Source organism: Bradyrhizobium sp. NBAIM01 (assembly GCF_020194115.1).
Classification (GTDB): domain Bacteria; phylum Pseudomonadota; class Alphaproteobacteria; order Rhizobiales; family Xanthobacteraceae; genus Bradyrhizobium; species Bradyrhizobium yuanmingense.
In genome coordinates this window covers 393,032-617,030 of record NZ_JADYVU010000002.1, presented here as the reverse complement: position 1 = coordinate 617,030, position 223,999 = coordinate 393,032, and the positions used below count along the sequence as shown (strand labels likewise).

Here is a 223,999-nt window from a genome sequence, read left to right as displayed (position 1 = left end):
CTCGAAGGGTGGCGTCGTCGGCCTGACGCTGCCGGCCGCGCGCGATCTCGCCAGCCAGAAGATCCGCGTCAACACCATTGCGCCCGGCCTGTTCTTCACGCCGCTGCTGATGGGCCTGAACGAAGAGGCCCGCAAGAGCCTGGGCGCCCAGGTGCCGCATCCCTCGCGTCTCGGCGATGCCAACGAATACGGCATGCTCGCGGTGCACATCGTCGAGAACCCGATGCTGAACGGCGAGACCATCCGCCTCGACGGTGCGATCCGCATGGCGCCGCGATAGGCGGTTCGTTCTTCCTTCTCCCCTTGTGGGAGAAGGTGGCATAGGCGGCCTTAGGCCGCCGTTCTTAAGAACGCCGAAGCGAAGCTTCGGCTACGGCGCCGGATGAGGGGTTGTCTCCACAATCTCATTTGTGGAGGCAGACCCCTCACACAAGCGATTGTGCGGCTAGCGATTTACATGCCCTCTCCCGCAAGGGGAGAGGGCGCAGCAATCGGCGCCGCGACTCGCGGCAAGTGCGAGGCCCCCATGTCCCAACCGCTGCTGATCGAGCATGACGATGGCGTCGACCGGGTGACGCTCAATCGGCCCGAGCACCTCAACGCGCTCGATCCCGCGCTGATCGATGCGCTCAACGATTATTTCCAGGGCCTGCAACGCAATCGCGACACCCGCGTCGTCGTGCTCAGGGGCGCCGGCAAGAATTTCTGCGCCGGCCTCGATCTCAAAGCTGCGATGGCGCGCCGGGCCGGGCAGCAGGAGCCACCCGGTGTCACGGAGTCGCTGGATTCGCAGCGGCGCATCGCCGACATCGTGATGCTGATGCGGCGCTGTCCGCAGCCGATCCTGGCGCTGGTGCAGGGCGCGGCTGCCGGCGGCGGCTTCGCGCTGGCGCTGGCCTCCGACATCCGCATCGCGACGAGATCGGCGCGGATGAATTGCGCTTTCATCAAGCTCGGGCTCGGCGGCTGCGATATCGGCACCAGCTATTTTCTGCCGCGCCTCGTCGGCGTCTCCGTCGCATCCGAGCTGATCCTCACCGGGCGCTTCATCGGAGCGGAGCGCGCGCTCGCGGTCGGCCTCGTCTCGGAGGTCGTGGACGAGGACAAGCTCGATGACGCGGCCGCGCCTTATGTCGAGGCGATGATGACGGCCTCGCCCGTGGGCCTGCGGCTATCCAAGGAATGCCTCAACATGAGCGTCGATGCCGGCTCGCTGGAAGCTGTGATCGCGATGGAGGATCGCAACCAGGTCCTGTGCAGCCGCTCGGAAGAGTTTTCGGAAGGCATCAGGGCCTTCCTTGAGAAGCGAAAGCCTGTCTATATCAGGCGCTGAACGATGAAGATCCGCAAAGGACAGTAATTCCGGGAGACGCAAAATGAGTGGAAGCGCGGCGGCAGTGATGACGAAGCCCGCCTTTCGCAAGGTCCAGTGGCTCGCGCGCGACATCGACGTCGAGCGTCGCGGCGACGGCACGGTGGTGCTGAAGTCGCGCATTCCGCTGCAGCCTCATGAGAAGCACATCCCGGCCTCGCTGGCGAAATGGGCCAAGGAAGCACCCGAGCGCATCTGGCTGGCGCAGCGCGGCGGCCCGAACCGCGAATGGCGCAAGGTGTCCTATGGCGAAGCCAAGCGCATCGTGGACGCGCTGACGCAAGGCCTGCTCAATCTCGAGCTCAAGGGCCGGCCCGTCACGATCCTCTCCGGCAATTCGATCGAGCATGCGCTGATGACGCAGGCCGCGATGCAGGCGCGCGTTCCGGCAGCGCCGGTATCGCCGGCCTACTCGTTGATGAGCCACGACCACGTCAAGCTCAAGTACCTGTTCGACCTGATCAAGCCGGCCGTACTGATGGTGCAGGACGGACCGATCTTCGAGAAGGCGCTGAAGGCGCTCGACCTCAGCGGCGTCACCGTGGTTCACGTCGCGCGGCCCTGCGAGGGCATCAAGAGCGTCAGCTTTGCCGAGCTCGCAGCAACGCGTGTCACGGCCGATGTCGAGGCCTCGATCGCGAAGATCACGCCGCAGACCATCGGCAAGCTGCTGTTCACATCAGGCTCGACCGGCATGCCCAAAGCCGTCATCAACACGCAGGAGATGATGTGCGCCAATGCAGCGATGATGATGCAAGTGCGGCCGCGCGATCCGAACGGACCGATCTCGACCATGCTGGACTGGATGCCCTGGAACCACACCATGGGCGGCAATGCCGCGTTCCACCCGATCCTGGTCGACGGCGGCACGCTCTATATCGACGACGGCCGCCCGATGCCGGGGCAGTTCGAGGAGACGCTGCGCAATCTGCGCGAGATCTCGCCGACCTATTATGCCAACGTGCCGGCCGGCTATGCCGCGCTCGCAGCCGCCATGGAGAAGGACGACGCGCTTTGCCGCTCGTTCTTCAAGAACCTCTCGATCATGGCCTATGGCGGCGCGCGGCTGCCTGACGATCTCTACGAGCGCATGCAAGCGCTGGCGGTAAAGACCACCGGCGAGCGCATCGTGTTCTACACCGGCTGGGGCTCGACCGAGACGGCGCCGACCTCGACCGGCACCTATTGGGACACCGAGCGCGTCGGCCTGATCGGCCTGCCGTTCCCCGGCGTCGAGTTGAAGATGGTGCCGTGCGGCTCGAAATACGAATTGCGCCTGCGCGGCGTCAACGTCACGCCCGGCTATTTCGGCCAGCCGGAGCTGACCAAGAAGATGTTCGACGAGGAAGGATTCTACTGCATCGGCGATGCCGGCATCTTCGTCGACGATGCCGATCCGGTGCAAGGCATCATCTTTGCCGGCCGCGTGGTCGAAGACTTCAAGCTCACCACGGGCACATTCGTACATGTCGGCTCGCTGCGGACCGATGCGATCGCGGCCGCAACGCCAATCGTGCACGACGCGCTGGTCGCGGGGCAGGACCGTCCCTTCATCGGCCTCTTGGCCTGGCCGAACCTGCACGCCTGCCGCCAGCTTGTCGGCAATCCCGATCTCAGCTTTGCCGATGCGGTGAAGCATCCTGAGGTGATCGCTTGCTTCAGGCGCGGCCTGGAAGCCCACAACCGTGAATGCGAAGGGGCCAGCAGCCGTATCATCGCGCGCGCGATGCTGATGGTCGAGCCGCCTTCGATCGACGGCAACGAGCTCACCGACAAGGGCTACATCAACCAGCGCGCCGGCCTGGAACGCCGCGCCGCGCTGGTGGAGCGGCTCTATGCGGACAAGCCGGATGAAGATGTGATCGTGCTGAAATGAGCGCACATCTCTCTCTCCTCGTCATTCCGGGATGGCCCGAAGGGCCAGGCCCGGAATCCATAACCCCGGTTCGTGGTTATGGATTCCGGGCTCGCGCCAAGGGGCGCGCCCCGGAATGACGGTGCCAATAATTGACAACGAATAAACAAAGGTAAGCCCGCCATGAACTTCGACTTCTCCGACGATCAAAAGCAGCTCCGCGACCAGGCGCGCAAGTTCCTCGCCGAGAAATGCTCGCCCAAGGCGGTGCGTGTCGTGCTCGACGGCAAGGCGCCTTACGACAAGGAGCTGTGGAAAGGCCTCGCCGAGATGGGCTTCCTCGGCGTCGCGATTCCCGAGGAGTTCGGCGGCGCCGGCGCCGGTCATCTCGAGCTGTGCGTAATCGCGGAAGAAATGGGCCGGGCCAACGCGCCGGTGCCGTTTTCCTCGACCGTGTACCTCGCCGCCGAAGCGCTGCTGATCGCCGGCAGTGACGCGCAGAAGAAGAAATGGCTGCCGGCGATTGCTTCCGGCGAGGCCATTGGCACGCTGGCGCTGTTCGAGGGCAAGGGCAACCCGTCGCCGAAGAACGTCAAGCTGACGGCTGCGAACGGCGTGCTCAACGGCGTCAAGAAGCCGGTCGCCGACGGTGCGATTGCCGATTTTGCGGTGGTCGCCGCGCGCACGGGATCGAGTGGGCGCGACAATGACATCTCGCTGTTCCTGGTCGATCTCAAAGCCGGCGGCGTCGATGTGAAGAGCCTCACCAACCTCGATCCGACCCGCGGACAGGCCGAGATCACCTTCAAGGACGCCAAAGCCGAGCCGCTCGGAGCTGCGGGCGACGGCTGGAGCATCCTCACCCAGGTGCTCGACCGCGCCGCGGTGCTGTGCGCGTTCGAGCAGGTCGGCGGCGCCGATCGCGCGCTGGAGATGGGCCGCGACTACGCGCTGGACCGCATCGCCTTCGGCCGGCAGATCGGCTCATTCCAGGCGGTCAAGCACATGCTCGCCGACATGTACGTCTCGGCGACGCTGGCGCGCTCCAACAGCTATTACGGCGCCTGGGCGCTCTCGACCAATGCGGCCGAACTGCCGGAAGCCGCCGCCGCCGCGCGCATCAGCGCGACGCAGGCGTTCCAGCACTGCGCCAAGAACAACATCCAGGTCCATGGCGGCATGGGCTTCACCTGGGAATTCGACTGCCACATGTACTATCGCCGCGCCAACGCGATGGCGCTCGGGCTCGGCAGCCTCACTTATTGGGAAGATCAGCTGATCGATCGGATGCGGAAGAAGAACGCAGCGTAACGACAGGTGCGTAGGGTGGGTTAGCCGAAGGCGTAACCCACCACCGACCGGCAGTGCTCGACAGAATTGGTGGATTACGCCTCCGGCTAATCCACCCTACGGACAGCAGAGAACCAAGATGAACTTCGACGACACCCCGCAGGAAGCCGAGTTCCGCGCCACCGCGCGCGCCTGGATCAGCGCGAACGCGCCCAGGCAATATGAGGAGGAGCTGCGCAAATCCTCGCTCGGCCGCACCGTGCTCAAGAACGCTGACATCCTCCAAGTCGCAAAAGCCTGGCAGAAGAAAAAGGCCGACGCCGGGTGGGCCTGCCTGCATTGGCCGAAGGAATATGGCGGCCGTGGCGCCTCGCCGATCGAGCGCGTGATCTGGCAGCAGGAGGAGGGGCCGTTCGGCCAGCTCTCCCGCATGTTCATCATCGGCCACGGCATGTGCGGGCCGACCATGATGGCGTTCGCGCGCGAGGAGCATAAGCGGACCTATCTGCCGCCGCTCGCCTCCGGCGAGAAGGTCTGGTGCCAGCTGTTCTCCGAGCCCGCCGGCGGCTCGGATGTCGCGGGCCTGCGCACGCGCGCCGAGAAGGACGGCGACGACTGGATCATCAACGGCCAGAAGATCTGGACCTCGGGTGCACATTATTCAGACTACGGCATCCTGCTCACGCGCACCGATCCGACCGTGCCCAAGCACAAGGGCCTCACCATGTTCTTCCTGGACATGAAGAGCCCCGGCGTCGAGGTGCGGCCGATCAAGCAGGCGAGCGGTGCCTCGGATTTCAACGAGGTCTATTTCACCAATGTCCGCATCCCCGACCATCAGCGCCTCGGCGAGGTCGGTGACGGCTGGAACGTCTCGCTGACCACGCTGATGAACGAGCGCAGTGCGATCGGCGCGGCCGTATCGACCGGTTTCCCCGAATTGTTCGAGTACTGCTCCAGCTTGATGCTCGACGACGGCCCGGCGATCGAGGATCGCGCGGTGCGATCCAAGCTGGCGAACTGGGCGGTGAAGGCAAGCGGACTGAAATACACCAGCATGCGCGCGATCTCGGCGCTGTCGAGGGGCGAACGCCCGGGACCGGAGAACTCCATCGGCAAGCTGGTGGCCGGCTCCATGATCCAGGACGTTGCGACCTACGCACTGGATCTGCAGGGCGCGTCCGGAATCGTCAGCGGCGAGGATGGCGAGCTGGCCGGCCGTTTCCAGGCCATGCTGCTGCGTGCGCCGGGTACACGCGTCGAGGGCGGCACCGACGAGATCATGCGCAACATCATCGCCGAACGGGTGCTGGGCCTGCCCGGCGACATCCGCGTCGACAAGGACGTGCCGTTCAACAAGATCCCGACGAAGGGAAGAGCATAGAACCGTAGGGTGGGTTAGCCGAAGGCGTAACCCACCTCTTTCGTCTCCGCTCAGCAGAAGTGGTGGGTTACGCTGCGCTAACCCACCCTACGAAGATAGAGGTCCACATGAATTTCGACGACACACCGCAGGAAGCCGCATTCCGCCAGACCGCGCGCCAATGGATCGAGGCCAATGCGCCGAAGGAGCTGCATGCCGAGCTGTCGAAGTCCTCGCTGGGCCGCATCCGGCTCGCCAATCAGGACATCGTCGATGTCGGCAAGGCCTGGCAGAAGAAGAAGTTCGAGGGCAATTGGGCCTGCCTGCACTGGCCCAGGGAGTATGGCGGCCGCGGCGCGACGCCGATCGAAAAGGTGATCTGGCAGCAGGAGGAGGGCGTCTACGGCAAGCTGACGCAGCCGTTCCAGATCGGCGAAGGCATGTGCGGCCCGACCGTGATGGCGTTCGGCAGCGAGGAGGCCAAGCGCCGCTACTTGCCGAAGCTCGCATCGGGTGAGGAGATCTGGTGCCAACTGTTCTCCGAGCCGTCTGCCGGCTCCGACGTGGCGGGCCTGCGTACCCGCGCCGAAAAGAAGGGTGACAATTGGGTCGTCAACGGCCAGAAGATCTGGACCTCGGGCGCGCATTATTCCGACTATGGTCTCTTGATCGCGCGCACCGATCCGAACGTGCCCAAGCACAAGGGCCTCACCATGTTCTTCCTGGACATGAAGAGCCCCGGCGTCGAGGTGCGGCCGATCAAGCAGGCCAACGGCATGCAGGAGTTCAACGAGGTCTATTTCACCGATGTCGTGATCCCCGACAGCCAGCGGCTGGGTGCCGTCGGCGACGGCTGGAACGTCTCGCTGACCACGCTGATGAACGAGCGCATGTCGATCGGCGCGCGGCTCGCGACCGGCGTGCCCGAAATGTTCGAGCTATGCTCGAACCTGATGCTGGAGGATGGCCTCGCCATCGACGATCCCGCCGTACGCTCGAAGCTCGCGAGTTGGGCGGCGAAGTCGAACGGACTGAAATACACCAGCTACCGCACGATCTCGGCGCTATCGAAAGGCGAGCGACCGGGCCCGGAGAATTCGATCGGCAAGCTGGTCTCGGGCATGATGCTGCAGGACATCGCGACTTACGCCATGGATCTGCAGGGCGCGGCCGGTGTTCTCACCGGAAATGACGAGGAAACGGCCCAGGGCCAATTCCAGCAGATGCTGCTGTCCTCGCCCTCGATGCGCATCGCCGGCGGCACCGATGAGATCCTGCGCAACATCATCGCCGAGCGCGTGCTCGGCCTGCCGGGCGACATCCGCGTCGACAAGGACGTGCCGTACAACAAGATCCCGACCAAGGGGCGGTGATCGCGCGCGCTGAGCATGCACCAAGGGTGGGCAAAGGCGCAAAGCGCCGTGCCCACCCTTGCGTGTTGCTCACTCCACCCCGATCGTCGTCAGATCCTGGAACCAGTGCTGCGCCTGCACGAACTGCTTGATCTTCGGTGACAGCGCGTGCGGATTGGTATCGTGGACGACCCACACCAGCGTGGCATCGTCCACAATCAGCGCGTGCGCCTGCGCCAGCAATTGGTCCTGCTTGGTACTATCGAAAGTCTGCTTGGCCTCGTCGATCAGCGCGTCGACCTTCGGGTTCTTGTAGCCGCCCCAATTGACGCCCACCGGCGCGATCTGGCCGGAATGGAAGAAGCGGACGATGGCGTAGAGCGGATCCGAGGTGACGTAGGCGATGTTGTTGGAGGTGATGCCGGCGTTCATCTCGTCGGCGGCGCCCTTGCGCCAATGCGTATAGAGCGTCTCCAGCTCGACCACCTTGAAGTCGATCTCGATGCCGATCTCCTTGAAGCTCTGCTGCAGGAATTCGTTCATCGGCAACGACAGCATCTGGCCGGTGCCGCCTTGCGCGATGATGAAGGTGGTCTTCAGCGGCTTTGCTTTCGAATAGCCCGCTTCCTCCACCAGCTTCTTGGCGGCGGCGAGATCATATTTCAGCTCGAAGCTGGGCTTGCCGAACCACGGGCTCGACGGGTCGACCTGGCCCTTGGCGGGCTTGGCGAGGCCGTTCATCAGGCCGACGACTTCGTCGCGGTTGATCGCAAGATTCAGCGCCTTGCGCAGGCGGATGTCGGTCCAGGGCGAGCCCGGCAGCACGCTGAGGTGATAATTCCACACATGCGGCGTGACGTTGTCGACCAGCTTCATGCCCGCCGCCTTCAGCTGCGGCACGGCATCCGGGGCCGGCGTCTCGATCAGGTCGACCTGGCCGGCGAGCAGTGCATTGGTGCGCGTCAGCGCTTCCGGCATCGGCACCAGCACGATCTTGTCGGCCTTGGGAATGCGCTTCTTGTTCCAGTAGTCCGGATTTTTGCTGAGCTCGGCGAGCTCGCGCGGCACCAGCTTCGTCAGCTTGAACGGGCCGGTTCCGGAGGGCTGGCTGGCGAACTTGTCCCAGTCCTTGCCGAGTTTTTCATATTGCGCCGGGCTCGAGACCAGGAACCACAGCATCTGATAGGGGAAGAAGGAATCCACCGTCTTGGTGGTGATCTCCACCGTGAAGTCGTCGATCTTGGCGTAGCTGGCGACGGAGGGGAGGCGGGTCTTCACCTGCGCGCTCTGCCGCTTGTCGAATTGCGGCGCCTTGTCGTTGAGCACCTTGTCGAGATTCCAGATTACCGCATCGGCGTTGAAATCGCTGCCGTCGTGAAACTTCACGCCCTTGCGCAGGGTGAAGCGCCACTTCGTCTTGTCGGCGTCGTCCACCTTCCATTCGGTGGCGAGGCCCGGCACCAGCTTGCCGGGGCGGTCGGCGACGTCCATCTCCCAGGCCACCAGCGGATCGTAGATCGTGTAGGCCGTGAACTGATAGGCGCCGGCGCCACGATCTGGCTGGCCAGTGGTGAGTGGAATATCCGCCATCGAGATGCCGTAACGCACCACCGTTTCGGCGCGCGCCGTGATTGCGGACACCGCCAGTGCAAGCACGGCGAGACAGGTCGATAGACGAATACGCATGGCCCAAAGCTCCAGGGGGATCTGGGGCCAAACCTGCAATCTTGATGCCAGAATAGGCAGCGCGCCGATTTCGCCCGTGCGTCATCACAAGGACTTGTCGTCGCAGGGGCAATTCGCAGAAAAAGTTTTCCCTTGGCATAGCCATTGCATACGATTGCATCAAAATTAATCATCGGAAGCCGGAAAGGGACTGAGGCGATGTTTATCAAGAACAACAACACACGGGCGGCGCTGATCGCGCTGTTGGCGCTTGGCAGCGCAGCTGCATGGCCGCGGGTGGCGGCTGCCGAAACTGTGCTGCGCATCGGCATGACTGCTGCCGATATTCCGCGCACGCTCGGCCAGCCCGATCAAGGTTTCGAGGGCAACCGCTTCACCGGCCTCACCATGTACGATGCGCTGACCAGCTGGGACCTGTCCTCTGCCGACAAGGCGAGCGTGGTGATCCCCGGCCTTGCCACCGAGTGGAAGGTCGACGATGCCGACAAGACCAAATGGGTCTTCAAGCTGCGCCCCGGCGTCACCTTCCATGACGGCTCGCCGTTCAACGCCGACGCGGTGGTGTGGAACGTCGAGAAGGTGCTGAAGCAGGATGCGCCGCAATTCGACGCCAGCCAGGTCGGCGTCACGGCCTCGCGCATGCCGACGCTGGCCTCCGCGAAGAAGATCGACGACATGACCGTCGAGCTCACCACCAAGGAGCCCGACAGCTTCCTGCCGATCAATCTCACCAATCTGTTCATGGCAAGCCCGGCGAAGTGGCAGTCCTTCTACGACAAGGCCGAAGGCGCCGACGCTAAGGCGAAGTCACAGGCCGCATGGACCGCCTTCGCCAGGAGCGCCTCGGGCACCGGCCCGTGGAAGATGGCGAGCTTCACCCCGCGCGAGCGGCTCGAGCTGGTCAAGAACGCGAGCTACTGGAACAAGGATCGCGTGCCCAAGGTCGACAAGATGGTGCTGCTGCCGATGCCGGAAGCCAACGCGCGCACCGCGGCGCTGCTGTCCGGCCAGGTCGATTGGGTCGAGGCGCCGGCACCGGACGCGCTGCCCGAACTCAAGCAGCGCGGCTTCAAGCTCTACTCCAACGAGCAGCCGCACGTCTGGCCGTGGCAGTTCTCGCGCGTCGAGGGCTCGCCCTGGAACGACATCCGAGTGCGCAAGGCCGCGAACCTCTGCGTCGACCGCGAAGGCCTCAGGGACGGTCTGCTCGCGGGGCTGATGGTGCCGGCGTCCGGCACCTTCGAGCCCGGCCACCCCTGGCGCGGCAATCCCACCTTCCAGATCAAGTACGACAAGGCGGCTGCGCAAAAGCTGATGCAGGAGGCCGGCTACGGTCCCAACAAGAAGCTGACCGTGAAGACGCAGACCTCGGCGTCCGGCTCCGGCCAGATGCAGCCCTTGCCGATGAACGAGTATCTCCAGCAGGCGCTGGCCGAATGCTATTTCGATGTGCAGCTCGACGTCATCGAATGGAATACGCTGTTCACCAACTGGCGCCGCGGCGCCAAGGATCCCAGCGCCAACGGCTCGCACGCGACCAACGTCACCTACGCGGCGATGGACCCGTTCTTCGCGCTGGTGCGCTTCCTGCAGTCGGGCATGGCGCCGCCGGTCTCGAACAATTGGGGCTTCATCAACAACCCCAAATTCGACGAGCTGGTGAAGAAGGCGCGCCAGACCTTCGATCCCGCCGCGCGCGACGCCGCACTCGCCGAATTGCACGCAGCCTCCGTCGACGACGCCGCTTTCCTCTACGTCGCCCACGACGTCGGCCCGCGCGCCATGAGCCCGAAGGTGACAGGCGTCGTGCAACCGAAGAGCTGGTTCATCGACTTCTCGCCGGTGTCGATCGCGCAGTAGCTCTGTCGATTTGCTCGGTGCACCCTCTCCCCTTGTGGGAGAGGGTGGCTTCGCTTTAGCGAAGCCGGGTGAGGGGTCTCTCTCCGCGGATGCGGACCCTTCGATTGGAAAAGTTGCGTCCGCGGACCGAACCCCTCATCCGGCGCTTGCGCGCCACCTTCTCCCGCAAGGGGAGAAGGAAGAAAGAAGACCAGTGCTCGCCTATACCGCCAGACGCATTGTCTACGTCGTCCCGATCGTCATCAGCGTGGCGCTGGTGTGCTTCCTGCTCGTGCACATCACGCCGGGCGATCCGCTGGTCGCCGTGCTGCCGGCCGATGCGTCGCAGGAGCTCGCCGCGCAGCTGCGCGCCGCCTATGGCTTCGACCGGCCGCTGCCGGTGCAGTTCGGCCTGTGGCTGCTGCGTGCCCTTCATGGCGATCTCGGCAATTCCATCGCGACGGGGCGTCCGGTGCTGGCCGAGGTCATGCGCGCGGTCGGCAACACCGTCACGCTCGCGATTGCCGCCGCCATCATCGGCTTCACCATGGGCGTCCTGCTTGGCCTGATCGCCGGCTATTTCCGCGAGACCTGGATCGACAAGGTCGCGACCTCCTTTGCCATCGCCGGCGTCTCGGTGCCGCATTACTGGCTCGGCATGCTGCTCGTCATCATTTTCTCGGTCCAGCTGAACTGGCTGCCGGCGGTCGGCGCCGGCCCCAGCGGCTCCAACTCCTGGGCCTGGGATTGGGCGCACCTCAAATATCTCGTGCTGCCCGCGATCACGACGTCGGTGATCCCGATGGGCATCGTCACCCGCACGGTCCGCGCGCTCACTGGCGACATTCTCTCGCAGGACTTCGTCGAGGCTTTGCGTGCAAAGGGCCTGCGCGAAACCGGCGTGTTCCGCCACGTCATCAAGAATGCCGCGCCCACCGCGCTCGCGGTGATGGGGCTTCAGCTCGGCTACATGCTCGGCGGCTCGATCCTGATCGAGACCGTGTTCTCCTGGCCTGGCTCGGGCTTCCTGCTCAACTCGGCGATCTTCCAGCGTGACCTGCCGCTGCTGCAGGGCACGATCCTGATCCTGGCGCTGTTCTTCGTCTTCCTCAATCTCCTGGTCGACATCGCCCAAGCCGCGATCGACCCGCGCATCAAGCGGGGCTAGCCGATGAGCGAGCTCCCGTTGTCCGCCACCGCCGATGCCGCGCTGCAGGCCGCGCCCGCGACCAAGGCGCGTGGTTATTGGGCGACCGTCGGCCGGCGCATCATGCGCGACAAGGTCAGCATGGCCTGCGCGCTGGTGCTGCTGCTGATCTTCCTCTCCGCGATCCTCGCGCCGTGGCTCGGTCTCGAAGACCCCTACAAGGGTTCGATGATCCGGCGCCTCCGCCACATCGGCACGACAGGCTATCCGCTCGGCACCGACGAGCTCGGCCGCGACATGCTGGCGCGGCTGATCTATGGCGGGCGCCTGTCGCTGGTCATCGGCATCCTGCCCGTGATCCTGGCCTTCTGCATCGGTACCTCGCTCGGCATCATTGCCGGCTATGTCGGCGGCAAGCTCAACACCGCGATCATGCGCACGGTGGACGTGTTCTACGCCTTCCCGTCGGTGCTGCTGGCGATCGCGATCTCCGGCGCGCTCGGCGCCGGCATCCTCAACTCCATCGTGGCGCTGACCATCGTGTTCGTGCCGCAGATCACCCGCGTCGCCGAGAGCGTCACCACCGGCGTGCGCAACATGGACTTCGTCGAGGCCGCCCGTGCCTCCGGCGCGGGCGCCTTCACCATCATGCGCGTCCACATCCTCGGCAACGTGCTCGGCGCGATCTTCGTCTATGCCACCAGTCTGATCTCGGTCTCGATGATCCTGGCGGCCGGTCTGTCCTTCCTCGGCCTCGGCACCAAGCCGCCGGAGCCGGAATGGGGCCTGATGCTGAACACGCTGCGCACCGCGATCTACGTCAATCCCTGGGTCGCAGCCTTGCCGGGCGCAATGATCTTCGCGGTCTCGATCTGCTTCAATCTGCTCTCGGACGGCCTGCGTAGCGCCATGGACATCAGGAACTAGGCCATGAGCGAAACCAACACCTCCGTCGAAATGCTGGAGCCGGTCGAGGACCGCGGTGGGCTCGCGCAGCCGCTGCTGCAGGTCAACGGCCTGACCAAGCATTTTCCGGTGCGCGGCGGCCTGTTCGCCGCCAAGCGCACGGTGCGTGCCGTCGACAACGTCTCCTTCTCCGTCGCCAAGGGCGAGACCGTCGGCATCGTCGGCGAGTCCGGCTGCGGCAAGTCGACCACGGCGCGGCTGCTGATGCACCTGATGCCGCGCGATGTCGGCGACATCATCTATGACGGCATGACCGTCGGCCAGTCGCTGAGCTTGCGCGAGCTGCGCCGCGGCATGCAGATGGTGTTCCAGGATTCCTACGCCTCGCTCAACCCGCGCCTGACGATCGAGGAATCCGTCGCCTTCGGTCCAAAGGTCCATGGCATGGCCGATGGCGCGGCGCGCAACCTGGCGCGAGAGCTGCTCGGCAAGGTCGGCCTGCGCCCGGAAAACTTCGCCAACCGCTATCCGCACGAGATTTCCGGCGGCCAGCGCCAGCGTGTCAACATCGCGCGGGCGCTGGCGCTGTCGCCGCGGCTGGTGATCCTGGACGAAGCCGTCTCGGCGCTCGACAAATCCGTCGAGGCGCAGGTGCTCAACCTGCTCGCCGATCTCAAGCGCGAATTCGGCCTCACCTATCTCTTCATCAGCCACGACCTCAACGTGGTGCGCTACATCTCGGACCGCGTGCTGGTGATGTATCTCGGCGAGGTCGTCGAGCTCGGCCCGGTCGACCAGGTCTGGGACAGCCCGGCGCATCCCTACACCCGGGCGCTGCTCGCCGCGATGCCGTCTTCGGACCCCGACAGGCGCACCGAGACGCCGCCGATCACGGGCGACCCGCCCAATCCGATCGATCCGCCGCCGGGCTGCCGTTTCCACACCCGTTGCCCGTTTGCGGAGCCGCTCTGCGCAAATGCGACACCAAAGCTCACTGCGCTGGATAATATGGGCCACGAGGCCGCGTGCTACATGGCGATACCGGGTTCAGGCCACAGCCGCGCCCCCAGGGGAGAAACCGCATGACGAGACCGACACCGAAAGAGATCAAGCCGATCGCGCATATCGCCGGCGTCCCCGTGGACGACGAGATCGCAACCCGCATCTCCAATGCCATCGGCCCCGCCTTCGAAGGCTTCGCCGCGATCGCCGGCACGCTGCCGTTCGATCTGGAGCCCGCAACTTACGTGCTCGCGCAGACGCAGAAGGTGTCCAAATGAGCCGTGAGCCCGCTCTGATGACGCTCACCGAGGTCGCGCGCGCGATCGCGATGAAGCAGGTGTCCTCGCACGAGGCGACGCGTGCGCTGCTGCAGCGCATCGCGCAGTGGCAGCCGCATCTCAACGCCTTCATGTCGATCGAGGCCGAGGCTGCATTGAAAGCGGCGGATGCCGCCGATGCCGAGCTCGCCAAGGGCAATGTCCGCGGTCCCCTGCATGGCGTCCCGCTCGCGCACAAGGACATGTACTACGATGCCGGCCACGTCTCGACCTGCGGCTCGCTGATCCGCCGCGACTTCGTGCCGAACGTCACGTCCACCGCCTTGCAGCGGCTCAAGGACGCCGGCCAGGTCCGGCTCGGCACGCTGCATCTCGCCGAGTTCGCCTATGGCCCGACCGGGCACAACGCTCATTACGGTCCGGTGCGCAATCCCTGGAACGTCGCCCATATCACCGGCGGCTCCTCATCCGGCTCCGGCTCGGCGGTGGCCGCGCGCCTGACCTATGCGGCGCTTGGCTCCGACACCGGCGGCTCGATCCGCATGCCCGCGCATTTCTGTGGCGTCACGGGACTCAAGACCACGGTGGGCCGCGTCAGCCGCGCCGGCGCAATGCCGCTGTCGCAATCGCTCGATACCGTCGGCCCGCTGGCCCGCACCGCCGAGGATTGCGCGCTCTTGCTGGCGCTGATGGCCGGGCCCGATCCCGCCGATTCGACCTGCAGCCACGAGCCGCTCGCGGACTACGTCGCAGCCACCAAGGCTTCGCTGAGGGGTCTCAAGATCGGCGTGCCCGCCTCGTTCTATGTCGACGATCTCGACAGCGAGGTCGCGCGCGTGCTGGACGAGACCATCGCGGTGCTCAAGCGCGAGGGCGCCGACATCGTCCGCGTCGAGCTGCCCGACCAGCGGCAATTGTCGTCGGCAAGCCAGCTCGTGCTCGCGGCGGAAGCCGCCGCCTTCCACAAGCGCTGGATGATCGAACGTCCGCAGGACTATGGCCCGCAGGTCTTGATGCGGCTTCAGAACGGCCTCGCCGTTCCCGCCATCACCTATCTCGAGGCGATGCGTTGGCGCGGGCCGGGGCTCGCGGCCCACAATGCCGCGGCGGCAGGCGTCGATGCGGTGATCGCGCCGGCGTCCCCGGTGCCGGCGCCGACGATCGAGGAGAGCGACGTCGGCGGCGGCCCGAACGCGCCGGCGCTGTTGCAGCGGCTGACGCTGTTCACCCGCCCGGTGAATTTCCTGGGCTTGCCGTCACTGACCATTCCTTCGGGCTTCACCACGACCGGCCTGCCGGTCGGCATGCAGCTGATCGGCCGCTCCTTCGACGAAGCCACCCTGCTGACCATCGGCGCCGCGTTCCAGCGCGTCACCGACTATCACGACCGATTGCCGAAGCTGCCGTCATGACAAACCTCGTCGAGATCTCAGGCCTCAACATCCGCTTCACCGGCGAGCGCACGGTCTATGCCGTGAACGATCTCAGTCTCTCGCTGGGGAACAGCGAGGTGCTGGGCCTGCTCGGCGAATCCGGTTCGGGCAAGAGCGTGACCTTGCGTGCCTTGATGCGGCTGCTGCCGAAGAAGCGCACGCAGATTTCGGGCACGGTCAACGTCATGGGACAGGACGTGCTGGCCATGAACGACGAGCAGCTGTCGTCGTTCCGCGGCCAGACCGTCTCGATGATCTTCCAGGAGCCGGCGCTTGCGCTCGATCCGGTCTACACGATCGGCGCGCAGATCGCCGAAAGCGTGGTGCGCCACGAAGGCAAGAGCTTTGCAGAAGGGCGCGCACGGGCGCTGGAGATGCTCGAGGTCGTGCGCATTCCCTCGGCCAAGCGCCGGCTGGATGCCTATCCGCACGAAATGTCCGGCGGCATGCGCCAGCGCGCGATGATCGCGCTTGCGCTCGCCTGCCGGCCGAAAATCCTGCTCGCGGACGAGCCGACCACGGCGCTCGATGCGACCGTGCAGATCCAGATCCTGCTGCTGCTGCGCGAGCTGCAGCGCGAGTTCGGCATGTCCGTCATCTTCGTCACCCACGACATCGGCGTCGCCATCGAGATCTGCGATCGCGTCGCGGTGATGTATGCCGGTCAGATCGTGGAGCAGGGGACCTTGCGCGACATCGTCCGCTCGCCGGTGCATCCTTATGCCAAGGGCCTGCTCGCCTCCACCATCCACGGCGCCAAGCGCGGGCAGCGGCTGGAGACCATCCCCGGCACGCCGCCGTCGCTGGCCGAGAAGCCGCACAATTGCTCCTTCGCTCCCCGCTGCAAACTCGCCGAGCCGCGCTGCCTGGAGCAATTGCCCGGGAATGTCGCGGTCGGGCCGGGTCGGGCGGCCAGATGCGTCCTGGCGGAGCCGGCCACCGTGCTGTCATAGGTTGGATGAATTGAGCCGGGCTGAGCGAGCCTCCAGCATTCACACCCCATTCATTCCGGTTCCCGTTCCATGGCGCCGTTCACGGAGAGGAACCTCACGGATGTACATTTCCAACGAAGGCCTGCTCGTCATCCTGTTCGTCGGTCTCGTCGCTGGTTGGCTCGCCGGCAAGATCGTGCGGGGCGCCGGGTTCGGCCTTATCGGCGACATCGTGATCGGCATCTGCGGTGCGCTGGTGGCGAGCCTGCTGTTTCCAAAGCTCGGCATCCGCCTCGGCAGCGGCTTGATCTCCCAGATTGTCTATTCTGCCATCGGCGCGGTCATCCTGCTGCTGGTGGTACGCCTTGTGCGCGGCGGGGGCCGGCTCTAGCCTCTGCATTCGGCTGAGCGGAACTTGAGCCGCGCTTTTCGCGGAAGCGGCTGAAAGCCTGCAAGAAAAAGCCGCAAGCCTGTGGAATTCCGGACTTGCGCGGAAGGCTATCGGGGGTAGATGTGGCCCATGAGGCCTCGGATTAAATTCGACCGCGTCGGACGGCCGGAAAACAGATGTTAATCCAAGGCGAGTACTCCTTGAATCGCCTTTGAAATCAGGGCTTTGCCCGTTAGCCGAAAGAGATCAGACTGATGGCAGCCATCCCTGGCGTCCGCCGTTCGGAGCTCGGTGACGCCTTGCGCGCTTGTCGCACGGCCTTCATCGGCGTCGGCCTGATGAGCTGCATGATCAACCTGCTCTATCTGACCGGGTCGATCTTCATGCTGGAGGTCTATGACCGGGTGCTGCCGAGCCGCAGCATCCCCACCCTGGTCGGCCTGATCATCCTCGCCAGCTTCCTCTACATGGCGCAGGGCGTGCTGGACATGATCCGCAACCGCATCCTGGGGCGGATCGGCACCGCGCTCGACGAGGCCCTCAATAAGCGCGTGTTCGACACCATCGTGCGCCTGCCGCTGCTGGTCGGCAGCCGCAACGAGGGCCTGCAGCCTCTGCGCGATCTCGACAATGTCCGCTCCTTCCTCGGCAGCATGGGCCCCAGCGCATTCTTCGACCTGCCCTGGCTGCCGCTCTATCTCGCCATCTGCTTCGCCTTCCATGTCCTGATCGGCGTCACCGCGCTGGTCGGTGCCATCATCCTGGTCGGGCTGACGCTGGTCACCGAGTTCATGTCCCGCCAGCCGGCGAAGGAAGCGATGGGCCTCGCCGCCCAGCGCAACGATCTCGCCCAGGCCAGCCGCCGCAACGCCGAAGTGATGGTGTCGATGGGGATGGCCGGCCGGATGAACCAGCGCTGGAGCGAGGCCAACGAAAAATACCTCGCCGGCAATCAGCGGGCGAGCGACGTCGCCGGTGGTCTCGGCGCGGTCGCAAAGGTGCTGCGGATGATGCTGCAATCGGCCGTGCTCGCGGTCGGCGCCTATCTCGTCATCCACCAGGAGGCGACGGCCGGCATCATCATCGCCGGCTCGATCCTGTCCGCCCGCGCGCTCGCGCCGGTCGATCTCGCCATCGCGCATTGGAAATCCTTCGTCGCGGCGCGCCAGAGCTGGCAGCGTCTGACGCGCCTGTTGGAGCAGATGCCGGCGCAGGCGATGCCGACCCAGCTGCAGGCGCCGACCAGCCGGCTCTCGGTCGAAGGCGTCGCCATGGTGCCGCCCGGCGATCAGCGTCTCGTGGTGCAGGATGTCACCTTCGCGCTCGCCGCCGGCAACGGCCTTGGCGTGATCGGCCCGAGCGGTTCCGGCAAGTCGTCGCTGATCCGCGCGCTGGTCGGGGTCTGGCAGCCGGTGCGCGGCAAGGTGCGGCTCGACGGCGCGGCGCTCGATCAATGGACGAGCGACGCGCTCGGCCGCCATATCGGCTATCTGCCGCAGGACGTCGAATTGTTCGGCGGCACCATCGCGCAGAACATCAGCCGGTTCGATCCCGAGGCCACCTCCGAGGCGATCATCGCCGCAGCCAAGGAGGCCGGCGTGCACGAGATGATCATCAAGATGCGCGAGGGCTACAACACCCAAGTCGGCGAGCAGGGCGCCGCGCTTTCCGCAGGCCAGGCCCAGCGCGTGGCGCTGGCGCGCGCGCTCTACGGCAACCCCTTCCTGATCGTGCTCGACGAGCCCAATTCCAATCTCGACACCGAAGGCGACGAGGCGCTGACCCGCGCCGTCCGCTCGGCGCGCGAGCGCGGTGCCATCGTCGTCGTGGTGGCGCACCGCCCGATCGGCGTCGAGGCGGTCGACCAGATCCTGGTGCTGCGCGACGGTCGCATGCAGGCCTTTGGGCCGAAGGAGCAGGTGCTCGCCCAGGTGCTGCAGCCGCGCGTGACGCCGCCGGCGCCGATCAAGATCGTCAGCGAAGGCGGAGTGGCCAAACCATGAGCACGAAGCCATGAGCACGTTGGCCATCGGCGGCACCAAGGCGGCCGCGAAGACCGTCCGCGACTCCATCAGGTTCCACCTGATGCTCGGCCTTGTGATCGTGCTGGTCCTGGTCGTCGGCCTCGGCGGCTGGGCCTCGACCGTCCTGATCTCGGGCGCGCTGATTGCGCCGGGCCAGATCGTGGTCGAATCCAACGTCAAGAAGGTGCAGCATCCGACCGGCGGCGTGGTCGGCGAGGTGCGCGCCCGCGACGGCGACCTGGTCAAGTCCGGCGACATCGTGGTGCGGCTCGACGACACCGTCACCAAGGCCAATCTTGCCATCGTCACCAAGAACCTCGATGCGGCGCAGGTGCGTGCGGCGCGATTGCAGGCCGAGCAGCGCGGCCTCGACCGAATCGAGTTCCCGCAAGGCCTCATCGAGCGGGCGGGCGATCCCGACGTCAAGGCGCTGCTTGCGGCCGAGACCAAGCTGTTCGAGGTCCGCGTCAATGGCCGCACCGGGCAGAAGGCGCAGCTCCGCGAACGCATCACGCAGCTCAACGAGGAGATCGCCGGTCTCAGCGCCCAGGAAAAAGCCAAGGACCAGGAGATCGCGCTGGTGCTGAACGAGCTCACCGGCGTGCGTGAGCTCTACGAGAAGCGTCTTGTGCAGATCTCGCGCCTGACCCAGCTCGAGCGCGACTCGGCCCGCCTCAACGGCGAGCGCGCGCAGTACATCGCCGCGCGCGCCCAGGCCAAGGGCAAGATCACCGAGACCGAGCTCCAGATCATCCAGATCGACAAGGACGTGGTCAGCGAGGTCTCCAAGGACCTGCGCGAAACCAACGACAAGATCGGCGAGCTGATCGAGCGCAAGGTCGCGGCCGAAGACCAGCTCCGCCGCGTCGACATCCGCGCGCCGCAGGATGGCATGGTGCTGCAATCGACGGTGCACACGATCGGCGGCGTCGTCACGGCCGGCGATACCTTGATGCTGATCGTGCCGCAGACCGACGATCTCCAGGTCGAGGCCAAGGTCAATCCGGTCGACATCGACAAGCTCCAGATCGGCCAGAAGACGCTGCTGCGCCTGTCCGCGTTCAACCAGCGCACCACGCCCGAGCTCAACGGTGTCGTCAGCCGCGTCTCGCCCGACGTCACCACCGACCAGCGCACCGGCCAAGGCTACTACACCATCCGTGTCTCGATGCCGCCGGAAGAGATCGCCAGGCTCGGCGACGTCAAGATGATCCCCGGCATGCCGGTGGAAGCCTTCGTCCAGACCGGCGACCGCACGATGCTGTCCTATCTGATGAAGCCGCTTCACGACCAGCTGATGCGCGCCTTCCGCGAGAAGTGACGCACGACAGCGCGTCGTGGTCTCGTAGGGTGGGTTAGGCGAAGCCGTAACCCACCGCTTCTCTAACCGAGGATGCGGAAGTGGTGGGTTACGCTGCGCTAACCCACCCTACAACACCGCCTTCTTTGCTATAGTTCGACTTAGGCCCAATCACCCGGCGGTCGAACCATGCAATCTCCTCCCTCCATCCCCACCGCATCCTTCTCCGACGCGTCCCTCGCCGTTGCCCGCCTCGAGGAAATCTACGAGCGCAACACGAAATTCCTGCGCGACCGGTTCGAAGCCTATGTCGGCGGGGAAGCGATCACGATGCGGGTTCGCGCCTATTATCCCTTCGTCCGTATCACCACTGCGACGCATGCGCGGCTGGATTCGCGCCTTGCTTACGGCTTCGTCGCCGGACCCGGCGTGCATGAAACCAGCGTGACGCGGCCGGATCTGTTCCGCAGCTATTTCACCGAGCAGATCGGCCTCTTGATCCAGAACCACGGCGTGCCCGTCGAGATCGGCGAGTCCGCCGAGCCGATCCCGATCCACTTCGCCTATCGGCGCGACATCAATATCGAAGCCGCGATCACCACCAGCGAGAATTCGCCCGTGACACGCTCGCTGCGCGATGCGTTCGACGTGCCCGTTCTCGCGACCATGGACGATTCGATCGCCGACGGCACTTTCGAGCTCCAGCCTGATACGCCGGAGCCGCTGTCCCTGTTCCGCGCCGCCCGCGTCGATTACTCGTTGCGCCGGCTTTATCACTACACCGGCACCGATCCCGAATATTTCCAGAACTTCGTGATCTTCACCAACTACCAGTTCTATGTCGATGCCTTCGCGCAAGCGTGCCAGCAGCGGCTGCAGTCCGGCGAAGCCGGGCTCGAAGCTTTCGTCGCGCCCGGCAACGTGATCACGAACAGCGGCGGCGCGATCAGCGGCACCGCGCCGGCTCGCGCACCGCAGATGCCGGCCTTCCATCTGGTCGCACCTGGCTATCGCGGCATCACGTTGATCAACATCGGCACCGGTCCGTCCAATGCGCGCAACGTCACCGACCACGTCGCGGTGCTGCGGCCGCATGCCTGGCTGATGCTCGGCCATTGCGCCGGCCTGCGCAACACGCAGCGGCTCGGCGATTACGTGCTCGCGCACGGCTATGTGCGCGAGGATCACGTGCTCGATCGCGAGCTGCCGCTGTGGGTGCCGATCCCAGCGCTGGCCGAGATGCAGGTCGCGCTCGAGGAGGCGGTCGAGGACGTCACCGGGCTCGAAGGCTTCGAGCTCAAGCGCCTGATGCGCACCGGCACGGTCGCGAGCGTCGACAACCGCAATTGGGAAATTTCCGGGCCTGAGGTGATCCGCCGGCTGTCGCAATCGCGCGCGGTCGCGCTCGACATGGAATCGGCCGCCATCGCCGCCAATGGCTACCGCTTCCGCGTTCCCTACGGCACGCTGCTGTGTGTCTCCGACAAGCCGCTGCATGGCGAGATCAAGCTCGCGGGCATGGCCAGCGAGTTCTACCGCCGCCGCGTCGGCCAGCACCTTGAGATCGGCCTGAAGGCGCTGGAGCGGCTCAAGCAGCAGGAATCGGAACGGCTGCATTCGCGCAAGCTCCGCAGCTTTGCCGAAGTGGCGTTCCAGTAGGGCCGAAGCCGCACTTTGCTGCTGACAAGCGCAGCGATTTTCAGCATTGTCCGACGCGGGGCTCGACCGGGACGACTTGATGCCGCTCATGCGCCACAAGATCATTGGCCATGATCTGGAACGGCTGGCCTTTCGCTTCACCATGTTGAACGACGGCGAGGTCGTGCAGTGCCAGATCAGCGACGCCGCGATGGACGAGCTCGCGGGCATGCAGGGCACCGAAAGCAGCGCACGGCAGGCGCAATTCCTGTCGCTGCGCGAGACCATCGAGCGGATCGCGTCGGACCTCTACGACGAGGCACCGCGATTCCCGGGCTATGTGGTGCGCATTTTCATGCGGCATTTGGCAAAATAAGCCAGCCTGCATGCGATCTGCCAGGCGGTGAAAGGGCTGCGAAAGGATTCGTTAACGGCAGCCTGTAGTTGCAATGGATGGCGCCGACCCCGGCGTGCGATGATGTCTCGCGGTATTTCACGCCAACATTCTCGCATGACCAGAAGATCACTCCTGCTGCTCGTCGCCGTCGCCCTGCTGGCCGGAAATCTGGCATATGCCAGCCTCTCCGGGCCCAGCGGGTTTGCACGCGATTTCGATCAGAACCTCGCGCGATTCCCACTGGCGGCGTCTATCGCCCGCAGCGATCCCGCCCTCCGGGAGGTCTTGCTCCGAAAGACCGAGGCGGCGTTCAATGAAGGCGGATGGCCCGCCGCGAATGGCGTGCTCAACATCATTCTGGCGAACGAGATGGAAGCCTATGCCGATGACGAACACATCAATGCGGTGGACCGGGCAGAGCTGACAGCCCTTCTGAAGCTGATGAGCGACCCATTGGCATGCAAGTCCTTCCTCATGGCGGGTTCCCAGCGCGGCGAGTTTTCGGACGCAGCACAAGAGCTTGCAGAGCTCGGGGCGGCTCACGGGGCGGCGATCGCGAACGGTTTCGAACGCAAGACAAAGGGTGTCGCCCGGGTGCAGGCTGGTGACGAGGAGCTCGGAGCGATCGAGATGCAATTGCGTCGGGGGCCTTTCGCGGAGCTCACCCGGCAGGAGCTCGGGGCAGAGTCGAGATACCTCGGCGGCAACCCCGCTTTGATGTGCAGCGCGGCCATCAAGAAGCAGCTCAATCTGCTGTCAGTAGACAGAGTTTACTCGGCTTACGCCTCGCGCCTGCGGCGAGCCAGGGATAACAAGATCGATGTCGTCGAGGTCCGCGCGAAGCTGTGCCGCGAACCCGGTAATAGCTTGTCTTGCCCCTGAGCGGGGGTATCGATGGTGAGATGAGCGTGGGCTCCGCTCATCCCTCAAGCTTTCTCAACAACAGCTTCAGCGCCGTCGCAGCGAATACCTGCATGTTGCCGAACCGGTCGTTGCTTCCCGTCTCCAGCGTCATCACCTCTGACGCGGGCCCTGCAACCGCCATGCAGCTATGGCCCGCCGAATCGCCGTAGCGGTTGCCGGTGGGGCCGGCGGCGCCGGTCTCGGACAGGCCCCAGTCGCTGTCGAAGCGCGTTCGCATCTGCTCGGCCAGCAATTGCGCGTAGGGCTCCGACGACGACCGAAAGCCCTTCATTCCTTCGTCCGAAATATCCATCAGCACGCGCCTGGCATCGCGCGTATAGACCACCGCGCCGCCGAGGAAATAGGCGGATGCGCCGGGCACCGCGAGCAGGCTGGCCGCGATCAGGCCGCCGGCGGAGGATTCGGCAACCGCAATGGTCTGTTTGCGCGCGATCAGTTTGGCGGCGACCTGTTCCGCAATGCCGACGAGCTCTTTCATGTCGTAACCCCTCATTCCTTCGCAACCGAGCTCAGCCTTCCTAGCATATGACAGGACGCTTGGCCGAGTTGCGGGCGGCGGGCAGGCCTGCTTGAATGGCGGGGACAAGAAGAGACATGCGAGGAAACGTGAGAAGGGAGACGTGATGGCGTCCCTGATCGCCGGCGGCATCGACTGCGACGTGCATCCGGCCGTGCCGCATCTGACCAGCCTGCTGCCGTACCTGAACGATTATTGGCGCGATCAGGTCACGACGCGCGGCATGGTCGACCTTATCTCGCAATCCTATCCGCAGAACTCGCCGATTACCGCGCGGCCGGACTGGCGCCCCGAGACCGGCAAGCCCGGCGAGAGTCTGGCGGCCATGCAGCGTCACGTGCTCGATGCTTTCAAGCTCGAATACGCCATCTGCAATCCGCTCTACGGCGTGCAGATGGTGTTTTCGGAAGACATGCAGGCCGCCTTCTGCCGCGCGCTGAATGATTGGCTGGCAAAGGAATGGCTCGATCGCGACTCGCGGCTGCGCGGCTCCATCGTGATCCCCACGCAAAGCGTCGAGAAAGCCGTTGCCGAGATCGAGCGCTGTGCACCGGACGAGCGCTTCGTGCAGGTGCTGATGCTGGTCATGGGCGATACGCCGCTCGGCAAGCGCGCGCTGTGGCCGATCTACGAGGCCGCGGAACGTCTGGAACTCCCGGTCGGCATCCACGCCGGTTCCGCCTATCACAATCCGCCGACCGCCGTGGGTTGGGGGTCCTATCACATCGAGGATTATGTTGGGCAGGCCCAGGCGTTCCAGACCCAGCTCACCAGCCTGATCGTCGAGGGCGTGTTCGCCAAATATCCGCGGCTGAAAATGGTGATGCTGGAGTCCGGCGTGTCCTGGATCGCGCCCTATCTGTGGCGCCTGCACAAGTTCTGGCGCGGGGTACGGATGGAGACGCCGTGGGTCGATCGCGCGCCGCTGGAGATTGTGCGCAGCAACATCCGCTTCTCGTTACAGCCATTTGATGCGCCGCCGGAACCTCAGACATTAATTCGCCTGTTTGATCATATGCAGTCCGACGAATTGGTCCTATTCTCCACGGACTATCCGCACTGGCAGTTCGACGGCCAGGACGCGCTGCCCGAAGGTCTGTCCCCCGATCTCGTGCGCAAGATCATGATCGACAATCCGCATGCAACCTATCCCCGCCTGAAATGAGCCCGCTGCCAAAGGAGGCAAGGCGATGAATATCCAGTTCCGCGAGAACCAAGAAGCCGCTTCCCCACTGAACGTCAAAACCGCAATCGCGGACTGCGACATCCATCCGGCGCGTACGACCCAGACCGAGCTCTACCCCTACCTCGCCAAACGCTGGCAGCACCATCTCGAGGTTTACGGCGTCCATGCCTATCAGGGCATGATGGAAGGCCCGCCCTATCCGAAGGCCCAGCCCAACGCCTCGCGCCGCGATGCCTATCCGCCGGAAGGCGGCCCGCAGGGCTCCTCGCTCGCCTTCATGCAGAAGCAATTGCTCGATCCCAACAACGTGCAGCTGGGCGTGCTCAATCCACTCAACACCGGGCAGGGCATCCGCAATCACGAGCTCTCAGCCGCTCTGTGCTCGGCGATCAACGATTGGCAGATCGACAAATGGACCAGCAAGGACAAGCGGCTGAAGGCCTCCATCGTCGTGGGCAATGAGGATGGGCTGTCGGCTGCGGCCGAGATCCGCGAGCGCGCCGGGGACAAGAATTTCGTGCAGGTGCTGCTGCTCAGCCGCAATGTCGAGCCGCTCGGCCAGCGCCGCTATTGGCCGATCTACCAGGCTGCGGAAGAGGCCGGCCTTCCCGTCGGCGTCCACGCCTTCGGCTTCGGTGGCAACCCGATCACACCCTCAGGCTGGCCGTCCTATTACATCGAGGAGATGGTCGGGCATTCGCAGTGCCAGCAATCGGCGCTTGCGAGCCTGGTTTTGGAGGGCGTGTTCGAGCGCTTCCCGAAATTGAAGATGGTGATGATCGAGGCCGGCTTCGGCTGGGCGCCGTCGCTGGCGTGGCGGCTGGACAAGGCCTGGCAGCGGCTCAGGAGCGAGGTGCCGCATGTAAAACGGCCGCCGTCGGAATATATCCGCGAGCAGGTGTGGTGGACGACGCAGCCGATGGAAGATCCTGAAAGGCGCGAGGATCTGTTCGATGTCATCAAATGGATCGGCTGGGACCGTCTCTTGTTCGCCACCGATTATCCGCATTGGGACTATGACGAGCCGTCGCGCGTGCTGCCGGCGGGAGTCAGCGAGGACAATCGCGAGGCGTTCTATCTCGGCAACGCAAAGAAGCTGTACGGGATAACCGCATGATCCGAAAAAGCGTGAAGCGGTTTTTCGGTCAGATCATGCGGAAAACATAGCATGGCGCGGCATGTGATTGCCGCGGTCGACGAGCTTCCGCCCGGCACGCGAAAATTCCTGGAGATCGACGGGCGGCCGATCGCAGTCTTCAACATCAAGGGCGAATATTTCGGCCTGATGAACCGCTGCCCGCATCAGGGTGCGGCGCTGTGTGAGGGCCCGCTGATCGGTCTCGCACAGTCGAGCAATCCCGGCGAGATCGAATACACCAAGTTAGGTGAGATTATCCGCTGCCCCTGGCACGGCTGGGAGTTCGACATCCGCACCGGCCAATCCTATTGCGACCCCCGCCGTTTCCGCGTGAAGGCCTATCCCGCCCATGTCGAGCCGGGCGCCAGCGTGGTGAAGGGGCCCTATGTCGCCGAGACCATCCCGGTGAAAGTCGAGAGCGACTACGTGGTGGTCGAGCTGTAGGTCTCCGCCGTCATTCCGGGGCGGTCCGCAGGACCGAACCCGGAATCCATCGGGCAACAGATCCTGTGAGAAATGGATCCGGGCTCGCGCTACGCGCCCCGGAATGACAACCGAGGGAAGCCGCTGCATTTTCACGCCTTATTCTGCGCCGCCGCGAGCACCCATTGCCGGAACGCAGCCAGCTTTGGCGCCTCGCGATGGCCGTCCGGCGAGACCAGGTAAAAGCCGGCGTCCGCCGGCAGCGCGATCTTGAAGGGGACCACGAGCCGACCCTTGGCGATGTCGTCCTGCACGTAGGAGGTCCGTCCCATCGCCACGCCGATGCCGTCGATCGCCGCCTGGATGGTCATGAAGATCATGTCGAAGGTGATGCCAGGGTGTCTTGCGATATCGGCCGGCAGGCCCGCCGCGGTCAGCCACAGCCGCCAGTCGTCGCTGTTGGTGCTCGACGTGTGCAGCAGCGGATGGTTGCGCAGATCCTCGGGGCGGCGCAGCGGCTTGTCGCCGCGCAGCAGCGACGGGCTGCACACCGGAAACAGCTCGTCCGCCATCAGCCAGTCGGCGCGCAGGCCCGGCCATTGGCCGCGACCATAGCGGATCGCGGCATCGACATTGTCGCGCTGGAAGTCGACGAGGCTGGTCGAGGTGGTGATGCGCACATCGATGCCGGGGTGCTGCTCCTGGAAATCGGTCAGCCGCGGCAGCAGCCATTTGGCGGCGAGCGAGGCCAGCGTCGACACTGTCAGCACCTTGTCGTCGTCCTTGCGCAGGAGACGGTCCGTGGCGAGGCGCAAATCGTTGAAGGCGGCGCGGACGCCCGGCAAATAGTCGCGCGCCTCCGGCGTCAGCGCCAGCGCGCGGTTCTGCCGGATGAACAGGCGGATGCCGAGCTCCTCCTCCAGCCTGCGGATCTGATGGCTGATCGCGGTCTGGGTCACGTTCAGCTCGCTGGCTGCGAGCGTGAAGCTGAGATGGCGCGCGGCGGCCTCGAACGCCCGCAATCCGTTCAGGGAGGGCAATCTGGCAGTCATTTGGCAGCAGGATGCATGACGTTATTTCATGCGAAAAGGTACAAATTGTCGTTTGTCGCGGCGCAGCAGAAGGCAGATATTAGCGGTCAACTTAGCTCCAGGAGCTGAAAATGTCTACATTGACCGACAATTCGATGACAAATCATCATGCACAGGGCGTCCTCTACCAGATCGGCGAGGTCCTCCACGTCTGGCACGAGCGCTACCGGACCCGGCGCGAGCTGACCCACTGGACCGCCCGCGATCTCCAGGACGTCGGGCTGTCCTGGTCCGACATTGCCTACGAGGCCGACAAACCCTTCTGGCGGGCCTGATAGGTCGCCAGGCCGGCGCCGCCTGAGCACAGGGGCGCCGGCGGTCCCATTTCCGCTGGGCACGTGTCATGAGCACCCTTCGCCTCGAAGACCTCAAGCAATATTCGGACGTGCTGCGCACAAGGCACGGTGAGCGGCTCAATGTCCGCTTCGTCGAGCCGCGCGACACCGATGAGCTGCAGCACTATTTCCGCTCGCTCTCGACCCGCTCCCGCTACAACCGCTTCTTCGGCGCGATCAGCGAATTGCCCAAGGGCCTGCTGCACGATTTCCTCGAGGTCGGCGAGCGCGATCGCTTCACCATCGTGGCGACCATGATGGTCGACGGCTTCGAGACCATCGTCGCCGAAGCGCGCTATGCCTTCCATGCCGAGACCGCGACCCTCGAGTTCGGCCTCTCGGTCGATGACCGCTGGCAGGGCCACGGCATCGCTACCGCGCTCATGAAGAACCTGGAATGCCGCGCGGCCGCGCTCGGCGCCGAGCACATCTTCGGCGACACGCTGCGCTCTAACGAGACCATGGTCTCGCTCGCGCGCAAATCCGGCTTCACTTTCGTCAACCATCTGGACGATTGGAAGCTGGTGCGCTTCGACAAGGAGATCAACCTCGCTCCGAAAGACATTCCCTGTGCGAGCTGGCGGCTCGCCGCCCTTTCCCGTCAGGCCGACAGCCCCTCAGCCTCGGTCTGACATGACTGCAGCCCGGCCTGGCCAAGCCAGAGCCGGGCGTTTTTTCGCGCTCTATCTCCCCTCGTCATTCCGGGGCGCGCGTAGCGCGAACCCGGAATCCATTTCACCGCGCGTTTTGCGGCCCAATGGATTCCGGGTTCGATGCTGCGCATCGCCCCGGAATGACGGCGCTTGTGTCGGAGCTACTTCCCCGTGAACACCGCCTTGCGCTTGTCGATGAAGGCCTGCACGGCCTCCTTGTGGTCGGCGGTCGTGGTGAGGCGGACCAGCCTTTCGGCCTCGTGGTCGCGCGCGGTTTCGAAGTCGAACAGCAGGGCCTCGTCGAGATTGTCCTTCATGTAGCGCAGCGCGAGGCGCGGGCCTTCGGCGAGCGATTTGGCCAGTGCGAAGGCCTCGGTCTGCAGTTTGTCGTCGGGCACGACGCGGTTGACGAGGCCGATCGCCTCGGCGCGCGCGGCATCGACGCGGTCGCCGGTGAACATCAATTCGCGCGCCCGCGCGGTGCCGACCAGCCGAGTGAGCAGCCAGGCGATGCCATAATCGCCGCTGAGCGCGATGCGGGCATAGCCGGTGGCAACGAAGGCCGATTGCGCGGCGATGCGGATGTCGCAGGCCATGGCGATGGCGAGCCCGGCGCCGACCGCGGGGCCGGGCAGCGCAGCGATCGTCGGCTTGCGCACAGACACCAGCGCGCCGGTGAGCAGCCGCTGCCGCTCCTGCAGGTCGGCGACCTTGTCGTCAAAGGACATGTCGAGCTTGGCCTTGTCGCGATGCGCACCCATGCCCTTGACGTTGCCGCCGGCGCAGAAGGCTTCGCCCGCGGCGGTCAGCAGCAGTGCGCCGACATCGGGATTCTCGCCGCAGCTCCGGATCATCGTGCGCAGCGCCGGCGTCAGCGCGTCCGACAGCGAATTGCGCGCCTCCGGCCGGTTCAGCGTGATCACAGCGACGCGGTCGCGGATCGTGCAGAGGAGCTCATTGGTGCCGGTGTCGATGGTGGTTTCCGTGGTCATGGTTTCTCCCTTCCTTCGTCATTGCGAGCGAAGCGAAGCAATCCAGAATCTTTCGGCGGAGACAGTCTGGATTGCTTCGTCGCTTCGCTCCTCGCAATGACGGGTATTGTTGTCAGCTTGCCCTCAAAACCTCTCCACCCAGGGCCGCAGCTCCAGCTCCCAGCTCCAGGCGCTGCGCGGCTGCTGCAGCACGTTCCAATAGCTCTGTGCGATCGCGTCGGGATCGAGCATCGAGTCCGGCTTGTCCGCCGGATCCGTCCGCGCGGCGCTCCTGATGCCGCCGTCGATGACGAAATGCGCGACATGGATGCCCTGCGGCGAGAGTTCGCGCGCCATGCTCTGGGCAAGGCCCCGCAGCGCGAACTTGCCCATCGCGAAGGGAGCGGACTGCGCATAGCCCTTGACGCTGGCGGAGGCGCCGGTGAACAGGATTGCGCCGTGCTGGTTCGGCAGCATGCGCTTAGCGGCCTGCTGCGCCACCAGGAAGCCGCCATAGGCGCTGACCGCAATCGCCTGCGCGACGTCGGCGGGCACGAGATCGACGAACGGCCCGCGCGTGCGGCCGGAGGCGTTGTAGACGACGAGGTCGGGCGTGCCGATCTCGCGCTCGACCAGACCGAACAGCCGCTCCACCTCGTCGGGCTCGGTGGCGTTGCAGGCATAGGCCTTGGCCCCGGTCTCGGTGCAGAGCGCGCCAAGCTTCTCGATCTTGCGTGCGGCGAGCGCGATGCGGATGCCCTGCGCCGCTAGCAGGCGCGCCAGCGATGCGCTGAGGCCTTCGCCGGCACCGACGATGAGGGCGATCTTGTACTTCGGGTGTTCCATGGCGTGATCTCTCGGAAGTAGGAGCCGCTGATCTATGCGTGGTCCGCGCAGACAACCAGCCGGCGCGATCACAATTCCGCAGCGCGAGTTGCTCCCTCGCGGCGATCATGCCGCCCTGACATTTTGCGGCTTTATCGCTGTCCGCGACTGGAGCATGATCGACATCATCCAAAGCGGCAAGCGCAAAGAATTGCCGTCGGACGGAAACGAAGAGGACGATCATGCCCGGACCGGTTAAAGCGCAGCCAAAAGATATCGCGGCCGCACCCTCCGGCCTGCTGGCGCCCGATACGTCGGGCATGAATTTCTACCGCGCCGATCCCGCGCTCACGGACCTGCTCCGCATCCATCTGCCGGAGAATCTGTTCCGACACATCGAGCCGCATCTCGACCGGCTCGGTGAGCTCGCCGGCGGCCATCTCGACGAATGCGCGCGGCTCGCCGACCGGCACACGCCCATCCTGCACCAGCGCGACAAGTTCGGCCGCGACGTGCAATGGATCGAATATCATCCGGCCTATCGCGAGCTGGAGAACGCTGCATTCGGCGAGTTCGGCATCCACGCGCTCTCCATCCGCAAGGGTGTCATGGGCTGGCCGGACAAATACCCTGTTGTCGCCAAGCACGCCTTCACCTTCCTGTTCAACCAGACCGAATTCGGCATGGGCTGCCCGATCAACGTCACCGATGGCTGCGCCAAGCTCTTGGCGAATTTCGGCAGCGAGGCGCTCAAGGCGAAATATCTTGATGGCCTGACCTCGACCGACATGAGCAAGCTGACCCAAGGCGGCCAGTTCATGACCGAGAAGGAAGGCGGCTCCGATGTCGGCACGCTGACCACGCGCGCCGTGCAGGAAGGCGACCATTGGCGCCTCTATGGTGAGAAATGGTTCTGCTCGAATGCCGACGCGAAAGTCGTGATGCTGCTGGCGCGGCCCGAAGGCGCCGGCCCCGGCACGCGCGGCGTCGGCCTGTTCCTGATGCCGCGTTTCCTCGACGACGGTTCGCAGAACCATTACCGGATCGTGCGCCTCAAGGACAAGCTCGGCACCCGCTCGATGGCCTCGGGCGAGATCAAGCTTGAAGGCGCGATCGCCTATGCCGTCGGCAAGCTCGACCGCGGCTTCGTGCAGATGGCCGAGATGGTGAACTCCTCGCGGCTCTCCAACGGCGTCAAGTCCACCGCACTGATGCGCCGCGCCTATCACGATGCGATGACGGTCGCGACCAACCGCGTCGTGTTCGGGCAGCGCATCATCGATCTACCGCTGGGACGGCGGCAGATGCTGAAGATCATGCTGCCGGTGGAGCAGGGCCTGTCGATGAGCTTCCTCACTGCTGATGCCCTCGACCGTGCCGAGGCCGGCAGCCAGGACGCCGCCGCGCTGCTGCGCATTCTCACCCCGACGCTGAAGTTCCGCGCCACGCGCGATGCGCGCAAGGTCTGCGGCGATGCGCTCGAGATGCGCGGCGGCATCGGCTATATCGAGGAGTTCGCCACCGCCCGCCTGCTGCGCGATGCGCATCTCGGCTCGGTCTGGGAAGGCACCGGTAACATCGTCGCGATCGATGCGCTGCGGCGGGCAGTCGGCCGCCACGGCGCGGAATCCGCGCTCGCAGCCGATCTGCACGCCCGGCTCGGCGACAGTGGCTCGGTACCGCAGGCCTGGCGCGATCATCTGCGTGGCCTCACCGACCGCGCCGTCGGCTTCGCACGGGAAGTCGCGGCCAAGTCCGAGAACGAAGCCGATGCACGCCGCGCCACCAGCGCGCTCTATCACGTCGCCAGCGCAGTCGCGCACGCCTGGGAAGCACACCGCATCCACGCCATGCGCGGCGATGCACGCCGGCTGCTGCTGTCGCGCCTCGTGATCGACCACCGCGTGACGCCGAGCCATCCGTTCCGGCTCACGGAAAATGCCGCGCAGGCGAAGATGGCCGAACTGCTGCTCGGCGATCGCGCAGCCGGCATGAGCGAGGTTGGCGAACTGGTTCTGGCAGCGTAGGCTGCGCGCTGCGATCAAACAAAAAGCGCGATAGGGAGTGTTCGATGAAGGCCGCCGTCCTCTATGAAGTCAATCAGCCGCTCGTCATCGAGGACATCAGCCTGCCGAAGCCGGGACCGCGCGAGGTGCTGATCCGGACCGCCGTCGCCGGCCTCTGCCACTCCGACCTGCATTTCATGGAAGGGCTCTATCCGCATCCGCTGCCGGCGGTGCTCGGGCACGAATCCGCCGGCGTGGTCGAGCAGGTCGGCTCCGATGTCACCTATGTGAAGCCCGGCGACCATGTCGTCACATGTCTCTCCGTCTTCTGCGGCACCTGCGACAATTGCACGACCGGCCGCACTGTGCTCTGCACCGACGCGACGGTGAAGATGCTGCCGGGCGTCTCGAACCGGATGCAGTGGTCGAAGCCGGAGAAGCTGCACCAATTCCTCAATCTCTCCTCCTTCGCCGAGCAGATGCTGGTGCACGAGAATGCCATCGTGAAGATCCGCAAGGACATGCCGCTCGATCTCGCCGCGCTGATCGGCTGCGGTGTCATCACCGGCTATGGCGCGGTGGTGAACACGGCGAAGGTGACGGCCGGCGAGACCGTGGCGGTGATCGGCTGCGGCGGCGTCGGCATGGCCGCGATCAACGGCGCGCAGATCGCCGGCGCCGGCCGTATCATCGCCATCGACACCAATCCCGCAAAACTCCAGCTCGCGACCAAGCTGGGCGCGACCGACATCATCAACCCGGCCGACGGCGATGTCGTGAAGCAGGTCCGCGACCTCACCAATGGCGGCGTGCACCATTCCTTCGAGGTGCTCGGCCGCAAGGAAACGGCCGAGCAGGCCTTCGCCATGCTCGCCTCCGGCGGCACCGCCACCATCGTCGGCATGATCCCGTTCGGGCAGAAGATCGAGCTGCACGGCTTCGACTTTCTGCGCGAGCGCAAGATCCAGGGCTCCTCGATGGGCTCGAACCATTTCCGCGTCGACATGCCGCGCCTGGTCGACTTCTATTTGCGCGGCCGGCTGCATCTGGAAGACTGGATCTCGGCCAAGCTGAAGCTGTCCGAGATCAACGAGGGCTTTGCCAACATGAAGGCAGGCAAGACGCTGCGCAGCGTGATCGTGTTCGATAGCTAGCGGCCGTTACGGTGTCATCGCCCGGTCAAGCCGGGCATGACAGTTCGTAGCCCGGATGGAGCGAAGCGCAATCCGGGATCTTTGTCGCGGATCGGCCATCCCGGATTTCGCTTCGCTCCATCCGGGCTACAGGACTTCGAAGCATCAATCATCGAACATCTTCGGCGGCACGAAGCCGCCGAACTCGCGCTCGATCAGCTCGGCGAGCTTGAGCGGCGTCCTGTCCTCGAGGAAGGGACCGACGATCTGCACACCGACAGGCAGACCGTCCTTCGACAGGCCGAGCGGAACGGCCGTCGCCGGCAGGCCCGGAAGCGTTGCGATGCCCGGACAGGCGAGCTGGTCGGAATAGGGGTAATCCTTGCCGTCGATGCTGATCGTTCGCAGGCGTTGTTCCGGCGAATGATCGTGCGGAAAGGCCGGCGTCGGCATGATCGGGCAGATCACCGCGTCGAAGCTCCCGAACAACGCCCGCCATTGCGCGCGCAGGACGGCGCGGCTACCCGCATCGAGCACCCAGGCGCGGTGGCTCGCGGTGATGCCGCGCAGCCGCTCCGCGCCGAGGCTCGTGTCCTCCGGCGAGAGCTGACTTGCCCGCGCCTGCGCATCCGCCAGCTCGTCGGGAGGTAGGAACGCGCCGAGGAAGCCCAGCAGCATGCGCATGTAAAGCCGCGACGTCTCCGCGAAGTCCGGGAGCAGCGCGCTCTCGCGTGCGACGGTGACGCCGGCCTTCGCAAGATCGGCTGCGAGCTTGTCGATCGCGCCCCGGACATCCCGGTCGCTCGGCAGCAGGGGATGGCTGTCGATCACCAACACACGAAAATCCCGCAGCGACTGATGCCGTGCGGCCGGCAAATCGAGCTTGTAGGCGATACCGGAATCGAGCGGATCGGGCCCCGCCATGACGTCGAGCAGCAAGGACAGATCCGCCGCATTGCGCGCCATCGGCCCGATGACGGCGAGGTCGCCCTCGCGCGGAATGGCTGGAAACGGCGGCGGGGTCTCGCCGCGCGCCGCGCAGAGATTGAGGGTCGGCTTGTGCGCGAACACGCCGCAATGAAAAGCCGGCACACGCAGGGAGCCGCCGATGTCCGAGCCGGTGGCGAGCGCGCAATAGCCTGCGGCGAGGGCTGCCGCCGATCCCCCGGACGAACCGCCCGGCGTGCGGCCGAGATCGTAGGGGTTGTTGGTGGTGCCGTAGATGTCGTTGTAGCTCTGCCAGTCGCCGAGGCCGACCGGCACGTTGGTCTTGCCGAGGATCACGCCGCCGGCCTGCTTGATGCGGGTCACCGCCAGCGCGTCTTCCACGGGCTTGAAGCCCTTCTGCGGCACGAATCCCCAGGTCGTCGGCAGGCCTGCGATGTTGAAGGATTCCTTGATCGTCGTGGGCAGGCCGAGCAGCGGCTTGTGCTCGCCGCGCGCCAGCGCCGCATCCGCCTCGCGCGCCGCAACGAGCGCGCGATCGAAATCGCGCACGCACACCGCGTTGATCCTGCCGTCGTGCCGTTCGATACGCGCCATCGCGTCATGCGTCAGCTCGACCGCCGAGACCTTCTTCGCGCGCAACGCGGCCGACAATTCGACCGCACTCCTGAAACTCCATTCCGATCCGGCCACGGCGCTTCTCCCGCTCTGATTGCTCGAAGATGATGCGCAGTCTGGCCGAATCTCGCAACGGCTGTTTGATGGAGATTGTGGTTCCCGGTCAAATCAGGCCACGCCCGCCTTGGCGAGGAAGTCGAGCAGCAACCTGCTCACCGCGGCCGGCTGCTCCTGCTGGACCCAATGGCCTGCGCCGTCGACGAGATGGCAGCCGAGCATCTTCGTGCACGCGCTGCGCTGCATTGTCTCGAAAGCGCCGGCCCGTTGATAGGTGCCCCAATCCTGCTTGCCCGAGATGAAGCAGGAGGGCACATCGATGCTGCGGCCGGCAAACAGCTGCATCTCGTTGTTGAGTGTGCCCGACGTGCCGTAGCGGTACCATTGCAGCCCGCCCTGAAATCCGGTGCGGCTGTATTCGGCGCTGTAATAGGCAAGGTCGCTATCCGGCAGCCATTGGTTCGCGGCGATCGCGGCCGGCGAGGGCATTTCCTTCGCGACCGTCTCGGCCATGGTCTCATGCAAGTCCATCACGTAATAGGTCGGCAGCTTCGCCAGCTCCTGCGCCGACCATGCTTGCAGCGGATAGGGCTTGTTGTCGATCCAGTCCGCGCTCTTGTGATGATAATAGGCGCGCAGGAAATCATGCACGCCCTGCGGTGCCTGCTGCATGTGGGCATTGGCTTCCCGTGTCGAATAATACCATTGATAGTGCTTGCGTGGCCGCGGCAGCGCGGCGAGCTCGCGATGCACCGGGTCTTCCACCGCGGGCTTTGCCGGATTGTCGACCGTGCCGAACGGCAGCGCCGGTGGACCGCCGAACGGCGCGCTCATCATCGTCACCGAACGAAACACGTCGGGCCGGATCAAGGCGCACCAGGCCGCGACCGGGCTTCCGAAATCATGCCCGACCACGTCGACCTGCCTGTAGCCGAACGCCGACACCAGGCCGAGCGCATCGCGCACGAGATTGAGGAGCGAGAACGGCGCGAGAGGGCCATCGTACTCCGCGGTCCATCCCGTGGTGCGCCCGTAGCCGCGCTGGTCCGGTGCGATCACGTGGTAGCCGGCCGCGCTGAGCGCCGGCATCACCTTGCGCCAGGAGAAGGCGAGCTCGGGAAAGCCGTGTAGCAGCAGGATGCAAGGCCGTCCTTTGGTCTCGAATCCGGCCTCCAGCACATGCATCCGCAAGCCGTTGATGCCCTCGACGTGACGCGAGCGGATGCCGGCGGGCAGGGGGATGTCGGGGAGCGCGGTCATCGTATTCTCCACACGGGCAGTATCGTAGGGTGGGTTAGCCCCGGGGATTGCGCGAAGCGCAAGCCGCGCGGCGTAACCCACGTCTTTATTCTCCGCGGAGGCAGAAGTGGTGGGTTACGCTCGGCGTCTGCGCTTCGCGCAGCCGCAGAGCTAACCCACCCTACGACAGCCAGACTAAACCGCCACACATTCGAACGCGTTGCCCTTGCGCCTGATCTTCCCGACCGACGGCGAGGGGAAATGCGCGGTGCAGCACAGCGTGTCGGTGTCGCAATAGCGTTCCAGGAAGCTGCGGCGCGTTTTCGCGGCTTCGGCCGAATCGACGTCGAACTTGATCGACAGCTCCGGATAGAGCGTCTGCAGCGGTGAGTGGATGAGATCGCCCGAGAACACCGCATCGTCCTTGCCGCGGCCCATCGTGATGGCGATATGGCCCGGCGTATGGCCAGGTGTCGGCAGGATGCGGACGTGGTCGCCGATCTCGTGGTCGTTGCCGACGAGCTCGTGCCTGTTGGCCTCGACCACCGGCAACACGCTGTCGACGAAGGGCGGGATCTCCGTCTTCTCGTTCTGCGCGGACCAGTGATCGAATTCCTGCTTGGCGAACAAATAGCGCGCCTTGGGGAAGGTCGGCACCCAGCGGCCGTTCTCCAACCGCGTATTCCAGCCGACAAGGTCGACATGCAGATGCGTGCACATCACAAAGTCGATGTCGTCGACCGAAAACCCCGCGGCGCCGAGGCCGCGCAAATAGGTGTCGTCGGTCTTCATGTTCCATTTCGGCCGCGGCCGCGGCTTGTCGTTGCCGATGCAGCTGTCGACCAGGATGGTGTGGTGCGGCGTCTTCACCACGTAGGACTGGAAGCACAGCAGCAGCACGTCCTCTTCGTCCAGCGCCTTCGCCTCGCGCATCCACGCCCGGTTCTCGGCCAGCACCTCGGCCGTCAGCCCCGGCAGCATCTCAAGCGCCGGGACGAACGAGGTCTCCTGCTCGATGACGCGATGGATGGTGAGATCGCCGACCGAGAATCTGAGGCTCATGAGAACTCCTGAACTCTATGCAGGTGGCGGCACCGAGATCTTCACCGAGGGCCGCTCCAGCATCTTCTGGTGGAAGGCGTCGAGCTTCGGATAGGCCTTGCGCCAGCCGCAATCGGCGAAGCGGAAGTCGGCATAGCCGAGCACGCAAACGAGGCCGATCTGCGAGATGTCGAACGGGCCGTTCAGCACGTCAGGCATGTTCTCGAAGCGCGCCATGCCGGTCCAGGCCCTGTTCCAGTGGTCGTCCGACCAAGCCTGCCATTGCAGGCCCTGCGGCCGCACCATCTTCTCGTAGCGGCACAGCAGCATGGAATCGAGCATGCCGTTGATCAGCGAGTGATTGGTCTTGGCTTTCCAGCGCCGCGGGCCGTAATCCGGGATCAGGCTGCCGCCGGCGATCTCGTTGAGATATTCGACGATGACATAGGAATCCAGGATCACGTCGCCGTCATTGGTGATCAGCACCGGCAGCTTCTTCAGCGGCGTGATCTTCGAATAATCCTCGTTGGCGGTGCCCGGCGTGACGCTCGCGGGCACGAGCTCGATCTTGTCGATCAGCCCGAGCTCGATCGCAGCGATGCGCACCTTGCGGGCAAAGGGCGAGGCGGGGGAGAAGGTGAGCTTCATGGAGAGTATCCCACAAATGAACGTTTTGTTTCGTCATTGCGAGGAGCGAAGCGACGAAGCAATCCAGAGTGTTGCCGCGGAGGGATTCTGGATTGCTTCGCTTCGCTCGCAATGACGGCGAGAGGGCGGAGGCTTACGCCGCCACGATCTCCTGGCGCTGCTCGCCGAGGCCTTCGATGCCGAGCGTGACGACGTCGCCGACATTGAGGAAGGTCGGCGGCTTCATGCCGAGGCCGACGCCGGGCGGCGTGCCCGTGGTGATGACGTCGCCGGGCAGCAGCGTCATGAACTGCGAGACATAGGAAATGCACTTGGCCATTGAGAAGATCATGGTCTTGGTCGAGCCGGTCTGGCGGCGCTGGCCGTTGACGTCGAGCCACATCGACAGGTTCTGCACGTCCTTGATCTCGTCCTTGGTGGCGAGCCACGGCCCGAGCGGGCCGAACGTGTCGTGCGACTTGCCCTTGGTCCATTGGCCCAGGCGCTCGATCTGGAAAGCGCGCTCGGAGACGTCGTTGCAGACGCAATAGCCGGCGACGTGGTTCAGCGCGTCGGCTTCCGAGACGTATTTGGCGCGGGTGCCGATGATGGCGGCGATCTCGACCTCCCAGTCGAGCTTGGTCGAGCCGCGCGGCTTCTCGACGGGATCATTCGGGCCCGACAGCGAGGTATTGGCCTTCATGAAGATGATCGGCTCGCTCGGGATCTCGGCGCCGGTCTCCTTGGCATGGTCGGAATAGTTGAGGCCGATCGCGACGAATTTCGAGATACCGGTGACGGGGGCGCCGAACCGGGGCTTGCCGGAGACGGCGGGCAGCGAGGCGGGATCGAGCGCGGCCAGCTTCTTCAGGGATTCAGGCGAATAGGCCTCGCCGGTGAGGTCCTTCAGATGCGCCGACAGGTCGCGCAACTGGCCGGATCTGTCGATCAGGCCGGGCTTTTCCGCACCCTTCTCGCCATAACGAACAAGCTTCATTCTCGTTTCTCCCTGGGAATGGACCGATCGGTTAACTGCTTCATGGAACAGGGCGGCGGGAAATTCAACCGCCCAAAACGGGCATCACCCCAGCGCCACGAACCTGAATGCGTCGCCGTCTCGCTTGATATGTCCGGCGGAGTAATGACCGCCGATCACCAGTGTGGGTGTGTCGGCAAAGCGCGAGAACACCGCATGCCGGCTTGCCGCCGAACGCGCGGGATCAGTATCCACAGTCGAGCACCAGTCGAGATGGGCCATCTGGCAGGGATGATGGGCAACGTCGCCGGTCAGAAGCGCCTGCTCGCCGTCGGACTCGATCAGGACGCTCATGTGCCCCGGGCTGTGACCGGGAGTTGGGATCATTTCGATCTCCTCGCAAAGCCGATGGTCACTCGGAACCAGATCGGCTTGGCCGGCATCGACCACTGGCTTCACGGAGTCGTTGAACACCGCGACCTTGTCCGGCTCGGCCGTGTAATCACGCCAATGATCATATTCGGTCCTGCCGAAAACATAGCGCGCCTTCGGGAACGTCGGCACCCATCGGCCGTCAACCAGCCGCGTATTCCAGCCGACATGGTCGACGTGAAGATGCGTGCACAGCACGGTGTCGATGCTGTCAGGCGGAAACCCCGCCGCGGTCATGGTCTCCAAGAACGGCGTGCTGCGGTTGTTCCAGGTGGGGACGCCGCGGCCTTGCTTGTCGTTGCCGAGGCCGGTGTCCACCACGATCCGGCGCGTCGGCGTCTCCACCACCAGCGAGTGGATCGACATTTTCAGCCGGCCTTCGTCGGTGGCGAAATGCGGGATCAGCCAGGGCAGCTTCTGGATCTCGTCATGGGTGGCTGCCGGCAGGATGAAGCGGGTCGAGCCGACCGTCTCCATTTCGACGAATTTCGTGATCCTGACCTTGCCGACCTTCCACTGCATCCGCCGCCTCCCATTTTCTTGCTCTTGCGCTGGAACATGCACGTTTTCTGCCATCGGGCGCAATGGATCATCTGAGGTGATGTGGCGTTATCGCGGGGAACTGGATGCTAGCCGAAGAGGACGCCATGCCAGAGCTTGCGATTTCCGCGGAAAAGGTCGCCTTTATCATCGAGAAGGCGCGCGAATTCGACGTCAAGGAGGGGGCTTCTGATCCGGACTCCGGCTCGAACGCGGCCGACGACGATATGATGGACGTCCTCGACGACGATGGCTCCGATCCTGTCGTCCAGGAGCTCGGAAGCTTCATGATCGCCCTGAACGAGGACGAGCAGCTCGACCTCGTCGCGCTGACCTGGCTCGGCCGCGGCGACGGCACGATCGATGACTGGGACGATCTGCGCGCCCGCGCGTCGGAGGCGCGCCGTGAATATGGCAGCCCACGCCGCGAAACGGTGCACTATCTGCTCGGCGAGCCCATGCTGGGCGATCTGCTCGCGAACGGGCTCGACGAATTCGGCATCGACTGGACCGATGAGCGCACCACCGCCGATTCCTCCGCTCCGAGCCAGCAGGATGAGGACGAGCCGACCAAGCAGCGGTGATGATTTTACCTCGCCCCGCTTGCGGGGAGAGGTCGGCGCGAAGCGCCGGGTGAGGGGGAGTCTCCGCGAGTCCGACTGTCACCGTGCTTTGCGGAGAGAGCCCCTCACCCCAACCCTCTCCCCGTAAGAACGGGGCGAGGGAGTACATCTGCAAACGCGACTACAGCGTCCCCGGGAACGCGCCACCATCCAGCAGAATGTTCTGTCCGGTGATGAAGCCGGCCTTGGCGCCGCACAGGAAGGCGCAGGCATAGCCGAATTCGTCGGGCTGACCGAAGCGCCCCGCGGGGTTGAGCTTGGCGCGCTCGGCCAGGATCTGCTGCGGTGTGACACCGCGCTTGTCGGCTTCGCCCTTCGCGGTGCTGGTCAGGCGATCGGTCTCGAACGGGCCCGGCAGAAGGCCGTTGATGGTGACGTTGTTGATGACGGTCTTGCGCGACAGGCCGGCGATGAAGCCGGTGAGGCCGGCGCGGGCTCCGTTGGAGAGGCCCAGGATATCGATCGGCGCCTTCACCGCGGCCGAGGTGATGTTGACGATGCGGCCGAACTTGCGCGCCATCATGCCGTCGACGGTCGCCTTGATCAGCTCGATCGGGGTCAGCATGTTGGCGTCGATCGCCTTGATCCAGTCGTCTCGGGTCCAGTTGCGGAAATCGCCGGGCGGCGGGCCGCCGGCATTGTTGATCAGGATGTCGGGCTCGGGGCAGGCCTTCAGCACCGCCTCGCGGCCCGCCGGCGTCGTGATGTCGCCGACGATCTCGGTGACCGTCACGTCGGGATAGGCCTTGCGGATCTCGTCGGCGGTCTTCTTCAGCGCATCAGCGCCGCGCGCGGTCAGCGTGACGTCAACGCCGGCCTCCGCCAGCGAGAAGGCGCAGGCGCGCCCGAGGCCCTTGCTGGATGCACAGACGATGGCGCGGCGACCTTTGATCCCAAGATCCACTGTTTCACTCCCGTAAATGTCAGGCAGGTTTTGGACGGCGGCTACATTAGCCAACTGTGATGCCGCTGATAAGGGATCGGCCCGCACCAAAATGCATGGCGTGCGCTGCGGCGATGCAAATGCGCGGGCATGATCTGGACTAGATCCGCCGCTCCTGCTTGAGGCGGTCGATTGCGGCGGCAGCCTCCGGCGGCAGCGACTTGAAGCCCATCTGGCCCGCGGTCGAGAACAGCGGCCGCAGATGCGAGCCGGCGAGGAAGGGCGGCTGGCGGTTCGTCGGCACGATCTGATCAAACACCAGCACCAAGGTAGTGGCGACGAGGCCGACCCTGACGGCGCCGAGCGCCGCGCCGCCGAGCCGGTCGCCGATGCCGGCCTCGCCGATCGTGTCGTTCAGCGCGATGCGGCCGATATGGCCGAACAGCATGCCGACGACCACGAAGATGGCGAAGAACCAGATCCAGTTCTGCAGCAGCGGCGAGTTCGGATTGCCGGCGATCTGCGGTGCGATCAGCGGCATCAGCGCCACCGCGATCGGGGCGGCGAGCAGATAGGCGAGGATGGTCATGGCGCTGCGTAGCAGCCCGGTCCTGAACCCCAAGCCGACCGCGACTGCCAGCGCGGCATAGACGGCGAGATCGAAACTGTTCATGCGCGAAAGCCCTGCCTCGACGGAACGAATGAACGCCGAGCCGATCATTCCGGTTTCAGATCGCTAAAATCGTCTGTATTGGTGGCTCCAAAGCTTAAAGGAACCGTCCAAGGAACGCGTCATGTCAGACCTATTCGACGTCAGTAAAGAAACCATCCTCGTCACGGGTGCGAGCCAGGGGCTCGGCCGGCAATTTGCCCGGGTGCTGGCGGCGCATGGTGCGGCCGTGGCGCTCGCTGCGCGGCAGACCGACAAATTGAAGGGCCTGGAAGAGGAGATCCGCGGCAAGGGTGGTCGCGCCGCTGCGGTCGCGCTCGACGTCACCGACACTGCCTCGATCGCCAAGGCGGTCGATGCCGCTGAGGCCGCGCTGGGCCCCGTCACCGTGCTGATCAACAATGCCGGCATCGCCATCGAGAAGCTCGCGACCGAGCAGACCGAGGCGGATTGGGACGCCGTGATCGGTGCCAATCTCAAAGGCGCCTATTTCCTCGCAACCGAAGTAGCGCGGCGCATGATCGCGCGCAAGCAGCCGGGCAACATCGTCAACATCGCCTCCGTGCTCGGCACCGGCGTCTTGAAGGCGCTCTCGCCTTACGCGATCTCCAAGGCCGGCATCATCCAGGCGACGAGAGCGATGGCGCTCGAGCTCGCGGGCCAGAACATCCGCATCAACGCGCTGGCGCCCGGCTATATCGACACCGAGATGAACCACGCCTTCTGGTCGACGCCGGCAGGCGAGCGCCTCGCCAAGCGCATCCCGCAACGCCGCGTCGGCGCCGAGTCCGATCTCGACGGCGCGATTCTGCTGCTGGCGTCGAATGCGTCGCGCTACATGACGGGGAGCGTGGTGACCGTGGACGGCGGGTTCCTGCTGAGTTGAACGTGTCTTCGCCTCTTCCCGCGTGCGGAGAGGCCGGAATTTGCGAAAGCAAATTCCGGGCGAGGGCGAGCCTCCGCGATTCGAGACGGCGAGTACACGCGTCGCTCTATCCGCGTCGTCATTGCGAGCGTAGCGAAGCAATCCAGAATCCCACCGCGGAAAGACTCTGGATTGCTTCGCTGCGCTCGCAATGACGGAAAACGAATTACCGCATCTCCCCCCGGATCATATCCGCCGCCTTCTCCCCGATCATGATGGTCGGCGCATTGGTGTTGCCGCCGATCAGCGTCGGCATGATCGAGGCGTCGACGACGCGCAATCCTGCCACGCCATGCACCTTCAACGCCGGATCGACCACGGCCATCGCGTCGGTGCCCATCTTACAGGTGCCGACGGGGTGATAGACGGTGTCGACACGCGCGCGCAGAATGGCGCGGATGTCCTCGTCCGTCTTCACGTCGGATGTGAACATGTCCTTCTTCTGCAGCGCCCGCATCGCAGGCGTCTCCATCAGTCGCCGCGTCGTCTTGAAGCCGGCGACCATCGCCTCGAGATCCTCCGCCTCGCCCAGAAAGTTCGGGTCGATCATCGGCGTTGCGAGCGGATCGGCGCTTTTCAGCCAAATGCTGCCGCGGCTCTTCGGCCTGAGCAGACAAAAATGGCATGAGAAGCCGGCCTCCTTGTGCTTCTTGCGGCCGTGGTCGTCGAGCATCGCGATGACGAAGTGGAGCTGGATATCAGGCACGTCGAGATCAGGCCGGGTTTTCAGGAAGCCGCCGCACTCGGCGAAATTGGTGGTCATCACGCCGCGCCGCTCGCGGCGATATCGCTGGATACCGCGCAGCAGGGATGGCAACCGACCGAGCGAGGCGTGAACGAAGTGCGGATAGTCGGAGGCGTAGACGAATACGAAATCCGGATGGTCCTGCAGATTGCGCCCGACCCCCGGCAGGTGATGCACGACGTCGATGCCGTGGGCGGCAAGCGCATCGCCATCGCCAATGCCCGACAGCATCAACAGCTGCGGCGACTGGAAGGCGCCGGCGGCGAGGATCACCTCGCGGCGGGCGCGCAGCTGCCTTGTCTGCCCGCCCTGCACATATTCGATGCCGACCGCGCGCCCAGCTTCGAACAGGATCTTCGTTGCCTGCGCTCCCGTCTCGACCCGCAGATTCGGCCGCTTGCCGAGATGAGGAGCCACATAAGCCCGCGCCGCGCTCCAGCGCTCGCCGCCCCGCTGGGTCACCTGGTAGCTGCCGAGCCCTTCGTGGTCCTCTTCATTGAAGTCCTCGCGGATGCGGAACTGCGCCTCGCGTGCGGCCTGATGGAAGACGTCGTGGATCGGATTGTCCGAGCGCAGCTTGTTGACATGCAGCGGGCCGCCCTTGCCGTGATATTCGCCGTCGAAATCGGCGTTGTCTTCCGAGCGCTTGAAGTAGGGCAGCACGTCCGCATACGACCAGCCGGAATTGCCGAGCGCGGCCCAATGGTCGTAATCCCATTTGTGGCCGCGGATATAGACCATGGCGTTGATCGCCGAGGACCCGCCGAGGCCCTTGCCGCGCGGCTGATAGCCGATGCGGCCGTTCAATCCCTTCTGCGGCACGGTATCGAAGGCCCAGTTGGCCGCGGCATAGGGCAACGCGAGCCCGAATGGCGTCGTGATCCGCCAGGTGTCGTTGCGTCCCCCTGCATCAAGCAGCGCGACGGATGTGCCCGCATCCTCCGACAGTCGCCCCGCAATTGTGCAGCCGCCCGAGCCCGCGCCCACGACGACGAAATCGAATGTGTCGGTCAATGTTGTTTCCCCCCCGTTTACCGTCATTCTGGGGCGCGCGAAGCGCGAACCCGGAATCTCGAGGTTCGCTTCGCCTCCCGGAACGGCACCCCGGCGTTTTCGGCCTTAATCTTGTTGCCGCAGGCTGGCCGTTTGTGGAACTTCTGGCAAGAGCGCGCGGAACGGCGCGGAAACTCGTCGATTCCCCTGTCACAAAGTCGAAAAAAACGTTCCCGCAGCCCTTTCCAAAGGCAGCCCGCCTTGATACATACCCCCCGCACCCGACGGGCATTGCCCCTCGGGTCGCCTTCCAAGGAAGCCTTTGGGACGGAAGTGGAAAGCCAGCGCGACCAGCGCCGGCCTCAACCGACCGTCCCCAGGATTTAACCGAAGGCACGCAAAGGTTTAACGCGGGGTGGAGCAGCCCGGTAGCTCGTCAGGCTCATAACCTGAAGGTCATAGGTTCAAATCCTATCCCCGCAACCAAATTCGGATTGACCGGATCCGAGACGAAAACGGCCCGCTCGAAGCGGGCCGTTTTTGTTTTGGGGGACCCAATGATTTGTGCCGTCCTGCTCAGGTCGTTCAGAATCGCTGCGACGAGCCGTGTCTAACTTGGCCGATTTCGTGAGTCGTGGTGGCAATTGCGGTCACCGTAATTCCAAGGCCGACGACGTTTATACTTTCTGGCGAGCCCGGTGAGACGAACCGTTCGGCGGCTCGCGGGCGGCTACGGCGCGCCGGTCGTCGTGACCTTTGCTGGGCATGTCGTCTTGCGCCGATTGCTGCAGGACAACATTTTCGGGGCGGACTCAGGACGCTCGTGGGCCAGATGCCTGAGACGGGCGGCCCAACCACGCAACATTCTCTATTCTCCCGTTTACTACTTCTAGATGTCTTCGTAGGATGCCGGTGATTTTTAGGCGCTCACGCATTTTTAGGCGCCCACGTAGGTGCATTTTTAATTTAGGAGACTGGGCATGTGGAGTTTTCTTTTAGCTGCAACCTTCGGCGCTACAGCGCAGGAGTTGCTCCATTGGTACGATCTTCGCGGAAAGCTTGCGTCGAAACGATTGCGCGCCCTTATTTATTCCAAAGAGTATTGGATCATCACAATCCTAGTGATCATGGTTTCGCCGCTGTGTTGTTGGTTCTTGTTTGGCGGAGGCGCCGTTAGCGATCAAACGGCATTTTTGGCTGGAGCTGCTTTTCCGTTAGTTTTCAAAAAGGGTGTTAGTGCTTTCGCAAGTAAAGACCAAGTCGTTTTAGGTGACGCGAGCATCAGAGATTATTTTTTACTTTTCACTCAACCCCGTGCCTAACCATGCATTCGCTCCGACGTTTGCGGACGATGGTGCTGATTACGTGCTTTGCCGCGGCTAGCCCATCACGCTCTGAAATCATCGCGGCCTATCCTAAAAATGCGGACCAGTACGAGAAAGTTTTTGGACATGAGCCCATGGGCAACGAACTTATCTCGGTCCAAGAGGCCGTTCATGCGGCAATGGCCCCAGTGTCTCGAATGGATTCTCTTGCGGAGTATTCCAAACTTGCGCGCGAAGGGAAAGGCTTATTGATTTTGGTCGGGCATAACGGTCAGGGACACTTTAAATTTAGCTCGGGGGAAAGTGCCAAAATAGAAGAACTGGATCGTATCGCGCGTGACGCAAACAGGATCGGTGTCTTCTTAACCTGTAATGGCGCTTGCTATACGAATTCTCCGGCTCCCCGGCTTAAGACTACGTTCAAAGATGCGTTTACTTTGGCGGGAGAGATAGAGAACCGGTTCGCAAATCTCGCGATGCCCGGTTTCTCTCCGGTTGCGCCCGGTTTCTCTCCGACGACGCCCGGTTTCTCTCCAGCGGCGCCGAGCGTCAAGAAGTTCTCTTCGGTATCACTCAGCGTTGATCAGTGTGCTGCCTTGTTTTCAAAGACTAGCTCTACCGCGGCTGGCGTTCCCGTTCGTTATCAAGAAATTTCAAAGGAAATTAAGCGGACCATCTTTCACGCGGAAGCTGCAAAGGTCGTGACTAGCGTTGCAAAGATCATCGCTGGACTGTCCGGTCCAGGATTCCTTTACGTTACTCTGGATAGCCGAGACTAGGAGCGTCAGTATGAATAGACACTGCGTTGCCATCGCGACATTTGGCCTGATTTTCGTATGTGGGTTACACGCGGGAGTACGAATCGCCGTAGCTGCATCATCCAAACCGCTAACTTGCAAAAGTCTGGTGGCGGCGCAAAGGGCGTCTCTCTCCCCAGGGAAAGTAGTAGAAAAAACTGAATCGGAGCTGTCAGCGATTTACGCTGAACGCACTTGTATCAAGAACTATCCTTGGCCGCCAAAATTGATGGTCGAGGCGGATAAGCTAGCGAAGGTCACATTGGAGGAGATGCGTTCAATCAAGAATCAGGTCGAAGCACTGGTCATCGAGTATCAAAAGGTCGGAAAGGCAGGGGCCAGACTTCACGGAGAAAAGGATTTCGTCGCCTATCGGTTTTATTCAGAGGGCGTGGAACGACGGGATATGAAGCTCCTGCAAAAGTTCGGTTATATTCTATATAGTCATGTGCTTATCCGCGACGGTTTACTGGATGAAGCGAAGGCAATCCTTGATGAAGCTTTCGTAAAGTGGGCGATTTCCGTCAGAGATGCGCCTTGGGACAAGGGCGACCAAAGTACATACTTTAGCGACTCAACTCTCGATAAAATATTGCTCTTGAACAAGTATCGTGTGCTTGCGGAAAGTCCGGCCACTTCTCGCGAAGAGGCTTTAAAGGTCGCAGATGAGTATTTTCGAGCAAGGCCGTTTCTGGCGAATGAGATTGATATGTTTGGCGACCCTGGCGCAGATCTGCTTGACAACGCTGGCTGTCAGTAGATCTCGATGTTAAGTCAATACCGTTGGAATTTTAGTTGGAAAATTACTCTGGCGAACTGACCACACGTATTACGGTCCATATCGCTTGGCGCTGCTCCGGCTGACATCGGTCAGTTGAAGGGCGCCAAGTCCAAGTTGCCGTAATACTTCACTTCGATGGTTTCGGCCTTGCCCCAGGTGGTGGTGCTGGCGAGCGTGGCGACGACAAGAAAAATGAGGCGATATATGATCCTTCCGGCGGGCTATCGAGCGCCAAGCCGTACTCGTCGCGAATGATAGGCGCACCAAAGACGTCAGTCCGGTAAGCAGTAAAAAAGAAAGGATGAAGCCGGCGAAGGCAAATCCAAACCCTGCCTGAGGAAGGGGGTATGGTAGGTTCGAAATCGTCCCATGTTGCTTTTGTGAGCTGCGGATCATAATTGCGCGTCGGGCCGTCTTTGTTTTGGCGATGGGATCGCCGCGCTACCTCGCCGCGGTCTGCCAGGCGAGTAGCCGCTGCTCGACCAGTGACATCGCAATCGACGTCAAATATCCGGTCGCGCCGAGCAGGATGACGCCGGCGAAGAGGTCGGCGGACCGGAACGCGCGTGCCGAGAGCAGCACCCAGTGACCAAGGCCGTCGAGGCCGGCCAGGATCTCGCAGACCACCGAGAGGATCAGCGCGACGGTCAGGCTGAGCCGCATGCCCGCGAGGATATCCGGCAATGCCGAGGGCAGGGCGATCTTGGCGATGATTGCGGTGCGCGACATCTGCAGCGAGCGGGCGACCTCATAGAGCCGCGGCTCGACTGCGGCAAAGCCGTGAACGGTTGCGAGCATGATCGGCCAGATCGCGCCGAAGGCGATCACGAACAGCGCCATGCCTTGCGTCAGCCCGAGCATCGCGATTGCGACCGGGATGATCGCCGAGACCGGCAGGGGCCTTAAGAATTCCAGCGACGGCGCGACATAGGCGCGCATCATCCGGGACGAACCGATCAGCGCGCCAAGCGCAATGCCGGCGATCGAGGCGGCGAACCAGCCATAGGCCATGTGCTCCAGCGTGCCGATGAGCTTGCCCGCGAGATCGCCGCTGGAAAAGCCGCGCACCAAAGCGGCCCAGGCGCGGTCCGGACCGGGCAGGAACACCGGCGACACTAGCTTCAGATTGGCGACGAGTTGCCACGCCGCGATGAAGCCGGCTGCGACGAGGGCGCTTGCGACACGCCAGAGGATCGCGGTGCGCTTCATGGATTGTCTCCGGCGAGCGCGGCGCGGCCGAACAGACGGCGCTGGGCGGCGATCAACAGCATGTTCAGCGCGTAGCCGATCGCGCCGATCCAGACGAGATAGGCGAGCATCAGGTCGGCGCGCAGGGCCTGCTGTGCCAGCATGATGCCGGCACCCAAGCCGATCGGGTTGATGGCGATCTCGACGGTGACCGCGACGATCAGGGCGATCCCGGCCGACAGGCGGAAGGCGACAAAGATCCGCGGCAGTGCGGCCGGGATCACGATCTTCGCGATCCGTTGCGGCGCGCTCAGCCGCAAGGCCCGCGACACTTCCATCAATCGCGGCTCGATGCTGCGCACTGCGCTGCGCGTCATGATCAGCATCGGCCAGACGCAGGCGAACGCCACGATCACGATCTCCATGCGATAGCCAAAGCCGAGCGCGATCAACGCAATCGGCAGCAGCGCAATTGAGGGAATCGGGCGGATCGCCTCGACCGTCACCTCCATTAGCCGATCGAGAGGACGCGAAATGCCGAAGGCGATGCCGAGCGCAAGCCCGATGGCGCTGCCGATGGAAAGACCCGCAAAGGCGGCGAACAGCGTGTCGCGGGTCGCGACCGGGATCGAGAGATCGGCGAGCGCGGTGGCCAGCGCTGCGAGGATTGCGCTCGGCGGGGCCAGGCTGTCGCTTTGCAGATGGGTGAGGCGCGCCCAGAGCTCAAAGGCCAGCATCAGCGCCAGCGGCAGCAGCAAGGGCTTCGCGCGGTCGAGGCTCAATGTTCGGTCGCCTTGATGAAGTCGAACAATTGTCGGCGCAGCCGCAGGAATTCCGGATGCTCGCGGGTGGCAAGCTGGTCGCGCGGACGCGGCAGGTCGACGTCGAGCTCGATCCCGATCCGGCCCGGATGCGGCAAGAGGCCGATGACGCGGTCGCCGAGATAGATCGCCTCGTCGAGATCGTGGGTGACGAAGATCACGGTGGTCTCGCTCGCCTGCGTCAGCGACAGGACCTCGTCCTGCAGACCCTGCCGTGTCATTGCATCCAGCGCACCGAACGGCTCGTCCATCAAGAGCGTGGTCGGCTCCTGCGCAAGGCAGCGCGCGATCTGCAGGCGTTGCTGCATGCCCCCGGACATTTCCGTCGGATATTTGTCGGCATGGCCGGGCAATCCGACCTTGCGCAGCAGCGCCTCGATGCGCGCGCCGCGTTCGCGCGCCGGCACGCGCGAGGCTTCCAGCGCCAGCGAGATGTTTCCGGCCGCGGTCCGCCACGGCAACAGCGCCTTGCCGTAATCCTGGAACACGATCGCGACCTCGCGCCGCGGCTCGGTGATCTCTTCGCCCTCAAACGTCACCGCGCCGCTCGTGGGGCGATAGAGACCTGCGGCGAGCCGCAGCGCCGTGGTCTTGCCGCAGCCGGAGGCGCCGACGATGCAGAGGAATTCGCCCGGCCGCACCTGAAGATCGAGATTCTCGATGATGGTCTTGCCGCCGAGCCGCAGCGTCGCGGCATTGAACGCGATCAGCGGTTTCTGCCGCCGCGCGGCGCGCGCCTCAATGAGCCTTGCAACGACGCTCATGATTGTTCCCCGCTCACCTGCGGATAGACGAAATCGATGGTCGAGTGCAGATGCGCCGCCAGCATTTTTTGCGCGGCGGCCACGTCGCGGGCGAGCACGAGGTCGGCGAGCATCTGGTGACTGCGGATGAATCTCTCGCCGCTGTCGATGGCGCCCATCATCACGCGGCGGTAGCGGTAGGCCTGGTCGTAGAGGTCGGAGTGGGCGGCCAGCATGCGCCGCGAGCCGCAGGCGGCGAGCAGCGCGGTGTGGAAGCCCTTGTGCAGCCGGTCGAACTCCGCCGCGCCCTCGCGGAATTCGTTGCCGGTGCGTTCGATGTGTCGGCGCATCTGGTGCAGCGCGCTGATGATGCCGGCCTCCCAGGCAGCATCGCCATGGAGGATGGCGAGCCTGACCGCCTCGATCTCGACCGCCGTCCGCATGCAGGTGATGTCGGCGAGATCTTCGCGACTGACCTCGGCGACGCGGAAGCCGCGCTGGCCGATGCCGACGATGAGGCCGCGCGACATCAACCGCGAAAGGCCTTCGCGCAGGGGCGTGGCGCCGATATCGTAACGTTGCACGAGGTCGAGGATGCCCAGCCGCGATCCCGGTGCGAGATCTCCCGCCAGGATGTCCTGCTCGATGAGGTTTGCGGCACGCTCGCTCAAGGTGCCGGCTTCCGTCGGCAGGCGTTCGAGAGTGCGCTCGGGAGCTGGCATCGTCGATATCCCTTAGTTCAGCACCAGTTTCGCGGTGTCGAGCTTCGATTGCAGCATCTTCTGCGACGACATCACCTCGATCCACCAGCTGAGGTTTTGCGGCTTGAGGTTCGGCTCGGACTGGTTCGGCGGCGTTGCCTTGACGAGATCGAGCGGCTGCTTGGTGAACTTGGCGATCGAGGCCGAGGCCTTCTCGCGGTCGCTGTTGACGATCGCGGCGGCCTCCGCGACGGCCTCGCGAAACTTCTTCACGGTGGCCACATTCTTCTCCGCCCAGTCGCGCGATGCGGCATAGAAGATGATCGGATCGGTGCGGCCGAGCTCGGCGCCGTACCGCGCGCCAACCGAGCCGAGCCCCGCATTGCTCATGCGCGTGACGAACGGCTCGGCCGTGAGCACCGCATCGACGCCGCCTGATTTGATGATGTCGGCCATGGTCGGGAAGGTGACCTCGACGAAATTGACGCTTTTGGGATCGACGCCTTTCTCGACCAGCCATTTCACGAAGAGTACGTGCAGGAAGGCGTTCAGGCCGGGCGCGCCGACTTTCTTGCCGATGAAGTCCTTGGGATCCTTGATGGTGATGCCGTTGCGGACGAAGGCCGCGATCGCGGTGTTGGAGGTCGGGTTCATGACCGAGGCGCCGGCGATCGCGACGAGGTCGAGGCCCCCGTCGACGGCCTGGAGGAAGACGGTGGAGGTGGGGCCGCCGACCTGAATCGAGTTCGACAGGATCGCCGCCGGGATGTTGGAATTGATCGCGATCGGCGTCATCTCGACGTCCAGCCCATGCTTTTTGAAAATGCCTTCGTCGACCGCGACCATGGCCGAGGCGCAGTCGGAGGTCGCGGTGCAGCCGATTTGGATCTTGGCTTGCGCCAGCGCGGGTGCCGTCAGGCCAGCAGACATCCCGAGCACGAGGCCCGCCAACATCGTTCTGCTCGTTCGCCTCACTGCGCTCTCCCCGTTTTGTATTTTTCAGTCTTGTTTATCGATATTTTATCTGATCATATATTTGAAACGATGACAAGGGGTGCCCAAGGTGAAGCTCGCAACGTTCAGATCGGCCGGCCAGGAGAAGATCGGAGCCGTCCATAGCAATGACAGCCAGGTGCTTGACCTCGCCGCCGCGGCCGCACGGGACGGCGGGGTCGATCCGGCCTTCGGCTCAATGCTGGCGCTGATCGACGCCGGGCCCCGTGCGCTGGATCGGGCCCGGGCTCTGCTGGACAAGCATGGTCAGGACGCGACGCTGTCGGCGGCGGTCAGCGCCGTCGACATCCTCGCGCCGGTGCCGGAGCCGAGGCAAATGCGCGACGGCATGTCGTTTCCCCTGCACATCCTGCAGGCGCCGCGCGGGCAGCTAAAGCTCGCCGCGCGTGCCAAGGGCGACATGGCAGAGTTGGCGCGCATCGACGCCGAGCCGCTCGGCGAATTGCCCGAGGTCTATCGCAAGCAGCCGATCTTCTACATCACCAACCGCTTCAGCGTCCGCGGCACCAACACCACAGTGAAATGGCCGCGCTACAGCAAGGTGATGGACTACGAGCTCGAATTCGGGATCATCACCAAGAACAAGGGCGCGAACATTTCCGCCGCGAAAGCCAAGGATCACATCTTCGGCTACACCATCTTCAATGATTTCTCCGCGCGCGACGCCCAGCGCATCGAGATGGAGGGACGGCTCGGCCCTGCCAAGGGCAAGAGTTTTGACGGCGGCAACGTGATGGGGCCCTGGATCGTGACACCGGACGAGATCGGTGATCCCTACAAGCTGAAGATGGAAGCGCGCGTCAACGGCGAGACCCGCTCGAAAGGCGTGAGTGAGGGCATGCTGTTTTCGTTCGAGGAAATCATCGCTCACGTCTCCCAGGACGAGACGCTGATGCCCGGTGAATTCATCGGCTCCGGCACGGTCGGCAATGGCTGCGGCCTCGAGCTCGGCTGGTTTCTCGAGCATGGCGATACGATCGAGCTCGAGGTCGAGAAGATCGGCATTTTGAAGAATCGCGTCGAGCGGCAAGAAACCTGAAGGGGGCGTCTGAAGGCGCGCTTGAAGCGACGCCTGACTGCCGCCAACGAGAACAATCAACGAGGAAGCGCCATGACGAGCAAGCTGATCGACATCTCCGTCCCCCTCCAGAACGACGTGCCGGCCGACCCGCCTGGCAATCATCCGACGATCCAGTACATCAATCATCAGCAGGGCCTGCCGCGCATGCTGCAGTTCTTCGATGGACTGAAGGCCGAGGATCTGCCTGATGGCCAGGGCTGGGCGGTGGAGCAGGTCAGCCTCTCCACCCACAACGGCACGCATCTCGATGCGCCCTGGCATTTTCACCCGACCATGAATCGCGGCGAGCGGTCCTGGACCATCGACGAGGTGCCGTTGGAATGGTGCTTCCAGCCCGGCGTGAAGCTCGACTTCCGGCACTTGCCGGACGGCTATGTCGCGACGGCCAAGGACGTCGAGGCCGAGCTCAAGCGCATCGGCCACGAGCTGAGGCCGCTCGAGATCGTCGTGGTCAACACCAGCGCCGGCGCCAAATATGGCCGGCAGGACTACGTTACCTCGGGCTGCGGCATGGGCTATGAGGCAACCATGTACCTGCTCGAGCGCGGTGTGCGCCTGACCGGCATCGACGGCTGGAGCTGGGACGCGCCGTTCGTTCACACCGCGAAGAAATATGCCGAGACGAAAGACGCCAGCCTGATCTGGGAAGGCCACAAGGCCGGACGCCATATCGGCTATTGCCATCTCGAGAAGCTGCACAATCTCGAACAGCTGCCGCCAACCGGCTTCAAGGTGTCATGCTTCCCCGTGAAGATCGAGCGAGCCTCGGCGGGATGGACGCGAGCGGTCGCGATTTTGGAGGGGTAGCTTATTGTCCCGTTGGGCGCCCATGGCGTCAAAAGGTCGAGCCACCCCGCCCGTCGCTTGTTGTCTCTACCCTTGATGGAATCGAACCCGGTAGTCATGCGGCAGCACGTTCAGGCGGCGGCGGAACGCGCGGCGTAGATGCTCCTCGCTCTGAAAGCCTGCGCGCGCGGCGATTTCCTTGATAGGGGAGGCGGACTCTTCCAGCGCGCGCCGGGCAGCCTCGACGCGAAGCTCTTCGACCGCCTTGGCGGGCGTGCGGCCGGTCTTCTGGCGAAACACGCGCGCGAAGGTGCGCGGGCTCATGCCCGCTCGTTCGGCGAGACTTTCGACACGCAAATCGCGGCCGAGATTTTCTTGCATCCAGCTCGAAATTTTTTCGAGAGCCCGATCTTCCGAGGCCTGCATTGACAGCGGCACGCTGAATTGCGCCTGCCCGCCGGGCCGCTTGAGGAAAACGACGAGGCGCCGCGCGATGCGCATGGCCTCGCGATGGCCGAGATCATCTTCCAGCAGCGTGAGCGCCAGATCGATGCCGGCCGTCACGCCTGCCGATGTCCAGATGCCGCCGTCATGCACGAAGACCGGGTCGACCTGAACCGAAACGTCGGGATGTTTTGCGCGCAGCAGGTCACAGGAACCCCAATGGGTGACCGCGCGCCGCCCGCGCAGCAGCCCGGCTGCGGCGAGGATGAATGTGCCCGTGCAGACCGAGCAGACGCGCCTTGCCTTCGGCGCTGCCAGGCGAAACCAATCGACCAGCGCGGCTTCTGCAGCGGCGCGATGGACGCCGGGACCGCCACCCACCATGAGGGTGTCGATGTTCTTGTGGTCGCAGTCAGCGAGGGCGGTCGTCATCACCTCCAGACCGGACGAGGTTTTGACCGACCCGCCTTTCAACGAGCAGATCTGCCAGACATAGGGCGCGCGCCCCGCTTTCGACGTTTCGCAGGCCAGTTCGAAGGCCTGTAGCGGTCCGGCAAAGTCGAGCAGCAGACAGTCGTCGAAAAGGACGAAGACCACGCGGCGGGGGGCGGAACGGGCCATTGGCAGCCCCTTGAGCAGGGAAGGCTTGGCAGGAATTGCGTGTGTTATGACATTTCGGCAAAGGCCCTCCGCTGTCAACATGAGTTATCCAACGTTAGGAGGGCTCCATGTCCGGCAAGCGGATCGAAATCGGAATTCTGTACTATCCTGGGATGACGCAACTGGACGTCACCGGACCATTCGAAGTTTTTGCCCGTCTGCCGAACGTCCGCATGCACCTGCTGTGGAAGCGCATCGAGCCCGTCGTCAGCGACGTCGGTCTGCCGCTGCTGCCAACCACGACCTTTGCCGACTGCCCGGATCTGGACGTGTTCTGCATCGGCGGCGGTCCGGGACAAGTCGCCACCATGGACGATGACGAGGTGATTGCCTTCGTTCGCGACAAGGGTGGATCGGCGCGCTACATCACCTCAGTTTGCGCCGGCTGTCTGATCCTCGGCGCCGCGGGCCTCATCGATGGATACAGGTCAGCCTGCCATTGGCTGATGAGCGACCAGCTTGCTGCGTTTGGCGCCATCGCCGTCGACGAACGCGTCGTGGTCGACCGCAACCGCATTTCCGGCGGTGGGGTCACCGCCGGTATCGATTTCGGTTTTCAGGTTGCCGCCGAACTCTGCGGCGAAGACGTTGCAAAAAACCTCCAGCTGATGCTGGAATATCAGCCGCAGCCGCCGTTCGACATCACCGTGCAGAATGCGCCGCGTGAGCTGATTTCCCGCATGCGCCGCGAGGCCGAACCTTGGCTGCAAAAGCGCGCAGCCGCGGTGCAGAAGGCGGTTTCTAAACTCAAGGCGAGAGCAACGGCGGCTTAAGCTGTTCGAGACAGGGAGGAAAGGCACAAGCGCCCTTATTGGAAAGGTGTTCGCATGAACTGGCACGGCCGCATCGCTACGCTTCTCGTCGTTGGGACTTTCATCGCATCTTTTCTGCCCACCCACGCCGCCGAACTCTCCGGTCGCGTGGTCCGGATCGGCATCATCAATGACCAGACCGGGCCATTGTCCGACCTGTCGGGATCGGGCTCCGTGGCGGCAGCCAGGATGGCGGCGGAAGACTTTCAGAAACTGGTGCCGTCGATCAATGTCGAGATTTTGGCCGCCGATCACCAGAACAAGCCCGATATCGGCGTCGGCATTGTCCGCAAATGGTTCGACGTCGACGGCGTCGACATGGTCGCCGACGTCTCCAATTCGGCCGTGGGGCTGGCGATCCAGTCGCTGGCGCGTGACAAGAACAAGATTGCGGTCTACTCGGCGGTGGCGACCACCGAACTGACGGGCAAACAATGTTCGCGAAACGGCCTGGCGTGGCTGCACGATTCCTACAATCTGGTGTCGGGACCGATCCGCACCCTGGTCAGCCAGGGCTACGACACCTGGTTCTTCATCGCGGCCGATTACGCGTTCGGCAAGAACATGGTGTCGGAATCGCAGCGCGTGCTGGCGGCGGCGGGCGGCAAGTCGCTCGGCGCGGTGTATCACCCGATTGGCAACGCGGACTACAGCTCTTTCATCCTGCAGGCGAAGGCGTCCGGCGCCAAGGCGATCGCCTTCGCCAATGCCGGCGACCAGCTCGTCAACCTGATGAAGCAATGGAACGAGTTCGGCATGAACACGGGAAGCCAGAAGCCGGTGGCCGAACTGATGTTCGACACTGATGTTCATGCGATGGGCCCGAAAACCGCCAAGGGCCTGACCACGCTGACGGCATGGTACTGGGCGTTGGATGACGAGAGCAGGGCGTTCGGCCAGCGCTTCTTCAAGCTTCGCAGCGCCATGCCCACGGCACCGCAAGCCGCGGTCTATTCCGGCGTCAGCCACTATCTGAAAGCAGTCGCTGCCGCAGGCACGGATGCGACGGATCCAGTGCTGGAGAAGATGCGCTCGACGCCCGTCGACGATTTCTACGCACGCGGCGCGAGGTTGCGCGACGACGGCAAGCTCGTGCACGACTTCTATCTTGTGCAGGTGAAGGATCCGTCCGAGGTCAAGGCACCCTGGGAGTACTATAACGTGCTCGAGAAAATTCCAAGCGGCGAAGTCTACGCTTCGCTGGCTGACAGTGAATGCCCGCTGGTCAAGCGGGGCAATTGAGGTTGGAGTGCCAAACCCGCGATCTGATGGATAATCGTGATCGCGGGCTTGGTCGGCGCGCATTACGGTGACGGTGCTGGACCGCGCCACGGTGACAGTGCTGGACCGCGCCAACTCCGACTGTGCATCGGCCAACGTTGGAGAAAACAAAAAGGCCTGACGAGCCTCAACCGCGCAACTCGCTCGCCGAAAGGCGCCGCCACATCCCGGCCCGCCCGACCTCCTGCGATGATGCCACTATGCTCCTGTTTTGCCCGACGAAGCAAATCGCGAGAGACCCCATTCGGAATGGGCGGCAACGATCGCGGCCAATTCGCCTCGGCTCGCTTGGGCGAGCCGGACAGGCGAGTCACCACGATTCCTCGGCCTCTTGGCTCCTGAAAGCCTGCCCGACCCGCACCCAATCCGGCTCCACACCTAACCCATTGATCTTGCAGCCCCCGTCTACTGTGCATGGGGTTGTTTTCGCGAGTTTTGATCTGCCCCGTGCAATTTGACGTCGCTGACAGCGCCGACTACGTTCCGCGAAACACGAAAGCTCGCGAGCGTTGAGCCGAGCGAAATTCCACGGGGAAGAAATGACCGGCGACATTGCAGCCACCATCTCGAAAGCGCGCGAGCATTCCATCGGCGATCTTCTGCGCCGCTCCGCAGGCCGCGAGCCGAACAAGCTCGCGGTGAGCTGCGGCGATGTCAGCTGGAGCTTTGCCGAGATGGATGCGATCTGCAACCGGCTCGGCCGCGGCCTGCTCGGCCTCGGCGTTGGCAAGGGCGACCGCCTCGCCGTGCTCTCGCGCAACTCGCACGCCTTTGCGGCGCTGCGCTTCGCGGCCGCACGGATCGGCGCGGTGCTGGTGCCGATCAACTTCATGCTCAATCCGGACGAGATCAACTTCATCCTGAAGAGCTCCGGCGCAAAGCTGCTCGCGACCGGTCCCGATTTCGTCGAGCCGGCACGCGCGGCGAGCGCGAAGGATTGCGCGGTCGAGAAGATGATCTGGCTGCCGGGCGAGGATCCGGCCGCGGCGCCTGCCGACCTCACCACCTTCGATGATCTATTGCATCCCGACGGGTCGTTCCTGGACGCCTCGGTCGATAGCCGCGATCTCGCGCAGATCGTCTACACCTCGGGCACGGAATCGCTGCCCAAGGGCGCGATGCTGACCCATGAAGCCGTGATGTGGCAGTATGTCAGCTGCATCATCGATGGCGGCATGAGCGTGGACGACAAGTTCCTGCACGCTCTGCCGCTCTATCATTGTGCGCAGCTGGATGTGTTCCTGGGTCCGCAGGTCTATCTCGGCGCCTCCGGCGTGATCACGGGCAAGCCGACCGCCGACAACATCCTGGCGCTGATCCAGGCGCACAGGATCACCTCGTTCTTCGCGCCGCCGACGATCTGGATCGCGATGCTGCGCTCGCCGAACTTCGACAAGACTGATCTGTCGACGTTGCAGAAGGGGTATTACGGCGCCTCGATCATGCCGGTGGAGGTGCTGCTCGAATTGCAGCGCCGGCTGCCGGCCGTAAAGTTCTGGAATTTCTACGGCCAGACCGAGATCGCGCCGCTCGCGACCGTGCTGCGGCCGGAGGACCAGCTCCGCAAGGCAGGCTCCGCCGGCAAGCCCGTGCTCAATGTCGAGACGCGCGTCGTCAACACGGCGATGGAGGATGTCAAGGTCGGCGAAGTCGGCGAGATCGTGCATCGCTCGCCGCATCTGCTCTCCGGCTATTACAACGATCCGGTCAAGACCGCGGCGGCATTCACCGGCGGCTGGTTTCATTCCGGCGATCTCGCCACGGTCGACGAGGAAGGCCACATCACCGTGGTCGACCGCGTCAAGGACATGATCAAGACCGGCGGCGAGAACGTCGCCAGCCGCGAGGTCGAGGAGATGGTCTATCGCATCCCGGAGGTCTCCGAAGTCGCGGTCGTCGGCCTGCCCGATCCGCGTTGGATCGAGGCGGTGACCGCCATCGTCGTGGTCAAGACCGGGGCAAAGCTCGACGAAGAAACCGTCATCAGACATTGCGCCGGCCATATGGCCCATTTCAAGGTGCCCAAGCGCGTGATCTTCGTGGACGCCCTGCCGAAGAATCCGAGCGGCAAGCTGCTCAAGCGCGAGCTGCGCCAGCGCTTCGTCGGCGGCGAAACGCTCGACAAGGCGGTGCAGAAGAGCTTTGGGACGTAGCAGGCGCCGTTCCGGCACCGTCGCGGCGAACTCGCCTATTCGGCCTCGCCAGCCAGCTTCCTGACATCGTCGGGCGTCGCTCCGAAACGGCGGCGAAACGCGCGATGGAAGTAAGAGACGTCGTGAAATCCGGCGAGGTGCGCGATCTCGATGATCTTGCGGCTGCGCATCGCAGGATTTCGCAGCAGTCGTTCGGCGCGCAGCAATCGTTGCTCCAGCACGAAGCCGCTATAGGTGATGCCGGCCTTCTCGAACAGTAACTGGATCGTGCGCGCGCTGATGCGGTGCGTGGCTGCAAGGTCGGACAGCGACAATGCGGGGCTGTCCAGCTGCGCCAGGATGTCGGACTTGAGCGCTTCGAAGCGCGCCGCCGCAAGGCCGCGCAATTGAGCCTCTTCGGCGGCATCGCCGCGTGCGCCGAGCATCAGGACGGCGAGGTCGAACAGGTGCTGCGAGACCGCATCGAGCTCCGCCGGCGCGAGCTTGTCCGCGTGCGCATGCGCGAGATCGTAATATCGCAGGAACATCGATGTGATCGGGTTGGCGCCGGAGATCGACCCCGCGATCAGGTCCTCGGCATTCGGGCAGGCGCGCAGCAGGGCCTTTCGCGGCAGCAGCGCGGTCTGGAAATTACCATACGCCAGTTGCGTGATTTGGGCCCCCTTGATCGAGGGATCGCCGATCGTGATGTCGCCGGCGGCGACCTCCAGTGGCCGTTTCCCCATGGCCCCACGCAATGCCGAATTGGGCGACGTCGTGATCACCAACTCGTCGTTCGTTCCCAATGACACGAAGGACATCGGCGTGCCGAACGAGGCCGAGAGTCTGAGGCGGGGAAGAATGGCAGGCGCAATGGTTCGGTGAACGCGCCCTTCACCAACCGGCACGAAATCGACGTTCGCTACCTGACGGCAAAACTGCTCGCGCCATTGTTCATAGGCCGCACCGTTCGGGTCGCCATCGAATGAGAGCTGCGGCTGGGTCATCGATCGCCGGAACGCCAATTGCCGATTCATTGCGGTCCGCACTTTCGTCGGCGCGCCGGGGATGCGGCAACTGGAAAAGCGCCAGATTGCGCAAAAAACCACTCGCGCCTACGCGCTGAGCCAGCGACCAGGTGCCGCAGCCTGCTTATTGGGCAGATCGAAGGCGGGCACGTTGCGCCGCGACCGCCATACGGCGCTGTCGCTCAATACTTCTTCACCGCCGCACTGAAGGCCAGCCACAGCGCGATCGACGCCAGGCCAAAGCCGCCGAGCAGTAGGAAGGTCGGCCCATAGCCGATCCATTGCGTGATCCATCCGCCGAGAGCCGGGCTGAGGCTCGCGCCGACACCCTGCACGGTGATCACGGCGCCCTGGCCGAGATTGATGCGGCCGGTGCCGTTGAGCGCGCGCGCGACCATGCCGGGGACGGCGACCGTTTGCAGTCCGGTGCCGATGCCGTCGAGCACCTGCATCGGCACGACGCCCCACCATCCCGTGACGAAGAAGGCGAGCACGCCGCGGACCGGCAAGAACATGAAAGACACCAGGATCACCGGCCAGTAATTGCGCTTGCTCGCGGCCTTCATCGCGATCAGCGACGTGACGATCATCACGCCCTGTGCGATCACCACGGTGGTTGCGACGAAGCTCGGGCCGTTGGCCTGTCCCTCGGCGACCGCGGCAAGTCCGTACAGCGGCACGATCGCGGCATTGCCGAGGTGGAACAGCGCGAGGGCGAGAGCAAGCACGAGCAACGCCTTGTGCTTCAGCAGCATCGTCATCGCATCCGGAGGCGCTTTGGAATCGTCCTCCTTGCCGCCGCGCGCGGCGCGGTCGTCGATCGCCTTTGCTGGAATCATCATGACGCAGGCGATGGCGATGGCGCCGAACACGGCCGCCAGCGCGAACACGGCGACATAGCCGAACTTGTAGCCGAGATAGCCCGACAGCGCCGCGCCCACCATGTTGCCGGCGTGGTTGTACGCCTGGTTGCGGCCGTTGAGCGCATTGAAGCCCTTCTGCTTGGCGATGCCGAGCGTGATGCCCGTGACCGCCGGCACGATGGCGGCGCTCGCCAGCGATTGCGCCACTTGCGAGAACGTCACCGCCCAGAAGTTTTGCGAGATCAGGATGATTGCGGACGCCGAGACAACGCAGATGCCGGGAATGATCACCCACAGCCGCTTGTTGCGGCTGGAATCGATGAAGCCGCCGATCGGAGTCGTGACCAGCATGCCCGCGACGTTGCCGATCGTCATTGCCGTGCCGATCAGGCCGGTCGCCCAGCCGCGTTCCTGAAGGAAGACCCCGACGAACGGCCCGATGCCCGACTGCATGTCGGCCATGAAGAAATTGAGCGCGAACAGGGGCCAGATGTGAGACGTTGAAGGGCGAGATGTCATCGAGACGCTGAACTTGATGCTGCCGATCGAATCGGATCTCGCATGATGCGGACTCGGCGGGCGGGTGCCCGGGCGGACCAGAACTTAACCTGCTCTCAACCCGTTGGTTCCGGTTGCTCTTGCGATCCGGCGAGTGCGACGTCATGTCTTGCAAGGCTGGATCATGATGGATCAGCGCGATGCCCCTCTGGACCTGCGCAACCTGCGGCGCTCAATTCCCGGATAGCGGAAAACCCCCTGCGGCCTGTCCGATCTGCGAGGACGAGCGCCAGTTCGTCGGCTGGGATGGTCAAGCTTTCCTCACGCGCGAGGAGCTCGCGCGCAAGCACCGACTGGTGGGGCGCGACGATCTCGGCCTGACCGGGATCGGCATAGAGCCGAGCTTTGCCATCGGGCAGCGGGCGCTGCTGGTGCCTGATGGCGGCGGCTGCGTAATGTGGGACTGCATTCCACTCGCGAGCGACGAGGCCATCCATCACATCACAGCACTCGGCGGTCTCAAGGCCATCGCGATCTCGCATCCGCATTATTATGGCGCGGCCGCCGACTGGAGCGACAGGTTCGGCGGCGTGCCGGTCTATCTGCATGCCGACGATCGCGCCTTCGTCACGCGGCCTTATCCGGCGATCGTGCACTGGACCGGCGACAGCCATCGCCTCTCCGGCGACGTGCTGCTGCTGCGCACCGGAGGCCACTTCGCCGGCGCCACCGTGCTGCATTATGCGCGTGGTGCGGACGGCAAGGGCGCACTGCTCACGGGAGATATCGCGCAGGTGACGATGGACCGGCGCTTCGTCAGCTTCATGTATTCCTATCCGAACTACGTGCCGCTCAACGCCGCTGCGGTGCGGCGGATTGCATCGGCCGTCGAGCCGCTCGCCTTCGACCGGATCTATGGCGCCTGGTGGGGCCGCGTCATCGCCAGCGGTGCCAAGGCGGCGTTTGCTGCGTCGGTCGCGCGCTATCTCGCGGCCATCGCCTGAGCCGGGCTGCGGACCGGATTCATCTTGCCGGCGCCGAATAACTGTACTAATAGTACACTATAAGTAAAGCGACGCATCCGGCGAAAGCCGGCATGATCGATGCATCGCGGACGCCGAGAAGGCCTCCGTGAGCGGGAGCTGAGTGCATGACGGCGCAGCGCGACTACGACATCTTCGACGCTGGCGACGTCACGCTCCAATCCGGGTCCGTGTTTCCCGCGCTGAAGCTCGCCTACAAGACCTACGGCACGCTGAGCCCGGCCAAAGACAACGTCATCCTCTATCCGACCTCGTTCAGCGCCCAGCACACCGACATTGAATGGCTGATCGGGCCCGACGGCGTGCTCGATCCCACGCACTACTTCATCATCATCCCGAACCTGTTCGGCAACGGCCTGTCGTCGTCGCCCTCGAACACGCCCGCGTCTTTCCCGGAAGTGAGCTATCACGATGCCGTCGCGGTCCAGCACCGGCTGCTCACCGAGCGCTTTGGCATCTCGAAGCTTGCGCTGGTCTATGGCTGGTCGATGGGCGGCATGCAGGCCTATCACTGGTCGGCGCTGCATCCGGACATGGTCGAGCGCGCCGCGGTCGTCTGCGGCAGCGCCCGCTGCGCACCCTACAACTACGTCTTCCTTGAAAGCGTGAAGGCCGCGCTCACGGCCGATCCCGCCTTCCGCGATGGCCTTTTCCTCGAAAAACCCGTCGCCGGCTACCGCGCCATGGGACGCGTCTATGCCGGCTGGGCGATGTCGCACGGCTTCTACCGCGACGAGCTCTGGCGCGAGGCCGGCTTCACTTCACTCGAGGATTATCTCGTCCGCGCCTGGGATGCGACCTTCGCGCGGCGCGATGCCAACGATCTTCTGGCGCAGATCGGCATCTGGCAGCGTGGCGACATCAGTCGCTGTGCAGCATTCGCCGGCGATCTCGATCGCGCGCTGGCCGCGATCAAGGCCCACATGCTGCTGATGCCGGGCGCGACCGACCGTTATTTCGACGTGCACGACAACGAGGACGAGCTCGGCAAGCTCGTCAACGCGAGATCGGCGGTGCTGCATCCGATCCCGTCGCTGCATGGCCATCGCGCCGGCAATCCCATCAACAATCCCCGCGACCAGGCCTTCATCAAGGCCGAGATCGCCGAGCTTCTCCGCAAGTAGGGCACGCAACCGACCATGAGCGACGCAACCATTCCGGACGCCGGCCATCGCCTGAAGCCCCTGACGCCCACCACGCTGCGCGAATTGTCGGTTCGCTCCAACATCAGAGGTGCGGTGCAGAGCCTCGGCCATTACAGCGTGATTGTGCTGGTGGGCGTGCTGATCTGGACGGTTTCGTCGAGCTGGGGCGCGCTCTGGGCGCTGCCGCTGATGGTGGTGCAGGGCTATGTCGTTGCCTTCCTGTTCATGGCGGTGCACGAGACCGCGCACAAGACGGCATTCAGGAGCCGGGGCCTCAATCTCGGCGTCGGCTATCTCTCGGCGTTCATCATCGGGCTGCCTTACGAATATTACTGTCTGTTTCACTGGGACCATCATCGCTACACGCAGGACCCGGAAAGGGATCCCGAGCTGATCGTGGGCGTGAAGCCGACGTCCGACACCCAGCTTGCGCTCGCCTATAGCGGCCTGCTCCAGGTCGCCGGCCGTCTGCGGCTGATGCTCGGCCACGCGATCACCGGCAAGGTCGTCGTGCCATGGATTCCCGAGAGCAAGCGCAGCACCATCGTTGCCGAGGCGCGCGCCTATGTCGCGCTCTACGCCCTGCTGCTCGCGCTGTCGCTGTGGTTCTCTTCAGCGCTGCTGCTCTGGGTCTGGATCGTGCCGCTCGTGATCGGGCAGTTCTTCCTGCGGCCCTATCTCTACGCCGAGCATACCGGTTGCGACCGCACCCGCAGCGCCTTTCAGAACACCCGCACGACTTACACCGGTGCTATCGTCAAATGGTTCGCGTGGAACATGCCGTATCATGTCGAGCACCACGCTTATCCCTCGATCCCCTTTCACGCCCTGCCGAAGCTGAACGCGATCGTCGACGGCGAGATCGTCCATCGCGGCCGCGGCTACATCAGAACGACGCGCGAGACCTGGGCCTGGTTTCGCCGGCAGCGGCAGGCCGGCTAGCTCAACGCAAAACTCCGGCCGCGATGCGACCGGAGCTTTGTCGTGATATCGAGATATCAGTAGATCCTGTAGGCGCAGACGTTCACGACGCGCACGCGCAGGCCGTGACGGGTCCGGACCAGGCGCTCCTGATAGCAATTGCTGACGCCGGTGTTGAGGTAGATACCGCCAAAGCCCCAGCCGGGACCCCAGTGGTGATGACCATGATGGTGATGGAAGCCGCCGGCCGAGGCCGCGGTGGGGGCGAGAGCGGCAACGCCGAGCGAGCCGGCGGCGATCAGACCAAGTGCAAGCTTACGAAACATCTTCATTCTCCATTCGGCGCTAGGGCCATTGTTGCGTCCCTGCATTTCCGTCGAGACGAGACGCGATCGCGTTCATGGCAAGCGGGAAGAATCGTGTTTCAGGAATGTTTCGTCGGCTGCGGCAGAATGCGCCGCGATCAGGCTTTCTGCGCCGCGCGATAGCGCACGGCCATCGCCTGCGTCAGCTCGGCCATCTTGTCGCGGAGATCGGCCGGTTCAAGGACTTCGGCTTCCGGGCCGAGCCGCAGCAGTTCGGCCGCGGCATGCCACGATGTCTTTCCGACCGGCACGCGCGCAATGCGCCAGCCGTCTGCATCGGTTGTCTCCTCGAGCTGTGTGCGTGCCTTGACATAGGGCTGGCTGAGCGCGTCGAGCAGCTTCACGCCGAACGGCGACAGCCGGACGATCGCAACATTGGGGTGCATCTCGCCTTCGAGCCGCAGCGTCGCGGCCCGCCAATGGGCGGCGAGGTCGAAGCCGGCGGGACGATCGAAGTGGTCGCCGAGGGCTGTGCAGTCGAGCACGCGTGCGACGCGATAGGTGCGCACGCTGCCGTCGACTTGTCCTGCGAGATACCAGCTGCCGCCCTTCAGCACGAGGCCGAGCGGCGCGACGCGGCGCTGCTTCTCGGATCGCCAGCTCTGGTACCGAATCCTGATCAGCGTCCCGCGCAGCACGGCGCCAGCGATGGTGCGCAGGTGCTTCGGGTCTTCCGCTTCACCGAACCAGCCGGGCGCGTCCAGGTGGAAACGCTCCTGCATCCGCCCGGCATCCTCACGCAAATTCGGTGGCAGTGCCGCCATCAGCTTGTTTTGGGCGGCGATCATCGCAGCATCGAGCCCGAGTGCGGCGGCCGGGCCTGGCAATCCCGCCAGGAACAACGCGCCCGCCTCGCTCTGCGACAGCCCGTTCAGCCGCACGCGATAGCCGTCGAGCAGCCGATAGCCGCCTTCCGCGCCGCGGTCGGCATAAACGGGAACGCCGGACGCCGCGAGCGCGTCGATGTCCCGATAGATCGTGCGCACCGACACTTCGCAGGCCTGCGCGAGCTCCGGCGCGGTGACCTGTCCCCTGGCCTGGAGGGTGGTGAGGATCGACAGCATCCGGCTCGCGCGCATGATCCCTTAGACCATACCTGACACAAGATGTCAGGTATGGTCCGCTACAAGCGGCGCCATCGCCAGCCGGCCAGATGGAGACTGCCATGACCGATCCGAACCGCATCACCCTGTTCTATTCGCCGCAGACGCGCGCCACCGGCACGCGCGTGCTGCTCGAGGAGCTGGGGGCACCTTACGATCTCCATGTCCTCAACATGAAGGCCGGCGATCAGCGCAAGCCCGCCTATCTCGCCCTCAACCCGCTCGGCAAGGTGCCGGCGATTCGCCACGGCGAGGCGCTGGTGACCGAGCAGGTCGCGATCACCATCTATCTCGCCGACCTGTTCCCGCAAGCGGGGCTGACCCCCGCCCTGAACGATCCGCTGCGCGGGCCTTATCTGCGCTGGATCGCCTATTATGGGTCGTCGTTCGAGCCGGCCTTGATCGACAAGTTCATGCAGCGAGAGCCGGCGCCGATCACGCAATCGCCCTATGCCGATTACGATACGATGCTGGGTGCGCTCGAGGCCCAGCTGGCGAACGGGCCCTATCTGCTCGGCGAGCGCATGACGGCGGCCGACGTATTGTGGGGCGTCGCGTTCAGCTGGACCATGATGTTCGGCATCGTGCCGAAGAAGGATGTCTTCGTCCGCTATGCGGAGCGCATGACGGCGCGGCCGGCGTTCCAGCGCATCAATGCCGCAGATGCGGAGATGGCGGCGCAGCATGCCGCCGCGGCGTGTGGATGAGAGGGCGTCAAAATCGCGGTGCCCGCTTGTCGGCGAACGCCTTGATGCCTTCCTTGATCTCGTCGCCGCGCATGCTGTCGCGGTGGCGCCGGTCGGCGGCGCCTTCATCGAGCTCGCCGCGGGCGAACTCGTTGATCGCGCGCTTCATGCCGCGCATCGCTTGGGGGGCGTTGCCGGCGAGGATCGCAGCGAGCGTGTCGACCTCCTCGTCCAGGAATTCCAGCGGCACCATTGTGGTGAGATAGCCGATGCGCAGCATCTCCGGGGCGTCGATCTTCTGCGCGGTGAGGAACAGCTTCTTCGCATTGTCGACGCCGAGGCGGGTCACGTAGCGCTTGATGCCGCTCGGGTAGTAATGCAGCCCAAGGCGCGCCGCCGGCATGAACATTTCCGCGGTATCGACGCCGACGCGGAAATCGCAGGCGAGTGCGAGGTCGGTCGAGCCGCCATAGACGCCGCCATTGAGCCGGCAGATGGTCGGCACGCCGAGATCCTCGAGCCGGTTGACGACGGCCTCGAAGGCCGAGCCCGCGCTCTGCTGCTCGCCCGCGCTGACCGCGCGTTCCGCGACCGAATTGAGATCGTAGCCGGCGGAGAAGGCGCGCCCGGTTCCGGTCAGCACCAGCACGCGAATATCGGGATCGGCCTCGACCCGGTCGAACAGTCTCGTCAGCTCGTCGAGATCCTCCGCCTCCAGCCGGTTGAGATGTTTCGGCCGGTTGAGGCGGATGGTGGCGCGGGCGCCGATGATTTCGAGCAGGGGGCTAGATGCTGCGTCGGCTGTGTCCGACATTCTCGTCTCCGTTGTCGGCGCCAAAGTGCCCGCCCGGGCGGAGGCCGTCAACGACGGCGCCGGTCGTTTGCCGCGCCGCTGCAGCGGGCCTGCCGTCCACGCCGCCGTCCCTGGCGGGGTGCCTTACCTGAAATGTGGCGGCTCGTCGTAGCCGCGGCGGCTGCTGAAGAACAGCAGCACCATCAGCCCGACGCCGACAATGACGGAAAACCCCGCGCCCAGCGCCAGTGCCACATAGCCTTCCGTCGGGATCGGCTCACCTTCGACCGCCATTGCGGAATAGGCGAAGTAGCCGGCCGCCGCCAGCATTGCCAGAAGGAGGATGATGAGGAGTGCACGCATGCCGCGTTCTCCGGTTGCAACCGGAAACCAACGGTTGCGGGTGGGCAGGGTTCCAGACTGGCTGGCGATCGGACGGGTAGCCTCCGTCTCGTGCCCCGGACGCGGCGCAGCACGAAGTGATGCACCGCAGGACCGGTTCCTGGGTCCGGCTCAGCGCTGCGATGCCTTCGGCATTGCAGCTGTCCGGGACACGACAACGGTGGGGCGGCTGTCAGGCGCTCTGGGCGGTCTTCACCACCACGACATTGCTGTCGTCTGACGGAGCCGGGCCGGCATCGCGTACCGTCTTGTCGGCTTCGCCGGCATGACGTTTCAGATAGTCGCGGCGCATGCCGATCTCGTCACGGACGAATTCGTAGCCGAGCTTGAAGGTGTCGAGCCCGTCGGTACTGATGGTGCCGTCCCTGAGGCCGATGACGGCACCGCGCAAGATGGTCTCGAGCTCATCCTGGAGACATTCGAGCTGATCCAGCGAATGGGCGTGCTCGATCCGCTCGCCGATGTCGAGGATGGCGGTCGAGAGCTCGCTGGCCTTCTCCGGCGCGATGCGGGTGATCTTGGCGTAGATCGCGGCGAAGATCGAGCCGATGACGCTGAGCGCTGCGGCGGCCAGATACATCAAGTCGCTGTACTTATCCACGAACGACTTGGTATCGTCGTTGATGTAGTCGGCGGCGCCCCGATGTGCGACCACGAAGGCGTCCTTCTCGACCGAGGCCGGCTCGATCCTGGTGGCAAAGCCGTTGTCGAGCCCGAGCGCCGCCTTGTTCTCGTAGACGATGCGGGCGAGCTCGCCGGCCGTGCTTGGGGACATCCGGGATTGCGCGACCAGCAGCCATTCGAGACCGATCGTGTCGAGATCGTCGTCGGGAATCTGCGGGGATGTCGACACCGAACCGGCTGTCACAGTCTCGTCGGAAATGCCGGGAAATTTGCGCGCCAGCGTCTTGGCTTCTTCGATGGTGTTCAGTGTGAAGCCGCCGCGCTTGGCGGCTTGCTCATAGGATTTGTCCCGGACCGCCTTCGAGGCGTGGACGATCGCGAGCACCGCGCTGAAGCCGTTTGCCGGGGCGAACAGCTTGTCGAGTGTCGCGCCCTGCGGCGCCATCTGGATCTTCGCAGCCTCAGGGCCATCGGGGACGTCGAGGATGCTGCGGACGAAGGCGAGCGAGGTTTCGTTCTCGGCGACGACCGCGACCTTCTTCTTCTTCAATTCGGCCAGCGACTTGATCTTCTTGTTGCCGGGACCGAGCAGGAGCACGAGATCGTGCTCGAGGATCGCGAGCGTGCGCGCCCGCAGCGGCACCTTGGCGTCGGTGCGCAGCACGGCGAGGTCGGCCTGCCTGCGGTCGAACTGCGCGAGCGCCTTGGCATTGTCGGCGTTGTTGACGATGTTGATCCGCAAGCGCGAAGCGTTGTTCTTCAGGAGGGCGGCGAGCTTGGCCGCGAACAGCGCCTCATCGCTGTTGGGGCCGCCGACGGCAAAGGTCAGCGTCTCCGAATTGTGCACCAGCGTGCGGCCGGCCCAGACGGTGGCGAACGACAGCAGCAGGGTCAGCACGACGTAGAGGAGAACCTGCTGCTGGTTGGTCTTGATCACCTTGGGGCGCCGGGGCGGCGGCATGGTCGGCGATGCGATGGGGCCTTCGGTACTCATGGCGGCACTCTGGCCTTATCGTTTGGCTGGCGGCGGCGCGTGGCTTGGAAGCGCGGCGGGCCCGGTAATTCGTAAACGCCTGAAAAAAGAACGATATTCCCGATCGCCGATGATAGCGCGAAGGCAGCGGAATGCAAATTTCGAGCCGGAGGTAACCTTACTCGATATGTCCGCGGCGATTGGCCATCCTATCACCGGTTAGCCACACTTGGCGATTTTCCGGTTCCACCCGGCTGCATTCCGCCGCGGGAGATGTCATAAATTGCGCGTCCCGGCGATTTGACCGGTCCAAGAAGAAGTTGCGCTGAACGCTCCAATTCTTCTCGTCACGTCAATGAGGGCGTCAGCTTTGTCGTTTCCACCCATGTCATCGGCGATTCCGGTTGAAGCGCTCATTGGCTGGATGTTGCTGCTCACCTTCAAGCACGTCATCGCCGATTTCGTTCTTCAAACCGCCTGGATGGCGCACGGCAAGGATCAGAAGCATGGCTGGGCCCTGCCGCTCCTGGTGCACTGCCTGGTCCACCTTGCCGTCGCGCTGCCGCTGATCGTGATCGTGGCGCCGCGATTCTGGTTCGTGGCCTTCTTCGACTTCCTGATCCATATCACGATCGACCGCGCCAAGGGATACGTCTCCGCCAATTTCGGCGTCGACCTCGCCCATCCCTGGTTCTGGACCCTGATCGGCGTCGACCAGGCGCTGCACCACCTGACCGGCTTCGGCCTCGCGATCTTCATGGCGGCGAACTGAAGGTCGCCTTTGGGCCTTTCGGGGAGAGGCAATCGCCATCAGCACGAGGGATCATCATGCCCGGGCTTGTCCCGGGCCTCCACGTTCTTCGTGCCTCCTGGCTTTCCGTGAAGGGTCGGGACAAGCCCGGCCATGACGCCGCGGAAGACTTTGAAAACCCCACCAAGGCGTCCCACCGATTCGCGGCCGACGCGCAACCACCCCGGGTGACTACCGGGCAGCGTGGTTAACCTTTCGTTAGAGAATTGCGCTGCATCTTCCTTACACGAGGGAGAACTGCAATGTTTTCAAGCCGCGACGCCTTTGAAAGCGATTTCTGCCCGGTCCGCGACGAGCTCCTTGGCGAGATGTATCGCGCCAGCGAGAGTGGCCTGCCGAGGCTGGTTGAGAGTGTTTCCCCTGACGTGCGCGCCAGGCTGGCGCTGTTCTGCTACCGCCGTAGCCATTTGCACTCGCTGGCGGTCGCGATCGCAGCGAGCTGCAGCGAGCGCGACCTGATCGAGAATGGCGGCCGCGTCGGCTCGACGCTCTTCGCGCTGTCGCGCGAAGGCACCGCGAAAGCTTCGACGTCGCTGACGGGTGGGCGCAAGCCGATCACGCTGTCGACCAAGCCGCTCTCGGTGCTCGCACCGCTCGATGACGAGCTCGACGACGAGATCGGCGAAGCCGTCCCCGCCTAAGCGGCCTCGATAACGGGCAGGCCGAACTTCCGCCGCGCCATCGCGCATTCGGCGTCACCAGGCATGCAGGTGCGGCACACCTCCGGCCGCACGTCATAGATGCCGCAGGCCGTCATCCTTCCGATCTCGCCTTGCAATGCCGCGCAGCGATCGCCCTCGCAGCGCATGCCCGATTGCCGGTCGTTGACGAGCGCCTCCGGGATCAGCGCAAGCTCCTCGTCGCTCTCGATCGAGAAGCGCGGCCAGTTCTGCGAATAGCCGCAGCAGGCGCCGCAGCCCTGGCAACAGCTCGACAGCTCGGTCTCGTCCATCGTTCTCACGTGTCCTTCGGCGGACCCCAGACCAGGCTCTGCCGCCATCTCGCGCGCAGCACGTCGCGCCGTTCCGGATATTTCTCGTCGAGATAGGTCGCCTCGACCACGCGGTCGGTGCGGAAGCTGCGGAAGTCGCCGCGCAGCTCGCACCAGGCCGCCAGCAGCCGCACGGCTTCGAGATAGCCGACCGAGATCGGCCAGATCATGCGCTCGCTGGGGCGGCCCTGTTCGTCGCGATAGCGCAGCATGATCTTCTTGCCTTCGTGGATCTGGGTGCGGGTGCGCGCCATGTCCAGGCGGTCCGGTTCCCGGTTCCAGCTCGGACGCGCCCGGCTCGCCGGCTCCACTACGAAGGGGCGCAGGCGCTCCGGGACGGTATCGGCGATCTTGGCCATCAAGTCTTCGGCCGCGCGCGCCAGCGCGGAATCGGCGTGGCCTGCGACCCATTGCGCGCCCAGCACGGCCGCCTCGATCTCGTCCGGCGTCAGCATCAGGGGCGGCAGGTCGAAACCCTTTTCCAGGATGTAACCCATGCCGGCTTCGCCGCGGATCGGCACGCGCTGGCCGATCAGGGTTGCGATGTCGCGATAGATGGTGCGCTTCGAAGTCTCGAGCTCGGCCGCGATCGCGTCTGCCGTCAGCGGCTTACGCGTGCGCCTTAGCACCTGGATGATTTGAAACAGCCGGTCGGCGCGTCTCATGACAGTTCTCTTCTCGAACGACGGATCAGAAATCGGCGCGCGGCTGCTGACAGGATGTTGGCAGCAGGGGGGTTCTATACCGGGACAACACATCGACTGAAGAGGATTTGTCCATGATCATTCCAACCCATTTCGGCCAGGCCGGTCCACTGTGGCGGGCGCAGCTGTGGCACGGCCAAATGTTGCGGGCTTGGGCGTTTGGCCGCCTCGTTCCGCTCGATCTCATGGCCGTTGATCTCCGATTTGCGCTCGCAAGCGTGGTGACACGCTCGCTGAACCATGCCGCGGATGCGCTGGTCCGCCATCTGATGGGCCGCGCCTGGCGCGGGGCCCGCTTCGCAGAAGATATCACGGCTGCTGCCACCATGGTGGCAGCAGCCGGCCGCTAGGTTCCTTCCACTCGTTCGACAGGTTCAGGAGAGCTTGCATGATCACGCTTTACGGCTTTGGCGCCGGCTTCGGCCTGCCGGAAATCAGCCCCTTCGTCACCAAGACCGAGGTGCAGCTCAAGATGGCGGGACTGCCTTATCGGAAAGAGCGGGCGATGCCGCCGGCCTCGCCCAAGGGGCAGCTGCCCTTCATCGACGATGGCGGCGAGGCGGTGGCCGATTCCACCTTCATCCGGGCCCATATCGAGCGCCGCTACGGCTTCGATTTCGATGCCGGCCTCACCTTGGCCGAGCGTGCGCAGGCCTGGGCGTTCGAGCGCATGATCGAGCACCACGTCTATTGGGCGCTGGTGGGCGCGCGCTGGGTCGATCCGGTCAATTTCGCCAAGGGGCCCGCGCATTTCTTCGACGGTGCGCCGGAGCACAATCGCGAGAAGCTGCGCGAGGACGCTCAATTCCGCGTCGCCGAGAACTATCTGCTCTCTGGCCTCGGCCGCCATGCGCCGGATGACGACGTCGATCTTGCCGTGCGTTCGCTGTTCGCGCTGTCGGTGCAGCTCGGCGACAAAGCCTACCTGATGGGCAACAGGCCCTGCGGCGTCGATGCCACTGCGTTCGGCATGCTCGCCGGCGTTCTCTCGCCGTTCTTCGAATCCGCTTTGCGCGAGCGTGCCGAGGGATTTCCGAACCTCACCGCTTATGTCGACCGCATGATGGACGACTATTATCCCGAGTTCGCCTGGACGCCGCTGCGGCAGGCGGCGTAGCCGCGGTGCATCGGCTGACTCGGTGCAACCTCTCCCGCTTGCGGGAGAGGTCGGCGCGAAGCGCCGGGTGAGGGTTTTCTCCTCTAGGGGGTTTTCTCCGTAAGTCTCGGAGGGTCCCAACGCGGAGGCACCCTCTCCCCAACCCTCTCCCGCAAGCGGGAGAGGGGGCGCACCTGCGCCGGTGCCGCAGCTCACGCCATTGAACAAACAAAAGAGCCGGCCCATCGGGCCGGCTCTCGTTGTCTCGAATCTTGGCGACGCCTACTTCACCAGCGTGTACTTGCCGTCCTTCACCGTGAGCAGGATGCGCGAGCGCTCGTCGAGGCCGTAGCGGTCCTTTTCGGTGAAGTTGTAGACGCCCTGGCTCGCCGCCAGCTCTTTCTCCGTCAGCAGCGCCTGGCGGATGGCTTCGCGGAATTCCGGCGTGCCGGGCTTGGCCGTCTTCAACGCCGCCGGAATGACGCGCTTGAGGATCTCGAACGCATCAAAGGAATGGCCGGCGAACTGGCTGCGGCTGTTGGGGCCGTACTTTGCCTCGTAGGCGGAGTTCAGCGCGAGGCCCGGCTTCTTGGTCAGCGCGCTGTCCGGCTGTTCCTCGGGGGCCATGACGGGACCCGAGGCCATCAGCACGCCTTCCGCTGCTTTGCCGGCAATGCGGATGAAGTCCATGCTGGCGGCGCCGTGGGTCTGGTAGATCAGGCCCTTGTAGCCGCGCTCGCGCAGCTCGGTCTGCGGCAGCGCGGCCGCGGTGCCGGAGGCGCCGACCAGGATGGCGTCCGGATTGGCGGCGACGAGCTTCAGCACCTGGCCGGTCACCGAAGTGTCGGGACGAGCGAACCGCTCCTCGTCGACGATGGTCATGCCCATCGGCACGGCCTGCGCCTTCAAATCGTTGAACCAGAGGTCGCCGTAGGAATCGGAATAGCCGATGTAGCCGAGCGTCTTCACGCCCTTGGCCTTCATGTGGTCGTACAGCACCTTGCCGACGATCGGAATCGGCTGCGGCATCGCCACCGACCACTTCATGCGCTCCGGCGTGATCGGGAAGGGCGCCAGACCGAAGTGCGGGATGCCGGCTTCATTGGCGACGTTGGAGACCGCGATGGTCGGCGGCGTCAGCGCCGAACCCATGATGATATCGGCCTTGGATTCGGTGACGAAGCGACGGGCGTTGGTGGTGGCGGTGGTGGGATCGCCGCCATCGTCGAGCACGATCACCTTCAGCGGCACGCCGCCGATCTCCTTCGGCACGAATTCCAGCGCGTTGCGCTCGGGAATGCCGAGTGCCGCACCCGGGCCGGTCGTGGTGGTGGTGATGCCGATGGTGACTTCGCTGGTCTGGGCCAGCGCGGGCAAGGCCGGCAGAGCCAGCGCGGCCGCAGTGATGGCAGCGGTCAAATAAAAGCGTTTCATCTATTCCTCCCTTGACGTGTTTATTTGAAAGCAGAAATCGGGGGGTAATTCAGCCCCCCTCTTTTGGTGATGCGGCGATTTAGCTTCCCGTGAACTTGGCTACCATTTCCGCCGGGAACGGTGCCGATTTCAATTTGTCTGGGTTAACGGGATCGCGGCCGACCAGGACGCGGGTCTCGAAACCCTCGATCGCGAGCGCCTCGCCCTTGTAGACGTTGTGCTTCACCTCGAAGCTCGAGCGCTTGATGCTCTCGATTCTGGTCTCGATAGTGATCCAGTCGCCATAGGTCGAGGGGATGTAGAACTTGGCCCGCGTGTCGACCATGGGGATGCCCACCAGGCCGTATTTGCGGACCAAGTCCTGCTTGGAGAAGCCGGCGGCTTCGAACAGGGTCGAGGTCGAATCGTCGAACATCGCGAAATAGCGCGGGTAGTAGACGATGTTTGCGGGGTCGCAATCGCCCCACTGGATCTGGACCTCGCGCCGGTTCACGAACATCTGGCTGGCCTTGCTCGACGAATCTACTTGGGCGCCATGCGCAGCGAACCGTCGAGGCGCACCACTTCGCCGTTCAGGTAGGCATTCTCGACCATGTGCAGCGCGAGCGCGGCGAACTCGTCGGCCTGGCCGAGCCGGCGCGGGAAGGGGATCGCGGCGGCGAGCGAGTCCTGGGCCTCCTGCGGCAGGTTCGCCAGCAGCGGCGTCAGGAACAGGCCGGGGGCGATCGTCAGCACGCGGACGCCGAACTGCGCGAGCTCGCGCGCGATCGGCAGCGTCATGCCGACGATGCCGCCCTTGGAGGCCGAATAGGCAGATTGGCCGATCTGGCCGTCATAGGCGGCAACGGAGGCGGTGTTGATGATGACGCCGCGCTCGCCGGTCGCCTGCGGCTCCAGCTTGGACATTTCGGTGGCGGCGAGGCGCAGCATGTTGAAGGTGCCGATCAGGTTGACCTTGATCACCTTGTCGAAATCCGAAAGCGCCATCGGGCCGTCGCGGCCGACCACGCGCTTGGCAACGCCGATGCCGGCACAATTGACCAGCACGCGCGCCGAGCCATGGGCCTTGGTCGCCTGCGCGATCGCGGCTTCAGCGGAGGCGGCATCGGAGACGTCGCAGGTGACGGCCACGCCCTTGATCTCTGCGGCGACCGTTTCGGCCAGCTTGGTGTTGAGGTCGCACACCGCGACCTTGGCGCCCTGTGCGGCCAGCTTTCGCGCGGTGGCCGCGCCCAGTCCCGATGCGCCGCCGGTGACGATGGCTGCCTGATCCTTCAACAACATGGCGTTCTCCTTTGGCGATATTTTTCTAAGCGACCGATATCACACGGTTCGACGGATTGGCAGCGTAGAGCTCCTCGATCAGCTCGCCGCGATGCTCCAGCACTGCGCGCTGGTTGATCGAGCCCTTGTCGGTGACTTCGCCCTTGTCGATCGAGAGTGGCGTGTCCATCAGGATTGCGCGCGTGATCCGTGTCGAGGATCCCGTGGCCTGGCCGAGGAAACGGGTCAGGCGCTCGCGGAAAGCCTCGCGCACCAGGCGGTCGCGCGTCGCGACGACGAGATCGTCGGGCGGCAGCGTCGGGTTGATCAGCCGGCAGCCGTCGAGATCGAGCACGACCAGCGCGGAGATCTCGTCGCGGTTGATGCCGGCGATGACGACGTCGCGCACCAGGGGCGCGCAGGCCGCGGTGAGGCGCGCGCGCAGGGGGCCGACGCTGACCCAGGTGCCGCTCGCGAGCTTGAAGTCCTCGCTGACGCGGCCGTCGAAATCGAAGCCGGCGTTGAAATCATCGGGATCGGCGGGCTTGAGCGCATCGCCCATCTTGTAAAATCCTTCCTCGTCGAAGGATTTTGCCGTGATGTCGGGTTGGCGCCAGTAGCCGGGCATCACGTTCGGCCCCTTGGCGCGCACTTCCAGCTTGCCGTTGTTCGGCACCAGCTTGGCGTCGTTGCCGGAGACGGGCAGGCCGACATGGCCGGAGCGGCTGGTGCGCGGATTGACCGACATGAAGAACGGCGCGGTCTCGGTCGCGCCGAGACCGGTCAGCATCGGCACGCGATAGCCCTTCTCCTTCGCCGCGAGCTCATCGAGGCTGTCCCAGACGAACGGCGACAGCGCCGCGCCCGAGAAGAACATCGCATGCAGCCGGTCGAAGAACTTGGCGCGCAAGCCCTGGTCGTCGCGCAGATAGGGCAGCAGCGATTCATAACCCTTGGGCACGTTGAAATAGACCGTCGGTGAAATTTCCCGGAGATTGCGCACGGTCTCCTCGATGCCCCCAGGCACCGGCTTGCCGGCGTCCAGATACATCGAGCCGCCGTTGTAGAGCGTCAGGCCGATATTGTGATTGCCACCGAAGGTGTGATTCCACGGCAGCCAATCGATGATGACCGGCGGCTCGTCCTTCAGGAAAGCGAGCGTCTCGCGCAGCATCACCTGATTGGCGCAGATCATGCGCTGGGTGTTGACGACGGCCTTGGGATTGCCGGTCGAGCCCGAGGTCAGCAGGAATTTTGCGATCGTGTCAGGGCCGATCCTGCCGTGAACGTCGTCGAGATCGCCACGGATCGGCGTCGCCATCAGGTCGGCGAGCAGGGTCACGTCGCGGCCCGGCACGTGCCCATAGGACGCGGCGATCTCGGTGCCGAGCGAGACGTTGGCGGCGAGCGCATCGGCGAACTTGTCGGCATCGTCAGCGAAGACGAGGCCCGGCGTCAGCAGCTTCATCAGATAGGACAGCTTGCCGTAATCCTTCGACACCAGCGAATAGGCCGGCGACACCGGGCAGAACGGAACGCCGGCATAGAACGCGCCGAACGCCAGGAGCGCGTGGTCGATCGAATTACCGGAGAGGATGACGACCGGCCGCTCGGCCGACAGGCCGCGCTGGATCAATGCGGAGGCGATGTGGCGGCTCGCGGTGAGCAGCTCGGCATAGGTGATCTTGCGCCAGCCGCGACCGCCTTCGCGCTCGGCCATGAAGACGCGGTCCGGCGTCGTCGTGGCCCAATGATGCAGGCGGTCGGTGATGCGGACCGGATAGTCGCCGAGCGGCTGCTTTGGCCGCAGGTAAATCGTGCCGTCGTCGCGCCGCTCGATGTTGACGACGGGATTGCCGAACGAGATGGGCCGCAGCGGGAAATTGCTCGCGCCGCGCTCCATGCCGGAAGAGGACGGCTGGGCGCTCATGACTTTACGCTCATGATTTGGGCTTCACCTTCGCGGTCTTGTGCTCGAGGAATTCGCGGATCCGCCGCTTGGCCTCCTTGTCGCTCTGCGCGACGGTGGCCATCAGCGACTCCATCAACAGGCCGGTCTGCGGATTGGCCTCTGCGATCATCGGCAGCGCCTGGAGCACGGCGAAATTCGTCAGCGGGGCGTTGGACGCCACCTTGGTCGCAAGCTCCAGCGCTTTGCCGAGCCCGTTGCCGGCCTCCGTCAGATATTGCGCAAAGCCGTAGGACGCGCCCTCGGTCGCGCTGTAGACGCGTCCCGTCAGCATCATGTCCATCATCCGGGCAACGCCGATCAGCCGCGGCAGCCGCACCGAGCCGCCGCCGCCGACGAAAATGCCGCGCTGTCCCTCCGGCAGCGCGAAATAGGTCGAGGGCTCGGCGACCCGAATATGCGCGGCGCAGGCAAGCTCCAGCCCGCCGCCGATCACGGCGCCCCGGAGCGCTGCGATCACGGGCACGCGGCTGTACTGGATGCGGTCGAACACCCGGTGCCACATCTGGGAGTGCAGCAGCCCGCCGGTGGCGTCGTGCTCGGTCAACTCGGAGAGGTCGAGGCCACTGGAGAAATGGTCGCCGATACCGTGGATGACGACCGCGCCGATATCCTCGGGCAGGTTCGCAAAACACTCGCCGATTTCCAGGATGATGCCGTCATTGAGCGCATTGCGCTTGGCCGGCCGGTTCAGACCCACGGTCAGAACCCGGTCCGCCCGCTCGATCCTCAACAGCCCGGAGGGACCCGCATTCGCGGTCTCGGCGTTTCCTTGTGTCATTTGCGTCCTTGTCAGAATAGTTATGTTGTATAACGAATTTTGGGGGAGTCAAGGTGGGGCAAGGCCAGGTGGCCGTGACCCCACCCTCCCGGGAGGCCGAGGCGAGCGCAGGGCTATCGCATTTGAGATTTCCCTGCGGCCATCCTTCGAGACGCCCGCTTGAGGCGGGCTCCTCAGGATGAGGTCGGAGTGCGCGGCAGCAGTTTCAACGGGCACTGACGCCGATTAGCCTCATCCTGAGGAGGCGCGTCAGCGCCGTCTCGAAGGACGAGGCGTGCGCGCAGACCGCCGCCACAAGTCATATGCGATAGCCCTGGGGGCGAGCGAGAGAGCGGTGCAGGCCTACTCTCGCGCCACAAACTTCGCGAACGCATCGGCGTAATCCGGATGCCAGCGCGACAATGGCGGGCGGTTCTCGACGATATCGCCGGCCGCCCAGAGCATGCGCTTCTCGTCGAGCGCGCGCGGCACGTCATTGTCCGGGCAGAGAATGTAGAAGTCGCCGGCCTCCAGCCGAGCCAGCATGAAATCGACCGTCTGCTCCGGCGTCCAGGCGCCGGCCGGCTTCTCGGTGCGTCCCTTTGCGGTCAGGCCGGTGAAGACGAAGCCCGGGATCAGCAGGTGCGCCGTGACGCGACAGTCATTCGTGTTGCGCAACTCGTGCTGGAGCGCCTCGGTGAAGGCCTTCACGCCGGCCTTGGAGACGTTGTAGGCGGGATCGCCGGGCGGCGTGGTGATGCCCTGCTTGGAACCGGTGTTGATGATGAGGCCGCGCCTGCCACGGGCGATCATGTTTGGCGCGAAGATGCGCGAGCCGTTGATGATGCCCCACATGTTGACGGCGATGATGCGTTGCCAATTATCCGGCGCGTCGAACAACGTGCTGCCGGGCTGAATGCCGGCATTGTTCATGAGGACATCGGTGCCGCCGAACCGCGCGTGGACGGCGCGCTCGAGTTCCGTCACGCTCTCGATCTTGCTGACATCGACGGCCGAGGTCATGACGTTTGCGGCCGATGTTACGGATGACAATTTTGTTGCAGCTTCTGCCAAGCGTGTCTCGTCGACGTCAGCGATACATACCTTCATTCCAGCGCGCGCAAATGCCGCGGCGGCGGCAAATCCGATGCCGGCTGCGCCACCCGTGATCACGGCAACATTGTCCTTGACGATGGCGGGATGTGACATCGAGCGTCTCCGTGGAAAGCCTTCAGCCGAGCTATAGCATGGCAGCGATGCGACCCTGCACAAGTCGGCATGGGAGGTCTTCGTTCCGCGCTGCCTTTACGCCTATCAGGCGCGGCTGTATCCTCGGCCGAACGATCCCGCCCAGATCGAACCAATCAATTCAACTGACAGGGAGTGCAGCCATGGCTGTGTCGCAGGCTATTCCGATCACGCGCCATCCGTTCGCCAACGGGTCCTACAAGCAGATGCTGATCGACGGCAAGTGGGTCGATGCAGCCTCGGGCAAGCGCTTCGAGACCCGCAATCCCGCCACCGGCGAGCTGCTCGCAACCGTCGCCGAAGGCGACAAGGAAGACATCGATCGTGCGGTCGCGGCCGCGCGTCGCGCTTTCGAAGGCCCGTGGAGTAAGGTCAAGCCGTTCGAGCGGCAGAACCTGCTCCTGAGGCTCGCCGATCTCGTCGAGAAGAATTTCGACGAATTGTCGCAGCTCGACACGCTCGACATGGGCGCGCCGCTGAGCCGCACCCGTGCCTACCGCCTGCGCGCCGTCGGCATGCTGCGCTATTACGCCGGCCAGACCACCGCGATCCACGGCGAGACCATCGAGAACTCGCTACCCGGCGAGATCTTCTCCTACACGCTGAAGGAGCCGATCGGCGTCGTCGGCGCCATCATTCCCTGGAACGGGCCGCTGACCGCGACGATCTGGAAGATCGGCCCGGCGATCGCGACCGGCTGCACCGTGGTGCTCAAGCCCGCCGAAGAAGCGCCGCTGACCTCGCTGCGCATCGCTGAGCTCGCAATGGAAGCGGGCGTGCCGCCCGGCGTCATCAACGTTGTCCCCGGCTATGGCGAGACCGCGGGGGCGGCGCTCGCCTCGCATCACGACGTCGACAAGGTCGCCTTCACCGGCTCGCATGTCACGGGCCAGTCGATCATCCGTGCGTCCGCCGGCAATCTCAAGCGCGTCTCGCTCGAGCTCGGCGGCAAGTCGCCGGACATCGTGTTCGCCGATGCCGATCTCGACGCCGCCGTGCCCGGCGCGGCGATGGCGGTGTTCGCCAATTCAGGGCAGATCTGCAGCGCCGGAACGCGCCTGTTTGTCGAGCACTCGATCTATGACGAATTCGTCGACCGCGTCGCCGAGTTCGGCAAGAAGCTGCAGGTCGGCAACGGCCTCGATCCCAACGTGCAGATCGGGCCGCTCGTCTCGGAGCAGCAGCTCGAGCGCGTCACCGGCTATCTCGACATCGGCCAGAAGGAGGGCGCGAGGGCGCTTGCCGGCGGCGGCCGTGTCACCGAAGGCGCGCTGTCGAAGGGCTTCTTCGTCTCGCCGACGGTGTTCGCGGGTGTCGAGGACAACATGCGCATCGCGCAGGAGGAGATTTTCGGCCCCGTCATCTCCGCAATCGCGTTCAAGGACATGGACGAGCTGGTCAAACGCGCCAACAACACCACGTTCGGCCTCGGCTCCGGTCTGTGGACGCGCGACGTCAGCAAGGCCCATGCGGTGGCGAAACGCTTGCGTGCCGGCTCGGTGTGGGTCAACTGCTACCAGGCGATGGATCCGGCCGTGCCGTTCGGCGGCTACAAGATGAGCGGCTACGGCCGCGAATCCGGCAAGCAGCACGTCGAGGAATATCTCAACGTGAAGGCCGTCTGGATCAAGACGGCGTAAGGCCGGCTCTCCTTCGCCTCTCCCCGCTTGCGGGGAGAGGCGGAATTCGCGCAACGCGCGGATTCCGGGTGAGGGGGACTCTCCGCGAGTCCACTCTCACCGCGATTGCCGAGGCAGCCCCTCACCCCAACCCTCTCCCCGTAAGAACGGGGAGAGGGAGAACAACCACCGCCTTCAGGCGGTCAGTCTCCCTCACAATCATCTGCATCCTTTCAAAGACATCCGGGGACCACATGAAATTCGAAGCCTTGTTCAAGCCGTTGCAGGTCGGTCCCTACCAGCTCGCGCATCGCGTCGCGATGGCGCCGCTAACGCGCATGCGGGCCGAGCGCGACACTTTCGCGCCGCGGCCACTGAACGCCGAATATTACGGCCAGCGTGCGACGAAGGGCGGCCTGATCATCGCCGAAGCCTCGCCGGTGCTCTCGCACGGCCGCGGCAATCCGGCGACACCCGGCATCTATTCGGAGGCGCAAGTCGCGGGCTGGCGCAAGGTGACGGATGCCGTGCACGCCAAGGGCGGCATCATCTTTCTCCAGCTCTGGCATGTCGGCCGCGTCTCTCATTCCTCCTTCCACGGCGGCGAGCTGCCGGTTTCGGCCTCGGCAATTCCGATCAAGGCCGAAGGCATGAAGGCGATGACGGCCGACGGAAAGATCGCCGACTACGAGACGCCGCGCGCGCTGGAGACTGATGAGGTGAAGGGCATCGTCGAGGCGTTCCGGCAGGGTGCCAAGAATGCGCTCGCCGCCGGCTTCGACGGTGTCGAGATCCACGGCGCCAACGGCTATCTGCTCGAGCAATTCCTGCAATCGCGCAGCAACCAGCGCACCGATCAATATGGCGGCGGAATCGAGAACCGCGCGCGCCTTCTGCTCGAGGTCACTCAGGCTGCGATCGACGTCTGGGGCTCGAACCGTGTCGCTGTGCGGCTGTCGCCCTACGGCATCGCCAATGATTCCGGCGAGCCCGATCCGATGCCGCTCTACACTTACGTGGTGAAGGCGCTCGACAAGCTCGGTCTCGCCTATCTGCATCTCATCGAGCCGCGCTCGAGCGGTGCGGGCCGCGCCGAGGTCAACTGGCAGAACGTGCCATCGGCGATGGTGCTGTTCCGTCCGCTCTACAGCGGCGTGCTGATGACCGCCGGCGGCTTCACCGGGGAGACCGCGAATGCGGCGATCGCCGACGGACATGCGGACATCATCGCCTTCGGCCGCATCTTCATCTCCAATCCTGATCTGCCGCGTCGTCTCGAGCACGGCTACCCGATCACGCCGTACAATCGCGCGACGTTCTACAGCGGCGAGGAGAAGGGGTACACGGATTATCCGGTGTATGACGAGCTGACGCCGGCTTGATCTGTCATTCCGGGGCGCGACGAAGTCGCGAACCCGGAATCCATCGGGCCGCATACCTGGACGTGGGATGGATTCCGGGCTCGATGCTTCGCATCGCCCCGGAATGACGAGCTTGCTTCGCTGCGCTAGCAATGACGACGGAGAGACGTCCATGGCCAAAGCCGCAGCCGCCGCAGGGATCGCCACCGGCCAATGCCTCTGCGGCAAGGTCGCCTTCGAGATCGACGTGCCCGCGCGCTGGGCCTGGCACGATCATTCCGCTGCCAGCCGCCGCGCCCATGGCGCGGCCTACGCCACCTATGTCGGAAGCTGGAAGAAGCGCTTCCGCATCACCTCGGGCAAGACCGCGCTGACCCGCTACGAGGACAAGGCGACGAAGACCGCGCGCAGCTTCTGCTCGCATTGCGGCACGCCGATCATGTACGAGCGCCCGCGCGGGCCGCACATGGTCAACATCTCCCGCGCCCTGTTCAACGAGCGCACCGGCCGCCAGCCGCTCTATCACATCGCCATCGAGGAGCTGCAGGAATGGGCCTATACCGGCGAGCCCCTGGTGCCGCTGAAGGGCTTTCCCGGCGTCGTCTGGCAGCGCTCGAAAAGGAAGAAGCGCGCTGGCGGGGACGACCCGTTCGAACTCGGGCGGGAGGAGATGTAGCGCCTCTCCCGCGCAACGCAGCCATGACCGCGCTTCCTTGCGCCTCTGCCAGCATCTCGGCCATCATGCTTTCGGTCCTTGCGGCAACGGTCCGCTCCTGGAGGAAACATGAAGAACAAGATCACCGGCCGCTCCGCCTTTCTCGCGCTGCTCAAGGACGAGGGCATCACGCATCTGTTCGGCAACCCTGGAACCACCGAACTGCCGATCATGCATGCGCTGAAGGACCATCCCGATCTCACTTATGTGATGGCAATGCAGGAGAGCCTGGTGGTCGCGATCGCCGACGGCTACAGCCGCGCTTCGGGCAAGCTCGTCGCCTGCAACGTTCACGTCGCGCCCGGCCTCGGCAACGCCATGGGCTCGCTCTACAACGCCCAGTTCACGGGCACGCCGATGATCCTGACGGCGGGCCAGCAGGAGCAGGGCCACGGTCTGATGGAGCCGGTGCTCTATGGTCCGCTGGTGCGCATGGCCGAGCCGCTGGTGAAATGGGCGGTCGAGGTGACACGGCTGGAGGACCTGCCGCGCATCGTGCGCCGTGCCGCCAAGGTGGCGATGACGCCGCCAACCGGGCCGGTGTTCATCTCGCTGCCCGGCGACATCCTCAACAGCGAAGCCGGGATCGATCTCGGCCGCTCCACCCGCATCGATGCGCGCACGAAACCGTCGGACGAGGCGCTGAAGGCCTTTGCCGCACGCCTGCTCAAGGCTGAGCGTCCCGTGATCGTCACCATGGACGAGGTGGTCAAGAGCGATGCTTTGACGGAGGCGGCTGAACTGGCCGAGCTGCTCGGCGCTGCGGCCTATCAGTCCTCGACGCCCTACGGCTCGCACTTTCTGTCCGAAAGCCCGAGCTTCGTCGGCACGCTCGCGCGCGTGCAGAAGGTCGCCCGCGATACGCTCGCGCCCTACGATCTGCTGATCGCGCTCGGCGGCGATCCCTTGCGGATGTCGGTCTATAGCGAGGTCGATGCGCTGCCTGAGGGCCTCGGCATCGTGCAGATCGGCCTCGTCGATTGGGAGATCGCCAAGAACTACGGGGCCGAGATCGCGCTGAAGGCGGATCTGAAGGAAACGCTGCGCGCGCTGATCCCGGTACTCAAGGAGATGGGCGGCGCAGCCCTCGCGAGCCGCGCCAAGCAGCGTCTCGCCGAGCTCGCGCCGAAGAACTGGACCGCGCGCCGCGCGGCGCTGGTCGAGCAGATCGGCAAGAGTGCAGGCCGCACACCGATCGATCCGGACTTCCTCGTGCTGCAAATGGTCGAGGCGATGCCTGACAACGCCATCCTGGTCGATGAAGGTCTCACCTCCAGCCGCCAGATCACGGCCCTGTATCCGCATCGCGACCGCTACGGCTATCACGGGCTCGCCTCCGGCGGCATCGGCTGGGGCCTGCCGGCCTCAGTCGGCGCCAGCATTGCCAATCCCGATCGCCCCGTGGTGTGCTTCTCCGGCGATGGCAGCGCGATGTACTCGATCCAGTCACTCTGGACCGCGGCGCATCACAAGCTGCCGCTCAACGTCGTCATCGCCAACAACGGCGGCTATCGCATCATCAAGCAGCGCCTGCTCGCCTTCCACGGCGATGACAATTACGTCGGCATGGATTTCGTCGATCCACCCGTGGATTTCGCCGGCGTCGCCAAGGCACTCGGCTGTGAGGCGATCAAGGTCAGCGATGTTAGCGAACTGAAGGCAACGCTGACGTCAGCGTTCAATCGGCCGGGAACCAAGCTGATCGAGGTGATGGTGGACGGGAAGGTGTAGCCCCGCAGTCGTCCCCGCGAAGGCGGGGACCCATACCGCGTGATCTATCGACTGCGGCTGGTAGGCGTATCGAGCTCCCGAGTCTTCGCCAAACTACTTCCTGTGGTTATGGGTCCCCGCCTTCGCGGGGACGACAGCCTGGCTGTGGCGCGATCTTCCGCCTACCCCTTCTTCCCCACGCGATACTCCGCCGCGGGATGCGGCGCGTCGAGGCGCGCGCGGCCCTCGCCGAACAGTTTTTCCCGCAACGTGCCCTTGGCGTACTCGCTCTTGTACCTCCCGCGCCGCGTCAGCTCGGGCACCAGCATGTCGGCGATATCCTCGAAATCGCCGGGCGAGATCGCGAACGCGACGTTGAGGCCGTCGACATCCGTCGCCTCGAACCATCCTTCGATCTTGTCTGCGACCATCTCGGGCGTGCCGACCACGACCGGGCCGGCGCCGCCGATGCCGACATGCTCGATGACGTCGCGCACGGTCCAGACACGGTCGGGGTCGGCGCGGGTGACGTTGTCCATGGCGCTGCGGCCGGCATCGTTCTGGACGTGGCGCACCTGCTGGTCGAGGTCGTAGCCGGAGAAGTCGACGCCGGTCCATCCCGACATCAGCGCCAGCGCGCCTTCGGGGCTGATGTGGCGGCGGTAGTCGGCGTATTTTTCCTTCGCCTCGGCTTCCGTCCGTCCGAGGATGATCGTCATCATCGAGAACATCAGGATCTCGGCCGGGTTGCGGCCGAGCGCGGCGGCCTCCTGCCGGATCGCGGAGACGCGCGGCGCGATCACCTTGGCCGACGGTCCCGACATGAACACGCACTCGGCATGCTTGGCCGCGAATTGCCGGCCGCGCGGCGAAGTGCCGGCCTGGTACAGCACCGGCGTCCGCTGCGGCGAGGGCTCGCTGAGGTGAATGGTGTTGTTGATGCGGTAGTTCGCGCCCGCATGATTGACGCGATGAACTTTTGCCGGGTCGGTGAAGATGCCGCGCTTGCGGTCGCGCAGCACGGCATCGTCTTCCCAGCTGCCTTCCCAGAGCTTGTAGACGACCTCCATATATTCGTCGGCGATGTCGTAGCGGTCGTCATGGCCGGTCTGCTTGTCCTTGCCGGCACCGCGCGCGGCGCTGTCGAGATAGCCGGTGACGACGTTCCACCCGATCCGCCCCTCGGTGAGGTGATCGAGCGTCGACATCCGCCGTGCGAACGGATAGGGCGGCTCGAACGACAGATTGCTGGTGACGCCGAAGCCGAGATTTTGCGTCACCGCCGCCATCGCCGACAGCAGCAGCAGCGGCTCGTTCGACGGCGTCTGCGCTGCATTGCGCAAGGCTGCGTCAGGGCTGTTGCCATACACGTCATAGACGCCGAGTACGTCGGCCAGGAACAGCCCGTCGAAACGGCCGCGCTCCAGCGTCTTGGCGAGATCGGTCCAGTAGGGCAGGCGGTTATAATCGGCGGTGCGGTCGCGCGGATGGGTCCACAGGCCCGGTGACTGGTGTGCGACGCAATTCATCGCAAAGGCGTTGAGCCTGATCTCTTTGGCCATGCTGGTCCCTCGGCGCCCTGTACTGAGCGCTCTTCGAATGATAGATGTGCGCCCCAACTTGGCGAAGTTCTTGCATATTCTTGGCCCTTGGCAAGGGCCAAGAATAGAAGGCTTGCGCTTGGCAAGGCCAAAGTCAGCGTCGCAGCTGCGCTTGGCAAGTCAGTCTCAAGGAAGCAAGAACGAAAATCCCAAGAGAGCTACAAGAGAACTACAAGAAACCATCCAAGTCCCCGCCACTTTCGAAGGCCAACCCGCCTCAGGTAAGGTCCTTCGTCTCACATCTCGAAAAGCAAGTATGACCAGAGCCGACGCCATCGCCCGCGCCCGTGAGGATTTCAACTCCGGCGCGTTCCTCGCTGAACTCGACCGCCGCGTCGCCTACAAGACCGAGAGCCAGAATCCGCAGCGCGGCCCCGAGCTGCGCGCCTATCTGGAGCAGGAGATGCAGCCGGCTTTCGCCGCGCTCGATTTTTCCAGCCGCATCGTCGAATCCCCGAGCGGCAAGGCGCCGTTCCTGTTCGCCGAGCATCACGAGAGCGCCTCGCTGCCGACCGTGCTGGTCTACGGCCATGGCGATGTCGTCGACGGCATGGAAGGCGAGTGGCGTGATGGCCGGGATCCCTGGCGCACCAATGCTTCCGGGACGCGCCTCTATGGCCGCGGCACCGCCGACAACAAGGGGCAGCACAGCATCAATATGGCCGCGCTGCGTGCGGTGCGCGAGGCGCGCGGCGGTAAGCTCGGCTTCAACGCCAAGTTCATCATCGAGATGGGCGAGGAGATCGGCTCGCCCGATCTCGGCAAGGTCTGCGATCTCCATCGCGACGCGCTCAAGGCCGACCTGTTCATGGCCTCCGACGGGCCGCGCCTCTCGGCCGATCGGCCGACGCTGTTTCTCGGCTGTCGTGGAGGCATCCGCATCCATCTCGACGTGAACTTGCGCGACGGCGGCCACCATTCCGGCAATTGGGGCGGCGTGCTCGCCAACCCCGCGACCATCCTGGTCAACGCGATCTCCACCCTGGTCGACGGCCGCGGCCGTCTCCAGCTCGATGCCTTGAAGCCGCCGCGGCTGACCAACCAGATCCGCTCCTATCTCGCCGACGTCGAGGTGGTGCCGACTGCGGACGAGCCGGCGCTGGCCGAAAATTGGGGCGAGGAGGGTCTATCGGCCGCTGAACGGCTCTACGCCTGGAACACGCTGGAAGTGCTGGCGATGTCCTCAGGCAATATCGAGAAGCCGGCCAACGCGATCCCCGGCCAGGCCAGTGCCGTGCTGCAACTGCGTTTCGTGGTTGGGACCAAGGTTGAAGGGCTGATCGACGCTGTCCGCGCACATCTGGTCGGACGCGGCTTTCCGATGGTCGAGGTGCGCGCGGCGCAGAGTTTTGCTGCATCGCGCACCGATTTCGACAGTCCGTGGATCAAATGGGCGGCGGATTCGGTGCGAGCGACCACCGGCAAGGCGCCGGCCGTCCTGCCGAATTTCGGCGGTTCGCTGCCCAATGACGTGTTCTCCGAGATCCTGGGACTGCCGACGATCTGGGTGCCGCACTCCTATCCCGGCTGCTCCCAGCATGCGCCCAATGAGCACATCCTGCTGCCATTGACCGAAGAGGCCTTGACGGTGATGGCCGGGCTGTTCTGGGATCTCGGAGAGTTGCCAAAGCCACTGACAGGCCCGTTAACCTGAGCCGACGATCCAGCCGAAAGTTACATTCTAATCCGGCCCGATTTGTGCTTGCATCCGGGCCGCATCATCCGAAAGGGGAAGAAAAACGTGAAACATTTCCGTCACATCGGGCTCGCGCTCGCCGCGACCCTCGTCGTCAGCCAAGCCGGGGCCCAGGAGCTGACCGGCACGCTGAAGAACATCAAGGACACCGGTGCCATCACGCTCGGCTTCCGCGATTCCTCGATCCCGTTCTCCTATCTTGACGACAACCAGAAGCCGGTCGGCTTCGCGATGGACATCTGCTACAAGATCGTCGACGCCGTGAAGAAGGAGCTCAAGCTCGACAAGCTCGAGGTCAAGCTCAACCCGGTGACCTCGGCGACCCGTATCCCGCTGATGGCCAACGGCACCATCGACCTCGAATGCGGCTCGACCACCAACAATGCCGAGCGCCAGAAGCAGGTCGCCTTCACCAACACCCACTACCTGACCGCCAGCCGCTATGTCTTCAAGAAGTCGAGCGGCCTGAAGTCGATCGATGACCTCAAGGGCAAGACCGTGGTCTCGACCGCCGGCACCACCAACATCAAGCAGCTCACCGAAGCCAACGCCGCCAAGGGCCTCGGCGCCAACATCATTCCGGCCAAGGATCACGCCGAAGCCTTCTTGATGGTCGAGACCGACCGCGCGGTCGCCTTCGTCATGGACGACATCTTGCTGGCGAGCCTCGTCGCCGGTTCGAAGAACCCAGGCGACTACGTTATCTCCAAGGATGCGTTCTCCAAGCCGGAGCCCTACGGCATCATGCTGCGCAAGGACGATCCTGCGTTCAAGAAGGTCGTCGATGCGGCCACGGCTGCGCTCTACACCTCCGGCGAGGCCGAGAAGATCTACGACAAGTGGTTCACCCAGAAGATCCCGCCGAAGGGCCTGAACCTCAACACGCCGATCTCGGCCGAGCTGAAGAACGAGTTCGCCAAGCCGACGGACTCGCCGAACCCGGACGACTACAAGTAAGATAAAACCTCGATCTTTCGATCGGAATCATGTCCGGCCACTCTTGACACCAGGGTGGCCGGACATTTGCATAGGCGCTCAAGACGTCCAATGACGGGCGCGTTCGCGCGGGGGACACGTGAACTACAACTGGAACTGGGGAATCTTCTTCCAGCCGAATCCGATGGGGACCGGCACCTACCTCGACATGCTGCTGTCGGGGCTGGCGCTGACCCTCAAGACCGCGGCGCTGGCCTGGGTGATCGCGCTGATCACGGGCTCGATCGTCGGCGTCATGCGCACGCTGCCGTCGAAGGGCGCCAATTGGTTCGGCTTCGCCTACGTCGAATTCTTCCGCAACATGCCGCTTCTGGTGCAGCTCTTCCTGTGGTTTTTCGTGCTGCCGGAAATTCTGCCGAGGGCGGCCGGGCTGTGGCTGAAGCAATTGCCGAACGCGCCGTTCTGGACGGCGGCGATCGGGGTCGGCTTCTTCATGTCGGCGCGCGTAGCCGTGCAGCTGCAGGCCGGCATCTCCTCGCTGCCGCGCGGGCAGAAGATGGCGGCGACTGCGCTCGGCCTGACCACCGTGCAGGGCTATCGCTACGTGCTGCTGCCGATGGCCTTCCGCATCATCCTGCCGCCGCTGACGTCTGAATTCCTCAACACCATCAAGAACACCGCCGTCGCCATCACCATCGGCCTGCTCGAGCTGACCGGACAGGCGCGCTCGATGCAGGAATTCTCTTTCCAGGTGTTCGAGGCCTTCACCGCCGCGACCATCCTCTATCTCCTCGTCAACGCCGTCGTCGTGACCGCGATGCGCTTCCTCGAGCGCTGGGTTGCGATCCCCGGCTACATCACGGGGAAATAAGCGATGCTCGGCAATCTCGATTTCGACGTCATCCGCCGCGCGCTGCCGTATCTGTTCTACGAGGGCATGACGTTCACGCTGACGCTGACCTTCCTCGCAGCTCTCGGCGGCCTAGTCTTCGGCACGGCGCTCGCCCTGATGCGCCTGTCCGGATTCAAGATTCTGGGCCGCATCGCCGGCATCTATGTCGACTTCATGCGCTCGCTGCCGCTGGTGCTGGTGATCTTCTGGTTCTACTTCCTGGTGCCCTATATCGGGCAGTGGGTGACAGGCGCCTCGCGTCCGATCAGCGTCGGCGCGTTCACGTCCTCGCTCGTCACTTTCATCATGTTCGAGGCGGCATATTTCTCCGAGATCATGCGCGCCGGCATCCAGTCGATCTCGCGCGGCCAGCCGGCCGCGGCGAGTGCGCTGGGGCTGACCTACGCCCAGAGCATGCGCTACGTCGTGCTGCCGCAGGCCTTCCGCAACATGCTGCCGGTGCTGATAACGCAAACCATCGTGCTGTTCCAGGACACCTCGCTGGTCTACGTCCTGTCGATCACCGACTTCCTGGGCGCGGCGAGCAAGGTGGCGCAGCGTGACGGCCGCCTGGTCGAAATGTATCTGTTCGCCGCCGTGGTCTACTTCACCATCTCCTGTATCGCGTCCTACGGCGTCCGCCGCCTCCAGGCGCGCATCGCCATCATTCGCTAGGGCTCCCCGCTCATGATCGAAATCAGCCACGTCAACAAATGGTACAGCCCCACCTTCCAGGTGCTGACCGACTGCACCACCAATGTCACCAAGGGCGAGGTCGTCGTGGTCTGCGGCCCCTCCGGCTCGGGCAAGTCGACGCTGATCAAATGCGTCAATGCGCTGGAGCCGTTCCAGAGCGGCGACATCCTCGTTGACGGCACCAAGGTCAACGATCCCAAGACCGATCTGCCGAAGCTGCGCTCGCGCGTCGGCATGGTGTTCCAGCATTTCGAGCTGTTTCCGCACCTCAAGATCATCGACAATCTCTGCTTGGCGCAGGAGAAGGTGCTGGGCAGGGGGCATGACAAGGCGCAGGCCAAAGGCATGCAGCTGCTCGAGCGCGTCGGCTTGAAGGAGCAGGCGCAGAAATTCCCGGCGCAGCTCTCCGGCGGCCAGCAGCAGCGCGTCGCCATCGCTCGCGCGCTCGCGATGGATCCGATCGTGATGCTGTTCGACGAGCCGACCTCGGCGCTCGATCCGGAAATGGTCAGCGAGGTGCTCGACGTCATGGTCGATCTCGCCCGCGAGGGCATGACCATGATGGTCGTCACCCACGAGATGGGTTTTGCCCGCAAAGTCGCCAACCGCGTCATCTTCATGGACCGCGGCGAGATCGTCGAGGACGCAGCGAAGGACGATTTCTTCGGCAAACCCCGCAGCGACCGCGCGCAGAAGTTCTTGTCGAAGATTCTGTCGCATTAACCCGTCGTCATCCCGGGGCGCGCGTAGCGCGAGCCCGGGATCCATCAAGCGGGGCAGTACCGCGGTGAGATGGATTCCGGGCTCATTCGCCTTGCGAATGCCCCGGAATGACGGATCGTGGGTTTATCCAGCCCGCCAAATCTCCTATACCGGTGGCCAAATCCCTTCCCTCCCAGGAGACCTGCCTTGGACTCGATCGCCTACGTCAACGGCTCATTCGTCCCGCTCTCGGAAGCCAAGATCTCGGTGCTCGATCGCGGCTTCCTGTTCGCCGACGGCATCTACGAGGTCTCGGCCGTGCTCGACGGCAAGCTGGTCGACAATGCTTCGCATCTGGCGCGGCTGGAGCGGTCCGTCGGCGAGATCAAGTTGAAGCTGCCGGAGACCATCGAGCGCATCACCGAGCTGCAGAAGGAGCTGATCGCGCGCAACAAGCTCGTGAACGGCCTCGTCTATCTCCAGGTGACGCGCGGTGCCGACAAGGGGCGCGACTTCCCGTTCCCCAAGGCTGACGTCAGGTCGAGCCTGGTGATGTTCACGTCGGAGAAGGACATCATCAATGCCGCGGTGGCCAAGACCGGCATCAACGTCATCACGGTGCCCGACATCCGCTGGGAGCGCCGCGACATCAAGAGCGTGGCGCTGCTGGCGCAGGTGCTGGCAAAGCAGGCCGCGGCGGAAGCCGGCGCCGGCGAAGCCTGGATGCTGCAGGATGGCTATGTGACCGAAGGCGGCTCGTCCACGGCATTCATCCTGACCAAGGACGACGTGATCGTCACCCGCCAGAACTCCAACGCGATCCTGCCCGGCTGCACCCGCAAGGCCGTGATCGCGCTTGCCGAGGAGCGCCAGCTCCGCGTCGAGGAGCGTTCCTTCACGGTCGCCGAAGCGCTCGCCGCCAAGGAAGCCTTCATCACCAGCGCATCCTCCTTCGTGCAGCCGGTGGTCGCCATCGACGGCAAGACTATCGGCGACGGCAAGCCCGGCCCGATGGCGACGCGTCTGCGCGAGATCTACGTGGACTTCGCCAAGGCGACGGCGGTGTAAGCGGCATACGTAGCGGTCGTAGGGTGGGCAAAGGCGCGCTTGCGCCGTGCCCACGCCTTCTCCCGTTTTTGCTGAAGAATGGTGGGCACGCTTACGCTTTGCCCACCCTACGAGACCGTCCGTTGCCGTCGGTTTAAGCCACTGACGCCTTCACCTTCACCGGATGCACGGCGCGGAACGCGATCGCGATCCTGTTCCAGGCGTTGATGGCACCGATCAGCATGGTCAGGTTCACCGTCTCCTCTTCGGAGAACTGCGCGCGGACCTGTTCGTAAGTCTCGTCTGGCGCATGCGTCTCTGAGATCAGCGTCACCGCTTCGGTCCAGGCCAGCGCGGCGCGCTCACGGCCGGAATAGAGCGGGGATTCGCGCCAGGCGTTGAGCAGGTAGATGCGCTGCTCGGTCTCGCCGCGCTTGCGGGCGTCCTCGGTGTGCATGTTGATGCAGAAGGCGCAGCCGTTGATCTGCGAGGCCCGGATCTTGACCAGCTCGATCAGCGATTTCTCCAGGCCGGTCGACTGGATCTGCTGCTCAAGCGCCACCAGCGCTTTGATCGTATCGGGCGCGGCCTGGTAGTAGTTCATGCGGGGCTTCATGGTCGTTCTCCTTTTCTTTGGTTGGGTCAGTGGGCTCCGCCGGCCGAGACTTGGCCGGGCCTCTTCAGAAAGAATACGGCGATGAGAGCGACGATCAGCGCCATTCCGAGCAGGTAGAAAGTATCGCTGAAGGCGAAGATATAGGCCTGCTTCTGCACGGTATGGCCGATCGCGACATAGGCGCGATGCGCGGCGTCCGCACGGTCGATAACGCCGTGATTGACGAAATATTGCGTGAGCTGCTCGAGCCGCGTGCGCGTGGCCTCCTCGAACACAGAAACCGACTGCATCAGCACGTTGGAGTGATATTGCTCGCGCTTGGACAGCACGGTTTGCAGCAGCGCGATGCCGACGGCGCCGCCGAGATTGCGCATCATGTTGAACAGGCCGGAGGCCGAGCCCGCATTCTCCGCTTCGATGCCTGCGGTCGCGACCGCCGACAACGGCGCCATCACCAGCGCCTGGCCGATGGCGCGCACGATATTGGGCCACAGCAGCTGGTCGGCGGCATAGTCGTTGGTCATGTTGATGTTCATGAAGTTGGATGCTGCGAACAGAACGAAGCCGACGCCGATGATGATCCGCGCATCGAACTTCTGCATCAGGCGCGGCACCAGCGGGATCAGCACGAGTTGCGGCAGCCCGGTCCAGGCCAGCACCATGCCGATCTGCTCGGCATTGTAGCCCTGAATACGCGCCAGATATTGCGGCAGGATGAACACGGAGCCGTAGAGTGCAATGCCGAGCAGGAAGTTCGCGAGCATGCCGAAGCCGAAATTGCGACGCACGAGCAGACGCAGATTGAGCAGTGGCTTCTTCACCGTGAGCTCGATGATCAGGAATGCAGTCAGCGCAACAGCGGCGATGATCGAGAGCTTGAGGATGAACGGCGAGCCGAACCAGTCGTCCTTGTTGCCTTCCTCCAGCACGGTCTGGAGCGCGGACAGGCCGATCGCCATGGTGATGATGCCGGCCCAGTCGCCCTCGCGAAGCAGCGCCAGCTTCATCGGCTTGGGCTCGAGCGCATACCAGAGCATGCCGACCATGATCGCGCCGGGAACCAGGTTGACGTAGAAGATGTATTGCCAGCCGAAATTCTCGGTGAGATAGCCGCCGATGGTCGGGCCGATCGCCGGCGCGAAAGTCGCCGACAGCGCGAACAGCGCAAGGCCGACCGGCTGCTTGGCGCGCGGCAGCAGCATGATGATCAGCGTGAAGGCCATCGGGATCAGCACGCCGCCGGTGAAGCCTTGGATAGCGCGCAGCACGATCATCTGCGACAGATCCTGCGCCAGTGCGCAGGCCGCGGACAGAACCAGGAACAGGATCGCGTTGGTGAGCAGATAGATGCGGATCGAGAACACCTGCGCGAGCCAGCCCGACAGCGGGATGACCACGATCTCGGCGATCAAATAGGAGGTCGAGATCCAGCCGCCGTCGTCGATGCCGGCGCCGATCGCGCCCTGAATGTCCGCGAGCGAGGCGTTGACGATCTGGATGTTCAGCACCGCCATGAAGGCGCCGAGGGTGGCGCCGATCACCGCAATCCAGGTCTTTGTGGACACCGCCGTGGGCGCAGCAGCGGCGGGGAGATTGGCGGAGGTAGCGTTGAGGGCCGGTTGGAGCGTGCCCATGGCTTCAACCCCCATTCGCGCGGGACGTATTGTCGGCAAGGCGCTTGGCCGTCTCGCGCTCGGCCAGCACCGCCTGTTTGGTGTCGACGGTCGGCACCGCGGACATGCCAGGCCGCAGCAAGCCGGTGAGGCTGTGGTCGTCGAGGACGATCTTCACCGGAACGCGCTGCACGATCTTGGTGAAATTGCCGGTGGCGTTGTCGGGCGGCAGCAGCGCGAATTCGAGCCCGCTCGCCGGCGACAGGCTGTCGACATGGCCGCGCAGGCTGATGTTGCGGAAGCTGTCGACGTGCAGCTCGACCGGCTGGCCCGGCCGCACATGGGTGAGCTGGGTCTCCTTGAAATTGGCGACGACGTAGACGGCGTCGAGCGGCACCACCGCCATCAATTGCGTGCCGGCCTGCACGTATTGGCCGACACGCAAGCTGCGGGCGCCGACCGTGCCGTCCACCGGCGCGGTGATCTCGGTATAGGACAGGTTCAGCGCCGCCTGCTGCGCGACCGCGCGGGCGCGTTCGAGCTGGGCGGTGGCCTGGGCGCGCTGGGTGGTGAGCACGTCGACCTTGCGCTGCGCGGCGACGAGGCCGGACTTGGCATGCTGCAATTGCGCGCTGCTGGCGCGCAGCGCCGCGTCGGTCTGCTGCGCGCGCTGGATCGTGCCGGAGCCCGACTTCATGAGGTCGTCGTAGCGGGCGCGCTCCTCCTGCGCGAATTTCAGATTGGCTTCTGCAGCGGCGACGTCGGCGGTGCTCTGTTCAATGATCGGCTGCTGCAGTTCGAGCTGGGCGTCGATGTTGCGGACCGAGGCTTCGCCGGCAGCGACGTCGGCTTTCGCCTGGTCGAGCGCCGCCTTGAAATCGCGGTCGTCGATCTTGGCCAGCAGCTGGCCCGCCCGAACCTTCTCATTGTCGCCGACCAGCACCTTGGCGATGTAGCCGGAGACTTTCGGCGCGACGATCGTGGAGTCCGCCTTCACATAGGCGTCGTCGGTGGATTCGAGGTAGCGGCCGTTGGTCCAGTAATCGTGTCCGTAGTAGGCCATGGTCGCAGTGCCTGCGAGCAGCGCGAGCACCAAGGCCGCGCGCCGGACCCTGTTCCGGGCCGGCATAGCGGGCGGCGCCTTGGCGTAATCGCGCGTGATTTCAGTGGCTTGCTGGAAGGTCTCGGTGCGGGGCATTTCGGACATTGCAGTCTCCTGTCGGCTCGCTGAGACTATCGGTCTTGCTGGCCCGGATGATAATTGGCTAGATTTTGGAAGGATTATCCATTCAAGGTGGATAATCTGACCGGTCACCCTGGTTCGTGATGTCTACCGGGTCAGGCGAGCGGCTACGCAAGCGCGATTGCTGCTGAGGCGCACATCCCAGTCAAGGAAAGCCATGGATCGATTGACCAGCCTCGAAGTGTTCAGCCGGGTGGTCGAGACCGGCGGCTTCTCCGCAGCAGCCCGCAAGCTCAACATGTCGACCACCATGGTGAGCAATCACGTGCAGGCATTGGAAGACCGGCTCGGGGTGCGGCTGCTTCACCGCACCACGCGCAAGGTCAATCTGACCGAGATCGGGAAGGCCTATTACGACCGCTGCGTCCAGATTCTCGCCGATATCGAACAGGCCGACGACATCGCGAGCGAATTGCAGTCGGTGCCGCGCGGCACGCTGCGCATTCACGTCGCCACGCACATGGTGCCGTTCGTCGCGCCGATTGCGGCCAAACTGCTGTCGACCTATCCGGAGCTCAAGATCGATCTGCGCATGGGCGAGGCCGAGGTCGACCTCATCGAGGAAGGCTATGACGTTGCCCTGCGCATGACACAGCCACCGGATTCAAGCCTGATCGTGCGCAGCCTTGCCACCTGGCGCCACGTGCTGTGCTGCTCCCACGATTACATCGAGAAGCACGGCCGGGTGCAGAAGCTCGACGAGCTCACCGGGCACAATTGTGGTCGGCACTTGAACTATCCGTTCGGCGACGAATGGCGCTTCCTCGATCGCAAGGGCACGCCGGCCTCGGTGCGCGTCTCCGGCAGCTTCGTCACCAATAGCGGAGAAGCGCTGCGCGAGGTCGCGCTGGAGGGCGCCGCAATCTGCCTGATGGCGGGGTTCCTCATTCAGGATGATCTCGAAGCCGGCCGCCTCGTGCGCCTGTTGCCGGAATATCGGACGGTCGAGCTCTCCATGAACGCGGTCTATCCACATCGTCATCATCTGTCGGCGAAAGTGAGGACCTTCATCGACCTGCTCGTGCACCACAGCGCCGAGCAGCAGAAGCTGATCAACCCGTATTCATGAGACCTTTCACCGACGGCTCCACGTGCGGCAGAAAGCGTGTTGACAACGCCGAGTTGTCTGCAACAATACAACCTGAGATATGAATGATGTATTTGGGGCCGAGGCAATCGGTTCGATCCATTTTTTTTATTACGTTTCGTCCAGGCCAGGTTTCTAGCTTCTCCTCTTCCATCTGTTGCTCTTCCATGTGTGACGGATCGACCGGCGGCAAGCCGGTCAACGTTCGCTTGCGTGAGAGCTTCGCAAGGGATTGGCGGCATCATCCTGTGATGGAGCTGGATGGCTTGATCTGGCCCGACTGCCGCTCTAGGGAGGCTTCGATGACCATTGCCAGAGCAGGATGGATTGCGACTTTGCTGCTCGGCCTCGTGATGGCGGGGGGCGTGCAGCCTTCTCCTGCTGCGGCCGACGATGCGTGGCCGGTCAAGAACAAGCTGATCGGCAAGGACGGAGGCAAGTCGAAGGATGTCAGCGGCATCGCCTGCACGACCGCTGATGGGTTTCCCCGTTCGTGCCTCGTTATCGACGACAATCTCCAGGGCGCTCAATTCATCGAATTGACCGACGGCAAGCTCGTCGCCGGCAGCCCCGTGAAGTTGATCAACAACACGTTCAATGGCAAGGCGCTCGAACTTGATGGCGAGGGCGTCGCCTTCTCCAAACGGCAGTATTACGTCATCGGCTCGCATGGTCATCCGCGGGACAAGGACCACAAGCTCGACCCCAAGAAAGATGCCGATAAGATTCGGGCCAGGATTGCCGCAAGCAGCCAGATCGTTCGGTTCCGCACGACGGGGGCAGATGGCAATGCGTCGGGCATCGAGCGTACGGGGCAATTGCGAGAGGTCATCGCGGCCGAACCTGCGCTTCTCGAGTTCATGGATATCAGGCTGGAGAAGAACGGCTTGACCATCGAGGGCGTGGCGATCAAGGACGATCGGACGTTGCTCGCGGGATTCCGGGGGCCCGTCTTGAACGACAATCGCGCCGTCGTCCTGTCGGTAGAGATAGACGCGCTGTTCGGTGATCGAAAAAGCACGTCTCACCGGCTGTTCCGACTTCCGCTCGGTGACAACAGGGGTGTACGCGATCTCGCCGCGTTCGGCGATCGCACCCTCATCCTGGCCGGTCCTGGTGCGGACGGGCCGGGAGCCTACGCAATATATTCTTGGGACGGAGCGTCCGAGACCGTACGGCTATTGAAGGAACTCCCGTTCGATCCAAAGCGAAAGCCGGAGGGACTACTGCCGCTGGGCGCGACTTCCGCCGGATTGCGCGTCCTGATCATATTCGACAGCGATAAGGAAGGTACGCCCACCCCCATCGAAATACCACGATGAACGGGATCGGACCTCCCCTCGCCTTGTCCGGCCGGCCGAACGAACGAGGCGCCACCTTCCATCATTTCCGGAGGGAGTCCGTCAGCGAGCCGGTGGCGGCAAGCGGCCGAACGCAGCCTCGAGCGCCATGCCGATCGCGAGCAGGCGGGAATCGCTACCAGCGGGGCCATCGAGCTCAAGCCCGATCGGCAATCTGCTGCTGGCACCGAGCGCGATCGGGATCTGGATGCCGGGAATCCCGGCATTGCTGCCGGGGTCCGTGTTCTGAATGAACAGGCCGAAATTCTCGAGGCTGCTGGACTCCGGATTGGAGGGGATGGCGACGCGCGGCGTGGTCGGGAAGGCGATCGCATCGAGCCGGTTGTCGGCAAAGCTCCTGGTGTACAGCGCCTGCAGCGCGGGGCGCGCAATCTCGATCGCGGCGTCGTAGATCGGCTTGGCGTCGACCAGGGTGCCGTCGGGACCAGGCAGCTTGCGCGGGATCACCAAGCCGTCATAGGTGCCCTTCACATCGGCGCTGGCGATCTGCTCCGCCAATGCCGCGATGGAGAGGCCGGTGCCGGTGTGCCTGAGATAGGCGACCAGATCGTCATAGGCCTCGTACAGCGCGACGGGAAAGCTGACCTGGGCGTCGAGCTCTGCCAGTTGCGGCATCTCGATCCCGACGACCGTGACGCCTTGCACCTTCATTTTCGCGACGGCTTCCTGGAACGCGGCCTCGGTGTCGGCATCGAGATTGGCCAGCATCGATCTCGCGAGGCCGACGCGGACCTGCGTCAGATCCGCCGGCGCAAGCGCATCGCCACCGGCGATGACGCGGTCGAGCAGCGCGACATCCGCCATGGTCGCAGCCATCGGGCCTGCGGTATCGCGGGTGTGCGAGATCGGTGCGATGCCGTCTTGCGGGTAGCGGCCGACCGTCGGGCGCAGCGAGGCGCATCCGTTCAGGGCGGCAGGCACCCGCACCGATCCGCCGGTGTCCGTGCCGAGCCCGCCGGCGACGATCCGTGCGCCAATCGCCGCCCCCGTGCCTGACGAGGAGCCGCCGGCGATCAAAGTGCGATCATAGGCGTTGCGCACGCCATACTCGGCGCCGGTCTTGAACGCGGTGTTGTAGCCGGAGATGCCGAAGGCGAGCTCGTGCATGCTGGTCTTGCCGATGATGACCGCCCCGGCATCGCGCAGCTTTGTCACGACAGGCGCGTCGGCCTTCGGAATGTAATCCTTCAGCGCCGGTGTGCCGGCGCTGCAGGGCAGTCCCGCGACCTCGATATTGTCCTTGATCACGATAGGTACGCCGCCGAGCGGCTTTGTCTTGTCGCCTGCCGCGTCGAACGCGGCCGCGGCCTTCAAGGCGCCGGCTTCGTCCAGGGTGACAAAGGCATTGAGCTCGGCGTTGGCCTTGGCACGGGCCAGGGCTTCCCGGGTGAGTGCGGTGCTCGTGAATGTCCCGGCGGCGAGGCCGGCCGCGGCCTCCGTCAGTGTCAACTGGTCGAAATCCATGATGCATCACCCGATTGCAGGAGGCCATCAGAGCGCCCCTTAGAGGCTGAAGCGTCCGCGGCGCCGCGTCAACCGGTGGCGTGCATCCTTGCCGGCGATGGCGTGTCCAGTTCGGCGAGCAGCCGCTCGACTTCGGCCTTCACCTTCAAAATCGCGATGTCCTTCACCGGGCCATAGCCGCGGATATCCATCGGGCCTTTGGCGATCGCCACGAGATTTGGCAGATGCGCCGCATCGAGCTCGCCCAGCATCCGATCGACCAGGCCTTCATACCAGGCGATCAGTTCACGCTCGGCGCGCCGTTCCGCGGTGTAGCCGAACGGATCGAACGGCGTTCCACGCAGTGCTTTCAAGCGCGCGAGCATGGCCAGAGGCACCTGAATCCACTGGCCGAAGGCGCGTTTGCGCGGACGTCCCCGTGCATCGCGCCGCGACTTCAGAAACGGCGGGGCGAGGTGGTACTGGATGCTGAAGCCGTCCTCGAATTCACGCTTCAGCTCGTCGAGAAAGCCGCTTCGCATGTGCAGCCGCGCCACCTCGTACTCGTCCTTGTAGGCCATCAGCTTGAACAGGCCGCGAGAGACCGCCTCGGTCAGCGCCTGGCTGTTCAGCTTGGCCTCGGCATTGCGGACCTTTCCGACCATCGCCCGGTAGCGCGCCGCGTAGGCGTCGTCCTGATAGGTCGTGAGGAACTCGGCGCGCCGGGCAATGATCTGGTCGAGCGTCTCGGCTTCAGGTGCCTTGTCCGAGGTCGGCAGAAAATCCGGATCGGCAGCGGCGATCCGGCCCCAGGCAAAGGCCTGCTTGTTGCGCTCGACCGCGACGCCGTTGAGCTCGATCGCGCGGAGCAGCGCCTGCAGCGAAACAGGGACGAGACCGCGCTGCCAGGCAAAGCCCAGCATGATGATGTTGGCGTAGACGGCATCGCCGAGCAGGCGCTCGGCCAGCGCATTGGCATTGAACCTGTCGAGATTGTGCTCGCCGATGACCTGACCGATTGCGCGCAGGCGGCTTGGCGCAGCGAGATCGGCGTCGCGGAAGCGGACCACGTCGCCGGTCGGCATTTCCGCGGTGTTGACGGCGGCACGGGTGCCGCGGCGATATGTGCCTGATGCCTTGGGCGAGGAGCTGACGACGAGGTCGCAGCCGATCAGCGCATCGGCCGCGCCCTGGTCGATGCGAACCTGGTGCAGCGCCTCGGGGCTCGCGGCCAGGCGAATGTAGCTCAGCACAGGCCCGAATTTCTGCGCAAAGCCGGTGAAGTCGAGCACCGAAACGCCGCGGCGTTCCAGATGCGCGCCCATGCCGATCAGCGCGCCGACGGTGATCACGCCGGTGCCGCCGACGCCGGTCACCAAGAGATCGTAGGGCCGCTCGAGCGTTGCGGGCGCGGGCAGGGGTAGTGTGGCGGCGCGGTCGGCCGCGTCGATATGGCTCGCGCTCTTCTTCCGCCGCGTCGCGCCTTCGACCGTGACAAAGCTCGGGCAGAAGCCGTTGAGGCAGGAAAAATCCTTGTTGCAGGCCGACAGATTGATCTGCCGCTTGCGGCCGAACGGCGTCTCCTTCGGCTCGACGCTGAGGCAGTTGGATTCGACCGAGCAGTCGCCGCAGCCTTCGCAGACGAGGTCGTTGATGTAGGCGAAGCGCTTGGGATCGGCCATCTGCCCGCGCTTGCGCCGGCGCCGCTTCTCGGTGGCGCAGGTCTGCTGGTAGATCAGCACCGAGACGCCGGGAACCTGGCGCAGCTCGCGCTGCACTGCATCCATCTCCTCACGCGGATGGATGGTCACGCCGGATGGCAGGTCGGCCGGCCTGAATTGCGCGGGATCGTCCGACACCAGGGCGATGCGCTCGACACCTTCGGCGCGGACGCTGTGGGCGATGGCATGGACGCTGACGGGCCCGTCGACCGGCTGGCCGCCGGTCATGGCGACCGCGTCGTTGAACAGGACCTTATAGGTGATGTTGGCCTTGGCCGCGATCGCCTGCCGGATCGCCATCGAGCCGGAGTGATAATAGGTGCCTTCGCCGAGATTCTGGAACACGTGCTTGCGGCCGGTAAATCGCGATGAAGCAGCCCAGTTCACGCCCTCGCCGCCCATCTGGATCAGCGAGGAGGTCTCGCGGTCCATCCAGCTCGCCATGAAGTGACAGCCGATGCCGGCGAGCGCCTTCGATCCTTCCGGCACTTTGGTCGAGGTGTTGTGCGGACATCCCGAGCAGAAATAGGGCGTGCGCGTCGCGCCGCTGACATTGATCGTTCGCGCGGCTTCCGGCATCAAGGCGGCCGCGCGCGCGGCGAGATTGAGACCCGGAAACATCGGATCGAGCCGGCGCGCGAGCACGTTCGCGAGCGCGCGAGGCGACAATTCGCCGATCCAGGAGATCAGCCGTACGCCGGTTTCGTCGTGCTTGCCGACCATGCGCTCGGGCTTGCTGCCGGGATAGTCGTAAAAATACTCCTTGAACTGGCTCTCGATGATGCCGCGCTTCTCCTCGACCACCAGGATCTCGCGCTTGCCTCTCACGAACTCCATCGCGTCGTGCAGCGCCAGCGGCCAGACCATGCCGACCTTGTAGACGTCGATGCCGATGCGGCGACAGGCCGCTTCATCGAGGCCCATCAGCCGCAGCGCTTCCATCAGGTCGAGATGCGCCTTGCCGGTGGTGACGATGCCGTAGGTGGCGCTGGGGATATCGTAGATGTGCCGGTCGATCGGGTTGGCCTTGGCAAAGGCGTAGACCGCGTGCTTCTTCGCTTCCAGCCGTTCCTCGATCTGCGGGCCCGGCAAATCGGGCCAGCGATAGTGCAGGCCGCGCGGCGGCGGCGTGAAGTCTGGCGTGCGGAAGAGGCGCGGCGGGCGGAGCGCGACGGAGGCGCCCGATTCCACGATCTCGGAGATCGCCTTGAAGCCGACCCACATGCCGGAGAAGCGGCTCAGCGCGTAGCCATATTCGCCGAACGCCAGATATTCGCCGACGTCCGAGGGGTGCAACGTCGGCATGAACCAGCTCATGAAGGCGACGTCGGACTGGTGCGGCATCGAGGAGGAGACGCAGCCATGGTCGTCGCCGGCGACCACCAGCACGCCGCCATGCGGCGAGGAGCCATAAGCGTTGCCGTGCTTGAGCGCATCGCCGGACCGATCGACGCCCGGGCCCTTGCCGTACCAGAGCCCGAACACGCCATCGACCTCGCGGTCGCCTTGCGTCTCGACCTGTTGCGATCCCAGCACCGCGGTAGCCGCGAGGTCCTCGTTCACGGCGGGGAGGAATTCGATGCGGTCCCGCTTGAGCCGCTGCTGGATGCGCCAGAGCTCGAGATCGATGCCACCGAGCGGCGAGCCGCGATAGCCGGAGATGAAGCCGGCGGTGTTGAGCCCGGCCGCACGGTCTCGTCGCGCCTGATCGAGCGCGATGCGGACGATGGCCTGCGTGCCCGTGAGGAAGACGCGGCCCTCCTCGCGTTCATAGCGATCGGAGAGCTCGTACGTGTCGAGTGACGGAGTGGCGTCCATGGCGGACCTCGCGCGGCATCCTGCCCAGTGATGGAAGGCTATGCCCGGGCCGCTGGTAAGTCTTACCTATTTATCCCTTCTGCTATGGAAATTCGGTACAATTTTGCATGCAGGCGTCCAATCTGGTAGATCTGCTCGAACTGGAGCCTCCCATGATCGAAGAGCAGGACACCCGCATTCTCGCCCATCTCCAGCGAGATGGCCGCGCCACCAATCAGCAACTCGCCGACGGGGTCGGCATGTCCACCTCGGCCTGCTGGCGGCGGGTGCGGGCGCTGGAGGAGAGCGGCGTCATCCAGGGCTATGCGGCGCTGGTCGCGCGCGAACGGGCAGGCTTTGCGATGTCCGCCATCCTCCACGTCTCGCTGGAGCGGCACGATGCAAAGTTCGTCGATGAATTCGTGGCGAGGGTCACCAAGCGCCGCGAGGTGCTGGAGTGTTTTGCGACCACCGGGGACGCCGATTATCATTTGCGCGTCGTCGTGCAGGACATGGCGGCCTACAACCGCTTCCTCGACGAGTTCATGTTCCGCATCCCCGGCATCCGCTACGTCCGCAGCAACGTGGTGCTGAAGGAGATCAAGACCAGCGTGGCGCTGCCGTTTTGAAGGAGGTGCTACGGCACAGCGATATCAACCTCCCGTAAACCAACACAGGCTGCAAAGTGGTAACTGAACATGCCATTCGTAGGCGGTTCGGCGTCGCGGCGGTATTCCGGTCAGTTTTGTCGCGCTCGTTCGCAGCTCGTTCACTTTGATCGACGGTTTGCGCCGCGCAATAACGACCACTTAGGCGATCGCCGCGCATAAAGGTCCCGGGAAAAATAGGCAGAAATGCCTGGGAGCTGAGATCGTGCCGACGACACTCGCGCGCACCTTTGCGGCGTTGAGCGCCATCAATGAAGCGATCCTGTACGCGAGATCGCCGGAGGAGCTGTACCAGAAGGTCTGCGACGCCGGGTTTTCGAGCGGGGATTTTCTGGCCGTTGCCGTTTTCCTGGTCGAGCTGGACGGCCGAAGGCTGCGCTACGCGGCCGGTTGTGGCGATGACGTTGCGCGGCTCCGCTCGATCGTGATCACGACGGAAGCCGGGACGCCTGAAGGATCCGGCGTCGGCGGCGAGGCGTTTCGCGATCAGAAGCTGTGCGTCAGCAACGACTATCTGAACGATCCGCGCTCGCTGGCGTGGCGCGAAGGCGCCGCCAAGGCGCATATCGGTGCGGCCGCGGCGCTGCCGCTGCTCTGCAATGGCAAGAGCGTCGGCGTATTGTATGTGACGCGGGGCGAGGCCAACTCGCTGAACGAGCAGATGGTGTCACTGTTCGAGCGCATGTCGGCGAACATTTCCTACGCGCTGGACAATTTCGCCCGTGAGACCGCGCGGCAGACCAGCGAGCGGGCGACGCGGCGCCTCAACCGCATGTTCGGCGCCATCAGCGCCACCAACGAAGCTATCCTGCGCGCCAAGACCGAGCGGGAGCTATACCAGCTCGTGTGCGACGCTTCGGTCCACAGCGGCAAGTCGCTGGCGACCATCGTGCTACTTCGCGAGCCGGACTCGCACTGGATGAAGCCTGTCGCCGCCACCGGGCAGAACCTCGATCTCGTCACCCAGGCACGCTATTCGGTCGATCCGGACAATCCTTACGGCAAGGGTATCTCGGGCGAGGTGTTCCGGACGCAGAAAGCCATTGTCGAGGACGATCTCGCCAGCCGCACCAGGGGCACGCCGTGGGAGCAGGCCAACGTCAACACCGGCGTCGCCGCCTGCGTGGTCGCGCCGTTGATCAGGCACGGCGAGAGCGTCGGCGTGCTGCTGTTCTTCATCAGCCGGTCCTGGGCCAAAGACGAGGAGATCGTCGCGCTGCTGCTGCGCATGGCCGAGAACGTCTCCTTCGCGATCGAGAATTTCGGCCGCGAGGCCGAGAAAGCCCGGATCTCCGCCGAAGAAGAGTGCCTGGCGCGCATGTATGCAGCGCTCAGCGCCACCAACGAGGCGATCCTGCGGGCACGGTCGCGGGCTGAGCTGTTCGACCTCGTCTGCGAGGCGACCGCAACGGGAGCAAAGTTCACCTCAGCCACCGTCGCGCTGGTCGACGATCGGACCGGGCTGCTGCGCGTCGTCGCCTGCTACGGCCCGAATGCGGATCAGGTTCGCAACTTCACGTTCTCCACCTCCGACCAGGTGCCCGAAGGGCGCGGCTTGACCGGCACCGCGTTTCGCACGCGCCAGCCCGCCGTCAGCAACGACGTGCTCGCCGACGACCGCATTGCGCCCTGGCAGGCCAGCGCCCGCCGCACCGGCATCGCATCCTCCGCGGCCTTGCCGCTGTTCAACGGCGACCGGGTCGAGGGCGTCTTTCTGTTCAACTCCCCGGAGCGCGGCACCTTCACGCCGGAGCTCGTCGAGCTGCTGCGCAAGCTTCAGGCCAACGTCGCCTTCGCGCTCGAAAGCTTCGACCGTGCCGATGAGAAGGCGCGGGCGGACAAGCAGCGCAATCGTCTGAGCGGAATGTTCGAGGCGCTGAGCGCGACCAACGAAGCCATCATGCGCGCCAAGACGCGCGAGGAGTTGTTCGACGCGGCCTGCCAGGCGGCCGTGCTCGGCGATCTGTTCGCCTCGGCGACGATCGGCATCATCGACGAAGCACGCGAACTCGTCCGCGTCGTTGCCGTCAAGGGACGCTTGCAGGAGCGCATGAGCGGGCGTACCTGCACCATTTCCGCCGACCATCCCGAGGGCCAGGGCATCATCGGCACCTCGCTGCGGACGTGCCGGCCCAGTGTGATGAACGATTATCTGAACGAGCCGCGCTCCGCATATTGGCGCGGGCAGGCCATCGAGGATGGAACGCGGGCTGCGGCGAGCTTCCCGCTTCTGAGAGCGGGACGGGAACCGGTCGGCATTCTGCTCTTCCTCGCACCGGAAGAGAATACGTTCACGCCCGATCTGGTCGAGCTGCTCGGGCGGCTCGCGGAGAACGTCTCCTTCGCACTCGACAATTTCGAGCGCGCCGAGGAGAAGGCCCGCACCGAAGCGCAGAAGGAGCGCCTGACGCGCATGTTCGCGGCGCTGAGCGCGACCAACGAGGCGATCATGCGCGCGAAGTCGCGGGCCGAGCTGTTCGACCTCGTCTGCCTTGCGGCGTCGAACGGCGCCAAGTTCACTTCGACCACGATTGCCCTGGCCAGACCCGGCACGGACCAGCTCGAGATCGTCGCCGCCGCAGGTCCCTCCGCCGGCACCACGCGCAATGTCCGTCTTTCCGTCGATCCCGAACGGCCGGAAGGGCGCGGCATGAGCGGCACGGCGTTCCGCACGCGCCAGCCCTGCATCAGCAACGATTATCTCAACGACGACCGCGTCCGTGTCTTCCACCCCATCGTGCGCGCGGACGGCGCGCGGTCGGGCGCCGCGTTTCCGCTCATCGTGCACGACCAGGCGGTCGGCGTCATGATCTACATGTCGACCGAACCGGCGACCTTCACGCCCGAATTCGTCGAGCTGTTGCAGCGCCTCGCCGACAACGTCTCCTTCGCGATGGAGAACTTCGATCGCGCCGACGAGAAGAACAAGGCCGACGAGCGCATCGAATACCTCGCCTCGCACGACAGCCTGACCGATCTGCCGAACCGCGAGACCTTCAACGCCCTGCTGCGCGAGGCGATCGATGCGGCGCAACGCCACGATCACCGCTTTGCGGTGCTGTTCATCGACCTCGACCGCTTCAAGGTCATCAACGATTCGCTGGGTCACGAGGCGGGCGACCTGCTCCTGCTCGAGGTGGCGAACCGTCTGCGCGGCGCCCTGCGGGCGAGCGACGTGGTCGCGCGGCTCGGCGGCGACGAGTTCGTGGTGATCCTCGACCAGTGCGGCGAGATCGAGGACGTCCAGCGCATCGCCACTGGGCTGCTCGCCGCGCTCGCCGAGCCCATGCAGCTGGCCGGCCACGAGTGCCATTCCACCGCCTCGATCGGCATCGCGATGTATCCGGCCAACGGCTCCGACGCCCAGACGCTGACCAAGAACGCCGACATGGCGATGTACCTCGCCAAGGAGGACGGCAAGAACGGCTATCGCTTCTTCTCCAACGAGGTGAAGACGCAGTCGATCGAGCGGCTGTCGCTGGAGAGCGCACTGCGCCGCGCGCTGGAGCGCGAGCAGTTCTCGCTCAACTACCAGCCCAAGGTGGACATGGCGACGGGTCAGATCACGGGCGTCGAGGCGCTGCTGCGCTGGACGCATCCCGATCTCGGCAGCGTCTCGCCGGCACAGTTCATTCCGCTTGCGGAGGAAACCGGGCTGATCGTGCCGATCGGCCGCTGGGTGCTGAAAGAGGCCTGCGCGCAGGCCATGGCCTGGCAGCGCCGCGGCCTGCTGCCGCTGTCGATGGCGGTCAACCTGTCGCCGCGGCAGTTTGCCGACGAGCATCTGTTGCAGGACGTGGACGAGGCGCTGGCGGCCTCCGGCATGTCGCCCGTGCTGCTCCAGCTCGAGGTCACCGAGAGCATGATGATGCGCAATGTCGGCCGCGCGCTTAAGGTGCTCGACTCCATCCAGAGCCGCGGCATCCGTCTCGCCATCGACGATTTCGGCACCGGCTATTCGTCGATGTCGCTGATGAAGCACTTCCCGATCGACACGATCAAGATCGACCGTTCCTTCGTGCGCGACCTGCCGCAGGATTCGGAGGATCAGGCCATCGCGCAGGCGATCATCAGCATGGGCAAGGCCCTCGGCATGACCGTCGTCGCCGAAGGCGTCGAGAACGCCGAGCAGGAGGCATTCCTGCGCGCCCATGGCTGCGACGAGATGCAGGGCTTCCTGATCTCCAAGCCGCTGCCGGCGCGGCAGATGGGCGAGCTGCTGCGGCCCATGGCGCTGCCCGTCGCGCCGCCGCTCCAGCCGGAAGCGGCCGACGAAGACGCAGCCTCAGGGCTGAAACGCGCTGTCGTCTGACGGCTGCGGGTGCAGCTCGCGCACCTCGTGCTCTTCCCCCTCGGCCTTGCTCGGAAAGTCCTGGGGACCGGTCAGTGAAGTCTGCTCGGTGAACAGCGCGAGAATGGCGCGCGCGCCCTCGGCGAAGCTCGTCCCTTCGCTCACGTTCAACGCGCAGCAGCTTGTTGCGCTCATCGGCTCCTGGTCGTCGACCACGGCCATCGCGGGCCCCCACCACCAGGCGGGCGCGGGCGAACGCTCGTTCTCCGGCACCACATGCCAGCGGACGAACTCCTCCATCACGCGCTCGAATTCCAGGCGGGCAGCCTGATGCATGTGGTCGATGCTCCCGGAATCGCGTCCGACGACGGGTCGACACGCTGACTAGATCGTCACGTCGCTCGGAAAAATCGGCTCGTGCAAGCGAACCGAACCATGAAAGGCCGACATGGCCGTCGGCAATGCGGATCGCGCGGCTGTCGGCAATGTGCCGGCGCAGCCGCGACAAGTCATTCTAGCCGCTGCAGGGCACGGCAAGCAAGCGATCGGAGCCGCGATTGCCTAACGCGGCCTGAACGGATGCGCCTTCTGATGCCAGGCCCAGGCCGTGCGGACGATCGTCGGTAGGTCGGAGTGACGCGGAACGAAGTTCAGCACCTTTCTTGCAGCAGAGGGATCGGCGACCAGAAAGGTGGGATCGCCGGCGCGGCGCGGCTTGATCGTGTGCGGCACCTCGCGCCCGGTCTCCTGCCTGATGGCGTCGAGGATCTCGCGCACGGAAAAGCCGGAGCCGGTGCCGAGATTGAAGCTGCCGCCGGCATGGCCTTGCTCCAAGAGCCTCAAGGCCGCCACATGCGCCGCCGCAAGGTCCGTGACATGGATGTAGTCGCGGATCGCGGTGCCGTCGGGCGTGTCGTAATCGTCGCCGAACACCGCGAACTCGACATGGCCCTGAAGCGCCATCATCGCGCGGGGAATGAGGTGGGTTTCGTTGTCGCGCAGCTCGCCGATGCCACCGGCCGGATCGGCGCCGCTGGCGTTGAAATAGCGCAGGCAGAACGCGCCGAAGCCATAGGCCGTGCGGTAGTCGGCGAGCATGCGCTCGATCATCAATTTCGACGCGCCGTAAGGATTGATCGGCGCGCAAGGAAAGTCTTCCGGCAGCGCCTTGGAATCGGCGTTACCGTAGACGGCGCCGGTCGAGGAGAACACGATGCGATGGCAGCCCGCGTTGCGCATCGCCTGCAGCAGCGACAGCGTGCCCTGGACGTTGTTGATGTAATATTTCTGCGGGTCGGACATGGATTCCCCGACGAGGCTCGCCGCCGCGAAATGCATCACCGCCGTGATCTTGTGGTCGGCGAAGGCGCGCGCCAGCGCCGTGCCGTCGAGCAGATCGCCCGTCACCAGCGGGCCCGATACGAAGCTGCGATGACCTGTCGAGAGATTGTCATAAACGACGGGCTGATAGCCGGCGGCGGACAATGCACGGCAGGCATGCGAGCCAATATAGCCAGCGCCCCCGGTGACGAGGACGGTCGGTCGGTCGGTCATGTCGTATTCTGCTCTTCTCTTAACGGAGGGGCCGGTTGCGGCTGAAGAGAAGATAGAGCGCGCGGGGGTTGGTGGTCAAATAACGCCAGAGCAGACGGCGCGGCTCGAGCAAGGTGCGCCAGGCCCATTCGAGCCCGATCTTCTGCATCCATTGCGGCGCGCGGGAACGACTGCCTGACAAGAAGTTGAACAATCCGCCGGATGTCTTGATGACGCCAACATTGGTCAGATGCGGCGTGAATTCCTTCACGAATGCCTGTTCGTTGGGCACACCGAGCGCGACCCACAGATAGTCCGGTGCCAGGGCGTTGATCTCCTCGACCTTGGCACGCAGCGCCTCGCCGCGCAGATAGCCGTGGCTGTGCCCGACGATCTTGAGATGTGGATACATTTTCTGGACGTTCGCGACCGCCGCGGCGTTCTCGGCCTCGCTTGCGCCGAACATGTAGAAGGTGCGGCCGGCGGCTTCGGCCTTGCGCGCGACGACGTGGAACAGGTCCGTGGTTGCGACGCGCTCCGGCAGCGGGAACCAGGATTGCAGCTTTGAAGCGGCGACCAGCGGCTGTCCGTCGGCGTTGATCAAATCGGCGGCACGGAACAGCTGCTCGGTCTGCGGCTCGGTCGAGCAGCGCGCCAGCACCTCGCCATTGGCCGAGGTCAGGAACAGCGGACGGCCGATACGATGGTCGGGATTCGTCGCCTCGATCATGAAATCGGCGGTCTCTTCCAGGTCGATCGCGGCCATGCGAAGTCCGCCGACGGTGATTCTCGGCACCTCGGCAGTTGCTGCCCGTCCGTCGAGGTTGACGCGGCGCTCAAGCATATTGTCTGCCTCGCTGGCGCGTTTGCATTGCAGGGGTGAGCTCGTCGAGCACGACGCCGACGAGCTTGCGCTCGGCCGGGCCGAGCGCGGCTAGGATCTCTTCCAGGCTGTCGTTGATGTCGAGGCTGGTCGGCAGCACGGCCACCAGCGAGTCGACGTCCTCAAGCAGCTTGCGGCCGCCGGCCGCGAGCGGAATGGCCGGGCCGTCGAGGATCACGAGATCATAGCCGCCCGCGGAATGGGCCTGCACAATCGCCTTGTGGATGGCATCGGCGGCTTTGCCGGCGTCGCCGTCGGCGGCCGGCAGCACCGAGATGCCGTTGACCGTCTTGATCTCGCGCGCGTCCTTGCTGCCGATCGAGAGCCAGCCGAGCCTGCTCGGCTCGCTCTTGCCGGGACGGATGACCCTGTTCGTGAGCGAGCGCGCCTGATGGTCGGCATCGATCATCAGCACGCGGGCGCCGTCGCGTGCGGCCGCCAGCGCGAAGTTCAGCGCGGCCACGCTGCGGCCGCTGGTCTTGCCGGTGCCGACGAGCGCGACGACCGGCATCGCCTTGCCGCCGGCGCGCCGCGTCACCGCGGCGCGCATGTCGCGCCAGGCGTTGAGCAAGCTCGTCATGGGAAAGCCGGGGCGCAGCGTCGGCCAACCCAGCCGCGTGAGATCGACGCCGCCGCCGGTGGGAAGTATGGCGCCGAGCGTATGGATGACGTCGGCCTCCTGGAAGCGTGCGATCAGCGGCTTCTCGATCACGGGCTGCTCGACCATCGAAGGCTGCAGCGGGGGCGCGGCGAGTTCCGGCATCGACGGCGCAGCTTCAGGAGCGCGCGGGGCCTGGCGCGGCTGAGCAACCTCCGCAGCGCGCGGGAGCTCCGGTGCTCGGGACGCCTGCGGCGCCGACGAGCGCTCACGCCGAGCGGGTGTCGGCGTCGCGGGCGCGGCTGCACCGGCGAAAAGCAAATCTGCAACGACGAACCAGCTCGATGCTGCGATCGCCCCGAAGATGAAGCCGATCATGGCGAACAGGCTCATGGCCGGCGGGAACGAGCGCCGCTGCGGCACAGTCGCCTCGCCGATGACGCGGGCGGCCGAGGTGTTCAGGCTCTCCTGCTCCTCGGTCTCGCGGGAGCGCTTGAGAAAGGATTGATAGACGTCGCGGCTGGCATCGGCTTCGCGCTCGAGCTCGCGCAGGCGCACGGCGGCCTGGCTGAGCTGGACGCTCTGCCGCTTCTGCGCTTCCAGCGCGCGGTTGAGCGAGGCCTCGAAGTCGCGGGCGCGCGTCAGATCGTTCTTGGCGGACTGGGCGAAGCGGTCGATCTCCTCGTTGATGGTGCGCTTGAGGTCCTCGACCTGCTTCTCGGTCTGGCGCAGCGCCGGATGGCGCGGACCGAGCTCACCGGCCTGCTCCGCATATTTCTTCCGGGCGTCGGCATATTGCGCGCGCAAATTCGCAATGGTCGGCGATTGCAGCGCCTCCGGAATCGCGCCGGCATCGGCAGCGGTGCGGCGGCTCGCCTCGATCTGGTCGAGCCGCGCCTGCGCGTCCATCGTCGCCGCGCGGGCCGCGGAAAGCCGCTGGTTGCTGGCGGAGAGCTGCTGATCGCTGATCAGCGCATCCTGGGTGCCGACGAAATTGTTCTGGGCCTTGTAGGTCGCCAGCGCGGTCTCGGCGTTACGCAGCCGGTCGCGCAGCTCCTTCAGGCGGCTGGAGAGATCGTTGGTGGCGCGCCGTGCCGCCGAAGCCTGCGACTTGCGGGATTCGGAGAGATAGGCATTGGTCAGCGTGTTGGCGAGCATCGCCGCCTTGGCGGGATCCGTCGACCAGACCTCGATGTCGACGATGAAGCTCTTCTCGGTTTTGCGGATCGCGATGTGCTTGTTCAACGCATCGAGCGCCGCGAGCTCCACTTCCCTCTTCTCCGCAGCGGAGGGCGCGCGCGGTTGCAGGCCGATCAGGCCGAGCAGCGACGACATCAGGCTCCCAGCCTCGCCGCCTCCGAATTCCGGATCCTTGTCGAGGCCGGCCTGCTGGATCACCTGGAGCAGCACGCTGTTGGAGGTGATCAGGCGCGCCTGGCTCTCCACCACCATGGCCATGCCGGTGACGTCCTGGGCCCGGGGCGTGAGCTCGCGGTCGACGAGCTGAAGCTCGCGCGGGTCGACATAGAGCTGAGCGGTGGCGGTGTAGCGGGGCGTCACGCTCTTGCCGATCGTGACGGCAAGCGCCGCACCGAGCAGGGCGGCCGCGGCGATCGCGACCTTCCGCCGCCAGAGCAGATTGGCGAGCTCCAGCACGTTGAAGCCGGCCTGAGGCTTCCGTTGCGCGGCCTCCGGTCTGGCTCGATCGATCGGCTGGCTATAATCAAGCATGATCCCCAGCTTTCATTCCAAGTGCCGCGGGCTGAGGGGTTACTCTTCGCTTTACGCCACGCACCCGGGATATAGGTGCCCAATCAACGCAACAGGGAAAATTAACCATACTCATTGTGGGACTATTCACCGAAATGGCAAACAAAGCGTTTAAGCGCATGCCATCCCTCGGCGCCTTCCTGTGAACCTCGCGATACCCGCTCCTTAACGGTTCGTTACCGCGCGCAGCATGGCCGCGAGCCGTCGTTCGTCCGTTGATGGGCCGCGCACGTGCCATCGCCGTCAGATCCTCCGAAGGATGACGTGATAGTCGCCGCGGCGGACGTCGGTGCCGCGCGGCAGCACGGCGTTGAGCACCGCGGCCCCGGCGTCGACCAGGGCCGCAAACAGCGGCTTGCGCCGGCGCATCTCGGGATAGCGCGGACTCTCGACCTCACGACGATAGATCATCTCAAGGCCGTTGGCGGCCGCGAATGCTTCCAGCCGCGGCAACGTCACCAAGGGATGGAAGAACGTCGGGAACGGCGGCTCGCCCGGCAGGCCGGCGTCCTTGATGCCGCGGATGTGCCGGTAGAACCAGACGTGAAACCAGTGCGGCGAATATTTGGTGACGAACCCGGAGAGCGAGCGCGGATTCGGTGCGCCGATCAGGATCATCCCGCCGCGCCTCAGCGCATCGCGGAAGTTCAAGAGCGCGGCGTCGACATGGGGCAAGTGCTCGATCACGTTGTAGCAGATCACGAGATCGAAGGTCTCGCGGGCGAAGCTGTAGGTCTGGACGTCGCCGAGGATCGCCTCGTCGGCGTAGGTGTTGTTGCGGACCTGGTCCTCGTCGATGTCGACCACGGTGACCTTGCTGCGGCTCAGCAATTCCGGTGGCAGAACGCTGCACGAGCCGCCGCCCGCCTCATAGATCGCGAGGCGGCCCTGCGGCAGCTCGCGGCACAGCACGTCGTGGACGGCGAGCAGGCTGTCGCGGGCTTCGCCCGGAACGAGATCATGGAGCGCCTCGGCATATGGTGCAGCCGCGGGGAATTGGATCGCCGTGGCTGTCGCGAAATCGATCGGGGCTGGCTTGTTCATGGATTCTGACCGCGCTTGTTCTATTCAAATTTACAGGAAAAAATGCGCCTGCCCGAAGAGCAAATCCGATGCCGCACCGTCTCACCGGTCGCAGTGCTTACGGCCCGGTTAATGCGCATGCGCATTAACTACGGTATTGTTCATGTTGGAGCGTTGTCGGCGCATGGACCGCCAATTGCAGCACGACGCGCGGCGAACTTGGTGGCTATGTGCCGCGCGGCAGCCGTTCATTTTGAAACGCATCTGTCCCGCGGCGATGTGCCGTCGTGGGACGCGCGATCGAAGCAGGGATTCTTCAATACATCTCGGACATCTAGATCTCATGACATTGATCCCGACAGACCTGTCTGCGGCCCGGATCGCGGATGCCGTGCGCGATCCCAACCGGGAGATCGTGGCGAGCTCTCGCGTCATCGACCTGTCGGTCGGCATCGTCGTCTGCGTTCCATGCTTCCGTCGTCCGCAACACCTGCGCCTGACGCTGGAGTCGCTCGCGAACCAGCGCACCCCGCGTTCCTTTGCCGTCGTCATGGTCGAGAACGATGCGGTGCGGCGCGAAAGCGCGCCGGTTGCCGCGGAGTTCTTGGCCGATGGGAGGCTTCAGGGCGTCTGCCTGATCGAGAAGCGACAGGGAAATTGCCAGGCGATCAATGCTGCCTTCGAGACGGCGCAGCAGCTGTTTCCCGCCGCCACCCGTTTCCTGATGATCGACGACGACGAGATCGCATCAAGCGACTGGCTCGAACTGATGGTCCGCACCGCGGAGGCGACCGGCGCCGAAGTGGTTGGCGGGCCGGTGCTGCCGGTCTTCGACGACGACAGCAAGCCCTGGCTTTCGCGTCATCCCGCCTTCTGTCCCGCCTACGACTACAGCGGTGCGGTGCCGCTGATCTACGGCTGCGGCAATTGCCTGATCACGCGTGCCGCCTTCGAGCGGTTCGACCGGCCCGCGTTCGACCTGCGCTTCAATTTTCTCGGCGGCGGCGACTGTGATTTCTTCGTGCGGTGCCGTGACGCCGGTATGCTGTTCCACTGGACGGCGGAGGCCGTCATCACCGAGACCGTGCCGCGTAGCCGCACCAGCCTCGGCTGGATCGCAAAGCGCGGCTTGCGCATCGGCGCGATCAATTATCGTGTGCAGTACAAAGCCGCCCCGAGCGCAGCAGCGCGGGCGCGGGTGTTTGCGCAGATGCTGGGCCGCTTGCCGCTGTCGCTGCTTCGCGCCGCCGCCTTGTTGCCGTCGTCGAAAGCCGTCGTCGCGATGCATCCCGTGATGGTTGCGTTTGGCGCCGCCCTGGCGGCCCTCGGCCTCGAGCCGAAGCCTTACGAGGCCTCGAAGATCGCGTCCTGACGCGGCGAGGATTAGATACCGAAACGGGCGAGGGCGACCCGGATTGCCGAGCTTGGCAGCGATTTGAGCGACTGCCGGCCGATCATCGCGAGATAAGCGAACGCCTGGCGATACCTGCCGAAGCGGACCGCTTGCATCGCCGAGTAGGTGACGAGATGAATCTCGGCGGCAAGGCGCAGCCCGGCTGTCATGTGCTCGGGCAATCTCGCCAGGATCAATCCGTCATCGAACACCCGCGCGATGGCCGGGAAGAAGTCCTTCGGCGTCCGGACCGCGGCGTTCATGGTGTTGGTGGTGTGAAGACGATAATCGAGCAGCAGCTCTGGCGCGAACGCGAACTCCCCGATGGCAGCGAGGCGGCACCAGCAATGCCAGTCCTCGCAATATTTGAGGGACGTATCGAAGCCGCCGATGGCGCGGAAAGCTTCCGCGCGTGCGAGCGCGATGCCGCCATTGACGATGAAATTGCCGGCGGCGAGCCGCGTCAGGACGTCTCCGGACGGCTTCCGGCGCCCCTTCAAGAGGCCGCGCCGGCCGATCTGGCGGCCTTCGCTGTCGATGGTGTTGTAATCGCCATAGACGAGAACGGCGCGCGGCGCGCTACGCGCTGCAGCGAGCAGCGCCGCTACCGCGCCGGGGCGCAGGCGGTCGTCGGCATCGAGGAAGAGCAGCCACTCGCCGCTTGCCTGTCTTGCGCCGAGATTGCGTGCGGCCGATACGCCCGCGGAATCGTTGTGGAACAAGTGCAGCCGCGGGTCACGCATGCCGCGGACGATCGCAACGGTTTCGTCGTCCGAGCCGTCGTCCACGACGATCACCTCGGTGACCTCGCGCTGCGCCAGTGCGCTGGCAAGCGTTTCGCCGACATAGGCCGCAACGTTCTTGGCGGGAATGACGACCGATACCGATGCGCTCGATCCGACCTGAAGCGGCAAGCGTCCGGGCGCTGCCGCGCGGGAGGCGGCTGGCAGTTCGAGAACCTCTTCGGCGGTGATCAAGCTACGGCTCGCTTTTAATGATCCGTTAACCAGGACCCATGTGCCGCGCTGGTAACGCGCGCGATCTACAAGTCCAGCGTGCGCGCATGATACTCGCATTGCGCTCGAGCGGTTGCCGAGAAGGCTCGTGTGCCGCCGGTTTCGTAGAATAACGTTAAGCCGCTGGCATTAAGCCTGTGGCAAATTTGGAAGAGTGCGGCGGCCTGTCCCGTGCGAGAATACGCATCGGAATGCCGCGGATGGAATCCCGTGCCCGCAAACAGGTTCGAACACGCCCCCGATACGATGATCCTGAACCTCTTTTACGAGGACAAGGATGACCGCTGGTTTCCGGGCGACCGGCATCTGCGTCGCATCGCCCGCCGGTTGTTGCTCGGCGAGCCGCGCATGAGTGGCCAGCTGCGCGTGTTCCTCAATCTCTGTTCGGGGCTCGACCGGCTCGGCATCCGCTACCGCGTCAACGATTACGGTTACATCGCGGAACATCCCGACGAGCTTGCCTGTATCGTCGGGCGCACGTTCCTGCTCGACAAGTTCCTATGGAAGAACCCGATCCTGCTCGGCGCTGCCGCCCACAATCATCCGCTCGATGACCCTGACTTGTTCCAGCGCCTACCGGTGAAGAAGGTCGTGGTGCCCGGTCCCTGGTACGTCGATATGTACCGGCCATATTGGCCCGAGACCGAGGCCTGGCCTGTCGGCATCGACACGAATCTCTGGGCCCCGTCGGCTCGAGCGCAAAAGACCGTGGATGTCCTGATCTACGACAAGGTCCACTGGGACCGCGAGCGCTACGCGTCGGAGATGATCGAGCCCGTGCGCGCCCGGCTCGTTAAGGAAGGCCGCTCGTTCACGGAGCTGCGCTACGGCAGCTACAAGGAAGCCGATTTTCAGGCGGCGCTCGCGCGTTCGCGCGCGATGATCTTCCTGTGCCAAAGCGAGAGCCAGGGCATCGCCTATCAGCAGGCCTTGTCCTGCGGCGTGCCGGTGTTTGCCTGGGATCCGGGCGGGCCATGGCGCGACCCCGACTATTATCCGCATCGCGTGCAGTTCGCGCCGGTGTCGTCGGTGCCGTACTGGGACGAACGCTGCGGGGTCAAGTTCACCGACATCGCCGGCTTCGAGACGGGCTGGGACAATTTCTGGGCCGGGTGCACCGCGGGCGCGTTCGATCCGCGCGGCTACATCCTGGACAATCTCACGCTGGAGCAACGGGCGCTGCAATATTACGAGATCGCGCGGAGCATCATGCGGCAGCCCGCGATGTCGCAGACCTCCGCAAGACCCGTTGACGAAGCCTCGGAAGGGTTGAGCCGCGACCCCAAGCTTCACTGGCGTTACCGAATGTCTTGAGCCATGGACCGCAGTGCCGCCAACATGACCGACGTCGGGGCCCGATCGTTCGGCCATATCCTGCGTGATCGCCTCGCAGGGCTCGATGCCGTGCAGGTGGCGCGCTGCCTCGTCGCGGTCGGGGCGCTGCTGCTGGTGCTGGTGACACTCGATCCGTTCCCGGACCTGCGCAATCCCGACGTCACCATGATCGTCGGCGGACGAATGGCGCTGACCTATATCGCCTGGGGTCTGCTGGCTGCGGTCGCTATCCTGTGTGTCGCTGCCACCGATGCGCTCGCGCTGAAGAGCCTGGTGACACCGCTGCATCTCTGCCTGCTGGTCTGGCTTGTGATCAACATCGTGTTCTCGGAAAGCCGCGGCGTTTCGATGCAGCGATTCGTGCTCACGGTTAGCGTGACGTCGCTCGCCATCGTGTTGCCGTTGCTGCCGCCGACGCGGCGCAGCTTCAACCTTTGCCTGGGCGGCGCCGCGCTCGTGCTGCTCGCGCTGTGCTATCTCGGCGTCTTCCTCGCGCCGCAATATGCGGTCCACACGGCGCTCGACGTCACCGAGCCGCAGCTTGCCGGCGACTGGCGCGGCAGCTTCGGCCACAAGAATATCGCCTCCGCCGTGATGACCATCCTGGTCTATGTCGGCATCTACCTGTCCGCCGTCGGCTCGTTCGTGATGGGGCCTGTGATCGCCGTGCTGGCCGGCACCTTCCTGATCTTCACCGGCGGCAAGACGTCCTCGGTGCTGTGCCTTGCGATCTACGTGCTCGCTTCGCTGGTCTATGTCACGCCAAGCCTGTGGCTGAAGCGGCTCATCTGCTTCGTGCCGCTGATTGCGATGAACCTGTTGACCGTCGGCAGTGTCGTCAGTCCGGTGCTGGCGGCGATGACACGGCTGCTTCCGCTCGATCCCACCTTCACCGGACGCTCCGCGATCTGGGACTTCGCGCTCGCGGCCGTCGCCGAGAAGCCGATCATCGGCCACGGCTATTCTGCGTTCTGGGACGACGTGAGTGCGCGGGCCACCGCGGAAGGAGCCGAATGGGCGACATCGGCGGCGCACAGCCACAATAGCTACCTCGATCTCGCGGTCACGATCGGTCTGCCGGGGCTGCTGCTGGTCATCCTCATCTTCGTGCTCGCCCCGCTCCGCAATTTCCAGACGGCGCAGGCTCACAGCCGCAGTGGCGCACTGGCCAAGCTGTTCCTGACCGTGTGGCTGTTCGGCCTGTACTACGGTGCCACCGAGACCTTCCTGCTCGAACGACAGAATCCGATCTGGTTCATGTTCGCGCTGGCGGTGGCCGGCCTGCACTTCCTGGCGAGGTTCCAATGCATCGAGCAGACCGAGCCCCGCGCATGACCTTCCTCAGCGTTGATCAGCCCGACGATTTTGCGTCCAGCGCGTCGGCCATTGCGGTCGATTTCCTGCGTGACTGGCGGCACGCGGCCTCGCGCCTGAGCGCCGGGCACCGCACCGCCTTCCAGCATGCTGACTGGCTCGGCGCCTGGTACGAGTCGTTTCACGACGTCGCGCCACTGATCGCCGTGATCTCCGATGCTGCCACCGGCAAGGACATCGCAGTCGTGCCGATGATCAGCCATGTCAGGCGCGGCATCCGCATCGTCGAGTTCGCGGACCTCGGCGTCTCCGACAACAACGCACCGATCCTGGCGCTCGATGCCTCGTTGGACGCGGGAACGGCGGACGCGATCAACACGGCGCTGATCGGCGCGCTACGCGCTCTGCCCGACCGTTTCGATCTGCTCCGCCTGAAGAAGATGCCGGCGGAGGTCGGCGGCAAGCCGAACCCGCTGGTATCGCTCGGCCGGATCGGATCCTCCTCGCTCAACGGCAATCTCGTGTTGATGGGCGACGACTATGGCGGCTATCAGGCCGCGATCAAGCGCCTGCAGATGCCGCGCTGCTGGCGGGTCTTCAGCCGTCTTGCCGGTGCGCGGTTCGAGATCGCCGCCGATGTCGGGCGTGCGCACGAGCTGTTGGACGTGATGGATCTCCAGCAGCAGGGACGCATGCAAAAGCTCGGCTCGCGGTTCGTTCTCAACGACGAGACCCATGCGCGATTCTATCGCGAGGTCGTCCGCCGGGGCCTCGCGGGAGGTCATGCCATGGTCTCGGCACTGGTGTGCGAGGAAGGCATTGTCGCCACCGCGCTCGGCGTCAAGCATGGCGCGACCTATGTCCTGCTGCGCATCAGCCATGGCGGCGATCAATGGTCGAGCTGCTCGCCGGGTCTGCTCGTCACCGAGCGCACCCTGGCGGCGCTGCATGCGCAAGGCCTGCGCCGTTTCGACCTCAGCATCGGCAATCAGGACTACAAGCGGCGCCTCGGCGCCGAGAGGGTGCCGCTGACCGATGTCAGCGTCGCGCTGTCCTGGCGCGGTCTGCCCTTCGCCTGGCGCGATCACGCCGCGCAGGGCCTTCGGCGCTATCCTAAGCTCGCCTCCCTCGCGGCGAGGGCGATGGGCAAGGGAGCGCGCTGACGGGCGCCGTCTGTTTCGCCATCACCTCGGAAGGCCCGCCCGGAAAGCATCCAGCAACGCGCGTCCTTGCGGCCAGTCGCCGAGCCCGCTCGCGGCATTGATGTGGCCGAGCGCGCCCGGCACGATCAGGCCGGACTGCCAGTCCTGCGCCCGCCGCCGTGTCACCTCGAGCGCTCCATATGGATCATTCGTGCTCGAGATGATCAGCGCGGGAAAGCGCAACGCGCCGCCGGGGACCGGCTTGAACGCTGCGGCCTCCGCGGGAAAATGGCCGCCATCGGGATCGGGCACGGCGACCAGAAAGGCGCCCGCAATCGCGGAAGGGAAGCGCGCGGCCCAGTGCGCCACCAAAAGGCAGGCGAGGCTGTGTGCGACCAGGAGGGGCGGCCTGGCGCAGCGCGCGACCACGTGCTCCAGGGCTTGCTCCCAGTCGTCGAGCTCCGGCTGGTCCCAGCTCGCCGGCTGGAATCGCGTGAAGCGCGCGTCAGCGCGCTCCCATAGCGTCTGCCAGTGGGTATCTCCGGAGCCGCCGAGCCCGGGCAATGTGATGATGTCGTGCATGAACGTCCCGTGATATCTGAGTTGACCGCAGTGTGACCGATCGCGGTCCTGCATCACATGGCAAGTCATCGGCGAAATCGACCATCTGCCGATGATCTCAAGGTGGAACGGAGAATTGAGTTTGGATCGCTTCGGGAGCATCGATGCCAAGGATTTGAAGATCCTCGAGGCGCTGCAGGCCAATGCGCGCGTGCCGTTGTCCGAGCTCGGCCGTTCCGTCGGGCTGTCCCAGCCGGCCGTGTCCGAACGCGTCAAGCGGCTCGAGGAAGCCGGCATCATCGAGGGCTATGGCGCCCGCATCAACCCGCGCGCTCTCGGGCTCGGCCTGATGGCGCTGGTGCGCCTGCGCACCTCGCACGAGCACATCAAGACCTGCCTCAAGCGGTTCAGCGAAATCCCTCACATCATCGAAGTCCATCGCGTCACGGGCGATGACTGTTTCGTGCTCAAGGTGCTCGTTCCGGCGCCGGAGGATCTCGAGACCATCGTGGATCGCATCGCCGGTTTTGGCGCTGTGACGACCTCGCTGGTGCTACGGAGCGAACCCGTGCGGCCGATCGGCAAGGACCTCGTCAGGAAGAAAATGGAACGGAGTTGAGGCGTGGCTACGTCACGGCGCCGTCACAAAAGGCCGCGATTGCGCAAGCCTTCCGATGATCGTCCTCGTTGTGTTATCGTCGCTTCCATTCCGCGGAGGCGACATGGAAGACCGTTCGGCAAAATATCGTGCATTCTATGCGCAGTTGATTTGCGGTGCTGCGAAGGCTGCAGACCCTCGCCTCGAACAGGCCTTTCGGACCATCAGGCGCGAGCCGTTCGCCGGGCCCGGGCCGTGGTCGATCTGCCTCGGCGGCCATCCCTATGTGGTCACGCCTGACGATGATCCCGCCTTCCTCTATCAGAATGCGCTGTTGGCGCTGGACCCGGCGCGCGGTCTCAACATCGGCATGCCCGGCGCGCACGCCTACTGGCTCAGCGGCTGCGCGGTGAAGGAAGGCGAGACCGTGGTCCAGATCGGCGCCGGCAGCGGCTATTACACCGCAATTCTCGCGCATCTCGTCGGTCCCGGCGGCCGCGTTCACGCCTATGAGATCGATGAACGTCTGGCGGGACTTGCGCGCGACAATCTGAAGGACATCGCCCATGTGGACGTGCGCGGACGCTCGGGCATCGCGGCGGATCTGCCGGAGGCCGACGTGATCTATGTCTGCGCGGGCGCGGCGCAGCCGGCGGCGGAATGGCTCGATGCGCTGCGGCCCGGCGGGCGGCTGGTGTTTCCGCTCGCGCCCGAAGGCATGTACGGCGGCATGTTGATGATCACGCGGCCGGATGACGGTGAAATCTGGCCGGCGAAATTCCTCAGTCGCGCCCAATTCATCGGCTGCGCGGGATTGCAGGATGCCGAGGCCGGCCGGCGATTGGGCGAGGCGTTCACGAAAGGTTGGGAAGGGGTGCAGTCGTTGCGGAGAGAGGGCGTCCCCGACGAGACATGCTGGTTTGCCGGCGAGGGCTGGTGGCTTTCGACGGCGCCCGCACCTCTACCGACGGAGCCGGTTCGGCCTCACGCCGACATCACGCAGATTTAATGGTGACCGTATCCCGATCCCGGATTGGGGCGGCATTCCCGGCTGAGAATGCCGCCCAGGGTCGCATCATCCATGCAGCTTTTTGGCGGTCTCCGCGATCTGGCGGCCCTGATAGCGCGCGCCGGCGAGCTCGTTGGCGCTGGGCTGGCGGCTGCCGTCGCCGCCGGTGATCGTGGTGGCGCCATAGGGCGCACCGCCCGTGACCTCGTCGAGCTTCATCTGGCCGGCAAAGCCGTAGTTCATGCCGACCACGACCATGCCGAAATGCAGCAGGTTGGTGATGATCGAGAACAGCGTGGTCTCCTGGCCGCCGTGCTGGGTCGCGGTGGCCGTGAAGGCACCGCCGACCTTGCCGTGCAGCGCGCCCTTGGCCCAGAGCCCGCCGGCCTGGTCGAGGAAGTTCGCCATCTGCGAGGCCATGCGGCCGAAGCGGGTGCCGGTGCCGACGATGATCGCGTCGTAATTGGCGAGGTCCTCGATCTTGGCGACCGGCGCGGCCTGGTCGAGCTTGTAATAGGAGGCTTTCGCAACCTCGGCCGGCACCAGCTCGGGCACGCGCTTGATGTCAACGGTCGCGCCGGCCTCGCGCGCGCCTTCGGCGACGGCATTGGCCATCGCCTCGATATGGCCATAGGCGGAATAATAGAGGACGAGAACTTTTGTCATGGTGGTCTCCGTTGGGATTGGGTGAGGTGATTGGTTGCTTGTTCGTCACGCCGCGTCGACGAGCACGAGCTCGGAATCTTCGAGCGCCGTGATCTTCAGCTTGGCCTCGTCGCGGATCGCAGCGCCGTCGCGGGCATTGACGCGGACGCCGTTGATCTCGACGGCGCCTGCCGCCGGCACCAGGTAGAGATGCCGCGACGTCTGCGGCTCATACTCCGCGCTCTCGCCCGCCTTCAGCGTGGTGGCGAGCACCCGGGCATCGGCGCGGATCGGCAGTGCGTCCGTGTCGCCCGCAAAGCCGCTCGCGATGGTGACGAGCCTGCCGGAGCGGTCTGCCTTCGGAAACGGCTTCGAGCCCCAGGTCGGCTGTCCGCCGCGCATCGCCGGCTCGATCCAGATCTGGAAGATCCGCGTCCTGGTCGGCTCGAGATTGTACTCGGAGTGGCGGATGCCGCTGCCGGCGCTCATCACCTGCACGTCGCCCGCTTCGGTGCGGCCCTCGTTGCCGAGGCTGTCCTGATGGGTGATCGCGCCCTCGCGCACATAGGTGATGATCTCCATGTTGGCGTGGGGATGGGCGGGAAAGCCGGTGTTGGGCGCGATCTCGTCGTCATTCCACACCCGCAAGGCGCCGTGGCCCATGTTGTTCGGGTCGTAATGGCCAGCGAACGAGAAATGATGCTTGGCCTTGAGCCAGCCGTGATCGGCGCCGCCGAGCTTCGCGAAAGGTCTGAGTTCGATCATCTGTGCAATTCCTTGATGTCGGATTGACCTGTTGGATAAGCCTTCGCCTGTGGTATAGAAATAGAAACTGTCGAAACGCATTGTTTCCTTAAATGCCCCATCAGGACCGGCTGCCATGGCAAAGCTCCCAGACTTCGAAGCGCTCGCGATCTTCGCCAAAGTCGTGGAGCTGCGATCATTTGCGGGGGCCGCGAGCGAGCTTGGGATGTCCAAGGCCACGGTGTCCAAGGCGGTCACGCGATTGGAGGAGCGGCTCGGCGCGCGGCTGTTCAACCGCACCTCGCGCCGGCTCGCGCTTACCGATGCCGGCCACAAGCTGGCCGAACGCGCGACGCGCCTCTTGGCCGACGGCGAGGCCGCCGAGAACGAGGCGCTGGCGCAGTCGGTGGCGCCGCGCGGCCTGGTGCGGCTCGCCGTCCCCATGACGTTCGGCATCAAGGCGGTGGCGCCGCTGCTGCCCGAGTTCTTCCAGGCCTATCCGGAAGTCTCCGTCGATCTGCATTTGAGCGATGCGACCGTCGACCTGATCGGCGAAGGTTTCGACATGGCGGTTCGGATCGCGCGGCTGCCGGACTCTTCGCTGATCGCGCGGCGGCTCTTCACCATGCCGCGGTACACGGTCGCCGCGCCGTCCTATCTCAAGAAACACGGCCGGCCGACGCACCCGATGCATCTCGCCGCGCACAAATGCTTCAGCTACGCCTATCTCTCCACGCCCAATGCCTGGCACTACACCAATTCGGCCGGCGAGCAGGCCAGCGTGCGCCCGGGCGGTCAGCTTCGCGTCAACAACGGCGAAGCCGTGATGCCGGCGTTGATCGCGGGCCTCGGCATCGCCGATCTGCCGGAATTCATCGTCGGTGAGGCGATCTCGTCAGGCGAGGTCGAGGTCATCCTGAAGGACTGGAAGCAGGCCGAAGGCGCCGTGCACCTCGTGACCCCGCCAGGCGGCCCCCGCCCCGCGCGCGTCGAAGCGCTCGCCGATTTCCTGGCAGCGAAGCTGCCGGGCACATGCAAGCGGCGGCCGCGCGGGAAAAGCAAAGCGTCGTAGGAGCGCGCGCGGCTTCAACGCTCTCCGTCATTGCGAGCGCAGCGAAGCAATCCAGCATGTCTCCTCGGAGAGATTCTGGATTGCTTCGTCGCAAGAGCTCCTCGCAATGACGAACTACGACACCTTCACGCCATGGATCGCGACGACGCGCAGGCTTGGCTTCAGCGTCCCCTCCAATTGCGCCTTCAATTCGTGAACGCGTGGGTCGCTCGACCGCGCCGCACACACACCATATTGATGGACGGATCGCGCCAGCGCGCGCCGCGCTTCCGGCGTTCCCGTCAATTCGGGCGTCGAAAGCCGCAACACGATCGCTGCGAGATTCACCAGCATCTCGTCCAGCGCAACGTCGATAGTCGCCAGATTCCGCATCATCCACTCTCCCTGGGAAGGCAACAGCGGGCCCGGACATGCGTTCCTGAAGGAGCCCGATATGGCTAACGCTTCGTAAACGTCTTGTTCTTGCCGCCTGGCGCGTTAGCCTGGCAGCGAAACAAGAAAATCAGGCGAGGGCAAATCATGGATCGACGCGGTCTCTTGCGTGCGGCTGCGGCATTGCCGCTGACGGAGTTTTTGCCCAGGCAGTTTGCCAAGTTGAAGAAACGCTAGGGCCCTCGCGTTGCGGTCATGAACTTTGTTGTCTATACCCGCGCCGCGTTCTGTTTCCTGCTTCCCGTTTCTCAACAACCCGACGACCGCTACATGATGCTTCGTCTTATTTGCCTCTTCCTCTTCGCACTGTACCTGGCCGGCCCCGCGCAGGCGCAAACCAACCAGCCGGCGACGGTTGCCAAGCCGGCAAAGAACGCGCCTCCCAAGCCGGCACCTGCTTCGCAGTCCACGCCGCAAGCTGCAGGACCGTGCGTCGGCGTGATATCGCTGCTGGGCGATCGCTTCATCGTGAAGAAGATCGGCGTGACCGTGTTCGGCAACGAGAACAAGGAGGTTCCGGTCGACGGTTTCGGGCTCGATGACCTCGTTGTCGAACGTGTGAGGGCCGCGGTCGGCTCTGGTTTTGTCGTCCGCAGGATCGCTGCCGATAGATCCGCATTCAGTTCCTACGATCCCGGGCTTGGCATGTTCGTTCGCAGCGACAAGGCCGGCGCCATCGTCCGCCAAGTTGCCGGTCAGGCCGGATGCAAACGCTATGTCGTCGTGATCAAGGGAATACGCCAGGGTGGATTCTTCGGCATCGGTGTCATGAAGGTCAGCCCGCTGTACGACACCGCCGACATCTACGCGGTCATACGGATCTACGTTCATGACGGGCAAAGCTTCGATATTCTGAAGAGCGGCGAAGGCTCGATCAGCGGAAGCAACTTTATGACCGGGCCGCCGACCCTGCGTATCGATTGGGCGCAGTGGCCAGAACCGCCGGAAGCCGCCAACAATCCAGTGATGCGCGCGTCGACGCGGCAACTGCTCGGCAACGTCCTCGACAAGAGCCTGCCCACCCTGTTGCAGTCGCAGTAGTTGGGGAGATGCGGCCAACCGGCCGCCCCCTCCAGGCCCCGCCGGGGAGGGTGCAAGCGCACGGCTATCGCAACACAATCCATTCCGGTTAGGCTGCCTCCCAATCACGAAAACAATCGGGGAGGTACCCACCAATGAACCGCCGCGAACTTCTGAAGGCCGCTGCCGTGCTGCCCCTCGCACAGGCGGCTTGCTCTCGATCAAGCTTTGCCCAAGCTCTTTACCCCTCGCGCAACATCACCATGATCGTTCCGTTCCCGGCCGGCGGACAGGCCGATCTCGCTGCGCGACCGGTCGCGACGGCGTTGGAGCGAATTCTCGGCAAACCCGTGATCGTCGACAACCGGGCGGGAGGCGGCGGCGGATCGGTCGGCAATGCCGCGGCCGCGCGTGCCGAGCCCGACGGTTACACGCTGCTGATGACGCTGTCCTCGCTCGCGGTGCTCCCTGAGGCCGACCGGCTGTTCGACCGACCCGTCGCCTACGAGGTCTCGCAGTTCATGCCGATCGCGCGCGTGCTCGCCGATCCCACGCTGCTCGCGGTGCCGGCCTCGGCGCCCTGGAGAACCGCGCAGGATTTCGTCGAGGATGCGAAGAAGCGGCCGGGCCAGATCGCCTATGGCTCGTCCGGGCCGTACGGCACGCTGCATGTGGCCATGGAGATGTTCGCGAGCAGCGCCGGCATCAAGCTGCTGCACGTGCCGTTCCGCGGCGCAGGTCCTGCGCTGACTGCGATCCTCGGCGGCACCGTGCAGGCGATGGCCGCCGCACCCGGCACGCTGAAGCCGCAGGTCGACGACGGCAGGCTGCGCGTGCTCGGCAATTGCGGCGCGCAGCGCATCGCGAGCTTCCCTGACCTGCCAACGTTCCAGGAGCTCGGCTACAAGGATGTCGAGTTTTACATCTGGGCCGGGCTGTTCGCGCAGAGCGCTCTTCCTGCGCCGATCGCGACCCGCCTGCGCGACGCAATGGCACAGGTGATGACGAGTCCTGACGTGCTTAAGGCGTTCGAGACCTCGGGCAGCCTCGTCGCCTATCAGGACGCGCCGGCCTTCTCTGAGTTCGTCGCGACCGACAGCAAGCGGCTGATCGCGGCGGTGAAGAAGATCGGCAAGGTGGAGTAGGGCCGTTCAGAATTCGCTGCGGACCAGGCCGCGCAGCGTGTGACGGTCGTATCCCGGCGCGAACGCGCCCTCGTACGAGGCCTTGAACGATGTCGCGGTCGTCAGGTCCCACCGGATTTCGGCGCCGGCAAGCGCCACCGTGCGCGCGCGCTCGACGCCGGTGATCGCGAACGGAATGCCGGGTGCGCCTTCCAGCGCCGCCGTCGTGGTTGCCGCGCTGCCGGTAAACTCATGACGAACGGCAATGGTCGCGCCGAACTGTGCCGCGTGGCCATTCGGCATCATCATGCGGTGACTGCCGCGCAAGCCGACCGTGCCATAGCCGAGGTCGAAACTGCCGCCTCGCACCAGCTGATTGACCCCCGGCGCACCGGCCTCTGAAAGACTGCCCTGGTGTGTCGCGTACCAATCAGCCTTGGCAAAGGGCTCGGCGACAAGACCCCATCCTGTCTGGAACGGCCGCGAGATGCCCAGCGAAGCGGCAAAGGTGTTTGCGCGCGAGGCGGCAGTTGCCGTCTCGCCGAGGAACGCGATCGTGCGCGAGGAGTCGAGCGCCGCAAAGGAATAGCTGATCGCCGATGCGAGATTGAAGCCGCCGGCTTCGCCGCGCGCGTAGACGCCGGCATGCCCGGCATTGGCCTCGATACGGTCGGCGCGGCCGGTCATTCGCAGTTGGCCGGTCGATGCGCCGACCGCGAGGCCAGCCGTAAAGCCCGGCATGTGCCAGAGGTCGGCACCGAGCGCGGCGCCGGCGATGGTCGTGTTGGTTCCGAAGGCAATGTCGCTCGCGGCCACCTTGTCCCAATTGCCATAGCCGCCAAACCAGACGCTCTGCATCGGCGCCGCGCGGCGGCGGTTCAGCGCCTTGCCGATCGGGTCCCTGGGCTCCGGCGCGTAGGCGGACGCGGTCATCCGAACGGTCTCGCCGCGCGACTGCGTCCCGGCATTCCACATGAAGCTCTGGAACATGTCGGCCTGATCCGCAACGAAGCGGCGTCCATCGGCGTGGATTTGACCGGCCAGGTCGTCGAGGCCGGCCTTGATGCCTGGCGTATTGAGCGCGGCGAGTGTGTTGATCGCAGTGGCCAGCGGTCCCGATGCGCCGCCGAGCTGTGCCTGGTCGAGTGCGCCGGCCACCGCAGCCTGGTTCGGCGTCAGCCCCGACAACGTTCCGAAGCCGCCGATCTGCTGCAGCAGGAAGTAGACGTTGTTGGCGTCATAGCTGAGCTGCCCCGTGACTAGCGGGCTGCCAGAGCTCGTGAGCGCGGCGAACGTGCCGCTGACGCCGCCCGCCGCCGTGAGGATGGTGTATTGCGTGTTGGCGATAAAGCCTGCGCCAAGCGGCACGATCTGCACCGTACCGCCGTTGAGCGTGGCGGTCCCGGTCGCTGCGATCCTGTCGGACTGGCCGCCGGGGTTGATCTCGACCTGAAAGGTCGAGCCGGCATTGAAGGCGACGTTGCCGTTGACGTTGAGCGTCCCGATCGAATTGCCGGGCGCGACCATGCCGCCATTGTTGACGACGATTCCGCCGACGGTGCCGGTGCCGCCGAGATAGCCGCCATTGATCGTGACGACCGAGGGCAATGTGCCGTTCACGATCAGCCCGCCCGCGTCCACTGTCGTCGCGCCGTTGAAGGCGGTGGTGCCGGTCAGCGTCCAGACGGAGTTGCCGTTCTTCTTCAGTTGCTCGAACTCGTCATATTGCAGGCCGGGGCCGAGATTGCCGAGGTCGAACGTGGCGCTGCCAATGCTGCCGAAGTTCAGCATATCGGTACCGCTCCCGCCGCGGACATTCCCGGCGATCGTCGCGCCCGGCGCGAGGCCGAGCTGATCATCGCCGCCATTCAGCTCGATCGCTCCGCTGCCGCCGCCCGAGATGGTGCCGGCGTTGAAGATGGTGTCGCTGCCGGAAGAGCCCTGGATGGCGAGGAAGAACCCGCCGGAGATCGTGCCGCCATTGACGAGCGAATTGCCGCCGACGATGAATTGCACGCCGGTATGGCCGCCGCCGATCGATCCGCTGTCATAGACGAGGACGACATTGCCGCTCGACGTCCCGCTGATCCGCAGTCCCGTCGTGTTTCCTCCGGTGCCGACGGCCGTCCCGCGAATATTGAGGAGATTGTCGTTCGAATTGTCGATGACGATGGCTGCTTCGGCGTTGCCCGTACCCTCCGCGATCGCACCGGCGGCGATCGTCACATTGTTGTGGGTCGATCCGTTGGAGAGCAGGACCGCTCCGCTGGAGGTCGAGACTGTCGCCTGATTGTTGACGGTGACATGCGAGGCGATGGTGGCGTCGAAAACGATCGCAGGTATGCCGGCGCCGGGCAGCAGCGATGTCGTGGTGCCGTCGCCGACATTGACGGTGACGTTGGTGCCGCCGGTGGCGTTGATGTGATCGGTGTTGCCGAGGCCGGTGCAGGTTGCGACATCACTCGAATTGAGCGCGCCGATCGTGCCGGTGCCTGCCACGGTGCAGGCGGCGCGCGCCGGGCTGGACGTCAGGACCGGGAAGGCAAGCACGAGAGGCGCCAGCGCGGTGGTGACCAGTAGCTTGCGGCGAAAGATTGCGGCCGTGGCGACGTTTTGCGCACAGACCGGTCTTGCAGTCGGCATCGACATTCCCCTCATTGCAGCCCATTGCTAGCGGGAGCGCCGTCATGATTCTTGGCGTCAGGCGAAATGCCTTATGGCGAAAGGCGCAAGAGGCCGGTTTGCTTCTGCCCTGTTGCTGGGGCGCCACGGACCAAGGCGTCAGCGGGAGCTGCCATGGTTCCAGTCGCGCTTTTCACATTTTGTTGTTGGTCCAGAACAAGCTCGCGTCTCATTGATTGAAGAGAATTCGAGAGACTTGGGAAGGATCTGGACATGCGAACAGAGCGGATCGCGCTAGGTGTGGCGCTTGCGGTCGGCGGCATCATGGCGCACAGCGCTGCATCCGCGCAGGAATACCGCGGCACGATGGAACAGCAGATGGCCTGCACACCTGATGTGTGGCGCCTGTGCAGCGATCAGATTCCCGACGTGAACCGCATCGTGGCCTGCTTGCAGCAGAATACGCCACAGCTCTCGAGCGGCTGCCGTGCGGTGTTCCAGTCCAGCAACCAGATGCCGCCGCAGCAACAGGTTCCGCGCGGCCGGGCCGCACCGCCACCACGCTACATTGCTCCGCCGCCTCCACAGCGGCCTTACGACGAGGACGAATAGCGCCGCTCAGGGCCTGTGCTCGCAGACGTCGACCCATTCAGCCGCGGTCAGCTCGGCCATCCGCTCCGGTGTGATGCGCACCGCGCTATGGGTCGAGCCGGCAGCCGGCACGACGACGTCGAATGCCTTCAGCGAGATGTCGCAATAGATCGGCAGCGGCGACTTCAGGCCGAACGGGCAGACGCCGCCGACCTCGTGTCCGGTGATGTCGGCGACTTCCTCCAGACCCAGCATCTTCGGCTTGCCGCCGAACTGCGCCTTGACCTTCTTGTTGTCCATGCGCGAGGTGCCGGCCGCGACGATCAGGATCACGCGCTCGCCGATCCGCAAGCTCAGCGTCTTGGCGATCATTCCCGGCTCGACGCCATAGGCCTCGGCCGCCAGCGCCACGGTCGCGGAGCTGATCGGGGATTCAATGACGGAGATGTCGGGGGCTTTCTCGGCGAAGAAGGCGCGAACGGATTCCAGGCTCATTCCGGGCAGCTCATTCCAATCTTACAGGCGGGCGACGACCCCTAAGCGATTCCCGGCAGCTCGGAGAGGGCGCGGACGCGATGATCCGGCGCAAAGCCGAGCTCGTCCATCTGGGTGCGGATCGCCTTGAACATGGTGAGCGGTGCCACGAGTTCGTTCTCGACGCAAGCCAGCGCCATCGCTTCGGGCGTCACCCGCTCGATCCAGGCAACCTTCAGTCCGAACGATTTTGCCCCGGCGGCGTCCCAGGGATTGGAGGAGACGAACAGACCCTCATCAGGCGCGGTGCCGAGCACCTCGCCGATCAGCTCATAGGCCTGTGGGCTCGGCTTGAAGATCTTTTTCGCGTCGACGCTGATGGTGGCATCGAGCAGGCGGTCGAGCCCGGAATTGCGTACCAGCGCATTGAGCATGTCCGGGCTGCCGTTGGAGAGGATGGCGAGCCTGCGCGGTCTCAGGGCCGCGAGCGTTTCGGCCACATCCGGATAGAGATCGAGATGCAGATATTTCTCGATGACGCGCTCGAATGCCTCGCTCTCATAGGCGAGCCCGAGCACGCGCAGCGTATAGGCGAGCGAGTCGCGCGTGACCGCGTCAAAATCCTGGTAAGCTTGCATCAGCGAGCGCAGCCAGGTGTATTCAAGCTGCTTGATGCGCCAGACCTGCGTGATGATCTCGCCGTAGCCGGGAAACGCATCCTCAGTGACGTCAGCGACCGACTGGATGTCATAGAGCGTGCCATAGGCGTCGAAGACGATGGCTTTGATGGGCATCGGCTGTCCTTCCGGGGTTGTGGTCACAGGAACTCCGATTGGGGCGTGCGTATAATTCGTCAGCTTACCAGAGCAAAGCGGACGTCTGCCACTGCAGGTGTGATCGGCAGCTTGTGACCCAAGACAGACATTGCCGGGTAGTCGCTATAATTTGAACTCTATTTTTCATGCGGACGTGCTTAGCTATTGTAGTTGTAGGGCAAATAAGGCGCTTCGTCCCATGCCGAAATGGCTTGTTGTACTTGTCGCTCTCCTCGCGGCTACGGCCTGCGTCCCTCAGGTCCGCCACAGTGTGATCAACTGGCTTAAGACGCACCCTGCGCTCATTGGACCAGCTCTGACCGTCGCCGGAATACTGGCAGTCTTGTATCTGTTCATCGATCCTACCACGGTCCTGTTCTTGGCGGTTGTCGCTGTCGTCTCCGCTCTCGCTGCATTCTTTGACCCAAGAACCTATTCGAGCCGATGAGACCCTCGTATGAACGACAGCTCGCGGCCCTTGAAGCTTCGTACAGGGAGTTGCTTCTGTCGGCACTACAGGGGTGCGCTAAGGGACAGTGGGGACTCTTCGGCTCGTACGAACGAGTTGGTTTGCGCGACCCCGCACGGGAGGAGCTCCTTGAACTAGGCTCCAAAATCGAGCGTCTGCGCCACAAGTGCGGCATTGAACCCTTCCAGCTCCACGAGCGGTTCCTGCAGATGGGCTCTCGCCTTTCAAACACTCCGGGTGAGCCGAAATTGGCTCAGCGGTGGTTGGACGAACTGTCGTAAGCAATCACGCGGTTATGGCCCTTACACAAATGCGCACAGTTTTCCTGCTCTGGCATAGCTATCCGCGCGAAGATGCTCTGGATGAGAATGATACCGAAGATAAACTCGTCGGGGTCTATAGCAGCGCGGCCGAAGCAGATGCAGCAAGACTGCGCAAGCTGCGCTTTGAGGGCTTTCGCGACTATCCCGATAATTTCCAAGTCAGCGAGATGGAAATCGACAAGGACGCGTGGAGCGAAGGATTCGTCACCGTGAAAACGTAAAGCGAATATCTCATCGAGCATGGAAGAGCACTCTTTCGTCGTGCCTAAAGAGCGTGAGAGCAATCGCTCCGATACGCGCCCGTTGATTTGGTGGTTCGTCCTCGCCCTTATAGCGCTAGTTGCGTCGCAAGTTATGCGGCTGCATCAACATCAAGCGGCAAGTTGGCTTCTCTGGGACTATGTGGGTCGGATCACTGCTCTCACCATTTTGGCGGCAGTGCCTTCTGCTCGGATCGCTGCATTTCGAACAGGTGGACGTCAAATTTCACTTTTTGAGATTGTCCTTTGGATCGTCGGAATTTGCTTGCTAGATCGCTTTGTCCAGTTGCCGCAATCTTTCCTCAATGCGGCATTCCCTACAACCGTTCTCGGCGCATATCCGCACCCGACCGGATGGCTAAAAGCGTTCGATCTTTTTTTTGGCTTAGCCTTGGTAGCTATCAGCGAAGAAGTCATATTTCGCCGATACATCCGGCTAGCATTCCGGCCTTATCTGGGTGACGGCATTTTTGCCGTTCTCACGACGTCAGTTTTGTTCGGCGCAATTCATTGGTGGGCCGGCCTTGGTAATGTCCTTTCTGCGGCTACTGTTGGCCTTTTCCTCATGTTAATGCTGCGGCGGTCGGGTGTGCTATGGCCGGTGGCGCTCGCGCATTACCTGCTAGATTTGATCAATTTCGCCTAACGCGCCTTGCAGGTTCGGAAGTCATACGACTGCTCCTGGCCCGAAGGGGCCGACGCGATACCTCCGTCGGATGTCGGCTGCTCGGGGTGTAGCGGACCCGATATGCTCGACCTGAGTTCTTCCGGGCGTGACCCAAACCGGACATTTGCTTCAGGGTCTGATTGGCGGCGGCTGAACGTCTGCAAGTCACGGGGTTCTGCTTTTTAGACGATACATGAGCACGCCAAGGGCTTCGATCTGCTGATCTTGTCTGAACATTTGCAAGAAGGTCGAAATGGCTTCAATAGTGACCTTGGCGGCAAACACCGTTCTGAAGGGTTGACGCGCAATTCTTCTAAGCTGCGCCAGCTTGGCGAGCTTGCCGCCGAGATTTCCGCTTTTGAAGGATCGACCGTACCACACAGCGGCTCTCAATTGGCTCAAGCGCCCATGTTGTGACTGATAGTGAGTTCCAAGCCAAAACTGCGCTTTCCAGTCCCCTTTGGCAGCGAACTTACGAAGTTCACGTACCCCTTCCGGTACGCCGCGAAGCTGGAGGAAGCGGGCTCGATGCAAAACACCGCGCTCCTGACCGGATGAAGCGGCCCGATCAAACCAGCTCAACGCTGTCACGAAATCCGGGTCAACGGCGTCGCCTCGGGCATATTCCCAAGCGAGAGCCAACTGAGCGTCAACGTCGCCGGACGATGCAGCAGCAATCCATTCAGGAAGCTTGCTGCGGCGTTTGATGCGATCATCAGCGCGGCTTGGTAGTCCTAGTCGCATCGCCTAAGTAACGCCTCCATATGGTCCACGAGTATCAGTCATACGGCATTAAGGAAACATCACCCTGCAAACAGCAATTAGAAGCGACGTTCGTCCGTTTTTGGCCCAAGTCGGACGCAAGTCGAGTTGCGGCAACGCGCTGCTATCAGGGGCGGAGCACACTTCGGACGACGAGTAGCGCGAGCTAGCCGGTCGGCTGACGTCCTGGCCGCGTCCAGGTCGCCCGCTCTGCGAACACCCGGCTGACCTCCGCCATGTGCTCGGTGCCCCACGTGCAGAGCGGCACCAGCGCTTCGGCGAGGCTCTGGCCCAGAGGCGTGAGGCTATAGTCCACCCGCGGCGGCACCTCCTTGTAGTCGGTCCGCTTCACCAGGCCATCGGCCTCCAGCTCCTTGAGCTGCTGGATCAGCACCTTGTCGCTGACGTCGCGTATGGCGCGCCGAAGCTCGCCGTAACGGGTCGGTCCGTCCTGGGCGACAAAGTACAGGATCAGCGGCTTCCACTTGCCTGAGACCACCCGCAAGGTCGCATCCAAGCCGCAGGTGAAGCCGGGCAGATTCGGCGTGCAACGTTGGACGTCTGCTTGGGCTTGCGCCGGTGGGGAGATGAGGTCTGAACGATCTGACGACATTTTTTGGGCACTTACCAAAAGGTGCATACTTGTCGATAGGTGGGTACGCCGCCAGCTCAGTGCAACCTCAATGAAGGAGCACATCATGAGCAGACTACAAGGCAAGACGGCGGTGGTGACGGGCGGCGGAACGGGCATCGGGCTCGGAGCCGCCAAACGGTTCGTCGATGAAGGCGCATTCGTCTATCTGTTCGGGCGACGGCAGGAGCCGCTCGATGCTGCGCTCGCGCAGCTGGGGTCCTCGGCGCGTGCCGTCAGGGGTTCGGTCACCGATCTGTCCGCCCTCGACCGACTGTATGCGACGGTGAAAGCCGAACGCGGCAATGTCGACATTCTGTTCGCCAATGCCGGGACCGGCGCGTTTGCGCCGCTCGGCCAGATCACGCCCGAGCACTATCATCAGATCTTCGATGTCAACGTGAAGGGGCTGGTGTTCACCGTGCAGAAAGCCCTGCCGTTGATGCGGAGGGGATCGTCGATCATCCTGACCGGCTCGAGCACGGGCGTGATGGGGACGCCGCAGTTCAGCATCTACAGCGCGACCAAGGCCGCAATCCGCAATCTGGCGCGCAGCTGGGCGCTGGACCTGCGCGGCACGGGCATCCGCGTCAACGTGCTGTCGCCGGGGCCGACCAAGACGGAGCTGGCGCTGGAGGTCGTGGGCGAGGAAGCCTTCGATGCACTCGGCAGCGCCACGCCCATCGGGCGCGTCGCTGACCCCAGCGAGACCGGGGCAGTGGCCGCATTCCTGGCGTCCTCGGATAGCAGCTACATGACCGGCGGCGAGGTCTTTGTCGATGGAGGCCTCGCGCAGGTCTGACGCAGCTTGAGCGCGATGGGCGCCGACTGCCTCCACAGCGTCATGGCCGGGCTTGTCCCGGCCATCCACGCCTTTCCACGCAGCACAAAGAACGTGGATGCCCGGGACGAGCCCGGGCATGACGAGCTCTGTGATAGAGTAGAATGCGACCTCGGAACTCAGGTTTGAGACCCATCAATGAAGGATGATGTCATTAGGCAACCATTGCTGGTCGAGGTCGCCATCGAGGCGGCGTCTCGGGCGGGGCATGAGAAGCTCGTGACGGCGCTCGCCAGGCTCGCCGCCGAGGATCACTCGTTCATGGTGTCGCTCGATCCCATGTCGGGTCAGACTGTGCTGAAGGGAGTGAGCGAAAGTCATCTCGCAGGCAAGATCGACGTGCTCAATCGGGCCGATGGGATCGCCGTCAATGTAGGCGCTTTGCAGGTCGCATTTTTGGAGCGCCCAACCACACGGGCAGAGGTAACTTACACGCACAAGAAGATCTACGGCCCCAAAGGCGACTTTGCCGCGGTCAAGCTCGGTGTTGGACCCATCGATTCCGGGAAGGGCTTTCACTTCGAGTCCAAGATCGACGAGAGCGTGCTACCGAGGAAGTATCTCCCTGGCGTCGAGAAAGGTGTGAAGGACGTCCTTGCTTGCGGCGTCGTTGCGGGCTTTCCGGTGATCGATGTCGGGGTCGAGCTGATCGATGCCAAATATCACGATATCGACTCATCGGTACTTGCCTTCGAGGTCGCTGCGAGAACAGCCTTTCGCGAGGCCCTGAACATGGCGAAGCCGGTTCTGCTCGAACCGATCATGAAGGTCGAGGTGGTGACACCGGCAGCCTTTGCAGAAGCCATCGCCGACGATTTGCGATTGCGTCGTGGGCAGGTTGGTGTCACGAAGGTCGAGAACGACATTGTCGCGATCGACGCGATCCTGCCGCTCATGACCATGCTTGGCTATACGAACAGTCTAGGCTTGATGAGCCAGGGGCGGGCGACTTACACGATGCGCTTCGATCATTACGCTGCAATTCCATCGCCCATGGGCGATCCGCCGTTTCGCCCAGCGATCGGGATGCGCGCTTGAGGCTCGGAACGACTGCGGCGGAGTCGCTGTAAGCGGCTCCGCCAATTGATAGGGACGCCTAGATTCCCAGCAGCTTGCGCTTCGCGGTCCGATCAGATGCGTCATGAGAAAGCTCCCCGCATCATCTTCGGTGGCGCCCACGCAGAGCCCGCCGTTGCATCATACTATTGCGTGGTCCCATCCGCCGTAATGGGCGGCGCTACGGGTGCCGCGTGGCAGGCTCAGCCCGATGAGGAGGACACCGGTTGCAACGTTGGCTATCGTCGCCGTTGTCGTGGCGCCGTCGAGGACAAAGGGGGAGATTGCCACCCATGCTCCGAGCGCGACGTTGGCGAACCGCGCGGCACGCGCCACCTCCGCCATCGCCGTAACGGCGACGAGGATGACAAGGCAGCCGGTGATATGGTCGCTGAAGTAGAGGATCGGGCTCGTGCCGAAGGCAAGCGGCGTGATCATCAGCAGCATTCCAAGGAAAGAGCTCGCGACCAGCGTCCAGGGAAAATTGACGCCGCCGGTGACTATGTCGCGCAGCACCGCCGATAACGGGCGGTCGAGATCGGGCGTCGGCGCCTGCTTCTCGGAGAGCGCCGGGCCACCGCGCCAGAAAGTGCGCCAGAACGGCTGGCCCGCCTGCTTCGCGCCCCAAAGATACTGACAGCTCGCCAGTACCTCATCTATCGAATAGGGGATGAGCACTATCGTGATCGCGGCCTGGATGATGCAGAGCGTACACAGTGCACCGATCAAAGGGGGCTGGATAATGATGAAGCTGACGCTCACGAGCCCGAGCGGGATAACCAGTAGGCCGAACAGAATCACCATCCATGGCATTGTGCGCCAGCGGCGACGGTCGCCGATCGCGCCTGCCAGGGCATCTAGCGCGTAGGCGAAGGCGCCAAACCCGGCATCGGCGACCGGAAAGCCCTTCGAGACCCAGGAGGTCACCACCGCCTCGCTGCCATTGGCGACCGCTGCATCACCTGGGCCGAAGAAAGGATCCCACAACCCGTCGATATGACCGAGTTGATAGGCGGCGAGATAACGCGAGACGAACAGGCCGGCAAAGGCCAGAGCAATGATGTGGAGGCGCTGGCTGAATGTGGATGGCGAGTAGGTCCAGCCGAGGGGGCGATCATCGTCGGCAGCGAGGGCTTGGCGGCTGATGCCCGGTGTTGGAGGAACCATCACCGCGAGCGTCACGATCAGCATGCCAGCAAGCGTATCGGTGGCGTAGGCTCCAGCGCTCGTGGTCCAGAACACGAGAGGTGCGAACATGACCCATATGCCGACGGCAGCGGTGAGCCACTGCAACCAGCGCCAGCGCCGACGCATGCCGATGAGTGCGAACGCGACGACAAGAACGCCGGACACGATCTCGCTGACGCCGAGCCTGCCGTCACGTATCTCGGGCGAAGCGATCTCATGTCCCAGCGCCGGCGGAATTGGCGCCGCGGATGGATCGAAGAGACCAAGCGTGACAGGCGAGGCGACGAGCCACAGTCCAATCGCTGCATTGGTCAGCGGCGCCCAGAGCGTGCGCGCCCGATGCCGTTCCGTCTCGGCCTCAACCTCATCTTTCGAAGGCTCCAGCGATTGCCGCAGTCTCTCCGCGGCCTGGTCGAGCTCAGGTTTGGAAGCGGCGACCGTCGCAGGATGAAGTTTGTTCGTCTCGTACCAGTCCGTCGGGTCGACCTTGAGCCGCCGGATCATTTCGGGCAGCGTGGCGGTCAGACTGTGTCGGGGTTTCCACCCCAAGAGGCTCCTCGCTCGCGAAGTATCGATCTCATAATGGTCGTCGGCATTCTCGATCATCCACGACTTGATGTCGGTATCCTGATCGAGAACCTTCTCCTGCATCCAAGTGCCGAGCTTCGTCATCTCTTTCGGGAGGGACATCGTCCGCCATCTCTCCCCATGCACAAGCTGGCCAATCCGCCTCTGCATCTCGTCGTAAGTCGACGTTTCCTCTTCGCCAATGAGCAGTGTCGTTTCATCAGCAAGATCATTGCGTCGATCGACCACGCGTACCACGGCCTCGACGAGGTCGTTCTTGTGGAGATAGGGCTGGCCAGTGGTGATGTCGCCGGTGAAGAGATAAGCGGTCGGCAAGCGCTCGAAGATGCGGGCGATCTGCTGCGCGATGAATGCCGCACGGCAATCCTCGTCATAGACACCTGCAAGCCTCAGGATCGCGACCTTGATGTTGCCATGCTCGTTCAGGATCAGGGTCTCGGTCTTCGCCTTTGACTGCGGATAGGCCCAAGCTGGTTCGATCGGCGAATCTTCATCGATCTTTCTTCCCTTTGCTGAGCTAGGAGCATGCACGAGCAGCGTGCTCGAGAAGACGAACTGCTCCGTGTCGAATGCCTGAAGGGCCGCCAGCAGTCGGCGCGTTCCCTGAACGGTGACGGCATCGTATCTCGGGTTGTCCTCGCCGGTCGTGTCGTAATAGGCGGCAAGGTGAATGACCGAGGCGATCCGACGGCCTGTTCGCGCACGAACCTGGTCCAGCGCCTTCGCTACGATTGCATCCGAGGTGAGGTCGATCTCAATTGTCGCGATGCCGGACAACGGCTTCTTAGGGCGGCTGACATCGAGGCCGACGACCTGGTAACGATCCATCAAGCCGCGCGCGATCGCCTGGCCGAGGAAGCCGCTGCTGCCGGTGATCAGGACGGTGGGGCGAGACATGGCATTCGCTGCTCAACGTGTCTTAGCGAACGACCCGGGTACCCGAAAGTTTCCCTCCAACCTGCTTTTGCGTCCTGGATCGCCGGAGTATCACGCGCCCCATCCACCTACTTCGACGCCGCTGGTGAGCCGCCCAAGCTTGAATCGGGTGGAATCACACAACGTCGTGAGGTCGATGTGGACCGCGGCCCGGCCGCCAGCCTGAAAGAACTGTGGGTACGATGTCGGTCGCTCTGACGCACCCAGAGGATCCGGAGCAGGCGGCGCGCGTCGTGTTCGAGGTACTCTACGCGCCGTCCGAATCCGGACCAGAGATGGAAGGGATACGCTAGGCTACGCCAGCCGAGATGTACCCCGTGGCCAAACTTAGTTGCATGCCGGTTTCATGGAAGCGGATCGTCTAGATCCCCAACAGCTTCCTTGCGTTCGCCTTCAGCACCTTCGGCCGGATCTCGTCGCGGATCTCGATCTTGGCGAAATCGGACAGCCAGCGGTCCGGCGTGATCACCGGCCAGTCCGAGCCGAACAGCATCTTGTCCTGGAGAATCGAGTTAATGTAGCGCACCAGGATCGGCGGGAAATACTTTGGCGACCAGCCCGACAGGTCGATGTAGACGTTCGGCTTGTGGGTCGCGACCGAGAGCGCCTCTTCCTGCCAGGGGAAGGAGGGATGGGCGAGGATGATCTTGAGGTCGGGGAAATCGGCCGCGACGTCGTCCATGTACATCGGGTTGGAATATTTCAGCCGCATGCCCATGCCGCCGGGCATGCCGGAGCCGACGCCGGTCTGGCCGGTGTGGAACAGCGCGATCGCGCCGCCATTGTTGATCTCTTCGTAGAGCGGATAGGCCATGCGGTCGTTGGCGTAGAAGCCCTGCATGGTCGGATGGAATTTGAAGCCGCGTACGCCGTATTCCTCGATCAGCTTGCGCGCCTCGCGGGCCCCGAGCTTGCCCTTGTGCGGGTCGATCGAGACGAAGGGGATGAGCACGTCGAGATGCTCGGAGGCGATCTCCAGCATCTCCTCGTTCTTGTAGCGGCGGAAGCCGGTCTCGCGCTCTGCATCGACCGGGAAGATCACCGCAGCGATGTTCTTGGAGCGGTAATAGGCCGCGGTCTCCGGCACGGTCGGCGGTTGCTTATGCGGCGACTTGAAATACTCCGCCATCTGCGCCTGGAAATCGTCATAGCCGTCGTCGGGATGGGTGCCGCAGGGCTCCTCGGCATGGGTGTGGATGTCGATGGCGACGACTTTGTCGATATCAGGCAGCTTCAGCTTCGGCATGGGTGTCCTCCCGACGGGTTGCCGAATTGATTATAGGATATAACGAGTTTGGCAAGGCGCTGGTGGCGGCGAAAGCGCAGGCGGCAAAAGTCTTTGCCGAGCCTGACCTCCAGTGCGCCGGATCGGGCCGATCCGGCCGCTTCTACTGTGCATGGGGTTGTTTTCACGGTTTTGCTCGTTGGGAGCCTGGCAGTTAACATTGACATGACCTCCCGCCATGCCTTAAGAACCGCTCCGTCCCGGGCGGTCGGTCCGCCAGCGGGAAAAATCTCATTTTGCCACATTCGCGCGTGCCGAAACGGTAGTGCCGAACACGGCCTTTCGAACGTTCAGGATTCTGCCATGAAGGTCCGTAACTCGCTGAAATCGCTGCGCGGTCGCCATCGCGCCAACCGCCTGGTCCGCCGCAAGGGCCGGGTCTATGTGATCAACAAGGTGCAGCGCCGCTTCAAGGCGCGCCAAGGCTGATCTGAGCGGCTGATCACGCCCCGCCGGGAGCCTTCGCGCGCCCCGCAAGATCACGGTCTCACACGAGTTTGACGCCGCCTTTGCTTTGCAAGGGCGGCTTTGCGCGTTTAGACTTCCACCATGGCAGTGAGATTCCGTTTCGCGCGCACCCTGTGTCTGGCCCTCGTGCTGGGAACCGCCGGCCTTGCGCCGGCGGCCCTGGCCCAGCAGGTCGAGCCGCCCGGCAAGCAGAAGAAGCTGCCGGAGGCGCCGTCAAAGCTGCCGAAGGTCGACCGCAGCAAGAATCTCGATTTCCTGTTCGGCGCGCTGAAAGCGGCGCCCGACGAGGCCAGCGCCAAGCATGTCGAGGCGCGGATCTGGGCGATCTGGCTGCAGACCCCGAGCGACACCGCCGCGCTCCTGATGTCGCGCGCCAAGACCGCCGTCGATGCGAAGAAGATCGACGTCGCGATCAAGCTCCTGGATTCGATCATCAAGCTCAGGCCCGATTACATCGAAGCCTGGAACCGGCGTGCGACGCTCTATTACATGCAGAACGATTATGGCCGCTCGCTCGCGGACATTCAGCAAGTGCTGATCCGGGAGCCCCGCCATTTCGGCGCGCTCGCCGGCCTCGGCATGATCATGCAGGAGGTCGGGGACGAGAGGCGCGCGCTCGAGGCCTACCGCAAGGCGCTCGCCGTCAATCCGCACCTGGAAAAGATCCCCGACCAGGTCAAGGCGCTGACCGAAAAGGTCGAAGGCCGCGACATCTAGCTATAACTCGATCACATCTTGAGCGATCGCGGCCGCCGCGGATTAACCACGATCCGAGCCGGGACGTTGCAAGGACTATTGCAAGGCCTGTTGCAGGCCTACCTGCATGGCAGGAGCGAAAGCCATGAAGCATTTGATGGTCGCAGCGACGTTGCTGCTCGCGTCGGGGACGGTGAGCTTCGCCGACGGACTGTTCTGGGTGGTCGGCAACCGTGCCACCGGCAAATGCGCCATCGTGACCAGCAATCCAGTCATCATTGGCGACATCTGGTTCGGCGACGGTCCCTACAAGTCCAGGGCCGATGCCAAGCTTGCGCGCTCGACGATTCGCGTCTGTCCCCCGGTCACGCCCGAGGAAGAAAAGCAGGAGGAGGGGGCGAACTAGGCTGTGCTTAATGCAGCACGCTGCTGCCGCGCTCGACCAGGCCGCGGTCGGCGGCTGCGGCGTAGGCCTTTGCCAGCTCGGTCTCGAGATGCTCGTTGATCAGGAGCAGCGCCCGCACCGCACCGCGCAGGTCGCCGTTGCAGCTCGCGACGATTTCGTCGATTGCAGTATCGTTCGATCTGAAGCTCATCGAAATTCTCCGGTTCAAACCAGGACAATCCTGCCGGTCTTTCCCGCATCCCCCTGATGTTGCGGGGAGGATCGGCGCCCACCCGCGCCTAGATGGCGGAACCGACCATGGCGATTATATGGAAGCTGCGATGACGCCCGCATGAAGCTGGTCCGAAGCTTGCGTGCGGCTTAGAATGGCTCTGATTTCATTGAGTTTTCTCGATCAGCAATTATGCACATATCCACAGCCCCAGCATTTTTGGTGGAAGCGCGCACCGCCGGCGGCGAAACTGCCGGCCGAGCAGACCCGTAACTGCCCCGTGCCCAGGATCACCCGGATTCTCTCCATGATCGTGATGTCAGTCGTGACGGCGCTGGTCCTGCTGGCGCTGCTCACGCAGGCCGGAATCGTCGCCGTGCAGCGGGCCTTTCCGCCGCAGGGGCGCATGGTCGAGGTCGAGGGCGCCGCGCTTCACGTCGTCGAGATCGGCCCGCGCGAGGCCGGCCCGCCGATCGTGATGCTGCACGGCGCGAGCTCCAACCTCGAAGCGATGCGGCGGCCGCTCGGCGATCTCCTCGCCCGGGATCATCGCGTGATTCTGATCGACCGCCCCGGCCATGGCTGGAGCACGCGCGCAAGCCGGCAGGATTCGACGCCGCAGATTCAGGCGCGCATGATCGACGAGGCGCTCGGCAAGCTCGGGATCGATCGCGCGGTCTTCGTGGTGCATTCCTGGAGCGGCGCCCTCGGCGCGCGGATCGCGCTCGATCACCCGCGCCGCGTGGCAGGTCTCGTGATGCTCGCGCCCGTCACGCATCCCTGGCGCGGCGGTGTCGGGCGCTACAACGAGATCATCGCAACGCCCGTGATCGGCCCGCTGCTCGCCTACACCATCACGCTGCCGCTCGGCTATTTCATCACCGAAGCCGGGGCCCGCAACGTGTTCCTGCCGCAGACCATGCCGGATGGTTTCGTGCAGGACTCCGCGACGCCGCTCTTGCTGCGCCCGCGCGAGTTCATCGCCAATGCTTATGATCTGGTGACGCTGAAGGAGTCGGTCGCCGCGCAAGTCGCGAGCTATGGCGCGATCACGGCGCCTGTTACGATCATCGCCGGCGAGCCCGACAAGACGGTGAGAACCAATATCCACGCGCGTCCGTTCGCTGCGGCTGTGTCGAATGCAAAGCTGATCGTGCTGCCCGATCTCGGCCACATGGTGCAGAACGCCGTGCCGGATCTCGTGAAGGCGGAGATCGAGACGATGATCGGAAACATCGCCCCGGCGCAGGCGGTCGCCGACTAAAGCGTTTTTCGAGCGAAGTGGAAACCGGTTCGCGCGAAGAAACGCGTCAGAACAAGAAAGCCAGAGCTTCGATGCCGATCCGATCAGAACCGAAGCTCTAGCGTCCGCCTCGTGCGCGCTTACTGCTTGATCTTCCCGTCCTTGTCGTATTGGGCAAGGAAGGCCCAGAGATTGTTGATCTCGGTCTCGTTCTTGATGCCGGCGAACGCCATCTTGGTGCCGGGGATCTTGGCCTTGGGATCCTTGATGTATTCCTTGAACGTGGCCTCGTCCCAGGTGATGCCGGAATTCTTGTTGGCGTCCGTGTAGCTATAGCCCTCAACCGCGCCCGACTTGCGGCCGTTGAGGCCGTTGAGCTCCGGGCCAACCTTGTTCTTAGCGCCTTCGCCGATCGCGTGGCAGGCCAGGCACTTGTTGAACGATGTCTTGCCGGCCGCGACATCCTGCGCCATCGCGGCGGGTGCGGTGGCAATGACGGTGAGGATTGTCACCGCGCCGAAAGTCAGTTTTGTCATAAGTGTGCTCTTCGTCTCTTCCCGGGTCAGATGGAGGGTCGTGGTTTTGGCAGGTCCGGTGCAAGTGGACAAGCCGCGAAACTCTGACAGGTTTCCTGCTAGCAGACTTGCCCCAGAGAGAACTTGCGCTGCAACAAAGCAATGCGACCTTCGGAGGACCTACCCAAAGTCCGCAAGACATGATTGATTTGCCGAGATAATTCCATCCGTCGGACGAAGGCTTCTTAAAATGGCCATCATGATGCCCGCAAGCGACCAGGCCGTGCTGGCGCGTCGCAGCGAAATCGTCGCCGCCTTGCGCGCAATCGTGCCGGGCGAGGGCGTGATCGACAGCCTCGCCGAGATGCGGGCCTATGAATCCGACGGGCTGACCGCCTATCGGCAGCCGCCGATGGTCGTGGTGCTGCCCAATACGACCGAGCAGGTCTCGCTCGTCCTGAAATATTGTGCGGCGCAGAACATCAAGGTGGTGCCGCGCGGCTCCGGCACTTCGCTGTCCGGCGGCGCGCTGCCGCTCGAGGACGGCGTGCTGCTCGGCCTCGGCAAGTTCAAGCGCATCCGCGAGATCGATTTCGACAACCGCGTCGTCGTCACCGAGCCCGGCGTCACCAACCTCGCAATCAGCCAGGCGGTCGCCCATGCCGGCTTCTATTACGCGCCCGATCCGTCCTCGCAGATTGCCTGCTCGATCGGCGGCAACGTGGCGGAAAATTCCGGCGGCGTGCACTGCTTGAAATACGGCATGACCACCAACAACGTGCTCGGCTGCGAGATCGTGCTGATGAGCGGCGAGATCCTGCGCATCGGCGGCAAGGGCTGCGAGAATCCCGGCTATGACCTGATGGGCGTCATCACCGGTTCCGAGGGCCTGCTCGGCGTCATCACGGAGATCACGGTGCGCATCCTGCAGAAGCCCGAGACGGCGCGCGCGCTGATGGTTGGCTTCGCGCAGGTCGAGGCGGCCGGCGAATGCGTGGCGCGCATCATCGGCGCCGGCATCATCCCCGGCGGCATGGAGATGATGGACAAGCCCGCGATCCACGCCGCGGAGGCCTTCGTCCATGCCGGCTACCCGCTCGATGTCGAGGCACTGCTCATCATCGAGCTCGACGGGCCCAAGATCGAGGTCGACGAGCTGATCACGCGTGTCGAGACCATCGCGAGAGGCTGCGGCTCGGTGACGCTGCAGATCTCCAATTCCGAGGCCGAGCGCAACCTGTTCTGGGCCGGCCGCAAGGCCGCATTCCCCGCGGTGGGCCGCATCTCGCCTGATTATCTCTGCATGGACGGCACCATCCCGCGCGGCGCGCTGCCGAAGGCGCTGGCGCGCATCCGCGAGCTCTCGGAAAAGTACCAGCTCGGCTGCGCCAACGTGTTCCACGCCGGCGACGGCAATCTGCATCCCCTGATCCTCTACGATGCCAACAAGCCCGGCGAGATCGAGCGCGCCGAAGCCTTCGGCGCCGATATCCTGCGCGCCTGCGTCGAGTTCGGCGGCGTGCTCACCGGCGAGCACGGCGTCGGCATTGAGAAGCGCGACCTCATGCCCGACATGTTCAGCGAGATCGACCTCAACCAGCAGCAGCGCCTGAAATGCGCCTTCGACGCGCAGGGCCTGCTCAATCCCGGAAAAGTATTTCCGACCCTGCACCGTTGCGCCGAGCTCGGCCGCATGCACGTCCACGCGGGTAAGCTGGCGTTCCCGGATTTGCCGCGGTTCTAGGTCGCCTACTGCGCCAGCGCCAGGATGCCGCCGGCAAATGCGTGCCACGCCGCCGTTTCGCTGACCGGCCAGTTGAGCACCTTCACCGCCAGAAGCGCGAGCGTGCCCGTGATGTATACCGGATGCACGCGGCCCTCGGCGCGCCAGTCGCGCACCATGGCGACGACGAGCAGAAGGGAGGCGACCACAGCAGGCGCGATCGTCACGGGCACCGGCGGCGGGCCGGACGGTCCTGATGGTGCGAGGAAGGTCAGGAACCAGCGCGCGATCGCGGCGTCGAGGATCGAGACCGCCGCGAGCAGCATCAGGCGCTTGTGAACCTCGAGCCTGCGCGTGTTCATGATGGCGAGCGCGAACACCACGGCAAAGAATGTGATGCCGCTCAGCGGCACGATCGAGAAGGCGATGCCTGCATCGGCCTGTCCGAGCGCCGCGGCGTTCTTCATCGAGGTCACGGACGCGAAGAAGCCAGAAATGACCATCGCGGTCGCAAGCGAGACGCCGACGATGCCGAACGAGCGGTGATTGACCACGCGGCCGGAGGCCGCGAGCCAGGTCTGGAGCACGAAATAAAGCGACCAGGTGAAGAACAAGAGTCCGTGAAAATGGATCACCGGGCTTGCGGACAATGTCCGGTGAGCGAGCGGCACCCAATAGGTCGGTGCGAAGCCGAGAAAGGCAGTGGCGGCGCAGGCGAGCGCCATGTGGAGATAAAAATATCGTGCAGGCGACGCATCACGCGCGCGTACACGACGGTCGTCAATCAGGGTCGTCATCACGGGTGAGTCTGGAGAGGCGGGGTTTGGTTCAAGCTGCGGGATGCTGTGTGTGACTCGGCGCACATTGCAGAGCGCCCAAACTCTTGTCGGGACGACAGCGGAGAGACATCATCCGCCCGCGCTCAATTCTGCGCGATCGAGCTCCTCCTCGAGCCGATGAAACGCATCGTCGCCGATCACCTCGGTGGCGCGCAGGTCGAAGATCGCCTTGCGCGCGGCCTCGATAGCGCGGCGGCGCAGGGGATCGGCGGGCAGTTCGCCGTTGCTGATGCCGCCGTTGGGATCGGTCTCGGCCTGCATCAGGATGGCGCGATATTCGAGCCGCAGGATTTCCGCCTCCTCCGACGGATCGCTCTCGATCGCATCGAGCGCGGCGCGATAGGCCACGGCGCGGCCGCGGGCGACCTCGATGCCGACGGGATCGTCGTCCTTGAGGTTGAAAGCGAGGATCAGCGGCCGCAGCGTCAGGCCCTGGATCACCAGCGATCCCAGCACCACCGCAAACGCGATGAAGACGATGAAGTCACGATAGGGAAAGTTTTCCGGCAGGGCAAAGGCGGTGGCGAGCGTGACGAGGCCGCGCATGCCGCACCAGGAGATGATGAGCCCGCCCTTGGGCGAGGCCACCTGCTGCGGATCCTTGGGATGATAGAGCCCCTGCGCGATCAGCACCCGCAGGCTCGTGCGATAGAACGTCACCCAGAACAGGCGTACCAGGATCACCGTAAGCAGGATCCAGGCGGCGGCCACGCAATATTCCCAGCGCACGTCCGCATCCAGCCGCGTCCAGATCGGCCGCATCTGCATGCCGATCAGCATGAAGGCGAGCACGTTGAGCACGAACACGGTCGTCTCCCACACCGCATAGGACGGCACCCGCAGCCGCGCCGGGATGCGCGCCGGTGCGGTGCGCGCGACCGTGATGGCGTAGACCACGATGGTGAGGATGCCGGAGAGACCGAGATGCTCGGCGGCGATCCAGACCATGAAGGTGGTGGCGAACTGCACGATGATGGCGCTCGGCGCCTCCGTCACCCGCTCCATGAACAGCGGAATGATGCGGCCTGCGGCCAGACCAGCGATGACGCTGCCGACCAGCGCCAGCGCCATGGTCGGGGCGACCTGGCTCCAGGTCAGATGCTCGGTGGCGACCGCGCCGACGGCGATGCGATAGATCAGCAGCGCGCTGGCATCGTTGAGCAGGCTTTCGCCCTCCAGCACCTTGACCATGCGGTGGGGCAGCTTGACCTGGCTCAGGATCGCAACCGCAGCGGCCGCATCCGGCGGCGCCACGATGGCGCCGAGCGCGACCGCGGCGGCCCAGGGCATGTCGGGCATCAGCCGGTGCGCGACATAGGCCACGGCGGCCGTGGTGAGGCCGACCGCGGCCACCACCAGGGTCGAGACCGGAACCCAGTTCTTGCGAAGGTCGCGCAGCGACGTGTCGAAGGCGGCATCGAGCAGGACCGGCGCGACAAAAAGGGCAAGGGCGAGGTCCGGCTCCAGCGTCCAGGACGGGCTCGACGGCACGAAGGCGATCAGCGCGCCGCCGATGGCGAGAAAGGTCGGGTAGGGCACCTTGATCCGCCGCGCCAGCGCCGATAAGCCAACCGCGCCGAGCAGCAACACAATGATCCATTCGAATGTCGACACGATGATCCCCGAAGCCGATTTCAGCGGCGCCACAAGCTAGCACCAATCCGGCCGTATGATGGATAGTGCGGCTTCAAGGCAAGAGCTTAACATCGACGACAAGGCTTCGACTGCAACGCATGCGTTTTCTCATTCAGCTGATCGGCGCCGGACTGCTCTATGCGCTATCGTTCGCCCCGGCCGATGCCGCGACCGGCGGCGAGCCGGTGGCTGTGACGCAGGTCGATGTCGCGCCCTGCCTCGCCGCGGCCGCAGCCGATGACATGGACAAGGCCGCCACTGCCTGCGCCGAAGTGATCGACAACGAGAAGACGACGAAGGCCGATCTGATCAAGGCTCTGATCGCGCGCGGTGCGCTCTATGCGCGGCACAATCAGGTGGACCATGCCATCGCCGACGACAGCCGTGCTCTTCTGCTCGATCCCGGCCTTCCCGACGTCTTCAATGCGCGCGGCGAACTCTGGCTGAAGAAGGGTGACAAGCCGAAGGCGGTGCAGGATTTCGGCGCAGCGCTCAGGATCGATCCGAACCACGAGAAGGCCAAAGCCAATCACAAGGCGATGGCGCGCGAGATCGAGCGGATCGGCGCGCAGATGGCGGTCGCCGGCAAGCCCAGCTTCAATTGCGGGCGAGCGCGTCGGGCGGTGGAACGGGCGATCTGCGGCAATCGCGAGCTCGCCGATCTCGATCGCGAGGTCTTTGCCTCCAATGCCCGTGCGATCCGGGAGGCGCGCAATGCGGCCGAGGCCAAAGCGCTCCAGCGCGAGCAGGTCGAGTTCATCGCGCGCCGCAATGCCGATTTCGGCCGGCCGGGATACGACCTGAAGAAGGCGATGCAGCAGCGCTTGCAGCGGCTGAACGGTGTGGATGGATATTGAGATTTTCGCCTCTCCCCGCAAGCGGCAGGGCAATCGCATTTGAATATTGCAGGGGTCGTCATGCCCGGGCTTGTACCGGGCATCCACGTTCTTTGTGCCGTGTGAAAAGACGTGGATGGCCGGGACGAGCCCGGCCATGACGCTGTGGAGACAGCCGGTGCCCATAGCCACATCTCATATGCGATAGTCATGCCCAAGCAGGGCGAGGGAGAGCCGGCAGCGCTCCGTCCCTCCCAGGCCCGGTTTGAACCCATCGCTTGCCAGCTGCGACAACGGTGAGAACCCGACGTCACGGAGCCCTATGTCATGTGCGGCACTCACGCCTCCGCGCAAGCGCTTTCGCCTGCCAAAATCTCGCTTCGCGCCCTCTTTCTCGGCGCGGCCATGAGTTTCATTCTCGCGGCTCCCGCCGCGGCGAGCACCGAGTGCGTGCTGGGAAGCAAGGCCGCCCCGGCCGAGTTGATCTCCGCGTGCAGCGCCATCATCGACCAGACCGCCAATTCGGCCGCCGAACGCAGTGCGGCCCTCGTCGTCCGCGCCGAAGCCAATGCGCAGACCCTTGGAGGCCAGTCACAGGCGCTGCGGGATCTCGACCGCGCCATCGCGCTCGACGGCAAGAACGCGAAGGCCTGGCGCGTGCGCGGCGATCTCCTGCGCGAGGCCGGCGGCGATCTCAATCGGGCCGCAGCGGATCTGACCAAGGCGATCGAGCTCGACCCGCAGGATGCCGAAGCTTACGAGCTGCGCGGCGTCGTCTACACCAATCAGCGCCGCCTCGACCGCGCACTCGCCGATTACGACCAGGCGATCAAGCTGAAGCCGGACGATGCGCAAGCCTGGTCCGACCGCGGTGTGGCCTATTATCTCGGCGGCGACAACGAGAAGGCGATCAGAAATTTCGACGAGGCGCTGCGGCTCGATCCCGACCGCGCGCGCACCTACACCAACCGCGGCGCGGCCTACAAGAAGCTCGGCCAGCTCGACAAGGCGGTCGCCGACGACGGCGAGGCGATCAGGCTCGACCCGAAGGTGCCGGAATATTACGACAACCGCGGCCTGACCTATGCTGCGTTGGGCGAGTACGACAAGGCGATTGCCGATTACGACCAGGCGATCCGGCGGGAGCAGCGCGCCAACTTCCTGACCAACCGCGGCGACTCCTACCAGTTCAAAGGCGAGCTCGGGGCGGCGCTGAGCGACTACGAGGCTGCGCTGAAGCTCGATCCGAATTTCGCCAAGACCTACAACAACCGCGCGGTGCTCTACAAGAAGATGGGCGAGCGCAAGAGGGCGCTTGCCGATTATGAGACGGCGCTGAAGCTGGATCCCGGCAACGAGAATGCAGCGAACGGCCGCCGCAGCATGATTGCCGAGATCGCCAGGTTCGGCGCGGCGTCGCCGGGCCCAATGCATGCGCGCTCGGCCGACGATAGCGGTCCGTCCTTCAAGTGCGCCACCGCCAAGCGTGAGGTCGAGAAAGTGATCTGCGCCGATCCGCAGCTCGGCGTGCTCGACCGTCAGATCGCCGAGACCTATGAACGCGTGCTGAGGGCTTCCAAAGGACGTTCCGCTAGCGACCTGCGCAAGACCCAGCGCGAGTTCCTCACGACGCGCAATGCGAGCTTCCGCCGCCCCGGATACGATCTGAAGAAGATCATGCAGGACCGCTTGCAGCGGCTGAACGCGATGGAGAGCTGAGAGGCTCTTCTTCGCCTCTCCCCGCCTGCGGGGAGAGGCCGGAATTTGCGTCAGCAAATTCCGGGTGAGGGGACTCTCTGCGAGTCCAATTTGCACGATGATTGCGGATGCAGCCCCTCACCCCAACCCTCTCCCGTAAGAACGGGGAGAGGGAGCGCACCGCCCGTGCCGCAGCCGCGCGCCTCCGCCAAAAAACCTATCCTTTTCAGCTTGAACCGCGGCCCGTTCCCGGGAAAATGGCTCCAAACAAGGCCGGCAATTGATCCTGGTCATGGCGGGGCGCCTGTCCTGCCACGAGGTTCAAGCCAGGTGAATAAAGGGAACGGGAGCGCGGGAATGAATATCCAGGGCAAAAGCAGCTATCATGAAGTCCATGCGCGCTCGCTGGCCGATCCCGAGGGCTTCTGGGCCGAGGCGGCGAAGGAGATCGACTGGATCGAGCCTGCGACCAAGGTCTTCGATCCCTCGCAAGGAACCTACGGCCGCTGGTTCGCCGGCGGCGTCGTCAACACCTGCTACAACGCCCTCGACCGCCACGTCGAACGGGGCCGCGCCGACCAGGTCGCGCTGATCCATGATTCGCCGCTGACGGGCTCGGTCACCAAGTTCACCTATGCTGAACTGCTGAACGAGGTCCAGGCGCTCGCCGCAATCATGCAGGATTTCGGTGTCGCCAAAGGCGATCGTGTCATCCTCTATATGCCGATGGTGCCGGAGGCGGTGGTCGCGATGCTCGCCTGCGCGCGGCTCGGTGCGGTGCACTCGGTGGTGTTCGGCGGCTTTGCCGCGAAGGAGCTTGCCACCCGCATCGACGATGCGCAGCCCAAGCTGATCCTGTCCGCCAGCTGCGGCATCGAGCCCGGCCGCATCGTGCAGTACAAGCCGCTGCTCGACGAGGCGATCAAGCTTGCCAGCAGCAAGCCGAAGGCCTGCATCGTGCTGCAGCGTCCGCAGCTCACCTGCGAGATGACGCCGAGCCGCGATTACGACTGGGCCAGCCTGCGGCGCAAGGCGCTGAACGACGGCAAGCGCGCGGCGTGCGTGCCTGTCGCCGCGACAGACCCGCTCTACATCCTCTATACCTCGGGCACAACAGGCGTGCCGAAGGGCGTCGTGCGCGACAATGGCGGGCATCTCGTCGCGGTGAAATGGTCGATGTTCAACCTCTACGGCGTCAAGCCGGGCGAGGTCTGGTGGTGCGGCTCCGACATCGGCTGGGTGGTCGGCCACAGCTACATCGTCTACGGCCCGCTGCTGCATGGCGCGACCACGATCATGTACGAGGGCAAGCCGGTCGGCACGCCCGACGCCGGCGCGTTCTGGCGCGTGATCTCCGAGCACAAGGCGGTGGCCTTCTTCACCGCGCCGACGGCCTTCCGCGCCATCCGCAAGGAAGACCCGGAAGGGAAATTCATCCGGCAGTACGACCTCTCGAAATTCCGTACCCTGTTCCTCGCCGGCGAGCGCGCCGATCCGCCGACCGTGGAATGGGCGGAGCAGCAGCTGAAGGTACCGGTGATCGACCATTGGTGGCAGACCGAGACCGGCTGGTGCATCGCCGGCAATCCGGTCGGCCTCGGCATGCTGCCGGTGAAGCACGGCTCGCCGACGGTGCCGATGCCGGGCTATCAGGTCGATGTCGTCGACGAAGCGGCAAAGCCGGTCGGCCCCAACACCATGGGCTCGATCGTCATCAGGCTGCCGATGCCGCCGGGCTGCCTGCCGACGCTGTGGAATCAGGACGCGCGCTTCAAGGAGGCTTACCTGAGCGAATTCCCCGGCTATTACAAAACCTCCGACGCCGGCTACAAGGACGAGGACGGCTATATCTTCGTGATGGGCCGCACCGACGACATCATCAACGTCGCCGGGCATCGCCTCTCCACCGGCGGCATGGAGGAGATCCTGGCCTCGCATCCCGATGTCGCCGAATGCGCCGTGCTCGGCGTCAAGGACGCGATCAAGGGCGAGGTGCCCTGCGGCTTCCTGGTGCTGAAAGCGGGCGTGAAGCGCCCGCCGGCCGAGATCGAGAAGGAGATCGTCGCGCTGGTGCGCGACAAGCTCGGCCCGGTCGCCGCGTTCAAGCTCGCCATCACCGTCGGCCGCCTGCCCAAGACGCGCTCCGGAAAGATTCTGCGCGGCACCATCAAGAAGATCGCCGACGGAGAATCCTGGACCATGCCGGCGACGATCGAGGATCCCAAGGCACTCGAGGAGATCGGCGAGGCGCTGAAGGGACGGATGTGAGGCGAAGCCTCATCCCGGGGCGGGAAGGGCGTTGCTTCACCGCTCTCTACTGTCATCGCCCGCCTGTGCGGGGAACGACAGCGAGCGTGGAACGGCGTCCAGGGACTTACAATCTCCGCATTCCGCGCTAAACAGGGCCGGCCGATAGGGGACCTCGTATGCCACTTGCCGCCGCGCCACGCCTGCTGACCGCCTTAGCTCTCGCCGTCGCTCTCTCCGCCTGCTCGGCGCGCTACCAGAATCCGGTGGCGGCGGGCGGCGATGATGACGACGCCGTCTGCCAGAGCCGCGGCTATGCGCAGGGCTCGCCGGAATACGTAGCCTGCCGCAAGGACCGCGACGTCCAGCGCAACGCGGCCACCGCGCGCGCCGACCGCCGCCAGCGCGATCTGGGCGAGTACATGCTGAACAACCCCGTGCGCCCGTGATGTGAGCTGCGGCACTATGCTGCCGCGCCACCCGCTTCGCATTCGCGGTTTCCGTGACACATCTGCAACGCCGGGGCCAAATCGCGTCGCGATAGTCCTGGTTTGATCGGCATCAAATCCTTCACCATCCTCTTTCTGCTCTGACGCTGATGTCGCGCAACGACGCGTCGACATGGTTGAAGGGGATTGAAAATGGATGGAACGATAAGAAACTTGGCGCGGGTCGCGACGCTCGGCGCGATGCTCGTGGGCACTTTTGCATCAGTGCAGGCGGCAGATCTGCCGGTCTACAAGAAGGCGCCGGTGCCGGTGGAGGCGTTCAATCCGTGGATGATCCGCCTGCGGGTGCTCGGCGTATTGCCGGATGCGGGCGAGAGCACCGTCAATGTCGCGGGCGTGCCTTCGCTGTCGTCGCCGAATTCAGGCCTGTCGATCAGCGGCCAGGTCGTCCCCGAGTTCGACATCAGCTATTTCTTCACCAAGAACATCGCTGCCGAATTGATCCTGGGCGTGACCAGGCATTCGATCAGCGGCACCGGCTCGCTCGCGAATCTGCCGATCGGCAAGACCACGCTGCTGCCGCCGACGCTGACGCTGCAATATCACTTCGACCAGTTCGGCGCGTTCAAGCCGTATGTCGGCGCGGGCGTGAACTACACCGTGTTCTTCAACAATTCCGCGGCCAATGCGCCTTCCGCGATCGCCGGTCCGCCCGCGATCGTCGCCACCACCACCAACCTGCACGTCAGCAACGCCTGGGGCGGCGCCGTCCAGTTCGGCTTCGACTACATGATCGACCGGCACTGGGGTCTCAACGTCGACGTCAAGAAGCTCTGGCTGCGCCCGAACTACAGCGCCATCGTCTCCGGCCTGCCGGTCACCGGCACCGCGCATATCGATCCGTGGCTGGTCGGCGCGGGTGTGACCTACAAGTTCTGACCTGAAGCCCAGCTCGGGCGTACAAACAAAACGCGGCAGGTTTTCCTGCCGCGTTTGCGTTGATGGTGGATGAACGGGAGGAATTACTCCTCCTCGTCCTCGTGCTTCTTGCCGCCGAGCGTCTTCAGCTTGGCGAACACGGCGTCGACGTTGAGGTCGTCGCTCGACTTCTCCGCGGGCTCGTACTCGTCCTTGCGGGTGGTCTCGGAGGCCGGCAGCAGGGTGGCGCCGCCATAGGCTGCGTCGATCGGCTTCTCCTTCGCCGCGCGCTGCACCTCGAAATCGAGCTCGATCTGCGAGCACAGGCCGAGCGTGACCGGGTCGATCGGGGTCAGCGCCGAGGTGTTCCAGTGGGTACGGTCGCGCACGCTCGCGATCGTGCTCTTGGTGGTGCCGACCAGGCGCATGATCTGGGCGTCCTTGAGCTCCGCATGGTTGCGCAGCAGCCAGAGGATGGCGCTCGGGCGCTCATGGCGGCGCGAGACCGGGGTATAACGCGGGCCCTTGCGCTTGGGCTGGGGCGGCAGCACCACCTTGCTCTCCTGGAGGCGGAGCCGGTAGTCCGGGTTCTTCTCGCCCTTCTCGATTTCCTCGCGGGTCAGCTGGCCATTGGAGAGGGGATCCATGCCCTTGATGCCCTGGGCGGCGTCGCCGTCGGCGATGGCGCGCACCTCGAGGGGATGCATCTTGGTGAAATCGGCGACCTGGTCGAAGGTCAGCGCGGTGTTGTCGAGCAGCCAAACGGCGGTCGCCTTGGGCATCAGAGGTGCGTTGCTCATGGCAAATCTCCTTTGTGCTTCGCCCACCCCTCTGGAGGCGAAACCGGTGGTCATCAGCGATGACAGGGAATTCGCGCTATATAAGCCCGGAGGGGGTAGCCATGCAATGGTTCTGCTATAGATAGTGCCTTGACACCGCCCGAAAGGGGGCCCAATTCCCTTTGAACCGCTGTAAGGTTCAAGCCGACAGTTTTAAGCCAAATTCCCATCCATCGACCGCCCCGGCAGAATGCGATCGGGTGATTCGGTCCCGAGATCGCTCAATGTCAGCCAAACCAGACCTCAAGATCGTGCTTTGTTCTCCCCGCGGCTTCTGTGCCGGGGTGGTCCGGGCGATCGACACCGTGGAACGGGCGCTCGATAAGTACGGCGCCCCCGTCTATGTTCGCCACGAGATTGTGCACAACAAGTACGTCGTCGATGGGTTGAAGAAGAAGGGCGCCATCTTCGTCGAGGAGCTCGCCGAAATCCCCGAGAATACCACCGCCCCGGTGGTGTTCTCGGCCCATGGCGTACCGAAATCGGTTCCGGCCGACGCCCAGTCCCGCAACCTGTTCTCGCTGGATGCGACTTGCCCGCTGGTGACCAAGGTGCATCGCGAGGCCGCGATCCATTTCAAGCGCGGCCGCGAGATCTTCCTGATCGGCCATTCCCACCATCCCGAGGTAGTCGGTACGCTCGGCCAGCTGCCGCCCGGCGCAGTGACCCTGATCGAGACCGCCGAGGATGCCAAGACCATCACGCCGAAGGACCCCAACAACCTCGCCTTCGTGACGCAGACCACGCTGTCGATCGACGACACCGCGGAGATCGTCGCGCTGCTCAAGGAACGCTTCCCCAACATCAACGGGCCGCACAAGGAAGACATCTGCTACGCCACCACCAACCGCCAGCTCGCGGTGAAGAAGGTGGCGCCGGTGGTGGACGCGCTCATCGTGGTCGGTGCTCCCAACTCGTCGAACTCGCAGCGCCTGCGCGAGGTTGCCGAGCGCGAGGGCTGCAAGATCGCGGTGCTGGCGCAGCGCGCCGCGGACCTCGACTGGAGCAGGTTCGGCAACATCAAGAGCCTTGGCATCACCGCTGGCGCGTCCGCGCCTGAGGTGATCGTCGAGGAGATCATGGACGCCTTCGCCGAGCGCTACACGCTGCACGTGGAGACGGTCTCGGCCGCGGAAGAGAACGAGTTCTTCCCGTTGCCGCGTCAGGTGCGCCCCGAAGCTGCCGCCGAGTAGACCTTGATGGCGGTCTACACCGACGTCGCCGCCGACGAGCTTGCGGATTTCCTGAAGCAATACGATCTCGGCGAATTGCTCTCCTACAAGGGCATCGCCGAGGGCGTCGAAAATTCCAACTTCCTGCTGCACACAAGCAAAGGCTCGTTCATCCTCACGCTGTACGAAAAGCGCGTGGCAAGGAACGATCTGCCGTTCTTTCTCGCGCTGATGACGCATCTGGCCGAGCACGGCGTCAATTGTCCGCTGCCTGTGAAGGCAAGAGACGGCGAGGCGCTGCGCGAGCTGGCAGGCCGGCCCGCAGCGATCATCACCTTCCTCGAAGGCGTCTGGCCGCGCAAGCCGAACGCGACCCATTGCGCCGGGGTCGGCGAGGGGCTGGCGAAGATGCATCTGGCAGGCGCGAATTTTGCGATCAAGCGCACCAATGCGCTCTCGGTTTCCGGCTGGCGGCCGCTGTTCGACGCAGCTTCAAGCCGCGCCGACGAGGTGCAGCCCGGTCTGCGCGATTTTCTTGCCGCCGAACTTGATTATCTCTCGAGCGGCGTCTGGCCGAGCAACCTGCCCGAAGGCGTGATCCACGCCGACCTTTTCAACGACAACGTCTTTTTCCTCGGCGACAAGCTCTCGGGGATCATCGACTTCACCTTCGCCTGCAACGACATGCTGGCCTATGACGTCGCGATCTGCCTCAACGCCTGGTGCTTCGAGCCGGATCATTCCTTCAACGTCACCAAGGCGCGTGCCTTCCTCAACGCCTATGGCCGGGTGCGCAAGCTGAGCGAAGCCGAAGAGGCCGCGCTGCCGCTGCTGGCGCGGGGCGCGGCGATCCGCTTCCTGCTGACGCGGCTGGTCGACTGGCTCAACGTGCCCGCAGGCGCGCTGGTCAAGCCGAAGGATCCGCTCGAGTATGTCCGCAAGCTGCGCTTCCATCAGAGCGTGACGAGCGTGCGCGATTATGGGCTGATGCCGTCGGGGCTGGTGGCGTGAGCGAGCTACCCAATGTCACGATCTATACCGACGGCGCCTGCTCGGGAAATCCCGGGCCGGGCGGCTGGGGCGCGATCCTGAAGTTCGGCGACAAGGAAAAGGAGCTGAACGGCGGCCAGCCGCACACCACCAACAACCAGATGGAATTGATGGCGGCGATCTCGGCGCTGGAAGCGCTGAAGCGGCCGTGCACGGTCGACCTCTACACCGACAGCCAGTATGTCCGGCAGGGCATCACCGGCTGGATCTTCGGCTGGAAGCGCAACGGCTGGCGCACCGCCGACAAGAAGCCGGTGAAGAATGTCGAGCTATGGCAGCGCCTCGACGCAGCGCTGAAGCAGCACGAGGTCCGCTGGCACTGGGTCAAGGGCCACGCCGGCCACCCCGAGAACGAGCGCGCCGACCAGCTGGCGCGCGACGGCATCGTCATGGCGCGGTTGCAGCAGCGGGTGAGGGAGTAGGGGGCGCCATCGTCGCCTCATTCACCACTGTCATCGCCCGGCTTGACCGGGCGATCCAGTACTCCGATACGTTTCTGATTCAACCGAGAAGCCTCGGCGTACTGGATGCCCCGCCTTCGCGGGGCATGACAGCGCCATGTGTGGCTAAGACCGGTGGCGCCTCACAGCTGCCCGAGCAGCGTATCGCCGCCGGAGACCTCGACCTTGCCGGGCATCGCCTCGAGGTTCAGCTTCTTGACCACGCCGTCCTCGATCAGCATCGAATAGCGCTTGGAGCGGATGCCGAGGCCGTTGGCGGAGGCGTCCAGCTCCATGCCGATCGCCTTGGTGAAGTCGGCATTGCCGTCGGCGAGGAAGACGGCCTCGTCGCGCTGGTCGGTGTCGCGCTTCCAGGCGTTCATGACGAAGGCGTCGTTGACGGAGACGATGGCGATGGTGTCGACACCCTTGTCCTTCATGGCATAGGCGTTGAGGAAGATGCTCGGCAGATGCATCTTGTGGCAGGTGCCGGTATAGGCGCCGGGGACCGCGAACAGCGCCACCTTCTTGCCCTTGAAGATGTCGTCGGTGGTCTTCACCTGCGGGCCTTCCGCCGTCATCACGCGGAATTTCGCCTCGGGCAGCTTGTCGCCAATCTGGATCGCCATCGTCAGTCTCCCTGAAAATCGGTCCCGCTTTTTAGACCGGGCGGCGGGCCTGCACAATATTGCCAGTGGCGGAAGCGGCGAGGATGGCGGCCGTTCACCGTGATGTCATCAGCCGGCAAAACCGCCGCCGTCGAGGAAGGCCTGGTCCTCCTCGGTGGTGTCGCGGCCGAGGAGACGGTTGCGGTGGGGAAAGCGGCCGAACCGCGCGATGATATCGGCGTGGTCGCGCGCGTATTTCAGGCTTTCGGTATTGTCGGTGTTTCGAAACAGCGCGACGCAATGCAACTGGTCGGCCAGGTGCTCGGAATGCATGAAGGGCAAATAGAGGAATTCCAGCAGGAGGGGATCGACCCTGCGATCGACGCCGCGCGCGATGGCGCGGCGGGCGACGTCGCGCGCCTGTGCGTCGCTGGCAAAGGCCTGCGGCGTGCCGCGAAACATGTTGCGGGGAAACTGGTCGAGCACGATGACGAGTGCCAGCACGCCGTCGTCGCTTGTCTCCCATGAGGCAAGCTCGCCGGCGGCCGCCTTCTGCCACAGCGAGAGAAAGCGGCGTCGTATCTCCGCATCGAAATCATCGCTGCGCTCGTACCAGCGTTGGCGCCCGGCCTCTCGCCAGAAGGCGAGAACGCCTGATGGCGTGATGTCGCGGGCGTCAGCCATGAACGGAGGCGCGCCTTACGCCGCCTCCGCCTTCTTCTCGTCGCGCAGCTGCCGACGCAGGATCTTGCCGACATTGGTCTTCGGCAGGTCATTGCGGAATTCGACGTGCTTGGGCACCTTGTAGCCGGTGAGCTGGTCGTGACAGAACTTGATCACGGCATCCGCCGTGAGGTTCGGGTCCTTCTTCACCACGAAGGCCTTCACCGCTTCGCCCGACTTGGAATCGGGGATGCCGATCACGGCGCATTCGAGCACGCCTGGATGGCTCGCGATGACTTCCTCGACCTCGTTCGGATAGACGTTGAAGCCGGAGACCAGGATCATGTCCTTCTTGCGGTCGACGATCTTGATATAGCCCCTCTCATCCATCACGCCGATGTCGCCGGTGCGGAAATAGCCGTCCGCGGTCATCACCTTGGCGGTTTCTTCCGGCCTGTTCCAGTAGCCGGACATCACCTGCGGGCCCTTGGCGCAGATCTCGCCCGCCTGGCCGAGCGGGACCTCGTTGCCCTCGTCGTCCCGGATCGAGATGTAAGTCGACGGCACGGGGATGCCGATCGAGCCGGCGAACTCGGTCGCCGTGGGCGGATTGCAGGTCAGGACAGGCGACGTCTCCGACAGGCCGTAGCCCTCGGCGATGCTGCAGCCTGTGATGTTCTTCCATTGCTCGGCAACGGGGCGCTGCACCGCCATGCCGCCGCCGTTCGAGATCTTCAGCTTGGAGAAGTCGAGCTTCTTGAAGTCGGGATGGTTCATTAAGGCGTTGTAGAGCGTGTTCACGGCCGGGAAGGTGTTGACCTGGTATTTCGCCAGCTCCTTGATAAAGCCGGGTATGTCGCGCGGGTTCGGGATCAGCAGGTTGCAGCCGCCGGCGCGCACAGCCAGCAGATAACAGGCCGTCAGCGCGAAGATGTGATAGAGCGGCAGCGCGCAGACGATCATGAGCTGCTCGACATGCGGCGGAGAAGCGAGCGCCGGCTGCAGCCAGGCATCGTTCTGCAAGACGTTGGCGACGATGTTGCGATGAAGCAACGTCGCGCCCTTGGAGACGCCGGTGGTGCCGCCGGTATATTGCAGGAAGGCGACGTCACCGGGCGACAGCTTCGGCTTGTTGAACGTCATGCCGCGGCCGGCGGACAGCGCGTCGTTGAAGGAGACCGAGCCCGGCAACGACCAGGCCGGTACCATCTTTTTGACCCGGCGGACGACGAGGTTGACGATCACGCCCTTGAAGCCGAGCAGGTCTCCCATGCTGGCGACGATGACGTGCTTCACCTGCGTCTTCGCGATCACCTGCTCGACGGTGTGGGCGAAGTTCTCCAGCACGATGATCGCTTCGGCGCCCGAATCCTTCAGCTGGTGCTCGAGCTCGCGCGGCGTATAGAGCGGGTTGACGTTGACCACCGCGAAACCGGCGCGCAGCACGGCGGCCGTCGCGACCGGGTATTGCAGCACGTTCGGCATCATGATGGCGATACGCGCGCCGCGCTGCAGCCCGCGGCCCTGCAAGTAAGCGGCAAGCGCGACCGACATCTGGTCGAGGTCGCGATAGCTGATCGACTTGTCCATGCAGATGAATGCCTTGCGGTCGGCGAACTTGGTGAAGCTCTCCTCCAGCAGGTCGACCAGCGATGCGTATTGCGTCGGCTCGATATCGGCAGGCACGCCGGGCGGATATTGCTTGAGCCAGATGCGCTCCATGGAAGACTCCCCTCATTGACCAGGGCCCGTTGTTCTCGGGCTTGCCTCGTTGTCGCCAGTATCCAGCTTGCCGGAACGGGTGGCAAGCCGTCGTGGCTTAGGGCAAAGGTCGGGCCGTCGCTACTGGAATCGTCGCAAAACGGTGCTGCCGCAGGTGCGAAGCGGGGCTGCGGTTTAGTGCCGAGCGGCGTTAACTGTTGTTGGCCGGCTTGGCCGCGGCGGGAGGCTTCGTCGCAGCGGGGGTCGTCGCTGCCTTGGGCTTGGCGGGCTTCGCCGCCTGATCGCCGCCGGCCGAAGGCTTCTCGGCGGGCTTCGCCACCGCATCCGGCTTGGTCGCGGCATGCTTGGCGCCAGCCGGCTTGGTTGCGGCCGGTTGGGGCGTGGCCGGCTTGGCCGCCTTGCCGTCAGTCGGCTTGGCATCCGGCTTGGCCGCCGCGGTCTTGGTGTCCTTGGGCTTATCGGCCGGCTTGTCGGCGGCGTCTGGCTTCTTGGCGACGCGCGGCTTCTTGGCGCGCGGCTTGGACGCGGCCTGCTGGTCGGCATCGGCTGCCACAGCGGCAATCAGGGCGGTGCCGGTGCGGGTCGGGCCGGTATAGACCAGCACGGGCTCGGTCGGAGCCGCAGCCGAGGCCATCAGCTCGGAAGCTTTCATCAGCGGCGGCTGCAGGCCTGCCGTGAAGAAGGTGAACTGGGCCGCGCCGCCGGTGGCGGAGCCCGATCCGGTCGCGCCGCCACTGGCCGCAATCAGCGCATCGTCGTCGTCGCTGGCCGGCCGCTTGCGGTTGGGTCCGCACATCTCGTCGCGCAGGTTCGGCGGCGTGGCATCGACCGGCACGAGATTGTCGACCGTGCCGAGCGAGGGGCGCAGCCAGGTGAGGTTGTCCGGAGCGAAGCCACGCTCCAGGAGCTGCGCCGCCTTCACCGCGCGTGCCGTGCCGGAGTTTGCACCGAGCACCACCGCGATCAGCCGGCGGCCGTTGCGCGTGGCCGAGGCGACGAGGTTGTAGCCGGAGGCGCAGATGAAGCCGGTCTTGAACCCGTCGGCGCCGGGATAGCGGCCGATCAGCTTGTTGAAATTGCCGGTGACGCGCTTGCCGAAGCGGATCGCCGGGATATGCATGTAGTACTCGTATTCCGGCAGGTCGCGCAGGAAGGACCGCGCCAAGATGCCGAGGTCGCGCGCAGAGGTGATCTGGCCTTCGGCGGGCAGGCCGTTTGGATTGACATAGCTCGTCTGCGCCATGCCGAGCTTCCTCGCGGTGTCGTTCATCACCGCGGAGAAGCCGTCGACCGAGCCGCTGACGCCTTCGGCGAGCACCACGGCCATGTCGTTCGCCGACTTGACCATCATCATCTTCAGCGCGTTGTCGACGGTGACTTGGGTTCCCGGGCGGAACCCCATCTTCGATGGCGATTGCGAGGCCGCGGTCGGCGACACCGTGAGCAGCGTGTCGAGCGTCAGCCTGCCGTCCTTGACCGCCTTCAGCGTCACATAGGCGGTCATGATCTTGGTGACGGAGGCCGGGTACCAGGGAAGGCTCGCGTTTTCGGCCTGCAGCACCTTGCCGCTGTCGGCCTCGATCAGCAGGAGCGCTTCGGCGCTCGCCGTGCGCGGCGCGAGCGTCGCGGCACAGGCGAGCGTCGCAGCGAACAGGTTGAACAGGGATTTGCGAAGCAGCGGGCGAAGGGCGTGCACTATCCGATTCCGGTCCTTGGAGATCCGCCTGATACGGCCGGTTCTCGTGATCTGATTGTCGGTTCTGAAATCCAGCGCCGCCGCTTGCGGCGTCGCAAACCTATACCGGCTGGTGCGTCGAGAATAGGGGGATCGGCGCGGTATTCCGCAACGAAGTAGGCCGAATTTCGACGGTCCTCTCGGGACTTGCTAGGGGGATTTGGCAGCTGTCGCGGCAGCCTCGGCGGCCGTCACGCTGGCCCGTGCGTTCTCCTGCACCATGAACTGGGCCTTGGCCATCTCGGCAAAATGGCCGCCTTTGGCCACGAGTTCATCGAAAGTTCCGGTTTCGATCACCCGTCCATTCTCGAACACCAGGATCCGCGTGGCGTTGCGGATGGTGGAGAGGCGATGGGCGATCACGAAGGTGGTGCGGCCCCTCATCACTTCGTCGAGAGCGGCGTTCACCTTGACCTCGGTGACCGCGTCGAGCGCGGAGGTCGCCTCGTCCAGGATCAGGATCGGCGGGTCCTTCAGCAGGGCGCGGGCGATCGAGAGCCGCTGCCGTTCGCCGCCGGAGAGCATGCGGCCGCGCTCGCCGGCATTGGTCTCGAAGCCGCCGCTGCGTTCGATGAATTCCAGCGCCTGCGCGCGCTCCGCCGCCTTACGCATCTCGGCCTCGGTCGCATCCGGCTTGCCGACGCGCAAGTTCTCCGCGATCGAGCGGTTGAACAGCAGCGCTTCCTGGAACACGACACCGATGTTCCGCCGCAGCGAGGTCAACGTGACGCCGCGCACGTCCATGCCGTCGATCTTGATGACGCCGGATTGCGGATCGAAGGCCCGGTGCAGGAGCGCAATCGCGGTGGACTTGCCGGCCCCGGTCGGGCCGACCAGCGCAATGGTCTGGCCCGGCAGCGCGGTGAAGGTGAGGTCCTCGATCGCCGGCCGCTTGCCGTCATAGGAGAACGTGACGTCGTTGAACTCGACGAGGCCCGACAGCCTGCCGGCATCGATTGCGTCGGGCCGGTCGTGCACCGCGGGCACGGCGTCGAGCACATTGAAGAACTCGCGCAGCCGCGGAGCTTCCATGAACACGTTGTTGATGAAGCTGACCACCTGCTCGAGCTTCTGGATCAGCAGCGTCGCGAAGCTCACGAACATCACGATCTCGCCGACCGAGGTCAGGCCCTGGTCGTGCAACGCGATGCCGAGGGTGAAGATCGCGAGCACCGTGATGGTGGTGGAGGCGCGCGTGATCACCGTGACCAGCGCCCACCACGACAACACCGGCATCTGCGCGGCCAGCAGCTCGTCGGCGACCGAGCGCAGCCCCTTGACCTCGGATTCGACGCGCACGAAGCTCTGCACCAGCGCGACGTTGCCGAGCGCATCAGACGCGCGCGCGGAGAGCTCGCTGTAGTGCTCCTCGACCGCCATCTGCATGCCGAAGGTCCTGCGCACCACGAAGGTGGTCAGCGCCGTGAAGACGATGCAGAGCACGAACAGGAGGATCGCCAGCCGCCAGTTCAGGTAGAGCGACAACGGCAGCAGCACCAGGACCGAAAGGATCGCGGCAAAATGCTCGCGGAAAAAGCCGAGCCACAGCCGCCACAGCGCGTCCGTGCCGTTGAGCATGACCTTCATCAGCCGGCCGGAATGGGTGCCGGAGTGGAAGGTCAAGGGCAGCTGCAGGATGTGCTCGAAATAGTCGGTCAGCACCGCCTGGCGCTGACGATGCGAGAGCCGGTCGGCCTGCAAGGCCACCAGCGCGCTGCAGACGATGGTGAACAGTCCGAACGCGACCCAGGCGACCAGGAACGGCCAGGCCGAGCTCGAGCCGGCCACGGTCTTACCCGAGAGCACGTCGACGATCCGGCCGAACAGCACGGGCTCGGCGAACTGGGATCCCGCCAGCAGGAGGTTGGCGACCGCGAGCAGCCAGCCCAGCCGCGCCTCCTTGCCGAGCAGCTCAAGAACGCGGGTGTAGAGTCGGAGAATGGACATGCGGGCGGGGGACTCGGTGACGACGGAGCTCACATTCTAAGCAGGGACCGCCGCGAGATACAGCGCAAGCTTTCAGTTTTGCTCAGTTGATCAGCCGCTCTGCCAGCGGCGGCAGGAACTGGCCGTCGAAGACGTCGCGAGCCGTCGGCCGTTTGCGGAATTTGAAGTCCCGCGCGATCTGATCGATCGAACGTTCCAGGCGCGCCGGCTCGACGCCGCCGAGGCCGTTGCGCTTGACCTCGTCGGTCAGGATATTGTCGGCAAGGACCGCGTGCAGGCGCTTCAGCTCCAAATTGCGGTCGCCGTCGTCGATGCGGCTCGCGGCCTCCTCCGCCGCACGCGCCGGCTCCCTGGCCGTCGCGGTGATGCCCGCAATCAAGGCGCGGACGAAGCCTTTCACGGCATCCGGCTTCGCTGCGGCGAAGGCGGTGTTGGCGACTACGGCAAAGCCGTAGGCCTCACAGCCGTAGTCCGCATAGCGCAGCACGACGAGATCGGCTTCGGGTACGCCGCGATCGCGCAGGTTCACCGCCGAGAGATAGCTGAACCCGGCGACGGCATCGACCTGTCCTGCGGACAGGATCGGCTCGCGCACCGCGGCACTGATCTTGTGGAATTTGACGTGCGATGCCTTGATGCCGTTCTGCTGCGCCAGCGCCGGCCACAGTCGCATCGACAGATCGCCGTCGGCAACGCCGACGGTCTTGCCGTCGAGGTCGGGCAGGAGACGGATGCCGCGGCTTTTGCGCGCGACGATCGCGTAAGGCGCGCGGTCGAACAGCACGAACACGGCCTTGACCGGCGCCGCGTCGTCCTTGTCACGAAAGCGTATCAGCTCGTTGATGTCGACGAGCGCGAGCTCGCTGTCGCCTTTGGCGAGCCGTGCGAGCGCCTCTGGCGATCCGCTCGCGCTGTTGAAGGACACGTTGAGATGCTCGGCGCCGAACCTGCCGTCCTTCGCCGCAAGGAAGAATGGCGCCATGCTCGCATCGATAGGACGGTCGAAGGTGAAACGGATGGCGGTCGAGGGAGTGCCGCTCTCGGCCGCAATGCATTCGCGCACCGTCGATGCGGTGAACGCGATTGCAAGGGCCAACAGGCATTGAAGGGCGATCGTCTTGAATCCGGACATCGGTCGCGCCGGCCCCGCAATGTTATGGTTTCGTGACGCTTGGCAAGCGCCGGCCCGCGACGAACGTGCGCGCGCGAACATGAACGGCGGATGAGCGGGCTTGCGGCATCGTTACGCAACCCCGTTCAGCTTGTGTTGGGATTGGGGAACCTACTTAGGTGGTGAGTGTTTGACAGACATCAGCCTGTCGTCAGGCACAATCCGAGGTCCCAAGGAGGGTCCAGATCATGTTTGACAGCCTTTCGAAGTTCGTCGGCCGCAAGGCCGTTCTGGCCACGGCCGCCGTGGTGGCCCTGACTGCCGCTGCACCCACCGCCTCTTACGCTGGCGGTCGTCATTGGCATGGCGGTGGCGGCGGCGCCGCTGCTGCCGCGATGTTCGGCCTCGCCGCGACCGGCCTCGCGATCGCAGCCAGCCGCAATGCCTACGCCTATGATCCGGGTCCGGGTTACTATTACGAGGGCGGCCCGGTCTATTACAGCGGCCCCGGCTATGGTTCCTATTACTACGACTCGGGCCGCCGCTACACCTATGGCGGCTACAAGAACCCCTGCGCCCACGGCTATTCCGGCTACAGCTGCTATTGACGGATCGGCCATTCTGATCGACGAACAGGCCGTCGCGCTTGCCGCGGCGGCCTGTTTTTTGCTTACATTGCCGCGTGTTAACACGCCGGCCATTTGTTTCGAGTAGTTTTGCGTACCATGAGTGATTCGCTTGAGCGGCTATATCTGGCTGTGCTCGCGGCCAGAGACCTTGATCCGGCAACATCGCGCACGGCCCGGCTGTTTCAGCGTGGGCCCTCAAAAATGGCAAAGAAGCTCGCCGAAGAGGCCATCGAAGTCGTCATCGATGCGGTCAATGGCGATAGCGAGGCCGTGATCCGGGAAAGCGCCGACCTGCTCTACAATCTCACCGTGCTGTGGGCTTCGGCCGGAGTGCGCCCCGAGGACGTCTGGCGGGAAATGACGCGGCGGGAGGACATGCTCGGAATTGCCGAGAAACTGCCGAAGTCGCCGCCGAAATTGCCCAAAGTCGCGTCACCGCGCATAGCCTCGCGGCGGCCTATTGTCGCGCTCGACGGCCGTGCCGCGCGCAAGCGCCACTAGAAGCGTCACAAATCGCTCAAAAACTGGCGATGGACAAATCCGTCCCATGGTGCTTCATCGCGGCGCCATGCTGAAACGAATGTACGACTGGTGCATCGACGCCGCCCACAAGCCCTATGCGCTCTGGATCATGGGCATCGTGTCCTTCGCCGAAAGCTCCTTCTTTCCGGTCCCGCCGGATGTGATGCTGATTCCGATGTCCCTGGCGCGGCCGCAGCGCGCCTGGTTCTATGCCGCGATCTGCACCGTGACCTCGGTGCTCGGCGGCGTCGTCGGCTACGCCATCGGCGCGCTGCTGTTCGACTCGGTCGGCCAGTGGCTGATCCAGGTCTACGGCCTCGCCGACAAGGTTGACGCCTTCCGCGCCTCCTATGCGGAATGGGGTGCGGTCATCATCCTGCTCAAAGGACTGACGCCGATCCCCTACAAGCTCGTCACCATCACCTCGGGCTTTGCCGGCTACAACATCCTCCTGTTCGTCCTGTGCTCGATCGTCGCGCGCGGCGGACGCTTCTTCGTCGTCGCGATCCTGCTCAACCGCTACGGTGACTGGATCCGGGTCAGGATCGAGCGGCATCTCGGATTGTGGGTCGCGCTCGGCGCGATCGTGCTGGTGCTCGGCTTCGTTATCGCCATCAAGCTGATCTAGAGCCGCGGCGCTTTGCCGCCGCGCCGGCTTCGGCTACGGTTGTCGTCATGATGGTTCGATCCGGCAATCCGGCGGCACGGCATGGGACGCTGATGTCGACAGCGCTGCTGCTGCTGCTGCTCGCTGCCGGAGGGACGGCCCGGCCGCAATCCGCCCCGCCGGCGCTCGGCCTTCAGCAGCAGGGAGCGCAGGCCGGCCCGTCGCCATCGACGCCCGCTCCCTCGGCGCCGCCGGCGCGCGAGGAGAATCCCGGGCTGATCAACGAAATGGGCAAGCTGTTCGACAAGCTGCCTTCGATCCTGCCGCCGATCAAAAGCCCCAGTGAAACCATGGATGACCTGTCGCGGCTGGCCAAGCCTTCGACCATGGTGTCGGGGCGCGTGATCTGCCCGGTCTCTGCGAACGGCGCGCCCGACTGCAAGCAGGCGGCCGACCAGCTCTGCCAGGGCAAGGGCTACAAGGAAGGCAAGAGCCTGAACGCCGACTCCGCGGAAAAATGCTCGGCCAAGGTCCTGATCCCGGGCCGGCAACGTAAACCGGACGACTGCCGCACCGACACTTTCGTGACCAGCGCGCTGTGCCAGAACTGAAGGCCGGCGCGCGAGAACCAAGGAGCGCCCATGAGCCGCACGGAGCAGGACTTCCTCGGACAGCGTGAGATCGCCGACGACATCTATTACGGCGTCCAGACCATCCGGGGTAAGGAGAACTTCCACATCACCGGCATTCCGATGAACCAGGAGCCTTACTTCGTGAAGGCGCTCGGTTACGTCAAGAAGGCCGCCGCGATGGCCAATCGCGACCTCGGCGCGATCGACGCCAAGGTCGCGGACGCCATCATCCTCGGCTGCGACCGCGTCATCGCGGGCGACATGATGGATCAGTTCGTCACCGATTTCATCCAGGGCGGTGCCGGCACGTCGACCAACATGAACGCCAACGAGGTGATCGCGAACCTCGCGCTGGAATCGCTCGGCTTTGCCAAGGGTGACTACCAGCACGTCAGTCCGAACGATCACGTCAATTACGGCCAGTCCACCAACGACACCTATCCGACCGCCTTTCGGCTGGCCCTGATCCTGCGGCTCAAGAGCTACATGACGGCGTTGCGTCAGCTCCAGGAAGCCTTCTTCGCCAAGGGACGCGAGTTCGAGCGGGTGCTGAAGATGGGCCGCACGCATCTGCAGGACGCGGTGCCGATGTCGCTCGGCGCGGAATTCCGGGGCTGGGGCACCACGATCGGCGAGGAGGTCGACCGCATCTCGGAAGCGCGCGCGCTGCTGCGCGAGATCAATCTCGGCGCCACCGCGATCGGCACCTCCGTCACGGCGGCGGTCGGTTATCCCAAGCTCGCCGTCCGGCACCTCAGCGCGCTCACAGGCGTCGATTTCATCCTCGCCGGCGATCTCGTCGAGGCGACCTCCGACACCGGCGCCTATGTGCAGCTTTCCGGCGTTCTCAAGCGCACGGCCAGCAAGCTGACGAAAATCTGCAACGACATCCGCCTGCTCGCTTCCGGTCCGCGCGCGGGCTTGAACGAGATCAACCTGCCGCAGCTTCAGCCGGGCTCCTCGATCATGCCCGGCAAGGTCAATCCGGTCATTCCCGAAGTCGTCAACCAGACCAGCTTCCTCGTCATCGGCCTCGATACCACGGTGACGCTGGCGGCAAGCGCCGGCCAGCTCCAGCTCAACGTGATGGAGCCGGTGATCTCGTTCGCGCTGTTCTTCTCGATCCGCACCATGGAGCGCGCGGTCAACAGCCTGCGCGAGAATTGCGTCGTCGGCATCACCGCCAACGAGGAGCACACCCGCAACATGGTGCTGAACTCGCTCGGCATCGTCACGGTGCTGAAGCCGCTGCTCGGCTACAAGCAATGCGCCGAGATCGCGCGCGAAGGCTACAAGACCGGCAAGTCGCTGCACCAGATCGTCGTGACCGAACGCAAGCTGCTGACGCAGGAGAAGTGGGACGAGATGTTCTCGTTCGAGCGGCTGATCAACCCGGATTTGATCGGGTAGGCGGTCGCTGTCATTCCGGGGCGCGCGAAGCGCGAGCCCGGAATCCATTTCGCCACGCGTGCTGACGCCCGATGGATTCTCTGATGCGCAATCGCGCATCATAGCTCGACGCTCCGCCTCGTCCCGGAATGACGGGTGAGGAATTCCGCTGCTTGGAATTGCGGGAATGGCCTCCGCTGCGGCGCCAAAACGCAATACTTGACAGTGGAAAGATTGCCTTGTTGGTATGGCTCCCAACTTCAATTTGACCGGCTGAGAGGATCGTACCGCAATGTCCATGCCTGCCTTGTTCAAGGGGCGCCTGTCGATCCCCGTGATCGGCTCGCCGCTCTTCATCATCTCGGTGCCCGATCTCGTGATCGCGCAGTGCAAGGCGGGTGTGGTCGGCTCGTTTCCGGCGCTGAATGCGCGGCCGCCGGAGCTGCTGGACGAATGGCTGGCGCGGATCACCGAAGAGCTCGCGGCCTATGACCGCGCTCATCCCGACAGGCCGTCGGCGCCGTTCGCGGTCAACCAGATCGTGCACAAGTCGAACAACCGGCTCGACCACGACATGCAGCTCTGCGCCAAGTACAAGGTGCCGATGATCATCTCCTCGCTCGGCGCCCGCGAGGAGCTGAACCAGGCCGTGCACGGCTGGGGCGGCATCGTCTTCCACGACGTGATCAACCAGAAATTCGCGCACAAGGCGATCGAGAAGGGCGCCGACGGCCTGATCCTGGTCGCGGCCGGCGCCGGCGGCCATGCCGGCACCATCTCGCCGCTGGCCTTCGTGGCCGAGACACGAAAATGGTTCGACGGTCCGATCGCGCTGTCGGGTGCGATCGGCAACGGCAAGGCGATCCGCGCCGCGCGCATCCTGGGGGCCGACTTCGCCTATATCGGCTCGGCCTTCATTGCGACCAAGGAGGCCAATGCGGTCGAGAAGTACAAGGAGATGATCGCGGGCTCGAGCGCCGACGACATCGTCTATTCCAATCTCTTCACCGGCGTGCACGGCAATTATCTGAAGCCCTCGATCCTGGCGGCGGGCATGGACCCCGAAAATCTGCCGACGTCCGATCCCTCCAAGATGAACTTCGGCACCGACGCCTCCGGCGAGCGCGCCAAGCCGAAGGCCTGGAAGGAGATCTGGGGAAGCGGCCAGGGCATCGGCAGCATCGACAAGGTCGTGCCGGCGGCCGAGCTGATCGCGCGCTTCAAGAAGGAATACGACGAAGCGATCGATCCGCCGTTGTGATCGCACCCAGATCGAGTGCTGCATGCCCCCCATTTACCGCGTCGACGGCAACGACGTCGTCACCAGCCCCGATGCAGCCGGCCCCTGGGACCGGCGCATGCAGCACGGCTCGGCACCGGCATCGCTGGTGACATGGGCGGCTGAGCGCATCCCTGCGGCGGTGCCGATGGATGTCGCGCGCGTGACCATCGATCTGATGCGCCCGGTACCGGTGGCGCCGCTAACGATCGCCACCGAAATCTTGCGCGAGGGCCGCAAGATCCAGCTCTGCGGGATCAAGCTGGTCGCCGACGGCGTGCAGGTGGTCGGCGCCACCGTGCTCAAGATCAGGCGCCAGGCGCTGACGCTGCCCGACGAGGTCGAGGAACTTCCGGTCACGTTGCCGTCGCCGGAGGATTCATTGGTCGAGGACGGTCACGCCGCCACCAGCCCGTTCGTGCGATCGGTCTCGATGCGCGCCGCGCGCGGCCGCTTCGGCCAGGCCGGCGCCGGCGCGATCTGGTTTCGTGTCGACCATCCGCTGATCGAAGGCGAGGCCGTCTCGCAGGCGATGCGCGCCGTGGTCGCCGCCGACTTCTCCAACGGCACCGCCTCGACGCTCGATTTCCGCGCCTGGACCTACATCAACGCCGACCTCACCGTGAGCTTTGCGCGCCAGCCGGTCGGCGAGTGGATTTTGCTCGACGGCGATTCCTGGATCGGCCCCGACGGCGCGGGCCTTGCGATGTCACGCCTCGCCGACCGCCAGGGCTATTTCGGCCGCGCGGTGCAGAGCCTCGTGATCGAGAAGCGGTGAGAGGCGCTATGTGCGATCAGCCGGGCGATGACACCGATCGTGTGAGAGCTCTCTCGCTTATCGCGGGATTGAACGGCAGACTTCCGCCGCCGCGGAAGGGATGCAAGGTCGTGTTCGACCAGGGCATCCTGCCAGTTCACACACCGTAGAAGATCTTGATCCCCCACAGCACCACGATGATGGCCGTGATCAACGTGATCGCGGCGACTGCACTTTCCAGGGAAGCGACTCTCATTTCACTCTCCGCTTCCCAGCCCCGTCAGCGGTCTAGTTGATTCCCTGATTCGCCGGCAATTGCGCGGGCATCGCCGTCGCAGACTCCGTTGCGGGCTGTGGTGCCGAAGCAACAACGACACCGTAGAATTCCGGAGTATTTACCCCACCATCCGGTCCCGCCCGCTCCAGAAGCCCGCACGCAGCACCTTCTTGTCGACCTTGCCGACCCCGGTCATCGGCAATTGCTTGACGAATTGGATCTGCTTGGGCGCGTGCGCCGAGCCTTTTCGCGTCTTGACCAGGTTGATCAGCTCGTCCGGATCGGGCTTCGTCCCTTCACGCGGGACGACGATGGCGGTGACGGCTTCGCCCCATTTCTCGTCGGGAATGCCGACGACCGCGACCATCGCCACGTCCGCGTGCTGCGACAGGACGTCCTCGACCTCGCGGGGGAAGATGTTGAAGCCGCCTGTGACGATCATGTCCTTCTTGCGGTCGAGGATGAACATGTAGCCGCGCTCATCCTGACGTGCGATGTCGCCGGTGTGGACCCAGCCGTTCTTCAGCGTCTCGGCGGTGATATCGGGCCGCTTCCAGTACTCCGCCATCACATGCGGCGCGCGCACGCAGATCTCGCCGGCCTCGCCCGTCTTCACCTCCTGGTCGTTGTCGTCGAGGATCTTGACCTCGCAGGCCGCGATCGGGAAGCCGCAGGACAGGAACAGCTCCGGCCGCTGGGGATCGTGGTCGGCCTTGCGCAGCACCGAGACGGGATAGCATTCGGTCTGCCCGTAGAGCTGCGAGAACACAGGGCCGATGCGTTCGATGCCCTCCAGCAGTCGGCTCGGGGACATCGCGGAGGCGCCATAGAGCACGAGCTCGAGCGAGGAGAGGTCCGTCTTGCCGAGCGCGGGCTGATCGAGCAGCACATAGATCATGGTCGGAACGAACAGCGTGAAGTTGATGCGCTCGCGTGCGATCGTTGACAGCACGGCTTCGGGATCGAAGCCTTTCAGCATGTGCACGGTGCCGCCGCGCATCAGGGTCGGCAGCACCTTCGTGCCCGCGACATGGCTGATCGGCGCGACCGTGAGGTAGCGCGCAGCCTCGGGAATCTCGAAGTCGGCCAGGATCGCGCCGGCGGCGCCGGCATTTTCGCGGTGATAGCGCAGCGCGCCCTTGGATTTTCCGGTGGTGCCGCCGGTGTAGTTCAGTGTGGCGAGATCGTCGGAGCCGGCGAGGCACTGTGCGCTGGCGTGCCCCGCACTCTCGACCGCCGCCAGCAGATCGACGCCGTAGCCGGCCGGTCCCATGTTGAAGACCGCCTTGAGCCGGCCGGCCTTCGCGGCGAGCTCGCCGCCGCGGTCGCGGAAGGCGGCCGCATCCACCACCAGCATCTCGGCTTCGGAATCCTCGAGCTGAAACAGCTGGTCCTCCAGCGAGCCCAGAGGGTGGAGCCAGGTGATGCAGAGGCGGGCCAATTGGGCGGCGACGCCGGCGCACCAGCTGTCGGCGCGGTTCGCGGTGAGGAAGGCTACGCGGGCGCCGGGCTCCAAGCCGAGCCGCATGAACACGCCCTGGATCCGTCCGATCAGGTCGATGGCACCCCGATAGCTCAGCGATCCCTCGGGCCAGGCGAAAGCAATGCGGTCGGGATAGCGCGACAGCGCCCGTAGCGTCTGCGCACAAGCCGGGGATGATGCGTGGAGCGGATCAGGCATATGTTTCCTCGTTGCTTTGTCACCGGCTTATGGCGTGCCAATGTTGCTGACGACGCTAGCACAGAGACTGCGGGAGGAAACCACAAAGCCCGCGCGAGGGAGGCATGCATGCCATCAGATCGACTGCAACGCTTCCGCGATCGTCTTGCTCTGCCGCTGATCGCGGCGCCGATGTTTCTGGTATCGGGCGTCGAGCTCATGGTTGCAGCCTGCCGCAACGGGGTGATCGGCAGCTTTCCCACCGCGAATTGCCGTGGCGCGGAACAGCTCGATGAATGGCTGACCGAAATCAAGCTGCGGCTGCGGCAGCATGAAGATCAAACCGGGCGAAAGGCAGCGCCACTTTGCCCGAACTTGATCGTCCACCGCTCCAATGCGCGGCTGGAGCAGGATCTCGCCGTGCTGCTGCGGCACAAGCCGGAGATCGTCATTACGTCGGTCGGCTCGCCGGCGCCAGTCTTGAAGCCGCTGCACGACGCCGGCGCGCTGGTGCTGGCGGACGTGGCCTCGATCCGCCATGCCGAACGCGCCGCGGAAGCGGGGGCGGACGGGCTGGTCCTGCTCACTGCCGGTGCTGGCGGCCAGACCGGCTGGCTCAACCCGTTCGCCTTCGTCCGTGCGGTGCGCGCATTCTACGACGGCATCATCGTGCTCGCGGGCGGAATTAGCGACGGTCGCGCGCTGCGTGCCGCCGAAGTGCTCGGCTGCGATCTCGCCTATATGGGCACGAAGTTCATCGCGACGCGTGAGAGCATGGCGGACGAGCGTCACAAGCAGATGCTGGTCGAGAGCAGCGCCGACGACATCTTGCTCACCACCGCGTTCACGGGCTTGCAGACCAGCATGCTGAGGCCATCGATCGCGGCCGCCGGGCTCGATCCCGACAATCTGCCGGCGCGCGGCGCGATCAATATCACTGAGGATATCGACGTCGCCGCCCGCGACAGCCGCCCCAAGCGCTGGCGCGATATCTGGAGCGGCGGGCATTCGACCTCGGGTGTCACCGATGTGCTCGCGGTCGAGGATCTCGTTGCGCAGACCATCGCCGAATATCGGGAAGCGGGTGGGCGGTAGCGTCGTCGCCTCTCCCACAGGGGATCGGGCAGGGTTAATCCCGCATGCCTCCGGCCCATCCCACTTAACGGCGGATTAACCATCGCCAGCCAAGAATCCCTCTTGTGGCCGCCAATCAGGACGAGAGGGACAGGCGATGGACTTCAATTATCTCAACGGCAAAACGGCCGCGACCCTGGACGAGATCCGCGTCCGCGTCGCCCATGCGCTGGCCCGCCACCCGCTGTGCCGCAACGTCCGGTTTGACATCGTCAGCATCCCCCGGACCCGCCGCGGCGGCAATTGGACGGTGACGCTGCAATCGGTCGAGCCGCGCGCGGTCTGGGAAGCCTCGGAGATCGTCGCCGACATCCAGGATGCCTATGACCTTGCGGCAGCAGCCTGATTTCGTTGGGGGTTTCCGGGCGATGTCGCCTTAGTCCGCGCGATTGCCGCCGCAATAGCACGGTTCAGCCTTAATTATCGCCCAGTTTCCGGGCAGTGATCACGTGGACTTGAAGTCGGACGCGGAGAGACGTTTGTCCAAAGCCATCACCATCGTCGCGCTGACCTGTTTCCTCGTCCTCGGCGCCGCCACCACCGCCATCCTCGGCCGCGACAGCGTTCCCAGCGTCAGCGCCGCGATGATCGCCGAGACGCCCCCAGCCAAGCCGCTCGCAACCAACCGCGCCGCCAAGGCCGACCGTCTGGTTCCGACGCTCGCGCTGGCCTCGGCCGCGATTGAGCCGGTCCAGGTTGCCGCCGACAAGCTGGCGCAGGCACCGGTCCTGACCGAGCCGCTGCGTCAGGCCTTCGCCGCCGCCACCCCCTCCGATTTTCCGATGCCGAAGCCGAGCGCGCACGAGGCGCCCGCCGCGACCGAGGTTCCGGCCGTCGAAGTTCCGGCCAAGCCGAAAGTCGTCGCCAAGCCGCAGCCGCAAAAATCCTACTCGCTGCTGTCCGACGTGCAGATCGCAGGCATCAGGGATCGCCTGAAACTCTCCTCGTCTCAGGAATATTACTGGCCCTCGGTCGAGACCGCGCTGCGCAACGTCGCGCGCAAGATCCAGGCGAACAGGCTGTCGAATCCGAATGCACCGCCCAGCGCACAGATCGATCCGAATTGCGACGAGGTGCAGCAGCTGAAGTCGGCCGCGATGCCGCTGTTGTTCCAGCTTCGCGACGACCAGAAGGAAGAAGTGCGCAAGCTCGCTCGCCTCATCGGGCTTGAGAAGGTCGCGCAGCAGATCTGACGCACGCGGTTCCTCGTCGAGGAGCCGCGGCTTATCAGGAACATCTGGCAATCCCCACGCGTTGCCCGCTCCGAAAGAGGGAGTGGATGAATGCGCGCCTCGACAGCCTATTTTGTCGGTGCCGGAACCATCGTCGCGGCCATCGCCATTGGTCTCGGTGGCGGCATCGTTGCCGGCAACATCATGAATCCGGTTGCGTCCAAGCAGGGGCCGGACACCAGCAAGATGGCGCAGCGCGCGGCAACTCCCACGCCGGCCAGCACCAACGCTCCCTCCGAGCGCGTGAACTATCTCTCCGGCTCACAAGCCTTCGGTGCGATGATCGCCGCGCCCGCACAGGCCGAAGCAAAGCCTGAACCCGTAAAACCCGACACGCCAACCACGCAGGCGAATGTCGCACCGGCGCCGCAACCCTCGCAAGCCGCTGCAGTCGAGCCGCCGAAGTCCGCCGCTGCGCCACAGGCCGCAAGGCCTGCCGAGCAGCAGGCCTCGACCGAGCCGTCGTCCTCACCGAATAACGCCTATGCCAAGGCGAGGGATTCCGATGTGAAGCGCGCCGCGTCCGAACGGCGCCGAGCCGAGCGTCGCGAGCGCTGGGCCGAGCGCCGCTATTATTACGAGGCCCGCGAGCCGCGCGGCCTGCGCGACCGCACCGATTGGGATGACGTCGCGCGCAACATCCGCGAGGATTCCGATGCGCGCGATCACGCGGGGCGGTCGCGCAGCGGCTTCCCGCAGATCAGGCTGTTCGGGCCTGACGACGATTAGCACCTGACACGGGGATCAAGCGGAGCGGTCGCGCCAGCGACCGTCACGTCATTCCGGCGCGCCGCAACCCCTCGAGATAGTGCGTACGATCCTCTTCCCGCAGCATCGGCAGCTCGCGCGTGATCCAGGCCAGCGAGACCTCGGGCTGGGAGCGGCGCAGGCCTTCCAGGGCGGATGCCGCGAGGGCGGGATCGCCGAGCATGCCGGCGGCGGCCGTCAGCACGCGGTGGGCGCCGACGAAATCCCCGCGCTGGCGCATCGATTCCCGAGCCATCTGCACGGCGCCCGCGTAGTCGCGGCCGACGAACCGGGCATAGGCCGCAACCCCGCAATAGATCGCCGCGAGCGGGTCGCGCGGGCTCAGCCGCAGCGCGCGGCGGGCGGCGGCATCGCCGTCCTGCCAACGTCCGGCATAGCACAGCGTCACGCCGTGGAAGGCATGCGCCATCGCGAAATTCGGATTGAGCCGCAAGGCCAGCTCGAATTCAGCCAGCGCGTCGTCGAAGCGGCGGCGGAACAGGTAGGTGTAAGCAAGGCCGTGATGGGCCCAGGCATCCTCGCGGTCGGCCTCCACCGCCGCGAGCGCCGCACGCTCGGCGACCGGCATGGTGGCAGCCATGTCGGCCCAGCCCATATGCGCGCCGAAGATATGGCTGGTGGCGAGCAGGCCGAGCGCCTTGCCATAGGCGGGATCGACCGCGACCGCTTCTTCCAGCAACTTCTGCGCGGCGGCATTGTCCTCGCGGGTGATGCGCCAATAATGCGACAACGCGCGCATCACGAGGTCCCATGCATCCAGGCTGCCCGGCGGCTTCTGTTGGGCCCGGAAGCTTTCGGCAGCATAGAGCTGCGGCTCGATGGCGGCGACGATCGCTTCCGTGATCTCGTCCTGCACGGCGAAGATGTCGGCGAGCTCCCGGTCGTAGCGTTCGGCCCAGAGATGGCTGCCGGTCGAGACGTCGTTGAGCTGGGCCGAGATGCGCACCCGTTCGCCGCTCCGCCGCACGCTGCCCTCGACCACGTAGCGCACCCCGAGCTCCCGCGCGACCTCGTGGATGTGCACGGCGCGGCCCTTGTAGACGAAGGAGGAGTTGCGCGCGATGACGAAGAACCAGCGCAGCTTCGACAGCGCCGTGATGATGTCCTCGCTGATACCGTCGGAGAAATAATCCTGCTGGACCTCGCCGCTCATATTGGTGAAGGGCAGCACAGCGATCGCGGGCCGCTCCGGCAGCGCGAAGGTGGCCTGGGACGGGGCGATCCGGACCGGCTCCGGCGCGACCGCGCCGATTTGTGTCTGGACGTCGCCGACGAAGCGAAAACCCTTGCGGGTGATGGTACGGATCAGCGACTGGCTCGCGCCATCGTCGCCGATCGCCTTGCGCGCCGCGTTGATCCGGCTGGTCAGGGTGGATTCGGAGACGCTGCGCCCGTGCCAGATCTTGTCGATCAGCTCGTCCTTGCTGACGACCCGGTCGCGGTTCTGCATGAGGTGGACGACGAGGTCGAATACCTGCGGCTCCACGGCAATGGGAACCTGCTCGCGGCTCAGCTCGCGCCGGTCGGTATCGAGAAGGTGGTCCCGGAACAGAAACTGCACGTCGAAAACTCGGGCCTCATTGCGAAATCGGGCAAACAAACAAAATGAAATTTGGGTCGAAAGATCGTGTGTCTGCCGAAAGGGGCGTTTGGTTCATCGCAATCGCGTGATGGCAGCCATGTGGTTTTCCGGGGGAATACATCCGCGACTAGAATGTTGCGGTCGGGGCCGCCGAGATCTCCCACCGCAATCATCCCGTCATGTTGAGGTGCGGGACGCAGGCTGTGAAGCAGCCTCCGAGGCCTCCGCTTCGCTCCGGCACCCAAGATAACGGGCAATGGGCGCGCGCTTGCCGGGCAGGACGAATGTGTGGCGAAACTGCGAATGTCCATTGCCGAGCTGCGCAGCCTGCGTAAGCTGTCGCCCACACAAAACACCAATCATAAAGAATCGCCCATGCCTGCTTTCCCTGCCGCCAGCACTGTGATCGACTCCCTGCTGTTTCGCGACGCCTTCGGTACGCCTGAGATGCGCGAGGTGTTCTCGGACGTCGCGACGGTCGCACGCTATGCCGAGGTCGAGGTGGCGCTGGCGACGGCGGAGGCGAAGTGCGGTGTGATCCCACACGAGGCGGCCGCAGCGATCGCGGCGCGGACCGACATCGGCGCGCTCGACTTCGATCTGCTCAGGCAGGAGACCGATGTCGTCGGCTACCCGATCCTGCCTTTGGTGCATCAAATGGTGAAGCAATGCGGCGAGGCGGGCCGCTACGTGCATTGGGGCGCCACCACGCAGGACATTATGGACACCGCCGTGGTGCTGCAACTGCGCGCCGCGCTCGAGATCGTCGAACGTGACATCGCCGAGCTGCGCAAGATCCTCGCCGATCTGTCGAAGCGCCATCGCGACACGGCGATGGCGGGCCGCACCCATCTGCAACAGGCGCTGCCGGTGACCTTCGGCTACAAGAGCGCGATCTGGCTCGCGATGTTCGACCGCCACGCCGAGCGGCTGGCGCAGCTGAAGCCGCGCGTGCTGGTCGGTCAGTTCGCCGGCGCGGCCGGTACGCTGGCTTCGCTCGGCGACAGGGGGTTCGAGGTGCAGGAGGCGCTCTGCAACGAGCTGAAGCTCGGCGTTCCCGCCTCGACCTGGCACGTCGCGCGCGACGGCTTCGCCGAAGCCGTGAACTTCCTTGCTCTCGTCACCGGCTCTCTCGGCAAGATCGCGCTCGACATCATGATCATGGCCTCGACCGAGTTCGCCGAGGTCTACGAGCCCTTCGTCAAGGGGCGCGGCGCCTCCTCGACCATGCCGCAGAAGCGCAACCCGATCTCCTCGGAGCTGATGCTTGCGGCCTCCAAGGCGGTGCGCCAGCACGCCGGCCTGATGCTCGACGCCATGGTGCAGGATTTCGAGCGTGCCACCGGCCCCTGGCACGCGGAATGGATGGCGATTCCCGAAAGCTTCGTGCTGGCCGCCGGCGCGCTGCACCAGGCGAAGTTCGCGCTTGCGGGCCTCATCGTGGACGAGGCGAAGATGAACGACAATCTTGCCATCAGCCGCGGCCTGATTGTGGCCGAAGCGGTCATGATGGGCCTCGCCCCGCAGATCGGCCGGCAGGAGGCGCACGACGTCGTCTATGACGCCTGCCGTCAGGCCAACGAGAAGGGAATGACCCTTGCTGACGCGCTATCCGCAGATTCACGGATATCGAGCCACATCGATCGTGCCACAATCGAGGCGCTCACTTCACCGAAAAATTACCTCGGCCTTGCGCCCGCCATGGTCGACCGGGTGCTGGCATCGGCAACGCGTTGAAAACCAAAATGCGTGAAACTGCGTATCTTTCCAAGGGCGCAAGACGCTCGCATACTTGTGCCCCGCGATGCTAGACTTAAATTGTGTGAGCGACTTTCGGCAGAGGGCCCGGCATGACTGATCAACGCAATCCTTCCACTCCCATCGATCCGGCGAAGCTCGACCGACTGGCCGAGGTGGCGGTGAAAGTGGGCCTGGGCTTGCGGCCGGGACAGGATCTGCTTCTGACGGCGCCCGCGATCGCGCTGCCGCTGGTGCGGCGGATCGCCGTGCATGCCTACAAGGCCGGCGCCGGCCTCGTGACGCCGATCCTGTCGGACGAGGAGATGACGCTGGCGCGCTACCGCCACGGCCACGACAACAGTTTCGATCGTGCCGCCGGCTGGCTCTACGAGGGCATGGCCAAGGCGTTCTCCGACAACACTGCACGGCTTGCCATCGTCGGCGACAACCCGATGTTGCTGTCCGGCGAGGATCCTTCCAAGGTGGCGCGCGCCAGCAAGGCCAATTCGATGGCCTATCAGCCTGCGCTGGAGAAGATCGTCAATTTCGACACCAACTGGAATATCATCGCCTATCCGAGCGCGTCCTGGGCGAAGCTGGTGTTCCCGAACGATCCCGAGGACATCGCGGTCGGCAAGCTCGCAGACGCGATTTTCGCCGCGTCCCGTGTCGATCGCGAGGACGCGATTAGCAATTGGGCGAGCCACAATGCGGTGCTGCGCGAGCGCACCAACTGGCTCAACGGCCAGCGTTTCCGTGCGCTTCAGTACTCGGGTCCCGGCACCGATCTCACCATCGGCCTTGCCGACGGCCACGAATGGGAAGGCGGCGCCTCGCTGTCCAAGAACGGCATCAGCTGCAACGCAAATATCCCGACCGAAGAGGTCTTCACCACGCCGCATTGCCGCCGCGTCTACGGCCACGTCGTGAGCTCGAAGCCGCTGTCCTATCAGGGCACGCTGATCGACAACATCGCGGTGCGGTTCGAGGACGGCAAGATCGTCGACGCCAAGGCCTCGCGCGGCGCCGAGGTGCTGAACAAGGTGCTCGATACCGACGAGGGCGCGCGGCGCCTCGGCGAGGTGGCCTTGGTGCCGCATTCCTCGCCGATCTCGCAGAGCGGGCTGTTGTTCTACAACACGCTGTTCGACGAGAACGCGGCCTCGCACATCGCGCTCGGCCAGTGCTATTCGAAATGCTTCGTCAACGGTGCCCAGCTCACGCCGCAGCAGATCGCGGCGCAAGGCGGCAACCAGAGCCTGATCCATATTGATTGGATGATCGGCTCGGCCGAGACCGACATCGACGGCATCTTGGCCGACGGCAGCAAGGTGCCCGTCTTCCGCAAGGGCGAATGGGCGAAGTCGTAATCTAGATTTTGGTGTAATAGCAGTCCAGGACGTGGTCCACCTCTCCCGTAGGCAGAGGTGAACGTCCTCGCGTCAGTCTTCCCCCTCACGCCGCCGCGTTGCGCAGGGTCGGGCTGTTGTCGATGCTGAAGCGGTTGAACAGCGTCGTGAACGGGCTGCCGTCGGTGGCCCGCACGATCGCGTCGGACGCCGCCACCGCCTCGTAGAGCGCGCCAACCGGATCGTCCGCGTCCGCCAGCGCGAGCGCGCCGCGGATCTGTTCGCGGGCCTCGCTGACGTCATCCTCGTCTTGGAGCCTTGCCTCCAGCGCATCCGCCGCGCGGCGCATCTCTGCAAGGTCGCCGCCCCCGGAGAATTTGAGGATGTCGCGCCAGTAGGGACGGGCAACGACAAGCTGGATCAATGCATCGAAACTTTCCGCGATGATGCCCGCGCGGCCCTCTGACGAGACATAGAGCACATTCTGCGACGGCAGCAGCACGAACGCGCTGCCGGAGTCGTCACTGCCGATGTGCCGCGGACTTTCGACGCCGTCGATGGTGAACCAGGGCTCCTCGTCCGGTTCGAAGGAGACGTCGAGACTGCGGAGCCTGGCGACGACCTCGCTGTTGGCTGTCAGCATCTCCGGCGTGAGGGGCATCGGTGCGGCTCCTTCCCAAGACTTCGCGCACTTTGTCGCACCCCGGACAAGCTAGGTTCATATGTGCGAATTCGCAGAGGAAATCGTGACGTTAACCGTATCGCACCCGCAACTCGGGGCTGATTGTCGAGTGCCATGTAAGAAAGAATTAAAAGCAGCCTACTAGCGTCCCAACTTCTTTCGAAGCAATCCGGGCCGAGACCCGGCCATTCATATTTAAATCTTCTGGGGAAGCAGATGTCGCGCACATTGATTGAAATCGGTAGTTGCAATGTGGATCTCGAGCTGCGGCCGATCGAGCCGTCCTGGATCATCGAGGGCAATCCGGTATCCCGCTCCCGGGTGCTGTCGACCAGCGCCGATGGCACCGCGCAGACAATCATCTGGCACTGCACCGAAGGCCGCTTCAACTGGTACTACGACATCGACGAGACGATCATGATCATGGAAGGATCGATCGTGCTCGAGAGCGACGGCATGCCGCCCAAGCGCTACGGCCCCGGCGACGTCATTTTCTTCCGCGACGGCGCGCATGCCAAATGGCATGTCGAAGGCCACGTCAAGAAGATCGCCTTCTGCCGCAAGACCAATCCGGTGATGATCGGTTTCCTGATCCGCGTCGTCAACAAGCTGAAGAAGATGTTCGCCTCCACCGGCGAGCGCCGTCCGGCCTCGCTGATGGGCGCCGGCTAAGCGGACACCAGGGTTTCAAGGACGCTTCCCAGCGGCCACGACGAAGAGGGGTCGGGATCAAGGTCCCGGCCCCTCTTTTCATCATGACGGCAGCTCGAGCCGGTAGACGTCGATCGCGGTCTGCGAGAACAACGCCGTCTTGTCGGCCTCGCTCAGCTTTGAGGTAATACGCTTGAAGGCGTTGAAGATCACCTGGTAGCTGCACTGGCCCTTGTCCGGGGGGAAATTGCTTTCGAACATCGCGCGCTTCGGGCCGAACGCCTCGATGCAGGTCTCGACATAGGGCCGCCAGGCCGTGGCAAGCTCCTCGGATGTCGGCGGCCTCTCGCGCAAATGGAAGTCGTAGCCAAGCAGGCACATCGCGAGACCACCGAGCTTCACCACCACATTTTCGCATGTCGCGATCTCCCGGATCGAGGCGCGCCATTGCGCAAACACCTCCTCGCGCCGGCCCGCGAAGCGGCCGGTTCCGACCGGGCCGCCGCAATGGTCGAGCACAATCCTGGTGTCGGGGAAGGCGCGCGCCAGTGCCGTGAGCTCACCGATTTGCGGGTGGAACAGCCAGGCATCGAAGCTGAGTTTGAGAGGCGCGAGGCAGGCAAAGCCTTTGCGGAAGGTCGGGTCCTGCAACAATCCCTTCGGCCTGTTCGCATACATGCCGGCGACGACAGGATCTTCATCCCAGGCCGAGGAATGCCTGATGCCGCGAAAGCGGCCGTTGCCTGCGGCGATCTCGGCTTCCAGCACGCCCTTTGCAGCGTCGCCGAGCAGCAGATTGGCATGGCTGACGATGCCGGCGCAGATCGCGGCCTTGCCGTAGCCGCCGCTCGCACTCATGGCGGCGACGCCGTTGGCAAACTCGACCTCGCCAACGGGCCGGAACGCCTCGGGCCCATGCGCGCGGTACATCGAACGGCAGTCGACATAGACGGTGGCGATGACGTTGTGACCGGAGGCGATGTCGGCGGCCATCTCCTCGATCAGATAGCGGTGCCCGCGATTCCACAGATGATGATGGGGATCGACGATCGGCCGCAAGGGATCGATGATCTCCTCCCGATGCAGTGCCAGCCAGTCCTCACGCGGATCGACGAACAGCCCGCTCGTGTTGGCGGGTACACCGCTTGCTGCCATCGGCCTTCGCTCCCTGATGTTTTGTGTCGGGAGCCTAGCACCTCATTTCCGCATGCAGCAGCGCGCCTTGCGCAACCGCACCCATCATCACGAGCAATGCGGTATGCTCGTCAGCCCGTCCGCCGTCTTGCTCTTACTTCGACCATCAGCCGCCAGTCCACTGCCGTGGCCGGCTTGACCTCCCCACGCCAACGGAAGGAGTCCCCGGTAATCTCAGTAAAGCTCCAGCGCGTCAGCTCGCCGGATTCGGTCGTGCCTTCCTGCACGATGTCCTCGCCGCGGGGACGGCCGATCTGCTGCCGGAACACGCGGCGGCCCGGATCGAACCAGGAAATCCGCCACGCATCCATGGCCGGATCGTAGACGCGCAGCGTGGTGCCGTACCAATTGCCGGCGATCGGAAAGGCTGCGCTGCCCGCTGGCCGGGGAATGATCCAGACGTCCTGCACCGCACGGCCTTCCAGCACCCAGCCGAAATGGATTTCGCCCGGCGCGGTGTGGCTTCTGCCGTCCGGTCCAAAGGCGGTGATCTCGGCGTCCCAGTCGCCGACGAAACGGCCGTAGAGCTGAAGCGCGGCCGCGTGCTCGGGATGCGGTGCGCTGGCGTGAAGAAGTCTCGCAAAGTCGTTCATGTTGCTCTCCTGCTGCGGAGGATTCAGCACGGATGAGCCGCGGGCGACTTGGAGAAAATTGCCGTCGGTCGTCAGGTCTTGCGCAGCGACAGATGTCTCATGGGACGATCGGCCTCCGCCTGCGTCGACCGATTGCTCGAGCTCTCAGCACGCCAGATGGCGACAACGGCGACAATGACGAGACTCGCGCCCACGAGCATCATGCGAGAGAACGGCTCTCCGAGCGCGAGGGTGCCGAGCAGCACCGCGATGACCGGATTGACGAATGTGTAGGTCGAGACCAGGGAGGTCGAGACATTCTCGAGCAGCCAATTGTAGGCGGCGAAGCCGATGACGCTGCCGGAGACGATCAGCCAAAGAGCTGCTGCAACGGACGTCATCGAGACCTCGCTCGGTCTAAAGCTCTCCAGTTCGCCCGTCAGCCAGCTGATCGCGAACAACACGGCGCCCCCGATCGACAGTTGCATGCCAGACAGCGCGATCGCGGATGCTTGATGCGACATGCTGCGCGACAGCACGGTGCCGATCGACCACGACAGCGCCGCCGCGAGCAGCCAGACGATCGGAAGCATGCTGATGCCGGCCTGCTCGGCATTTTGCCATGCCACGAGCCCGACGCCCACGAAGCCGGGGATGAGCGCGAGCAGCGCGATCGGCCGCGGGCGCTGATCGCCCGGAAAGAGCGTGTCCGCCAGAAGGATCCAGAACGGAATCGTGGCGAGCACGATGGCGGCCACGCCGGACGGAACCGATTGTTGTGCGAAGGCGAGAACGCCGTGGCAGCCGACGAAGAAAAGCAGCCCGCAAAGGCCTGCCTGCAACCATGTCCGGCCCGTGGTATTCGCGACATGCCTGCCGCTGAAGGCGAGCAAGATCATGCCGCCGCATAACGATCGAACGGCCATCAGCAGAAACGGCGGTATCGATTGCAAGCCCAGCGTGATGGCGAAATAGGTGGAACCCCACAGGAGATAGATGGCCGCAAACGAGCCGATGACCAGGAACCGTCTGCTCATGATTGCTCCGACTGAGGTGGGTCTTGGAGCAACCAAGTCGTTGACGGGTGATGCGTTCCGATTCTGAGTCAGACCCCGTCGAGGATGATCACCGTCGGCTTCGTCGGCAGCGTATCCCGTGACATCCGGAAGGAGCGCTCGACGCGCCGGTCGATCTCGAACTGCTGGCCGATCCGGCGCATGAAGTCGTCGAGCGGGGTGGCGAAGCGGTGCATCGGCAGTACCACCGAGGCGCGCAGCCGCTTGGTGATCTCGGAGATGCCGTCGAGCGTCATGGTATAAGTGCCGTCGATCGGCACCATCACGATGTCGAGCCGTCCGATCTGGGCGAAATGGCTGTCGTCGAGCTTGTGATGGAGGTGGCCGAGATGGCCGATGCAGAGGCCGGCTGCCTCGAAGATGAAGATGGAATTGCCGTCGCGGATCATGTTGCTGCCGGCATCGTCGCCGTAATAACGGCGGATGTCGGTCGTGACGTTGCGGATGAAGGTGTCGCTGATGCGCTGCGACACGATCGCCGGCTTGCCGTCCTCGCTCCAGCCATGCAGCACGTGGGGAATGCGCTTGTCCGGAAAGAGAGTGTAATGGGTGCTGTGCGCCCGGTTCATGGTGACGACATCGGGCAGTCGCCCGACCTGGTAGGCGCCGCTATAGTCGGTCGCGATGCGCAAGCCGGCGGGCGTGTCGATGAAATAGGTGGAATGGCCGGCATAGGTGATCTCGACCTCGGCCGCAGCTGCAGCCTGCCTGAAGACGACCGGCATGATTCGCGGCGCCGCATTGGCCATCGCCAGGCATTCGCTGCGCAGTGGCTGCTGGGCCAGGGCAGGGGTCAGGAATGCGCCGAACAGCGCGATAGCCGCCAAAACTAGTCGCCGCATGGATCCGTCCCCGATGACTTCACAGCGAAGTCTAGCGTGCAATTCGGAGCATCGCCAATGGGGTGCGATCAACAGCGCGTCAGTGTCGCACCTATTGCTCGCGCTTCGGGCTGAACTTCCAGGTGACCGCGACGAGGCCTGCGGTAATCAGGCCGCTGATGAGGCCGGCCAGGGGAAGGGCGAGCAGCAGTGCGGCGGTGGCGGCCCAGCCGATCGAGGAAAAGGCCTCGGCGAAGGTTGCAAGCCGCGAAGACGTCTGACGGCGCCGGAATTGGCTGCGCCTTGCCTGCACCCGGAACCAGAGCTGGATCGCGGTCGCCGAGGCCGCGCTGATGATGATCGCACCCGCGCTGATTGCGGCCTGGGATGGCGAGGCAAAGGCCAGCGCCGCGAGCAGCGGAGCGAAGATTGCGGCAATCGCGATCAGCACCACCTCGATCTTGGCACGGATGATGCCGGACGGCATCAAGGGCGCGGTCGCGACCAAGTCGGGCGCGTCCTCGCCCGAGATCGTCAGCCAGGCGAGCCCGCCGGCGAGCTGTCCGGCCGCCATCACGATGACGGGTGTGATCAGTGTCAGCGCCGCGGAGCTGTCGGCGAAATTACGCCAGAGCAGCAGCGCCGGCGGCACCAGATAGAGCAGCTGCATCAAGGTCTGCGAGATCAGCCATGGATCGCGCCACAGCAGCATGAATTCCTTGCGACGCAGCGCCTGCTGGCGCGATCCGCCGCGGAACGGGCGCTCCTTGGCACGGACGCGGCCGGACGTGGCGTAGGCCGCCGCATCGATCGCGGTGTCGGCAAAGCGGTGCGAGAAGATCGCCATCACGCCGCCGAGCATGATCAGAGCGAGCGCGAGAAGCAGCGCCAGCGCCTCGCTGTCGCCCATCGCTGCCCGCGCCGGCCACCACCAGATGCTGTCGACGTCGGGGGCGTAGGCGGCAACGCTGCCCGAGGTCAGGATGGTGAAGCGCGACAGCGTGCCGTAGGACATGATCGCGGCGACCTGAAGCGCGATCACGAAACCCGCACCGATGATGGCGGCGAGGATCTGTGCGATCAGGCGCGTCCGCGCCGGGCCGATCAACCGGAACAGGAGAATGGTGACGGCGATCGCGATCGCCGCCGCGGACAGGCCCATCGCAATGACGACGCCGAAGGCCGCCAGCCAGCGCGCGCCGCCGCCGATCACCAGAACGTCGATGAAGGGCGTCGAGAACAGCAGCGCCAGCACGGTGACGGTCAGCGCGATCGCGGCGATGCGGACCGAGAACAGATTGGCCAGCCGCGCCGGCGAGGACATGATCAGGTCGAGATCGGCGCGGGCGTAGAATACCCGCGTCACGGATTCGATCGCCTGCGACAGCATCAAGGTCCAGGCGAGAAAGATCGTCGCCGAAATCACGATCAGAGAGGATTTGTCGAGCGGCAACTGCAGGTCGGCGAAACGGCCGATCACCGCCCAGGCCGGCAGGTGGAGCAGCGCGGCGAAGCACATGAGGCCGATGATTGCGGCGCGCGCCCGTTTGCGCCGCCCGCCCGTCATCATGGCGAGCCATTCGCGCCAGGCGAGCCGCAGCTCGTGGCGGGCAAACCAGGACAGCGCGGTGGCCGAGCTCATGCCGCTTCCTGAAGCGTCACCAGCGCGATGAAGAGATCTTCCAGGCTGGTGTCGGCATGGCCGTTCTGGTGGCGCAGCTCGGTGAGCGTGCCTTCCGCGACCAGGCGGCCGGAGGCGATCACGCCGATGCGGTCGGCCATGCGCTCGGCGACTTCGAGGATATGCGTGGTCATGATGACAGTGCAGCCGGCGCGGACACGCGCGCTGAGCAGGCCCTTCACATGGCGGGCGGAGACCGCATCGAGCCCCGTCAAGGGTTCATCGAGGATGATGAGGCGGGGATCGTGCACCAGCGCCCCTGCGAGAGCGACCTTCTGGCGCATGCCCTTGGAAAAGCCCTCGCAGCGCTCGTGGCGGTGCGCCTCGAGGCCGAGCGAATCGAGCAGTTCCTCGGCGGCCGGTTGCGAGATCGACGGCGCGATGCCCCAGAGGCCGGCGACGAATTCGAGATATTCGAGCGGGGTGAGCTTGTCATAGATCATGGGCTCGTCGGAGACCCAGGCCATCACCTGCTTGGCGGCGACGGGGTCTTGGAGCGCATCGATGCCGAAGATCGAGACGGCGCCGGCATCGGGCCTGAGCAGGCCCGCAACCATGCGTAAAGTGGTGGTCTTGCCGGCGCCATTGGGGCCGACCAGCGCGTAGAATTCGCCGGCGTGAATGGTGAGATCGAGGCTGTCGACCGCCAGACGGTCAAAACGCTTCGTTAACCCTCGGACTTCCAGGGCCGAGTTGTCCGGCTTCATGACGGCCACACCATCCGGTTTGCATCGCCCGCGACCATGACCCGAAGATGTTTCGGCACCGTGAATCGCACTGCCGCAAATTCCGCCAACCGGATTGGACTAAAGGCAAGGCATCCCGACAAGTCACCGTTTGTTGACAGCGCGCGGGCGTTCAGGCTGAATTGATTCCGGACAAATGGCGCTAACGCGGCGAAACGACTGCGTAGCGACTGGACACAAGATGCGGCAAGGCGGCCTCGAAGAACGCCGGTTGCATCGGGGAGGACGCGCGTCAATGCTGGATTTCGTTCAGCAGCTGGTCAGCGGTGTTGCGCTCGGCTGCGTCTACGGCCTGATCGCGCTCGGCTTCGTGCTCGTCTACAAGGCCACCGAAGTCGTCAATTTTGCCCAGGGCGATCTGATGATGCTGGGCGGTTTCTTCGCCTTCACCTTCATCGGCATGATGGGCCTGAACTACTGGATCGGCTTCGCCGGTGCGGTCGCCGCCATGGCGCTGTTCGGCATGCTGGCCGAGCGCGTGGTCGTGCGGCCGATCCTCGGCTATCCCCAGTTCTCCATCATCATGGTCACGATCGGTCTCGGCTATTTTCTGCGTTCGGTCGCGGGGATGATCTGGGGCACCGACGACCTGAAGATCGAAACGCCGTTCAGCCAGGGCGTGCTGCGCATGGGCTCGCTGGTGCTCGCCTACGACAAGCTCTCGGTGATCGCAGCGACGATGATCCTGTGCACCTTGCTGTGGCTGTTCTTCAACAAGACCACGCTCGGCACCGCGATGCGCGCCAGCTCCGAGAACATGCTGGCGGCCTATTACATGGGCATTCCGGTCAAGCGCGTGGTGGCGGTGGTCTGGGCGATCAGCGCGGCGGTCGCGACCTGCGCCGGCGTGCTGCTGGCGCCGATCACCTTCATCCACTCCAATGTCGGCCTCGTGCTCGGCCTGAAGGCGTTTCCCGCCGCCGTGCTCGGCGGTTTCGGCTCGATCCCGGGCGCGGTGGTCGGCGGCGTCCTGATCGGCGTGATCGAGAGCATGGCCGGCTTTTACCTGCCCGAGGGCTGGAAGGACGCCGCGCCTTACATCGTGCTGCTCACCGTGCTGCTGCTGAAGCCCGAGGGCCTGTTCGGCCTCCACGTCCGCAAGAAGGTCTGAACGCCATGCGCTTCCTGTTCAAGACCGACTACGAGGACGACATCAAGCTGTTCCCGCATTCGGGCTACGTCGTCACCTACGGCGTTCTGCTCGCGCTGCTGCTGATCGCGCCCCACGTGCTCTCCAGCTATCTGATGAGCCAGCTCGTCTTCGTCTGCATCTATGCGATCGTCGGCGTGGCGCTGCTGATTCTGACCGGCTTCACCGGCCAAGCCTCGCTTGGGCACGCGGCGTTCCTCGCCATCGGCGCCTACACGGCGGCATACTTGCAGAAATACAACGTGCCGTTCCCCGTCTACTTCCTCGCCGCCGGGCTGTTGACCGGCATCATCGGCGCGATGGTCGGCTTTCCGGCGCTGCGCCTCACCGGCATCTATCTCGTCATCGCCACCATCTCGTTTGCCCTGATCGTGGAGGAGATCCTGGCGCGGTGGGAAAGCGTTACCCACGGTAACGAGGGCATGCGGGTCAAGACGCTGTCGCTGCTCGGCGTCGCCGTGCCGCGCGACAGCCCGACCTTCTATTACCTCTGCCTTGCCGTGCTGGTGCTGACCATCGTCGGCACGCTCAATCTGCTGCGTTCGCCGACGGGCCGCGCCTTCGTCGCGATCCGCGATTCCGAGACGGCGGCGCGCAGCATGGGCGTCAATGTCGCGCTCTACAAGGTGAAGTCGTTCGCGATCTCGGCCGCGATCACCGGCTTTGCCGGCGTCCTGTTCGCGCACAAGCTCTCCTTCATCTCGCCGGAGATGTTCACGCTTCAGCTCTCGATCGAGTTCATCATCGTGATCCTGATCGGCGGCACCTTCAGCCTGCACGGCGCCGTGCTCGGCGCGATCTTCATCGTGATGATCGACCCGTTCCTCACCTATCTCAAGGACGACATGCCCGGCATCATCGCCGGCATTGCCGCGACATTCGGCGCCGGCGCGGCGACTGCGGGCAATATCGAGGCGAAGGTCGCGGCCTTCGCCTCGCTCAACGGCCTGAAGGGCGCGATCTACGGCATCATCATCGTGCTGTTCGTGCTGTTCGAGCCGCTCGGGCTCTACGGCCGCTGGCTCAAGATCAAGCTCTTCTTCCAGCTGTTCCCTCTCTACAAGCGCGCCACCTTCAAGCGGCAGAAGATCTACGTGAAGTCGGAGCGCAATCGATGAGCTATTTCCGCGCCGAGAACCTGTCGCTGCATTTCGGCGGCCTCAAGGCGGTCGATGCGGTCTCGTTCGCGGTGGAGAAGGGCGAGATCCTCTCGATCATCGGGCCGAACGGAGCCGGCAAGAGCTCGATCTTCAACCTGATCTCGCGGATCTACCGGCCGACCTCGGGCCGTATCTTCTTCGAGGACCAGGACATCACCGAGCAGCCGCCCTACGACATCGCCAAGCTCGGCATCGCCCGTACCTTCCAGAACATCGAGCTGTTCGAGAACGCGACCGTGCTGTCGAACCTTCTGGTCGGCCGCCACCGCCATTCGACCACGCAGCTGTGGCAGGAGCTCTTATTCCTGCCGAGCGTGCGGGCCAACGAAAAGGTTCACCGCCGCCGGGTCGAGCAGGTCATCGAATTCCTCGACCTCGAACCCTATCGCGACAAGCTGATCTCGGGCCTGCCTTACGGCGTGCGCAAGGTGATCGAGCTGGCGCGCGCGCTCTGCTCGGAGCCGAAGCTGATCCTGCTGGACGAGCCGTCCTCGGGTCTCAACGTGGAGGAGACCGGCGACATGTCGTTCTGGATTCGGGACATGAGGACCGAGCTCGGTATCACCGTGCTGATGGTCGAGCACGACATGTCGCTGGTCAACCGGGTCTCCGATCGCGTCATCGCACTGAACTACGGAAGGGTGCTGGCGATGGGCTCGCCCGCTGAAGTGCAGCAGCACCCCGACGTCGTCGCCGCGTATCTGGGAGCCTGACCGATGGATGCCGCTGCGCCCCAGGATATCATCCTCAAGCTCTCCAACATCGAGAGCTATTACGGGCCGATCATGGCGATCCGCGGCATCTCGCTGGAGGTGCCGCGCGGGCGCATCGTCACGCTGCTCGGGGCCAACGGGGCCGGCAAGACCACGGTGCTGAAGACCATCTCCGGCATCCTCGATCCGCAGAAGGGCGCGATCGAGTTCATGGGCAAGCCGATCCAGCGCATGGAGGCCGACCGCATCGTGCGGCTCGGCCTCAGCCACGTGCCCGAGGGGCGCGAGGTGTTCCCGTTCCTCTCGGTGCGCGAGAACCTGATGATGGGTGCCTATCCGCGCAAGGACCGGGACGGCGTCGCGGAGGACATGGAGCGCGTCTACGGCTATTTCCCGCGCCTGAAGGAGCGCATCAACCAGCCGGCGGGCCAGCTCTCCGGCGGCGAGCAGCAGATGCTCGCGATCGGGCGCGCGCTGATGAACCGGCCGACGCTGCTCTTGCTCGACGAGCCCTCGCTCGGCCTGTCGCCACTGCTGGTGAAGGAGATATTCACCATCATCCGCCGGGTCAACGAGGAGCAGGGCATGTCGATCCTGCTGGTCGAGCAGAACGCCAAGGTGGCGCTGGAAACCGCCCATTACGGCTATGTGCTGGAGATCGGCCGTATCGTGATGAACGATACCTGCGACCGCTTGATGCATTCCCAGGACATCCAGGAATTCTACCTTGGCGCCAAGGAAGCCGGCGCGCGCGGCGAGCGGCGCTGGAAAAAGAAGAAGACGTGGCGGTGAGGACGAGCTGGCAGTAAGATGAGCTTGCCCAACGTTGAGCAAAGACCGGCCGGCAAGGCAGGCAGCGGAGGGAAGGCGACAAGGAGGAGAGGTGCATGGCCCGACCGGCGGTGCTGACGGTCGCTGATACGATCGCGAAGAGCTTCTTGCGCGCCGCCGAGACGCGGGGCGACAGGCCGGCGATCCGCGAGAAGAAGTTCGGCATCTGGCAGCCGACGAGCTGGCTAGAATGGCTGGAGATCTCCAAAGAGATCGCCTACGCGCTCCGCGCCGTCGGCTTCATGCCCGGCGAGGTCGCCTCCATCATCGCCAATGCCGTGCCCGAATGGGTTTATGCCGACATGGGCATATTGTGCGCCGGCGGCGTCTCCAGCGGAATCTATCCGACCGATTCTTCGTCCCAGGTCGAGTATCTCGTCAACGACTCCGCCACGAAGGTGATCTTCGCCGAGGACGAGGAGCAGCTCGACAAGATTCTCACCTGCCGCGCGCGATGCCCCAGCTTGCAGAAGATCATCGTGTTCGACATGGAGGGCCTCAGCGGTTTCTCCGACGACATGGTGATGTCGCTGGACGAGTTTCGCGCGCTCGGCCGCAACCACATGGTCGGCCGCGAAGCGCTGTGGCAGGAGATGATCGACAGCCGCAGCGCCGGCGATCTCGCGGTCCTCGTCTATACGTCCGGCACGACCGGCCCGCCGAAAGGCGCGATGCACGCCAATCGCAGCGTCACCCACCAGATGCGACACGCCAACGACTTCATACCTGCGCGAGAGGACGAGAACCGGCTGGTCTTCCTGCCGCTCTGCCACGTCGCAGAGCGTATCGGCGGCTATTACATCTCGGTCGCGCTCGGCTCGGTGATGAATTTTGCCGAGAGCCCGGAAACCGTGCCTGACAATCTGCGCGAGGTGCAGCCGACCGCCTTTCTGGCCGTGCCGCGCGTCTGGGAGAAGTTCTATTCCGCCATCACCATCGCGCTGAAGGATGCAACGCCGCTGCAGCAATGGGTCTATCGCCGCGCCATCGGCATCGGCTACCGCATGGTCGATTGCCGGCTCGAGGGCAGGGCGCCGCCGCTATCGCTGCGCATCGCCAACCGCATCGCCTACCTGGTCGCGTTCCGCAACATTCGCCGCATGATCGGACTCGACCGCTGCCGCATCGCGTTCACCGGCGCAGCCCCGATCGCACCGGAGCTGATCCGCTGGTATCTGGCGCTCGGCATCGACATGCACGAGGTCTACGGTCAGACCGAGAATTGCGGGGTCGCAACCATGATGCCCGCGGACAAGATCAAGCTCGGCTCGGTCGGCACCGCGGTGCCCTGGGGCGAGGTCGCGCTGTCGCCCGCCGGCGAGATCCTGATCAAGGGCGACTTCCTGTTCATGGGCTATCTGAACCAGCCGGAGAAGACCGCAGAGACGATCGATTCCCGCGGCTGGCTGCACACCGGTGACGTCGGCACCATCGACAATGAGGGCTTCGTGCGCATCACCGACCGGATGAAGGACATCATCATCACCTCGGGCGGCAAGAACATCACGCCGTCCGAGATCGAGAACCAACTCAAGTTCTCGCCCTACATTTCCGACGCGGTCGTGATCGGCGACAAGCGGCCCTATCTCACCTGCCTCGTGATGATCGACCAGGAGAATGTTGAGAAGTTCGCCCAGGATCACGACATCCCCTTCACCAATTATGCCAGCCTGTGCCGGGCGAGGGAGATCCAGGACCTGATCGGGCGCGAGATCGAGCAGGTCAACGGCAATTTTGCCCGCGTCGAGACCATCAAGAGGTTCTACCTGATCGAGCGCCAGCTCACGCCCGAGGACGAGGAGCTGACGCCGACCATGAAGCTGAAGCGCGGCTTCGTGAACAAGCGCTACGCCGCCGAGATCGAGGCGATGTATCGCGAGCGTGCGGTGGCGTGACGAGTCGGTCCATTTCGAGAAAGCGAAGGAGCTGTGGCCCCGCCCTTCGTGCAATACGGGCCTTTAGGAGAGGAGACGTCAATGTCGAAATCGTTCAGCGCATTCGGCCTTGCTGTGGGTGCCGTGGTGCTCACCTGTCTGCCGGCCGCAGCGCAAACCAAGGTCACCAACGAGGGCATCTCGGCAACCGAGATCGTCATCGGCACCCATCAGGACCTGTCGGGTCCGATCAAGGGGTGGGGCGTTCCGGTCGCGAACGGCATGAAGATGGCGGCCGAGGAGATCAATGCGGCCGGCGGAATTCACGGCCGCAAGATCCGGCTGGTCGTCGAGGACAGCGGTTACGATCCGAAGAAGGCCGTGCTGGCGTCGCAAAAGCTGATCGAGCGCGACAAGATCTTCGCGATGGTGGGGCCGATGGGATCACCGACGGTGCTCGCCGCGCAAGACATCCTGTTCGATGCCGGTGTCCTGCAGCTGTTCCCGCTGACGGCGGCCGAATTCACCTTCAAGTTCGATCCGGCCAAGCCGCAGGAGCGCCTGAAGTTCAACAATTTGCTGCCCTATGTCGAGAGCACGCGGGCTGCGGTGAAATACATGATCGAGTGGAAGGGCTTCAAGAAGCCCTGCATCATGCATCAGGACGACGAGTACGGTAAGAACGTGCTCGATGGCTTCAATCAGCAGCTCACTGCCATGAAGGCGCAGCCGGCCTCGATCACGAGCTACAAGCGCGGCGCCTCCGATTTCAGCGCGCAGATCGCCAAGATGAAGTCAGATGGCTGCGACCTCGTCGTGCTCGGCACCGTGCTGCGCGAGACCATTGGGGCGATGACCGAAGCCAAGAAGCTCGGCTGGGACGTCACCTTCCTCGGGGCCACCCCCACGAACGTGATGGAGGTTCCTGCGCTGGGTAAGGACGCCGTCGAGGGTCTCTATGCTGCCAGTGGCTTCGAGATTCCTTATGAGGACACCGCCAAGGGCAAGGTGAAGGATTGGCTCGTCAACTACAAGAAGATGTTCAACGCCGACGCCAACACGCAAGCCATCATCGGCTACAATGCCATGATGACTTTTGCGTTCTATGCCAACAAGGCCGGCAAGGATCTCACCGGGCAGAAGATGCTCGATGCGCTCGAGTCGGGCGAGAAATTCCTCGACATCTTCAACTCGCCGCCCACCAAGTTCTCCAAGACCGACCACCTCGCCAACACCATCACCCAGGTGCAGCAGGTCAAGGGCGGCCGCTGGGTGCTGGTGAAGGACAATCTGATGTTCTGATGCGGGCTCTCTTGCGTCGAGCTCAGTGCACCCTCTCCCCTTGTGGGAGAGGGTGGATCGCCGCGAAGCGGCGAGCCGGGTGAGGGGTCTCTATCCTTCACGCACGGTCTTGCGTGCGGAGAGAACCCCTCATCCCGCGCGCTTGCGCGCGCGACCTTCTCCCACAAGGGGAGAAGGAAGAGAGAACCCTACGATCCTCCGCCCGCGGTGCCCGAATTCACCGGGGCGAGCTCGTCTTCCCGGCAGCGCCAGCCGTCGGCGGCTTTGACGAAGGCGAAGGTTCGCTGGACCCTCAGCCGGCGCGTGACGTTGAAGACGTCTGCTGGGCGCGTCTTGTTGCCGGCTCCCTGCTGCGGCCGACCCGTCGTGGCGTCCCAGCAGGTGCCGGTGCAGATGGAGGCGATCCTGCTGCACACGGTGAAGGGAGCGAGCACGGCCATTTCGATTTCGCCCGTGACCTGTGCCTCCTGGTCGGTCACCTGGCTGTCGAGCGCATAGACGCGGTTGATGCGCAGGAAGTTGCCGCAGGAATTGGCCGCATGAATCCGCGCGGCGCAGAAATCGACGGCGTCGGCGTCGGGAATGCGGGCCGCGACCTGCCGGCCGAACACTTTTTTGGGATCGCCCGTCGCGGCGCGGATTTCATCTGTCTTGCGCTTCAAATGGTCGGCGAGACAGTCCTCCGCGGATTCCAGCTCCTGCAGCGGCACGTTCTCCTTGCCGACCAGATTGCATTTGCGGTCGCGCTCGCGCGTCCACCGTCCATATTCGGCGAAGGCAAAGCGTGCCGCAGTCGGGTCCAATTTGCCGATCAGGCCGAGCACCTGGCCGTTGAGCTCGGTTTCGGCAAGCGTCAGCGAGGGGTCTGCGCAGATCACCGCGCCCGCAGCAGTGTTGGCCGCAAGGCAGTCGAAATCCGGATCGCGAACGATCGCGGCGCGCTCCTCGGTGACCTTGAGCAGGCACGCCTTGACCGTCTCGAATTGGTCGGGGCGGATCGCGGTCTGGCCGACGATGCCGCAGCTGAGGTTGCGTTGGCGGACCCAGATCGCATTCTCCTCGATAGCGGGCAGGCGATCCGGCAGGCGGGCGAGCCGCTCCTCGATCGCGATGCTCAGCTTCTCGGCGGCGGCGGCAAGCGCGGCATCACCGCAGAACAATTGGTTGCCGGGGTCGCGAATCGGCTGGCAGGTGTTCCTGGCAAACAGCGGCAGCCTGTCGGCGATCGCGCGGTCGGATTGCGCGGACGCGGGCACCGCCGGCAATGCCAGCAGCGCAAGCACAGACAGCACGATGAATCGCATTCCAAGTCGCCCCCGCACGGAAGGCGCCATGCTAGCGTCTGGTCTTGCGCGGTGAAATGGGTTTGTGGGGACGAGCAGTGGAAGGTCTGTAGCCCGGATGGAGCGCAAGCTTAATCCGGGGCCGGTGCGAGTGGTAAGAGTCTCGGATTTTGCTGCGCTCTATCCAGCTACGAACAAATCAACGTGCCTCGGCGGCCGCCATCGAGACCTGCACCGGCTCGTCGACATATTTCAGCACGGCCGACTGGTGGAGCACGAACAGTGGCTGATAGCTCCGCGTCGCGTCATCCTTGACTATCGCCATGCGGCGATTGTCCAGCATCAGCCATTGCCCGTCGAGCTTTGCCGCGGCAATTGCGTGCGCCTCGCCGGCCCTGACATCTCGCACCACAACGATGCGGAGGTCCTCAGAGGCAATTCCCGCCAGCCGCAACGCGGCCAGCTTGGCGATGGCATAGTCCTCGCAATCGCCGGTCCCGCGCGCGAAGGTCGAAAGCGGCGAGCTCCAGACGTCGTCGGTGCCATCATTGGCGGCATGGATGGCGAGATTGATGGCGCGGTTGACCTCGCCGAGCCGCGCGCGACCGTCGCGGGCGCGGGCGTGGTCGACTATGGCGAGCAGCTCGAGCGCTGCCGGTGAAGCGCAATTGTCCCGGTCGCCGTCGCACAGCGCGAGCTGCACCATGTCGTCGTCGAGCTTGTCCTTCAGCACGGACCATCTCTGCTGCAGGCTACCGGACGAGATGGCGAAGGCGAACACGCCGAACGGTTCGGCGGATTTGCGCACGAGGACGCCGGCGCCGGGCGACAGCAGCGTGCCGGCGCGAAGCTCGGCGGCCGATCCGAGCAGGATCAAGCCGCACATGACAAGGATTGCGCGCCAGGCGCGCGAGCGAGCAGCGGTCTCCATCTGACATCCCTTCCCAGGCTTCACGAGATCCCCCTCGATCTCGACGTGCCGGGCTTTGTTGCTTTCGCGGAGATAGTGCGAGACGGGCCGTTTTGTTCTGCTTAACGCGCCCGGCAGGGGTTCCAAAACCGGGTGACAGGCTGAAATGGGCCTACCCAAATTGCGTAAAATTTTACGATTCGCCGGCTAGGAGGTGTCGCGTTGCCGCGAAATGGAGCCAATTGCAGACACAGGTTGTGGCAGTGCCGAATCTGGGTCCTATGGCTAACAACCCCCATTTCATGGGGTTCTGTTAGATAGGTCACAGATTTAACTCCGTATTTGCCGCAGGATGCTGCGGGAGCTCGCGACGGAAAGATGATGAAAGTATCTGCTTCGTTACTATACAGCAGGTTACTTTGGATGACTGGAAATGCGTGGAAACAGGCTGAATTCGACATACGAATATTTGAGGAATTACTTTCACTCCTCTGTCGCGGCGCCACGCCGTGGGGCCTCCCGGGGGCCAAGTGATGCGAAATCACACAAGCAATAGATGGTATCGCTAAGGACTTGCTAATGCTATGCAAGCTTAGGCGGTCGATACTTACTTAGATTTTAACCCTTTTTACGGTGCCCGGTTGAATTACGCTGGCCAATTTGACGGCGCGATTTCTTTGGACGGCCAGGGTTCCCGCTCGCCCGTCGGGGCAAATATCGATTCTTTTACCGCAAAGGCGAACGGTCACGCGCCCGACGGCGCGTTCGTCGTTCCCGACCCCAATCTGATCTTCAACGGCGAGTTCAAGCGTGCCGGGCTCGACCTTGTGCTGTCCCACGACGGTCATGAGTTCGTCGTTCACGATTATTTCAGGGGCGACAAGCGCGCCGCGCTCGCTTCGCCCGACGGCGCCCACCTCAGCGGCGACGTCGTCAACGCCCTCACCGGCCATGTCCAGGTTGCCCAGGCCGCGCCCGGTGCCGGTGCGGGCCAGGTCATCGGTCACGTCACCAAGCTCGTGGGAAGCGCGACCGCGATCCGCAACGGCGTCTCGGTCATCCTGAACAATGGCGACAACGTCGAGAAGGGCGACGTGGTCTCGACCGGGGCCGACTCGACGCTCGGCATCACCTTCATTGACGGCACCGTGTTCGGCCTGTCCTCCAACGCGCGGATGGTGCTGAACGAGATGGTCTACGACCCCAACGGGTCGAACAATTCCTCGCTGCTCAGCCTGGTCGCGGGCACCATCACCTTCGTCGCCGGCGAAACCGCCAAGCGCGGCGACATGAAGGTCGACACGCCGGTCGCCACCATGGGCATCCGCGGCACGGCGGTGCTGACCCAGATCAACTTCGTCGTTCCCGCCGGCGGCGGCGATCCGCAGCCGCAGGCGAGCTTCCAGGTGCTGGTCGAGCCGAACGGCACGACCGGCTCCTACATCCTGTTCGACAAGGTCACGCTGCTGCCGATCGCGACGGTCAACCAGGCCGGCCAGATGATCCAGATCAGCGGCGGCAACGTCTCGATCACCAATGCACTGATGTCGCCGGAGGTGCAGAAGCTGATCACGGACGTGTTCACGCTGAAGTTTACCGACAACAACACCAACACCAAGCTGACCACGAACTACACCGATACGATCACGCCGTTCGGCTATGAGGTGTTACTCAAATCGTCGTCCGGCCCTAGCGCCACCGCAACATTCGTCAATCTCAATCCGCAGGGATCGGAGACGCCTACCACCTCCACGCCGCTCATCGTACGCATTCCCGGCCAGCCGATCGCGCAGAGCTTCGACGCGAGCGGCAACGTGAAGACGGCGTTCGCGTTGACGGAGCGTGCGGACACGACCGGCGACACGCGCGCCGACACGATTTCCGGCGTGATCAGGTTCGTCGATCAGAACCTCGGCGACCGGCCGACGGTGAGCATCAGCCTCGCCGAGGCGCCGAACTACGTCTACAAAACTGCGGGCCAGAACGACGTCACCGGCTCCCTCTCGGAGCTCCAGAAGCAGGGCATCGCGGCGACGCAGATCCAGATCAGCGTCGTCCCCGACCCCGCCAACAACAACAACGGCTCGGCGGTCTGGACCTACACGATCCCCGACCACGTTTTCGACTTCCTCGCGGCCGGCGAAACCCTGACGCTGACCTACATGGTCCGCGTCGACACCAATTTCACGGTGAACCCCGAGTCCAGGTTCATCCCGATCACCATCACGATCACGGGAACGAACGACAAGCCTACCGTTGCGACGTCAGGCGGCACCGTCGTCGAACAGGTCGGGACCGGCAACGAGGCGCTGGACATCATCACGGGCACGGTCACCTTCACCGACGTCGATCTGACGGACCGGCCGATCGTGAGCGCGGCGCTCTCATCCGTCGAGCCGTTCAAATATCTCGATGCCGAAGGCAACGATATCACTGCGTCCCTGACGCCGGAGCAACTCGCGGCGATCGCTGCCGTCAAAGTGCCGCTGACCGTGGTTCAGGGTGCCGGAAACAGCAACAACGGCACGGCCACCTGGACCTACAGCGTTCCCGACCATCTCTTCGACTTCCTGGCCGAGGACGAGAAGCTGATCCTCAACTACGTGGTGCAGGTCGATGACGGGCACGGCGGCGTCGTCAGCACGCCGATCACCGTGTCCATCGACGGTGCGGACGTCAATGTCGAGGGCACCAACGACGTGCCGACGATCGTCGAGGACTCGACGACGCCCACCGGAGAAGTGACAGAGGATACGGCGGCAACCCTGACGGCGAACGGCACCGTCGCCTTCAACGACCCCGATCTCACGGATACGCACACTGCCAGTTACGTCCTGAAGTCGACGACGTCGAACGCGCATCTGCCCGGCTTCGGCAACGGCACCTCGCCTATCGGGAACTTCGCGCTGACCGCGGTGAGCGAGAGTCCGGGTGTCAGCACGCGCGGATCAGTGGGTTGGACCTTCACGCTCAACGACAACGATCCGGTGCTGCAGTCGCTGGCCGAAGGCCAGACCATCACCCAAGTCTACACCGTGACCGTCGACGACCATCACGGTGGCACCGTCACCCGGGACGTCACGGTCACCATCACCGGCACCAATGACACGCCGACCATCACGAGTGATGCAGACGCTGCAAAGGGCAGCGTCACCGAGGATGCCTGCGCGACGCTGTCGATCGAGGGCACGCTCGCGATTCAGGATCTCGATCTGATCGACACCCACACCGCGCAGGCCGCATTCAAGTCAGCGACGTCGAACGCGCATCTGCCGGGCTTCGATGGTAATGCGCCGCTCGGCACCTTCACGATCGATTGCGAGGTCGCGGAGTTCAACACCGATACCGACAACAGCGCGACGCTGGGCTGGCACTTCAGCCTCGACAACGACAATGCGGTGCTGCAATCGCTGGCGCATGGCCAGACCATCACCCAGGTCTACACCGTCACCTTTACTGACGATCACGGTGCGCAGGTCTCCCAGGACGTCACTGTCACGATCAACGGCGCCAACGACGCGCCGACGATCACGAGCGATCCCGAGGCGGCAACGGGTGCGGTTACCGAGGATGACGGCGCCTCGCTGACGACCAGCGGTACGCTGGCGATCCAGGACGTTGACCTGATCGACACCCATACGGCGCAGGTGCAGTTCAAGTCATCGTCCGTCAGTTCGGCTCTGCCGGGATTCGAGGACGACAGCACGAATATCGGCACCTTCTCCATCGGCGCGGTGTCCGAATCCAACGCCGACACCAGCACCGGCGCGACGCTCGACTGGCACTTCACGCTCGACAACAACGATCCCGTGCTGCAGTCGCTGGCGGAAGGGCAGACCATAACTCAGGTCTACACCGTCACCTTCAAGGACAATCACAACGCGACTGTCACGCAAGACGTAACCGTCACCATCACCGGCACCAACGATGCGCCGACCGTCTCCTATGTGACGTCCGACTACATGAACTTCGACGGTGCGACCATCGCGGTCGGCGACGTACCGACGGTCGCCACCGACGACGTGACGCTGGACGGCTGGGTGAACTGGAACGGAGACGCTGCCTCCGCCAGCCAGGTCTTGTTCTACAATGGCAATACCTCGACCACCGGTTTCGGCCTCATGGGCACTGTCATCAGCGGCAAGCTGGAGATCGCGATTCTCGAGGGCGGCGTCGAGATCCAGGATACCGGCTTCGCGCTTACTGCGGGGCAATGGCATAACCTCGCCTTGACGCGTGACGACGGCATCTTCACGCTTTATGTCGATGGCAACGCCGTCTATTCCCACAGTGGCGGCGTCAACGCGATCGCTGGCGCTCAGGAGCCGTCCTACATGATGATCGGAGCGGCGAGCGGCAGGTACGCTCCGGGCTTCGGTACGCAAGGCTTCACCGGCTCGATCGCCGATGTCAGCGTCTGGACCACCGCACTCACGCAGGCGCAAATCCAGTCGTACGACTTCACCGCGCTCACCGGCAACGAGGCCAATCTGGCCGCCTATTATACGCTTGGCGACGGCAGCGGGAGCAAGGCCTCCAACACGGTCAACCCAACCAAGAGCCTCGCCATTGAAGGTGATGCGGATTGGGCCAGCGGGACCTCCGGGCCGGGCGGCGCATTTGCCGATCTGATGGAGACCAATGGCGGCCAGCTCTCGCATGGCGTGCTGGCGGTCTCCGACGTCGACGCGACCGATCACGTCACGGTATCGGTCGATGCGGTGCAGGTTAAGCTCGACAACGTGTTGCAAACGGGCAGCGTCGGCGGGCTGTCGCATGCCGATCTCCTGAACTATCTGACCGTGCCGTCCGGCGACATTCTCAACGGCACGGCGACCCACGCCCAGTTTACCTGGCAATTCAACTCGGCCGGCCAGGCCTTCGACTTCCTCGCCGCCGGTCAGACGCTATCGCTGCAATACACCATCGTTCCGTCGGATGCTCAGGGCTTTGGAACTAGCGCGGTCGTGACCATCAACATCACCGGCACGAACGACGCACCGACGCTGTCCGATCTCCACATCGGCCCGCTCACGGACACCGCTGACGACGACACCTTCTCCAATCTCACCGGGCAACTGGCGGGGACCGACGCCGACAGCGGTGAGACGGCGCCGCTGACCTATGCCGTCCTCGATTCAGATCACCAGGCGGCCACGACGGTCGCGGGACTCTACGGCTCGCTGACGGTCAATTCCAACGGCAGCTATAGCTACGTTCCGAATGATGCTGCGATCAATGCGTTGGCGGACGGATCGTATGTCGATACGTTCACGGTCCAGACCACGGATATCCATGGTGCGACCGACACGGCAACGCTCAAGGTGAACGTGACCGGTGCGGACGACGGTGCGGGCCCGGTCATCAACACCGAGAGCTTCCAGGTCGAGCACATCACCGAGAACAGCAACGAGATCATTACCGACCTCGTCGTCATGGACGCCGATCCCGGCGCTGCGACGGACACTTTCACGGTCACGCTGTCGACCGCGAATCCGGACGTCAGCCTTGCAAGTGTTTATCCGACGACCGGCACGCTCGAGCAGATCAACACCGCCCTCGCGCAAGGCGCGGGCATCGTCTACGAGCCGACCGGCGCTGATCCCGAGGCGGGACTGCCAGCCACCGATCAGATCACGCTGACCGTTGCCGATTCGGCGGGCCGCTCGGACACGGTGAACTTCATCTTCGTCGAAGGAGCCGAGAGCCAGGGCATGACCCTGCAAGGTACCGCCGGCAAGGACGTCATTTTCGCGACCGAGTCGAGTGATACGCTGATCGGCGGCAGTGCCAAGGATCAGTTCGTATTCGCACCGGCCTCGTCGCAGGATTCGGTTCAGCACACCGTGAATGATTTCGAGTACGGCCTCGACAAGCTCGACCTGCGGCAGTTCAGCGGCATCAGCTCCTTGAACGACCTTGCCCCGACCGCCGCGCAGGATGGCGGCACGTTGCTTACGCTGGATAGCCACGAGACGATCCTGCTCAAGGGTGTCGCCGTCGCGAATCTCCAGTCCAGCGATTTCATCTTCGGCACTCACGTCGGCTAGTGGAAGCAGGCGGCGCTTCCGGTTTGCACCTCGACCGCGGCAAAAAATCCATAATCCTCAGCACTCGGGGAATAGCCAATCGCACGCCGACGCTTCATGATCGGTGCGCCCGGCATGATCTGGGTCAGGAAGTCTGACTGGCATGAAGCGTTTCAAAATCCTGCGGCGGTGGTTTGCGCGGAAGTTTGGCCTTGCGCGGCTGATCTGCCTTGCGCTGCTGGTCTTGTTCGCAGGCGCGCGCCTGTGGGATCCGCCGCCGATCCAGGAATTGCGGCTGCGCACCTTCGACATGTTTCAATTGATCGATCCGCGCGAGAAGGCGGCGCGGCCGGTCGTCATCGTCGATATCGACGACAAGAGCCTCACCAGACTCGGACAGTGGCCGTGGCCGCGCACGCGCATCGCCGACATGGTCCAGAACCTCACCAACCACGGCGCGGTGGCGATCGGCTTCGACATGGTCTTCTCCGAAGCCGACCGGCTCAACCCGGAGCAGGTCGCGAGCCAGATGCGCTATCTCGACGACGCGACCCGCGCCAAGCTGCGTGAGCTGCCGAGCAACGATCAGATCCTCGCCGACGCGATCAAGCGCTCGCACGTCGTGCTGGGCGAGACCGGGCTTCCGGAGGTCTTGTCCGAGCTCGACAAGTCGCTGCCGTTCACGGGGGTTGCAACGGTGGGGGAGGACGGGGCCGAGCGTTTCCTGTTCGAATTCCCCGGCCTGCTCCGCAATGTGCCGGTCATCGAGAGGGCAGCGGCCGGCCGCGGCCTGTTCTCGATCCGGACCGAGCGTGACGGATTGATCCGCCGCGTGCCGATGATCATGCGCGCCCAGGGCAACATCATGCCCTCGCTCAGCCTCGAGATCCTGCGCGTCGTCACGGGCACGCCGACCCTGCTGGTCCGTACCGACAAGACGGGCATCAAGTCGATCCGCCTCAAGGGTTTGGAGGTTCCGACCGACAAGAACGGTCAGCTCTGGGTGCACTATGCCCGCCGGGATCCTTCGATCTACGTCTCCGCGGTCGACGTGCTCGACAATGCGGTGCCGCCCACGAGGTTTGCCGGCAAGCTGGTGCTGGTCGGCACTTCCGCGGGCGGCTTGAACGACATCAAGACCACGCCGGTATCCCGGGCCATGCCGGGTGTCGAGATCCATGCCCAGGTGCTGGAGGGCGTGCTGAGCCGCGCGGTGATCTCGCAGCCGAACTATGCCCTGGGCGTCGAGCTGATCGCGGCGCTGATCATCGGCCTGCTCGTCATCATCTTCACGCCGAATCTCGGCCCCGTCCGCCTAGTGCTGGTGGGCGCGGCCTTCGCGGCCATCCTGATCGGCGTGTCCTGGTTCTCCTACACGCAGCACCGCTATCTCATCGACTTCACCTATCCGCTGCTGTCGACGACCGCAGTCTACCTGACGCTGATCTTTGCGAGCTTCGTGCGCGAGCAGCGTCAGCGCGTGCAGATCCGCGGGCAATTCGCGCAATACATGTCGCCTGTGCTGGTCGAGCAGCTGGCGCAGTCGCCGGAAAAGCTCGTGCTCGGCGGCGAGGAACGCGAGATGACGATCATGTTCTCCGACGTGCGCGGCTTCACCACGATCTCCGAGAGCTACAAGCACGATCCGCAGGGGCTGATCGAGCTGATGAACCGCTTCCTGACGCCGCTGACCGACGTCATCATCGACCGCAAGGGCTATATCGACAAGTACATGGGCGACGCCATCATGGCGTTCTGGAACGCGCCGCTCGACGACGCCGAGCACGAGATCAACGCCTGCGAAGCCGCGATCCAGATGCTCGAGCAGATCGACGAGGTCAACAAGGAGCGCGAGCAGGAGGCCGCCGACGGCGGCCACGTCTATATCCCGCTCAATGTCGGCATCGGTCTCAACACCGGCATCGGCGTGGTCGGCAACATGGGGTCCGACCTGAAGAAGAACTATTCGGTGCTCGGCGACAGCGTGAACCTGGCCTCGCGCCTCGAGGGCCAGTCGAAGGCATACGGATTTCCGATCATCGTGGGCTCGCGCACGGCACTCGCTGCCAAGGAGAAATTCGCGATCCTCGAGCTCGACTTCATCATGGTCAAGGGCAAGACCGAGCCGGAAGTGATCTACGCCATCGCCGGCCGCGAGGACGTGATGCATTCGGCCGCGTTCCAGCGCCTGCGCAACATTACCATCGAGATGCTCGGCTGCTACCGCAGCCGCGACTGGCAGGGCGCCCTGGATGCCATCGAGCGCGGCCGCAAGAGCGAGGACGCCGACACGCTGGAGAAGCTGTTCAGGCTTTACGAGGCGCGGATCAAGGATTTCCAGATCGATCCGCCGCCGGAGGGCTGGACCGGCGCCTATGCCCTGCTGACCAAGTAGTCGTCACGGTCACCGCTCGTGCAGGGTGGGCAAAACATTGCATGCCTACCATATGCAGGTGCATCGAGGTAAGTATGGTGGTGGGACGGCGCTTGGCGCCTCTGCCCAACCAAAAGAAAAAAGGGCGAGCTGAGTGATGGACGCACAAGTCAGACAGAACGACCGCATCGGGGTGCTCGAAGAGCTCCTCAACGAGCGCTACTCCGTTCGCGCATTTCTCCCCAAGGAGGTCGATCGCGCCACCATCGAGCATGTGCTGGCGACCGCGCAGCGCACGGCGTCCTGGTGCAACAGCCAGCCCTGGCAGGTCATCATCGCCAGCGGCGAGGCCAAGGAGCGCTTTCGCAAGGCGATCTACGCGGAGGCCTCGAAGGGCCTCGGCGATGACTACGACTTCACGCCACCGCGCGAATATGTCGGGGTCTATCTCGATCGCCGCCGCGAGAGCGGCTTCCAGCTCTACAACACGCTCGGCATCGCCCGCGGCGACAAGGCGGCCTATGCCAAGCAGGCGCTGGAGAACTACAATTTCTTCGGCGCACCGCATGTCGCCATCATCCACACCAACGAGCCGCTCGGCATCTACGGTGCGATCGATTGCGGCGCCTATGTCTCCAACTTCGTGCTGGCGGCGCAGGCGCTCGGGCTCGGCACCATTCCGCAGGCCGCGCTGGCGCGGCATTCCGGCCTGATCCGCCGCCACTTCGATCTGCCCGATGACCGCCGCGTCGTCTGCGGCATCTCGTTCGGCTATGCGGACCATGCGCACAAGGTCAACAGCTACCGCACCTCGCGGGCGAGCGTGGCCGAGACCGCAACCTTCGTGGATGTGTGATCGCGACGTGAGCCGGACGCATCGCGCGCGAAGACAGCCGTGGAAGCGGCCGTCTTCGTCTCGTTCCGGTGCGATTGACGGCGGCGGTCAGCCGCCGCTGCCGCCGATCACGGCCCGCACGGTCTCGTCAGGCCCAAAATCCTCGGCGCCGTCGACATAGAGCAGCGCGGCGAGCTTCGAGCGGGCGCGGTTCACGCGGCTCTTGATGGTGCCGACTGCGCAGCCGCAGATCGAGGCCGCGTCCTCATAGGAGAAGCCGGACGCGCCGACCAGGATCAAGGCTTCACGCTGATCCTGCGGAAGCTTGTCGAGCGCGGTGCGAAACTCCTCGAATTCGAGGTGCGCATTCTGCGAGGGCTGGGTCTTCAGCGTCTTGGCGTAATTGCCCTCGGCATCTTCGACCTCGCGCCGCCGCTTGCGATAGTCCGACCGGAACAAATTGCGCAGGATCGTGAATAGCCAGGCCGGCAGGTTGGAGCCGGGCTGGAACGAGTCGATGTTGGCGAGCGCACGCAGCAGCGTCTCCTGGACCAAATCGTCGGCGCGGTCCGCATTGCCGCTGAGCGAGATGGCGAAGGCGCGCAGACTGGGCACGGCCGCCAAGATGTCGTTACGCAGGGAGTCCGTGAGAGGCATTAATCCCTCCCATTGTTGTTGTCGTTGGATCCGCCCTCATTTTCTACGTGGGGTGACGCTCCCGGCGCATCAAGCTTCTTGATCAGTTCCGCAAACCGATCCGGAACCCCCTGTCGCACGACATCGTCGTACATGGCGCGCAGCTGGTGCCCGATCCGGGATTGAATCTCCGGAGTCAAGCCTCCCTTGCCGGGGGTCGTGCTTCTGCTGGCTTGAGACTTGAGATCTTTCATGACCTGTTCCACGTTTCCCCGAGTTAAGTGACTGTAAAATCGAGAAGTTTTCTCAACCGGGAGCCGTTCCCTGGATAGGCACAATTCCAGCTGCGCCAAAAAGTTCCCAGCTCGGCGGAACTTTTGTTGTCGTGAGGCGTAGACAGCCCAGCAGGGGAACCTGGGCCCCCCGCGTGATGCCTGACCTCAGGATTGGACCTCAAGGTTGGCCCGAAGACGAATGGAGTGGGGATGTCCCGTTCACAGGTAGTTGCTGAACACTTGCCGTTGTTGCGCAGGTACGCGCGGGCTCTGACAGGCAGCCAGGCCTCCGGTGACGCCTATGTCGCCGCCATGTTGGAAGCCATGCTGGGCGATCCGTCGGTGCTCGACGAGAACCATGGGCCCCGGGCCGGCCTGTTCCGGCTCTTCACCCAGATCTGGAATTCAGTCTCGATCAACGACGATGCCGAGGTGACGACCTTGCCGATGCCGCCGGAACGGCGGCTGTCGAACATCACCCCGCTGCCGCGCCAAGCCTTCCTGCTGCTCTCGCTCGAGGGCTTTTCGGAAGAGGAAGTCGCCTTCATTCTCGGCACCGATGTTGCCGAGACGCGCCGTCTTGCGGACGCAGCCGGACGCGAGATGGCCGCCGAGATCGCCACCGACGTGCTGATCATCGAGGACGAGACCTTCATCGCCATGGACCTCGAGAGCCTGGTGAAGAATCTCGGCCACAACGTCGTCGGCGTCGCGCGCACCCATGCCGATGCGGTGGCGCTGGCCAAGAACAAGCGGCCCGGCCTGATCCTTGCCGATATCCAGCTTGCCGACGGCTCGTCCGGCCTGGACGCCGTCAACGAGCTCCTGCGCACCTTCGAGGTGCCGGTGGTGTTCATCACCGCCTATCCGGAGCGCTTCCTCACCGGCGAGCGTCCCGAGCCGGCGTTCCTGATCTCAAAGCCGTTCCAGCCCGCGATGGTATCGGCGGTGGCGAGCCAGGCCCTGTTCTTCCAGCGCAACTCGCGCAATCGCACGCCCAAAGCGCCTGCGGCGTAACAAGGCGCCTGCGGCCGTCCCAATAGCGAAGTCCGGCGTGCCCAAGGCACGCCGGATTTTTTTCATGCCGCCGGCCCGCTTGACGGGCGCTGAATTCGCCGCCCATAGCTCATGTAGCAGCTGCGCGTGCGACCACGCCAATCGGAGACGTGCCCATGGACCAGCAACTCCTCGATCGTCTCGCCATCCGCGATCTCGTCGAGAACTGGGCGGTGTGGCGCGATGCCGGCGACTGGGAGCGCTTTGCCACGGTTTGGCACGAAGAAGGCTGGATGTCCGCGACCTGGTTTCAGGGGCCGGCCCGGGATTTCATGCGGGTCAGCCAGGAGGGTTTTGCCAGGGGCGTGCGCATCCTGCATTTCCTCGGCGGCACCAGCATCGATCTTGCGGGTGCGCGAGCGATCGCGCAGACCAAGATGACCATCTCGCAGCGCGGCCTCGTGCACGACGTGCTCTGCGACGTCGTCTGCACCGGACGCTTCTATGATTTCCTGGAGAAGCGGGACGACCCATCAGGTATCGGCAAATGGGGCATCGTCCGCCGCCAGCCCATCTACGAGAAGGACCGCATCGACCCGGTCGATCCCGCCGCGACGCTTCGGCTCGACCAGGATGCGCTGGCTGCACTCCCCGAGGGCTACCGCCACCTCGCCTACATGCAGGAGCTGATCGGCTACAACGTGAAGCGCGACATGCCGGGCCTGATCGGCCCCGAGGTCGAGAAGCTCTATGGCGAGGGCCGGGAGTGGCTGGCAGGAAAGGCGAAGTAGGCCCCAGATAAAAGTAAGGCGCGACTGGCATCACCACAGTCGCGCCCTACGTCGCCGGCTTATGGGGCAGGGGGGAATAGCCGGCTGCTGAGACGACTCCTGTGCGCGAAAGTCGTTCCAAGGCGCGCGAAATATTTTGCCGTCTGCTGCATTTTTCGCACACGGTTAAGTGATCGTAGCTGTCGAGAACCCCCGATCCTGCGGCGGCGTTGTTCCCGTGCCCGCCATAGGGCGAGGGATCGGCAGCCATGTCACAGATTCAAAAGGTTTTTTTGAGCGCAATTGCGGTCGTCGCCACCCTCGGTGCCGTGCAACTGGCCTCCGGGCATGATCTCGCAGACCGCTGGCAGGCGGTCGCCGACCTCCCCAGCCACGGTTCCACCGTCGCGGTGGGTCACAACGTCAACCGCACCGCCAAGGCAGACCGGCTTGCAGAGATCAAACCGGCAGCCGTTCCCACCCGTACCGTCTCGATGCGGCTGAACGACCTCGCCGATACGTCGGTGCTGCTGCGGGTCCCCGCCGTGATCGAGACCGGCAATGCCAAGACGCCGGTGCTGCTCCAGAACCAGAAGAAGCCTCGCAACAAGCCGACGATCGCCTGTGAGCCGATGGTCAGCTCCCTGACCGAGGTTGCAAGGCTGCTCCAGCCCGGCCGCTGCGTGACCTGACCCCCTCTCCGCGAGGGGTGGTTTGGCGGACCCAGACTTCACATCCTCTTGATCCGCCATTGCCTCGCGCTATATCCGGGTTCCCTCCCTTTTGTTTGACCGGGTAAGCGCATGACGACGTCAGATACGGCTGTGCATACGCAGCCTTTCCAGGCCGAAGTTTCCGAACTGCTGCACCTGATGGTGCACTCCGTCTATTCGGAAACCGACATCTTCCTCCGCGAGCTCATTTCCAACGCCTCCGATGCCTGCGACAAGCTGCGCTACGAGGCCATCGCCAGTCCCGCCCTGCTGGGCGAAGGCGACGCACTCAAGATCCGCATCATCCCGAACAAGACGGCCAAGACGCTCACGATCGCCGACAACGGCATCGGCATGGAGCGGCAGGAGCTGATCGACCATCTCGGCACCATCGCCCGCTCCGGCACCAAGGCGTTCGTATCCAAATTGAAAGAGGCCAAGGATGGGCTCGGCCTGATCGGCCAGTTCGGCGTCGGTTTCTATTCCGCCTTCATGGTCGCCGAGAAGATCGTCGTGATCAGCCGCCGCGCCGGCGAGAGCGATGTGTGGACCTGGACGTCCTCCGGCGGCTCCGGCTTCGAGATCGCCCGTGCCAGCGACGAGGAAGCGGCGCGCCTGACGCGCGGCACCGAGATCGTCCTGCACCTGAAGGACGATTCCAAGAAATATCTCGAGACCTACGAGATCGAGCGTATCGTCACCGCCTATTCCGACAACATCCTGTTTCCGATTGAGCTCGTGCCTGAAGACGGCGAGCCGCGACAGATCAATTCGGCGAGCGCGTTGTGGCAGCGCTCCAAATCCGAGCTCACGGCTGACGATTACAAGAAGGCCTATCAGCAGATCGCCTCTGCCTTCGACGATCCCGCGATGACGCTGCACTACCGCGCGGAAGGACGTTACTCCTACGCCGTGCTGCTGTTCGCGCCCTCGACCAAGCCGTTCGACCTGTTCGAGCCGAACCGCAAGGGCCGCGTGAAGCTCTACGTCCGGCGCGTCTTCATCACCGACGATGCCGACCTCTTGCCGGGGTACCTGCGCTTCATCCGCGGCGTGGTCGACAGCGAGGATCTTCCGCTCAACATTTCGCGCGAGATGCTCCAGAACAATCCGCAGCTGGCGCAGATCCGCAAGGCGGTGGCGACGCGTGTGGTGTCCGAGCTCGAAAGCCTTGCCGACAAAGACCCCGAGAATTTTGCCAAGATCTGGGACGCCTTCGGCGCGGTGCTGAAGGAAGGCATCTACGAGGATTTCGAGCGGCGCGAAAAGCTGCTGGCACTGTCGCGCTTCACCACCACCTCGGGCGAGAAGCGGTCGCTGAAGCAGGTCATCGCCGATTTCAAACCGAACCAGACCGAGATCTATTATCTCGTCGGCGACAGCATTGAGCGGCTGAAGTCCAATCCGCGGCTGGAAGCTGCGACCGCGCGCGGCATCGAGGTGCTGCTGCTGTCGGATCCCGTCGACGCGTTCTGGACCTCGATGCCCTCGGATTTCGAAGGCAAGCCGCTGAAGTCGCTGAGCCAGGGCGATCTCAATCTCGATTTGATTCCGCGTATCGACGATAAGGACGAGGCGAAGAAGGACGAGCCGGCTGCGGACGAAGCAGCCACCATCGCGGTGATCAAGGCCGCGCTGGGCGAGCGCGTCAGCGACGTCAAGGTCTCGACGCGCCTGACCAGCTCGGCCTCCTGCCTCGTCGCCGACAGCCAGGGTCCGAGCCGCGAGCTCGAGCGCATCTTGTCGCAGCAGAACCGCGGCATGAAGACCAAGCCGATCCTCGAGATCAATTTGCGCCATCCGCTGGTCACCGCGGTCACCAAGGCGCAGGCTGGCTCGACAGTCGTCGACGATATCAGCCTGCTTCTGCTCGAGCAGGCGCAGATCCTGGACGGCGAATTGCCGGAAGACCCGGCGGCGTTCGCGGCACGGCTGAACCGGCTGGTGTTGCAGGGGCTCGGCGGCTAGCGCTGCCTCGCAGCATCATTCGGACCGCCAGGTTGTCAGATCGCTCATCGCGCAACGCCTCTGGCGCTGCGCGTCTCACTCACCTTGACGTCATCAGGTCTCAGGAACAGTCGCGGACGGCGAGATGTTGTGTCATATGAAGCGACGTCACCAGTTCGAGGATTTCCCATGCGCTTGTCATTCCTCACTCTTACCGCGGTCTTCACGCTGCTGGGCGCAGCGGATGCCAGCGCGCAGCGATACGATCCGGCCTATCCCGTCTGCATGCACCGCTACGTCGGTGGCGGCCCTGGTGGCGGAGGCAGTGACTATTTCGACTGCTCGTTCACCTCGTTGGAGCAGTGCCGCGCCACGGCGTCGGGCCTTGCCGCGACCTGCGACCTCAATCCCTATTACGCCTTCAACGAATCGCCGCCGCCGCGCCGGCGTCCCAAGAAGGTGCACTGAGGCGAACGGGACCAAGCCCGGGACTTCTGCATTCATCGCTCTTTCGACCTAGTCACACCCGTCGGCGCGCTGCCGGCGGGTGCGACCTTGGCTGCGCGCTGCCGACCGTTAATCGCGCCCTAACCGGGTTTTACCTTGTCTCTTAACGCCTGGGTCAGGGCGCGCGGGCTATACTGCCGGAAACCGCAGATCGCCCGAAAGAGTGAACAATATGACCACCGGCGTCATCGAGAAGCCGAAAGCCGCGCGCGCACCGTCGGCTTCCAAGATCTGGTTGAGGGCGATCGAGCTCACCGCGCGGATCGAAACGCTGCCGGGCCGCCTGTTCGCCGACGTCGTCGACGATTGGGCGCAGCGCCAGCCTAACCGCGTTGCTCTGGTGGCGGACGAGGCAAGCCTCGATTACGAAGGCCTCTCGAAGAGGATCAATCGCTACGCCCGCTGGGCGCGCTCGCTCGGCCTGTCCAAGGGCGATACCGTTGCGCTGATCATGCCGAACGGCATCGAATATATCGCGGCCTGGCTCGGCATCAGCCGCGTCGGCGGCGTGGTCGCACTGATCAACACCAAGCTCGTCGGGCAATCGCTCGCGCACTGCCTTGATGTCGCGAAGCCGATGCATGTCATCGTTGCGCATGAGCTAGCGGGGATGCTGGACAGCGCGGCACCTCATCTGAAGACGGCGGCAAAAGTCTGGACGCATGGCGATAGCCGCAGCGAACGTGCGATCGACGTCGCGCTTGCCGTTCTCGACGACGGCCCGCTATCGCCGGAGGAGCATGGCCAGGTCACCATCGACGACCGTGCGCTGCTGATCTACACCTCCGGCACCACCGGCCTGCCGAAAGCGGCCAGCATCAGCCACCGCCGCATCCTGAATTGGGGGTTTTGGTTCGCTGGCCTCACCGGCGCGACGCCGCAGGATCGGCTCTACGATTGTCTGCCGCTGTTCCATTCGGTCGGCGGCATCGTCGCGCCGTGCAGCATTCTGGCCGCCGGCGGTTCGGTAGTGATCGCCGAGAAATTCTCGGCCTCGCATTTCTGGTCCGACATCGTCCGGCACGACTGCACGCTGTTTCAATATATCGGCGAGCTCTGCCGTTACCTGCTCAAGGCCGCGCCCTCGGAATACGAGAATCGGCATCGCCTGCGGCTCGCCTGCGGCAACGGGCTGCGCGGCGATATCTGGGAGGACTTCCAGGCGCGCTTCGCCATTCCGCGCATCCTCGAATTCTACGCCGCGACCGAAGGCAATTTCTCGCTGTTCAACGTCGAGGGCCAGCCGGGTGCGATCGGCCGCGTCCCGGCGCTGCTCGCGCACCGCTTTCCTGCCAGGCTCGTCAAGCTTGACCCCGATAGCGGCGCGCCGCTGCGCAATGAAGAGGGCTTCTGCACCGCCTGCAGCCGCGGCGAGGCCGGCGAAGCGATCGGCCGCATCGGCACCGCGGACGAGGGCGGTGGGCGCTTCGAGGGCTACACCGATGCCGGTGAGACCGAGAAAAAAGTCTTGCGTGACGTCTTCGTCAAGGGCGATGCCTGGTTCCGCACCGGCGATCTGATGCGGATGGACGACAAGGGATTTTTCCATTTCGTCGACCGTATCGGCGACACGTTCCGCTGGAAGGGCGAGAATGTCGCGACCTCCGAGGTGAACGATGCCGTGCGCGATTTCATTGGCGTCGTCGATGCCGCCACCTATGGCGTCAGCATTCCCGGCGCCGACGGCCGGGCCGGGATGAGCGCGATCGTCGTGAACGAGGGCTTTGACATCAGCGCGCTGCCCGCCCATCTCGCGCAACGCCTGCCGGTCTACGCCCGCCCGCTCTTCATCCGTATCTCGCGCGAGCTCGACGCCACCGAGACCTTCAAGCAGAAGAAGGGCGAGCTCGCCCGCGAGGGATTTGACCCGGCCGCGGTCGCCGATCCGCTGTTCATGCTCGACCCGATATCCGGCGTCTACCTCGCGCTGGACGCGGAGACATATGCGGCCATCTCGGGCGGTACGATCAGGCTGTAGGGCAACCAAAATCGAGAGATAGGTCCAATTTTATCTGAATTGTCCAAGAAGCCATTTACTTCTGTCGGGTAAACAGACCGCGATGGGGAGGCGGTCAGCAAGAGCGCCGCAACAACGAGATCGATAACAAAGCGAGCCAGCCATGTCGGTAAGGTCAAAGGTCATTGAAGCGATTCAGCAGATCGCCAAGGAGCAGCACGTCACGCTTCCCGCCCTCTCGGACGATCTGTCCCTGCATGAGACGGGCTTCGACTCGCTCGCCTTCGCCATCCTGGTCGCCCGCCTCGAGGACGAGACCGGCGTCGATCCCTTCACCATTTCCGAGGACGCAGCGTTCCCCGCCACGGTGGGCGATTTCGTGCGGGCCTATGAAAATGTCCCCGCGTGAGATCTTTGCACTTCGCGACCATCTTGGCGCGGAGCTGAAAGGCCGCACCATCTCCGATGTGCATGATGTCGTGTCGCTGACGGGCATCCTGTCGCACACTGTTCTGGGCGGCCGGCTGCACGAGCTCTCCGGCCGTGCCGTGCTGCTCAAGCTGTCGGACCAGCTCCGGTCCGGCCTTGCCATGATCGAGCTCGACGGCATCGCCCGCCGCATGCTGCTGTGTCCGCCGGACCTCAATCCGGCGCATCTCGATGCCTTGATCGCGGATGCCGGGATCGATGCCGTCGTCACCGACGAGCCCGAACTCTGGGCGGCGTCCGGCGTGCCGCTGGTCGTCACCGCGCAATTGCCGCCGCAAGCCGCCGCGCCGGCCAAGACCGCGCGCGGCACCGAATGGCTGATGCTCACCTCGGGCACCTCGGGGGTGCCAAAGATCGCCGGCCATACGCTGGAAGCGCTGACCGGCGCGATCGTCGCCGAAGGCCCATCGCGCCGACCTGCACCGGTCTGGGCAACGTTCTACGACATCCGCCGCTATGGCGGCCTGCAAATCTTTCTCCGTGCCATCCTCTCCGGCGGTTCGTTGGTGCTGTCCGATCCCCATGAGGCGCTCGCCGATCACGTCGCGCGGCTGAAGGCGCGCGGTGTCTCGCATATCTCCGGCACGCCTTCGCATTGGCGCAAGCTCCTGATGAGCGGCTCGGCCGCCCAGTTCGCCCCGGCTTACGTCCGTCTCTCCGGCGAGATCGCCGACCAAGCCGTGCTCGACGGCCTGAAGGCGGCATTCCCCCATGCGTCCGTCGGCCATGCCTATGCCTCGACCGAGGCCGGCGTCGGGTTCGCCGTCAACGACGGGCTGGAAGGCTTTCCGGCCGACTATCTCGGCAACCGCAACGGCGTCGAGATGAAAGTCGTCGACGGCTCGCTGCGCATCCGCTCGACGCGCACGGCTCATGCCTATATCGGCCGCAACGCCTCCGCGCTCACCGACGACGACGGCTTTGTCGACAGCGGCGACATCGTCGAGCTGCGCGGCAACCGCTATTATTTCGTCGGCCGGCGCGGCGGCATCATCAATATCGGCGGGCTGAAGGTCCACCCCGAGGAGATCGAGGCGGTGATCAACCGCCATCCGGATGTGCGGATGTCGCGCGCGAAGTCGCGCAAGAGCCCGATCACCGGCGGCATCGTCGTCGCGGACGTGATCCTCACCGAGGGCACCGATCCGGCGCGCGCGAAAGAGATCCGCGACCAAATCCTGGATCTGTGCCGCGCCCAGCTCGCATCCCACAAGGTGCCGGCGGTCCTCCGCTTCGTCGAGGCGCTCGACGTCACCCCGGCCGGAAAACTGGCGCGCACCGATGCATAACGTTCTCGTCACCGGCGGCAGCCGCGGCATCGGGCTTGCGATCGGCAAGCGCCTGGTTGCTGCCGGCTTCAACGTCATCGCGGCGGCGCGGCGCGAAAGCGAAGAGCTCAAGGCGGCCATCGCAGCCGCCGACGGGCGCCTGCATTTCCGTGCCTGCGATCTTGCCGTGATCGATGCAATCCCGGCCTTCGCAAAGCTCGTGCGCGACGAATTCGGCCCGATCTACGGCCTCGTCAACAATGCCGGTCTCGGCACCGAAGGCCTGCTGGCCACCATGCACAATTCCGAGATCGAGGCGCTGGTGCAGCTCAACGTGCTGTCGCCGATCATCCTCACCAAATATGTGGCGCGCCAGATGATGGCCGACGGCGCCGGCCGCATCATCAACATCTCCTCGATCATCGCGACGACAGGCTATAACGGCCTCTCCGTCTACGGCGCTACCAAGGCCGCCGCGACCGGCTTCACCCGCTCGCTGGCCCGTGAGGTCGGCAAGCTCGGCATCACCGTGAACGCGATCGCGCCGGGCTTCATCGACACCGAGCTCACCCACAATCTGTCTGAGGAAGGCCGCAAGCGCATTGCGGGCCGCAGCGCGCTGCGCCGGCTGCCGGAGACGGATGACGTCGCGCGCATGGTGGAATACCTTTTGGGCGAAGGCGGCCGCAACGTCACCGGCACCGTGTTCACCATCGATGCCGGGAACACGGCGTAGACGGAACCCGGCTGCCACAATTGCGTTGATCGTGCGCAATGACAGCCAGCCGGATTTGGTCGTAAGATGCCCCGCAATCGATTGGTTTACGTCAATCGATCTGCCCTAAACGAAGGGGAGCAGTCGATGGCCACTTCAGACATGACCGCTTCAAGCCGGGCCCTGAAAGAGCCGGTGCGTGTGAAGTCGGATGAGGTCCGCTGCCCGCCGATGTCGCATCAGAATTCCGGCGATCACGGCCACGAGGCGTATCCGCAGCAATTCGTGCGCCTGATCGGCTGCCACGACGTCCCTGCATCCCAGCTGCGCAAGCGTCAGGACGAGAAGCTGCACTAGCCGCTCACGGCCGCTGCTTCGGCAGGTCGAATCGTTCGTGTGAAAATTCCGGCGGCCCTTCGGTGAGGCGGCGAATGCGGCGCTCGCGCTCGTCTGGCGGCAATGCCGGATCGAGCAGTAACTCGATCTCATGCACTGCGATCTCTTCGATCTTGGTCGCGTCCGATACGACCGGGTGCGCGGGCGCGGAGACGGGGAGTGCCAAGTTCAGCCCCAGCTCGATCAGCTTGCAGATCGCATCCGAGCGGGTCAGGCGGTGAGCTTCAGCCCAGGCATCGACCGCCTCCGTCAATCTTTCCGGCATCTTCACCGCGCTGATCGGGTCGACACCCGTGCGCCGGCGGACCGGAGAGGTGGAGTCCTTGCTGCTGAAGTCGGACACCTCGATTTTCCCATGCAACCCCTTGGAGCCGACCGACGATAGGCCGCTCTCCCCGGATGGCCGTTTGATGCCGATCAATGATCCCGCCGAGGCATTGCAAGGCGGCCGCATCTTGTTGTCCGGGCCACTTTCGGCCAATGATCGAAAGGGGGCGCGAGCCAGCGAACCCGGATCGATCCTGCCACGTATCTTGCTTCGCATTCCAACAGTCCGGCAATCCCGATGAGCTCAGGCGAGTCCTTCTATGGCGGCATTCCCGTCTTCCGAGGCTTCACCAGCCTGATGGATCCTGCGCTTTATGCGCCGCTGCCGGACGACTGGAGCATCGGTGTTGCCGATATCGTCGATTCGACCAAGGCGATCGCGGCGCAGCGCTACAAGGCCGTGAACATGGCCGGTGCCGCCGTGATCGCGGCGGTGACCAATGCGCTGCAGGGGCGGGAATTTCCCTTCGTGTTCGGCGGCGACGGCGCCAGCTTCGCGGTGGCGCCAGATGACGTCGAGCTTGCCCGCCAGGCGCTGGCTGCGACCGCAACCTGGGTGCGCGAAGACCTCGATTTGACCCTGCGCGTCGCCTTGGTGCCGGTCAGCGTCATTCGCGCACAGGGCCTCGATGTGCGCGTCGCCCGGTTCGGGCCGTCGGCCAACCTGTCCTATGCGATGTTTTCGGGCGGCGGGCTCGCCTGGGCCGACGCCGCGATGAAGCGCGGCGAGTTTGCCGTCGAGGAGGCGCCTGGCGGCACGCAGCCGGACCTCTCCGGCCTGTCGTGTCGTTTCGAGGTGATGCCGGCGGCGCGCGGCCTGATCCTGTCGGTGCTGGTGATGCCGGCGCGCGGCGTCGATCCGCAGGCCTTCCGCAAAGTGATCGAGGACATCATTCATCTCGTCGAGCGCAGCCCGGAGGGTGGCCGGCCGGTGCCGCCGCAGGGGCCCCCGTTGAAATGGCCGCCGCAGGGCGTGGAATTCGAGGCCCGAACCAGGCGCGGGGGGCCGCTGCTCGCGCGCAGAGCCAGCGTACTGGCCTATACGCTGTTCGCTTATTTCATCATGCGCTTCGACATCAAGATCGGCGGTTTCGTGCCCAGCCTCTACAAGCGCCAAGTGGTCGAGAACTCGGACTTCCGTAAATACGACGACGGCCTGCGCATGATTCTGGACTGCACGCCGCAGCTCGAGCGCGCCTTGAACGATCGTCTCAAAGCCGCCGCGCGCGAGGGCATCGTGCGCTACGGCCTCTACCAGCAGGACGCTGCGATGATGACCTGCTTCGCGCCGTCGGCGCTGCGCAGCGATCACGTCCATTTCATCGACGGCGCGCGCGGCGGCTATGCCTCGGCGGCGACGGCGTTGAAGGCGATGATGGCAGCGGGTTAGCGCCCCGCGCGCGTCCAGGTCTCACCGCCGCAGAGCGCGCCGACGCAGCCTTCGACCCGCAGCGCGTCCGCGCCAGTCAGGCTGATGTTGCTCGCATAGGTGCTGCCGTCGTCGGCATTGTAGATCTGGCCCGACCATTTGTTCGGTCCAGCCGGCTCCATGCCGCTGAACAATGGCAGGCCGATCATCGGACGCCTGGCCAGCGCGGGATTGGGATTCTTGCTGTCGGTGGCGGGCTGGCCGGTCGCGCTGTCCATGGGCTCGCGCAGCCAGACGATGTGGCCGCAGATGCCGCCGCCGCATTTGCTGATTTTGACGCGCGCATCGCCCGCCTGGGTGAGCCAGGTCCCGTCGGCGCTCTGCGCATGGGCGAAAGGCGCACCGATCAGCGCAGCCAGAATGACGGTGAGAGCGGCGAATCTGAATGTCATGGAGAGGAGCCCTGGAATGGAGGCGACTCCATAGCAGCAAATCGAGCGCGCGCAACGCCCGAGGGAATCACATCTCTGAGCTTATCTGCCGGCGCTTATTTGCCTGCGATCATTTGCCCCAGCGCGCGAATGCGACCGAGGCGGCGGTCGAAAGCCCGAACACGACCATGGCGCCCCCGACCAGCGCGAACAGGGTCCAGGCCGGAGCCTGCGCGGTCATCAGTCCGATGCCGCCGATCGCGACGATCAGAAGCCGTGCCGTCGAGGCGAGCACGGGCCCGCGGACGCGTGCGGCGCCTTGCGAGGAGAAGTAAAGCGACACGCCCATGCCGAAGAACACGAAGGCCGGACCGGCCCAGTGGAAATAGCTGTGCGCTGCGGCGGTGACGCCGGGATCGCGGGTGAAGAGCCCGACCCACAGTGACGGCGCGAGCGCAACGACGAGACCGATCAGCCCCACCGTGAGTCCCGAGGCGGCAGCCGCGGTCCAGGCGACACGCCGCGCGCGCTTCACATGCCCGGCGCCGATCGCCATGCCGACCATCGGCACCGAGGCGATGCCGAAGGCGAAGGTGATCGGGATCAGCAGAAATTCCAGCCGCGAGCCGATGCCGTAGCCGGCCAGCATCTCGGTGCCGAAGGTCGCGAGGATCTTCGTGAAGATCAGAATGGTGAGCACGGTCTGCAGCGGCGACAGGCAGGCCACCGCGCCGACTTTGAGAATGTCCAGGAACATCGCGCGCTCGAAATGAAAGGCGCGGACATCCAGCGGCAGCCGGCTGCGCCCCGACAACAGATACCAGATGAAGAAGATCGCCGCGCAGCTGAACGCGATCAGCTGCCCGCTCGCCACGCCCGGCATGCCGAATTGCGGCACTCCGAACAGGCCGAGCCCCAGCGTGCCGCCGAGCACGATCTGCAGCGCGCTCGCGCCGATCAGAATCATCGAAGGCAGGCGCATGTCGCCGGTACCGCGGATCACCGACGCCAGCGTGTTGACGAGCCAGATCGCGACCGCGCCGGAGAACAGCACCTGCGAATAGCCGCTGGCCTCCTCGAGCACGCGCTCGCGTCCGCCGAGCAGCGCGAAGAAGGAGCGGCCGAAGGCAAGCATCATCACCGTGAAGAACAGCCCGCCGCAAAGGCCGATGATGGCGGCATGCAGCGCCAGCGTCGCGGCGCGGTCGCGATCCCCTGCGCCGAGGGCGCGGCTGATTGCGGACGAGACGCCGCCGCCCATCGCGCCCGCGCTCATCATCTGCGTCAGCATCGCGAACGGAAACACCAGCGCGATCGCGGCGAGCGGGATGGTGCCGAGCCGGCCGATATAGGAGGTCTCAGCCACTGCGACGAGCGTGCTGCCGACCATCGCGATCATGTTGGGGATCGCGAGCCGCAGCAGCGTCGGCAGGATCGGCGCGGTCAGGAGGCTCGCGATGGGGGAGGCGACCGGCGCAACCGGCGGGACGGCATCTGCGGGGGCGTCGATCGTCATGTTCACCGGGCGGAAAATTAAATGATGACCGACATATTATAAGAGAATGAGCCGGCCGGCGCAGCCCTGGCTCACGCAGGGCTCACCACGGCAGGCCGCATAGGTCGATGGTGCCCAGCGTCGGCGCACGCACGATGTGGAAGACATAGGGCGCCATGTAGGTGAACCGAATCCGCCCTTCCGGCTGTTCGCAATAGACCTCGCCTTTGAACGGCAGCCAGCTCCGGGCCTCGTAGAACGCGAAATTGTGCGGCTCGCAGACCAGTAGGGCGAACCGAACCGCCTCGTTGGCGCGCATGGTATGCACCGCCGCGTCGATCGCCACGGTCGCATAGCCACGGCCGCGCTGGTCCTCGCGCGTCGAGACGCCGCCGATGCCGCCGATATGAACCTTCTGTCCATTCCAGGTGATGGTGCGGAAGTAGATGCCGACATGGCACACGAGACCATCCTCGGGCGTCTCGACCAGCACGCGGAGATCGGCATTGGCCCATTTGACATGAGCCCAGGGCTTGCCTGCGACCAACTGCGGTGCCCAGACCGCCTGAAGTAGCGGCTCGGCCCTCGGCCACGAGGCGTCGCCGTTCAATATGTCGATCTCGATGCTCATGGCGTCGTCCTCCACAGCTCCGCTTCTTCGCGCGTTTGTTCTGTCTTAAGCGCCTCAAAGGCAATGATATTTTACAGCGAACCGCAGGCCTGATCGACACGGCCGGTTGCGACGAATTTGTGCATTCAGGCAGGACGCGCCAAGTCACGCTTTTCGCAAATTCTGAGGTATTTAATGGCGGCGGAACCTTCTATAAGGGGTGACCGTTAGAACTCGTTCCCCACCAGTTGCGGACAAGAAGCCATGACCTTTACGCTGCCCCCACTTCCTTACGCCTATGACGCCCTTGGCCAGTACATGTCGAAGGAGACGCTGGAATATCACCACGACAAGCATCATCAGGCCTACGTCACCAACGGCAACAACGCGCTCAAGGGGACCGAATGGGAAGGCAAGTCCCTTGAAGAGATCGTCAAGGGCTCGTTCGGCAAGAACCCCGCGGTGTTCAACAACGCCGGCCAGCACTACAACCACATCCACTTCTGGAGCTGGATGAAGCCCAATGGCGGCGGCACCAAGCTGCCGGGCAAGCTCGAGAAGAAGATCAACGAGGACCTCGGCGGCTTCGAGAAGTTCAAGACCGACTTCCAGGCGGCCGGCGTCGGCCAGTTCGGCTCCGGCTGGTGCTGGCTCCAGGTCAAGAACGGCAAGCTCGAGATCTCCAAGACCCCGAACGGCGAGAATCCGCTGGTGCACGGCGCCACACCGATCCTCGGCTGCGACGTCTGGGAGCACTCTTACTACATCGACTATCGCAATCGCCGTCCCGACTATCTCAAGGCGTTCGTCGAGAACCTCGTGAACTGGGAATACGTGGAGTCCCTGTTCGAGAAGGCGTGACAGGTGTCATTCCGGGGCGCGGGAAGCGCGAGCCCGGAATCCATTTGTCTGCTCGGGTGACGCCCGATGGATTCCGGGTTCGG

The 223,999-nt window shown here is 64.4% G+C and carries 207 protein-coding genes and 1 tRNA gene (1 of these 208 only partly in view); 122 read left to right on the top strand and 86 right to left on the bottom strand.

Translation table 11 applies throughout. The features are described 5' to 3' along the window. The 6 genes from I6F31_RS09245 to I6F31_RS09220 form a co-directional block, all read left to right on the top strand. Positions 1 to 280: the final stretch of an SDR family NAD(P)-dependent oxidoreductase gene (locus I6F31_RS09245; RefSeq protein WP_025033612.1), read on the top strand. The gene continues 479 nt to the left of window position 1, outside the view; only the last 280 of its 759 coding nucleotides appear in the window; its start codon lies beyond the left edge, outside the window; its stop codon occupies positions 278 to 280. Between the two features lie 246 nt (positions 281 to 526). Continuing rightward, a complete protein-coding gene (locus I6F31_RS09240; RefSeq protein ID WP_225185299.1) occupies positions 527 to 1,333 on the top strand; it encodes an enoyl-CoA hydratase-related protein in 807 nt (268 codons plus the stop codon). Between the two features lie 43 nt (positions 1,334 to 1,376). Next, positions 1,377 to 3,248: an AMP-binding protein gene (locus tag I6F31_RS09235; protein ID WP_225185298.1), complete on the top strand. Its 1,872-nt coding sequence runs from the start codon at positions 1,377 to 1,379 to the stop codon at positions 3,246 to 3,248. A 162-nt stretch (positions 3,249 to 3,410) separates the two neighbouring features. Beyond that, positions 3,411 to 4,538 (top strand): acyl-CoA dehydrogenase family protein, encoded by a 1,128-nt coding sequence (locus I6F31_RS09230; RefSeq protein WP_035997037.1) that lies wholly within the window; start codon positions 3,411 to 3,413, stop codon positions 4,536 to 4,538. A 118-nt stretch (positions 4,539 to 4,656) separates the two neighbouring features. Next, positions 4,657 to 5,901, top strand: coding sequence for an acyl-CoA dehydrogenase (locus I6F31_RS09225; protein ID WP_225185297.1), 1,245 nt, complete (start codon positions 4,657 to 4,659; stop codon positions 5,899 to 5,901). Between the two features lie 107 nt (positions 5,902 to 6,008). Further along, positions 6,009 to 7,253, top strand: a complete 1,245-nt coding sequence (locus I6F31_RS09220) for an acyl-CoA dehydrogenase (RefSeq protein WP_225185296.1) — start codon at positions 6,009 to 6,011, stop codon at positions 7,251 to 7,253. A 69-nt stretch (positions 7,254 to 7,322) separates the two neighbouring features. On the opposite strand, the gene I6F31_RS09215 is transcribed toward I6F31_RS09220, so the two are convergent. After that, positions 7,323 to 8,918 (bottom strand): ABC transporter substrate-binding protein, encoded by a 1,596-nt coding sequence (locus I6F31_RS09215; RefSeq protein WP_057028346.1) that lies wholly within the window; start codon positions 8,916 to 8,918, stop codon positions 7,323 to 7,325. A gap of 198 nt (positions 8,919 to 9,116) precedes the next feature. On the opposite strand from I6F31_RS09215, the gene I6F31_RS09210 reads away from it, so the two are divergent. The 13 genes from I6F31_RS09210 to I6F31_RS09150 all read left to right on the top strand — a co-directional run bounded on the left by I6F31_RS09210 (position 9,117) and on the right by I6F31_RS09150 (position 23,087). After that, positions 9,117 to 10,778 (top strand): ABC transporter substrate-binding protein, encoded by a 1,662-nt coding sequence (locus I6F31_RS09210; protein WP_225185295.1) that lies wholly within the window; start codon positions 9,117 to 9,119, stop codon positions 10,776 to 10,778. A gap of 193 nt (positions 10,779 to 10,971) precedes the next feature. Further along, positions 10,972 to 11,925: an ABC transporter permease gene (locus I6F31_RS09205; RefSeq protein WP_057028344.1), complete on the top strand. Its 954-nt coding sequence runs from the start codon at positions 10,972 to 10,974 to the stop codon at positions 11,923 to 11,925. A gap of 3 nt (positions 11,926 to 11,928) precedes the next feature. Then, entirely contained in the window at positions 11,929 to 12,831 is a 903-nt protein-coding gene (locus I6F31_RS09200; RefSeq protein ID WP_057028343.1) for an ABC transporter permease, read from the top strand. Positions 12,832 to 12,834: 3 nt separating this feature from the next. Further along, positions 12,835 to 13,896: an ABC transporter ATP-binding protein gene (locus I6F31_RS09195; protein ID WP_225185294.1), complete on the top strand. Its 1,062-nt coding sequence runs from the start codon at positions 12,835 to 12,837 to the stop codon at positions 13,894 to 13,896. Continuing rightward, on the top strand, positions 13,893 to 14,090 hold the full coding sequence (locus tag I6F31_RS09190; protein WP_109142275.1) for a hypothetical protein: 198 nt from the start codon (positions 13,893 to 13,895) through the stop codon (positions 14,088 to 14,090). Before I6F31_RS09195 ends, I6F31_RS09190 begins: the two co-directional genes overlap by 4 nt. Then, on the top strand, positions 14,087 to 15,502 hold the full coding sequence (locus I6F31_RS09185; RefSeq protein ID WP_225185293.1) for an amidase: 1,416 nt from the start codon (positions 14,087 to 14,089) through the stop codon (positions 15,500 to 15,502). Before I6F31_RS09190 ends, I6F31_RS09185 begins: the two co-directional genes overlap by 4 nt. Further along, positions 15,499 to 16,476, top strand: a complete 978-nt coding sequence (locus I6F31_RS09180; protein WP_036020911.1) for an ABC transporter ATP-binding protein — start codon at positions 15,499 to 15,501, stop codon at positions 16,474 to 16,476. The genes I6F31_RS09185 and I6F31_RS09180 overlap by 4 nt, the downstream gene beginning before the upstream one ends. Before the next feature lie 100 nt (positions 16,477 to 16,576). Further along, the gene (locus I6F31_RS09175; RefSeq protein ID WP_109142276.1) at positions 16,577 to 16,846 is read left to right on the top strand and encodes a GlsB/YeaQ/YmgE family stress response membrane protein; all 270 of its coding nucleotides are present in this window, start codon (positions 16,577 to 16,579) and stop codon (positions 16,844 to 16,846) included. A 254-nt stretch (positions 16,847 to 17,100) separates the two neighbouring features. Continuing rightward, complete coding sequence (locus tag I6F31_RS09170; RefSeq protein WP_035997082.1) at positions 17,101 to 18,849, top strand: type I secretion system permease/ATPase; 1,749 nt, start codon at positions 17,101 to 17,103, stop codon at positions 18,847 to 18,849. Positions 18,850 to 18,859: 10 nt separating this feature from the next. Next, complete coding sequence (locus tag I6F31_RS09165; RefSeq protein ID WP_036020913.1) at positions 18,860 to 20,191, top strand: HlyD family type I secretion periplasmic adaptor subunit; 1,332 nt, start codon at positions 18,860 to 18,862, stop codon at positions 20,189 to 20,191. Positions 20,192 to 20,359: 168 nt separating this feature from the next. Beyond that, positions 20,360 to 21,829, top strand: coding sequence for an AMP nucleosidase (locus I6F31_RS09160; protein WP_074447674.1), 1,470 nt, complete (start codon positions 20,360 to 20,362; stop codon positions 21,827 to 21,829). 79 nt (positions 21,830 to 21,908) lie between these two features. Next, positions 21,909 to 22,184 carry a DUF1488 family protein gene (locus tag I6F31_RS09155; RefSeq protein ID WP_035997098.1) on the top strand — a complete coding sequence of 92 codons (276 nt, stop codon included), beginning with the start codon at positions 21,909 to 21,911 and terminating at the stop codon, positions 22,182 to 22,184. Between the two features lie 135 nt (positions 22,185 to 22,319). Then, on the top strand, positions 22,320 to 23,087 hold the full coding sequence (locus tag I6F31_RS09150) for a hypothetical protein (RefSeq protein ID WP_035997101.1): 768 nt from the start codon (positions 22,320 to 22,322) through the stop codon (positions 23,085 to 23,087). 37 nt (positions 23,088 to 23,124) lie between these two features. Here the strand turns inward: I6F31_RS09150 and I6F31_RS09145 are convergent, their stop codons facing one another. Continuing rightward, complete coding sequence (locus tag I6F31_RS09145; protein ID WP_035997104.1) at positions 23,125 to 23,607, bottom strand: CinA family protein; 483 nt, start codon at positions 23,605 to 23,607, stop codon at positions 23,125 to 23,127. A 145-nt stretch (positions 23,608 to 23,752) separates the two neighbouring features. Here I6F31_RS09145 and I6F31_RS09140 point away from each other — a divergent pair, with 145 nt between their 5' ends. The 3 genes from I6F31_RS09140 to I6F31_RS09130 are packed head-to-tail and all read left to right on the top strand — an operon-like array spanning position 23,753 to position 26,414. Continuing rightward, on the top strand, positions 23,753 to 24,811 hold the full coding sequence (locus tag I6F31_RS09140; protein ID WP_225146254.1) for an amidohydrolase family protein: 1,059 nt from the start codon (positions 23,753 to 23,755) through the stop codon (positions 24,809 to 24,811). Between the two features lie 25 nt (positions 24,812 to 24,836). Beyond that, positions 24,837 to 25,949: an amidohydrolase family protein gene (locus I6F31_RS09135; protein ID WP_225146255.1), complete on the top strand. Its 1,113-nt coding sequence runs from the start codon at positions 24,837 to 24,839 to the stop codon at positions 25,947 to 25,949. A gap of 51 nt (positions 25,950 to 26,000) precedes the next feature. After that, on the top strand, positions 26,001 to 26,414 hold the full coding sequence (locus I6F31_RS09130; protein WP_036040510.1) for a Rieske (2Fe-2S) protein: 414 nt from the start codon (positions 26,001 to 26,003) through the stop codon (positions 26,412 to 26,414). A 131-nt stretch (positions 26,415 to 26,545) separates the two neighbouring features. On the opposite strand, the gene I6F31_RS09125 is transcribed toward I6F31_RS09130, so the two are convergent. Continuing rightward, positions 26,546 to 27,445, bottom strand: coding sequence for a transcriptional regulator GcvA (locus tag I6F31_RS09125; protein WP_225185292.1), 900 nt, complete (start codon positions 27,443 to 27,445; stop codon positions 26,546 to 26,548). A 110-nt stretch (positions 27,446 to 27,555) separates the two neighbouring features. Here I6F31_RS09125 and I6F31_RS09120 point away from each other — a divergent pair, with 110 nt between their 5' ends. Both I6F31_RS09120 and I6F31_RS09115 read left to right on the top strand, forming a co-directional pair. Next, positions 27,556 to 27,759 (top strand): DUF1127 domain-containing protein, encoded by a 204-nt coding sequence (locus I6F31_RS09120; protein ID WP_035997119.1) that lies wholly within the window; start codon positions 27,556 to 27,558, stop codon positions 27,757 to 27,759. A gap of 68 nt (positions 27,760 to 27,827) precedes the next feature. Continuing rightward, positions 27,828 to 28,451 (top strand): GNAT family N-acetyltransferase, encoded by a 624-nt coding sequence (locus tag I6F31_RS09115; protein ID WP_225185291.1) that lies wholly within the window; start codon positions 27,828 to 27,830, stop codon positions 28,449 to 28,451. Between the two features lie 182 nt (positions 28,452 to 28,633). Here I6F31_RS09115 and I6F31_RS09110 read toward each other — a convergent pair whose 3' ends face one another. Both I6F31_RS09110 and I6F31_RS09105 read right to left on the bottom strand, forming a co-directional pair. Further along, positions 28,634 to 29,464, bottom strand: a complete 831-nt coding sequence (locus tag I6F31_RS09110; RefSeq protein WP_225185290.1) for an enoyl-CoA hydratase — start codon at positions 29,462 to 29,464, stop codon at positions 28,634 to 28,636. 123 nt (positions 29,465 to 29,587) lie between these two features. Beyond that, positions 29,588 to 30,289: an SDR family oxidoreductase gene (locus tag I6F31_RS09105; protein ID WP_225140827.1), complete on the bottom strand. Its 702-nt coding sequence runs from the start codon at positions 30,287 to 30,289 to the stop codon at positions 29,588 to 29,590. 34 nt (positions 30,290 to 30,323) lie between these two features. Between I6F31_RS09105 and I6F31_RS09100 the strand changes: the two genes are divergently transcribed. The 3 genes from I6F31_RS09100 to I6F31_RS09090 are packed head-to-tail and all read left to right on the top strand — an operon-like array spanning position 30,324 to position 33,428. Next, on the top strand, positions 30,324 to 30,527 hold the full coding sequence (locus I6F31_RS09100) for a hypothetical protein (RefSeq protein ID WP_225185289.1): 204 nt from the start codon (positions 30,324 to 30,326) through the stop codon (positions 30,525 to 30,527). Further along, a complete protein-coding gene (locus tag I6F31_RS09095) occupies positions 30,511 to 32,295 on the top strand; it encodes an acyl-CoA dehydrogenase family protein (protein ID WP_225185288.1) in 1,785 nt (594 codons plus the stop codon). The genes I6F31_RS09100 and I6F31_RS09095 overlap by 17 nt, the downstream gene beginning before the upstream one ends. Positions 32,296 to 32,339: 44 nt before the next feature. Further along, entirely contained in the window at positions 32,340 to 33,428 is a 1,089-nt protein-coding gene (locus I6F31_RS09090) for a Zn-dependent alcohol dehydrogenase (protein ID WP_035997137.1), read from the top strand. A gap of 144 nt (positions 33,429 to 33,572) precedes the next feature. On the opposite strand, the gene I6F31_RS09085 is transcribed toward I6F31_RS09090, so the two are convergent. The 6 genes from I6F31_RS09085 to I6F31_RS09060 all read right to left on the bottom strand — a co-directional run bounded on the left by I6F31_RS09085 (position 33,573) and on the right by I6F31_RS09060 (position 39,864). Next, on the bottom strand, positions 33,573 to 35,045 hold the full coding sequence (locus I6F31_RS09085; RefSeq protein WP_035997140.1) for an amidase: 1,473 nt from the start codon (positions 35,043 to 35,045) through the stop codon (positions 33,573 to 33,575). A 93-nt stretch (positions 35,046 to 35,138) separates the two neighbouring features. After that, positions 35,139 to 36,287, bottom strand: a complete 1,149-nt coding sequence (locus I6F31_RS09080; protein WP_035997313.1) for an alpha/beta hydrolase — start codon at positions 36,285 to 36,287, stop codon at positions 35,139 to 35,141. 174 nt (positions 36,288 to 36,461) lie between these two features. Continuing rightward, the gene (locus I6F31_RS09075) at positions 36,462 to 37,328 is read right to left on the bottom strand and encodes an MBL fold metallo-hydrolase (protein ID WP_225185287.1); all 867 of its coding nucleotides are present in this window, start codon (positions 37,326 to 37,328) and stop codon (positions 36,462 to 36,464) included. Between the two features lie 15 nt (positions 37,329 to 37,343). After that, positions 37,344 to 37,955 carry a glutathione S-transferase family protein gene (locus I6F31_RS09070; RefSeq protein ID WP_035997146.1) on the bottom strand — a complete coding sequence of 204 codons (612 nt, stop codon included), beginning with the start codon at positions 37,953 to 37,955 and terminating at the stop codon, positions 37,344 to 37,346. Between the two features lie 133 nt (positions 37,956 to 38,088). Continuing rightward, positions 38,089 to 38,931 carry a fumarylacetoacetate hydrolase family protein gene (locus tag I6F31_RS09065; protein WP_035997147.1) on the bottom strand — a complete coding sequence of 281 codons (843 nt, stop codon included), beginning with the start codon at positions 38,929 to 38,931 and terminating at the stop codon, positions 38,089 to 38,091. An 84-nt stretch (positions 38,932 to 39,015) separates the two neighbouring features. After that, the gene (locus I6F31_RS09060) at positions 39,016 to 39,864 is read right to left on the bottom strand and encodes an MBL fold metallo-hydrolase (RefSeq protein ID WP_036020963.1); all 849 of its coding nucleotides are present in this window, start codon (positions 39,862 to 39,864) and stop codon (positions 39,016 to 39,018) included. Positions 39,865 to 39,989: 125 nt separating this feature from the next. On the opposite strand from I6F31_RS09060, the gene I6F31_RS09055 reads away from it, so the two are divergent. Then, a complete protein-coding gene (locus I6F31_RS09055; protein WP_035997316.1) occupies positions 39,990 to 40,466 on the top strand; it encodes a DUF3775 domain-containing protein in 477 nt (158 codons plus the stop codon). A 160-nt stretch (positions 40,467 to 40,626) separates the two neighbouring features. On the opposite strand, the gene I6F31_RS09050 is transcribed toward I6F31_RS09055, so the two are convergent. After that, the gene (locus I6F31_RS09050) at positions 40,627 to 41,409 is read right to left on the bottom strand and encodes an SDR family oxidoreductase (protein ID WP_035997153.1); all 783 of its coding nucleotides are present in this window, start codon (positions 41,407 to 41,409) and stop codon (positions 40,627 to 40,629) included. A gap of 139 nt (positions 41,410 to 41,548) precedes the next feature. Continuing rightward, positions 41,549 to 42,061, bottom strand: a complete 513-nt coding sequence (locus tag I6F31_RS09045) for a CvpA family protein (RefSeq protein WP_035997319.1) — start codon at positions 42,059 to 42,061, stop codon at positions 41,549 to 41,551. 121 nt (positions 42,062 to 42,182) lie between these two features. On the opposite strand from I6F31_RS09045, the gene I6F31_RS09040 reads away from it, so the two are divergent. After that, positions 42,183 to 42,944 carry an SDR family oxidoreductase gene (locus I6F31_RS09040; RefSeq protein ID WP_035997156.1) on the top strand — a complete coding sequence of 254 codons (762 nt, stop codon included), beginning with the start codon at positions 42,183 to 42,185 and terminating at the stop codon, positions 42,942 to 42,944. A 205-nt stretch (positions 42,945 to 43,149) separates the two neighbouring features. Here I6F31_RS09040 and I6F31_RS09035 read toward each other — a convergent pair whose 3' ends face one another. After that, entirely contained in the window at positions 43,150 to 44,742 is a 1,593-nt protein-coding gene (locus I6F31_RS09035) for a choline dehydrogenase (protein ID WP_225185286.1), read from the bottom strand. Between the two features lie 388 nt (positions 44,743 to 45,130). On the opposite strand from I6F31_RS09035, the gene I6F31_RS09030 reads away from it, so the two are divergent. The 4 genes from I6F31_RS09030 (at position 45,131) to I6F31_RS09015 (ending at position 47,603) form a co-directional block, all read left to right on the top strand. Next, a tRNA-Met gene (locus I6F31_RS09030) sits at positions 45,131 to 45,207 on the top strand. A 494-nt stretch (positions 45,208 to 45,701) separates the two neighbouring features. After that, entirely contained in the window at positions 45,702 to 46,043 is a 342-nt protein-coding gene (locus I6F31_RS09025) for a hypothetical protein (RefSeq protein WP_225185285.1), read from the top strand. Positions 46,044 to 46,072: 29 nt separating this feature from the next. After that, positions 46,073 to 46,825, top strand: coding sequence for a hypothetical protein (locus I6F31_RS09020; protein ID WP_225185284.1), 753 nt, complete (start codon positions 46,073 to 46,075; stop codon positions 46,823 to 46,825). Between the two features lie 10 nt (positions 46,826 to 46,835). Further along, positions 46,836 to 47,603 carry a hypothetical protein gene (locus I6F31_RS09015; RefSeq protein ID WP_225185283.1) on the top strand — a complete coding sequence of 256 codons (768 nt, stop codon included), beginning with the start codon at positions 46,836 to 46,838 and terminating at the stop codon, positions 47,601 to 47,603. A 462-nt stretch (positions 47,604 to 48,065) separates the two neighbouring features. Here I6F31_RS09015 and I6F31_RS09010 read toward each other — a convergent pair whose 3' ends face one another. The 5 genes from I6F31_RS09010 to I6F31_RS08990 are packed head-to-tail and all read right to left on the bottom strand — an operon-like array spanning position 48,066 to position 52,031. Then, a complete protein-coding gene (locus tag I6F31_RS09010) occupies positions 48,066 to 48,833 on the bottom strand; it encodes an ABC transporter permease (protein ID WP_225146265.1) in 768 nt (255 codons plus the stop codon). Continuing rightward, complete coding sequence (locus I6F31_RS09005; protein ID WP_225185282.1) at positions 48,830 to 49,594, bottom strand: ABC transporter permease subunit; 765 nt, start codon at positions 49,592 to 49,594, stop codon at positions 48,830 to 48,832. The genes I6F31_RS09010 and I6F31_RS09005 overlap by 4 nt, the downstream gene beginning before the upstream one ends. Beyond that, the gene (locus tag I6F31_RS09000) at positions 49,591 to 50,397 is read right to left on the bottom strand and encodes an ABC transporter ATP-binding protein (protein ID WP_036020982.1); all 807 of its coding nucleotides are present in this window, start codon (positions 50,395 to 50,397) and stop codon (positions 49,591 to 49,593) included. Before I6F31_RS09000 ends, I6F31_RS09005 begins: the two co-directional genes overlap by 4 nt. After that, positions 50,394 to 51,098: an FCD domain-containing protein gene (locus tag I6F31_RS08995; RefSeq protein ID WP_225185281.1), complete on the bottom strand. Its 705-nt coding sequence runs from the start codon at positions 51,096 to 51,098 to the stop codon at positions 50,394 to 50,396. The genes I6F31_RS09000 and I6F31_RS08995 overlap by 4 nt, the downstream gene beginning before the upstream one ends. A gap of 12 nt (positions 51,099 to 51,110) precedes the next feature. Beyond that, a complete protein-coding gene (locus tag I6F31_RS08990) occupies positions 51,111 to 52,031 on the bottom strand; it encodes an ABC transporter substrate-binding protein (protein WP_225185280.1) in 921 nt (306 codons plus the stop codon). A 109-nt stretch (positions 52,032 to 52,140) separates the two neighbouring features. Here I6F31_RS08990 and I6F31_RS08985 point away from each other — a divergent pair, with 109 nt between their 5' ends. Together I6F31_RS08985 and I6F31_RS08980 are read left to right on the top strand one after the other, a co-directional pair. Next, a complete protein-coding gene (locus I6F31_RS08985) occupies positions 52,141 to 53,130 on the top strand; it encodes a fumarylacetoacetate hydrolase family protein (RefSeq protein ID WP_225185367.1) in 990 nt (329 codons plus the stop codon). 72 nt (positions 53,131 to 53,202) lie between these two features. Then, positions 53,203 to 53,979 carry a cyclase family protein gene (locus I6F31_RS08980; protein ID WP_225149358.1) on the top strand — a complete coding sequence of 259 codons (777 nt, stop codon included), beginning with the start codon at positions 53,203 to 53,205 and terminating at the stop codon, positions 53,977 to 53,979. Between the two features lie 66 nt (positions 53,980 to 54,045). Here the strand turns inward: I6F31_RS08980 and I6F31_RS08975 are convergent, their stop codons facing one another. Further along, positions 54,046 to 55,023 (bottom strand): GlxA family transcriptional regulator, encoded by a 978-nt coding sequence (locus I6F31_RS08975; RefSeq protein ID WP_225126619.1) that lies wholly within the window; start codon positions 55,021 to 55,023, stop codon positions 54,046 to 54,048. Positions 55,024 to 55,130: 107 nt separating this feature from the next. Between I6F31_RS08975 and I6F31_RS08970 the strand changes: the two genes are divergently transcribed. From I6F31_RS08970 to I6F31_RS08960, 3 genes are all read left to right on the top strand, one after another. Beyond that, complete coding sequence (locus I6F31_RS08970) at positions 55,131 to 55,835, top strand: DJ-1/PfpI family protein (RefSeq protein ID WP_225111534.1); 705 nt, start codon at positions 55,131 to 55,133, stop codon at positions 55,833 to 55,835. A gap of 54 nt (positions 55,836 to 55,889) precedes the next feature. Further along, positions 55,890 to 57,116, top strand: a complete 1,227-nt coding sequence (locus tag I6F31_RS08965; RefSeq protein ID WP_225111535.1) for an ABC transporter substrate-binding protein — start codon at positions 55,890 to 55,892, stop codon at positions 57,114 to 57,116. A gap of 578 nt (positions 57,117 to 57,694) precedes the next feature. Next, positions 57,695 to 59,308, top strand: a complete 1,614-nt coding sequence (locus I6F31_RS08960) for an acyl-CoA synthetase (protein ID WP_225185279.1) — start codon at positions 57,695 to 57,697, stop codon at positions 59,306 to 59,308. Between the two features lie 35 nt (positions 59,309 to 59,343). On the opposite strand, the gene I6F31_RS08955 is transcribed toward I6F31_RS08960, so the two are convergent. Further along, positions 59,344 to 60,294, bottom strand: a complete 951-nt coding sequence (locus I6F31_RS08955) for an AraC family transcriptional regulator (RefSeq protein ID WP_036021010.1) — start codon at positions 60,292 to 60,294, stop codon at positions 59,344 to 59,346. Between the two features lie 203 nt (positions 60,295 to 60,497). Continuing rightward, positions 60,498 to 61,697 carry an MFS transporter gene (locus I6F31_RS08950; protein WP_225185278.1) on the bottom strand — a complete coding sequence of 400 codons (1,200 nt, stop codon included), beginning with the start codon at positions 61,695 to 61,697 and terminating at the stop codon, positions 60,498 to 60,500. Positions 61,698 to 61,876: 179 nt separating this feature from the next. Between I6F31_RS08950 and I6F31_RS08945 the strand changes: the two genes are divergently transcribed. The 3 genes from I6F31_RS08945 (at position 61,877) to I6F31_RS08935 (ending at position 64,806) form a co-directional block, all read left to right on the top strand. After that, complete coding sequence (locus I6F31_RS08945; RefSeq protein WP_225185277.1) at positions 61,877 to 62,680, top strand: MBL fold metallo-hydrolase; 804 nt, start codon at positions 61,877 to 61,879, stop codon at positions 62,678 to 62,680. A gap of 146 nt (positions 62,681 to 62,826) precedes the next feature. Next, positions 62,827 to 63,843 (top strand): alpha/beta fold hydrolase, encoded by a 1,017-nt coding sequence (locus I6F31_RS08940; protein ID WP_225185276.1) that lies wholly within the window; start codon positions 62,827 to 62,829, stop codon positions 63,841 to 63,843. Positions 63,844 to 63,858: 15 nt separating this feature from the next. Next, entirely contained in the window at positions 63,859 to 64,806 is a 948-nt protein-coding gene (locus tag I6F31_RS08935; protein ID WP_225139412.1) for a fatty acid desaturase, read from the top strand. Between the two features lie 56 nt (positions 64,807 to 64,862). On the opposite strand, the gene I6F31_RS08930 is transcribed toward I6F31_RS08935, so the two are convergent. Then, a complete protein-coding gene (locus tag I6F31_RS08930) occupies positions 64,863 to 65,111 on the bottom strand; it encodes a hypothetical protein (protein WP_225185275.1) in 249 nt (82 codons plus the stop codon). Positions 65,112 to 65,248: 137 nt separating this feature from the next. Continuing rightward, positions 65,249 to 66,229 carry a YafY family protein gene (locus I6F31_RS08925; RefSeq protein WP_225185274.1) on the bottom strand — a complete coding sequence of 327 codons (981 nt, stop codon included), beginning with the start codon at positions 66,227 to 66,229 and terminating at the stop codon, positions 65,249 to 65,251. An 86-nt stretch (positions 66,230 to 66,315) separates the two neighbouring features. Here I6F31_RS08925 and I6F31_RS08920 point away from each other — a divergent pair, with 86 nt between their 5' ends. Next, positions 66,316 to 66,960, top strand: a complete 645-nt coding sequence (locus I6F31_RS08920; protein WP_225185273.1) for a glutathione S-transferase family protein — start codon at positions 66,316 to 66,318, stop codon at positions 66,958 to 66,960. A gap of 7 nt (positions 66,961 to 66,967) precedes the next feature. On the opposite strand, the gene I6F31_RS08915 is transcribed toward I6F31_RS08920, so the two are convergent. From I6F31_RS08915 to I6F31_RS08905, 3 genes are all read right to left on the bottom strand, one after another. After that, entirely contained in the window at positions 66,968 to 67,753 is a 786-nt protein-coding gene (locus I6F31_RS08915) for an enoyl-CoA hydratase/isomerase family protein (RefSeq protein ID WP_035997217.1), read from the bottom strand. A gap of 123 nt (positions 67,754 to 67,876) precedes the next feature. Then, a complete protein-coding gene (locus I6F31_RS08910; protein ID WP_035997220.1) occupies positions 67,877 to 68,095 on the bottom strand; it encodes a hypothetical protein in 219 nt (72 codons plus the stop codon). Between the two features lie 211 nt (positions 68,096 to 68,306). Further along, positions 68,307 to 69,752, bottom strand: a complete 1,446-nt coding sequence (locus I6F31_RS08905) for a TAXI family TRAP transporter solute-binding subunit (RefSeq protein WP_051056807.1) — start codon at positions 69,750 to 69,752, stop codon at positions 68,307 to 68,309. A 403-nt stretch (positions 69,753 to 70,155) separates the two neighbouring features. Between I6F31_RS08905 and I6F31_RS08900 the strand changes: the two genes are divergently transcribed. Both I6F31_RS08900 and I6F31_RS08895 read left to right on the top strand, forming a co-directional pair. Continuing rightward, positions 70,156 to 70,503: a DUF3307 domain-containing protein gene (locus I6F31_RS08900; RefSeq protein WP_050995827.1), complete on the top strand. Its 348-nt coding sequence runs from the start codon at positions 70,156 to 70,158 to the stop codon at positions 70,501 to 70,503. A 281-nt stretch (positions 70,504 to 70,784) separates the two neighbouring features. Continuing rightward, positions 70,785 to 71,183, top strand: a complete 399-nt coding sequence (locus I6F31_RS08895) for a hypothetical protein (RefSeq protein WP_035997226.1) — start codon at positions 70,785 to 70,787, stop codon at positions 71,181 to 71,183. Here I6F31_RS08895 and I6F31_RS08890 read toward each other — a convergent pair. Then, positions 71,180 to 71,494, bottom strand: a complete 315-nt coding sequence (locus I6F31_RS08890; protein ID WP_035997229.1) for a YkgJ family cysteine cluster protein — start codon at positions 71,492 to 71,494, stop codon at positions 71,180 to 71,182. The two genes, I6F31_RS08895 and I6F31_RS08890, sit on opposite strands and share 4 nt — an antisense overlap. Positions 71,495 to 71,499: 5 nt before the next feature. Then, entirely contained in the window at positions 71,500 to 72,198 is a 699-nt protein-coding gene (locus I6F31_RS08885; protein ID WP_035997231.1) for a YafY family protein, read from the bottom strand. Between the two features lie 113 nt (positions 72,199 to 72,311). Here I6F31_RS08885 and I6F31_RS08880 point away from each other — a divergent pair, with 113 nt between their 5' ends. Then, positions 72,312 to 72,587: a hypothetical protein gene (locus tag I6F31_RS08880; protein WP_035997233.1), complete on the top strand. Its 276-nt coding sequence runs from the start codon at positions 72,312 to 72,314 to the stop codon at positions 72,585 to 72,587. Positions 72,588 to 72,625: 38 nt separating this feature from the next. After that, positions 72,626 to 73,354, top strand: a complete 729-nt coding sequence (locus I6F31_RS08875; protein WP_035997236.1) for a glutathione S-transferase family protein — start codon at positions 72,626 to 72,628, stop codon at positions 73,352 to 73,354. 261 nt (positions 73,355 to 73,615) lie between these two features. Here the strand turns inward: I6F31_RS08875 and I6F31_RS08870 are convergent, their stop codons facing one another. The 6 genes from I6F31_RS08870 to I6F31_RS08845 all read right to left on the bottom strand — a co-directional run bounded on the left by I6F31_RS08870 (position 73,616) and on the right by I6F31_RS08845 (position 79,968). Next, positions 73,616 to 74,767, bottom strand: coding sequence for an ABC transporter substrate-binding protein (locus I6F31_RS08870; protein ID WP_035997239.1), 1,152 nt, complete (start codon positions 74,765 to 74,767; stop codon positions 73,616 to 73,618). A gap of 79 nt (positions 74,768 to 74,846) precedes the next feature. Next, a complete protein-coding gene (locus tag I6F31_RS08865; protein ID WP_035997242.1) occupies positions 74,847 to 75,266 on the bottom strand; it encodes a thioesterase family protein in 420 nt (139 codons plus the stop codon). 23 nt (positions 75,267 to 75,289) lie between these two features. Next, a complete protein-coding gene (locus I6F31_RS08860; RefSeq protein WP_035997245.1) occupies positions 75,290 to 76,051 on the bottom strand; it encodes an SDR family NAD(P)-dependent oxidoreductase in 762 nt (253 codons plus the stop codon). Positions 76,052 to 76,076: 25 nt separating this feature from the next. Continuing rightward, entirely contained in the window at positions 76,077 to 77,960 is a 1,884-nt protein-coding gene (locus I6F31_RS08855; RefSeq protein WP_225185272.1) for a feruloyl-CoA synthase, read from the bottom strand. A gap of 10 nt (positions 77,961 to 77,970) precedes the next feature. Then, positions 77,971 to 78,780, bottom strand: coding sequence for a crotonase/enoyl-CoA hydratase family protein (locus tag I6F31_RS08850; protein ID WP_035997250.1), 810 nt, complete (start codon positions 78,778 to 78,780; stop codon positions 77,971 to 77,973). Between the two features lie 342 nt (positions 78,781 to 79,122). Beyond that, entirely contained in the window at positions 79,123 to 79,968 is an 846-nt protein-coding gene (locus I6F31_RS08845) for an SDR family NAD(P)-dependent oxidoreductase (RefSeq protein WP_225146284.1), read from the bottom strand. Positions 79,969 to 80,150: 182 nt separating this feature from the next. Here I6F31_RS08845 and I6F31_RS08840 point away from each other — a divergent pair, with 182 nt between their 5' ends. From I6F31_RS08840 to I6F31_RS08825, 4 genes are all read left to right on the top strand, one after another. Continuing rightward, the gene (locus I6F31_RS08840) at positions 80,151 to 81,647 is read left to right on the top strand and encodes an aldehyde dehydrogenase family protein (RefSeq protein ID WP_225146285.1); all 1,497 of its coding nucleotides are present in this window, start codon (positions 80,151 to 80,153) and stop codon (positions 81,645 to 81,647) included. 233 nt (positions 81,648 to 81,880) lie between these two features. Further along, positions 81,881 to 83,008 (top strand): alkene reductase, encoded by a 1,128-nt coding sequence (locus tag I6F31_RS08835; protein ID WP_225146286.1) that lies wholly within the window; start codon positions 81,881 to 81,883, stop codon positions 83,006 to 83,008. Between the two features lie 151 nt (positions 83,009 to 83,159). After that, a complete protein-coding gene (locus tag I6F31_RS08830; protein WP_225146287.1) occupies positions 83,160 to 83,663 on the top strand; it encodes a GFA family protein in 504 nt (167 codons plus the stop codon). A gap of 108 nt (positions 83,664 to 83,771) precedes the next feature. Then, on the top strand, positions 83,772 to 85,433 hold the full coding sequence (locus tag I6F31_RS08825; RefSeq protein ID WP_225146288.1) for a thiamine pyrophosphate-binding protein: 1,662 nt from the start codon (positions 83,772 to 83,774) through the stop codon (positions 85,431 to 85,433). Between the two features lie 161 nt (positions 85,434 to 85,594). Here I6F31_RS08825 and I6F31_RS08820 read toward each other — a convergent pair whose 3' ends face one another. Then, the gene (locus I6F31_RS08820) at positions 85,595 to 86,974 is read right to left on the bottom strand and encodes an LLM class flavin-dependent oxidoreductase (protein WP_225146289.1); all 1,380 of its coding nucleotides are present in this window, start codon (positions 86,972 to 86,974) and stop codon (positions 85,595 to 85,597) included. Positions 86,975 to 87,269: 295 nt separating this feature from the next. Here I6F31_RS08820 and I6F31_RS08815 point away from each other — a divergent pair, with 295 nt between their 5' ends. From I6F31_RS08815 to I6F31_RS08790, 6 genes are all read left to right on the top strand, one after another. Next, positions 87,270 to 88,667, top strand: a complete 1,398-nt coding sequence (locus tag I6F31_RS08815; protein ID WP_225146290.1) for a M20 family metallopeptidase — start codon at positions 87,270 to 87,272, stop codon at positions 88,665 to 88,667. A gap of 87 nt (positions 88,668 to 88,754) precedes the next feature. Then, positions 88,755 to 89,666: an amino acid ABC transporter substrate-binding protein gene (locus I6F31_RS08810; RefSeq protein ID WP_225146291.1), complete on the top strand. Its 912-nt coding sequence runs from the start codon at positions 88,755 to 88,757 to the stop codon at positions 89,664 to 89,666. A gap of 118 nt (positions 89,667 to 89,784) precedes the next feature. Then, positions 89,785 to 90,516, top strand: a complete 732-nt coding sequence (locus I6F31_RS08805; RefSeq protein WP_035997279.1) for an amino acid ABC transporter permease — start codon at positions 89,785 to 89,787, stop codon at positions 90,514 to 90,516. A gap of 3 nt (positions 90,517 to 90,519) precedes the next feature. Further along, on the top strand, positions 90,520 to 91,212 hold the full coding sequence (locus I6F31_RS08800; protein ID WP_035997282.1) for an ABC transporter permease subunit: 693 nt from the start codon (positions 90,520 to 90,522) through the stop codon (positions 91,210 to 91,212). A 12-nt stretch (positions 91,213 to 91,224) separates the two neighbouring features. Continuing rightward, complete coding sequence (locus I6F31_RS08795) at positions 91,225 to 91,956, top strand: amino acid ABC transporter ATP-binding protein (RefSeq protein WP_035997285.1); 732 nt, start codon at positions 91,225 to 91,227, stop codon at positions 91,954 to 91,956. 186 nt (positions 91,957 to 92,142) lie between these two features. Next, a complete protein-coding gene (locus tag I6F31_RS08790; protein WP_036021055.1) occupies positions 92,143 to 93,003 on the top strand; it encodes a D-amino-acid transaminase in 861 nt (286 codons plus the stop codon). Between the two features lie 133 nt (positions 93,004 to 93,136). On the opposite strand, the gene I6F31_RS08785 is transcribed toward I6F31_RS08790, so the two are convergent. The 3 genes from I6F31_RS08785 to I6F31_RS08775 are packed head-to-tail and all read right to left on the bottom strand — an operon-like array spanning position 93,137 to position 96,418. Beyond that, a complete protein-coding gene (locus I6F31_RS08785) occupies positions 93,137 to 93,598 on the bottom strand; it encodes a carboxymuconolactone decarboxylase family protein (RefSeq protein WP_225146292.1) in 462 nt (153 codons plus the stop codon). 26 nt (positions 93,599 to 93,624) lie between these two features. Continuing rightward, complete coding sequence (locus I6F31_RS08780) at positions 93,625 to 95,232, bottom strand: MDR family MFS transporter (RefSeq protein ID WP_225146293.1); 1,608 nt, start codon at positions 95,230 to 95,232, stop codon at positions 93,625 to 93,627. A gap of 4 nt (positions 95,233 to 95,236) precedes the next feature. After that, on the bottom strand, positions 95,237 to 96,418 hold the full coding sequence (locus I6F31_RS08775) for an HlyD family secretion protein (RefSeq protein ID WP_036021065.1): 1,182 nt from the start codon (positions 96,416 to 96,418) through the stop codon (positions 95,237 to 95,239). A 193-nt stretch (positions 96,419 to 96,611) separates the two neighbouring features. Here I6F31_RS08775 and I6F31_RS08770 point away from each other — a divergent pair, with 193 nt between their 5' ends. Beyond that, positions 96,612 to 97,523 (top strand): LysR family transcriptional regulator, encoded by a 912-nt coding sequence (locus tag I6F31_RS08770; protein WP_035997299.1) that lies wholly within the window; start codon positions 96,612 to 96,614, stop codon positions 97,521 to 97,523. Between the two features lie 320 nt (positions 97,524 to 97,843). Further along, the gene (locus tag I6F31_RS08765) at positions 97,844 to 98,863 is read left to right on the top strand and encodes a DUF3616 domain-containing protein (RefSeq protein ID WP_157785978.1); all 1,020 of its coding nucleotides are present in this window, start codon (positions 97,844 to 97,846) and stop codon (positions 98,861 to 98,863) included. 81 nt (positions 98,864 to 98,944) lie between these two features. Here the strand turns inward: I6F31_RS08765 and iaaH are convergent, their stop codons facing one another. Together iaaH and I6F31_RS08755 are read right to left on the bottom strand one after the other, a co-directional pair. Continuing rightward, entirely contained in the window at positions 98,945 to 100,366 is a 1,422-nt protein-coding gene (gene iaaH, locus I6F31_RS08760) for an indoleacetamide hydrolase (RefSeq protein WP_036021070.1), read from the bottom strand. Positions 100,367 to 100,434: 68 nt separating this feature from the next. Then, positions 100,435 to 103,884, bottom strand: coding sequence for an indolepyruvate ferredoxin oxidoreductase family protein (locus I6F31_RS08755; protein WP_225185271.1), 3,450 nt, complete (start codon positions 103,882 to 103,884; stop codon positions 100,435 to 100,437). A 152-nt stretch (positions 103,885 to 104,036) separates the two neighbouring features. Between I6F31_RS08755 and I6F31_RS08750 the strand changes: the two genes are divergently transcribed. Then, positions 104,037 to 104,492, top strand: coding sequence for an Lrp/AsnC family transcriptional regulator (locus I6F31_RS08750; RefSeq protein WP_036021113.1), 456 nt, complete (start codon positions 104,037 to 104,039; stop codon positions 104,490 to 104,492). A gap of 244 nt (positions 104,493 to 104,736) precedes the next feature. Then, on the top strand, positions 104,737 to 108,843 hold the full coding sequence (locus I6F31_RS08745; RefSeq protein WP_225146294.1) for a GAF domain-containing protein: 4,107 nt from the start codon (positions 104,737 to 104,739) through the stop codon (positions 108,841 to 108,843). On the opposite strand, the gene I6F31_RS08740 is transcribed toward I6F31_RS08745, so the two are convergent. From I6F31_RS08740 to I6F31_RS08720, 5 genes are all read right to left on the bottom strand, one after another. Continuing rightward, positions 108,817 to 109,158 carry a hypothetical protein gene (locus I6F31_RS08740; RefSeq protein WP_035997356.1) on the bottom strand — a complete coding sequence of 114 codons (342 nt, stop codon included), beginning with the start codon at positions 109,156 to 109,158 and terminating at the stop codon, positions 108,817 to 108,819. The genes I6F31_RS08745 and I6F31_RS08740 overlap by 27 nt on opposite strands. Before the next feature lie 225 nt (positions 109,159 to 109,383). Further along, the gene (gene galE, locus I6F31_RS08735; RefSeq protein WP_225126571.1) at positions 109,384 to 110,376 is read right to left on the bottom strand and encodes a UDP-glucose 4-epimerase GalE; all 993 of its coding nucleotides are present in this window, start codon (positions 110,374 to 110,376) and stop codon (positions 109,384 to 109,386) included. 19 nt (positions 110,377 to 110,395) lie between these two features. Beyond that, positions 110,396 to 111,199 (bottom strand): WecB/TagA/CpsF family glycosyltransferase, encoded by an 804-nt coding sequence (locus I6F31_RS08730; protein ID WP_035997366.1) that lies wholly within the window; start codon positions 111,197 to 111,199, stop codon positions 110,396 to 110,398. Further along, positions 111,192 to 113,567 (bottom strand): Wzz/FepE/Etk N-terminal domain-containing protein, encoded by a 2,376-nt coding sequence (locus I6F31_RS08725; RefSeq protein ID WP_225185270.1) that lies wholly within the window; start codon positions 113,565 to 113,567, stop codon positions 111,192 to 111,194. The genes I6F31_RS08730 and I6F31_RS08725 overlap by 8 nt, the downstream gene beginning before the upstream one ends. Positions 113,568 to 113,849: 282 nt before the next feature. Further along, complete coding sequence (locus tag I6F31_RS08720; RefSeq protein ID WP_109142329.1) at positions 113,850 to 114,650, bottom strand: class I SAM-dependent methyltransferase; 801 nt, start codon at positions 114,648 to 114,650, stop codon at positions 113,850 to 113,852. Between the two features lie 322 nt (positions 114,651 to 114,972). On the opposite strand from I6F31_RS08720, the gene I6F31_RS08715 reads away from it, so the two are divergent. Continuing rightward, complete coding sequence (locus I6F31_RS08715) at positions 114,973 to 116,001, top strand: glycosyltransferase (protein WP_035997377.1); 1,029 nt, start codon at positions 114,973 to 114,975, stop codon at positions 115,999 to 116,001. An 11-nt stretch (positions 116,002 to 116,012) separates the two neighbouring features. Here I6F31_RS08715 and I6F31_RS08710 read toward each other — a convergent pair whose 3' ends face one another. Beyond that, the gene (locus I6F31_RS08710) at positions 116,013 to 116,999 is read right to left on the bottom strand and encodes a glycosyltransferase (RefSeq protein WP_225185269.1); all 987 of its coding nucleotides are present in this window, start codon (positions 116,997 to 116,999) and stop codon (positions 116,013 to 116,015) included. Positions 117,000 to 117,248: 249 nt separating this feature from the next. Here I6F31_RS08710 and I6F31_RS08705 point away from each other — a divergent pair, with 249 nt between their 5' ends. Genes I6F31_RS08705 through I6F31_RS08695 form a run of 3 tightly spaced genes read left to right on the top strand, consistent with a single transcriptional unit; the run spans position 117,249 to position 120,850 of the window. Then, positions 117,249 to 118,352 carry a glycosyltransferase family 1 protein gene (locus tag I6F31_RS08705; RefSeq protein WP_225185268.1) on the top strand — a complete coding sequence of 368 codons (1,104 nt, stop codon included), beginning with the start codon at positions 117,249 to 117,251 and terminating at the stop codon, positions 118,350 to 118,352. A gap of 3 nt (positions 118,353 to 118,355) precedes the next feature. Next, a complete protein-coding gene (locus I6F31_RS08700; protein WP_225185267.1) occupies positions 118,356 to 119,708 on the top strand; it encodes an O-antigen ligase in 1,353 nt (450 codons plus the stop codon). Next, positions 119,705 to 120,850: a GNAT family N-acetyltransferase gene (locus I6F31_RS08695; RefSeq protein WP_225185266.1), complete on the top strand. Its 1,146-nt coding sequence runs from the start codon at positions 119,705 to 119,707 to the stop codon at positions 120,848 to 120,850. Before I6F31_RS08700 ends, I6F31_RS08695 begins: the two co-directional genes overlap by 4 nt. A 21-nt stretch (positions 120,851 to 120,871) precedes the next feature. Here the strand turns inward: I6F31_RS08695 and I6F31_RS08690 are convergent, their stop codons facing one another. Further along, a complete protein-coding gene (locus I6F31_RS08690; RefSeq protein WP_225126565.1) occupies positions 120,872 to 121,411 on the bottom strand; it encodes an alpha/beta hydrolase in 540 nt (179 codons plus the stop codon). A gap of 121 nt (positions 121,412 to 121,532) precedes the next feature. Here I6F31_RS08690 and I6F31_RS08685 point away from each other — a divergent pair, with 121 nt between their 5' ends. Both I6F31_RS08685 and I6F31_RS08680 read left to right on the top strand, forming a co-directional pair. Beyond that, positions 121,533 to 122,009 (top strand): Lrp/AsnC family transcriptional regulator, encoded by a 477-nt coding sequence (locus I6F31_RS08685; protein ID WP_036021132.1) that lies wholly within the window; start codon positions 121,533 to 121,535, stop codon positions 122,007 to 122,009. Between the two features lie 103 nt (positions 122,010 to 122,112). Further along, on the top strand, positions 122,113 to 122,997 hold the full coding sequence (locus tag I6F31_RS08680; RefSeq protein WP_225185265.1) for a class I SAM-dependent methyltransferase: 885 nt from the start codon (positions 122,113 to 122,115) through the stop codon (positions 122,995 to 122,997). Positions 122,998 to 123,063: 66 nt separating this feature from the next. Here I6F31_RS08680 and wrbA read toward each other — a convergent pair whose 3' ends face one another. After that, positions 123,064 to 123,663, bottom strand: coding sequence for an NAD(P)H:quinone oxidoreductase (gene wrbA / locus I6F31_RS08675; RefSeq protein ID WP_057028278.1), 600 nt, complete (start codon positions 123,661 to 123,663; stop codon positions 123,064 to 123,066). 45 nt (positions 123,664 to 123,708) lie between these two features. Next, positions 123,709 to 124,407: a pirin family protein gene (locus tag I6F31_RS08670; protein ID WP_035997400.1), complete on the bottom strand. Its 699-nt coding sequence runs from the start codon at positions 124,405 to 124,407 to the stop codon at positions 123,709 to 123,711. A 115-nt stretch (positions 124,408 to 124,522) separates the two neighbouring features. Here I6F31_RS08670 and I6F31_RS08665 point away from each other — a divergent pair, with 115 nt between their 5' ends. Next, the gene (locus tag I6F31_RS08665) at positions 124,523 to 125,458 is read left to right on the top strand and encodes a LysR family transcriptional regulator (protein ID WP_225146299.1); all 936 of its coding nucleotides are present in this window, start codon (positions 124,523 to 124,525) and stop codon (positions 125,456 to 125,458) included. Positions 125,459 to 125,572: 114 nt separating this feature from the next. Here I6F31_RS08665 and I6F31_RS08660 read toward each other — a convergent pair whose 3' ends face one another. Next, positions 125,573 to 125,830: a hypothetical protein gene (locus tag I6F31_RS08660; RefSeq protein ID WP_036021169.1), complete on the bottom strand. Its 258-nt coding sequence runs from the start codon at positions 125,828 to 125,830 to the stop codon at positions 125,573 to 125,575. 255 nt (positions 125,831 to 126,085) lie between these two features. Between I6F31_RS08660 and I6F31_RS08655 the strand changes: the two genes are divergently transcribed. Continuing rightward, on the top strand, positions 126,086 to 126,931 hold the full coding sequence (locus I6F31_RS08655) for a hypothetical protein (RefSeq protein WP_225185264.1): 846 nt from the start codon (positions 126,086 to 126,088) through the stop codon (positions 126,929 to 126,931). A gap of 134 nt (positions 126,932 to 127,065) precedes the next feature. After that, positions 127,066 to 128,055 carry a tripartite tricarboxylate transporter substrate binding protein gene (locus I6F31_RS08650; RefSeq protein WP_225185263.1) on the top strand — a complete coding sequence of 330 codons (990 nt, stop codon included), beginning with the start codon at positions 127,066 to 127,068 and terminating at the stop codon, positions 128,053 to 128,055. A gap of 6 nt (positions 128,056 to 128,061) precedes the next feature. Here the strand turns inward: I6F31_RS08650 and I6F31_RS08645 are convergent, their stop codons facing one another. Further along, positions 128,062 to 130,677, bottom strand: a complete 2,616-nt coding sequence (locus tag I6F31_RS08645; RefSeq protein WP_225185262.1) for an autotransporter outer membrane beta-barrel domain-containing protein — start codon at positions 130,675 to 130,677, stop codon at positions 128,062 to 128,064. 252 nt (positions 130,678 to 130,929) lie between these two features. Between I6F31_RS08645 and I6F31_RS08640 the strand changes: the two genes are divergently transcribed. Continuing rightward, a complete protein-coding gene (locus I6F31_RS08640) occupies positions 130,930 to 131,268 on the top strand; it encodes a hypothetical protein (RefSeq protein ID WP_035997417.1) in 339 nt (112 codons plus the stop codon). A gap of 6 nt (positions 131,269 to 131,274) precedes the next feature. Here the strand turns inward: I6F31_RS08640 and I6F31_RS08635 are convergent, their stop codons facing one another. Together I6F31_RS08635 and I6F31_RS08630 are read right to left on the bottom strand one after the other, a co-directional pair. Continuing rightward, positions 131,275 to 131,742 carry a YbaK/EbsC family protein gene (locus I6F31_RS08635; protein ID WP_035997420.1) on the bottom strand — a complete coding sequence of 156 codons (468 nt, stop codon included), beginning with the start codon at positions 131,740 to 131,742 and terminating at the stop codon, positions 131,275 to 131,277. Positions 131,743 to 131,783: 41 nt separating this feature from the next. Continuing rightward, positions 131,784 to 132,515 (bottom strand): haloacid dehalogenase type II, encoded by a 732-nt coding sequence (locus I6F31_RS08630; protein WP_225185261.1) that lies wholly within the window; start codon positions 132,513 to 132,515, stop codon positions 131,784 to 131,786. A gap of 800 nt (positions 132,516 to 133,315) precedes the next feature. Between I6F31_RS08630 and I6F31_RS08625 the strand changes: the two genes are divergently transcribed. Together I6F31_RS08625 and I6F31_RS08620 are read left to right on the top strand one after the other, a co-directional pair. Then, positions 133,316 to 133,549, top strand: coding sequence for a hypothetical protein (locus tag I6F31_RS08625; protein WP_036045391.1), 234 nt, complete (start codon positions 133,316 to 133,318; stop codon positions 133,547 to 133,549). 19 nt (positions 133,550 to 133,568) lie between these two features. Further along, a complete protein-coding gene (locus I6F31_RS08620) occupies positions 133,569 to 134,234 on the top strand; it encodes a CPBP family intramembrane glutamic endopeptidase (RefSeq protein WP_225185260.1) in 666 nt (221 codons plus the stop codon). A gap of 186 nt (positions 134,235 to 134,420) precedes the next feature. Here the strand turns inward: I6F31_RS08620 and I6F31_RS08615 are convergent, their stop codons facing one another. Together I6F31_RS08615 and I6F31_RS08610 are read right to left on the bottom strand one after the other, a co-directional pair. Next, positions 134,421 to 134,999: a hypothetical protein gene (locus I6F31_RS08615; protein WP_225185259.1), complete on the bottom strand. Its 579-nt coding sequence runs from the start codon at positions 134,997 to 134,999 to the stop codon at positions 134,421 to 134,423. A 184-nt stretch (positions 135,000 to 135,183) separates the two neighbouring features. Beyond that, positions 135,184 to 135,555: a helix-turn-helix domain-containing protein gene (locus I6F31_RS08610; protein ID WP_036021178.1), complete on the bottom strand. Its 372-nt coding sequence runs from the start codon at positions 135,553 to 135,555 to the stop codon at positions 135,184 to 135,186. A 160-nt stretch (positions 135,556 to 135,715) separates the two neighbouring features. Here I6F31_RS08610 and I6F31_RS08605 point away from each other — a divergent pair, with 160 nt between their 5' ends. Together I6F31_RS08605 and I6F31_RS08600 are read left to right on the top strand one after the other, a co-directional pair. Then, the gene (locus I6F31_RS08605; protein WP_225185258.1) at positions 135,716 to 136,450 is read left to right on the top strand and encodes an SDR family oxidoreductase; all 735 of its coding nucleotides are present in this window, start codon (positions 135,716 to 135,718) and stop codon (positions 136,448 to 136,450) included. A 177-nt stretch (positions 136,451 to 136,627) separates the two neighbouring features. After that, positions 136,628 to 137,527 (top strand): hypothetical protein, encoded by a 900-nt coding sequence (locus tag I6F31_RS08600; RefSeq protein ID WP_225183046.1) that lies wholly within the window; start codon positions 136,628 to 136,630, stop codon positions 137,525 to 137,527. Between the two features lie 159 nt (positions 137,528 to 137,686). Here I6F31_RS08600 and I6F31_RS08595 read toward each other — a convergent pair whose 3' ends face one another. Both I6F31_RS08595 and I6F31_RS08590 read right to left on the bottom strand, forming a co-directional pair. Beyond that, a complete protein-coding gene (locus I6F31_RS08595; RefSeq protein WP_225185257.1) occupies positions 137,687 to 140,218 on the bottom strand; it encodes an NAD-dependent epimerase/dehydratase family protein in 2,532 nt (843 codons plus the stop codon). Positions 140,219 to 140,618: 400 nt separating this feature from the next. Then, positions 140,619 to 141,503 carry an amidohydrolase family protein gene (locus tag I6F31_RS08590; RefSeq protein ID WP_225185256.1) on the bottom strand — a complete coding sequence of 295 codons (885 nt, stop codon included), beginning with the start codon at positions 141,501 to 141,503 and terminating at the stop codon, positions 140,619 to 140,621. A 342-nt stretch (positions 141,504 to 141,845) separates the two neighbouring features. Between I6F31_RS08590 and ykgO the strand changes: the two genes are divergently transcribed. The 3 genes from ykgO to I6F31_RS08575 all read left to right on the top strand — a co-directional run bounded on the left by ykgO (position 141,846) and on the right by I6F31_RS08575 (position 143,112). Then, complete coding sequence (gene ykgO / locus I6F31_RS08585; protein WP_006611362.1) at positions 141,846 to 141,971, top strand: type B 50S ribosomal protein L36; 126 nt, start codon at positions 141,846 to 141,848, stop codon at positions 141,969 to 141,971. Between the two features lie 120 nt (positions 141,972 to 142,091). Further along, complete coding sequence (locus tag I6F31_RS08580) at positions 142,092 to 142,727, top strand: tetratricopeptide repeat protein (protein ID WP_057028269.1); 636 nt, start codon at positions 142,092 to 142,094, stop codon at positions 142,725 to 142,727. Positions 142,728 to 142,851: 124 nt separating this feature from the next. Continuing rightward, positions 142,852 to 143,112: a hypothetical protein gene (locus tag I6F31_RS08575; protein ID WP_035997474.1), complete on the top strand. Its 261-nt coding sequence runs from the start codon at positions 142,852 to 142,854 to the stop codon at positions 143,110 to 143,112. A gap of 7 nt (positions 143,113 to 143,119) precedes the next feature. Here I6F31_RS08575 and I6F31_RS08570 read toward each other — a convergent pair whose 3' ends face one another. After that, positions 143,120 to 143,302, bottom strand: a complete 183-nt coding sequence (locus tag I6F31_RS08570; protein ID WP_028180446.1) for a hypothetical protein — start codon at positions 143,300 to 143,302, stop codon at positions 143,120 to 143,122. 328 nt (positions 143,303 to 143,630) lie between these two features. Here I6F31_RS08570 and I6F31_RS08565 point away from each other — a divergent pair, with 328 nt between their 5' ends. Continuing rightward, on the top strand, positions 143,631 to 144,587 hold the full coding sequence (locus I6F31_RS08565) for an alpha/beta hydrolase (RefSeq protein ID WP_225185255.1): 957 nt from the start codon (positions 143,631 to 143,633) through the stop codon (positions 144,585 to 144,587). Positions 144,588 to 144,706: 119 nt separating this feature from the next. Here I6F31_RS08565 and cycA read toward each other — a convergent pair whose 3' ends face one another. Continuing rightward, positions 144,707 to 145,102 (bottom strand): cytochrome c-550 CycA, encoded by a 396-nt coding sequence (gene cycA / locus I6F31_RS08560; protein ID WP_035997470.1) that lies wholly within the window; start codon positions 145,100 to 145,102, stop codon positions 144,707 to 144,709. Positions 145,103 to 145,331: 229 nt separating this feature from the next. On the opposite strand from cycA, the gene I6F31_RS08555 reads away from it, so the two are divergent. Next, positions 145,332 to 146,825 carry an FAD-linked oxidase C-terminal domain-containing protein gene (locus tag I6F31_RS08555; protein WP_225185254.1) on the top strand — a complete coding sequence of 498 codons (1,494 nt, stop codon included), beginning with the start codon at positions 145,332 to 145,334 and terminating at the stop codon, positions 146,823 to 146,825. Between the two features lie 5 nt (positions 146,826 to 146,830). On the opposite strand, the gene I6F31_RS08550 is transcribed toward I6F31_RS08555, so the two are convergent. Together I6F31_RS08550 and I6F31_RS08545 are read right to left on the bottom strand one after the other, a co-directional pair. Beyond that, on the bottom strand, positions 146,831 to 147,601 hold the full coding sequence (locus tag I6F31_RS08550) for a hypothetical protein (protein ID WP_225140929.1): 771 nt from the start codon (positions 147,599 to 147,601) through the stop codon (positions 146,831 to 146,833). A 111-nt stretch (positions 147,602 to 147,712) separates the two neighbouring features. After that, positions 147,713 to 149,290 (bottom strand): sodium:proton antiporter, encoded by a 1,578-nt coding sequence (locus tag I6F31_RS08545; RefSeq protein WP_085968676.1) that lies wholly within the window; start codon positions 149,288 to 149,290, stop codon positions 147,713 to 147,715. 86 nt (positions 149,291 to 149,376) lie between these two features. On the opposite strand from I6F31_RS08545, the gene I6F31_RS08540 reads away from it, so the two are divergent. The 5 genes from I6F31_RS08540 (at position 149,377) to I6F31_RS08520 (ending at position 155,447) form a co-directional block, all read left to right on the top strand. After that, positions 149,377 to 150,135, top strand: coding sequence for a tetratricopeptide repeat protein (locus I6F31_RS08540; protein WP_225185253.1), 759 nt, complete (start codon positions 149,377 to 149,379; stop codon positions 150,133 to 150,135). A gap of 306 nt (positions 150,136 to 150,441) precedes the next feature. Beyond that, positions 150,442 to 151,833 (top strand): tetratricopeptide repeat protein, encoded by a 1,392-nt coding sequence (locus I6F31_RS08535; RefSeq protein ID WP_225185252.1) that lies wholly within the window; start codon positions 150,442 to 150,444, stop codon positions 151,831 to 151,833. A gap of 336 nt (positions 151,834 to 152,169) precedes the next feature. Continuing rightward, a complete protein-coding gene (locus tag I6F31_RS08530; protein ID WP_225156677.1) occupies positions 152,170 to 154,080 on the top strand; it encodes a propionyl-CoA synthetase in 1,911 nt (636 codons plus the stop codon). A 158-nt stretch (positions 154,081 to 154,238) separates the two neighbouring features. Continuing rightward, positions 154,239 to 154,508 (top strand): hypothetical protein, encoded by a 270-nt coding sequence (locus I6F31_RS08525; RefSeq protein WP_225126530.1) that lies wholly within the window; start codon positions 154,239 to 154,241, stop codon positions 154,506 to 154,508. Positions 154,509 to 154,700: 192 nt separating this feature from the next. Beyond that, positions 154,701 to 155,447, top strand: coding sequence for an OmpW family outer membrane protein (locus I6F31_RS08520; RefSeq protein ID WP_225185251.1), 747 nt, complete (start codon positions 154,701 to 154,703; stop codon positions 155,445 to 155,447). An 83-nt stretch (positions 155,448 to 155,530) separates the two neighbouring features. Here the strand turns inward: I6F31_RS08520 and I6F31_RS08515 are convergent, their stop codons facing one another. Next, entirely contained in the window at positions 155,531 to 156,226 is a 696-nt protein-coding gene (locus tag I6F31_RS08515; RefSeq protein WP_035997500.1) for a cell cycle transcriptional regulator TrcR, read from the bottom strand. 263 nt (positions 156,227 to 156,489) lie between these two features. Between I6F31_RS08515 and ispH the strand changes: the two genes are divergently transcribed. The 3 genes from ispH to rnhA are packed head-to-tail and all read left to right on the top strand — an operon-like array spanning position 156,490 to position 158,909. Beyond that, on the top strand, positions 156,490 to 157,458 hold the full coding sequence (gene ispH / locus I6F31_RS08510; RefSeq protein WP_036036458.1) for a 4-hydroxy-3-methylbut-2-enyl diphosphate reductase: 969 nt from the start codon (positions 156,490 to 156,492) through the stop codon (positions 157,456 to 157,458). Positions 157,459 to 157,464: 6 nt separating this feature from the next. Further along, positions 157,465 to 158,448, top strand: coding sequence for a homoserine kinase (locus I6F31_RS08505; RefSeq protein ID WP_035997505.1), 984 nt, complete (start codon positions 157,465 to 157,467; stop codon positions 158,446 to 158,448). Further along, positions 158,445 to 158,909 (top strand): ribonuclease HI, encoded by a 465-nt coding sequence (gene rnhA / locus I6F31_RS08500; protein WP_035997507.1) that lies wholly within the window; start codon positions 158,445 to 158,447, stop codon positions 158,907 to 158,909. Before I6F31_RS08505 ends, rnhA begins: the two co-directional genes overlap by 4 nt. Before the next feature lie 161 nt (positions 158,910 to 159,070). Here the strand turns inward: rnhA and I6F31_RS08495 are convergent, their stop codons facing one another. The 6 genes from I6F31_RS08495 to I6F31_RS08470 form a co-directional block, all read right to left on the bottom strand. After that, the gene (locus I6F31_RS08495) at positions 159,071 to 159,556 is read right to left on the bottom strand and encodes a peroxiredoxin (protein WP_028180275.1); all 486 of its coding nucleotides are present in this window, start codon (positions 159,554 to 159,556) and stop codon (positions 159,071 to 159,073) included. 108 nt (positions 159,557 to 159,664) lie between these two features. Continuing rightward, positions 159,665 to 160,219 carry a DUF924 family protein gene (locus tag I6F31_RS08490; RefSeq protein WP_225185250.1) on the bottom strand — a complete coding sequence of 185 codons (555 nt, stop codon included), beginning with the start codon at positions 160,217 to 160,219 and terminating at the stop codon, positions 159,665 to 159,667. 15 nt (positions 160,220 to 160,234) lie between these two features. Further along, positions 160,235 to 161,920 (bottom strand): long-chain fatty acid--CoA ligase, encoded by a 1,686-nt coding sequence (locus tag I6F31_RS08485; RefSeq protein WP_035997514.1) that lies wholly within the window; start codon positions 161,918 to 161,920, stop codon positions 160,235 to 160,237. 190 nt (positions 161,921 to 162,110) lie between these two features. Next, a complete protein-coding gene (locus tag I6F31_RS08480; RefSeq protein WP_225146315.1) occupies positions 162,111 to 163,616 on the bottom strand; it encodes a D-alanyl-D-alanine carboxypeptidase family protein in 1,506 nt (501 codons plus the stop codon). 189 nt (positions 163,617 to 163,805) lie between these two features. After that, entirely contained in the window at positions 163,806 to 165,602 is a 1,797-nt protein-coding gene (locus I6F31_RS08475; protein ID WP_057028254.1) for a glucan ABC transporter ATP-binding protein/ permease, read from the bottom strand. An 82-nt stretch (positions 165,603 to 165,684) separates the two neighbouring features. Continuing rightward, positions 165,685 to 166,734, bottom strand: a complete 1,050-nt coding sequence (locus I6F31_RS08470; RefSeq protein WP_225146316.1) for an ABC transporter substrate-binding protein — start codon at positions 166,732 to 166,734, stop codon at positions 165,685 to 165,687. Between the two features lie 227 nt (positions 166,735 to 166,961). Between I6F31_RS08470 and I6F31_RS08465 the strand changes: the two genes are divergently transcribed. The 7 genes from I6F31_RS08465 (at position 166,962) to I6F31_RS08435 (ending at position 172,549) form a co-directional block, all read left to right on the top strand. Next, the gene (locus I6F31_RS08465; protein WP_225146317.1) at positions 166,962 to 167,321 is read left to right on the top strand and encodes a hypothetical protein; all 360 of its coding nucleotides are present in this window, start codon (positions 166,962 to 166,964) and stop codon (positions 167,319 to 167,321) included. Between the two features lie 117 nt (positions 167,322 to 167,438). Then, positions 167,439 to 167,843 (top strand): phosphoribosyl-ATP diphosphatase, encoded by a 405-nt coding sequence (gene hisE / locus I6F31_RS08460; protein ID WP_035997540.1) that lies wholly within the window; start codon positions 167,439 to 167,441, stop codon positions 167,841 to 167,843. Between the two features lie 46 nt (positions 167,844 to 167,889). Continuing rightward, positions 167,890 to 168,492 carry a YqaA family protein gene (locus I6F31_RS08455; protein ID WP_081492862.1) on the top strand — a complete coding sequence of 201 codons (603 nt, stop codon included), beginning with the start codon at positions 167,890 to 167,892 and terminating at the stop codon, positions 168,490 to 168,492. 47 nt (positions 168,493 to 168,539) lie between these two features. Further along, on the top strand, positions 168,540 to 169,082 hold the full coding sequence (locus tag I6F31_RS08450) for a hypothetical protein (protein WP_036021240.1): 543 nt from the start codon (positions 168,540 to 168,542) through the stop codon (positions 169,080 to 169,082). Positions 169,083 to 169,112: 30 nt separating this feature from the next. Further along, entirely contained in the window at positions 169,113 to 170,513 is a 1,401-nt protein-coding gene (locus I6F31_RS08445; RefSeq protein ID WP_225146318.1) for an aspartate ammonia-lyase, read from the top strand. Positions 170,514 to 170,784: 271 nt separating this feature from the next. Then, positions 170,785 to 171,753, top strand: a complete 969-nt coding sequence (locus tag I6F31_RS08440; protein WP_036021244.1) for a nitronate monooxygenase family protein — start codon at positions 170,785 to 170,787, stop codon at positions 171,751 to 171,753. Between the two features lie 22 nt (positions 171,754 to 171,775). Then, the gene (locus tag I6F31_RS08435; protein WP_225126522.1) at positions 171,776 to 172,549 is read left to right on the top strand and encodes a thioesterase family protein; all 774 of its coding nucleotides are present in this window, start codon (positions 171,776 to 171,778) and stop codon (positions 172,547 to 172,549) included. A 374-nt stretch (positions 172,550 to 172,923) separates the two neighbouring features. On the opposite strand, the gene I6F31_RS08430 is transcribed toward I6F31_RS08435, so the two are convergent. After that, entirely contained in the window at positions 172,924 to 174,486 is a 1,563-nt protein-coding gene (locus I6F31_RS08430) for an AMP-binding protein (RefSeq protein ID WP_225185249.1), read from the bottom strand. Positions 174,487 to 174,594: 108 nt separating this feature from the next. Here I6F31_RS08430 and I6F31_RS08425 point away from each other — a divergent pair, with 108 nt between their 5' ends. From I6F31_RS08425 to I6F31_RS08410, 4 genes are all read left to right on the top strand, one after another. After that, on the top strand, positions 174,595 to 175,560 hold the full coding sequence (locus I6F31_RS08425; protein WP_192893066.1) for a nitronate monooxygenase: 966 nt from the start codon (positions 174,595 to 174,597) through the stop codon (positions 175,558 to 175,560). Positions 175,561 to 175,696: 136 nt separating this feature from the next. Beyond that, the gene (locus I6F31_RS08420) at positions 175,697 to 175,945 is read left to right on the top strand and encodes a hypothetical protein (RefSeq protein ID WP_035997560.1); all 249 of its coding nucleotides are present in this window, start codon (positions 175,697 to 175,699) and stop codon (positions 175,943 to 175,945) included. Positions 175,946 to 176,078: 133 nt separating this feature from the next. Next, on the top strand, positions 176,079 to 176,792 hold the full coding sequence (locus I6F31_RS08415; RefSeq protein WP_192893067.1) for a hypothetical protein: 714 nt from the start codon (positions 176,079 to 176,081) through the stop codon (positions 176,790 to 176,792). Between the two features lie 90 nt (positions 176,793 to 176,882). Beyond that, a complete protein-coding gene (locus I6F31_RS08410; RefSeq protein ID WP_225152891.1) occupies positions 176,883 to 177,560 on the top strand; it encodes a hypothetical protein in 678 nt (225 codons plus the stop codon). Between the two features lie 43 nt (positions 177,561 to 177,603). Here the strand turns inward: I6F31_RS08410 and I6F31_RS08405 are convergent, their stop codons facing one another. Further along, complete coding sequence (locus I6F31_RS08405) at positions 177,604 to 179,160, bottom strand: winged helix-turn-helix domain-containing protein (protein ID WP_225152893.1); 1,557 nt, start codon at positions 179,158 to 179,160, stop codon at positions 177,604 to 177,606. A 396-nt stretch (positions 179,161 to 179,556) separates the two neighbouring features. On the opposite strand from I6F31_RS08405, the gene pcaB reads away from it, so the two are divergent. Together pcaB and I6F31_RS08395 are read left to right on the top strand one after the other, a co-directional pair. Beyond that, positions 179,557 to 180,918 (top strand): 3-carboxy-cis,cis-muconate cycloisomerase, encoded by a 1,362-nt coding sequence (gene pcaB / locus I6F31_RS08400; RefSeq protein WP_225185248.1) that lies wholly within the window; start codon positions 179,557 to 179,559, stop codon positions 180,916 to 180,918. A 113-nt stretch (positions 180,919 to 181,031) separates the two neighbouring features. After that, positions 181,032 to 182,291, top strand: a complete 1,260-nt coding sequence (locus I6F31_RS08395) for an aminopeptidase (RefSeq protein ID WP_128264391.1) — start codon at positions 181,032 to 181,034, stop codon at positions 182,289 to 182,291. Between the two features lie 85 nt (positions 182,292 to 182,376). Here I6F31_RS08395 and I6F31_RS08390 read toward each other — a convergent pair whose 3' ends face one another. Next, positions 182,377 to 182,931: a hypothetical protein gene (locus I6F31_RS08390; RefSeq protein WP_225152896.1), complete on the bottom strand. Its 555-nt coding sequence runs from the start codon at positions 182,929 to 182,931 to the stop codon at positions 182,377 to 182,379. Between the two features lie 237 nt (positions 182,932 to 183,168). On the opposite strand from I6F31_RS08390, the gene I6F31_RS08385 reads away from it, so the two are divergent. Then, positions 183,169 to 183,624, top strand: a complete 456-nt coding sequence (locus I6F31_RS08385; RefSeq protein WP_036036523.1) for a cupin domain-containing protein — start codon at positions 183,169 to 183,171, stop codon at positions 183,622 to 183,624. Between the two features lie 81 nt (positions 183,625 to 183,705). Here the strand turns inward: I6F31_RS08385 and I6F31_RS08380 are convergent, their stop codons facing one another. The 6 genes from I6F31_RS08380 to I6F31_RS08355 form a co-directional block, all read right to left on the bottom strand. Further along, positions 183,706 to 184,758, bottom strand: coding sequence for an amidohydrolase family protein (locus I6F31_RS08380; protein WP_225152898.1), 1,053 nt, complete (start codon positions 184,756 to 184,758; stop codon positions 183,706 to 183,708). Positions 184,759 to 184,868: 110 nt separating this feature from the next. Continuing rightward, positions 184,869 to 185,390, bottom strand: coding sequence for a hypothetical protein (locus I6F31_RS08375; RefSeq protein ID WP_036021294.1), 522 nt, complete (start codon positions 185,388 to 185,390; stop codon positions 184,869 to 184,871). A gap of 71 nt (positions 185,391 to 185,461) precedes the next feature. After that, entirely contained in the window at positions 185,462 to 186,406 is a 945-nt protein-coding gene (locus tag I6F31_RS08370; protein WP_109142362.1) for an EamA family transporter, read from the bottom strand. Positions 186,407 to 186,474: 68 nt separating this feature from the next. Beyond that, positions 186,475 to 187,287, bottom strand: a complete 813-nt coding sequence (locus tag I6F31_RS08365) for an MBL fold metallo-hydrolase (protein ID WP_225152900.1) — start codon at positions 187,285 to 187,287, stop codon at positions 186,475 to 186,477. Positions 187,288 to 187,378: 91 nt separating this feature from the next. After that, positions 187,379 to 188,908 (bottom strand): permease, encoded by a 1,530-nt coding sequence (locus I6F31_RS08360; protein WP_225152901.1) that lies wholly within the window; start codon positions 188,906 to 188,908, stop codon positions 187,379 to 187,381. Continuing rightward, positions 188,905 to 189,654: an ABC transporter ATP-binding protein gene (locus I6F31_RS08355; protein ID WP_057028575.1), complete on the bottom strand. Its 750-nt coding sequence runs from the start codon at positions 189,652 to 189,654 to the stop codon at positions 188,905 to 188,907. Before I6F31_RS08355 ends, I6F31_RS08360 begins: the two co-directional genes overlap by 4 nt. Positions 189,655 to 189,928: 274 nt before the next feature. Here I6F31_RS08355 and I6F31_RS08350 point away from each other — a divergent pair, with 274 nt between their 5' ends. The 6 genes from I6F31_RS08350 to I6F31_RS08325 all read left to right on the top strand — a co-directional run bounded on the left by I6F31_RS08350 (position 189,929) and on the right by I6F31_RS08325 (position 196,723). Continuing rightward, the gene (locus I6F31_RS08350; protein WP_036021277.1) at positions 189,929 to 190,804 is read left to right on the top strand and encodes a branched-chain amino acid ABC transporter permease; all 876 of its coding nucleotides are present in this window, start codon (positions 189,929 to 189,931) and stop codon (positions 190,802 to 190,804) included. Positions 190,805 to 190,809: 5 nt separating this feature from the next. Continuing rightward, entirely contained in the window at positions 190,810 to 191,961 is a 1,152-nt protein-coding gene (locus I6F31_RS08345) for a branched-chain amino acid ABC transporter permease (protein WP_036021279.1), read from the top strand. Further along, on the top strand, positions 191,958 to 192,716 hold the full coding sequence (locus I6F31_RS08340) for an ABC transporter ATP-binding protein (protein WP_035997604.1): 759 nt from the start codon (positions 191,958 to 191,960) through the stop codon (positions 192,714 to 192,716). The genes I6F31_RS08345 and I6F31_RS08340 overlap by 4 nt, the downstream gene beginning before the upstream one ends. Before the next feature lie 3 nt (positions 192,717 to 192,719). Next, positions 192,720 to 193,508 (top strand): ABC transporter ATP-binding protein, encoded by a 789-nt coding sequence (locus I6F31_RS08335; protein ID WP_035997607.1) that lies wholly within the window; start codon positions 192,720 to 192,722, stop codon positions 193,506 to 193,508. A 95-nt stretch (positions 193,509 to 193,603) separates the two neighbouring features. Then, positions 193,604 to 195,442, top strand: a complete 1,839-nt coding sequence (locus I6F31_RS08330; protein ID WP_036021288.1) for an AMP-dependent synthetase/ligase — start codon at positions 193,604 to 193,606, stop codon at positions 195,440 to 195,442. Between the two features lie 81 nt (positions 195,443 to 195,523). Then, the gene (locus tag I6F31_RS08325; RefSeq protein ID WP_035997612.1) at positions 195,524 to 196,723 is read left to right on the top strand and encodes an ABC transporter substrate-binding protein; all 1,200 of its coding nucleotides are present in this window, start codon (positions 195,524 to 195,526) and stop codon (positions 196,721 to 196,723) included. A gap of 188 nt (positions 196,724 to 196,911) precedes the next feature. On the opposite strand, the gene I6F31_RS08320 is transcribed toward I6F31_RS08325, so the two are convergent. Then, positions 196,912 to 198,027 (bottom strand): lysozyme inhibitor LprI family protein, encoded by a 1,116-nt coding sequence (locus I6F31_RS08320; RefSeq protein ID WP_225146328.1) that lies wholly within the window; start codon positions 198,025 to 198,027, stop codon positions 196,912 to 196,914. Between the two features lie 178 nt (positions 198,028 to 198,205). After that, positions 198,206 to 198,937, bottom strand: coding sequence for a transglutaminase-like cysteine peptidase (locus I6F31_RS08315; protein ID WP_225146329.1), 732 nt, complete (start codon positions 198,935 to 198,937; stop codon positions 198,206 to 198,208). 656 nt (positions 198,938 to 199,593) lie between these two features. Between I6F31_RS08315 and I6F31_RS08310 the strand changes: the two genes are divergently transcribed. The 3 genes from I6F31_RS08310 (at position 199,594) to I6F31_RS08300 (ending at position 208,175) form a co-directional block, all read left to right on the top strand. Continuing rightward, a complete protein-coding gene (locus I6F31_RS08310) occupies positions 199,594 to 204,966 on the top strand; it encodes a VCBS domain-containing protein (protein WP_225146330.1) in 5,373 nt (1,790 codons plus the stop codon). A gap of 142 nt (positions 204,967 to 205,108) precedes the next feature. After that, positions 205,109 to 207,340, top strand: a complete 2,232-nt coding sequence (locus I6F31_RS08305; protein ID WP_225146331.1) for an adenylate/guanylate cyclase domain-containing protein — start codon at positions 205,109 to 205,111, stop codon at positions 207,338 to 207,340. Positions 207,341 to 207,476: 136 nt separating this feature from the next. Next, entirely contained in the window at positions 207,477 to 208,175 is a 699-nt protein-coding gene (locus tag I6F31_RS08300) for a nitroreductase (protein ID WP_035997645.1), read from the top strand. Positions 208,176 to 208,262: 87 nt separating this feature from the next. Here the strand turns inward: I6F31_RS08300 and I6F31_RS08295 are convergent, their stop codons facing one another. Continuing rightward, entirely contained in the window at positions 208,263 to 208,811 is a 549-nt protein-coding gene (locus tag I6F31_RS08295; protein ID WP_018316216.1) for a sigma-70 family RNA polymerase sigma factor, read from the bottom strand. Continuing rightward, positions 208,811 to 209,044: a NepR family anti-sigma factor gene (locus tag I6F31_RS08290; RefSeq protein WP_025032292.1), complete on the bottom strand. Its 234-nt coding sequence runs from the start codon at positions 209,042 to 209,044 to the stop codon at positions 208,811 to 208,813. The genes I6F31_RS08295 and I6F31_RS08290 overlap by 1 nt, the downstream gene beginning before the upstream one ends. 231 nt (positions 209,045 to 209,275) lie before the next feature. Here I6F31_RS08290 and I6F31_RS08285 point away from each other — a divergent pair, with 231 nt between their 5' ends. From I6F31_RS08285 to I6F31_RS08240, 10 genes are all read left to right on the top strand, one after another. After that, positions 209,276 to 210,082 (top strand): response regulator, encoded by an 807-nt coding sequence (locus tag I6F31_RS08285; RefSeq protein ID WP_035997648.1) that lies wholly within the window; start codon positions 209,276 to 209,278, stop codon positions 210,080 to 210,082. A 155-nt stretch (positions 210,083 to 210,237) separates the two neighbouring features. Further along, positions 210,238 to 210,852 carry a nuclear transport factor 2 family protein gene (locus tag I6F31_RS08280; RefSeq protein ID WP_035997651.1) on the top strand — a complete coding sequence of 205 codons (615 nt, stop codon included), beginning with the start codon at positions 210,238 to 210,240 and terminating at the stop codon, positions 210,850 to 210,852. 248 nt (positions 210,853 to 211,100) lie between these two features. Next, positions 211,101 to 211,523 carry a hypothetical protein gene (locus I6F31_RS08275; RefSeq protein ID WP_036021311.1) on the top strand — a complete coding sequence of 141 codons (423 nt, stop codon included), beginning with the start codon at positions 211,101 to 211,103 and terminating at the stop codon, positions 211,521 to 211,523. Between the two features lie 111 nt (positions 211,524 to 211,634). Then, positions 211,635 to 213,512 (top strand): molecular chaperone HtpG, encoded by a 1,878-nt coding sequence (htpG, locus tag I6F31_RS08270; protein WP_057028230.1) that lies wholly within the window; start codon positions 211,635 to 211,637, stop codon positions 213,510 to 213,512. Positions 213,513 to 213,680: 168 nt separating this feature from the next. Beyond that, positions 213,681 to 213,959 (top strand): DUF3551 domain-containing protein, encoded by a 279-nt coding sequence (locus I6F31_RS08265; protein WP_035997672.1) that lies wholly within the window; start codon positions 213,681 to 213,683, stop codon positions 213,957 to 213,959. A gap of 202 nt (positions 213,960 to 214,161) precedes the next feature. Continuing rightward, positions 214,162 to 215,976 carry a long-chain-acyl-CoA synthetase gene (locus I6F31_RS08260; RefSeq protein ID WP_225185247.1) on the top strand — a complete coding sequence of 605 codons (1,815 nt, stop codon included), beginning with the start codon at positions 214,162 to 214,164 and terminating at the stop codon, positions 215,974 to 215,976. 142 nt (positions 215,977 to 216,118) lie between these two features. Then, a complete protein-coding gene (locus tag I6F31_RS08255; protein WP_015688794.1) occupies positions 216,119 to 216,364 on the top strand; it encodes an acyl carrier protein in 246 nt (81 codons plus the stop codon). Then, positions 216,351 to 217,733: a fatty acid--CoA ligase family protein gene (locus I6F31_RS08250; protein ID WP_225185246.1), complete on the top strand. Its 1,383-nt coding sequence runs from the start codon at positions 216,351 to 216,353 to the stop codon at positions 217,731 to 217,733. Before I6F31_RS08255 ends, I6F31_RS08250 begins: the two co-directional genes overlap by 14 nt. Continuing rightward, positions 217,726 to 218,448, top strand: coding sequence for an SDR family NAD(P)-dependent oxidoreductase (locus I6F31_RS08245; protein WP_036021322.1), 723 nt, complete (start codon positions 217,726 to 217,728; stop codon positions 218,446 to 218,448). Before I6F31_RS08250 ends, I6F31_RS08245 begins: the two co-directional genes overlap by 8 nt. A 126-nt stretch (positions 218,449 to 218,574) precedes the next feature. Next, positions 218,575 to 218,784, top strand: coding sequence for a hypothetical protein (locus I6F31_RS08240; RefSeq protein ID WP_035997682.1), 210 nt, complete (start codon positions 218,575 to 218,577; stop codon positions 218,782 to 218,784). 4 nt (positions 218,785 to 218,788) lie between these two features. Here the strand turns inward: I6F31_RS08240 and I6F31_RS08235 are convergent, their stop codons facing one another. Beyond that, positions 218,789 to 219,184 carry a hypothetical protein gene (locus tag I6F31_RS08235; protein ID WP_225185366.1) on the bottom strand — a complete coding sequence of 132 codons (396 nt, stop codon included), beginning with the start codon at positions 219,182 to 219,184 and terminating at the stop codon, positions 218,789 to 218,791. Between the two features lie 204 nt (positions 219,185 to 219,388). Between I6F31_RS08235 and I6F31_RS08230 the strand changes: the two genes are divergently transcribed. Beyond that, positions 219,389 to 220,540 carry a DUF3095 domain-containing protein gene (locus I6F31_RS08230; RefSeq protein ID WP_225140969.1) on the top strand — a complete coding sequence of 384 codons (1,152 nt, stop codon included), beginning with the start codon at positions 219,389 to 219,391 and terminating at the stop codon, positions 220,538 to 220,540. Here I6F31_RS08230 and I6F31_RS08225 read toward each other — a convergent pair. The 3 genes from I6F31_RS08225 to I6F31_RS08215 form a co-directional block, all read right to left on the bottom strand. Next, the gene (locus I6F31_RS08225) at positions 220,537 to 220,971 is read right to left on the bottom strand and encodes a DUF2147 domain-containing protein (protein WP_036021332.1); all 435 of its coding nucleotides are present in this window, start codon (positions 220,969 to 220,971) and stop codon (positions 220,537 to 220,539) included. The genes I6F31_RS08230 and I6F31_RS08225 overlap by 4 nt on opposite strands. A gap of 109 nt (positions 220,972 to 221,080) precedes the next feature. After that, on the bottom strand, positions 221,081 to 222,466 hold the full coding sequence (locus I6F31_RS08220; RefSeq protein WP_225185245.1) for an MATE family efflux transporter: 1,386 nt from the start codon (positions 222,464 to 222,466) through the stop codon (positions 221,081 to 221,083). A gap of 82 nt (positions 222,467 to 222,548) precedes the next feature. After that, on the bottom strand, positions 222,549 to 223,076 hold the full coding sequence (locus I6F31_RS08215) for a GNAT family N-acetyltransferase (RefSeq protein ID WP_035997755.1): 528 nt from the start codon (positions 223,074 to 223,076) through the stop codon (positions 222,549 to 222,551). 243 nt (positions 223,077 to 223,319) lie between these two features. Between I6F31_RS08215 and I6F31_RS08210 the strand changes: the two genes are divergently transcribed. Further along, complete coding sequence (locus I6F31_RS08210) at positions 223,320 to 223,916, top strand: superoxide dismutase (RefSeq protein ID WP_027573470.1); 597 nt, start codon at positions 223,320 to 223,322, stop codon at positions 223,914 to 223,916. The last annotated feature ends 83 nt before the right edge of the window (positions 223,917 to 223,999 follow it).

What these genes read in the sequence shown, in the direction of transcription:
- I6F31_RS08990 (WP_225185280.1), bottom strand. Translation starts at nt 52,031, where the DNA reads ATGTTGGCGGGCCTCGTGCTCGGGATGTCTGCTGGCCTGACGGCACCC.
- I6F31_RS08350 (WP_036021277.1), top strand. Translation starts at nt 189,929, where the DNA reads ATGCTGGATTTCGTTCAGCAGCTGGTCAGCGGTGTTGCGCTCGGCTGC.
- I6F31_RS08915 (WP_035997217.1), bottom strand. Translation starts at nt 67,753, where the DNA reads ATGTCGGACACAGCCGACGCAGCATCTAGCCCCCTGCTCGAAATCATC.
- I6F31_RS08240 (WP_035997682.1), top strand. Translation starts at nt 218,575, where the DNA reads ATGGCCACTTCAGACATGACCGCTTCAAGCCGGGCCCTGAAAGAGCCG.
- I6F31_RS08935 (WP_225139412.1), top strand. Translation starts at nt 63,859, where the DNA reads ATGAGCGACGCAACCATTCCGGACGCCGGCCATCGCCTGAAGCCCCTG.
- I6F31_RS08245 (WP_036021322.1), top strand. Translation starts at nt 217,726, where the DNA reads ATGCATAACGTTCTCGTCACCGGCGGCAGCCGCGGCATCGGGCTTGCG.
- I6F31_RS08290 (WP_025032292.1), bottom strand. Translation starts at nt 209,044, where the DNA reads ATGAAAGATCTCAAGTCTCAAGCCAGCAGAAGCACGACCCCCGGCAAG.
- I6F31_RS08490 (WP_225185250.1), bottom strand. Translation starts at nt 160,219, where the DNA reads ATGGCTGACGCCCGCGACATCACGCCATCAGGCGTTCTCGCCTTCTGG.
- I6F31_RS09175 (WP_109142276.1), top strand. Translation starts at nt 16,577, where the DNA reads ATGTACATTTCCAACGAAGGCCTGCTCGTCATCCTGTTCGTCGGTCTC.
- I6F31_RS08755 (WP_225185271.1), bottom strand. Translation starts at nt 103,884, where the DNA reads ATGGACGCCACTCCGTCACTCGACACGTACGAGCTCTCCGATCGCTAT.
- I6F31_RS08265 (WP_035997672.1), top strand. Translation starts at nt 213,681, where the DNA reads ATGCGCTTGTCATTCCTCACTCTTACCGCGGTCTTCACGCTGCTGGGC.
- I6F31_RS08295 (WP_018316216.1), bottom strand. Translation starts at nt 208,811, where the DNA reads ATGCCTCTCACGGACTCCCTGCGTAACGACATCTTGGCGGCCGTGCCC.
- I6F31_RS09210 (WP_225185295.1), top strand. Translation starts at nt 9,117, where the DNA reads ATGTTTATCAAGAACAACAACACACGGGCGGCGCTGATCGCGCTGTTG.
- I6F31_RS08880 (WP_035997233.1), top strand. Translation starts at nt 72,312, where the DNA reads ATGATCATTCCAACCCATTTCGGCCAGGCCGGTCCACTGTGGCGGGCG.
- I6F31_RS09140 (WP_225146254.1), top strand. Translation starts at nt 23,753, where the DNA reads ATGGCGTCCCTGATCGCCGGCGGCATCGACTGCGACGTGCATCCGGCC.
- I6F31_RS08825 (WP_225146288.1), top strand. Translation starts at nt 83,772, where the DNA reads ATGAAGAACAAGATCACCGGCCGCTCCGCCTTTCTCGCGCTGCTCAAG.
- I6F31_RS08895 (WP_035997226.1), top strand. Translation starts at nt 70,785, where the DNA reads ATGTTTTCAAGCCGCGACGCCTTTGAAAGCGATTTCTGCCCGGTCCGC.
- I6F31_RS08345 (WP_036021279.1), top strand. Translation starts at nt 190,810, where the DNA reads ATGCGCTTCCTGTTCAAGACCGACTACGAGGACGACATCAAGCTGTTC.
- I6F31_RS08835 (WP_225146286.1), top strand. Translation starts at nt 81,881, where the DNA reads ATGAAATTCGAAGCCTTGTTCAAGCCGTTGCAGGTCGGTCCCTACCAG.
- I6F31_RS08380 (WP_225152898.1), bottom strand. Translation starts at nt 184,758, where the DNA reads ATGGCAGCAAGCGGTGTACCCGCCAACACGAGCGGGCTGTTCGTCGAT.
- I6F31_RS08330 (WP_036021288.1), top strand. Translation starts at nt 193,604, where the DNA reads ATGGCCCGACCGGCGGTGCTGACGGTCGCTGATACGATCGCGAAGAGC.
- I6F31_RS08865 (WP_035997242.1), bottom strand. Translation starts at nt 75,266, where the DNA reads ATGTTCGTGAACCGGCGCGAGGTCCAGATCCAGTGGGGCGATTGCGAC.
- I6F31_RS08980 (WP_225149358.1), top strand. Translation starts at nt 53,203, where the DNA reads ATGACGAGCAAGCTGATCGACATCTCCGTCCCCCTCCAGAACGACGTG.
- I6F31_RS08830 (WP_225146287.1), top strand. Translation starts at nt 83,160, where the DNA reads ATGGCCAAAGCCGCAGCCGCCGCAGGGATCGCCACCGGCCAATGCCTC.
- I6F31_RS08225 (WP_036021332.1), bottom strand. Translation starts at nt 220,971, where the DNA reads ATGACATTCAGATTCGCCGCTCTCACCGTCATTCTGGCTGCGCTGATC.
- I6F31_RS08250 (WP_225185246.1), top strand. Translation starts at nt 216,351, where the DNA reads ATGTCCCCGCGTGAGATCTTTGCACTTCGCGACCATCTTGGCGCGGAG.
- I6F31_RS08445 (WP_225146318.1), top strand. Translation starts at nt 169,113, where the DNA reads ATGAGCCGCACGGAGCAGGACTTCCTCGGACAGCGTGAGATCGCCGAC.
- I6F31_RS08645 (WP_225185262.1), bottom strand. Translation starts at nt 130,677, where the DNA reads ATGCCGACTGCAAGACCGGTCTGTGCGCAAAACGTCGCCACGGCCGCA.
- I6F31_RS08940 (WP_225185276.1), top strand. Translation starts at nt 62,827, where the DNA reads ATGACGGCGCAGCGCGACTACGACATCTTCGACGCTGGCGACGTCACG.
- I6F31_RS08785 (WP_225146292.1), bottom strand. Translation starts at nt 93,598, where the DNA reads ATGAAGCCCCGCATGAACTACTACCAGGCCGCGCCCGATACGATCAAA.
- I6F31_RS08655 (WP_225185264.1), top strand. Translation starts at nt 126,086, where the DNA reads ATGAACTTTGTTGTCTATACCCGCGCCGCGTTCTGTTTCCTGCTTCCC.
- I6F31_RS08570 (WP_028180446.1), bottom strand. Translation starts at nt 143,302, where the DNA reads ATGAGCTTCAGATCGAACGATACTGCAATCGACGAAATCGTCGCGAGC.
- I6F31_RS08690 (WP_225126565.1), bottom strand. Translation starts at nt 121,411, where the DNA reads ATGCACGACATCATCACATTGCCCGGGCTCGGCGGCTCCGGAGATACC.
- I6F31_RS08775 (WP_036021065.1), bottom strand. Translation starts at nt 96,418, where the DNA reads ATGTCCGAAATGCCCCGCACCGAGACCTTCCAGCAAGCCACTGAAATC.
- I6F31_RS09025 (WP_225185285.1), top strand. Translation starts at nt 45,702, where the DNA reads ATGTGGAGTTTTCTTTTAGCTGCAACCTTCGGCGCTACAGCGCAGGAG.
- I6F31_RS08910 (WP_035997220.1), bottom strand. Translation starts at nt 68,095, where the DNA reads ATGCGTGCACTCCTCATCATCCTCCTTCTGGCAATGCTGGCGGCGGCC.
- I6F31_RS08625 (WP_036045391.1), top strand. Translation starts at nt 133,316, where the DNA reads ATGCGCACAGTTTTCCTGCTCTGGCATAGCTATCCGCGCGAAGATGCT.
- I6F31_RS08870 (WP_035997239.1), bottom strand. Translation starts at nt 74,767, where the DNA reads ATGAAACGCTTTTATTTGACCGCTGCCATCACTGCGGCCGCGCTGGCT.
- I6F31_RS09100 (WP_225185289.1), top strand. Translation starts at nt 30,324, where the DNA reads ATGCGTGGTCCGCGCAGACAACCAGCCGGCGCGATCACAATTCCGCAG.
- I6F31_RS08770 (WP_035997299.1), top strand. Translation starts at nt 96,612, where the DNA reads ATGGATCGATTGACCAGCCTCGAAGTGTTCAGCCGGGTGGTCGAGACC.
- I6F31_RS08375 (WP_036021294.1), bottom strand. Translation starts at nt 185,390, where the DNA reads ATGAACGACTTTGCGAGACTTCTTCACGCCAGCGCACCGCATCCCGAG.
- I6F31_RS08820 (WP_225146289.1), bottom strand. Translation starts at nt 86,974, where the DNA reads ATGGCCAAAGAGATCAGGCTCAACGCCTTTGCGATGAATTGCGTCGCA.
- I6F31_RS08950 (WP_225185278.1), bottom strand. Translation starts at nt 61,697, where the DNA reads ATGACATCTCGCCCTTCAACGTCTCACATCTGGCCCCTGTTCGCGCTC.
- I6F31_RS08840 (WP_225146285.1), top strand. Translation starts at nt 80,151, where the DNA reads ATGGCTGTGTCGCAGGCTATTCCGATCACGCGCCATCCGTTCGCCAAC.
- pcaB (WP_225185248.1), top strand. Translation starts at nt 179,557, where the DNA reads ATGCCTGCTTTCCCTGCCGCCAGCACTGTGATCGACTCCCTGCTGTTT.
- I6F31_RS09195 (WP_225185294.1), top strand. Translation starts at nt 12,835, where the DNA reads ATGAGCGAAACCAACACCTCCGTCGAAATGCTGGAGCCGGTCGAGGAC.
- iaaH (WP_036021070.1), bottom strand. Translation starts at nt 100,366, where the DNA reads ATGGATTTCGACCAGTTGACACTGACGGAGGCCGCGGCCGGCCTCGCC.
- I6F31_RS08420 (WP_035997560.1), top strand. Translation starts at nt 175,697, where the DNA reads ATGGACTTCAATTATCTCAACGGCAAAACGGCCGCGACCCTGGACGAG.
- I6F31_RS08750 (WP_036021113.1), top strand. Translation starts at nt 104,037, where the DNA reads ATGATCGAAGAGCAGGACACCCGCATTCTCGCCCATCTCCAGCGAGAT.
- I6F31_RS09075 (WP_225185287.1), bottom strand. Translation starts at nt 37,328, where the DNA reads ATGAGCCTCAGATTCTCGGTCGGCGATCTCACCATCCATCGCGTCATC.
- I6F31_RS08630 (WP_225185261.1), bottom strand. Translation starts at nt 132,515, where the DNA reads ATGCCCATCAAAGCCATCGTCTTCGACGCCTATGGCACGCTCTATGAC.
- I6F31_RS09010 (WP_225146265.1), bottom strand. Translation starts at nt 48,833, where the DNA reads ATGAAGCGCACCGCGATCCTCTGGCGTGTCGCAAGCGCCCTCGTCGCA.
- I6F31_RS08780 (WP_225146293.1), bottom strand. Translation starts at nt 95,232, where the DNA reads ATGGGCACGCTCCAACCGGCCCTCAACGCTACCTCCGCCAATCTCCCC.
- I6F31_RS08970 (WP_225111534.1), top strand. Translation starts at nt 55,131, where the DNA reads ATGTCCGGCAAGCGGATCGAAATCGGAATTCTGTACTATCCTGGGATG.
- ispH (WP_036036458.1), top strand. Translation starts at nt 156,490, where the DNA reads ATGTCAGCCAAACCAGACCTCAAGATCGTGCTTTGTTCTCCCCGCGGC.
- cycA (WP_035997470.1), bottom strand. Translation starts at nt 145,102, where the DNA reads ATGACAAAACTGACTTTCGGCGCGGTGACAATCCTCACCGTCATTGCC.
- I6F31_RS09150 (WP_035997101.1), top strand. Translation starts at nt 22,320, where the DNA reads ATGACCAGAAGATCACTCCTGCTGCTCGTCGCCGTCGCCCTGCTGGCC.
- I6F31_RS08920 (WP_225185273.1), top strand. Translation starts at nt 66,316, where the DNA reads ATGACCGATCCGAACCGCATCACCCTGTTCTATTCGCCGCAGACGCGC.
- I6F31_RS09015 (WP_225185283.1), top strand. Translation starts at nt 46,836, where the DNA reads ATGAATAGACACTGCGTTGCCATCGCGACATTTGGCCTGATTTTCGTA.
- I6F31_RS08615 (WP_225185259.1), bottom strand. Translation starts at nt 134,999, where the DNA reads ATGCGACTAGGACTACCAAGCCGCGCTGATGATCGCATCAAACGCCGC.
- I6F31_RS08720 (WP_109142329.1), bottom strand. Translation starts at nt 114,650, where the DNA reads ATGAACAAGCCAGCCCCGATCGATTTCGCGACAGCCACGGCGATCCAA.
- I6F31_RS08695 (WP_225185266.1), top strand. Translation starts at nt 119,705, where the DNA reads ATGACCTTCCTCAGCGTTGATCAGCCCGACGATTTTGCGTCCAGCGCG.
- I6F31_RS08565 (WP_225185255.1), top strand. Translation starts at nt 143,631, where the DNA reads ATGATCGTGATGTCAGTCGTGACGGCGCTGGTCCTGCTGGCGCTGCTC.
- I6F31_RS08540 (WP_225185253.1), top strand. Translation starts at nt 149,377, where the DNA reads ATGCGTTTTCTCATTCAGCTGATCGGCGCCGGACTGCTCTATGCGCTA.
- I6F31_RS09235 (WP_225185298.1), top strand. Translation starts at nt 1,377, where the DNA reads ATGAGTGGAAGCGCGGCGGCAGTGATGACGAAGCCCGCCTTTCGCAAG.
- I6F31_RS09020 (WP_225185284.1), top strand. Translation starts at nt 46,073, where the DNA reads ATGGTGCTGATTACGTGCTTTGCCGCGGCTAGCCCATCACGCTCTGAA.
- I6F31_RS08360 (WP_225152901.1), bottom strand. Translation starts at nt 188,908, where the DNA reads ATGAGCTCGGCCACCGCGCTGTCCTGGTTTGCCCGCCACGAGCTGCGG.
- I6F31_RS08680 (WP_225185265.1), top strand. Translation starts at nt 122,113, where the DNA reads ATGGAAGACCGTTCGGCAAAATATCGTGCATTCTATGCGCAGTTGATT.
- I6F31_RS08590 (WP_225185256.1), bottom strand. Translation starts at nt 141,503, where the DNA reads ATGCCGAAGCTGAAGCTGCCTGATATCGACAAAGTCGTCGCCATCGAC.
- I6F31_RS08275 (WP_036021311.1), top strand. Translation starts at nt 211,101, where the DNA reads ATGTCACAGATTCAAAAGGTTTTTTTGAGCGCAATTGCGGTCGTCGCC.
- I6F31_RS08335 (WP_035997607.1), top strand. Translation starts at nt 192,720, where the DNA reads ATGGATGCCGCTGCGCCCCAGGATATCATCCTCAAGCTCTCCAACATC.
- I6F31_RS08555 (WP_225185254.1), top strand. Translation starts at nt 145,332, where the DNA reads ATGGCCATCATGATGCCCGCAAGCGACCAGGCCGTGCTGGCGCGTCGC.
- I6F31_RS09080 (WP_035997313.1), bottom strand. Translation starts at nt 36,287, where the DNA reads ATGACCGCGCTCCCCGACATCCCCCTGCCCGCCGGCATCCGCTCGCGT.
- I6F31_RS09045 (WP_035997319.1), bottom strand. Translation starts at nt 42,061, where the DNA reads ATGAACAGTTTCGATCTCGCCGTCTATGCCGCGCTGGCAGTCGCGGTC.
- I6F31_RS08850 (WP_035997250.1), bottom strand. Translation starts at nt 78,780, where the DNA reads ATGACACAAGGAAACGCCGAGACCGCGAATGCGGGTCCCTCCGGGCTG.
- galE (WP_225126571.1), bottom strand. Translation starts at nt 110,376, where the DNA reads ATGACCGACCGACCGACCGTCCTCGTCACCGGGGGCGCTGGCTATATT.
- I6F31_RS08315 (WP_225146329.1), bottom strand. Translation starts at nt 198,937, where the DNA reads ATGGAGACCGCTGCTCGCTCGCGCGCCTGGCGCGCAATCCTTGTCATG.
- I6F31_RS08365 (WP_225152900.1), bottom strand. Translation starts at nt 187,287, where the DNA reads ATGCGGCGACTAGTTTTGGCGGCTATCGCGCTGTTCGGCGCATTCCTG.
- I6F31_RS09060 (WP_036020963.1), bottom strand. Translation starts at nt 39,864, where the DNA reads ATGCAGTGGAAGGTCGGCAAGGTCAGGATCACGAAATTCGTCGAAATG.
- I6F31_RS09165 (WP_036020913.1), top strand. Translation starts at nt 18,860, where the DNA reads ATGAGCACGTTGGCCATCGGCGGCACCAAGGCGGCCGCGAAGACCGTC.
- I6F31_RS08765 (WP_157785978.1), top strand. Translation starts at nt 97,844, where the DNA reads ATGACCATTGCCAGAGCAGGATGGATTGCGACTTTGCTGCTCGGCCTC.
- I6F31_RS08815 (WP_225146290.1), top strand. Translation starts at nt 87,270, where the DNA reads ATGACCAGAGCCGACGCCATCGCCCGCGCCCGTGAGGATTTCAACTCC.
- I6F31_RS08370 (WP_109142362.1), bottom strand. Translation starts at nt 186,406, where the DNA reads ATGAGCAGACGGTTCCTGGTCATCGGCTCGTTTGCGGCCATCTATCTC.
- I6F31_RS09220 (WP_225185296.1), top strand. Translation starts at nt 6,009, where the DNA reads ATGAATTTCGACGACACACCGCAGGAAGCCGCATTCCGCCAGACCGCG.
- I6F31_RS08955 (WP_036021010.1), bottom strand. Translation starts at nt 60,294, where the DNA reads ATGACCCAGCCGCAGCTCTCATTCGATGGCGACCCGAACGGTGCGGCC.
- I6F31_RS09125 (WP_225185292.1), bottom strand. Translation starts at nt 27,445, where the DNA reads ATGACTGCCAGATTGCCCTCCCTGAACGGATTGCGGGCGTTCGAGGCC.
- I6F31_RS08485 (WP_035997514.1), bottom strand. Translation starts at nt 161,920, where the DNA reads ATGGAGCGCATCTGGCTCAAGCAATATCCGCCCGGCGTGCCTGCCGAT.
- I6F31_RS08620 (WP_225185260.1), top strand. Translation starts at nt 133,569, where the DNA reads ATGGAAGAGCACTCTTTCGTCGTGCCTAAAGAGCGTGAGAGCAATCGC.
- I6F31_RS08220 (WP_225185245.1), bottom strand. Translation starts at nt 222,466, where the DNA reads ATGACGATCGACGCCCCCGCAGATGCCGTCCCGCCGGTTGCGCCGGTC.
- I6F31_RS09110 (WP_225185290.1), bottom strand. Translation starts at nt 29,464, where the DNA reads ATGACCACGGAAACCACCATCGACACCGGCACCAATGAGCTCCTCTGC.
- I6F31_RS08390 (WP_225152896.1), bottom strand. Translation starts at nt 182,931, where the DNA reads ATGCCCCTCACGCCGGAGATGCTGACAGCCAACAGCGAGGTCGTCGCC.
- I6F31_RS08875 (WP_035997236.1), top strand. Translation starts at nt 72,626, where the DNA reads ATGATCACGCTTTACGGCTTTGGCGCCGGCTTCGGCCTGCCGGAAATC.
- I6F31_RS09095 (WP_225185288.1), top strand. Translation starts at nt 30,511, where the DNA reads ATGCCCGGACCGGTTAAAGCGCAGCCAAAAGATATCGCGGCCGCACCC.
- I6F31_RS08890 (WP_035997229.1), bottom strand. Translation starts at nt 71,494, where the DNA reads ATGGACGAGACCGAGCTGTCGAGCTGTTGCCAGGGCTGCGGCGCCTGC.
- I6F31_RS08665 (WP_225146299.1), top strand. Translation starts at nt 124,523, where the DNA reads ATGGCAAAGCTCCCAGACTTCGAAGCGCTCGCGATCTTCGCCAAAGTC.
- I6F31_RS09145 (WP_035997104.1), bottom strand. Translation starts at nt 23,607, where the DNA reads ATGAAAGAGCTCGTCGGCATTGCGGAACAGGTCGCCGCCAAACTGATC.
- I6F31_RS08925 (WP_225185274.1), bottom strand. Translation starts at nt 66,229, where the DNA reads ATGCGCGCGAGCCGGATGCTGTCGATCCTCACCACCCTCCAGGCCAGG.
- I6F31_RS08945 (WP_225185277.1), top strand. Translation starts at nt 61,877, where the DNA reads ATGCCCCTCTGGACCTGCGCAACCTGCGGCGCTCAATTCCCGGATAGC.
- I6F31_RS08470 (WP_225146316.1), bottom strand. Translation starts at nt 166,734, where the DNA reads ATGTCCGGATTCAAGACGATCGCCCTTCAATGCCTGTTGGCCCTTGCA.
- I6F31_RS08530 (WP_225156677.1), top strand. Translation starts at nt 152,170, where the DNA reads ATGAATATCCAGGGCAAAAGCAGCTATCATGAAGTCCATGCGCGCTCG.
- I6F31_RS08740 (WP_035997356.1), bottom strand. Translation starts at nt 109,158, where the DNA reads ATGCATCAGGCTGCCCGCCTGGAATTCGAGCGCGTGATGGAGGAGTTC.
- I6F31_RS08535 (WP_225185252.1), top strand. Translation starts at nt 150,442, where the DNA reads ATGTGCGGCACTCACGCCTCCGCGCAAGCGCTTTCGCCTGCCAAAATC.
- I6F31_RS08320 (WP_225146328.1), bottom strand. Translation starts at nt 198,027, where the DNA reads ATGCGATTCATCGTGCTGTCTGTGCTTGCGCTGCTGGCATTGCCGGCG.
- I6F31_RS09130 (WP_036040510.1), top strand. Translation starts at nt 26,001, where the DNA reads ATGGCGCGGCATGTGATTGCCGCGGTCGACGAGCTTCCGCCCGGCACG.
- I6F31_RS08995 (WP_225185281.1), bottom strand. Translation starts at nt 51,098, where the DNA reads ATGCCAGCTCCCGAGCGCACTCTCGAACGCCTGCCGACGGAAGCCGGC.
- I6F31_RS08670 (WP_035997400.1), bottom strand. Translation starts at nt 124,407, where the DNA reads ATGATCGAACTCAGACCTTTCGCGAAGCTCGGCGGCGCCGATCACGGC.
- I6F31_RS08305 (WP_225146331.1), top strand. Translation starts at nt 205,109, where the DNA reads ATGAAGCGTTTCAAAATCCTGCGGCGGTGGTTTGCGCGGAAGTTTGGC.
- I6F31_RS09185 (WP_225185293.1), top strand. Translation starts at nt 14,087, where the DNA reads ATGAGCCGTGAGCCCGCTCTGATGACGCTCACCGAGGTCGCGCGCGCG.
- ykgO (WP_006611362.1), top strand. Translation starts at nt 141,846, where the DNA reads ATGAAGGTCCGTAACTCGCTGAAATCGCTGCGCGGTCGCCATCGCGCC.
- I6F31_RS08650 (WP_225185263.1), top strand. Translation starts at nt 127,066, where the DNA reads ATGAACCGCCGCGAACTTCTGAAGGCCGCTGCCGTGCTGCCCCTCGCA.
- I6F31_RS08215 (WP_035997755.1), bottom strand. Translation starts at nt 223,076, where the DNA reads ATGAGCATCGAGATCGACATATTGAACGGCGACGCCTCGTGGCCGAGG.
- I6F31_RS09180 (WP_036020911.1), top strand. Translation starts at nt 15,499, where the DNA reads ATGACAAACCTCGTCGAGATCTCAGGCCTCAACATCCGCTTCACCGGC.
- hisE (WP_035997540.1), top strand. Translation starts at nt 167,439, where the DNA reads ATGAGTGATTCGCTTGAGCGGCTATATCTGGCTGTGCTCGCGGCCAGA.
- I6F31_RS08725 (WP_225185270.1), bottom strand. Translation starts at nt 113,567, where the DNA reads ATGCTTGATTATAGCCAGCCGATCGATCGAGCCAGACCGGAGGCCGCG.
- I6F31_RS08495 (WP_028180275.1), bottom strand. Translation starts at nt 159,556, where the DNA reads ATGGCGATCCAGATTGGCGACAAGCTGCCCGAGGCGAAATTCCGCGTG.
- I6F31_RS09160 (WP_074447674.1), top strand. Translation starts at nt 20,360, where the DNA reads ATGCAATCTCCTCCCTCCATCCCCACCGCATCCTTCTCCGACGCGTCC.
- I6F31_RS08960 (WP_225185279.1), top strand. Translation starts at nt 57,695, where the DNA reads ATGACCGGCGACATTGCAGCCACCATCTCGAAAGCGCGCGAGCATTCC.
- I6F31_RS08885 (WP_035997231.1), bottom strand. Translation starts at nt 72,198, where the DNA reads ATGAGACGCGCCGACCGGCTGTTTCAAATCATCCAGGTGCTAAGGCGC.
- I6F31_RS09070 (WP_035997146.1), bottom strand. Translation starts at nt 37,955, where the DNA reads ATGAAGCTCACCTTCTCCCCCGCCTCGCCCTTTGCCCGCAAGGTGCGC.
- I6F31_RS08700 (WP_225185267.1), top strand. Translation starts at nt 118,356, where the DNA reads ATGGACCGCAGTGCCGCCAACATGACCGACGTCGGGGCCCGATCGTTC.
- wrbA (WP_057028278.1), bottom strand. Translation starts at nt 123,663, where the DNA reads ATGACAAAAGTTCTCGTCCTCTATTATTCCGCCTATGGCCATATCGAG.
- I6F31_RS08435 (WP_225126522.1), top strand. Translation starts at nt 171,776, where the DNA reads ATGCCCCCCATTTACCGCGTCGACGGCAACGACGTCGTCACCAGCCCC.
- I6F31_RS08450 (WP_036021240.1), top strand. Translation starts at nt 168,540, where the DNA reads ATGATGGTTCGATCCGGCAATCCGGCGGCACGGCATGGGACGCTGATG.
- I6F31_RS08575 (WP_035997474.1), top strand. Translation starts at nt 142,852, where the DNA reads ATGAAGCATTTGATGGTCGCAGCGACGTTGCTGCTCGCGTCGGGGACG.
- I6F31_RS08965 (WP_225111535.1), top strand. Translation starts at nt 55,890, where the DNA reads ATGAACTGGCACGGCCGCATCGCTACGCTTCTCGTCGTTGGGACTTTC.
- I6F31_RS09040 (WP_035997156.1), top strand. Translation starts at nt 42,183, where the DNA reads ATGTCAGACCTATTCGACGTCAGTAAAGAAACCATCCTCGTCACGGGT.
- I6F31_RS09240 (WP_225185299.1), top strand. Translation starts at nt 527, where the DNA reads ATGTCCCAACCGCTGCTGATCGAGCATGACGATGGCGTCGACCGGGTG.
- I6F31_RS08465 (WP_225146317.1), top strand. Translation starts at nt 166,962, where the DNA reads ATGTTTGACAGCCTTTCGAAGTTCGTCGGCCGCAAGGCCGTTCTGGCC.
- I6F31_RS08795 (WP_035997285.1), top strand. Translation starts at nt 91,225, where the DNA reads ATGATCGAAATCAGCCACGTCAACAAATGGTACAGCCCCACCTTCCAG.
- I6F31_RS09190 (WP_109142275.1), top strand. Translation starts at nt 13,893, where the DNA reads ATGACGAGACCGACACCGAAAGAGATCAAGCCGATCGCGCATATCGCC.
- I6F31_RS08715 (WP_035997377.1), top strand. Translation starts at nt 114,973, where the DNA reads ATGACATTGATCCCGACAGACCTGTCTGCGGCCCGGATCGCGGATGCC.
- I6F31_RS08550 (WP_225140929.1), bottom strand. Translation starts at nt 147,601, where the DNA reads ATGACGACCCTGATTGACGACCGTCGTGTACGCGCGCGTGATGCGTCG.
- I6F31_RS08300 (WP_035997645.1), top strand. Translation starts at nt 207,477, where the DNA reads ATGGACGCACAAGTCAGACAGAACGACCGCATCGGGGTGCTCGAAGAG.
- I6F31_RS08580 (WP_057028269.1), top strand. Translation starts at nt 142,092, where the DNA reads ATGGCAGTGAGATTCCGTTTCGCGCGCACCCTGTGTCTGGCCCTCGTG.
- I6F31_RS09055 (WP_035997316.1), top strand. Translation starts at nt 39,990, where the DNA reads ATGCCAGAGCTTGCGATTTCCGCGGAAAAGGTCGCCTTTATCATCGAG.
- I6F31_RS09225 (WP_225185297.1), top strand. Translation starts at nt 4,657, where the DNA reads ATGAACTTCGACGACACCCCGCAGGAAGCCGAGTTCCGCGCCACCGCG.
- I6F31_RS09170 (WP_035997082.1), top strand. Translation starts at nt 17,101, where the DNA reads ATGGCAGCCATCCCTGGCGTCCGCCGTTCGGAGCTCGGTGACGCCTTG.
- I6F31_RS09200 (WP_057028343.1), top strand. Translation starts at nt 11,929, where the DNA reads ATGAGCGAGCTCCCGTTGTCCGCCACCGCCGATGCCGCGCTGCAGGCC.
- I6F31_RS08515 (WP_035997500.1), bottom strand. Translation starts at nt 156,226, where the DNA reads ATGAGCAACGCACCTCTGATGCCCAAGGCGACCGCCGTTTGGCTGCTC.
- I6F31_RS08395 (WP_128264391.1), top strand. Translation starts at nt 181,032, where the DNA reads ATGACTGATCAACGCAATCCTTCCACTCCCATCGATCCGGCGAAGCTC.
- I6F31_RS08520 (WP_225185251.1), top strand. Translation starts at nt 154,701, where the DNA reads ATGGATGGAACGATAAGAAACTTGGCGCGGGTCGCGACGCTCGGCGCG.
- I6F31_RS08525 (WP_225126530.1), top strand. Translation starts at nt 154,239, where the DNA reads ATGCCACTTGCCGCCGCGCCACGCCTGCTGACCGCCTTAGCTCTCGCC.
- I6F31_RS08905 (WP_051056807.1), bottom strand. Translation starts at nt 69,752, where the DNA reads ATGAGTACCGAAGGCCCCATCGCATCGCCGACCATGCCGCCGCCCCGG.
- I6F31_RS08640 (WP_035997417.1), top strand. Translation starts at nt 130,930, where the DNA reads ATGCGAACAGAGCGGATCGCGCTAGGTGTGGCGCTTGCGGTCGGCGGC.
- I6F31_RS09215 (WP_057028346.1), bottom strand. Translation starts at nt 8,918, where the DNA reads ATGCGTATTCGTCTATCGACCTGTCTCGCCGTGCTTGCACTGGCGGTG.
- I6F31_RS08505 (WP_035997505.1), top strand. Translation starts at nt 157,465, where the DNA reads ATGGCGGTCTACACCGACGTCGCCGCCGACGAGCTTGCGGATTTCCTG.
- I6F31_RS08455 (WP_081492862.1), top strand. Translation starts at nt 167,890, where the DNA reads ATGGTGCTTCATCGCGGCGCCATGCTGAAACGAATGTACGACTGGTGC.
- I6F31_RS08800 (WP_035997282.1), top strand. Translation starts at nt 90,520, where the DNA reads ATGCTCGGCAATCTCGATTTCGACGTCATCCGCCGCGCGCTGCCGTAT.
- I6F31_RS08605 (WP_225185258.1), top strand. Translation starts at nt 135,716, where the DNA reads ATGAGCAGACTACAAGGCAAGACGGCGGTGGTGACGGGCGGCGGAACG.
- I6F31_RS09155 (WP_035997098.1), top strand. Translation starts at nt 21,909, where the DNA reads ATGCCGCTCATGCGCCACAAGATCATTGGCCATGATCTGGAACGGCTG.
- I6F31_RS08730 (WP_035997366.1), bottom strand. Translation starts at nt 111,199, where the DNA reads ATGCTTGAGCGCCGCGTCAACCTCGACGGACGGGCAGCAACTGCCGAG.
- I6F31_RS09115 (WP_225185291.1), top strand. Translation starts at nt 27,828, where the DNA reads ATGAGCACCCTTCGCCTCGAAGACCTCAAGCAATATTCGGACGTGCTG.
- I6F31_RS08230 (WP_225140969.1), top strand. Translation starts at nt 219,389, where the DNA reads ATGAGCTCAGGCGAGTCCTTCTATGGCGGCATTCCCGTCTTCCGAGGC.
- I6F31_RS09090 (WP_035997137.1), top strand. Translation starts at nt 32,340, where the DNA reads ATGAAGGCCGCCGTCCTCTATGAAGTCAATCAGCCGCTCGTCATCGAG.
- I6F31_RS08475 (WP_057028254.1), bottom strand. Translation starts at nt 165,602, where the DNA reads ATGTCCATTCTCCGACTCTACACCCGCGTTCTTGAGCTGCTCGGCAAG.
- htpG (WP_057028230.1), top strand. Translation starts at nt 211,635, where the DNA reads ATGACGACGTCAGATACGGCTGTGCATACGCAGCCTTTCCAGGCCGAA.
- I6F31_RS09000 (WP_036020982.1), bottom strand. Translation starts at nt 50,397, where the DNA reads ATGAGCGTCGTTGCAAGGCTCATTGAGGCGCGCGCCGCGCGGCGGCAG.
- I6F31_RS08855 (WP_225185272.1), bottom strand. Translation starts at nt 77,960, where the DNA reads ATGAGCGCCCAGCCGTCCTCTTCCGGCATGGAGCGCGGCGCGAGCAAT.
- I6F31_RS08355 (WP_057028575.1), bottom strand. Translation starts at nt 189,654, where the DNA reads ATGAAGCCGGACAACTCGGCCCTGGAAGTCCGAGGGTTAACGAAGCGT.
- I6F31_RS08340 (WP_035997604.1), top strand. Translation starts at nt 191,958, where the DNA reads ATGAGCTATTTCCGCGCCGAGAACCTGTCGCTGCATTTCGGCGGCCTC.
- I6F31_RS08325 (WP_035997612.1), top strand. Translation starts at nt 195,524, where the DNA reads ATGTCGAAATCGTTCAGCGCATTCGGCCTTGCTGTGGGTGCCGTGGTG.
- I6F31_RS09230 (WP_035997037.1), top strand. Translation starts at nt 3,411, where the DNA reads ATGAACTTCGACTTCTCCGACGATCAAAAGCAGCTCCGCGACCAGGCG.
- I6F31_RS08860 (WP_035997245.1), bottom strand. Translation starts at nt 76,051, where the DNA reads ATGTTGTTGAAGGATCAGGCAGCCATCGTCACCGGCGGCGCATCGGGA.
- I6F31_RS08595 (WP_225185257.1), bottom strand. Translation starts at nt 140,218, where the DNA reads ATGTCTCGCCCCACCGTCCTGATCACCGGCAGCAGCGGCTTCCTCGGC.
- I6F31_RS08930 (WP_225185275.1), bottom strand. Translation starts at nt 65,111, where the DNA reads ATGTTTCGTAAGCTTGCACTTGGTCTGATCGCCGCCGGCTCGCTCGGC.
- I6F31_RS08635 (WP_035997420.1), bottom strand. Translation starts at nt 131,742, where the DNA reads ATGAGCCTGGAATCCGTTCGCGCCTTCTTCGCCGAGAAAGCCCCCGAC.
- I6F31_RS08900 (WP_050995827.1), top strand. Translation starts at nt 70,156, where the DNA reads ATGTTGCTGCTCACCTTCAAGCACGTCATCGCCGATTTCGTTCTTCAA.
- I6F31_RS08285 (WP_035997648.1), top strand. Translation starts at nt 209,276, where the DNA reads ATGTCCCGTTCACAGGTAGTTGCTGAACACTTGCCGTTGTTGCGCAGG.
- I6F31_RS09065 (WP_035997147.1), bottom strand. Translation starts at nt 38,931, where the DNA reads ATGAAGCTTGTTCGTTATGGCGAGAAGGGTGCGGAAAAGCCCGGCCTG.
- I6F31_RS08280 (WP_035997651.1), top strand. Translation starts at nt 210,238, where the DNA reads ATGGACCAGCAACTCCTCGATCGTCTCGCCATCCGCGATCTCGTCGAG.
- I6F31_RS08975 (WP_225126619.1), bottom strand. Translation starts at nt 55,023, where the DNA reads ATGGCCCGTTCCGCCCCCCGCCGCGTGGTCTTCGTCCTTTTCGACGAC.
- I6F31_RS08430 (WP_225185249.1), bottom strand. Translation starts at nt 174,486, where the DNA reads ATGCCTGATCCGCTCCACGCATCATCCCCGGCTTGTGCGCAGACGCTA.
- I6F31_RS08440 (WP_036021244.1), top strand. Translation starts at nt 170,785, where the DNA reads ATGTCCATGCCTGCCTTGTTCAAGGGGCGCCTGTCGATCCCCGTGATC.
- I6F31_RS08255 (WP_015688794.1), top strand. Translation starts at nt 216,119, where the DNA reads ATGTCGGTAAGGTCAAAGGTCATTGAAGCGATTCAGCAGATCGCCAAG.
- I6F31_RS09120 (WP_035997119.1), top strand. Translation starts at nt 27,556, where the DNA reads ATGTCTACATTGACCGACAATTCGATGACAAATCATCATGCACAGGGC.
- I6F31_RS08845 (WP_225146284.1), bottom strand. Translation starts at nt 79,968, where the DNA reads ATGTCACATCCCGCCATCGTCAAGGACAATGTTGCCGTGATCACGGGT.
- I6F31_RS08660 (WP_036021169.1), bottom strand. Translation starts at nt 125,830, where the DNA reads ATGCGGAATCTGGCGACTATCGACGTTGCGCTGGACGAGATGCTGGTG.
- I6F31_RS08210 (WP_027573470.1), top strand. Translation starts at nt 223,320, where the DNA reads ATGACCTTTACGCTGCCCCCACTTCCTTACGCCTATGACGCCCTTGGC.
- I6F31_RS08425 (WP_192893066.1), top strand. Translation starts at nt 174,595, where the DNA reads ATGCCATCAGATCGACTGCAACGCTTCCGCGATCGTCTTGCTCTGCCG.
- I6F31_RS09135 (WP_225146255.1), top strand. Translation starts at nt 24,837, where the DNA reads ATGAATATCCAGTTCCGCGAGAACCAAGAAGCCGCTTCCCCACTGAAC.
- I6F31_RS08410 (WP_225152891.1), top strand. Translation starts at nt 176,883, where the DNA reads ATGCGCGCCTCGACAGCCTATTTTGTCGGTGCCGGAACCATCGTCGCG.
- I6F31_RS08600 (WP_225183046.1), top strand. Translation starts at nt 136,628, where the DNA reads ATGAAGGATGATGTCATTAGGCAACCATTGCTGGTCGAGGTCGCCATC.
- I6F31_RS08385 (WP_036036523.1), top strand. Translation starts at nt 183,169, where the DNA reads ATGTCGCGCACATTGATTGAAATCGGTAGTTGCAATGTGGATCTCGAG.
- I6F31_RS09105 (WP_225140827.1), bottom strand. Translation starts at nt 30,289, where the DNA reads ATGGAACACCCGAAGTACAAGATCGCCCTCATCGTCGGTGCCGGCGAA.